Here is a 230,686-nt window from a genome sequence, read left to right on the forward strand (position 1 = left end):
GAACAGCGAAGTGGAAATCAATTCGCCCTGTGCCAGGATAATCTTTTCCTCGATGGGTGTAAACAGCTGATTGGAAAACGACGCAATCAGGTCGAAATGATAGTTGATCAGCTCGTTCCCGTTATATCGTCCTTCTTCCGTACTGAAAAGCTCGCCGATGAGGGTGTTGTAATGCGCGCGGAGTGCTTCAATATCCTGTTCAGCTTTGGCCTTGTCGCCATTGGTGTAAGCAGCTGCGATTTCAACCAGGGCATTCGTTGTACCGGCCACGGCAGAAAGCACGACAATCTGGCGTGCATTTGGATCGATAATGTCTAACAGGCCTTTTATCCGGGCTGCACTCCCCACGGAAGTCCCCCCAAACTTGATAACTTTCATTTCACTATAATTTGCAGCATCCAGCTACAAACGGGTAGTCTGATGACTGCCCGTTTGCGCTGAAAAAGAAGTATTTATTTCGTTAACTGTGCGATGATCAGGTTGGCCAGCTCTTCACCGATACGCTCCTGAGCCTCTCCCGTAGCTGCACCGATATGCGGTGTGAGCGACACTTTGGGGTGGGTAAGCAGTTCCTTCCGTGGAGTAGGTTCGTTATCAAATACGTCCAGTCCCGCAAAAGCGACTTTACCGGCATTCAATGCTGCAATCAGCGCTTCTTCGTCAATTACACCCCCACGGGCAGCATTAACCAATCCGACACCTGGCTTCAGCAATTCGAACTCGGCCGCACCGATCACCGGTTTGTCCGTAAACGGTACGTGCAGCGAGATAAAATCGGAATTCCGTAACAGTTCTTCCAGCGGTACTTGCTTAATGGGTACATCCACGGTAATGCCACCTGATAAGGTTACCGGCAGGCTGGCAGGCGCTTCAGAAAGATCACTGACAATAACATCCATACCCAATCCCAGGCCCACTTTTGCCGTTTCCCGTCCGATGCGGCCGATACCGACGATTCCCAGTGTCTTGCCGCGCAGTTCCACACCTTTGGCGTAGGCTTTTTTCAGGCCACCGAAATTGGTGTCGCCTTCAACCGGCATTTTCCTTTGGGAGTCGTATAAAAACCGTACGCCGCTAAGCAAGTGTGCAAATACCAGTTCGGCAACGGAAAGTGAGGAAGCGGCCGGCGTATTTACTACGGCGATTCCCTTGGAACGGGCATAAGCCACGTCAATGTTATCCATTCCTACCCCACCCCGGCCGATCAATTTCAGGTCCGGGCAGCCATCAATCAGTTCTTTTCTTACTTTGGTGGCACTACGGACTGTAATGGCATCGTAGGCCGGCAGCTTTTCGGCTAATTGATCCTGTGGAATATGTTCGGTGTCCACCGTGAATCCGGCTTTTTCCAATAATGATTTACCCAATGGATCAATCCCGTCGTTTGCTAATATTTTCATGTTGAATGTACGATTTTACGGGCAATACCTACGGCATGCCACGGTGAGCTAATGCATTAATAAGGCAACGGAAACGCTGTTACTTGTGCTGTTCTTCAAATTCCTGCATGGCATCTACCAGCGCGTTTACCCCGGTAATGCTCAATGCGTTATAGATGGATGCACGGAAACCTCCGACACTGCGGTGCCCCTTCAGTCCAATCAGTCCGCGGGCATTGGCTAATTCCAGAAAAGCAGCTTCGTGTGCTTTATCCTCCGTTACGAAGGTCACGTTCATCCGCGACCGGTCTTCGGCAACTGCTGTTCCTTTAAACAACGGATTGCGTTCGATCTCATCATACAACGTCCGTGCTTTGATGATGTTCTCCTGCTCAATGACATCCAGTCCGCCTTTTTTCTTCAACCAGCGAAGGTTAAGCATCGAAACATAGATCGAGTAGACAGGAGGTGTATTATACAGGGATTTCGCTGCAATATGGGGTTGGTAGTCAAATATGGTAGGCAGCGTGCGGCCGGTTTTGCCCAATAACTCCTCTTTTACAATTGCCAATGTTACACCGGCAGGTCCCATATTCTTTTGCGCGCCGGCATAGATCAGTCCGAAATCCGCCACATTGATGTTACGGCTCAGGATGTCGGATGACATGTCGGCAACTATCGGAACACCTGTTTTGGGTGTTTCAAAGATCTCCGTCCCATAAATGGTGTTGTTGGAAGTGTAATGGAAATATGCCGCATCCGACGGTACAGAATACGCTTTCGGGATGTAATTGTAATTGGCGTCTGAAGATGATGCAACAACGGCTACCTCCCCTATTTTTTTCGCTTCTTTAATGGCTTTGCTTGCCCAGGTACCGGTATCCAGGTAAGCTGCCTTGCCTCCTTCCGGTAACAGGTTCATCGGCACCATGGCAAACTGGGTGCTGGCGCCGCCCTGCAAGAACAGTATGGCATGCCCCTGGGGCACCGAGAGCAGTTCACGGATAAGCTGCTCCGTTTCCACAATTACCGCATCGAATTCCTTGCTCCGGTGCGAGATTTCCAAAATAGATAATCCGGTACCATTAAAATCCAGTACCGCCTGTGAAGCTTCCTGAAAAACTTCCTGGGGTAAAATACAGGGTCCTGCTCCAAAATTATGTTTCATTGATCGCTATGGTATTTATTGTTTGAAATGTCTTATGTGGGCCGGCCTGAATCATTGTCGGATTGGTATGATCTTCCGCCCTTGCTATTAGGCAGCAAAATTAGCAATTATATTATTAATCATTTAATGATATTAATAATATGTTGTAAAATATTCAACAATAGTAGAATATCGATGAAAACATTATAGGCATCTTACCGATAATACCGGAACGTACTACTCGATGCCGTATTTTTCCATCTTATTATACAATGTTTTACGGTCGATATTCAGCATTTGGGCCGCTTTGCTTTTGTTGTATTTGGCTTTTTGCAGTACATCCATAATCAGCTTGCGCTCATGTATCTCGCTGTGCAGCCGCAGGTCAGGGTTGTCGGCTGTTGCAAGCGGCTGCGTATCGGCGGGTTGGTTTCGGATGGCAAATACCATTTCTTCGGGCAATGCCGCCAGTTCCGCGGTTGTGGATGGTGATAGCAGCACCATCCGTTTGATGATGTTCTTGAGCTCCCTGAGGTTGCCGGGCCAGTCGTAAGTGTCAAAAATCTCCTGTACCTCCGGTGATAATTCGGTAACCGAGCGGCCGAGTTCTTCGTTGGCTTTGTTAACAAAGAAATCCACGAACTGCCGGAAATCCCCGCGGCGGTCACGGAGTGCGGGAACGATAATTTCAAACTCATTGATCCGGTGATACAGGTCTTCCCTGAATTTGCCGCTTCCCAACAGATCTTCATTTGTAGCGGCAATCACCCGCACATCGACGCTGATGGTCTTGTTGGCGCCCACCGGCTGAATCACTTTTTCCTGCAATGCCCGTAATAGTTTAACCTGAACCTCATAAGACAGGTTACCGATTTCATCCAAAAAGAGCGTGCCGCCGGATGCTTCGACAAACTGGCCTATTTTATCATTTAATGCGCCGGTGAAGGACCCCTTAATGTGCCCGAACAGCTCGCTTGAAGCCAATTCCTTGGACAGTGTCCCACAGTCGATCGATACAAAGGGCTGATCTGCACGTTTACTCATGCGGTGGATTGACCGGGCCACATACTCTTTGCCCGTTCCACTCTCGCCGCGGATCAGCACAGACATGTCCGTCGGCGCTACCAGGGCGATGTATTCATGCAGCTTTTTGGCGGCCGACGTGGTGCCTTCCACAAAGTCGGTTCCTGCCGGGACTTCCGTTTCCTTATCCAGCCGCGCGGCTGCATGCCTATTTTCCGTCGTTTTCTCCGCCAGCGCTTCATTGACTACCATAAGCAGCTCATCGGGATTAACCGGTTTGGTGATGTAGTCAAAGACCCCCTGCCGGATGGCCCGCACGGCCGTGCGGACATCATTGAAGCTGGTCATGATAATGGATGGAATAAACTGGTCGCGGTCCCGCAGGGCGTCCAGCACGTCGAGCCCTACCCCGTCACCCAGACGGTAATCCAGTAATATCAAATGAAACGTACCGTGTTTAAGTGCTTCAATACCGCCCTTCACACTGTACTTGACCGTCACCCCAAACCCTTTCTTTTTGAGAAAGTTTTCAAGTATCGCAGCAAACGTGGTGTCGTCTTCCACCAGCAGAATTTCGGCCATGGGATTTAATGATTATCGTGTTACGTATCTGTTTTAGTATATCGAACGGCCAAAGCCGGTTTTTATTTTATGGACCGGATCAAATCAATGCGTTCATGTGACGAATAATCTCATCCCCGAATGCACTGGTCTTCAATAACTTTCCGCCATCCATCTGGTTGAAAAAATCGACTGTCACGGTTTTTTGGAGAATCGCCTCCTGCAACCCGTTAACAATGAGGGTGGCTGCCTCGGCCCATCCCATATATTCCAGCATCATAACGCCGCTGAGAATAACCGAGGAGGGGTTCATGCTGTCTGTGTCTGCAAACCGCGGTGCGGTGCCGTGCGTAGCTTCAAATACGGCATGGCCTGTTTTGTAATTGATATTGGCTCCCGGTGCAATGCCGATACCGCCAACAATCGCTGCCAGTGCATCAGAGATGTAGTCGCCATTCAGATTCAAGGTGGCAATAACGGAATAATCCCTCGGATTCAGCAATATTTGCTGTAAAAAATTGTCGGCAATGACATCTTTGATAATCACTTTACCCGATGCAACGGCCTTTTCCTGTTCTGCATTTGCGCTGGCCTCTCCTGATGCCGCTTTCGTCCGCTCCCATTGTGCCCAGGTGTAGGTTTGATCGGCAAATTCCGTTTCGGCCACCTCATATCCCCAGTTTTTAAATGCGCCTTCGGTAAATTTCATGATATTTCCCTTGTGTACCAGCGCAACCGACGGACGGTGTTGCCGGATCGCATGTTCAATAGCCGCACGTACCAACCGTTTGGAGCCTTCTTCTGAAACGGTTTTAATGCCAATTGCCGTGGTAGCCGTAAAAGCGTAATCCACCTCCATTTCATCCTGTAAAAAGCGGCCGACTTTCCTGGCCTCCGCCGAACCGGCTGCAAATTCAATACCGGTATAGATATCTTCCGTATTTTCCCTGAAGATGACCATATCCACGTACTCCGGATGCTTTACGGGTGAGGGTACGCCTGGAAACCACCGCGTCGGGCGCTCGCATACATAAAGGTCAAGTGCTGCGCGGATGGCCACATTTAATGACCGGATCCCGCCGCCAATGGGGGTAGTAAGCGGACCTTTGATGGCTACCAGGTGCTTCGATATGGTATCGAGTGTTGCCTGCGGAAGCCACTCCCCGGTTTCCCGATATGCCTTTTCACCGGCCAGCACCTCTTTCCAGGCAATCCGGCGTGCCTGGCCATATGCCAATTCCACGGCGGCATCAAATACACGTACCGAGGCCCGCCAGATATCCGGACCGATTCCGTCGCCGATAATAAAGGGAATGATCACATGCGCGGGGACCTGGAGGGCGCCGTGTTCAGTTTTGGTTATGCTCGCTGCTTCCATATGTTGTATGTGTGTCTTATTTTTCTTTCGTGAAGATATTGCCTATGCCCCGTCCGATACGCTGTAAAATAGGTGCGGTGGAAACATCTTCGTATTCGTCCAATGAATATCCGGCCCTGCGGCTCGGGAAAATCAGAATACGGTTGTACGGCGCATATACCTTGCCCAGTTTTTTGGCGATCCCATCGAAAGAATGCCGATAGGATACCTCGCCCTGACGCGCCGAAACAAATATAATCAGGTCGTTATCTTTGACAAACTGCCGTAATCCGCTTAAATCGTCCCAACCGTCGTAATTCTCGTACAGGATACGCGTGCTGGTTTTGTGGACTTCCATATATTCCGAAACTGCCCTTTGGGTGCGTGCATCGGCAACGCAAAGGACGGGGATTGTTAATTCCTGTGAAAGCCGCAGGATTTTTTCCATGCAAAAGGAAAAGCCAAGCTCCGATTCGAACAGTGGCGGACAGAACAGAGTGATTCGTTTCTGTCCGATCAGCGGCTTATCTACCTGGCACATAAAAAGGTTTGCGTCGGTCTGGTTCAGGATACTTTCCGTCTTCTCTCCCACCATTTTTTCAATAATGCCGGGCTTGCTGGGCCACCCAAGCAGAATTCCATCGGCAGCCACTTCCCGGGCAGCCCTGCTGATTCCGCTGGCTACGTTATGGTCAATGGTAGCCATCATACTGACCTCGGTTTCACTGCCTGACGCGTATTTCGCCGTGGAGTCCAGGTTTTTCCGTGCCCGTTTCAGGTTCTGTTCGGCCAGCTCATTGTTGGGCACCACGGTTAGCAGGGTTACCGGGTGGGGTGAACGCTTGCTTTTAATCAATATGGAGAAATCAAGGAGCGATTCCATGTTATTCAGGTTGGCTATCGGCAGCATCAGCTGTTCTTCCCGTGCCACATTCCGTTCACTCGTCACTGTATCCTGGTCGCCCGCCAGCACCACTTTCTTCGACGCTGCCTCCGTAACCAACGAGGCCACAATACAGGTGACCAGGATCAGTACAATCGTTCCATTCAATACATTTTCGTCAATGACTTCATAACGGTATCCTACCATAATCACTGCCAGGGTTGCTGCGGCATGGGCGCTGCTTAACCCAAAAATTACCTGCCGCTGGGCGCCCGAATAATTAAACACCAGCTGCGTGAACCAGGCCGCAATCCACTTGCTGCATATCGCAACCACCGTCAGCGTGGCGGCAATAATCAGTGCAGCAGGACCCTGAAGCAGTACGCTGGTATCCACGATCATCCCTACACTGATCAGAAAAAACGGAATGAAAATGGCATTACCGATAAATTCTATACGATTCATCAGCGCGGAGGAATGCGGGATCAGTTTGTTCAATGCCAATCCGGCAACGAAGGCGCCGATAATATGTTCCAGACCGGCCAGCTCTGCCAGGAATGCAGCGAAAAAGACCACCGAAAGCACGAAGATATAATGCGCCGTTTTTTCCCCTTCTACTTTCTGGAAAAACCATTTGGCTATCCGCGGGATTACACCGAACATAATCAGCAGGAAAATTGCGAAGGAAACCCCGATGTTTATCCAGAACTGCTGGCTCAGTGCACCCTGGGAGGCACCGACTACGACTGCCAGAATAATCAATACGGCCGTATCCGTAAGGATGGTACCGCCGATGGTAATGGCTACCGCTTCATTTTTTGATATACCATAGCTGTTCACTACGGGGTAAGCGACCAAGGTGTGGGTGGCAAACATGCTGGATATCATGGTGCTGGCCAGCATGTCATATCCAAGTATGTAATAGCATACGGGGTAGCCGATTAAGATGGGTATGGCAAAGGTGAAGAACCCGAATAACACACTCTTATGCCTGGTTTTCCGGAACTCATTCATATCAAGCTCCAGGCCGGCAATAAACATGATGTAAAGTAACCCGATAGTGGAAAAAAGGTCAACCGCCGAATTCCGTTCGAGTACATTGAGTCCGTGCGGGCCAATAACGACACCCGATAGAATAAGTCCGATAATCCCCGGGATTTTAATGCGGCGCAAAAGTATCGGAGACAGTAGGATAATCAGCAGGATCAGGGAAAAAATAAGCACCGGGTTGCTTAGGGGCGTTTCAAACGCATGGCTTAAATGGTCGAAAATGGTATTGGCCATAGATTATTGCATTCTATTCAAAAAAACCGCACGCGCGGCCAAGCTTGTTTCAAAGATAGTAAAATAAGCCGTTTCCGGTGCCTGTTTTTGCTAAATTCCGGTCGTATTAGCGGAATTGGATGGCCTTGATCGGACTGATTCTGCTAATGAGATACGAGGGGATCAGGAGTACAAGTAATGCGATGGCCGCAATGCCCAGGTTCAATGCCACCACTTCAAACGCATCAATATCCACGGGTACATAGGATACGTAATACGATGCTTCGTCCAATTTAAAATAATGTGTATAATCCTGGAAAAAATAGAGGCCGAGGCCCAGTATGTTGCCCAGTAACAGGCCAATACCTATGAGATAGGCGGCATTATACAGAAATATCCGTCGGATTCCACCGTTGGTATAACCCAGCGCTTTGAATATGCCGATCATCGCAGTGCGTTCCAAAATAATAATCAGCAGCGCAGATATCATATTGACCACGGCGACGACCATCATTAAGATCAGAATAACGACTGTATTTACATCAAGCAAATCCAGCCATTGGAAAATCTGTGGGAGCTGTTCCCGCACACTGACGGCCTGGACGTCAATGGGCAGGCGGTCCTGTACTACGGCCGTAAGCTGCTGAAGCCTGTCAAAGTTGGCGATGGATAATTCATACCCGCCCACGTCATCCGCATTCCAGTTGTTCAGCCGACGAATTAACGGCAGCGAACCGATAATGTATACCTGGTCAAGTTCCTCCACCCCGGTATTGTATATTCCGGCAATCACAAATTTGCGCCGCCGGATCGGTTCCTGTACAAAATACATAATAAAGTCGTCGCCCACCTGCAGCTGCAGACGGTCCGCGATGAATTTTGAAATCAAGACCTGGTTGGCGGCGCGGGTGCTGTCCGAAAAGTCAATCGGCTTGCCGGATACAAGCATCCGGGCGATATACCGCTGGTCATATGTTGTGTCAATTCCTTTGAGCAATACGCCCTCTACTTCTTCGTTGACGTTGATGATGCCAGCTTTAGTCGCATAATAATGAATGGAAGATATGCCTGAAATATCCGTTAATTCCGTTGCCAGATCTGCGCGCAGGTGAAAGGGAGAAGATTCGTAGGATGCATTCAGGTCGTATTTACTGAGCGTAATGTCTCCAAAAAAACCGCGCTGCTTAGCTGTAACCTCCCCTTTGAAGCCCTTAAGTACGGCAATTGACAGCAGCATGGCTGCCACACCGAGCGCAATCGCACCGATAGCTACCTGTACGATAAGTTTGGAAAATGTCCGCTTACCGGTAACTGTAATTCTTTTCGCTACAAAATAGGGGAAATTCAAGCCTAATCAATATAATTTGTACCTTCGCAAAGGTAAGGAATAAGTTGAGTATGCAAACAAGCGAAGTAATCCCTCCCCTGCGGATTGTATTTATGGGTACCCCGGATTTTGCCGTAGCATCGCTCGCTGCGTTGCTGGATACCACCCATCAGGTGGTGGCGGTTGTTACCGCCCCGGACAAACCGGCCGGACGCGGGCAGCTGCTGCAGCAGTCGGCGGTCAAAAAATATGCATTGGAAAGGCAGCTTCCGGTATTGCAGCCTGAAAAATTACGTGATCCGGATTTCCTTAATACGCTGAAATCTTTTGGGGCCGACCTGCAGGTTGTTGTTGCTTTCCGCATGTTACCCGAGGCCGTATGGAATATGCCGCCAGAAGGTACGGTCAACCTCCACGCCTCGCTCCTGCCCCAGTATCGAGGGGCAGCACCAATCAACCATGCCGTCATCCAGGGGGAAACGGAGAGCGGCGTAACCACATTTCTGCTGCAGCATGAAATTGATACCGGAAACATCCTGTTTGCGGAAAAAGTATCGATCGGAGCGGATGACACGGCAGGCATATTACATGATAAGCTGATGGCGGTCGGTGCGAGGCTATTGGTTGACACCGTCAATGCCATTGCCTCCGGCAGGGCAAAACCGATCCCCCAGGAAAGTCTGCGTGATCAGCCGCTGAAACATGCGCCGAAAATATTCAAGGATGACTGCCGCATCAACTGGCAGAGACCGGTAGCCGAGGTGTATAACCTGATCAGGGGCCTCAGCCCCTACCCTGCGGCATTCACCACCCTCACCGGAAAAACATTGAAACTTTTTAAAACCCGTAAAATGGAAACAACACCCTCATGTGCGCCGGGCCTATTCGAAACCGATGGGAAGTCATTTCTTAAGTTTGCGTGTACAGATGGATACATTGATGTGCTTGAACTGCAGATCGAAGGGAAAAAACGCATGTCTGTTGTCGAATTTTTACGTGGATTCCGTATTGATTAAGCAAGGAATCATCACCGGAAACCAACCATATGTCAGTTAACTGTCAATCCTATTTTATTTATTGATTTTGGAACGTTTTTTGAGGAGTTAAAAATAGCAAACGCACACGATAATTTCCTCTAAATCAGGCAACTTTTTCCTAAAAAAACAGTTATATATGGTATAAAAGTCGTAGTTTTGCAAACTTTTTATAGAGAAAGGTATTTAATAGTTTAGATGAGACAGCTCAAAATTACACAATCCATTACCAACAGGGAGTCGCAGTCGTTGGACAAGTACCTGCACGAGATTGGTAAAGTAGATTTAATCACGGCCGAAGAAGAGGTGATCCTGGCCCAAAAAATCAGGGAGGGCGATCAGGCAGCACTGGAACGATTGACAAAGACCAATTTACGCTTTGTGGTATCCGTAGCCAAGCAATATCAAAATCAGGGACTTACGCTTGGCGACCTGATTAATGAGGGAAACCTGGGTCTTATTAAAGCTGCTAAGCGCTTTGATGAAACGAAGGGGTTTAAATTCATTTCCTATGCAGTCTGGTGGATCCGCCAGTCGATCCTGCAGGCTATAGCTGAGCAATCCCGTATTGTCCGGCTGCCGCTGAATCAGGTTGGATCACTCAGCAAGATCAGTAAGGCGTTTTCCAAGCTGGAACAGGAATACGAGCGTGAACCCTCTCCGGAGGAACTGGCAGATATCCTGGAAACCACGGTTGACAAAGTGTCAGATACGTTAAGCAATTCGGGGCGTCATGTATCCATGGATGCTCCTTTTGTTCAGGGTGAGGAAAATACGCTGCTGGATGTACTGGAAAACACCGATCCAGACACCGACAGTACCTTAATTGATGAGTCGCTCTCTGAGGAGATCAAGCGTTCGCTGGCCACATTGACCGAAAGAGAGCGGGAAATTATTGTCCTGTTTTTCGGTCTGGGATCCAATCACCAGCTATCACTCGAGGAGATCGGGGAAAAATTCAATCTCACACGTGAGCGTGTACGTCAGATCAAGGACAAAGCACTGCAGCGGTTACGCCATACTTCGCGCAGCCGCATCCTGAAATCTTACCTGGGATAACCAGCGCCAGGCAGGCAAACAACAGCAACGATATGGAACGCCGGTGATAACCCACCGGCGTTTTTTATTGGAACTGACCGATCATGCCAATGCCATCCTTAATACAACGGAATCAACTGTCGAATGACAACGTATAAATCCCTGTTTCTCGGCAAAACGGATTGCCCGCAGGTTTACCGGCGATGTATAACAGATCATGGATCTTGCCCCGTATCCGGCACAGGCAAAAGCAGCCACTAATGAAAAGGCATCCCCCATCACCTGCTGGCCCTGGTATTCGGGTAACAACGAACCCCCAAAAGCAAATTCACGTGCCGATGCGTTCCAGTCGTGCAACGCACAGTCGCCGATGATGGTTTCCGGCTGCTGAGCCAAGCGGATGGTCCAGATCATCTCACATTTGGCTGCAATCCGCTGTGCAAATTGTCCTGCGTCCTCGTGCTGCCCGACAGCATCTTGCCGGGCATATCGGTAAAGCGCGTAGAACTGTCCTGCATCACCCTGCGTCAGCACCTTCAGGATTAACCGATGGTCCGAAAGCGTATGCGTCTCATAGAGGTCCGCAAACCGGTCGATGCCACCGTATGGATCCGGGCTACCCCCGGATCTCGCGTTTTTTTTACCTAATGTGAATAACAGCTCCATCATCCGGTTATTGAGTCGTTTTATCAGTCATACAAACATAAGGCACAATCCGCTGGTGCTGAATGGGTGAATAAGACATTTTTGAGGGGTAAATACGACAAAGCAAAAAAAACGAGCCTGCCGGATTCCCGGCAGGCTCGCTAACATATTAAATCAAATCACCAAAATCCTAAACGGGTTCCTCATCGTATTCTTTCACCTCTTTATGTACATATTCTTCCACCATCAATTCTTCGATGGGACGGCCTTTTTTGTCAAGTCCCAAACGATGCAGGATATTATCTGTAATCTGATAGATTACGGGCACTACAATCAGCGTTAGGAAGAGTGAGCTCAGCAGGCCACCGATGATGACCCAGGCCAGGCCGTTCTTCCACTCGGCACTCGGACCGGTAGCGATGGCAATGGGGAACATCCCGAACACCATGGCGATGGTGGTCATCAGGATGGGCCGTAGCCGGGCCTGGTTGGCCAGGATCAGTGCTTCCCGGGTAGTTTTGCCTTCCGCCTTCAGGTGGTTGGTAAAATCCACCAGGATAATCGCGTTTTTCGCAACCAGACCGATTAGCATGATCAAACCGAGTATGGTAAATATATTCAGGGTATTATTGGTCAGCGCCAGTGCTAATAATGCACCGATAATGGATAACGGAATGGAGAACATCACAACAAACGGATAAACAAAGCTGTCGTAGAGTGCTACCATGATGAAGTATACCAGTAATATCGAAGCCAGCAGCGCGATTCCCAGCGTACCAAACCCTTCGGACTGCTGTTCCATGTCACCGCTCCATACATAGCTGACCCCACCCGGTGTCGGGATATCAGAAAGCTGGCTTTCCAGGTCGGCTGCTATCGCACTCACCGGACGGCCCACCACCTGGGACTGTACTTTTACAGACGTGCTTTTATCGCGGCGTTCCAATTGACTGGGACCTGATCCCTCGCGTATGGAAGCAAATTGTGACAATCGGATCAGCTGCCCTGCGGTGTTGGTAAACGGAAGGTTTCTCACGTCCTCCACGTTCTTACGATCGTAGTCGTCAAAACGGATATTGATGTCGTATTCATATTCACCCGACCGGAATTTACCATCTGTATTTCCGTTAAATGCCGTTTGCATGGTACCACCGACAGTTTGCAGGTTCAATCCGAGCGCAGCCATTTTGTCGCGGTCTACTTCCACCGTGATTTCCGGGGTACCACCTTCAACTGAAAGTTTGGCTTCGGAAGTGCCCGGGATTTTCCTTACCCGGTCCAGTACGGCTTCTGCGTAGGTCAATACGCTATCCAGGTCAGAACCGATGACCACCATTTCCAATGGTGCCTGTTCAGCGAAACCGACGATACTGATGGGAACGGTTTTAATCTTGGCCCCTACCAATACCTTTTCCAGTTCGCGCTTCAATTTTGCAGCGTAGATATTACTGGGATCTTCCCGGTCTTCCCGCCCCACCAATTTAACGGTAATTTCCGATTTATAGGCCGTTGCCTGAGTGCCTACAAAACCGTCGTTGGATTGACCTACGGTGGTGATCAGCGAAAGAACCTCCGGTTTGGAACCGATAAACTTCTCGGCCCTGCGCGTCATCTGGTTGGTCTGTTCAATGGATGCATCTTTGGGCATCTCAATCTGAACCAGGAATTCACCCCGGTCGCCCTGTGCAAAGAACTCACCGCCGATAAAGCCACCAGCTACCAGTCCAAACGACGCAAACAGCAGAACCGATACCAACGACAGCGTAATGAATTTATGATTAAGCGCCCATTTCAATACGCCGGTAACCCAGTGGGTAAACCGGTGCAGCTGGTTTTCAAACCAGAGAATGAAACGCCCGAAAATATTTTTGTCGGAAACGCGCTCCAGTTTGCCATAACGGGAGGTTAACAACGGCACGATGGTAAACGAAGCCACCAAGCTGAGCAATGTGGCAATCACGACCACTACGCAGAATTCCCGGAGGATATCGGATACCATACCGGTACTGATCGCGATTGGAAGGAAAACCACCACGATAACCATTGTAATGGAGATAACGGTAAAACCAATTTCCTTGGCTGCGTCAAAGGAAGCCCTGACCTTGTTTTTGCCCATCTCCATGTGGCGGTAAATATTTTCAATCACCACAATCGCGTCGTCGACCAGGATCCCCACAACCAGTGACAGGCCGAGGAGCGACATCAGGTTCAGTGTATACCCGAATAGGTTAATGCCTATAAATGTAGCAATCAACGATGCCGGAATGGCCACCATAACAATTACCGCATTCCGAAGACTGTGCAGGAAAAAAAGCATAACGACAGCCACCAACAGGACAGCCAGGAACAGGTCAAATATAACCGCATTGGCCGATTCCAGGGTATATGTCGAACTGTCATTGGCGATTTCGATGTTCAACCCTTCTTTTTCGTAGGTTGTCATCAGTTGTGCGATGGTTTCCTGTGTACCGCGGCTTACTTCCACTGCATTGGCATCGGATTGCTTCAGTATCTGAATAAGCAACGCACTTCGTTGATCCACGCGCGCAATTTTTTCAACATCCTTCTGGGTATCCTGTACGTCGGCGACATCGCGGATACGTACCTGTGCACCCGTCGGCGTTGTGGCAATCACCAGGTTGCGCAACTCCTCAACGGACTTGTATTTGCCCGCAAGACGGACCAGGATATCCTGGTTCTGGGTTTTTACGCTACCCGTAGGGAAGTCCAGGTTGGATGTCAGAACCGCCTGCTGTACCTGCATAATAGACAGCCCGTATCCTTCCAGCTTGGACGCATCAATACTAACCTGGATTTCGCGTTCCTGGCCGCCGATGAGATTTACCTGGGCAACGCCCGGCACCCGTGACAATACAGGTTGGATGCGCTTGTCAACCAAATCGTAAAATGCGGCACCATCGAGGTTTCCCGTGGCCGCCAGCGACACGATGGGCAGGTCGTCCATCGAAAACTTGGCCAAAGAAGGTGCTTCGGCATCGTCCGGCAGCTCGGATAAAATTGCATTTACCTTGCGCTGTGCATCATTGAGCGAGTAGTCAACATCCGTACCGCTATTCAGCTCAATAATCACCAGCGAGAGACTTTCAAACGAAGTCGCGTCCAGTTTTTTGATGTTTTCCAGCGAAGCTACCGCATCTTCGATTTTCTTGGTTACGGTGTTTTCCACCTCACTGGGCGAAGCCCCCGGATAAACCGTCGTGATGGACACCACGCTGGGTGAGAATTTAGGGAGCAACTCGTAGTTCAACGAGAAATAGCTCATGATTCCAAGCAACGTCAGCACGGTAAATACCACGATGACAATGGATGGACGTTTTATCGATATTTCTGCTATCTTCATGATTTAAGATATAAGGAGATTAGAAACCTGATCTCGTTATTCATTATTGGCCAGTGGCTGTTGAATCTAACTGAGCCTGTACTTTCGCACCATCTACCAGGTTGATCTGTCCGCTGGTGATGACCGTTTCTCCTTCTTCCAGACCCCGCAGTATTTCCACCTCTTCACCGAAAATCCGGCCGGCCACAACCTGGCGCACACTTGCTGTGGTATCGGCACTCAGCATATATACTTGGTTGCTGTTTACACCGCCCACAAATGCGCCGCGGGGAATCAGGATTGCTGGATCCTGTTGCGGGAATTTAAAGTGCGCTGTAGCGTACATGCCTGCTTTTAACTCAGCGGCCGCGCTGTTGTCCACGGTAATCTCGACCGGGTAGTTCAGTGTATTGTCTGCCTTGGCCGCAATAAAACTGATTGTGCCGGAGAATTCCCTGTCCGGAAACACCGAACTGACGATGGCTACTTTGTCGCCTACCTTCAGGTTGACTACCTGGGTTTCGTTAGCCGTTACTTCCAGCTTCAATTGCGAAAGATCCACAATTTCGAAAAGTTCGGTTCCGGCCGACAGGTATGCACCCACTTCAATATCCCGGCGATTGATGACACCGTTAATGGGTGACTTGATGCTGGCATCCTGCACGCGGCGGTTGGCCTGTTGCAGCCGGATCTCGGCATTGCGCAGTTGCAGCTCGATGTCGTCAAGCTGTGCACGGGTTACGCCACCGGTTTCAAAGGAACTTTTATACCGCGCATGATCTGTTTTCAGCTTTTGGAGTGCTTCTTCCGCAGCTTGCTTGTCGAGGCTGATGATTTCAGGGTCAATCAACGCCAATACCTGGCCCCTGCTTACCCGTGATCCTTCTTTTACCAAAATGCGGGTAACCCGTCCACTGATCTCCGATTTGAGAAGCAGATCCTGATTGGCTGCGAAATTGCCATTGGCTGAAAAATCAAGCACGAGGGGTTGCCGGCTTACCTTGGCTGCCTTAACCACGATTGCACCGCCAGACTCGGCCACCACAGCGGTTTTTGCATCATTCTCGGCCTTATTTTTACTTAACACCCATCCGATGAGGGCCAGTAGCCCAATGACTACGATGATGGTACTAATTATCCGTTTCATATAATTTATAGGTGATGATGATTTATTCGTTTATTAATGATTTAATATTTCCGTTCGCCTTTTTGAGCTGAATTTCAGCTATCCGGTAATTTAACAGCGCCTGCGTATAGCTGTTTTGGGCCTCTGTCAATGCATTTTCGGTATCCAGCAGGTCGGTTAAGGGGGCTAGCCCATTGTTGTAATTGTTCTGTGTGCTCACGTAGACTTCCTGGGCCAGTTGTACGTTTTCACGCTGCGACTGGATCGTATTCAACGCATTTTTCAGCTGGATTTTGGCATTTTCATGCGCAAGGTTAAGCGATTGCCGGGTATTGCGCAGGTCCTGCTCGGCCTTCAGGTAATCGACCTTGGCCTTACCCATCCGAGCCCGGGTAGCGAATCCGTTAAAAATTGGAACCCGCAGGTTAAGTCCGATTAACATAGAACCGAACCGGGCGGCCATGGGATCTTCTGAACTTTTGTATAGGTAATTGAACCGATCAGACATGGCCGTATAACTGTAATTACTCACCAGGGCCAGTGTGGGAAAGTACTCCGCTTTGTAGGCCTTGTGCTGCAAGTCCAGCAGTTCCAGCTGTTTATTCATCACCTGCATTTCCAACAGGCTGTTTACGCGGCCGGGGTTATCCGGAAAATCCAATGCATTCGGTATTTCCTTCAATTCCGTTTCGGGCAGGGTAATGGCCGTCTCAATGGGCATTCCCATGGAATATTTTAGCTGATTCTCCAGCATAACAATAGCATTGACCAATTCCTGCCGCTGGTTTTCAAGATTCGTGATGTTTACCTTGATGCGGTCCACATCTATTTTCTTGGCGAGGCCATTGGCATACTGGGTAGATACAATTTCGTTAATCACCCGGATATTTTTCAGGTTGGTGTCAATGACGCTCAGTTGCTCGCGAGTAACCAGTACCTGGTAATAATTGGTGGCAACGAGTTCAATTACCTGTTCTTCCGTAAGGGCAGCGCTCAACGCATAAAAGTCGGCGGTGGTTTTTGCGGCCCTCAGCCCGGTAAATACCTGCTGGTTGAATACCTGCTGGCTTAACTGGGCGCCGACACGCGAATCCCAGGGTTGGCCGATGGTCACCGATTGTCCGGCGAAGACCAGCTTGCCGATTACCGGGTTGTAATTTAATGCCGCAGTACCTTCGATCTGGGGAAGTGCCGATGCACGGACCTCCGCTACCTGATGACGGCCGCCCTCTACATCCAGCTGTGCTTTTTTGATCGACTCGCTATGCGTCAATGCATAATTTAACGCCTCTTTCAGGGTAATCGGTTGCTGGGCCAATAACGGGGTGGCAAATAAAAAACCCGCCAGCCATAGAATTAAACCTATTCTTATTTTCATATATACTTACTTATGCTGATTTACGTTTAATGCCATTGATCATGATTTCGGCAACCTGTCTTTGCCGGTTGATGACGGACACGATCTCCTCCTTTTCCATCACCGGATTGGGCAGCATGTTGCTACAGAACATCGCCAGTCCACGGTTCATCGAAACATACAGTTCAGACGTAACCTGAGCGTCCAATGTTACAAGTTCGCCGTTTTCCATGCCTTTTTTCAGGATTTTTGAAATCGTCCCCACTTCGCGGTTAAACATCCGCTTTGCCAGTGAGGCCATCCGTTCATCGTTGATGTTAACCTCGTGCAGATCCAGAATAAGCATATGATATTTTAGCAGGTACGCCTTCTTGATATCCAGCATGTGGTACAATAGATTTAATGTGCCTTCGATATCATGAAGTGCCTCATCCACCGCCTGCTGGCTCTCATCCATAATCATATCACCAATTGCCTCGATCAATGAAAATTTATCGGGGAAATAATAATATAAATTCGCCTTTGACAGCTTTAAATCTTCTGCGATCTCACTCATTGAGGTTTTGGTGATGCCGAAGTGCGAAAAGCGTTTCAGCGCTGCACCAATTATCTGCTTCTTCTTGTCGTCCACGATTATATTCTTACCATTTTACCATTTGACTATTTTTTAAAACGGGTCAAAAGTAAAATTAAAAATCCAACAAACCAAGCAAATAGCAGACATGGCCGAATCACTATGGTCTTATGACAATTCCATTACAAAATAATAATATGTACTGTCAACCCTATGGCAGCCTTATAAAAAGAAAGGAAAAATAGTTACAGAAACGGATTTGGATCACCCGTTCGTTTCCCGTGAAAAGGTCATTTCATTCTGGAAAACCCGGGCATATTTCCGCTTATCGAGTCGATACAGGCGAGCGGCTCGGTAAGAAACCCCGCGCTGGAATTCAGGAAGCTCTTTCAGGATGTTATAATTAAGCATCTTTTTGCGGAAATTCCGTTTATCCAGCTTTCTCCCCCAGATCGCTTCATACAGCTGCTGCAATTGGGTCAGCGTAAACTTCTCCGGCAGGAGTTCAAACGCGATCGGACTATAACTGATTTTCCGGCGCACCTTCGCCATGCTTTTGTCAATGATATGCCGGTGGTCAAAGGCAAGTTCGGGTAAATCGTTAAGCGGGTGCCAGACCGCCTGCCGGGCAAAATCGGTAATGGGTACCGGCCGGCTTTTTAAATCGTCGAGGCGGAGCAGCGCATAATACGCAACGGTTATGATCCTCCCCTGCGGATGGCGTTTCAAGCCGCCAAAAGTATAGAGCTGTTCCATGTATATTCCGGTCAGGCCGGTATGTTCATAGAGGATCCGCTTTACGGCGTCGTCTATTGTTTCATTATGATCCACGAAAAAGCCGGGAAGCGCCCACCATCCCTTAAAGGGGTATTCATTCCGCTCAATGAGTAATACCTTTAATTCACCTTCGTGAAACCCAAAGATCACACAGTCTGTGGTAAACGTCGATTGTAAATGGGGTAAATTTGATTGCAAAGCTTTGACTATTTGTTTATTAATTGGCCAAAATTCGTTAAATTTGCTTGCCAAACCACACAAAACGCGAAAAATAATTTCGCAAAGATGACCATAGTGTAATAAATACACACTATATTCGTACTGCTAAATTACATAAGATAAATCAGAAAAGTGCAAGGCATTAACAAAGTAGGCATATTTACTTCAGGGGGCGATGCACCAGGCATGAATGCCTGCATCCGTTCGGCCGTCCGTACTGCATTGCACGATGGTTTATCGGTCATGGGCATTTACCATGGTTACCAGGGTATGATCGATCGTAATTTCGTGGAAATGAACAGCCGGTCGGTCAGCAACATCATCCAGTTGGGCGGTACCATCCTGAAAACTGCGAGATGTCAGGATTTCCAGTCGCCCGAAGGCCGGAAACAGGCCTATGAAAATATCCGGGCAGCCGGTATCGATGCGTTGATTGCAATCGGCGGGGATGGCACATTTACCGGTGCGGAAGTTTTCTCACGGGAGCACGGTATCCCGGTGGTATGCGTACCGGGCACCATCGATAATGATTTATATGGTACCGATTTTACCCTTGGCTATGATACGGCAACGAACACGGTGATTGAAGCCATTGACAAAATACGGGACACAGCTGCTTCGCATGACCGGCTGTTTTTCGTCGAGGTGATGGGACGTGATTCCGGCTGCATTGCATTGAATGCAGGTATTGCCGGCGGAGCGGAAGCCATTTTGCTGCCTGAAAAGGAAACGGCTATTGAAGCACTTTGCGACCAGCTTTCACTTGCTGCAAACAGTAATAAATCATCGACAATTGTCATTGTGGCGGAAGGTGAAAAGAATGGTGGTGCGTACCATGTCGCCCGGGAAGTGAAGGCCCGATTTGATTTTTACGATACCAAAGTCACGATCCTCGGGCACCTCCAGCGGGGCGGCTCACCGAGCAGTTTTGACCGCGTGCTGGCCAGCCGGCTCGGTTTCGCTGCAGTACGGCAGCTGCAGGCAGGGGAAACACGGATCATGGTTGGTATCCAGGGAAACAAAATTACGTCGACACCGCTTACGGAAGCGTTAAGTAATAAGACAGTAAAACTGGAGAAAGATATGCTCGAAATGGTAAAAGTGTTGGCGATTTAGATAAAGTATGATAGCAGTTGTATTCAGCGGTTCAAGATTTGCAGACTGGCGATTAGCCGAGAAAGGGAAAATTATAACCGGGTTCCGGACCATGGGCATTAACCCATACCTGCACGATGAACGGTTTATCCTGCAGCTGCTAAACAAGAACAACAGCTTAATAAACTATGCCGAACGGATCCGCCGGATTTATTTTTTCGGTGCAGGCTCGTCATCACGCGACAGGAAAGAAAAGATTGCTGTGGTGTTAGGCCGGTTTTTCAGGAACGCTAAAGTACAGGTGGACTCGGACGCCAAAGCCTCGGCGATTTCTACGTTCGGTGATGGAAAAGGCCTGATTGGCATACTGGGTAGCGGGGCGAATGCGGCCTACTTTACCGGGAGAAGGACGTTGGATAATGCGTACGGACTGGGGTATATCCTGGCCGATGAAGGATCGGCCAATTGGATCGGGCGCATCCTGCTCAAAAGCTTCCTGAATGAAACGATTCCTGCCGACCTGCGCGAAAAATTTGTGGCCCGTTATCCGCTTGACCGGAAAATAATTCTCGACAAGGTTTACCATCAAGCGAACCCCGCGTTGTTTCTTACGTCATTTGCTGATTTTGTACTTGAAAACCGCCGGCACCGGTTTATCAAGAAGACCATATATCGCGGGTTTAAGCTGTATTTTGAAACATACCTGGTGCCGCTGAAAAAACAATACCCCAGCGCGACGGTTAATTTTACCGGAAGTGTCGCCGCGGGTTATGAAGAATGGCTGCGCGAAGTGGCTGACCGATACGATATTCAGATCGGAACGGTCATTAAAGAACCCATACACAATTTATTGAAATACTATTTAAATAAAAACTGAGATAAAATGAAAATTGGAATCAACGGATTCGGCCGGATAGGCCGTTTAGCATTCAGAGCCGCAGTTAACCGCCCTGATGTCGAAATTGTTGGCATCAACGATCTGGTGGAACCGGATTATATGGCATACATGTTAGCGTATGACTCTACCCATGGACGGTTTGACGGGACAGTGGAGGCAAAAGACGGCAACCTGATTGTTAATGGAAAAACCATTCGTGTAACTGCCGAAAAAGATCCGGCAAACCTAAAATGGAACGAAGTGGGTGCAGAGGTGATCATCGAGTCAACCGGATTATTCCTGACGAAAGAAACGGCACAAAAACACATTGATGCCGGTGCCAAAAAGGTAGTTATGTCGGCTCCTGCAAAAGACGATACACCGACATTCGTTATGGGCGTGAATCACAAAGCGCTCCGGGCTGACCAGACCATCGTATCCAATGCATCCTGCACCACCAACTGTCTTGCCCCGCTAGCCAAGGTGCTGCATGATAATTTTGGCATTCTTGAAGGTTTGATGAGTACTATCCATGCGGTTACGGCTACGCAAAAGACGGTAGACGGCCCATCGGTGAAGGACTGGCGTGGTGGCCGTGGTGCATACCAGAATATCATTCCGTCTTCAACAGGTGCTGCCAAGGCAGTGGGCCTTGTACTGCCGGAATTGAAGGGTAAGCTGACCGGTATGTCCTTCCGTGTACCGGTTCCCGACGTATCGGTGGTCGATCTTACGGTCCGACTGGCCAAACCCACAACTTACGAAGAAATCAAAAAAGTATTCAAGGAGGCATCTGAAGGTGAATTAAAAGGCATTTTGGGTTATACTGAAGACGATGTGGTTTCGGAGGATTTCAAAGGCGATCCGCGTACTTCTATCTTTGACGCGAAAGCAGGTATTGCGCTGAGCGACCAATTTGTTAAAGTGGTGTCATGGTACGACAACGAATGGGGTTATTCCAACAAACTGGTTGACCTTGTTGAACTGGCGGGTAAGCTTAAATAGCTAACCACTGTTTAACTAACGAAACGGGCGCCGGTTAATAGCCGGCGCCCGTTTTATTACAACTCATTTTATTATCATATGATGTTATAGTCGGTTCGGTGGTACGGCGGATTACATCAAAAAGCCGCCGCCAAGCAGGTCGTCTCCCTCGTAAAACACGGCAGATTGGCCTGGAGCAATGCCCTTGACCGCATGGTGGAAATCCACCCGCATTTTTCCGTCTTCCTGTACAATGGTGCTGTTCATGCCCGCATCTTTGTAGCGGATTTTAGTGACCGCCTCAAGCGGCTGTTCAATTGCTGCATATTTCACCAGATTTACATGCTTCACATACGCTTCCTGCCGTTGCAGGTCGTGCTCCTCTCCCAAAACAACGGTATTGCTTTCAGGTAGAATCCGGATCACGAAGACAGGCCGGCCCAAGGCAATGCCCAATCCTTTACGCTGACCTACGGTATAATATGGATACCCTTGATGTTTGCCTACTACCGTGCCATCAATCAACACAAAGTTCCCCGCCCCTATCCTTTCGTCAATATCTTCCACCCGGTGGCGCAGGAATGATCGGTAATCATTATCCGGCACAAAACAGATCTCATAACTTTCTGATTTATTGGCTAGCTCCAATTGACCCATTTCAGCAGCCATTTGCCTTATTTCGGCTTTGGTGAAGCTGCCCAGGGGAAATTGGGTGCGCGCCAGGTTTTCCTGTGACACTCCCCAAAGCACATAAGATTGGTCTTTGTGGACATCCTTTCCCTTGGAAATTACGTGGCGGCCGGTTTCCGTCAGCTGGCGGATATTGGCATAATGGCCCGTCGCGATGAACTCGCAATCGAGTTTGTCGGCACGCTTCAACAGCGCTTCCCATTTGATATGGGTATTGCACAACACACAGGGATTGGGTGTGCGGCCAGCCAGGTATTCTTCCACAAAGTTATCGATAACGAAATCGCCAAACTCACTGCGGATATCCAGGATGTAATGTGGAAACCCATAAGATACGGCTAACGCCCGCGCATCGTTAATGCTGTCGAGGCTGCAGCAACCGGTTTCTTTGGATGAGCCGCCCGAGGACGCATAATCCCAGGTCTTCATTGTTAAACCAATCACTTCATACCCTTGTTCGTGCAGCATTACCGCCGCCACGGAACTGTCCACACCGCCGCTCATGGCCACCAATACTCTTCCTCGTTTACTCATTTTGGAAATTTGGAAACAAAGATACAGGTATTTTTTTTACGGTATGTTTTTGCCGGGTCATTTTATCCCCAACGCATTCAGCCTATTGGCTGGCAACCCTGAACAATTTTCAAAAAAAGTTTTCTTAAATGAAAAAAGAAGCTACATTTGCAGTCCCAAAACAACGGTAACACCGTTTACCGCTTAGGGGTACCATAGCTCAGTTGGTAGAGCAAAGGACTGAAAATCCTTGTGTCGCTGGTTCGATTCCAGCTGGTACCACAGAGAGCCTCACAGTAATGTGGGGCTTTTTTATTGGTGTTTTTCGGTATGCCGTATAAACCAAAACTCAACAAAACTTACCTTAACCCCGTCCGCCCGTATAAGATTGTTTTTTATATTTGTGTATGGAACCGTTTATATTGCATTCTATGTACGGCGATATTGGTGTATATCCGACATCGGAAAGAAATGTTTTCCACCTGACCTGTATGATTGACGGACTATCCTCAATCGCAACTAAAGATAGGGCCGGCGTGTGGATTATCGCAAACGGTCAAGGTATTTCAACACTTAAAATGATTGAGGGTGCCGCTCATATAGGCGAATTGATTGATCAATATCTCCTTGAAAATGACATTTAACAGGATAATATGGAATTGACAGTTCCTGAATATTCTGTTTTCGGTACATTAATGGCCTTCCTTTTATTTTTATTGTAGTGTCAGGCCATCGGCAAACTTATCCGGATGACAGAAGCCGTAACGGATAATTGTTTGCCATGGCACGGTTCCCCCCTTAATTTGACCTATTTGCACCGTGATTTATTAACTGTGAGTCAGTAAGTTTGTGTTGTATCAGGTGAATTATTTTTGACCGGTATCAGGAATATTTTATACTTTTATTATTGGAATCAACACCTATAATTATGAAAATCATTAAAGGAATTCTATTGGGCATCCTGGGTTTGGTTGTCCTTGTACTGGTGCTTGCCCTATTTGCACCCAAACAATTTGATGCCGAAGGCGACACCGTCATCAATAGACCTGCACAAGAAGTGTTTGATTACATCAAATACTTAAAAAACCAGGAAAATTATGCAGTTTGGTATAAGATGGACCCCGGGTCGACAAGAACTTATTCGGGTACGGACGGTTCGGTGGGCGCTACTGTGGAATGGGACGGCGAGAAAACCGGCCAGGGCCGACAGGTAATCACCAATATCGTGAACGGGCAACGGATTGAATCGGATTTGTTTTTTATGGGGTCTGACGATCCTGCTAAAGCACTGTTAACCGTTGAAGAAGATGGCCCCGGCGCCACTGAAGTGGACTGGAGCATTGTCGGCAAAACTCCCTACCCATTCAACATCATGAATTGGTTTATGGATATGGATAAGGATTTCGAAGCCGGGCTTCAGAATTTGAAAGTGATCCTGGAATCCCGTCCCGAAGCCGGAAGCAAGGCCTATCTTATTGACTATTTTAACCAGACTACGGAAAAACTTAAAAACAGCGTAGCGGGCTTAAGTACGGCCCAACTTCAATTCAAACCGTCGGAAGATCGTTGGTCGATCAGCCAATGCCTGGAGCATATCGCAACCTCCGAGAAGCTGTTGTTCGAAATGGCCAAAGCTGCGCTTGAAAAACCGGCACAGTCCGAAGGCAAACCTGCGGTAACCAGTACGGATGCCCAGCTTATAGCCGGAATGACGGACCGCAGCCAAAAATTCAAGACAGACCAGGAGCCAACAGGCGCGTACACCAATGCCGAGGCCGCACTGAACGATCTGGAAACCGCACGTGCCGCCGTATTGAGCTTTATCCAGCAGGCCGATGTTGAAAACCTCCGGAATCACGTTACTGAATCGCCGGCAGGCACTTCAGATGGTTATCAGAACCTGCTGTTTATTGCAGCACACTGCGCCCGGCATACACTCCAGATTGAGGAAGTGAAGGCCGATCCGGGTTTTCCGAAAAGCTAAGTTTTCATCCATTCATGACCAGGGGTTAATATACAGGTAACATGAACATGTTAGCTTTCCGACTAAATAGGGGTACGTTCATCCGTATAAGTTGATAGTACTGCCCGATCATCTGCAATTTTAGTATGGAAACCCTTATGAAAGCCATGGTATACAGCCGGTATGGTCCTCCCGAGGTAGTGCAACTCCGGAAGGTGCCTAAACAGGTACCCCGCGCCAATGAAGTATTGATTAAGATTCATGCTACTACGGTAAACCGGACGGATTGCGGATTCCGTAGTGCTAACTATTTTGTGACCCGGTTTTTTAGCGGACTGTTTAATCCTAAAGTCAATATTCTGGGATGCGAATTTGCCGGTGAGGTGGAAGCGGTTGGCAGTGAGGTTCTGGCATTTAAGCCGGGCGACCGGGTATTCGGATACGATGACTCGGCCTTTGGCGGGCATGCCGAATATAAGGTAATGGCCGCATCGGGCGCACTGGCTGTTATTCCTGACGGGATGGATTATATACATGCGGCACCACTGACAGAAGGTAGTCATTATGCGCTAGGCAATATCAGGGCAGCAAAGGTAAAAGCCGGTGATACAGTGATGGTCTATGGGGCTACGGGAGCTATAGGTTCTGCAGCAGTACAATTGCTGAAGTATTTTGGAGCATATGTAGTTGCCGTTTCCAACACAAAAAATGTAGACCTTGTAAAATCCCTGGGTGCTGATGATGTAATTGACTATCAGGCCAGGGATTTTACGCAAACATCCCGGCGTTTCGACTTTATTTTCGACGCTGTGGGCAAAAGCGCTTTCGGGCAATGCAGACCGCTATTGAAACCAAAGGGCGTGTATATTTCCACTGAGTTGGGGAAAAATTCCGAAAACATTTTCCTGGCGCTGGTTACACCCCTGCGGGGCAATAGAAAAGTGCTTTTTCCGCTTCCGGCAATTAACAAAGCGGACGTACTTTTACTGAAATCACTTGCCGAACAAGGCTTGTTTACACCGGTGATCGACCGCCAGTTCCGGCTCGAAGAGCTGGTTGAAGCTTATCATTACGTTGAAACAGGTCAAAAGACGGGTAATGTTGTTGTCGGGGTGCACCGCTCCTGATTTCGCAATACGGGATGGCCGTTTCCTTAAAAAAACATAACTTTGTCTACCCGGATATCACGGATGACTGGTCGGGCCGGTCGCCTGCTGTACCGGTTAAGTATGGTTTACCTAAGATGAAATTCCTGTTCCTTCTCATTGTATTGCTGTTTGTATCTGGTTATATCTGTACGTACGTACTGAACAGCAATAATCGCCGGTCTTTTCTTTCCACCGCGGCAAGTGCCAGTGTCAAACGCTTTGGAATGACCTGTTTTTTTCTGGCTGTACTGCTTTGCTTCGTGATATTATACATCCGGATACGATATTAATAGCAGGTATCGAATTATATCAGAAAAAAGTATATTTTTGCAGCAACATTACCGGGAAATTAGCTCAGCTGGTTTAGAGCACTACCTCGACAAGGTAGGGGTCACTGGTTCGAACCCAGTATTTCCCACAAAAGCCTGTCTTATCTAATATAAGGCAGGCTTTTTTTATTTAAAGACTTGCAGCCCAGCGGAAATAGGCCATTGAACACTTATCGTACATGAAAACACCCATGCACGTCTATGCTGCTTTCCGGGATACAGTATCCGGTGGTATTTCGGGCAGTGTCTACTGCGGGGTGGTTTAACCTTAACCTCAAACTTCTTTGTTTTTCTTAGCCCGTTTGCGATGGGCCAGTGCCTGAGCCAATAGGAATTCAATCTGACCGTTGGTGCTTCTGAACTCCTCCGCTGCCCATTCTTCCAACGCTTTCAGCATATCCGCATGAATGCGTAATGCAAACGCCTTTTTATCCGCCTTGTCCGCCATTAAGCATTACTTGTTTTTGAGGAAATGCAAAGATATCAATTTTAGTGGTATAGGGTACCCGCATTGACCACAGGCGAAACATTACGTTCGCCACAAAGCACAACCAGCAGGTTACTTACCATTGCGGCTTTCCGCTCCTCATCCAGCTGCACAATATCCTTTTCAGAAAGTTTCTCGAGTGCCATTTCCACCATACCTACCGCCCCGTCCACGATTTGCCGACGGGCAGCCACCACCGCGGTTGCCTGTTGCCGTTGTAGCATTGCACTGGCAATTTCCGGTGCATAAGCCAAATGGGTAATCCGGGCTTCGACAACATCAATCCCAGCCATGGACAGCCGCTCATTTAATTCGGTTTCGAGAATACCGCTTACCTGCCGCGCTCCGTCCTTAAGTGTAATTACCGCATCTTCGTCTTCGAAATTATCATAGGCAAACTGGTTTGCCAGGTGACGGACGGCCGCTTCGCTTTGGATCTGTACATACTTAGAGTAATCATCCACTGCAAATAGTGCTTTTGCGGTATCACTTACCTTCCAGACCACCACCGCGGCAATTTCAATTGGGTTGCCGAGCTTATCGTTTACTTTGATTTTCTGTCCATCCAGGTTGCGTGCTTTCAGGGAAACCGTCCGTTTCACCACAAAAGGATTAACCCAGAAAAAACCATCTTTTCTTACGGTTCCCTGGTAATTGCCAAATAAAATCAAAGCGGCAGCTTCATTCGGATTGATAACAAGCAAGCCCTTCAGCATAATAAGCGCAAGCAAAATGCCTATGACAATAAGGCTCGCTGACTGACTGTAAATGCCATATCCGGCGATGCCCAATCCGGCTAACAGGATAACAAAGCCAAGGTATCCTGAAATGGCTGTTGTATTTTTTTCGTTTATCATTGGTTATAGATATGATGTTATTTTGATATCACAATAATATTAAAAGTATCTGAAATAAAAAAGCGAGTGAAATTATTTTTCCGCCAGTTGACAACTTTTTTGCATAATCGTTTTAGCTTTCTTGGCTATATAGTTGGGCATATTGCCGGGAAAATTTATATTTGACAATCGGTATTCCTATTCCTTTCGGGAACAGGCGTCGGTGCAACTAAACGTTAACAACTTATATACAGATCATAATAGTATGATTTCCTATCAGATTAAAGAGGATCCGACCGTTTACGATGCGATTGTAGTGGGATCAGGTGCCGGAGGCGGAATGGCCGGATATGTATTGGCAAATGCCGGACTCAAAGTGCTGATGCTGGAGGCGGGACCTTTTTTCGACCCTGCCAAAGATGCACTGCAGCTACGGTGGCCATGGGAATCGCCGCGGCGGGGTGCCAGCACCGTGCGTCCCTTCGGTGATTTTGACGCGGCTTATGGTGGCTGGGAACTGGATGGCGAACCTTATACCCGGGCTGCCGGCACGGAATTCGAATGGTTCAGGGCCCGGATGCTGGGTGGGCGCACCAACCACTGGGGGCGTATCTCGCTCCGCATGGGGCCGGATGATTTTAAGCCCAAGGACGGAGTAACCGAAAGCTGGCCGATCACTTATGAAGAGGTGAAGCCATTTTACGATCGGATCGACCGAATGATCGGGATCTACGGCACGGTCGAAGGGATCCATAACGAGCCGGACGGCATCTTTCTGAAACCGCCCAAGCCGCGGCTGAATGAACTATATATCAAGCGCGGGGCGCAGAAAGCGGGGGTGCCTGTCATTGCCGGCCGGGGTTCAGTGCTTACCGAGGCACTTCCGGGCGCCGAAGGCCGGGGTACCTGTTTCTTCTGTGGCCAATGTGGCCGCTCCTGTCGGGTGTATGGCGATTTTTCTTCGTCATCGTGTTTAGTGATGCCCGCAATGAAAACGGGAAACCTAACGGTCATTGACAATGCGATGGTACGTGAGGTACTGACCAATGATGAAGGGCTTGCTACCGGCGTTTCATACGTAAATACACAGGACCTACAGGAGTACGCGGTGAAAGGTAAACTGGTCATATTGGGAGCAAGTGCCTGTGAGAGTGCGCGGCTGCTCTTAAACTCCAGATCGGCTGCACACCCCGGGGGACTGGGCAACAGCAGTGGCCTGGTGGGTCGCTACCTGCACGACTCTACAGGCGCCAGCGCCGGAGGATTCCTTCCCCAACTGCTCGACCGGAAGCGCTACAATGAAGACGGTGTGGGTAGCGTCCATATTTATTCACCGTGGTGGGGCGATAACCAAAAACTCAGCTTCCCCAGGGGATACCATATCGAATATGGCGGTGGCCTGCATATGCCCTCGTTCGGGTACCTGAACTGGGTGCCGGACGTGAATCATCTTGTGCCGGCGGCTGACGGGCAGCAGCACGAACGGGGTGGATACGGTGCATCGCTTAAAGCCGATTACCGCCGCTTCTACGGTGCAAACGTAGGCATGGCTGGCCGTGGAACGGCACTCGCCCGCTACGATAATTACTGTGAGATTGATCCGGCACGTGTCGACAAATACGGCATTCCCGTATTGCGCTTCCACTATAAGTGGGCAAACGAGGAAGTGGAACAGGCCAAACATATGCAGGAGACATTCAAGGAAGTCCTTCATGAGATGGGCGCCATCGTGTCCTCCCCTCCTCCCGGCCCGGAAACGCTATATGGACTGGAGGCCCCGGGCAAGATCATCCACGAGGGAGGTACCGTGCGGATGGGCGACGACCCGAAAAAATCCGTACTGAACCGCTGGAGCCAGTCGCACGACTGCCGTAACCTATTTGTGGTGGATGCAGGCCCATTTGTCCAGCAGGGCGACAAGAACCTGACGTGGACCATCCTTGCATTGTCCATGCGTACGGCGGAATACATCCTAAAAGAACGGAGTAAACTGAACATCTGATAAGCATAACAATATGAACAGAAGAGATTCGATCAAGGCCCTTGGACTTGCCGCAGCGGGCGGCGCTTTGCTGCTGGACGGGTGCGGACCGGAAACCAAAACGAAGCAGGATGCTGTTGTGGGTGGTGAAAAACTTGCCGGCGTGACGGACGCTGAACACCGCCATAATCAACAGTTGCTGGCCGAACAGTTCTTTACGGATCACGAGCTCGCTACCATTGGTGTATTGGCGGACATTATCATCCCGGCCGATGGAGTTTCGGGCAGTGCCACTGATGCCGGTGTGCCTGATTTCATCGAGTTTATGGTTAAGGATATTCCCTCATACAAAACACCGATGCGCGGTGGACTGAAGTGGCTGGATGTACAGAGCCAGCGCCGGTATGGAAAAGTCTTTGCAGAATGCGCAGGGAAACAGCAGCTGGAACTGGTGGATGATATTGCCTATCCCGCCAAGGCTGCACCGGGAATGGAACAGGGGGTGGCATTCTTCGGCCTGATGCGCAACCTGACCGCGTCCGGGTTTTTTACGAGCGAGATGGGTGTCAAGGACATCGGTTATGTCGGCAACCGCCCGGGTGTATGGGATGGCGTCCCAGAGGATTTACTGAAAGCGCATGGATTTGCTGATGGCTGGGGATAGTTTCGGGAATAGGATTTTACTCCGTATGGCTTAACGGATCGGTTGCGGCCGGTTCACCGTGTGCCACTCTTTCCCTTGTCAACACCTTCCGAACGATAACCAAGCCTCCGAGCATACATACAGCACCGATGAGGAAGTGGATACCGGGCAGATGAAATGGTGCCCTGTCTGTCGTGAAATACGAAAATGTGCCATTCATAATGAGCGGTCCAATAATTGTTGTGAGGCTCATCAGGCTGGTCAGTGCCCCCTGTAATTCGCCCTGCTGATTTTTTACCACATGCCCCGCAATGACAGATTGCAGCGAGGGGCCACAGATTCCACCAAGACAATAAGGTACCAAAAAGGCAAACATCATCCACCCCTCGGTAGCGAAAGCAAAGAGCACGAGTCCCAAAGCATACAGCGAAAGTCCGAGATAGATGCTCTTCTCATTGCCGATTTTGGGTGTAATCACACGGGTGAGCACGCCCTGCACCAATCCGGTCAGCACCCCTACTACTGTAAGCGAAATACCGATCATGCCCTCACTCCAGTCAAATTGGTATATAGTAAAAAAATTCCAACTACCCTGAACGGCCTGTGCGCCCAAATAAATCAGAAAGAAACTCAGTGCCAGGCCTCCGATTTCGGAATGCCGGGTCAGAAAACGTAATGACCCCATGGGATTGGCGCGTTTCCAGTCGAAATCCCGTCGATTATCCTTGGAAAGCGACTCTGGCAGCATAAAATACCCGAATAAACAGTTAATCAGGCAAAGTGCAGCGGCGGCATAGAATGGCGCCCGAAGCCCCCAGGTTGCCAGCAATCCACCCAGCGCAGGCCCCAAAACAAAGCCCAGACCAAAGGCAGCACCAATCAATCCGAAATTTTTTGCCCGGGTGGTTTCATCAGTACTGATATCAGCGATGTAGGAAGAGGCCGTAGTAAAGCTGGCCCCTGTGATGCCGGCGATGATCCGACCTAGAAAGAGCCATCCGTAAGTAGGTGCCCATGCGAGTACCAGGTAATCGATCCCGAAGCCCAGTAATGAAAATAGCAGGATCGGCCGTCGGCCGAATTTGTCACTCAGGTTCCCGACAACCGGTGAAAACAAAAACTGTGTAATAGCGAATACCGAGAGCAGGAAAGCACCATAGGTACTGGCGATATTAACCGGAATTCCCTTTAGTTCTGCGATCAGATCCGCCATTACCGGAATGATCAGTCCCCATCCCATCACATCAATTAATAAAGTAATGAAGATAAAGCCTATGGCAGCTTGCTTGGAAGTACGCATGTGATGCAGATAAAAAAACCAGGCAATAATAAGGATAATTTCCAATGTTTGATGCAGCCATCCATTTTCTCACGAAATGATCACTCCCCATTAATATAACACTGCAATCCCCGATGCTTTGTCTGGGCTCGCTATACCACGTTTTGGGGACCCCGTGTTTTTCAGTACCTTTAACCTGAATTTAAAAGACTTATGGCACAATTGGATCCCAACCAGATACACATAGCGGAAAGCCACAGCTGCTGTTGTGCAACGGATGATCATCATACAGGAGATGGTACGGCCCAGCAGCCGGATAATCAAGGAGGCGGTCCATCTGCCGTTGGCGCTGGACAGTCGAAATTGCAGCTTTTTATGCCGGCAATTTTCAGTTTTGTACTGCTTATTGTCGGACTTGCGCTGGATAATAACTGGTTAAGTAAACCTGCTTTTTTTTCGGGATGGGTACGGCTATTGTGGTATGTGATTGCCTACGCGCCGGTAGCACTTCCGGTTATACGTGATATGTTCCGGGCGATTTCAAAAAATGATTTTTTTTCCGAATTTACATTAATGACGATTGCGACGGTAGGCGCGTTTATTATTGGCGTGTACCCCGAGGGTGTTGCCGTGATGCTATTCTATACCGTGGGAGAGAATATCCAGTCATTAGCCGTTCGAAAAGCCAGGGGAAATATCCGCGCGTTGCTGGATCAGCGACCTGATGAAGTAACCGTGATACAGGGGGAACACTCCCACACCATAAAGGCGCACGCTGCTGCTGTTGGGATGATTATACAGCTTAAACCCGGAGAGAAACTGGCACTCGATGGTGAGTTGCTCTCCGATCGGGCGGCTTTTGATACCGCTGCGCTGACCGGGGAAAGCAAACCCGGCACGAAGACCCAGGGTGACACTGTTCTGGCTGGTATGGTCAACTTGAACCGTGTGGCGCGTGTGCGGGTAACTGCCGCGTATACCGACAGCAAGCTTAGCAGGATATTGACATTGGTTCAGCATGCCACAGCACAAAAGGCGCCAACAGAACTGTTTATCCGAAAATTCGCCAGGTGGTATACCCCAGCAGTTGCCGGATTTGCGGTTTTGATTACTGCTGTTCCTTATTTTTTTGTGGCCGACTATGTATTCAGCGAATGGCTGTATCGTGCACTGGTGTTCTTGGTCATCTCCTGCCCGTGTGCACTGGTCATTTCCATTCCGCTCGGATACTTCGGGGGCATCGGCGCCGCAAGCCGCCATGGGCTGTTAGTAAAAGGGAGTAATTTTCTGGATGCCCTGGCGCACGCCAGGCAGGTTGTAATGGACAAAACAGGCACGCTGACCAAAGGTGTTTTTGAAGTCAAGGAAATGGTGATAGACAGCGAGTTCGATAAAACGGAGATCCTTAAGCTGGTCAATACCCTTGAACACCACAGCACGCATCCCGTGGCAACCGCCATCCAGCGTTATCTTGGCGATGTTGAACGCGTCTCCGGTCTGGAGAAAATCGAAGAAGAGGCGGGGATGGGATTAATGGCAACGGTAGATGGCCAACAGCTTCTTGCCGGCAATTTCAGACTGCTTGATAAATACGGGATATCCTATCCCACGGCCGTGGCTGCAATCAGTGACACCGTAATCGCCATAGCTTATGACGGTAAGTTAGTAGGATACTTCACTATTGCCGATGAAATCAAACCCGATGCGCAGGCTGCGGTACGTGAACTGAAGACTATGGGAATTACCCCTACCCTTTTGAGTGGTGATAAATCAGCTGTGGTGCAGGACGTAGCCCGGAAACTGGGTATATCGAAGGCGTATGGTGACCTGTTACCGGAAGATAAGGTAAACATGGTTAAGGCAATCCGTGACGCTGGTGATCGCGTGATTTTTGTAGGTGATGGACTCAATGATGCACCGGTACTGGCACTGAGCGATGTGGGTATCGCCATGGGCGGACTGGGAAGTGATGCAGCTATTGAAACTGCCGACATCGTAATTCAGGATGATGCACCCGGCAAAATCCCGATGGGCATCCGAATCGGAAAAGCTACCCGTCGGATCGTCTGGCAGAACATTACACTGGCTTTCTCGGTGAAAATTGCAGTACTGTTGCTCGGTGCCGGTGGCATGGCCTCGATGTGGGAGGCTGTATTTGCTGATGTAGGGGTTGCGTTACTGGCGATCCTGAATGCCATCCGGATCCAGCGCATGTCATTCGGCACCTTGGATGAGAAAGAATAGGGAACAGCACCCTACAAATGATAGTGGGCGGTATCAAATAAAAAAGTGTCTCTGTAATAAACAGAGACACTTTTCTGATGTGCCCGGAGAGAGACTCGAACTCTCAAGGGACTGCTCCCAACGGCTTCTGAGACCGCAACGTTTACCAATTTCGCCATCCGGGCGGGCATTCCCAAACCATGTTTGATTTGGGAATGCAAATATATACTATTAATGGAGAATTGAAATAGAAAATTTAAAAACTATTCAATTTATTATTCCTCCTCGTCATCCGTATGTAGCATGTCCATGTGCTCCTCCGGTTTATATTTTGCCTGAAGTGCCGCAAGCTTCTTTTTGCCATAAGCCAGTTTAGTAATCAGTACAAATAATATAGGTACGATAAAAATGGCAAAGAATGTGGCAATAAGCATCCCTCCGAACACCGTCCAGCCGATCGTCTGCCGTGAAATAGCCCCTGCTCCCGTTGAGTACATGAGCGGTACAATGCCGAGGATAAAGGCAAAAGAGGTCATAATGATTGGACGTAACCGTAATTTAACCGCCTCCAGCGTCGCCTTGAGCAATCCCATTCCGATATCCACACGTTCCTTTGCAAATTCCACAATCAGGATGGCGTTCTTAGCCGCAAGGCCGATAATGGCTACCAGGCCGATTTGTGCATAGATATTATTATCCAGGTGCGGAAGAAAAGTCAATGCCAAAATGGCTCCGAATATACCTAATGGAACCGATAATAAAATGGAGAATGGCACCGACCAGCTTTCATATAGCGCAGCAAGCAGCAGGAACACGAAGACAATACACAACGCAAATATCATAGTCGTCATGTTGCCGGCTTCTTTTTCCTGTAAACTTAATCCTGAGAACTCATAGGTAAAACCGGCACCAAGTGTCTGCGCTGCTGTTTCTTCCAGTGCCCTTAGTGCATCGCCACTGCTGTAGCCCGGAGCGGCACTTCCATTGACATCAATAGCCCGGAAAATATTAAAGTGGTTAATGATGGACGGACTCTCTATGATTTCATAGGAAACAAGTGTACTGAGTGGTACGACGCCCCCCTGCTGATTTTTTACATATAATTTACCAATATCAGCGATGTCCATACGAAAGGCTGTATCCGCCTGGGTTACTACCCGGAAGCTGCGCCCGTAGCGGGTGAAATCATTCACATAGCTACTGCCCATGAAAGCGGATATGGTACTGTAAACATTGGATACCGGCACACCCATCCGTTTTGCTTGCTCGCGGTCGACTTTTACCAGGTAATTGGGGGTGCGAGAATTAAATAGCGTATAAGCCAGTCCGATTTCAGGGCGCTGGTTGACAGCTGCAAGAAACTTACCGACAGTTGCTTCAAAATCCTTGATATCCCCGCTACGCTGGTCAAGAATCTGCATGCTGAATCCGCCGCTCGTACCGAGACCCGGAATCGCAGGCGGCGATACAGGCAGTAGGGATGCCCGTTGGAACCCGTTATATTTACCCTGTATACCGGCAATGATGTCAGGTGCAGAGCGATGACGCTGATCCCAGGGTTTGAGCTGGACAAAGAATGTACCCCCGTTGGGTTTGAAGGAACGGTTTAACAGGTTGATTCCTGCAATACGCATGATGTTTTCAATTTCCGGATTGTCCTTGCGGAGGGAATCCGTCAGTTCATCGAGCAGGTTTGCTGTACGTTCGGATGATGCACCTTCAGGCAAGGTAACCCCCATCATAAAGACGCCCCCATCTTCAGTTGGGATAAAGCCTGTGGGTTTGGACACAAAAAGGCCATAAGTACCCACATAAATACAGATGAGGAGTATAACAAACAATGGTGCCCGCTTAATGGATTTTCGGACGCCGTTGGAATACCGTTTGGTAACCCGCTCAAACCAGTTGTTGAATTTGTAAAACAGCCGGTTTATACCGGTTGATTTTTCATTGAACTGCATGGGTTTAAGCAGTAAAGAACACAAAGCCGGTGTAAGACTGAGTGCAATGAATGCAGACAGCAATACCGAAACAGCAATGGTAATGGCGAATTGCTGATAAAGCTGCCCTACCATTCCGGGGATAAATCCGACAGGTACGAACACAGCGGCCAATATAAGTGCGATGGCAATAACCGGTGCGGTAATCTCTTTCATAGCCCGGCGCGTAGCCTCGGGCGCCGATAGCTTGTCGTGGTCGATATAATGTTGCACCGCCTCTACCACCACAATCGCATCATCCACGACAATCCCAATAGCCAGAACGAAAGCCAACATCGTCAGGTTATTGATGGAGAAACCAAAAAGGTTGAAGAAGATAAATGTGCCGATAATGGATACCGGTATGGCGAGCACGGGAATAAGCGTGGCACGCCAGCTTTGAAGAAAAATGAATACGACAAGGGTCACCAAAATCAGTGCTTCGATCAGTGTATGCAACACGTTCTCGATAGATGCCTCAATGACCGATACGGTCTCGTAGTTGACCACATAGTCCATATCCGTGGGGAAATTGGCTTTTAATTCTTCGAGCGCTGCATAGATTCCCTTGGCTGTTTCCACGGCATTGCCCCCGGGCATCTGATTGATCATCATACCCGATGAAATAAGCCCGTTTACCTTATTGGTAATGGAATAGGCAAATTCGCCCAATTCAACACGGGCCACATCTTTTAAATACACCAGTGAACCATCCGCATTGGTTTTCACAATGATCTGTTCAAACTGTTCTTCCTGGTTCAGGTCGCCGTCCAGGATCACCGGGTATTCGAATACCTGGGTGTTGAACTGTGGCCGGGCACCTACACTACCCCCCGGGATCCGGATATTCTGTTCCTGTATTGCCGTGTTCACATCCGCCGGTGTGAGTCCGAGGTTTGAAAGCTTGGTCGCATCCAGCCACACCCGCATACTGAACGGCTGGCCAAAGGCCATTACATCGCCCACACCGCTTACCCGCATCAATGCATCACGGACATAAAGGTTGGCGTAATTGGCCAGAAACTTTTGGTCGCGTGTGCCATTTGGCGAGATGAGTGATACCAGCATCAATACGTCGGTGTTCGCTTTCCGTGTGGTTACCCCCAAACGGCGAACGGCTTCCGGCAATGCAGGCTCGGCGATGCCCACCCGGTTTTGTACGTCCAACGTGGCAATATCAATATCGGTACCTACGTCAAAAGTGACTGTGATGGATGCCCGCCCATCGGATGTACTGTTGGAGGTCATGTACGTCATGCCGGGCGTACCGTTGATCTGGCTTTCGATCAACGTGGTTACCGTTTGCTCGACGGTCTGCGCGTCGGCTCCGGTATATGTTGCCTGCACCGTTACCGTCGGAGGTGCAATATTCGGGTACTGGCTGATGGGTAGCGTAGTAATCGAAATTATCCCAATGATGGTGATCAGAATGGAGATAACGATGGAGGTAACGGGTCTTCTTATGAATACTTCTGAAATCATGTGATGCTGTCCTAAATCCTTGATAGTCGTTATTCGGTCCTATTTTGTATGTGAGGGCGCATTGGCCTCCACTTTTACACCCGGTCGCAGGTTGATGATGCCGTCGGTCACCACCGTTTCCCCTTTTACGAGTCCGTTGGTAATGACTACGCGGTCGGCTACCTTTAGCCCGAGACGCACTCCCCGCTGTTCGGCGGTGCTACTGTCGGTAAGTACGTACACCGATGTCTGTCCCAGCTGTTCGGTAACCGCACGGTACGGAATGACCAACTGCGGCTCTTCCGAAGTGGTTCGGATATTTACAGTGGTATTCATGCCGGGTAGCAGGATGTTATCAGCATTGGAAAAACTTGCGCGTACTGTTATGGTACCCGTAGTGCGGTCGACCGCCCGGTCGATGGCACTTATGTGTCCTGGATGCGGAAAAGGCCGGCTGCCCGGTAGGCTGAGCATAATCATGGAATCACGTACCACCTCGTCAGCGCGGCGGAGCGCGTTGAAATATGCAACCTCACTTTCGCTTACCGGAAAATCAACGGCAATCGGGTCGGTGGAAGAAATGGTGTTCAATAAGGTTGATCCGGCACTTACCAGCGCGCCGGTGCGTACTTGTGAAATCCCGATCGTGCCACCAAAAGGGGCCACGATTGTCGACCGGTTGAGATTGGTCTGTGCGGTAGTCAGCGCCGCGCGGGCAGCGGCCACCTGGGCCTCGGCGTTATTGAAGTCAGTTTCGGCGTAGTCCAATGTTTGCCGGGCAATGGCATCCTGTTCCGCCAGTTTACGATAACGTTCCACATCGCGTTTCACCCTCGAAAGATTGGCTTCCGCAATAGCGAGGCTCGACTTAGCCTGTTCCGTTTCAGCTGCGTAGCGGGTACGGTCTATTTCGTAAAGCTTTTGACCTTTGGATACCGAGGCCCCGTCGGCTACGAAGATTCCGGTAATGTATCCACTCACCTCGGCGCGGAGTTCCGTCTCATTCAGTGCTACCACATTGCCAGGGTAGGTTTTCATGCCGGTTACCAACTCCTCGCTAACTACCGCTGTCGAAACAGGGATTGCTTGTGTCCCCCTAGCCTGCTGTTGTTGCTTGTTGCCACAAGCCAGAACAAGGCTTGAACCGATCATTAAGATTGCTGCGATTTTAGGATTATTCATCTTGTTTATAATATGCTGTGATTCTGCTTTTTTCATAGGGTTAGTTATTCGTATCAATGGTGCCAAGCGCCTGTTGTACATCCAGTTTTCCAGATAATACCGCATACATGGCATTCAGGTAATTGATCTGTGAGGTACGGAGGTCCGTTTCGGCCGTCATGAGATCAAGATAAGTCTTGATGCCTTCGTCATACTGTAGTTTGATGGTATTGTACACTTCCTCGGAAAGCTCCACATTGCGCTTCGCCGTGCGCCAGTCATTCAGATTCGCCTGGTAAGTTGCCATTGCCAATTCATACTGCGTATTGAGCTGATTCCGGAGATTGACGATATCCCAATCCAGTCGATCTTCCATTAAGCGGGATTTGCGGATTTCCTGAATACGCTTGCCTCCCTGGAAAATCGGCAAATTGAGACTTAACCCGAGGACCGAACGGGGGAAACTCCGGCTAAACAGATCAGAGAACTGGTTGTCCCGGTAATCCCAGGCGTAGTTATAAAATGCAGACAACCTGGGAAGAAACGTCCATTTATTATATTGCGTATTTAGTTGCTGCAACTGCCGTTGAGTCTGAAGTTGCTGGTATTCCACACGCCGCTGATAATCCAGGGCCAGGGTAGTATCCAATAGCATTTCACTCTCCATAGAAGCATAATCAAAAGATAATGATAGGGATTGCTCAGGAGTCAAGCCGATCAACTCTTTCAAATAAGCATACTTATAACCCAGTAACTGGACAACCCGTTTTTGTTCAGCTAAGGTGTTACTGAGGGATATTTCGGCACGTTTATAATCCGTGCGGTCTACAATACCCGTTTCATAACGGGCTCTGGCATCGTTCAGCTGCTTCTGGATACGCTGGATGTTTTCCTGGACAATCTGCAGCTGCTCTTCACTGGTGAGTATATCGTAATAGCCCTTGCTTACTTCTACGATGGTATTTATCTTGCTATCCTCCGTGTTGAGTGCGTTTTGCTGACGGATATATTTTGCCGCTTTGGATGCCTGCAGCAGGCCGGGGTTTAACAATTGCTGGTCGGCCTGTAATACCAGCGCACCCACATTTTTTTGTCCCATACTAATGACCTGATCACCGATCACCGCAGTAGGGATTTTAATATTCCGGTTATAAGAAGCATCGGCATTGATCTGGGGGAACCATCCGGATAATGCTGAAGCAATTTCACGCTCACCAATTTCTTCGTCTAACTCGGCTTGGTGTATCACCGCCCGGTTTTCAAGTGCAAAATCAATGAGATCCGGCAGGGTTGCCTTTTCGGGAAGCGACGTGCCATCCTGTGCATGTACGCTTACGGAAAAACAGCCTACAGCTGCCATTATGAGAAAGATAACCTGCTTGCTACTATTCATGTTTTATTGATAGATATATACTTAAGTTAATTGTACTAGTAAATTTTAATGCCGTCCCAGATAATCGCAACTGTCTTTTTCATGTCCTCTTCCTTGAAAGTAAAATGACCGTTGATATGTTTTTTAGCCGTAGCGGCTACCGTACCCAGAAATACCGCACTGATAATATTGATATCCAATGACTTAATATGGCCTGAAGTTACGCCTTTAGATAAGAAGTTGGACACCTCGTCCTGAAAAAAAATGCGGTTCTCGCAAAAGACAGCCTTAACGTATGGCGAAGAAGAAAACTGTTCCATAAAGCTCAGCATCTCGGGGTGTCTGATATAGTACGTCACAAAGTTAATCCAAATGGAAACGAATCGCTCTGCATAGGGTAATGACAATTCTTCCGATTTAAAAATGGCTTGTGTGATCTGTGTTCTGCAATAACCGAAGAGCTCAATTATCAGTTCCTCCTTCGAAGTAAAATAATGATAAATGGTTCCCGTAGCTACTCCCGCTTCCTGCGCAATCTGGCTGATGGGAGTACCGTGGAAGCCATACTCCTTGATCAGCTGTAGCGTGCTCTCGAAAATGGCCGCTTTTTTCTCTGCTAATGAATTTAATCGAACGTTCATTCGGTCGCAAAGAAACAAAAAAACCAATGACATTTTTGGGATTTATAAGAAGATAACGAAAGTTTGACAAAAGTTATATGTACTTTTGTACATTCATTAAACATCATAAATTCGATACGTTGACATTTAGCGATTTTAATTTTGACGCCAATCTTTTTGAGGGCCTCAATAGCATGGGCTTCAAAACACCGACGCCGATACAAGCTGAAACCATTCCCATTATTAAAGACCGACACGATCTGATTGCCTGCGCACAGACAGGTACAGGTAAAACGGCTGCATACCTTTTACCGGTCATGGATGCCATTTGCCGGACACCAGACCGCCCGCCCATCAGCGCATTGATTTTAGCCCCTACACGCGAGCTTGCGATGCAGATAGACCAGCAGGTAGAAGGTCTTGCCTATTTCACCGGCATTACGTCCATAGCAATCTACGGTGGTGGCGATGGAATTGGCTATGAGCAGCAGCGCCGGGCACTCCGCGATGGAGTGGATATTGTTATTGCTACTCCGGGACGGTTAATTGCCCACATGAGCTCGGGCACTGTCCGCCTGGGTGAAATCCAATTTCTGGTACTCGATGAGGCAGACCGTATGCTGGATATGGGGTTCAAAGACGATATTAACCGGATTGTACGTGAGGTAGCCACGGAACGGCAGACGCTGTTATTTTCTGCCACCATGCCTCCGAAAATCCGTTCGTTCGCGCGCGGGCTCCTTAAACATCCCCAACAGGTCAATATTGCGATATCGCAACCCGCGGAACGGATTTTACAACAGCAGTACCGCGTGACGGATGAACAGAAAACGCCTTTATTGAAACAGATACTGCTGAGCGGTCAATATAAAAGCGTTATTGTATTTTCGTCGACCAAGGAAAAAGTGAAAGCACTGGGCCGTGAGCTTAAAAAACTGGAGCTGGCGGTGCAACCCTTCCACTCGGATCTGAGCCAGGAAGAGCGTGAAAAAATTCTGCTCCGCTTCAAAAACAAACAGCTGCCTATCTTAATCGGTACCGACGTGTTATCCCGGGGTATTGATGTGGATGGTATCGACCTGGTTGTGAATTATGATGTGCCACCCGATCCGGAAGATTATATCCACCGGATAGGCCGGACCGCCCGTGCGGAACGAACGGGCACAGCTGTCACTTTTGTGAATCACCGTGATCTCCGCCGGTTTGCAGCTATTGAGAAATTAATGGAACGGAAAGTAGCTGAAACTCCGTTGCCGGAGGTAATTGGAAAATCGCCGGAATTGACCGCTGAGCAGCAAACGCCAAAAAAACGAAATAAAAAACGCCGTTTCGGTCCACGGAAAAAACGCGAGGGGGCAGCGTAATTAGCCTCCACAATGCGTCAGACAATCCGCTCTTTTGCAATGTACAGCCACCGAACCTCCGGTATATGGCTTCGATTATTCCGAAACAAAAAGGAATATTTTCGTATTTATTATTTAGTTGGTAAATAACTAATTTCTGTATTAATTTTGCCGCACTCAGAACAGCTAATGACAAAAAAAAATAAGAATAAAAAAAATAATGTGAAGGAAGTCGATGTCGTGCTTATCGGGGCTGGCATCATGAGTGCCACACTGGGCACATTAATTAATGAACTTCACCCCAGCGCCAGTATTGAAATTTTTGAACGGCTAGACGAAGTAGCAGCTGAAAGTTCAGATGCCTGGAATAATGCTGGAACAGGACATTCCGCGCTATGCGAACTGAATTATACGCCGCAGCGGCCCGATGGCACGATCGATATCAATAAAGCCATCAAGATTGCCGAGGCATTTGAGGTGTCCAAGGAATTCTGGTCGTATCTGGTTGCTCAACGCTTAATCGACAGTCCCGATCGTTTCATTCGTAGCATTCCACACATGAGTTTTGTATTCGGTCGGGAAAACGTGGATTTTTTGCGCAAACGGCACGAAACCATGAGCAAGCACCATCTTTTCCACGGGATGGAGTATACGGAAGACCATGAGTTGCTCAGGCAATGGATTCCCCTGATTATGGAGGGTAGAGATTCGGAGGAAAAACTGGCCGCTACCAAAATTGATATTGGCACCGACGTGGATTTTGGTGAGTTAACCCGGGCACTATTCTTTCACCTGGTACAGAAAAAAGGAATCAAGCTCCGTTTGGCAAATGAAGTGCGCGACATCGAGCGGGCAAATGACGGTCGGTGGGATATCACGGTAAAGAACCTTACTACCGACAAAAAAAGGAAATTCCGCGCAAAATTTGTCTTCATTGGAGCCGGTGGAGGCTCACTCCTGCTGCTGGAAAAATCGGAAATTCCCGAAGCAAAAGGGTTCGGAGGTTTTCCCGTAAGCGGTCAGTGGTTACGCTGTACCAATCCGGATGTTATTGCAGCACATCATGCGAAGGTCTATGGTAAGGCTGCAGTAGGCTCCCCTCCTATGTCAGTTCCACACCTGGATACGCGTGTGATCGATGGAAAGACAGCCTTGCTGTTTGGACCATATGCTGGTTTTTCAACAAAATTCCTTAAAAACGGTTCCTGGCTCGATCTGGCGTCATCCATTAAATTGGGCAATATCCGGCCAATGCTTGCAGCAGGTATGGACAACCTCCCACTTACCAAATATTTGATCGACCAGGTACGGCAAAGCCCGGAAGACCGGCTAAACGCATTACGTGCTTATGTTCCCACGGCGAAAAAGGAAGATTGGGAACTGGAAATCGCAGGCCAACGGGTACAGGTAATCAAAAAAGATGAAAAACATGGCGGCGTACTGGAATTCGGTACAGAAGTAGTGAGCAGCGCCGACGGCTCTATTGCTGCCCTACTGGGCGCATCGCCTGGCGCATCAACCTCCGTATCGATTATGATCGAGTTGCTGGCGCGGTGTTTCCCCGAACGGGCAAAGACGGCCCAATACCTTGATAAGCTGCATGAGATGATCCCGTCTTATGGGCTTTCCATCGCCGCAGATGAACGGCTTTGCAAAGAAACACGGGCGCGATCGGCCGCTATTCTGCAACTGGACAGAACCGGAGAAATGGTCTGGCCATAACCAGAAACAACAAGCATATTGAAAAGCCGTGCCGATACCGTACGGCTTTTTTGTTTTGCGGAAATTAACCTGTATATTCGCAGCACTTATGGGGTGCTTCATAGCAAGCTGAGATTATACCCAATGGAAAGCAGGTATCGTTCCCAATACACTGCTACCCATACACCTGATCCGGATAATGCCGGCGTAGGGATTTATATTTGCCGCTTCGTTCTGAATGTGAATACTTCCATAAGTATGTAATGGCTGCATAACATACCATGATGAAATTAAACGAATGGATTCACCAGTTAGGTACCGAATTAACGGCTACCCCATTGTTGCATTGGATTGGGGTAGGCTGTGGAATTGTCCAGGTACTGCTGGCTAAGGCGAACAACATTTTACTATATCCTTTTGGCATCGCCAGCATATTGATCACAGTATATGTACTGTACGATGCCGGACTTTATGCTGAATTGCTTTTGAACATGTATTACCTGGTCATGAGTATTTATGGCTGGCTGTACTGGATCAAGCGGCGCGGCGAAGAACCCGTACCGGCAACTTATTCAAGCAGGAAGGAATGGCTGATTACCTTATTGATCACGGGACTGGGTTTCCCTGCATTGTACTACGCCCTTGCGTATTTTACCGACTCAACCGTCCCTGTATGGGATGCTTGGGTAAGTGCAACGGCTTGGGCAGGAATGTGGCTGCTTGCCAAGCGCAAAATTGAGAACTGGATATTGCTGAATATCAGCAATGCATTTGCCATTCCGTTGCTGGCCTACAAAGGGCTCCACCTTTTTGCACTGCTCACGCTCTTTTTATTCATTGTAGCGATATTCGGTTATTTTGAATGGCGTCGGATTATCGGTACGCGGACCAAAACACTAAAAGATTCCATTTGATGAACACAGCACATCCTAATTTGTCATTTATGCCCACCGAATCGGTTATAAAAACCCTACGTGGTTACACTGCCCACGCAGAAAAAGACGGCCAGCTTACGGCGGACCAACTGGATATCATCTATGAAAACAGGTGGTTTAAATTATTTGTCCCCCGCGAATTTGACGGTTTGGACCTGGGCGTACCTGAAGGAGTCCGGCTCGAAGAGGAATTGGCATACATCGACGGTAGTCTGGGCTGGACAGTCACACTCTGTGCCGGAGCTAATCTCTTTTCGGGTTATATTGATCCTATTCTCGCACGCGAAGTTTTTACAGACCCACAGGTGTGCTTGGGTGGTAGCGGCCGACCTTCGGGTACCGCAACAGTAAAAGACGGAGGCTACGAAGTGAATGGCATGTGGCGTTACGCGACAGGGGCGCCGCATAACACACAGTTTACAGCTAATTGCATTATTGAGCAAGATGGCGAGCCGGTGCTTGACAGCGAAGGCAACCCATTGATAAAATCATTCTTTTTTGACCAAAAAGATGTTCGCATCGTGTCCGACTGGAATACTTTTGGACTGAAAGCCACCGCCAGCCATTCATTCGAGGTAAAGAATGTTTGGGTAGACCAGCGGCACTCTTTCTTGATTTTACCCGAACACGCTCGTCAGGACAGCCCAATTTACCGGTATCCGTTTATCCCATTTGCACAAACAACATTAGCCGTGAATACATTGGGGATGGCCAGGCACTTCATAGCGTGTTGTGAGGACTTTGCGATGAGATACAATCAGATTGGAAAAACAAACAAAATGCTGGAAGGATTGCTTCAACAGGGTGTTGAACGGGTTACAACAGCAAAGCATTCTTTCTATGAGGTATTAGATTCCTCCTGGGAGGTGTTTCTGCAGAATGGTCAGCTTACGGAAATCATGCTGCAGCGTATTGCGGAAACAAGCCGTGCATTAGTCAGTGTTTCTCAGGACGCCGTGGTTTCATTATACCCCCACTGTGGCATTATCGCCGCGGACGAATCGTCGGCTATTAACCGAATATGGCGGGATATCTTCACGGCGAGCCAGCATAGTCTATTGCGGTGATACGGCTAAGGCTTAATCAACCGGGCAATGAACAAGGTGTCTGCTTGCTGGTGATAGCCGGTCAATAGCGTCTGTTCTTCCAGTTTAAGTCCGAATTCTTCCATTAAGTGAGTTACGTTCTGTTCGTTTTCCGCAGCAAACACGGAACAGGTAATGTAAATGAGCGGCTTGCCATGCTTAAGATAAGGTATGGCGTTTCCGGTAATTTGGCGTTGTAATGCCGCGAATGTATCGATACGGGCTTTGTCGAAAAACGAAATCATTTCAGGCGTACGTGCCCATGTTCCAGACCCGCTACAGGGCACATCCAGTATAACTCCATCGAACTGGCTGTCTCCAAGTACCTTATGGGTATCCTGAGTCAGATCAACGATTTTCTTTCGGTAAGGTGAATGTATGCCCGCAGTATCGAAGCGTTCGTCCAGGTTACGTAGAATACTGCCCCGCACGTCGGAAACCAACAGCTCGACTCCAGGAGTAGTATCCATGAGCAGAAGAGACTTCCCTCCTGCCCCTGCGCAGGCATCCCACCAGCGCTCTCCGGAGGCTGCTCGGAAATACCGGCCAGTCCGCTGTGATGAGAAATCCTGTACCTCATACTTTCCGGCAATGCCAGGTACACGATCCAGTGCCGAACCATTGGGTAAAGCCAGGATATGCTCATCGATAACATTATACATCATACCGGCGCGGTTCAATGCCGTCAATACATCCGGTGCGTACGGGGCACGCAGACGGATAAACAGATCAGGCTGGGTAAATAGGCTATCAATAAATGCTTCCTGATCAATATCCGCAGACAGCCGGGGAGTAAAGGGAAATACATCTACCTGCTGAAACGCTGTATGCGTTTCTAAAAAAAGCCTTTTCTGGGGCAACGTTGCGTTAAGATAGGGTATCCAGTCCGGCTTCAGCAGTTCGATAACTGCACTTTCATGGCTGCAGAGCAATTCAGCTATGGCAAGTCGTTCAATTGACGATAGACTACGCGCTGCGTGGCCAATCCGGAAATAATGATACATGAGGCGGGTAGCCATCCGCCGGTCGGCAGATCCCATCTGCTTATTTCGCTTGTAATAGGCAGTTAAGAAACGGGCTAACGGCTCCGTGCCGCTATATTCCTGTAATAGGCGTTCAAATGTCCGGAGGTGTTGTGATAGCCTTTTTTCGGATAACATCACTTCTGAGGCTATTAATTAACGGGACGAAAATCGCCATCACGGAACTGCAATATCCAGATGTGGTGATTTACATAGCCCCAGGCCGGGTTGTATTTAAATGTAAAGGTATTATGTAGTCCGTTATATGTTTCATCTTGTATATGAGACTTATATTCAGCTCCGTACTTAGCCAGCAAGCTTCCGAAATAATAAGCGGCATCGTACCCCTTGTAGGCAAATTCCGTGGGTGTGATACCGAATTCGGAACGATAGCGTGAATCGAATTCCTGGGTACGTTTGTCGCCTTTATTCACATAAAACGATGACGTTACACTGGCGCGGAATCCAGCAAGACCATCAATTTCGTCGAAATCGAGTTTGGTCCAGTTGGGATGACCGAACAAGCGGATATCATACGAAAGCTCATCACGCAACGTCCGCAGATTGGCCAGGATGGGTGAAATCAGGTATTTGTTGGTTGTGCCCATCACCAATAGATTTTTCCCTGACAGGTGTATGCTGCTTTCCAGACTGGCCTGGTCATTCACATTTGCGATGTCGATACGGCTATTGAGTTGCCGGACCCGGGCTTTCAGCGGATCCAGAAACTGGCGGCTTGCTGCATCTTCTGTTTGATAAAATAACACCACATCGCCAGTTTGATATTCGTTTACAATATGTGTAGCCAGCGCCTCTACGTGCGCCATAAGGGGGGCAGTAAGTGTCACCAGGTTAGGCAAGTCAAATTCCGAAGGCATACTGGCTGCTAATGGCGAAATCTGCAATACACTACTGTCGAGTGATGCGTTATAGCCAAATACCTGAATTTCTTTAGGATAAACCGGTCCAACTACCAACGTAGCCTGCTGTACCTGATCCGTTTTCGCAATCCGGGCATTTTCTGCGACATCATCCCGCGTGTCCAGCACATCCACTTTAAAATTAACTCCCTGTGCCGACAAAGCGTCGAGCCCCAGCTTGAACCCCTGGTAAAAATCCAGGGCCAGTGCTGATCTGCGAATATCAACAGTGCTGGGCGCATGCTGATTTGCTTTGTCCAGCTGAAAAGGCAGTAAGAGTGCAATTTGATTAGCGTCTATTTCAGCGGTTTCCTTTATGGCATCTTTTTCGCGTTCCTCCGCTGTGGTTGTTTCGCGTTTTGGTTCAGTTTGACTTCCCGCAGGGCGAAGCACCCGGATTCGGGGTGTACAGCCAACAGCCAGCAGCAGCAAGATGACGATAAGAAAGCTACTCCCATTCAATGGTAGCCGGTGGTTTCGAACTGATATCATAGACAACCCTATTTATCCCTTTTACGTGATTAATGATTTCGTTGGATATTTTCGCTAATAACGCATAAGGCAGGTGAACCCAGTCTGCTGTCATTCCGTCCAGTGATCCTACGGCACGCAGGGCTACTACATGCTCATAGGTTCGCTCATCACCCATTACACCAACCGACTGCACGGGAAGGAAAATCGTCCCGGCCTGCCACACTTGATCATACCAACCTGATTCGCGCAGGTTACGGATATAAATCTCATCAGCCTCCTGCAAAATCCGTACCTTTTCTGCTGTAATCTCTCCCAGAATCCGGATAGCCAGGCCCGGCCCGGGAAAAGGATGCCTGCCAAGAATATTCGGTGCAATGCCGAGTGATTTTCCAACGCGGCGTACTTCATCTTTAAAAAGTGTATTCAACGGCTCCACCACTTTCAGTTTCATGAAGTCCGGGAGCCCTCCCACGTTGTGGTGTGATTTGATCGTTGCCGAAGGGCCCTTTACCGATATAGACTCGATAACATCGGGGTAAATGGTACCCTGTCCGAGCCACTTTACTTCAATACCCTGCGGGAGTTCCGCCTGGATGGCTTGTGCTGCTGCATCAAATTCATCTATGAAGGCAGCACCGATAATCTTTCGCTTCCGTTCAGGTTCGCTGGCACCTGCCAGTTTTTCGTAAAACCGGTCCTTGGCATTTACGCCTTTGATATTAAGCCCCATATGCTGGTAGGATTCCAGCACTTGTTCATACTCGTCTTTCCGTAATAATCCATGGTCCACAAAAACGCAATGCAGGTTTTTGCCGATTGCCTGATGAAGCAGTACTGCAGCAACGGTAGAATCGACCCCCCCTGATAATGCCATAATTACATGGTCATTACCTAGTTTTTCCTTCAGCGATGACACAGTTGTTTCCACAAATGCATCAGCTGTCCAGTCCGGTGTACAGCCACAGATATCGATGACAAAATTTTTCAGCAACGTGGTACCATCCGTACTATGGGTAACTTCCGGGTGAAACTGAATCCCATATGTACGGGTACCCTTAACGTGGTAAGCTGCTACTCGAACCTTATTTGTGCTTGCGATGATTTCAAAATGATCTGGAATCACCGATATTGTATCACCATGGGACATCCATACCTGGGAATCCACCGGAATATCCGTTAATAAGGGGTGGGTATGATCTACATGCTGCAGATGTGCTCGGCCATACTCACGTATCGTGGAGGCCACTACATTTCCTCCTGAATGCTGCGCCATATACTGTGCTCCATAACAGACACCCAAAACGGGAAACTGATTCTGTAACGTGCGGAAATCGATCTGCGGTGCATCTTCCTGACGTACCGAGTACGGACTTCCTGAGAGAATAATCCCCCGTACTTCTTCCGTATTCCACTCGGGTAGGTGGTTATACGGATGGATTTCACAATATACATTCAACTCCCTTACCCGTCTAGCGATCAGCTGGGTATACTGGGAGCCGAAATCAATGATAATGATTTTTTCTGGCATGGGCCAAAGGTACGTATTAGGCGGGAAATTTATGGCGCCTGTCTTTCTTTATTTTCCTTCCAATGGTTGGCATTTTTGATATTGTCCGCAACAAAAACGGGGTCCTTACCCTGCTTTTTCTGTTCGTGATAATCCTTAAGTATACGCAACGCCGGTTTGCGGAGCAGTAGGATCGCAATGAGATTGAGCCAGGCCATTAAGCCCACGCCGATGTCACCTAAAGTCCAGGCAGTCTCTGCGGTTTTTACACAACCGTAATAGGTAGCACCAAGGATCAACACCCGAAGCACCCAAACAGCCCATTTATGACGCCCCTGCCTGTCAAGGTAGCTTAGGTTGGTCTCCGCCATGTAGTAATATGCCATGATTGTGGTAAAGACAAAAAAGAACAACGCAAGCGCGACAAATCCAGCACCAAGTGCGGGAAAATGGTGCGCAACCGCCAGTTGTGTATATTCAGCTCCTATCCCGGCTCCGGGTATGTTTTCAACCAGATAGCCCCCTGACGGGTTTTGGACATTGTACTTACCGGTAAAGAGAATCATAAAGGCCGTGGCAGTGCAAACGAAAAGTGTATCTACATACACCGAAAATGCCTGTACCAGCCCTTGCTTGGCGGGATGGGTTACCTCAGCCGCAGCCGCTGCATGGGGCGCGGTGCCCTGGCCCGCCTCATTGGAATAAATGCCGCGTTTTACACCCCATGAAACAGCCATTCCCATAATCCCACCAAAGGCAGGTTCCAGATCAAAGGCCGATCGGAAAATCAGTCCGATAACAGCGGGTATCTGCGTAAAGTTAAAGGCGATAATTACAAGCGCCATTAGAATATACCCCCCTGCCATAAATGGAACTACAATTTCGGCAACCTTACCGATGCGCTTTACCCCGCCGACAATGATCAGTCCGAGCAGCACTACAAGTGCCAAGCCGGTATATGACACGGGGATATTAAACGCATTATGGACACCAAGCGCAATACTGTTACTCTGTACACCGGGCAAAAAAATAGCTGTACTCAATATTGTTGCAAATGCAAATAGCACAGCATACCATCGCATGCCCAGCCCCTTTTCGATATAAAACGCCGGACCGCCACGATACTGGCCATCTTTTACTTCTTTGTAAAGCTGGCCTAAGGCGGCCTCAACATAGGCGGATGCAGCACCGAGGAATGCAATGAGCCACATCCAAAATACAGCGCCCGGTCCGCCGAAAGCGATGGCGGTGGCAACACCGGCGATATTTCCAGTGCCAATGCGGCCGGAAAGCGCCATCGCAAAGGCCTGAAAGGAGGAAACTCCTTTCGCCGATGCGCCCCCTCCGAATAATAATCTGACCATGTCTTTCAGGTATCTCACCTGTAAAAATCGGGTAGCGACGGAAAAATAAATCCCCACACCTAGGCATAATGCTACAAGGGCATCGCTCCAGACTACGTTGTAAATTGTTTTGATTACTTCATCCATAGGTTGGTTATTGGTTAGTATGCTTGACTAGTGTTAAAATAAAAAACCCGCCGATACCTTAGCCGGGGTATGGCGGGCTATAATACGAGGAGTACTCAACTACAGTTTATTGTTGACGTTTACCGCATTCAGTTCTTCAAATGCCTGTGTGAGTCGTTTTACAAAATTTTCTTCCCCCTTACGTAACCAGACACGTGGATCGTAATATTTTTTATTCGGCGAATCGGGGCCATCGGGATTTCCGATCTGGCTTTGCAGGTAGCCTTCGTTTTTCTGGTAATAGTTCCGCACACCATCCCAGAAGGCCCACTGCATATCGGTATCGATATTCATTTTAATTGCACCATAGGAAATGGCTTCCTCGATCTCGGCAGGTGACGAACCTGACCCGCCATGAAACACGAAGTTAATCGGCTTTTCGGCTTTCAATCCGTATTTCTCGCGGACATATTGCTGGGAGTTATGCAGAATGATCGGCTGCAATTTTACATTTCCTGGTTTGTAAACGCCATGGACATTACCAAAAGCAGCCGCTATTGTAAACTTATCGCTTACCTGACTGAGTGCTTCGTAAGCATAAGCTACCTCTTCTGGCTGGGTATAGAGCCGGGCGCTGTCTACGTCAGTATTATCCACGCCGTCTTCTTCCCCCCCAGTAACACCCAGTTCAATTTCGATGGTCATACCAAGCGGTTTCATCCGCTCCAGGTATTGCTGGGATATAGCTATATTTTCCTCGATAGGTTCCTCGGAGAGGTCGAGCATATGTGATGAAAACAAGGGTTTTCTATGTTGTGCAAAAAAACGCTCACCATGTTCCAGCAATCCATCAACCCACGGCAGCAACTTTTTTGCCGCATGATCGGTGTGCAGGATCACCGCTACACCATAATGTTCAGCAAGGAGATGTACGTGCTGCGCGGCGGAAACACCACCAAGGACACAGGCTTGCAACTGGTCATTGTTCATGGATTTTCCTGCATAGAACTGTGCACCTCCATTCGAGAGCTGAATCATCACGGGTGAATTGACTGCCTTGGCAGTTTCCATAACGGCATTGATGGAATCGGTGCCGATAACATTGACCGCTGGCAAAGCAAAACGATGGGTTTTGGCTGCTTCAAATAATTCCTGAACAGCATCGCCGGTGACTACCCCTTTAAAATTTTTCAAACTCATAATACGCTATCTTGGTATAGCGTCAAAATTAGTATTATTTTTCAAATCCGCCAATCCGGTCCGGTGAATTAAATGCATGAAAAAGCCCGGTCGTTAAATAAGACCGGGCAATTCCATGTGTGTGTTATCGGCAAAGCATACCAACGCCTAACATGGCGGGACGCTAAACCGTATACACATTAGTATGCGATTGACACCCCACCATAGAAATTACGTCCGGCAGCGGTATTGAAAAACCGTCCGCCAAACGCGTTGATATCATTACCCAGGCTATAACGCTGATTGAGTAAATTATCGGCACCGACAAAAAACTGCAGATTGAGACGGTTACCCATGGGTTTCGTCCAGCTCACTTTAGCCTGTAACAGATGATAAGCATCGGCAAAAAAACTGTTCGCATCGTCCAGCGGAATAGCCGATGTATAGTTGTGCATGACATATGCACGTAGATCAAATGGAAATAAAAACAGCACGTTACTTACTACCGACTCTGCCGGCACACCGGTTAATTTATTGCCACTGAAGTCATTGTCGGCCACTTGGTAATCACCAAATCGGAAGTGACTTAATGTAAGATTGGTTCCTATCTGCAGACCACGTAACCAGCTGGACTGACGTGGCTCAACTGCCCATACCGATACCGACAGTTCAGTACCCAATTGCTTCACTCCTCCGGCATTACTGAAAAATTCCGCTCCGCCCTCATCAAGCTGACGGATAATTGCGTCTTCCATACGGTAATAGAATACCGAACCGTCAAGGAACACGCGTCTGTTACGGTTCTGCCACCGGAACCCGGTTTCATAATTCCAGCCTGTCTCGGCTTCCAGTGCCGTGTTTACCACTTGATCCGAAGAGCGTACTTCTGCTGTGGTTGGTGGCGAATACCCGCGGGAAACAGACGCTCTCCAGGCAAATTGAGGTGTAATCAGGTAGGACAAGGCAGCTCTTGGCATCCATTCGGCATCAAAATTCCGATCGGTATAATTCGGATCCCCTCCCCCTGGAAAAATAGCGCGGAAGGCATAACGGTAATAATTCAGACTCAATGAGGTCTCCAATGACAGCTTGTCATATAAATCTGCGCTAAACCGGGCAAAATAAAAATGCTGAGCATTTTTCAGTGCATCTGCAGCCTGCTCATCACCCCGTTCCCCACCGTTGTTGTCGTAATTGTAGATATCGGCCCGTCCGCGCTGCCACTCTACTCCAGCATTGGCGCGCCAGGTAAATACACCGGATTTTCCATCAGCATAATCCAGGTAAGTCCGGAAACCAAAGTTATATTCGTCTCGAACTTCGTAATTAGTAATAAAAGGGTTGCTGAAATCGGTGCGCAATCCAAATACACTGGCTACATGACGGAGTTTGGGAGTCAGCTGTGCATTGTGTACAAGTCCGCCAATTAATGTCTTATTGATAATGCCTGCTTGTTGTTCGAGGGCACCTGGATTAGGCCCGCCAGGCGGGCGGGCCAAACGGGGGTCCTCCTGAAACTGTGCCAGGTTTAATCCGCCTGGGGTACGGTACTGCAAGTCCGAATACAGGGCTAACAAACGGAGTTCATTGCCCGGGCGGTATTTCCATCGCTGAACAGTCTGAAAAGAGGCTCTTTTCATCGCGGAGTTCTGACGATAACCATCCGAGCGCTGGTATGCCTGATTGAAACTGAACTGGTACTTCGATGATGGCTGCATATCTGCATTCAGTTGCTGATGGAACAATCCGTAAGAACCGCCATTGACACGCAGCGATGCCTCGTTGCTCTGCTCGGTCATTCCGTCAGGGCGAATCAATACTACACCTCCCGAGTTTGCGCCGAACAAGCTGCCATCTGGACCTTTTAATATTTCGATCTTATCCATGCTGCCTACATCCAGCAGATTGAGATAGGTATTTCCCCCTGCGTCCGTTAGGGGAATCTCATCCAGGTAGACCTTTACATTGCGCACGCCAAAAGGTGACCGAAGTAAACTTCCGCGGATTGATAACCGATAGCTACCAGGGGAACGTTCTTCCATGCGCACGCCCGGTACCGTGTTTAGAGCCGGAATAAGTGTGACACCACTTTGGTTTTCCAGCGTGCTGTTTGCTACAACTCCGGCAGATGTCGTAAGACGTAGTAACGGTTGCTCCACGAAATAAGCCTTAACCATTACTTCATTAAGCAGTGTGGTGTCCTGTTCCTGCGAAAAAGCGGGAACGGCCAGTAGGCCTCCCATAAAAAATAATAATGCCCCGGCCGGACCGGCGACAGAAAATCGGTTTACGATAGACATAAATATTGATTGGATTGCGGCAGTGACAACTGAAATTCGACTGATGTCATTCCATTAATAAATGATATAGTAATCTTATTGTTTAAATGTGCAATAATACACAACTGTATCCATTAATCAGAATTTGTAACGAAAATTAAACTATTCATCCGGAATGCGGTCTAATTGGCAGATTTATTAAAGAATTGAGTCATGAAAATCAACTATTCAATACTGCTCGCGTTTTGTATAATCAACTTCATGGCGACCGCCCAGGATAGCATTCGTCATATTTCAAAACTGGAAATCGGCAAGAAGAAAAAGGAGGTTTTTTCCGGAAGGGACTCTACAATAACCCTCCATATTGACACCCTGATCATGCATGACCGTGCACAGCTTGTGTTCCTCGGAAAAAAACAGGTTACATTGACGGCTGATCACGTTGTAATGGATAAGCGTGCTTACATTTTTGGAACCGACGGTAAAAACAACGGAACGGATTTCGAGATCGATATGCGCTTTAGTGAATTAGGCGCACTCTATGTGCTTGCAGGTGGACAGGACGCTGCAAACAACGGGTCGCGCACCTATCCCAACGGGGATGGTGGGACGGTGAATATGACTTATCGCAAAACGGGTATCATGCCCCAGACCGAAGATCGGAAGGCGCCGCATTACCTACGGATTGATACCCGGGCAGGCGGATATCGCGGAACCCCTCAAAATGAACTGCGTAACATTTACGGTCTGATTAACAGTGGTCCGGCAGGACGTCCATTGGGTCGCTTGTCACAAGGAACGGTGTACTCCGGTTCAGCCGGCACTGATGGCAAAAGTCACATAACCGCCAAGTAATCCAAAATAACACCCTCTTAAAGCGAGGCGATAGCTTGGTTAATCTCCGGATAGGTAAAGCGGAAACCAGTATTCTGTATTTTATCGGCCGATACACGGGTGCTGCTCAGCAATAATTCGCTCATTTGTCCCAAGACAGCTTTCAGTATAAACGTGGGGATACGGGGCAACCATATACGTTTATCAAGATGGTTTCCGATGGCATGCAAGAGCGTCGTCAGTTGAATCTGCTGGGGAGCTACCATATTGTAGACGCCATGTATGCCGTTGTGTTCCATTGCAAATAAATATAAGGCAACAGCATCGTCTATGTGAACCCACGGCATCCATTGCCTGCCTGTACCCGGTACGGCACCCAAACCTGTTTTTATAAACTTTACAAGTTTGGGGTACATGCCGCCAGCCGTTGCAAGTACTGCGCCGCTTCGGAGCGAGACTGTGCGTAATCCCAATCTTCTGCCTTCGGCTACCGCCTGTTCCCAAGCCAGGCAAAGCCGCCCAAGGAAATCATTGGCGGGCAACTTATCTTCCGTCATCAATTCATCGCCCCGATGGCTATAATATCCGGTGGCAGCGGCTGACACTACGGTATTGACAGTATGCTCCCGATTCTCAAGCAACCGGTAAAGTAATCCGATGGATTGGACATGGCTATCGTAAATTGCTTGTTTCCGGTGTTTACTCCACGGCTGGGCACCAATGTTTTCACCGGCAAGGTGGATAATTGCCTGCACTCCGCTTAAACAACGTTCATCAACCTGTCCACTGTCAGTATCCCATTGAAAAAAACGGACAGCCGACGAGCGATGTTGCTGTTCACCCCTGCTCAGCCCATGAACGGTATAACCCCGGTTGATCAGCGCATCAATCAATGCGGTACCGATCAGCCCGGTGGCCCCGGTTACTAGCACGCTTTTTCGTATCATCAGCTCTTATTTGGTCCGATTTCAACCAATCCAAGGGCCACTGGGATGGCCTCACGGAAAGGCGTTAACTTCAGTGGGTATAATTCCCGAAGTCCGTTTTTTTTGCAAATCAGATTCCGACGTACATTCAGGTTAAGTGCAGCTGATATATCCTGTTCAAACCGATATACATACCTTGTCATTACATTTGATACTAATGTGCCCAGTGCAGGTAGGGTCATCACTTTTCTGCGCAGTTTCAATACATCCAGGTAATGTTCAAAGATTTCTTTATAGGTCATGACCTCAGGTCCCCCGATATCATAGGTCTCTCCATATGTCCTCGGGTCTAGCAGCATATAATTGAAATAGGTACAAATATCAGCCAGGTATACGGGCTGGCAACGGCTTTTTGCAAATTCCCGTGACACCAAAACCAGCCGCTGCATTGACATTTTTGCCAGAATGGTCATCAGTACTGACCCTTTGCCAATAATATTACTTGCACGCACGATAGTATAATTCAACCCTGTCTCGCGGATATAGGAGTTGATTTTGTCGACATTTCCATCTACCAATTTGGTCACATAAATCAAATGCTGACAGGCCGTTCGTTTCAAGGTATCAATGTATTTTTGCAGGGCCAGTAATTCCATCTCAATCCGCATATCCAGTGCATTGACCGGCGTTTGATTAAAGTAAAATGCAACTGCGGTGTCCGCGTCAATGCCAGCTAAATTCTCTCCCCGGAATAAATCGCCTTCCATCATATTGACACGGTGTTTTTCGGAAATATGCTCACGGAACAGTTTGCGATTGCGTATCAGGCAAGTGACTTCGTAATCCGCTTCGGCGAGGCATGCGGCAACTTTCCTGGCTAAATAATTATTGAGACCTGTAATGAGAACTTTCATATACGTTACAATTGGGTGGCTCTTAGTGCAACTATCGGCCCGGTATCATTAGTACAAACGAAAATAAAATATGTTTCTACCAAATGTATTTTTGGCAAAAGTAGGATTTCCGGGTCGTTTGTACAACCTGGGGGTGGCAATTGGGCCAGTAACACCGGATGACCGTTTGTGATTTAATTGTAAATAATTTGTGTTTCGACACCTAAAAAGGCAGTTTCAAAACAATAACTCCTATATTTGTCAAATTTAATCCATTATTACTTCAGGCATGGATAAGAGGACAATCCTGGTTTGGTTCAGAAACGATTTGCGTATCCACGATAACGAGATATTGCTGCGTGCTATTGAACGCGGCCAGCAAATTGTTCCGGTTTACTGCTTTGATCCAAGGCATTTCGAGCTGACGGAGTACGGGACCCGGAAGATGGGTGTCCTGCGGGCAGCCTTTCTGCGGGAGAATGTACTGGCATTGCAGGGTGCGCTCCGCAATCTAGGAGGTGATTTAATTTCCGTTGTCGGTTATCCTGAAGAAATGCTGCCCCATATTGCGGAGGAATACCAGGTGGATGAGGTATACCATCACCGGGAAGTTGCATTTGAAGAAACTCAGGTCTCTGCATTGGTGGAAGCTGCACTATGGAAGAAAACACAGATCAACCTGCGTCATTTTATTGGCCACACTTTATATCATAAAGAAGACCTTCCTTTTCCCATCCGGGATATACCCAATGCATTTTCCCTGTTCAAGAAAAAAACGGAACGTGAAAGTACAATCCGGCCGCAGCTGGGCCTTCCGGAGCGGGTATCTACTCCTGAAAATATGGAGACGAGCGATGTACCATCACTGCAGCAGCTTGGATTTAGTCCCGGCGAAATCAGACAGGCGTCAAACCTGGCGCTTACAGGTGGCGAGCAGGAAGCGCTGGACCGGATGGACAGTTTCCTGAATGGTTACACTCCGCAGGCAACGGACTCCGGCCTGTCACCTTATATTGCCATTGGCGCGCTGTCTCCCAATACCCTGTATCATGCAGTGAAAGACAGCAGGTATATCGGAACGGACAAAAAGTACCTGGAACAGTTTATCCTGAAACTGCTCTGGCGTGATTATTTTCGCTTCATGTTTAAAAAACATGGCAACCGTTTTTTCCAAACCGGCGGCATAACAGGCCTCGCACCGGAAACCGCAGGACAAGAAGAAATCCTGAATTTTGATAAATGGAAAGCAGGAAACACAGGTCAACCCGTTATCGACCGGGGCATCCGGCAATTGAATGAAACCGGGCATATCCCCCATCAGATGAGGGTGCTGCTGGCCACGTACCTCATTCACGAACTTGGTGTCAGCTGGCTAAAAGGTGCTGCTTGGTTTGAAGAAAAATTAATTGATTACAACCCCGCTAATAATTATGGAAACTGGGCGCACCTTGCCGGTGTTGGTAGCAGTGTAAAAGATAACAAACGTATTGATCTCGATAAATTGATCACCCAGCTGTCGCCCGCTGAAACATTGGCGATATAATCCACGAACCAGTCTACCCCTCTCAAGTACACAAAAAAACCATTATGACTGAAATTTGGCCATAAAATTGTAAGATATTACTTTAGGAAACCATATAATAATTCATAACTTTGACGCATTCATTGTATAAACAAATAAATGGACAAACTTTCTTATCTAAGTAACGCAGATTCGGCCTATATAGATTCGCTTTATGAAGCATACAAAGCGGATCCCGACTCGATTGATTTTGGTTGGAAGAAATTTTTTGAAGGGTTTGATTTCGGCCAAAATGGAACGGCTGGCGATACTGCCGTGGCTACTCCCGATCATGTACTCAAGGAAATCAATGTACTGAACATGATTAATGGTTACCGCGACCGCGGTCACCTGTTCACAGAGACCAATCCGGTTCGTCAACGCCGGAAATATTATCCGGGAAAAGAACTGGAAACATTCGGTTTATCGGAAGCCGATATGGACACGGTTTTCAATGCCGGTGTCGAGGTGGGATTAGGTCCTGCCAAACTGCGGGACATCCGCCAGCTCATTGAAGACACCTATTGCCGATCCATTGGTGCGGAGTTTAAATACATCCGTCACCCGGACAAACTGAAGTGGCTTCAGGAGCGTATGGAAAGCGAGCGCAATACGCCTAACTTCCCAATAGAAAAGAAGAAGCGGATTTTGCAGAAACTCAACGAGGCCGTCGTATTTGAAAGCTTCCTGGGCACGAAATTTCTAGGACAAAAGCGTTTCTCGCTGGAAGGGGCGGAAAGTTTGATTCCGGCACTGGATTCCGTGATTGAAAAGGGGGCGGAAATTGGTATCCAGGAATTTGTGCTCGGCATGGCACACCGGGGCCGACTCAATGTGCTGACCAATATTCTCGGAAAATCATATGAGAGCGTTTTTTCTGAATTTGAAGGAAAGACCTATGTAGAAGATGCTGAGCAGGATTTTGGAGGCGACGTAAAGTACCACTTGGGATACTCTACAGACATCACTACGGAGAATGGTTCGAACGTGCACCTTAGCCTGGTACCCAACCCCTCCCATCTGGAAACGGTAGATCCGGTAGTGGAGGGTATTGTACGGTCTAAAATTGACATGAAATATGAGGGCGATGTTACCAAGATAGCTCCAATCCTCATTCACGGGGACGCTGCCGTCGCTGGTCAGGGTATTGTGTACGAAGTCATCCAGATGTCGAAGTTGGAAGGTTTCCGGACCGGAGGTACGATTCATATCATCGTAAACAACCAGGTTGGATTTACTACCAATTTTATGGATGCACGGTCATCCACTTATTGCACCGATATTGCTAAAGTAACGCTTTCTCCCGTGTTCCACGTCAATGGGGACGATGTGGAAGCATTGATATATGCCATCAACCTGGCTGTGGAATACCGGCAAAAATACCACACCGACGTATTCATCGACCTACTTTGCTACCGCAGGTATGGTCATAATGAGGCGGATGAACCCAAATTTACCCAGCCGCTGCTCTATAAAGCGATTGAGAAACACCCGAATCCACGGGAAATCTATAACAACAAATTAATGGAACAGGGCAGTGTGGACGCTAACCTGGCCAAAGAAATGGAAAAAGATTTCCGCAAAAAATTGCAGGAACGACTGGATGAATCCAAGGAAGAAGAAAACCTGACGCAGGATAATCCGATGTATTCGGGCGCCTGGAAGGGACTTCGCAAAGCGAAATACGAAGACATCTTTGTGCCGGTTAAAACAGGCGTAGCAGAAAAGACATTTTTATCGCTTGCCCGGGAGATCAGCACACTGCCCAGCGAAAAGAAATTCTTCAGAAAGATTTCCAGGCTATTTGAGGAACGCCTTAAAATGGTAGAATCCAAAAAGTTTGACTGGGCTATGGGCGAATTAATGGCTTATGCGACCTTATTAAATGAGGACCTGCGGGTGCGGGTGAGCGGACAGGACGTGGAGCGCGGAACCTTCTCGCACCGTCATGCCGTATTAACCCTGGAAGACTCAGGTGAAGAATACATCCCATTGCAACGGATAGCCGGAGGCGAGCGATTCAATATTTATAATTCACACTTATCGGAATATGGAGTGCTTGGATTTGAATATGGTTATGCTTTGGCTAATCCGCAATCGTTGACGATATGGGAAGCACAGTTCGGCGACTTTTATAACGGCGCTCAAATTATTGTAGACCAGTATATCTCCAGTGCGGAGACTAAATGGCGCCGGTCCAACGCCCTGGTTATGTTACTCCCACATGGCCTTGAAGGTCAGGGACCTGAACACTCTTCGGCACGGATCGAACGTTTTCTGGAGCTTTGCGCTGAAAATAACATGCAGATCGTAAACTGTACGACACCTGCTAACTTTTTCCATGTATTGCGCCGGCAGTTGAAGCGTGACTACCGCAAGCCCTTGGTTGTATTCACTCCCAAAAGTCTATTGCGTCATCCCAAAGTAGTCAGTGATATTACTGAATTCACAACAAAAACCCAATTCCAGGAGGTAATCGACGATAGCTACGTAAAATCGGCGGATGTACGGCGTGTATTGTTCTGTTCCGGCAAAATATACTATGACCTGCTGGAAAAACAACAGGCAGATGAACGTAAGGACGTGGCCGTGGTACGGGTAGAACAGCTCTACCCCACCCCAATGGACAAGCTCCGGTCGATACGCAATAAATACAAAAATGCAACGGAATTCCTCTGGGTACAGGAAGAGCCGGAAAACATGGGTGCCTGGCCCTATATCTGCCGGAAATTCCGGAATCGGAACATTAACCTTGATGTCGTGTCGCGTAAAGAAAGCAGCAGTACAGCAACCGGCTATGCTAAACAGCATATTTCACAGCAACTCGCTGTTGTAAGCCGCGCGTTTGAAACAAAAGCCGGTACCGAGGTAAAGGAAAATGTTAAAGCCAATGTAAAGGAAGCGGCAAAAGTAGATTAATGCTAACTCGACTAATCAGTATTTAAATATATGAGCGTAGAAATAAAAGTACCCACGGTAGGCGAATCCATTACAGAAGTCACCCTTTCGCAATGGCTGAAACAGGATGGTGATTACGTGGAAATGGATGAAAATATCGCCGAACTCGAATCGGATAAAGCAACTTTTGAATTACCCGCCGAAAGAGCAGGTATTCTCCGTATTGTCGCACAGGAAGGTGATACACTTGAAATCGGAGCACTTGTTGCCCGGATTGAAGAAGGCGGAGCCCCTGCCGCTGACAAAACGGACAGTGATGGCGCAACGGCTAAAACGGAAAGCAAACAGGAAACTGCACCGCAACCGGCAAGTCAGCCTGCAGCACAAGCTCCGGTAGCAGCAAATTATGCCACTGGTACCGCTTCTCCCGCGGCAGCCAAGATCTTACGTGAAAAAGGGATAGAAGCAGACGCACTTGCAGGTACAGGAAAAGACGGCCGAGTTACGAAAGCAGACGCGGAAAAAGCATCGGCTGGCGCTCCGAAAGCGCAAGAGTCTGGCAAATCGGCTGTTACGGAGGCACCGAAACCGGTGACCGGCGCCCGCAACGAACGCCGCGAGAAACTTTCCGCTTTGCGAAAGACCATTGCAAAACGATTGGTTTCTGTTAAAAATGAGACGGCCATGCTGACCACATTTAATGAGGTTAACATGCAGCCGATCATGGACCTGCGTGCCAAATACAAAGATGCATTCAAGGAAAAGTACGGCGTAGGTCTTGGTTTTATGTCTTTTTTCACCAAAGCAGTATGTACAGCACTCAAGGAATGGCCTGCTGTGAACGCACGGATTGAGGAAACCGAAATCGTGTACCACGATTTTGCGGACATTTCGATTGCGGTATCTGCACCCAAGGGACTGGTCGTGCCGGTTATCCGCAATGCCGAATCCTTATCGCTTTATGAAATTGAAAAAGAAGTAATTAACCTGGCAACCAAAGCGCGGGATAACAAATTAACCATTGACGAGATGACCGGCGGCACCTTTACTATTACCAATGGCGGCGTTTTTGGATCCATGATGTCCACCCCGATTATCAATGCACCACAGTCCGCCATATTGGGTATGCACAATATTATTCAGCGGCCAGTGGCTGAAAATGGTCAGGTTGTTATCAGGCCAATGATGTACGTTGCCCTTTCCTACGATCATCGCATCATCGACGGCAGGGAATCGGTCAGCTTCCTGGTACGTGTAAAGCAACTGTTGGAAGATCCAGCAAGGTTGCTGCTGGAAGTATAAACCAGAACATAAGTATGCCAAAGCGTCCAATTGCTATGCCGGTTTTCTGATAATTGGCATAGCAATTTATTTATCGCGCTATATCATCCACGATACACTATGGAGTTAAGCAGTGATTTGATCAATAAGTTCCTCAAATTTGGTCTTGTGGGCTTATCGGGTGTGGTAGTGGATTTCGGGGTAACATGGGGATGCAAAGAAAAGCTACACCTGCACAAGTACGTGGCCAACTCACTTGGGTTCATGGTTGCCACGGTTAGCAACTACCTTCTAAATAAATTCTGGACATTTCATGCCGTCGGGCGGGACGCCATGTTTATTGAGTTTTCAAAATTCTTCGGCATTGCATTGGTGGGGTTGTTGATCAATAACCTCATCCTTTATGTGGTTCACGAAAAACTGGGATTAAATTTTTACCTTGCCAAGGTATTCGCAATCGGCATGGTTGCGATATGGAATTTTATGGGCAACTATATATATACCTTTTCCAGCTAACCAACTACCATGTCGTCGTTAACAAAGAATAATTACCTGATCTTTTATTTCCTGTTGATCTGGATGGGCGCCAACCTATTCCAGGCCGCATTTATGGAATTGCATGTTGACGAAACGTATTACTGGGTATACAGTCAGTTTCTGGATTGGGGCTACTACGATCATCCGCCGATGGTAGCTCTTTTTATGAAGGCCGGAGATACTATTTTTCATTCGGCACTGATGGTAAGGCTCCTCAGTGTGTTGACAAACGTTGCTGCAATCGCCATCCTATGGCAATTGGTCAAGTCCTATGTACAGGATGCCAGCCTGTTTGTCATTTTGTATAGCAGTATGCTTATCCTTCATGTGTATAGTTTTATTACCACACCGGATACGCCGCTCTTTTTCTTCACAATCGTTTATTTTTATCTCCTCAAAAGGTATATCAAAACAGACAGGCTAACTAATGCGCTGTTGTTGGCGGTAGTGATCGCCGGCATGCTTTATAGTAAATACCATGCTGTATTGGTGTTGCTGTTTACTATTGTTGCCGATTTAAAACTACTGAAACGTCCCTCGTTTTGGCTTATCGTCGCGATTTCAGGCGTACTGTTCGTACCACATATCCTATGGCAAATTAACCACGACCTCCCCTCCGTGCAGTACCATTTGTTTGAACGCAGTGCCCGGGCTTACCGATTTTCATTCACAACTGACTTTATATTGAGTCAATTGCTGATTGTCGGCCCTTTTGCCGCGTTGGCATTATATTATTATGTATTCAGGCAACGGGCGACAGATATTTTCCTCCGTATCATGAAATTCAATTGTTATGGATTTCTGCTCTTTTTCCTGATCAGTACATTCAAGGGTCGTGTTGAAGCCCACTGGACTTTGCTGGCGTTTGTTCCGTTCTTTATCCTCGCTTACATCCATCTCGGCCGCATGGAACACATTCCCCGTTGGGTGATGCGTTTGCTCTATGCCAATATCGCACTCATCATTGTAATCCGGATTGTCCTGATATTCCCCATTCCCGCACTTACAAAGATCCGGGGACTCCAGCAATTCTGGGGAAAAAACGATATGGCTAAGCGCATCCACGCAAAGGCCGGAGAAAATTATGTGATTATGGACAATGGATTTCAGGACATCTCCAATTATAATTTCGTAAACAACACCACTAAAGGATTTTCCTATAACACCCGAAACTACCGGAAAACACAATATGATTTTTGGCCTATTGAAGATAGTTTACGGAATCATAAAGCATATTATGCCACATTCAGAAGCCACGGAACACCATTGCAGGACACTATTCAGACAATAAAGGGCCCTTTGTACGGCCGATTCCTGGATGCGGTCAGGACATATCAGAAAGTCAACATTAAAGTAGAAGGACTTCGTAAAGAGGCTGAAGCCGGATCAAAGCAGTACGTGACACTGACGATAAACAATCCGTATCAGGATACCATCTCTTTTTCCAACGCCGACGAACAGTGGCCGGTATTCCTGGAATATGGCTATACCCAGCCTGTTTTCCAAGAAGAAAATTTTGTGGAAATGCACGGCGACTACCGCAATATCATTATCCCCCCGGGAGAAACAGCTACATTTCCTGCAAAGATCAACATGCCACCATCACCAGGAAAATACATGCTACTGTTTTCCATCCGGACCGACCCTTTTACCGGTGCGCGTAATAGTGACAAATTTCCAATTCGAGTAAATTAAACGGTTAGCCATGCGACGATATTCGCTTATTGTGTTGTTTATAGTATTATGCATGACCACCCATGCACAACAGTTTGAATGGAATGTCAATTTCCATGGTTTCGCCGATAACAGAGAATACGCTAAGTCCGGCCGTTACCCACAAACCATATTCGGAGCACGGATCGCACCTGAAATCGGTATCGCTGTAGACAGTATACATCGCCTTCGGGCCGGAATAAACTACCTTCATGAATTCGGGTCCAGCCCCTCCGGTAAGGTCAATCCTACCCTATATTATAATTACCAGCAACGCGGCTTTAATTTTTACATTGGAATGTTTCCCCGTTATGGACTATTGAGTGACTATCCCAGAGCCATACTCAACGATACGCTGCTATATTATCGTCCTAATGTGGAAGGCATGCTCTTACGGTACGAAAACGCTACATTCTTTCAACAAATCTGGATCGACTGGACAAGCCGCCAAACGGATATGGACCGGGAACAGTTTATGGTGGGACTATCCGGTAAAGTTTCGGCCAACCTGTTGTATTTTTCGCACCATGCCATGCTCTGGCACAATGCGGGCCCGATGATTAAGATTCCCAACGATCAGGTGCGCGACAACGGCGCTGCGATGGTAAGGGTTGGCCTCGATTTATCTAAACGTACTTTTCTGGATTCACTGGATATCCATGTCGGCGGTGTGGTGGGGTACGATCGACTTAGGGGTATTTACGAATGGCGTACCGCGGCGGGATTTATCACCGGATTACACGCTGCATATCGCAATTTCTTCCTCGAAAACACATTCTTTACCGGCGAACCGCTTGATGTTCCTTATGGTGACCAATTTTACACAGCCCGTAGGTATGACCGGCTTGAAATCGGGTGGACACCAATACGCTATAAAGGCCTGGAAGGGAAATTTATTGCCAGTTTCCACTTTACGCCCGGGGCAGTAGACAACCAGCAGCAGTTTTTACTTCGTTATCATATTGGCGGAAGCTATCCGAAATAGACGCCTTACTGCACTATGGTTACCTTTACTCCTGCCCTTTCCAATTCCTTTACGGTATGAGGGGATATACCTTTATCGGTAATAATCCGGTCTATTTCCTCAATCCCGCAAATGCGCCCAAAACCCCGTTTTCCAAATTTAGTAGAATCAGCCAGTACGATCACTTTTTGTGATACTTCCATCATTTTTCTATTTAGGTGCGCCTCCTGGGCATTGGTCGTTGTCAATCCAAAATCCAGGTCGATTCCATCGACCCCGAGAAATAGCTTACTGCAAAAAAAATCGGCGAGAATTCGTTCAGCATACATACCGGCAACGGATGTTGAGCTTTTACGCAGGATGCCACCCAACTGCAGAATTTCTACATGGGGATGTTTGACCAATTGAACGGCGACATTCAATGCGGACGTAACAACGGTAAGATTCAGGCTTGGTTGAATTTCTTTGGCCATGGCCTGCACTGTTGTGCCCGATGCGATAATTACCGAATCATTATCGATAATCAGGGAAGCCGCTTCCCGGGCGATGGCCAGTTTCTCTTCCGTCTGAATTTTCTCTTTCTCAAATACGGTCCGGTCGGTTGTATATGGATTCACCTGGGTAGCACCGCCGTGTGTCCGGAAAAGTAATTGCCGATCCTCCAGCAATTTCAGGTCTTTGCGGATGGTTACAGACGATACGTCCAGTTGTTTGCATAACTCCAGCACATTAACGACGCCCTTTTGCTGTAACTGACGCATGATATACTGGTGCCGTTCTATGTTATTCATAACAGATCGGTAATGGATGTGGACCAAAATACAGCTTTTATCGATAAAATTAAAATGTTATATTATTTCAATTATTTTCGTTTTATAATTTTATATTTCATTTTGTTATTTATCTAATTTCAATTACTTTTGAAAAAATCAATATTTAATTTCACATTATTACCATTTTGCCTGCAGGAATCGCATTGATTAAATGGAAAAACCACTATTAGATCGAAATATGACACTCCGGCAGGTTGCCGGAACGCCACAATGGGACCTGGCAGTCATCGGAGGCGGAGCTACGGGATTGGGTATTGCGGTAGACGCCGCTTCCCGGGGATATCGGACCGTTTTACTGGAACAATATGATTTTGCCAAAGGGACGTCTAGCAGGAGCACCAAGCTGGTACACGGTGGTGTGCGTTACCTTGCCATGGGAGATATCCGTTTAGTATACGATGCATTGCACGAACGTGGTATCCTATTCCGTAATGCGCCGCATCTCGCGCATGCGCAGTCTTTTATTATTCCCTGTTATTCTTTTTTCAGTAAATGTAAGTACCTGATCGGGTTAAAAATATATGATTGGCTTGCCGGTAAATACCGTATTGGAAAGTCCAGCGCACTTTCCCGGGAGGAAACGCTGCGTAATTTACCGGGCGTGAAGTCTGCGCAGCTACAGGGTGGCGTACGGTATTTTGACGGCCAATTCGACGACGCACGGATGGCCGTTAACCTGGCGCAGACCGCAGCAGTCCATGGTGCCGCGGTACTTAATTACTGCCAGGTTACTGAATTAAGCAAGGACGAAGCCGGAAAGGTAACTGGACTGACGTTTGTCGACCGTGAAACGGAAACGGCATATCCGATCACCGCAAAGGCTGTTATTAATGCAACCGGGGTTTTCGTGGATGATATTTTGACTATGGACACCCCTAACCATAAAGTGATGGTCAGGCCAAGTCAGGGTACCCACGTTGTGGTAGATCGGACTTTTCTCGGTGAACATGATGCGTTAATGATCCCCAAAACCAGCGATGGAAGGGTATTATTCGGTGTTCCCTGGCACAATTACCTATTGCTGGGCACCACGGACACCCCCATTAAAGACACCCATATTGAACCGGTTCCGCTGGATGATGAGATTGCGTTTATTCTGAAAACAGCCGCCGATTACCTGAGCCCTGCACCGCGCAAATCGGATATCCGTAGCATGTTTGCCGGATTGCGCCCACTTGCGGCTCCTGATGACGGCGAAGAGGCAACCAAGGAGATTTCACGTGACCATAAGCTTATCGTGAATCCGTCGGGTCTCATTACAATTACTGGAGGTAAATGGACGACATACCGAAAAATGGCAGAGGAGACCATTGACAGGGCCATCGAAACCGGCGCACTTGAAAACCGGACATGCCTGACCAAGACCCTGAAAATTCAGGGGCATTGTACCAAACAACAGGAAGGACACTGGGCGAGCTATGGAAGTGATGCCGACCATGTGCGTGCACTTACGATAAGCCAGCCAGCCCTCGCGGAGCGGCTGCACCCCGACTTCGATCATATCGGGGCGGAGGTGGTTTGGGCGGTAGTAAATGAAATGGCCCGGACGCTCGAAGATGTACTCGCCAGGCGTCTACGGATATTGTTTCTGGATGCCACCAAATCCATGGAGATGGCCCCCAAAGTGGTGGCATTGATGGCGCAGCAATTGAATAAAAGCCGCGAATGGGAAAATGAGCAGCTCCGGGCCTACCGGCTGGTCGCGCAGCAGTATCTACCCGAAGGACACTTAGACACACCAATTAATCAGTAAAACGAATCCTGCGATGACAAATCAATACCTTTTAGCATTAGATCAGGGAACTACCAGCTCCCGTGCCATTATCTTCAATCCGGAAGGCCAGATGGTAGCCGTCGCTCAAAAAGAATTCAAGCAGCATTACCCGCAGTCCGGCTGGGTAGAGCATGACGCACAGGAAATTTGGTCAAGCCAACTGTCCGTGGCAACGGAAGCGATAGCCAAGGCCGGACTAAAAGCCGCTGCGATAGCGACAATCGGCATTACCAACCAGCGCGAAACAACCGTGGTATGGGATAGAAAGACCGGCCATCCGGTTTACCCGGCCATTGTTTGGCAGGACAGGCGTACCGCTGAATACTGCGATGAACTGCGGGATAAGGGATATGGCGACCTCATCCGGAAAAAGACAGGCTTGATTATCGACGCCTATTTTTCTGCGAGTAAGATCAATTGGATTCTCCGCCATGTTCCCGGCGCACGCAAAAAGGCCGAGAATGGTGAGCTCGCTTTTGGTACCATCGATTCCTGGCTGGTGTGGAACCTTACCGGAGGCAGAGAACACGTGACTGACGTAACCAATGCATCGCGCACCATGCTATATAACATCAATACGCTGCGCTGGGATGATGAGTTGCTGGAGCTGATGGATATCCCCCGGACAATGCTCCCCGAAGTTAAAAGTTCATCTGAAATAGTCGGTGAAACCGCTGCCAATATCCTGGCAGCAAAAATACCGATTGCCGGCATTGCCGGCGATCAGCATGCCGCACTCTTTGGGCAGCTATGCACGCGGCCCGGCATGGTTAAAAACACTTACGGTACGGGCTGTTTCATGTTGATGCATATCGGTGACAAACCCGTATTATCCAAAAACAACCTGGTAACAACCATCGCATGGCAAATTGGCGATGTGGTAAATTACGCGTTTGAAGGGAGTGTCTTCATCGGTGGGGCCATTGTTCAATGGCTCCGCGACGGGCTGGGCATTATACGTTCATCGGATGAGGTTGAAGCGCTCGCTGCCCGGGTCCCGGACACCGCCGGTGTATTCCTCGTCCCTGCCTTTTCGGGCTTGGGAGCGCCTCATTGGGATCCTTATGCGAGGGGTACGCTGGTCGGACTTACACGCGGTAGCAACGCATCGCATATTGCACGCGCAGCATTGGAGAGTATTGCTTTTCAAACAGTCGATATTCTCCGGGCAATGGAGGCCGATGCTGCCACAACCATCCGGGAATTGCGGGTAGATGGCGGCGCGACAGTAAATAACCTGCTGCTTCAATTCCAGGCGGATATCCTGGGAGCCCGTGTAGTCAGGCCGGAAATTACAGAAACGACCGCACTTGGCGCCGCCTATCTTGCCGGATTAGCAGTAGGGATCTGGAAAAATATAGATGCGATCCAGAACCAATGGCAAATAAACCGCGCATTTGAGCCAAATCCACAATATGATGCGGATGGCTCAATTCGTCGCTGGCGGCACGCGGTGGAAACCACTAAAAGCTACAAGCCCTAAAAACGCCGGGCAATAAGCGTCAGGTGGCTGGCCCTTGGGCTAAGATGACCACGTAACCAATTAAAACTAACTAATATGACACCTTTTATTGCAGAAATGCTGGGTACCGGCTTTCTTATTCTATTGGGTGGAGGGGTGGTGGCTAATGTCGTTCTCAATGGCACTAAAGGTCACAATAGCGGCTGGATGGTAATTACGACTGCCTGGGCACTTGGTGTTTTCACAGGTGTCATTATTGCCGGTCCCTACAGCGGTGCACACCTGAATCCAGCCGTTACATTAGCCATGTGGATCGCTGGAAATGTAGCCACTGAAGCAGTGCCATCTTACATTGCCGGGCAATTTACTGGAGCCATGGCCGGTGCATTTGTTGTCTGGCTGGTTTATCAGGATCACTTCAGACTTACGGAGGATGCCGGAACCAAACAAGCCGTATTCTGTACGGCCCCCGCTGTCCGCAACCTACCGGTAAACCTGATCAGTGAGATAGTAGGCACATTTGTATTGCTGTTTGCCGTCTTTTACTTTACCGATGCTACGCTGGATGACGGCGACACCGTACCTATTGGCCTGGGGTCGCTTGGTGCTATACCTGTCGCATTTATCGTATGGGTCATCGGTCTCTCATTAGGTGGTACAACCGGATACGCCATTAATCCGGCCCGGGACCTTGGGCCACGTATCGTACATGCCTTATTGCCGATAAAAAACAAAGCAGGTTTCGACTTAAAGTATGCATGGGTACCAGTAATTGGTCCGCTGATCGGTGCTGCACTCGCTGCTTTTCTATTCCACTGGATCAGCTCCGTATAACGGAAAGCTAGTTTATTTACCCTATTGTAATGCGGGGTTAATAATTAGTAAATATAGGAATTAGATACTTGCAACCAATTAAAGCAATAAACCTCGAATGAAATGAAAAATCGACATGATTTTCCGCACGGCGCTTATCCGTGTGTTTCCGGCAAGGAAAAATCCACGCTTAGTACGGGCGTGTATCCCTTACGAAACGCCTGGATAGTGGTGTCTTTATTTTGCCTCGTTATGCTGTCGAGCCAGCAAGCCCAGGCGTTAACCCGGACTGCCGGGGCAGCGGCCTATCAGGAACAGGTAACCCTGGAGGGCATTGTACAGAACGAAACCGACGGTGAGCCGCTCAGTGGTGTCACGGTCATCGTCAACGGGCAAGCCATTACCACCACGGATGACAGTGGCAGGTTCCACGTAACGGTAACAAAAGGTACCGATCTGACTTTTGCCTTGATAGGCCGGGTATCGCGACACGTTACGGCGGACAATTCACAAAATAACCTAGTGATCTCCCTAGCCGAATCCTCCACGGAAATTGACGAAGTGGTGGTTACCGCCCTGGGGATCGAACGGGAGGCGAAAGGATTGGGTTATGGTGTGAGTACAGTAAAAGGAGAAGCGATCACCAAGGCGATGCCGAACACCTGGACCGATGCATTAAAAGGTAAGGTAGCCGGCCTTAACCTGACACAGACAGGATCAGGCCCGATAAACTCCACACGGATAAACCTCCGTGGCGACCGTTCACTTGACCCCAACCGGAATGAGGCACTCATTGTCATTGACGGCATCCCGATGATTAACGGCAGGGTGAGCTCAGGCGTTGACCAGGCATATGGAGCCGGATCAAGTGGCGTAGATAAAGATATTCCGATTGATTTCGGCAACGGCCTGTCTGACATTAATCCCGACGACATCGAATCGGTAACCGTGCTGAAAGGCGCTGCAGCTACCGCGTTATACGGAAGCCGCGCAGGGAATGGCGCACTGATCATCACGACTAAGAAAGGACAAAGCCGCGACGGGATCGGGATATCCATCAATTCCAATACCAGTATAAATGATGTGTTGCGCTGGCCCGAATACCAATACGAATACGGTCAGGGTAACAATAACCGGAATGCCGATGGGGAATTGTATTACTCCTATCAATTGTCGGAAGACGGACCAAATACCGGATCGACGTCCAGTGCCTTCGGCCCGAAATTTGACGGACAGCGGTACTTCCAGTATGATCCTTCGATCGAGGGGCAGTCGACCGAGCGATTACCGTGGGTGCCATATAAAGATAACATCAAAGGTTTCTGGCGGACCGGTTTTACCACTACAAATAACCTGGCGCTTGACGGTGCTACCGACCGCTTCTCAGCGCGTGCATCCTTCACACATACCAAGAATGAATGGATTATGCCCAACACCGGCTTTGAGCGCTTCGTAGGCACACTCAATGCCGGAGCACAGCTGTCGGAGAAACTGACCATAAACGCCAAGATGGGATTCACCAATAAAACCAGTGATAACCTGCCGGGCACGGGCTACAATAACCAGTCGATCGCTTATTTCATGATTTTCCAAAATCCAAACATCGACCTGGCCGTGTACGAACCCCGTTGGAAACAGGGGCAGGATCAGATCAGCCAGATCCATCCGTTCAGCTCTTACATTGAAAATCCCTTTGTCATCGCTCACGAAATGACAAACAGCCTAAAAAACATCAATATTGATGGAAACCTGCAAGCAGTCTACGCGTTTAACGACCGGTTTAATTTAATGGTGCGTTCCGGGCTAAACCTGCGCCAGGATCAGCGTGAACAACGGCGCCCGTGGGATACCGCCAATTTCCCACAGGGTTACTACAAACAGCAGGATGTATTTTTTTATGAATCGAATACGGATGCATTACTGACTTATAGTGACAAACTGAGCCAGACCGTGGCCATGACGGCGTCAGTGGGTGGCAACCTCATGCACGGACAGAGCAAGGAAAACAACGCCATGGCACGGGGACTGATGCTTCCCGGGATTTACAAGCTATCCAATGCGCTGGAACAGGGCGTGGTGGACAACACCATTGCTGAACGGCGTACACACAGCCTTTATGGGTTGGTCAATTTTTCGTGGAAAGAACTGATATTTCTTGATGTTACAGGCCGGAACGACTGGTCCTCTACCCTGCCTGACCAAAACCGGTCCTATTTTTATCCATCGGTGAGCACCAGTTATATTCTATCTGATATATTCAGATTACCCACAGCCATCTCTTTTGCCAAAGCCCGGCTTTCCTGGGCGCAGGTGGGCACCGACACAGACCCTTACCGGATTGCCAAGTATTACAACCAATCCGATTTCCCGGGTTCGGCAAACGCGCCCTCGGTATTACATAATGCAAACTTAAAGCCCGAAATCTCCACGTCGTGGGAAGGCGGGATCAACTTCTCCCTTTTCCGGAACCGCATAACCGGCGATGTAAATCTATATCATAACAATACGGTCAACCAGGTGTTGAGCGTGCCACTTGACATCACTACCGGCTACAGTAGCGCATTTATCAACGCCGGTACCATTCGTAACCGTGGTATTGAGGTGATGTTAAGCGGAAGCCCGGTATCCAATCAGAATTTCACTTGGACATCAACCATTACCTGGGCAAAAAATGAAAACAAAATCCTGGAACTCAGTGACGAAATCGATGCTGACCAGCAGATCATCGCAACCAGCGGCACCGCATCCATCATTGCCACAGAGGGTGGTACAACGGGTGATATCTGGGGGTACGGGCTGGTCCGGAACGAGCAAGGCCAGGTCGTCTTCGACGCAGAAACTGGTCTGGCCCTCCGGCCCGCGGATATTACCAAAATCGGCAATGCCTATCCTTTATGGCGTGGCGGCTTCCTGAACGAATTCAGCTATAAGAACTGGCGGTTCAGTTTGCTTTTTGATGGACAGTATGGTGGTATGATTTATTCGCAGACACATCATAAAATGACAGAGCAGGGTAAATTGAAGCATACACTGCTCGGGCGGGAGGAAGGTCTGGTCGTTGGGGATGGTGTTGTATTAAATGACGACGGATCCTATTCACCCAACACCACGCCGGTGGCAATCAACACCTGGTACGGTGATTTTTACCGTCGGGCCAACATTGAAACTAACAGTTTTGACGCCTCTTATATCAAACTCCGTGAAGCGCGTATTGAATTCAATCTGCCGCAGACCTGGACCGCAAAGCTCAAACTGTCAGGTGCCAGTATCGCCCTGTACGGCCGGGATCTCCTGCTGATTTCGAACTTCCCGATATTTGATCCGGAAACCGCATCGCTCAACGGGGCAACCGTAGTGCCGGGTGTCGAAATGGGCCAGTTGCCCACACCACGCACCTGGGGCGCAAATTTAAGCTTGAAGTTTTAAACAAACCGGGTGTCATGAACTCCTTTATGCGATTGTACACTTACACCCTCAATTCATCATTCTAATGAAAAAGATAGCAGCAGTAATATTGGCAAGCACCATCGGCGCGATGAGCTTTTCTTCGTGTACGAAAAATTTTACTGATTTAAATATAGATCCTAACCGGATAGACCGGGTAACACCCGGCAGCTTGGTAACTCCTACCATTTATGGTATGAGCACCTACTTTACCGAACGCAGTCGCGACTTTACCTGGCAGATCATGCAGGTTGGCCTTCCCAACCCCAGTCCTGCCAATGGCATACATCGCTATGAACTGAATGAAAATGCAGGTAACGGTACTTGGAATACCTGTTATCAGTGGATGCGTAACCTTCGCGAAATGCGGGAATCTGCCGAATTCTACGATCAGCCGGTATACCGGGCCGTTGCCGCCACTTTACAGGCCTATATTGTGGGCATCCTGACGGATAGTTTTGGCGACGTTCCTTTTTCAGAAGCACTCATGGCCGAAGAGGGAATTTCCCAGCCGCGGTTTGATACCCAGGAGGAAATTTACAACAAACTGATTTCCGATCTGGAGGAAGCGAATACGATTTATGCCGCTGAAGGGGAAATGGCCGGAAACGACGTCTTATACGGCAACAATAAGGAAAGCTGGCGGCGGTTTAACAATTCCCTGCTGATGCGACTCACCCTTAGACTCTCCAAGCGAGCCGAATTCAACAGTTACGATAAGTTGCAGGCGATAATTAATGATCCTGAACAATATCCGGTATTCCGCAATAATGACGAGGCGGCACTTTTAACGGTAACCGGACTCCCACCATACGATTATGCCTGGGGAAGAAGGCAGGATTACGTCAATTTCCAGGCGATGGGCCAGTTCTTTGTCGATATGCTTAATGAACTGGAAGATCCGCGGCGAGGCCTCTTTATGACCCAGGCTTCGCGACTGGTGGACGGTGCTATCCAACCCATTGGCTATAAAGGTATCCCCAGCGCCCACTCCGGAGATGAGTCCCAATTTGATTTTTCACCAAGTACGCCAAATGGCGACCTGATGGTGTACACGGCATTAGGCACGGAAATTATTGAGGTAATCATGGGCTATGCCGAGGTCGAATTCATCAAGGCTGAAGTAGCACTTCATTTCGGCGATATGGAAACCGCGGAAGAAGCATATGAAGCTGCAGTTACCGCCGGAATCACTCAATGGAAAAACAGTGAAATGCCAGTCGGATATTTTGAAAATGAACAGGCTGCGTTTAACGGTACGATGGAGCAGCTGATGAATCAAAAGTATCTCGCATTATTTTTCAATGACTACCAGCAGTGGTTTGAATACCGGCGTACCGGCTACCCCGTACTTCCGACAACAGCATACATGCTGCACGATGGGGTAATGCCTACCCGGTTTATGTATCACAATAATGTAAGACGGTTCAATCCCCAAAATTACCAGGAAGCGGCAGACCGTATCGGCGGAGATGATGTTATGACCAAGGTGTGGTGGGAAAAATAGGTCAACTGTATAACTGTAATGAAGAAGTTTCCTCAGGGCATCAACTGCAATGGCCTGACGGGAATGACACCTGAAAAATGGGCGGCCAATGGCTGCCCATCACCGTGAATGGTCCAGATCTCCCTTGGCTTCATTATAGCAATATAAGCCAGGATATCCTGCCAATCCACATGGTCTGAAATATACAATTCCAGGTGGTTGTGCTGCTGGAGCCGCTTCCATCCCGAAGCAAATACCCGCAGCACGTTGGTAGCCCTGAAATAGCTATTGAAGGTGAAAGGCGGCACTATATAGATTTTATTGGCAGGCAGCACCTTCATCTCTTTACGGTTATAAGGTTCGTAGCGGCCTATCCCAATGCCGAAAGACTCATATATCCGGTGAAAAGGTAAAATGCTGTGATGAATAAGTATCCGCCGGTCCGGACAGTACTGATCAATCAGGCTGGTAAGCCGCTGTGCCTTGCCCAATGCATAAGCGCCCAGCAGCAGGTTAGCCGATGTTCCAGCCAGCTTGGCAATTTCCGAAACCGGATCGGGATGAATAATCTCCGGATTGGCAAAAGTGCTTTCGGTAATCAGTACATCAGCAGCAATGGTTTCCAGCGGCTCACATGTATGATCAGGCTGCACTTTGTAATCGCCCGTATACACATACCGTACCCCACGGTATTCCATCACAATCTGTGCTGATCCGAGCATGTGTCCTGCAGGTATAAAATAAAGCTTCACTTCCTGCAGGCTAAATAACTGATGATAAGGTTGGTCAAAAAAACTTTGCAGCGGTTGCTGGCGATAACGGTGCTGCATGAATACAGTCGTCGGCGGCGTGCAGAAAATCCGCCGGTGCCCCGGCGTGGCATGGTCAGCATGTGCATGGGATATCAGGGCATTATCCACAGGCAGCAGCGGATCGATAAAGAAATCGCCATACCGACAGTAGTACCCTTCAGGCCGCTGAACCAGAAAATCCGCCAGAACATCCGCCATTATCGTAACTGAAGAAAAAAATCGTGTAACTTTCGCACCTGCGGAATAAGTGCTTGAATACCGTCGTTTGTAATTATAAAATCAGCGAATGCCGCTTTTTTCTCTTCCGGCCACTGGCTGGCCATGCGAGCCCTCACCTGGCGCTCCGTCGTTCCGTCACGCTCCATCACCCGCTGTATGCGCAGGTCCTCGGGGGCTGTCACCAGTATATTATAATTGTTTTTTTTATATGAACCGCTTTCAAACAGCAGGGCAGCCTCTTTGATGGTATAAGGGGCATGCTGTGCAGCTGCCCACTCCTCTCCTGCCCGGATAACCACGGGATGCACCAATTCATTCAGTCTTTTCCGTGCAGCTTCATTATTAAAAACCGTTTCGGCCAGGTATGCCCGGTTAAGTGAGCCATTTGCAGAATAAGCTTCGTCGCCAAATGCATCGGTTATGGCAGCTACAAGCCCGAGGTCCCCGGTCATCAGTCGCTTTGCCTCCCTGTCCGCGTCAAAAACTGGGATTCCCAAAACGCCGAAGATACGGCAAATCAATGTTTTGCCGCTGCCAATTCCACCTGTTACGCCTACCTTTTGCATACTCTGCACTATTTCCTGACGAAGAATTCAACGTTTTGGGGTTCCACTTTAACAAGCGTGCAGAATTCCGGGATCTGGGTAATGATCACCGGCAAGCTGCTGATCTGGTCATCAACCCAATGTTCCATGTTCACAACCGCTTCGAATGAATTGCCGGTTATCTTCGCATAATCACGCAGTGACACCATAACAGTAAGTTTCACCTTGCCTGGCAGCAGTTTTACTGAGCTGAACTGCCTGCCATTTTCCACTTTCAGCGGCACTTCAAGAATTTTTTCGGTTACCTCGCCAACAGGAATATTTACTTCAACTGTTGTCGGATAGATGTTAATATTAGCGCGCTGGTTTTTCTGTAACGGTACATTCATGCGGACAGCAGATTGCACCTGGGTGCCGCGTATCGTATCCGTTTCCCAGGATTCAATTTCCACCACATCTTCAAGCGGACCGGTAATTGTCACGTATTCCGGTGATACTGTTAGCTGGTCAATGATATTATACTGTTTTGCAAATTGGATGTGATATACCGGCTTAACGGGGATCTTCCGTTCGGTTTGTTTGGAGAAGTCAAAATACAGCGTATCGGGTGAAACGGACACCACCTGCTGGTTAGCCGCAAACTGCCGGTTTACAAACCCAAGCTGGTTGGTAAAGACAATCCAGTTTCTGTTCTGAAGCCCACTGAGATCCACCTGAATGGTATGTGCAGTGGAACGCAGGGTTGAGAATAACAATTGCCAGCCTGTCGTTTCCAGTCGTACATTCACTGTGTCCGATTGCAGCGGGTGGAACGCCTTATTTGCCGGCGCGTTAACATATTCCACGCCGGCTTTAACGGTATAAACGTAATTGTTGGAAACCGCAAAGATAGTCCATGCCAGGAATGAAAAAAAAATGCATTTCGCAAAAATGCTAAGCTTGCGTCGTTGCGTTTTGTTTAATTTCATTCCCGGCATCACGAACAAACTTAGCGAAAGTTGAGCGGATATGCAATTGGGACACGGTCACTGAAATGACCTGTCCCGCACGGCTGTTATGCCTTAGGCGCCGCAGCAGCATTCTGTGCCTTGGAAGCATCCAGGGCAATAGCAGATTTATCGAAACGGATCTTGATTCCTGATCCAACATCTACCAGAAACGTGGTTTCGGAAATTTCCACAATGCGGCCATGTATGCCAGCAGTGGTCACCACTTTATCGTTTACCTTAAGTTCCTCGATATATTTTTTATGGTCTTTCGCCTTTTTCATTTGTGGCCTGATCATGAAGAAATAAAATACTACGATGATCAAAACCATGGGTAAAAAACCCATAATGCCTGCCGATCCTCCTGCCTGTAATAAAATTGTCGCTGTTGTCATTGTTTAAAAATTATTGTGTTTATGCTGTCTGGTTATTTTGACACCTCTCCACGGAGGTGAAGTAATGTGTTTGTACTCAATGCATTGGAAGTTACCGTAACGATCTTATGCTGCTTCCCCAACTGTCCTGCACTGTTGAACACCACTTTAACAAGTCCCTCTTCGCCTGGAGCAATCGGATTTTTTGAATATTCGGGTGTGGTACAGCCACAGGATGCCTGTACATTCGAGATAATCAATGGTGACCCGCCTGTATTCTTGAAAAGAAACTCATGTTCAACCCGCGTTCCTTCATCCACCTTTCCAAAATCATAGGTATCGGAAACCAGTTCCAATACAGGTGCCTCGGCATTATCCCCTGGGATTACGTGCTGGGTAACAGGCTGTTCGCCAGCATGCTCCGATGGAACTTCTGCTGCTTGCTGCTGACTATTTCCGGAATTACACGATAGGGTAAGCGCCAGACCGGCACAGAACAATGGGATTATTTTCATGGTATTCATCATCCTTGGTATTAAGTTTAATTTTTCTTGCGGGTTAATTGTTTGGTAAATGTGCCTGTTTATTGTATCAATCCACGGCCATGTTTCCGTATCCGGCCCGACGTCTGCAATTCGCCGAGTATTTTATCCAATACACCATTGATAAATGTATTGCTTTTCGCCGTACTGTATACCTTCGAAAGTTCGATATATTCATTGATCGTAACTTTCACCGGAATCGTTGGGAAATTAAGCAATTCACAGATGGCCATGCGCATAAGCAACGTATCAAGCAGTGCTATACGGTCGGCTTCCCAATTTTTGGTCTTCGCGCCGATCAGCTGCTGGTATTCATCAGCATAGCGAATGGTCTGCGTGAACAGTTCCGTGATAAACGGCCGGTCTTCATCCCAGTTTGGCGTCAATTCCGCCAGCTTATTCTGCGTCGGGTTTTCACTCGCGAAATTCTTGAATGTTTTGGCTATCATGGCCTGCAGCACCTCTTTATCCACCGGCCAGTTGATAAACCGTTCTTCAAAAACCTGCTCAATGGCAGGGGACGTTAAAATAATCTTCTTGAAGATAAACTTGATAATGTCCTTTTCGGCTGCGATAGAGCGATCCTCCTGGTTCAAATAGGTTTCATAGGCCTCTGAACCCTTCAGCTGTTGGAAAACCTTGCGGACAATTTCCGGATCAAAGCTCCAGGAAACCTTGTACCGCTTCACATCGGCCCGATATTTCTCGTTATTCCGAAGCGATACGATAAACGTATTATCGTGTAGGCGCGTATCCAGCGAAAGGTCCTTTTCCGTCGGCAGAAACTTGTTCGCGCGTTCCTCCGCATCAACCAGGACATAATCGGCCACTTCATCCATTAAATTCAGCGCCCAGATATACATTTCGTATACCTGATCAACACTTTGCAGCAGTGCCTTTTCAAATTTGGTGACCTGTTTATCTTCCGATAACTGGTACGCGTAAAGCGTTTGTAGTACTTTGACCCGGAGGTGCCTTCTGTTTAGCATGTTACAAAGAACGAAATGGCGTTACCGCCTATACTTATTTGATTACTTCTTAATTTTACCCATGGCCGCTATCCGTGATTCGGCAATGCGGTTAGCTGCCTGGTACGGAGCAATACGCTCATCAATTGCCTTGCGTAATACCGACCGGGTGACGTCGTAAATATTCTCCGTCAGTTCCGCGGTACGGGATATGCCATACCCTGCAATTTCAGAGTAACAGCTGATTAATCCGCCGGCATTGATCAAATAATCGGGCGCATACAGAATCCCCTTTTCCATCAGCATATGGCCGTCTTCTTCCTCATTACGCAGTTGGTTATTCGCCGATCCCGCGATAATCCGGCAGCGCATTTTTGAAATGGTGTCCTTATTTACAGTACCTCCCAAAGCACATGGCGCATATACATCTACATCAAGTGTATACATGTCGTTGTTTGATACGGCAACCGCCTTATATTTATTGGCCACTTCGATCATCCGGTCTTCCACAATATCGCTCACATATACTTTCGCATTTTCCTCCCGGAGCATCGCAATTAAATGTTCACCAACATTTCCAGCTCCCTGTACCGAAATAGTCCGCCCGGCGAGGCTGTCATTACCGTACAGTTCCTTCAATGCGGCCTTAATGCCATAATATACGCCTTTTGCTGTAAATGGAGAGGAATCACCGCTGCCGCCAAGGGATTTGGGCAACCCTGCCACATGACTGGTTTCCATGTGGATATACTCCATATCGCGGGGTGAGGTTCCAATGTCCAGCGAGGCAATGAAAGTGCCGTTCAGCCGATCTACAAACTGCCCGAACCGCCGCAGTAATACTTCGCTTTTCTGTGTACGGTGATCGCCGATGATGGCTGCATTACCGCCACCCAGGTTGATTCCGGTTACAGCGGTTTTGTATGTCATGCCCCTCGATAAGCGAAGCACATCATCAATAGCTTCATCCACATTCGTATATGGAAGCATCCGTACACCGCCAATGGCAGGTCCCAAGGTCGTGTCGTGTACGGCAATTATAGCCTGTAACCCCGTCGCGCTGTCGTTGCAGAAAACAAGTTGCTGATGCCCGAATTGCCCCATCAACTTAAACGACGAATGATCATTAGCGGAAACTGCCATACATGCTATCGGTTTGTGCATTGAAAATGTTGCGCAAAACTACTCAAATTACAATGATAATACAATTTTATCATCGCATTTTTCGATTCCGCCATTACCCGGAAAACACGTGTATTGCTAATATTAAGTAAATTTACAGCCGTTGTTGGCGGCACCCTGCTATTTTGAATAAAACATGTGTATTTTTGCCTACCAAGATGAAACATCTCGCACACCTTAATAAATATTTCTACAAGTATCGCTGGCGCATGATTCCCGGCGTCCTTTTCGTCATTGCCTCCAATTATTTCGGCGTGTTGCCGGCCCAGGTAATCCGAATTGCGTTCGACCTGGTAAAAGAAAATATCAGCATGTACCGGCTTTTTGACGGCTTTGAACGGCAGCAACTGATTTACCAAGTGTTCGGCTCCAGTTTACTCCTGTTTGGTGCTTTGGTACTGATACTTTCACTCATACGTGGTATTTTCCTTTTCCTGATGCGTCAGACAATTATCCTAACGTCAAGGCATATCGAGTACGACCTGAAGAACGAAATCTATGGGCATTACCAGCAGCTGGACATGGCGTTTTTCAGACGCAACAATACGGGTGACCTGATGAATCGCGTAACGGAAGACGTAAACCATGTACGCTCTTACCTTGGGCCGGCCATCATGTATTCGATTAACACCATTGTACTGTCCATCATGGTGATCGCAGCTATGATCCAGGTGAATGCCACGCTGGCCTTCTATGCATTGCTTCCCATCCCGATCCTCTGTATCATCCTGCTGTATGTAAACAAAATTATCAACCGACGCAGCGAAGCGATCCAGCGACAATTGTCCTCCCTGTCGTCGTTTGTACAGGAAACGTTTTCCGGAATCCGCGTGGTTAAGGCGTATAATCGCGAGGCGGATAAAATGGGCGTGTTTTCGAATGAAAGCGATCATTATCGGGATGCCTCGTTGGCACTCGTTAAAACGCAGGCGATTTTCTTTCCGTTAATTTTACTCTTGATCGGACTAAGCACCATTATTACAGTTTATGTAGGTGGACTGGAAGTAGCGAAAGGTACCATCACTTCGGGAAATATTGCCGAATTTATCGTGTATGTCAACCAGCTCACATTTCCGGCAATGGCCCTGGCCTGGGTGACCTCACTCATTCAACGGGCTGCCGCGTCACAGAAGCGCATCAATGAGTTCCTGCAGACCGAACCCTCCATCCGGCCAAGGGCCGGGCATGTGGCTGCCGATTTAGCTGTTCAGGGCCACATCCAGGTCAGCAATGTCAGCTTTACCTATCCCGAAACAGGTATCCGGGCCCTCCGCCAGGTATCTTTTGAGGTACGGCCTGGACAGGTACTGGCCATTGTAGGTAAGACGGGCTCGGGCAAATCCACCCTGGCCAACCTGCTGATGCGGATGTATGATGTGCAGGCCGGTGATATCCGCGTAGACGGCACAGACATCAGGAAGCTTCCGCTTCAGGCCTATCGCCAGCAGATCGGCTTCGTTCCACAGAACGTGTTTCTTTTTTCCGATACCATTGCCAACAACATTGCGTTCGGCCTCGATAGCACCTATCCAGACCAAGTTGAGGAAGCAGCACGGAATGCGGCCGTTTATGAAAATATCATGGCGTTTGAAGAAGGATTCGAAACATCCATCGGCGAACGGGGTATTACCCTGTCGGGCGGACAGAAACAGCGGGTGTCTATTGCGCGCGCGCTGATCAAGAACCCGCAGATTCTCATTTTTGACGATTGCCTGTCGGCAGTGGATACCCGGACTGAAGAAGAGATCCTCCGTAACCTGAGCCGGGAAATGCAGGATAAGACCACGATTTTCATTGCACACCGCATATCAACCATTAAAAATGCCGACCACATTATTGTACTTGATGAAGGAACGGTCATTGAACAGGGCACACATGAACAATTGCTTGCGCTCCGGGGAAGTTATTTCGAGCTGCACGAAAAGCAACTGCTCGAAGAGGTGGTCTAAGCAGCAATAAAAACATACAGACCTATAGGCACAAAAAAACCACTCAGCTGAAAAGTGAGTGGTTTCTCGTTTATGGTTAACGGCTTGCGCGATTAATCTTCTTTACCGCCATCAAGCGCTTCCTGCCATTTCTTAAGCTCGTCGAATTTACCTTCCGCAGCGAGTTTAGCCTGTTCAGGCCAGGTATCCGTTACCGCAGTATTAAACTGGTCACCCGCTTCGGTTAACAGTGCTTTCAATTCTACAGCAGACTTAGCAGCCACTGCTGCATAATCAGAAATACCGGCATTTACGAATACTTCTGCGATTTTCGGGCCGATACCCTCAATAATCGTCAGGTCATCGCCTTTAGCTTTTTTTGCTTTCGGGGCAGCTTTTGTCTTTTTTTCAGCTGCAGGAGCTTCTTCTGCAGCTGCTTTCGGAGCAGCCTTGGCTTTTGCTTTGGGCTGTTCGGCTACCGCTGTTTCTGCTACGGGGATAACCGATACAAAAGACTTATTATTTGCTTTCTTGCGGAATACAACCTTGCCATCAATCAGTGCAAACAGCGTATGGTCTTTACCGATACCCACGTTCACATCCGGATGATGCTTGGTTCCACGCTGCCGTACAATCACATTACCGGCAACGGCAAGCTGACCACCAAATATCTTTACTCCCAAGCGTTTACTGTGTGACTCACGGCCGTTCTTTGAACTACCCGCACCTTTTTTATGCGCCATGTTTTACTTTATCTTATGATGGGCACGAAGCCCGATTAACAATCAGTTCGTATTATAATGTGATTCCGGTGATTTCAATTTTGGTAAATTGCTGGCGATGGCCATTCTTTTTCCGGTAGCCTTTACGGCGTTTTTTCTTGAAAACGATCACCTTGTCCCCTTTTAAATGTGACAAGATCTTAGCTGAAACCTTGGCGCCTTCCAGGATAGGTGCACCTACCGTGAATTTACCACCGTCTTCCGCTAACAATACGTTGTCAAATTCAATACTAGCGCCTTCATCTCCCTGTAAACGGTGTACAAAGAGCTGCTGGTCTTTTGCAACCTTAAATTGCTGTCCGGCTATATTTACTATTGCGTACATTGTTAATGAATTAATAATTACTATTTTTTATAAATCGAAGCGCAAAGGTAAGGCTTTATTTTAATAATACAAACCAAGCACTGCAAAAATTAGTAAGATACCCTTTTGATATCAAAAACTTTATGCATAAATTTGCAGCCCGTTTTAACATATAAAACGCGATTAAATTAATTTATTTACAAAAAGTATGCAACAGTACGAAACCGTTATCATTCTTACCCCGTTGCTTTCTGAGGAGATTTCGAAAGAGGTGATTGCCAAATTCAAAAACATCCTGACCGAAGGCGGAGCCGAAATTATCCACGAGGATAATTGGGGTTTGAAAAAATTAGCGTATCCGATTGAGAAGAAAACAACCGGATTCTATCACCTAACAGAATTCAAGGCTCCAGGTGAATTAATCAGTAAACTGGAAGTCGAATACAAGCGTGATGAGCGGGTAATGCGTTTCCTCACAATCCGATTAGACAAACATGCCATTGCCTACAACGAGAAAAAGCGCAGTGGAGCGTTCAACAAAAAGGCCGAAGCGCCTAAAGCAGAGGAGGTAGCAGAATAATGGCAAACGAACAAATCCAGTACGTAACCGCTCCCAAGGTGGAGGACAACCGTAAAAAATACTGCCGCTTCAAGAAAAATGGCATCCGGTACATCGATTATAAAGACGCTAACTTCCTGTTGAAGTTCGTCAACGACCAAGGCAAGGTATTACCTCGCCGGCTGACTGGCACTTCCCTGAAATTCCAGCGGAAAGTGGCTCAGGCGGTGAAACGTGCCCGCCATATCGGTTTATTGCCTTATGTTACGGATTCATTAAAATAAGGAGGGAAACGACATGGAAGTAATTTTAAAACAGGACATCAAAAAACTGGGCGAAAAAGACGACATCGTATCGGTAAAACCCGGTTACGGCCGCAATTACCTGATCCCTCAGGGATTTGCCATACTGGCAACAGAATCGTCCAAAAAGGTGCTGGCTGAAAACATCCGTCAGGCGCAGTTCAAACAAGATAAGATTAAGAAGGACGCTACGGAGCTGGCTGCCAAACTGGAAAGCGTAAAGCTGACCATCGGTGCAAAGGCCGGTGAGACCGGAAAGATCTTCGGTTCTGTGAATAGCATTCAGGTGGCAGAAGCGTTAAAGCAGCAAGGCTTTGATGTAGATCGCCGTCGCATCACGTTTGAAGAAGACCCCAAGGTATTAGGTGAATACGTAGCTAACCTCAACCTGCATAAAGAAGTAAAAGTGCAGGTACCTTTCGAGGTGGTTGCGGAGTAATCCAGATTCCACAGACATTAACTAAGGGGATACCGAATCGGTATCCCCTTTTTTGTATCTATAATCTTATAAATAAGATTCACCGCGTAATTAAATAAATCAGCATAGTCATTTTTCAAATGAGGAGCTAAATAATTAACTAAAAGAGGTGTTAACCACATTCCTGCGTATGCGTAAGTTTTGATATCAATTGTATCTTTTTCAGTTAAAATTGTAGGATTATAAGCCCCAGTCAGCAATAATGATAATAATAGTATATTCAAAACACAAGGGGCGATCTCAACCGAATTGAGATCGCCCCTTGTGTTTAATATACTGAATTAATTAATTTCTGACGGCCGTCTCATCAAACGTATAGCCACCGCCAAGAATGGTAAACTTCACGTGGAAGCCGTTGTCATCGTAGCTGCTTTCTACAACCGTCGCACCATATGAGGAACCTTTGGTTGCATCCGCGTATGCTCCAACAGTTATGGTACCATCTTCGTTGAAGGTATATTCGGTATAACCCGAAAAATAACCACCGATGCCATCTTTGCTCACCGTTGTCGCGTCAATCGTTGGCATATAAACATCTTCAGTAGTTGTTGTATTTGCTCCGCCGGTAATCACAGAAGTAAAGGAGTAATCAGCCTCAAATGCACTTTGTGCAACAAACTGGATTAACATATCTTTAAAATTACCACTGATCAAATACCCAGTCTGATCTACGCTGGCGATCTGAAACCCAAGTGCATATTGAGCTTCCAGTAACGCACTTGGGTTAAAAGCAATTTTAACCGGTGTAGTCACCGAACGGCTACCCCTCGGAATGGTAACGGATAAGCCTCCTTCAATTGAAAATTGATCCGAAGGAAAGCCAACAAGCTCACCGCCATTGGCTTCATTCCAGTTATCGATGATCGCTGCACTGTTATCCAAGGTAAGGTTTACGGTGATGTCTTCACTTGCAGGTTCCTTCGAAGCCAAACCTACCGTCAGGGTACTAAAAACGGTATCCTTATCTTCCGGAACAAACGAAGCAGCAATGACATGTGTACCGCTTGCGGACGGAAGCTCGATAATTCGGTTACTTTCAATGGCATCTTCATTAATACCATACTCGAGGTTCTCGATATTCTCATCTTTCAAACACGATGAGAGACCCAAGGCCATGATAGCCATAGGGAGTATTTTATATCCTATTTTCATATTCATAATTTTAATGGGTTGTCACTATTTGTCCCAGAAAACAGCGGATGTCTGCGCATCAATGGTTCCCTGAGCCGCTACATTTTCCGCGTTATAACTATACTCATTCTGAGGATAGAGCAACCGCAATGGAATATGCCGCCCGTTCCGGCTCGGTGAAAGTGACAATGGTACGTTAGGAATGCCTAACCGCCGATAGTCAACCCAGGCCTCAAAATTATTAATACCGGGTAACGCCAGGTATTTCTGGGTGATGATGAGGTTGATCTTATCACCCGCATTATCCCAGCTTACAATGTTATCTGATTGTGCGAGGTAACCGGCAGCTTCGTCTTCCGCATTTTCTACGCCCAGCCAAATGAAGGATTCGGTCACCGCATCATTATAAGCCTGGTGCGCATCACCACTGATCCACCCGCGTTGAGTAGCTTCGGCCTGGAGAAAGAGACTTTCAACAGAAGTAAACAGCCATTGGGGTTGTGTAGGACTTTTAGCCAGTCCGGGACCAGCCACCTCGGATGAGTTAACGCCCTTAGGGTTATCCGGATTGGGGTCAACAAAACCAAAGTCATAACCAAAATAATCGTTACCATCCAGGGGTTCGCGGGCTGCATTGAATACATACTGATACCGGATATCGTCGTTATCCATATACAGATCAAGCAGGTAATTGTTAGCCCGGTTAAAGTTATCGATAAGTGTTCCGGTATGATCCCGCAGATAGGTATTATAAAATGGATTTTGCTTGTATTCGTCTTCAGCATAACCCGGGTTTACTTCGGCGGTCTCGCCACTCATCAGGAAACCGCTTCCATCGGCCTGAATGGCATTTAGTTGGTCGGCGGGCGGCGTAGTTCCAAATACCTCAGACTGGCGGATCAACAATTTTAAGCGTTGGGTGTTCACCAATTTGCGCCACATCTGTGCGTCACCATGAAACATAATATCAGCCGTTTCAATACCCGGATTGGCCAAAGGATCCATAGACGCAAACAGGGAAGCCGCCTCGTCAAGCTGAAGGAGCAGGTCATTATAAATATCCTGCCCGCTATCGTATGCCGGCGAGATATATTCTTCCATGTTAAGGGCCTGTGTATAGGGCACATTATTGTACTGGTCAACTAAATACATAAAACCGATCGAGCGGATAACTTTCGCGACGGCTACGTAAAAAGTCTGCCCCTCTTCAGTAGCCTTCCGTTCCATGACCTTCGCATCCATCAGGATGTCATACCAGGAAACTGTAGGATAGGTGACCGTGGTATTGCCATTTACCCATTCGTCCTGCTCGTACGTAGTCGTAAGATCATAATTCTCCAAGGGATTGCTCGGTCCATAGGACCCGGATCTTGCCCAATAACCCATCCAATGTGCGGCATAATCATATGACGTTGCCATTTTGGAAGCCGTTGCGTTCAACACCGATGGTAACAACAGATTAGGCTGCATCGACTCATCCGTAGGGTTGTTCGGGTTATCGTTAATATCAAAGAAGCTATCCTTACATCCTGCCGCTAGAAAAACCAGCAGAATCAAAAAGCTATATTTTAAATTTTTCATCGTTTTATTTTTAAAGTCTTAGAATCTAACGTTTACATTAAACCCAAAGTTCCTGACCGGCGGATTAGACCGTGAATCGACAATACCAAAGATATTATCGTAATCTGCATCCACGCTATTGAAGTCAGGATCGTTGAACTTGTTTTCTTTGGGCACCCATATAAACAGGTTCCTGCCCGTTACAGCAACAGACAAGCCCTTTACGACGCCAAGTTTAGCAAGAATATGCTCTGGGAAGCTATAAGATAACGACAATTCCCGCATACGCCAAGCCGCTGCACTTACAATAAAGTTAGATGCCGCATCACGGTATACACCAGTGAAGAAGTCGTTTACGTTTGCTACGGTAATATCCGTGTTTGGCAGGTAAGTGCCGGGATTTGCCGGATCCTCATACGAAGAATTCGGAAGCACGAAACGCTCCCTGTTGTTTACGGCCGTTGCCTCGCCTACACCAGTCCATGCCATGTCAGTGCCCTGACCAAAAAAGGATGCGTTATGGCCGCCCTTGTATTCAAGCAGCGCGGATAAACTGAAGCCTTTCCAATTGACGGAAGGATTTAAGCCGATAATCCACAGGGGCATGGTGCGGCCAAATATTTTATTATTCGGGTCCACAGAGGGATAACCGGAAATGCGATCAACAATGATACGTCCCTGATCATCTCTCAAATAATCCGTCGCTTTGTGAACGAAAGCGGGAAGGCCCACAATTGCAGAGTTTCCGGATGCAATGTACCCGCCGATATTCACTTCGCCTCCCAACGCAGGGTGAACACTGGTCACCTTGCTATCATTGTACAACGCGTTGGCCCGGAAATTGACGCTACCGTCCGTAAATTTAACCAGCGGTGTAAAACCAAGGTCCAACTCTATACCTTTATTGACAAACGAGGCCGCATTCAAATTGGCAAAGTTATAACCGGTGGCATCCGATGTCCTAACACTAATAATCTGATCCGTGTTCTTCTGATAAAAATAGGTTGCCTCCAATGTAATCCGGCCATTCAGGAATGCGGATTCAATACCGGCTTCTGTGCTATTAATAAACTCCGGATTGAGGTTCGCATCATATGTCGTATTTCCGGCTGAAAATCCAGGCAGTGATCCGAAGGGGAATCCCGTATAAGGGGGCTGCCTATAAATAGCTGCCAATGAATACGGGGCAATATCGGCATTACCCGTTTTGTTCCACGCACCTCTCAGCTTTAAATAAGTCAACCCATTACCCTTCAGTGCGGGAACCGCATCTGTCAGGAGGATGGATCCACTGACACCTGGGTAAAAATAAGAGTTATTCGCTAATGAGAGTAGTGAGGTTTGGTCATTCCGTCCGGTGACCTCAATGTTCGCCCAGCCTCTAAAACTTAATCCTGCGCTACCGTAAACGGAAAATAATCTGGACCGACTAAAGGTTGACTGTCCTGAAAGGCTTCCGGTACGGTTACCGATATTATACAGTTCGGGGACAACCAAGTTACCTGCACCTACCTCGGTATCGCGGTATTCCGTCTGCCGCAGGTAGGTTCCTAAAATAGCCGTAATTCTAAAATCATCATTCAGCTCTTTGTCAAGGGAACCGAACAGTTCTGACGACAGCCGCGTATAAGAATACGGCTGTTCCTCTACCGTGCCGGGGATTAACGTAAAGGACCTGCTAAGGCCATATTCATTAGGTACTTCCCCTTTAGAGTAGTTTCTGTCGATCCTGGTTTGGCTGGTTATACCGGCACGGTAGGTAAAATTAAGCCATTCCGTTGCCTGGAATCCAAGTTTCAGGTTGGCCAACACATCCTGCCGTTTCCCCTCACGCCGCCAGTTATCAATTGCAAAGTATGGATTTAATCCATAGTCATTAAAATAGCCATTATAATCGGAAAATGGGTCTGTATCAAAATTCTTATACCTGGACAACGGAATATGGGCCGGCGTATTAAATATCTGCGCCATCAGACCATCATTACCGCCAACATTCTGTGCCGTAAAATAATCACCCATACCTTCGTCATGGAACAGCTTATAGTTCATCTGGCTATAGTTGATATTCAGTCCGGCATCAAATTTTCCGTACTCACGGCTTGCATTCAGGCGAACGCTTGTCCGGCGATTTTTATCACCCGGAACGATACCCTTTACGTTGGCATCCTGCAGGGATAAGAAAAAGTCGCTTGTAGACAACGAAACACCATTTTGTATCGTAACGCCGGTATCGAAGAAATCCTGTCGCTCATCAGTTGCACTGTAGGGTACCGTTTGCACGCTTCCGTCAGGCAATGTATGTCCGATTTCTTTGGTGGAACCGTCATAAGCAGGTCCCCACGACCAGTTTTCATACGGGATGTAGGATCCATATCCACCTGAACCAAATTTTTTCTGGAGTTTAGGAAAAAAGGAAATCTGTTGGAACTGGGTTGCGTGGCTGACGTTGATTACCGGTGCGTCTGATCCATGCTTTGTGGTCACCACAATCACCCCGTTACGGGCATCCGGGCCATAGATGGCTGCTGAAGAGGAACCTTTAAGCACCGAGATATTCTCGATATCATTCGGATTAATCGAAGCAAAGTAACTGATCGGGGTCGGAACACCGTCCAATACCAATAACGGATCGTTATTCCCCGTCAGTGAGCGGATCCCGCGCAGGTTGATGTTCACATCCTCAAACACGCCACTGCTGATGGTCGTCACGTTTAATCCGGATACTTTACCCTGCAATCCATTGACGGCATTGACGGCATTGACCTGGGTCAGTTCTTCGTTGCCTACGGACGTAGCGGCATAGCTCAATTCATTCTTGGGCCGAGCAATACCGAGTGCAGTAATCACCACTTCGGATAACTCCGCTGATTCCAGCGCTAAGCCCACGTCAATGGAGTTGGCCGAACCCACGGATATGGTTTGCGATGCGTATCCCAGGATACTGAATGTCAAGGATTGGCTTCCAGAAGGAACCACAATGGAATAAACACCACTGCCGTCTGTTGCTGTACCGGAAGTAGTCCCTGTGACAACAACAGACACACCTGATAGGGGTTCACCATCTACTTCGGCCGTCACCCTACCACTGATCCTTCTGTCTTGGGCATATGCCGAACCAATCAGCAATACACCCAACATTAGGAAACATAGTAATTTTTGTTTCATGCGTTTGTGAATTTGGTTAAAAATATAGTTGAATAATAAAGCGTTGATGTTGTATTTGGACAATCCCTTACGGGATCAGGTAGCTTGCTATCCCTGGTATTGGTTAAACATAGCAAAACGTATCCACGACCGGATACTATTCGCCTGGTTTAATGACAAGGCAATACGTTCCAAGTTGGAAAAACGGCGCCATGGCCGCTTTCATGAATTTGCTTTCTGATGTGGTCAACTGGGACATTGCCTTTCTTCAAATTGCAATGCAACTGTTTAGCTCTTGGATGCTATTATAGGCACAATATCGATTTAGCATGACCTCATACCAACGATTTGAGTACAATACCCCTTCCGTGTGCGTAAACTGTGCTTGGTTTTTTGTGTGTTCTTATTTGTTCGCCAAAAATACGACATGGCGCCGTATAAGCAAAATTTTATGAAAAAAAAGTTAAAAATAGTTAAAATTTAATGCAAGCCCCCCCTACATATTGACTATAAGCGGTTTAAAGTCACATTTGCATGCTGCGGAATTTTAACCTAATTTTAGTCCCAAATCATAACGTTATGCGTGCAAAGACCCTTTTTGTGATCATTGTAACTGTTTTGGTGACGATTATCCTCATGAAAAACATGGATGAGGTCAATTTTTGGATATTTGGCGTGCGGACGGTCCCGAAGCTGGCTGTATTAGGCACCATGTTTTTTATCGGAGCCGTTGTAGGCTTTCTGATCGGGCGACCAAAAAGACGCCCACCCCTACCGGAACGCCTGGAGGATCCGGTTACCGGTGGATCACCCCAACCATTGGATGATCCCGACCGCGACTACATCAGTTAACGGCAGCGGGCCGGGGCTCCCGATGAAACGTAAAACCATGCAACCCGTTTTCGTAATGGTACGTTACCTGAATATGATAGAACTGAACAATGGACCGTACAATGGCTAAACCAAGGCCAGTGGATGCCGGATTATCCGGTGTACGGTGAAAACGCATGAAAATCTCGGTGGTTTCCAACGACTTTGCTTGTCCGGTATTCGTAATGCTGAATCCGTTTTCTTCTATACGGATCTGAATATGACCGCCGGGATGGTTATGTATGATGGCATTTTTCACCACGTTTGTAATTAAAATATCAGCCAGGTCTGCATTGAAAGACCACACCAGAGAAGCCTGCTCCGTAATGTCCACCCGGATATCTTTGTACTCCAGAAGCTCTCCGAAATCATCGGTCTGCTGGCGCAGCAACGCATTGAAATCGATAGCCTCTTCACGGGCAAATTGCCTGTTTTCTATTTTGGAAAGCAACAGCAATGCCTTATTCAGCCGGGTAAGCCGCTCGAGGTACTGGATGGCATTTGCCAGCAGCTGAGTCTGTTCTTCGGTGCCGTAATGCTGCTCCAGCAATAATTCCAGTTTATTCATTGCAATGGCCAGGGGCGTCTGCAATTCATGTGACGCGTTTTCAATAAACTGTTTCTGTTGCTGAAATGCGGCAATATTGGCTTTAAGTAATTCGGCGACGGTTTCATTCATGTCCCTGAATTCGGATACCCGCGTTTGCGGTGGATTGAATGACTTGTCCTCGCCCAGCTTAAAATGGCGGAGTTCGTCCTGTAATTCGTAAAAAGGACGCCAGATTTTACGCAGCACCCAGTTATTGATGATGAACGCACTGGCAATCACGGCCACATAGAGCCACAGCAGCGCATGCATCAAATCGGCAACGAGGTCATCCTCCTCTACCATGGAAGCAATGATTTTCAGCTGGTAGTACCGGTCATCCGGTGTCGAAAAATAGGTGGTCAGCATACGGACGGTTTCCAGGCTTTCCTCATACTCCATATACATGGCTGTATCCTTGAATGCTTCCGTGGCCATTATGGCCTTTTCCTTTGCAATCGGCCGGATGGCGTAGTTACTCTCTCCAAAATAATTTTTCCCGAGCAATGTCGTGTCCGTGCCTGCCTTCTGGATGATCAGGATCTTGTAGTTTTCCAATCCGTCCTCAATGCTGTCATACACTTCGTCCATCATGCCGATATAAAAGACAACCGCCCAGATGCTGAGAATAAAAATCAGGGAAGCGGATAAATACAGCAATGTATGATTGAGCAGTTTCATCCAGCGGGATTATACGGTCAGCTTATATCCTACGCCATATATGGCCTGTATCTCCAGGTCGGCGCCGCAGTCTTTCAGCTTCTTGCGAAGGTTTTTAATCTGGGAGTAAATAAAATCAAAGTTATCGGCATTATCAATATGGTCGCCCCACACATGTTCGGCTAACGCCGACTTATGGATCAGGCGGTTTTTATTAACCACAAAAAAAGCCATGATATCAAATTCCTTTCGGTTGAGCCGGATGTCGTTGCCATTAATCTGCAGCGTGCGGTCATCGAAATTAAGCTCCATGTTGTTTATCCGCACCATATTGCGGCCATCCAGTGCTTTTCTTCTGAGCACCGCCTTGATCCGGGCATTGAGCTCGGCCAGGTGGAACGGCTTGGTCAGGTAATCGTCGGCGCCCAGGTCCAGGCCCTCCAGTTTATCATCCAGCGAGTCCTTGGCAGAAATGACGATCACGTTTTCCTGCTTTTCCAGCAATTTCAACATCCGGAGTATGTCCAGTCCATTGCCGTCCGGGAGGCCCACATCCAGCAGAATACAGTCGTAGTCATACAGGGAGATCTTTTCCTTTGCTGAATGGAAATCCGAGGCGGATTCGACCAGGTACTGCTCCTTGCGGAGAAACTGGATGATATTTTCCCGCAGGTCCGCTTCATCTTCGATAATCAGTATCTTCATTTCAATTGCTCATGAAATGGTAAAGATAAAGCCAAATTCGGTAAAAAGACTGGAAAATATCAGCGTGGGTAAATGGTCCCTTTGGCCGCCTCCAGGGTGTTCTTTAACAGCCCGATAATGGTCATCAGGCCGACCCCGCCCGGTACCGGCGTAATCCAGGAGGCCTTTGGTGCCACCCCGTCGAAATCTACGTCACCGTAAAGCTTATATCCCGATTTGGTCTGTGTGCTGGTTTCGCGATTGATGCCGACATCGATCACAATGGCGCCGGGTTTTACCATGTCGGGGGTGATAAAATGTTTCTTGCCGATCGCGGCCACCACAATGTCCGCACGGCGGACTTCCTCCGTGATGTTTTTGGTACGGCTATGGGTCAGCGTTACCGTGCAGTTGCCCGGGACGCTGTTACGGGCGAGCAGGATACTCATGGGGCTGCCCACGATATTGCTTCGTCCCACGACGACGGCATGCAGTCCGGCGGTATCAATCCGGTAATGGTCCAGCATCAGCATCACACCATAGGGCGTGGCCGGAATAAAGCACGGCAGGTTACGCTGCATACGGCCAAGGTTTACCGGATGGAATCCATCCACATCTTTCCGGTAGTCGATGGCTTCGGTAATCCGTTCGGGATTGATGTGCGCCGGCAGCGGGAGCTGCACAATAAGGCCGTCTACCCGATCGTCGGCATTGAGCGATTCGATTTTGGCAATCAGCTCAGCTTCCGTCACATCCGCTTCATAATGGATGTTCGTGGATTCAAAGCCCACCAACTCGCAATTGCGCATTTTACTGGCTACGTACGTTTCGCTCGCACCGTCATGCCCCACTAATATAGCCACCAGGTGCGGTTTCCTTCCTGTGGATGCCATAAAAGCCGCAGCTTCCTGCTTAATATCTTCCTTGATCTTTGCCGATACGAGTTTGCCGTCGAGTAGTTCCATATGCTATGCTTGCTTTTGGCCTTCGGTTTTACACTTCAAGCCATCTTTATTATTAATTTAATTACAACTCCCTAATTGCCTGTTTATATCTTTATTATCACCTATTTATCAGTCGACAGTTACTTACCGGAAACTAAAATTAATCCAGCTTCAGGACCGCCATAAATGCCGACTGCGGGATCTCCACGTTACCCACCTGGCGCATGCGTTTCTTTCCTTTTTTCTGCTTTTCCAGTAATTTACGTTTCCGCGAGATGTCCCCGCCGTAACATTTCGCCGTCACGTCCTTACGCAGTGCCCGGATGTTTTCCCGTGAAATAATTTTGGCACCGATGGACGCCTGGATGGCAATCTCAAATTGCTGCCGTGGCAGCAGTTCCTTCAGTTTTTCACAGATCTTTTTGCCGAAATCGTAAGCATTGCTGCGGTGGATCAACGAAGAAAGCGCGTCGACAGGTTCGCCATTCAGCCGGATATCCAGTTTTACCAGGTCGGATTGCCGGTAACCGATCTGATGGTAATCAAATGAGGCATAGCCTTTGGATATGGTTTTCAGCTTATCGTAAAAATCAAACACGATTTCGCCCATTGGCATCTCAAACACCATCTCCACCCGGTCGGCTGTCAGGTAAGACTGGTTGATAATGACACCCCGTTTCTGGATACACAGCGACATTACTGAACCCACAAATTCCGCCTTTGTAATGATATTTGCTTTAATGTAAGGTTCTTCCACGTAATCCAGCTTACTCGGATCCGGAAGGTCAGACGGATTATGCACAATGATTTCTTCCTGATCTTTCGTCAGGTAGGCTTTGTACGATACGTTCGGGACGGTCGTGATCACCGTCATATCAAATTCGCGTTCGAGGCGCTCCTGGATGATTTCCATATGCAGCATACCCAAAAAGCCGCATCGGAAACCGAACCCCAGCGCTGCGGATGATTCCGGTTCAAAAACAAGCGACGCGTCGTTCAGCTGCAGGCGGTGCATGCTTTCGCGCAGCTCCTCGAAATCCTCCGTATCTACCGGATAGATACCGGCAAATACCATGGGCTTTACTTCTTCAAATCCTTTGATGGCAACTTGGCTCGGCCGGGCCACGTGGGTAATGGTATCCCCCACTTTCACCTCCCGGGCTTCCTTAATGCCGGAAATGATATACCCCACGTCCCCTGTCTGGATCAGCTCTTTGGGAACCTGGTTGAGCTTTAGCGTACCAATTTCATCCGCTACATATTCCTTGCCTGTGGCAATGAATTTCACTTTATCGCCCTTCCGTATTACACCATTTTCAACCTTAAAATAGGCCATGATGCCCCGGAACGAATTAAAAACGGAATCAAAGATCAACGCCTGCAACGGTGCCTCCGGATCACCAACCGGTGGCGGGACGCGCTCCACGATGGCATTCAGGATATCCTGCACACCCAGGCCGGTCTTGCCGGAAGCGGGGATAATATCTTCTCTTTTGCCACCGATCAGTTCTATGATCTGGTCCTTCACCTCTTCGGGCATCGCCCCCGGAAGGTCCATTTTATTGAGTATCGGTATAATTTCCAGGTCGTGTTCCAATGCCAGGTACAGGTTGGAAATAGTCTGTGCCTGTATCCCCTGGGAGGCGTCCACAATGAGTAATGCACCTTCACAGGCAGCAATTGAACGGGATACTTCGTAGGAAAAATCCACGTGACCGGGTGTATCGATCAGGTTCAGGGTATAGGGCTGCCCGTCTTTAATATAATTCATCTGGATGGCGTGGCTCTTGATCGTAATGCCACGCTCCCGTTCCAGGTCCATGTTGTCCAAAAGTTGTGCCTGCGCCTCCCGCTGGCTGATGGTCGCTGTCACCTCCAGCAACCGATCAGCGAGTGTGCTTTTACCGTGGTCAATATGTGCGATAATGCAAAAGTTGCGGATGTGCTTCATATAAATCGACTTCAAACGGCAAAGATATGGTTTTGACGTAATATTTCCATCCGATTATAGCATAACAAAATGATCAATTGCTTTCGCAAAACCCACGGAACCGCGGATTGTCTTTCGTGCACCCCCGCACCTCTGCTGAAACACCGTTTAGCCGGCGGCGCTTACCGGATTGCTTCCCTTATACGCAGCAATTTCTCCAGCAGGCCCTCCAGCAGATCCAGGTGCAGCATGTTGGCCCCGTCGGATTTGGCGTTTGCCGGGTCCGGATGGGTTTCAATAAAAAGTCCGTCGGCACCAACGGCAATGGCGGCCTTGGAAATGGTCTCGATCAGGGCAGGTTTACCGCCGGTAACGCCCGAAGATTGGTTGGGCTGCTGCAGGGAATGCGTACAGTCCATCACAACCGGCACACCGAAACCCCGCATCTCCGGGATACCCCGGAAATCCACCACCAGATCCTGGTAACCGAACGTATTTCCCCGATCGGTCAGCAGTACCTTGCTGTTGCCGGAATCGATTACCTTGTCGACCGCGAACCGCATGGCATCCGCGGAAAGGAATTGCCCTTTTTTTATGTTGACGGTCTTCCCTGTTTTTGCCGCCGCACTGAGCAATTCGGTTTGCCGGCAGAGGAATGCCGGAATCTGAAGCACATCCACATACTCGGCAGCCATGGCCGCCTCGTGGCTTTCATGGATATCCGTTACCGTGGGCACCCCGAATTCCCGGCCCACACGGGCCAGTATACGAAGCGCTTTTTCATCCCCGATGCCGGTAAACGAATCCACACGGGAGCGATTGGCCTTTCGATAGGACCCCTTGAAAATGTAGGGAATGGCGAACCGGTCCGTAATGGCTACAATGCGTTCCGCAATGCGCAGTGCAATTTCTTCGCCTTCAATTGCGCATGGACCGGCCATAAGGAAAAAATTCGGGGAATCGGCATGGTTGATGCCGGGAATATGCTGCTGAATCATCTTTTATTCGCTTAGTATTAACCATATAATCAGCCGGTCGGGGTTAATTGACCCGGACAGCTAAAAGCCTGCGGCTAATGGTTTAATTACCCAATTCTGACATAAACTTAATCCGCATGAGCTGGATTTCCTCATACGTATAATCATCGGTGCCCAACTCGCGCAGGGCCTCTTCAACGGAGTCCACTTCGGCACTTCGGAAATAGTCAAATACTTCGTCCTGCCGGTCCTCGTCGATAAGCTCGTCGACAAAATAAGCCAGGTTAAGTTTTGTGCCGGAGTTGACAATCGACTCCACCTCGCGGAGCAGGTCTTCATAGCTGATGCCTTTTGCCGAAGCGATGTCCTCCAAACCGATTTTACGGTCAATATTCTGGATAATGGAAACTTTTAACGCCGATTTATTGGCCGTTCCCTTAATCACCAGATCCTGGGGCCGGTCAATTTCATTTTCCGTCACATACGTCTTGATCAGCTCAACAAACTGCCCGCCGAATTTCATTGCTTTACCTGCACCCACGCCGTGGATCTGCTTCAGCTCGTCCAGCGTAACGGGGTAGTGTGTACACATCTCGTCCAGCGACGGGTCCTGGAAAATGACAAATGGCGGCAGCCCTTTTTGCTTGGCTATTTTCTTTCTGAGGTCCCTTAACAACTGCAACAGCTGGGTATCCACGGCACTGCTTCCCTGTTGCAGCACTTCCTCTGCCCCATCCTCTGATGCGGTCTCCATTGGCTTGTTCAGGATGAATTTGATGTGATACGGATTTTCGATGAACCGCTTACCTGTTTCGGTCAGTACAAGCAGTCCGTAGTTATCGATATCTTTCGCCAGAAAATTATTCAGCACGGCCTGCCTCACCAATGACTTCCAGTAAAAAGAACCATGCTCCTTTCCGCTCCCGAATGAGGGGTGCACATCGTGCTTATACGAGGATATGGGTTGGTTATTCTGTCCCATAAACACGTTGATAATGTGATGATCATCAAATTTATCACCCTGCTGCTGTATAAACTTCAGCATATCCAGCAGTGATTCATCCGCATCAAAATATACCCGTTCCGAACTGCAGTTATCACACATGCTGTTGCAGCCGGTTTCATCAAAGTTCTCTCCGAAGTAATGCAGGATCTGCTTGCGGCGGCACACGGAGGACTCGGAATAGTCAATCACCTCCTTCAGGATCTGCGTACCGATTTCGCGCTCCGATACCGGCTTATCTTTCATGAATTTGGTCAGTTTCTCAATATCCTTCTCCGAATAAAAAGCCAGGCAGTGACCCTCGCCCCCATCGCGTCCCGCACGACCGGTTTCCTGATAATAACCCTCCATGCTTTTCGGAATATCATGGTGGATCACATAACGCACATCGGGTTTATCGATGCCCATTCCAAAGGCAATGGTGGCTACGATAACATCTACGTCTTCCATCAGGAATTTATCCTGTGTATCGGCCCGGGTTTTTGCATCCAGGCCCGCATGGTACGGCAACGCGCGGATGCCGTTGATGTTTAGGACCTCTGCAATCTCCTCTACCTTTTTCCGGCTCAGGCAATAAATGATGCCCGATTTGCCGGTATTATTCTTGATGAACCGGACGATCTCCTTGACCACATTCCGCTTCGGGCGGACTTCATAATAGAGGTTCGGCCGGTTAAAGGACGATTTAAATAAAGTGGCGTCGTTCATCTGCAGGTTCTTGCGGATGTCCGATTGCACCTTGGGTGTCGCTGTGGCGGTAAGGGCAATAACCGGAATGTTTTCGTCAATGGAGTTGATCACCTGCCTGATCTTACGGTATTCCGGCCGGAAATCATGCCCCCATTCCGAAATACAATGGGCTTCATCCACCGCAACAAACGAAACGGTAATCAGCTTCAGGAATCCGATGTTTTCAGCTTTTGCCAACGATTCCGGGGCCACATAAAGCAATTTGGTTTTGCCCGATACCACATCCTGCCGTACACGGGTTACTTCACTCTTGTTCAGCGACGAGTTGAGGAAATGCGCAATGCTATCATCCCCGCCAAACGACCGCAGCTGGTCAACCTGGTTTTTCATTAATGCGATAAGCGGCGAAATCACAATGGCAGTGCCCTCACTCATCAATGCCGGTAATTGGTAGCAAATGGATTTCCCCCCGCCGGTAGGCATGATCACAAAGGTGTCCTTCTTCTGTAAAATGTTGGTGATTATGGCCTCTTGGTCGCCCTTGAATGTGTCAAAACCAAAAAATTCCTGTAAATTATCAAAAAGTATTTTCTCGATTTCCATTTCGCCCTTCGCAAAATAAGCCAGACTGATAACTAAATAATGCCCAAAATAACATATTTTTGCGCATATCAGTATCTAAAATTATAAAATATATTTGTGAAAAGCAATTCCGAAATCAAAAATATTGCAACCGCTGTGCTGACCGAAGAAGCCGCCGCATTGAGCCAATTGACGGCCCGGATTGACGACGGTTTCGCAGCCGTGGTTCAGGCTATAATCGGCCTTAAAGGCCGGGTAGTGCTCACGGGGATCGGGAAAAGCGCCATTATCGCCCAGAAAATCGTGGCCACATTGAATTCTACCGGTACGCCGGCTATTTTTATGCATGCGGCCGACGCCATACACGGTGACCTCGGCATGATCCAGGCGGATGACCTCGTGATGGCCATCTCGAAAAGCGGCAATACCCCCGAAATCAAGGTATTGGTTCCCCTGTTGAAACAGACTGGCAATCAGTTGGTGGCCATGGTAGGCAACACCGACTCTTACCTGGCGCAACAGGCAGCATTCATATTGGATACGACCGTAGAGAAAGAAGCCTGCCCGCATAACCTTGCCCCCACCACCAGCACCACGGCCCAGCTGGCCATGGGTGATGCGCTGGCCATTGCATTGCTGGAATGCCGGTCGTTCAGCGACCGCGATTTTGCCCGTTTCCATCCGGGCGGCGTACTGGGCAAACGGTTATACCTTAAGGTGGCCGATCTGGCGGAACAGAACAGCAAGCCCAGTGTAGGACCGGATACACCCGTGAAGGAAGTGATCGTTGCAATTACCCAGCATCGGCTGGGCGCGGTTGCCGTTGTGGCAGACAACCGCTTGGCCGGCATCGTTACGGATGGGGACATCCGCCGCATGCTCGAAAAGCACAGTCATATTGATCAGCTGACAGCCGGACAGATCATGAGCCAGTCGCCCAAAACCGTCCGCCGCGACGAACTGGCGGTCAACGCGTTTGAGTTGATGCGCCGGCACAACATCACGCAACTGCTGGTGGTAAATGACGATCAGGTTTACGACGGGATCGTACACCTGCACGACCTGCTGCGGGAAGGGATCATTTAAACGATAATAGGTAGCAACCGGCCAACACCGATTGCTGAAAACAGAGCGTATATCAATAACTAATTTATTCCCATGAAAAACCACTATGCTGTGATCATGGCGGGAGGGGTCGGAAGCCGGTTCTGGCCGATAAGCCGTACCAACCTGCCAAAGCAGTTTATCGATATGATGGGCACCGGGAAAACGCTGGTGCAGGCCACTTACGACCGTTTCCGCAAGATTGTTCCCGAACGCAACATCTTCATCGCCACGAATGAGTCATATGCCGACCTGGTGCTTCAGCAACTTCCGAAACTGACACCCAACCAGCTGATATTGGAGCCCATTATGCGCAATACCGCGCCTTCCATTGCCTATGCCAGCCACAAGATCCAGCAGCTGAACCCCGACGCCACCATCGTGGTGGCTCCCGCCGACCACCTGATTCTGGAAACCGACGAATTTGTGCGCAACATCGTGAAGGGATTGAATTGCGCGGCCAGCAACGACTGGCTGATCACCCTGGGTATCAAGCCTTCCAGGCCCGACACCGGATATGGTTATATCCAGTATGGCAAAAGCGCATCCGTGCCGGGTTTCAAAAAAGTAAAAACCTTTACCGAAAAGCCCAACCTGGAACTGGCTAAAACATTTCTCCAAAGCGGTGATTTCCTCTGGAATGCCGGTATTTTTATCTGGTCGGCTAAATCCATCATCGCCGCCTTTGACAAATACCAGACGGAAATGAATGACGTATTTAAGGAGGGTGATGACGTATATAACACGGATCGGGAAGCCAAGTTCATATCGGGTGCTTTTGTACGCTGTGTCAATATTTCCATTGATTTTGCCGTAATGGAAAAAGCCGACAACGTTTATGTGCTCCCGGCGGACTTCGGCTGGTCGGACCTGGGTACCTGGACTTCGGTATATGAGCTGGCGGAAAAGGACTACCTCGGTAATGTTGCGTCCTCGTCCGAAAATGTCATCGTATACGATACCTCCAATTGCATGATTCACACCCCAAAAGACAAACTGGTTATTATCAAGGGGCTGCATAATTTCATTGTCGTTCAGTCGGACGACACATTAATGATCTGCCCGCAGGACCAGGAACAGGGGGTCAAACAGGTTGTCGCGGATGTAAAAGATAAATTCGGGAATAAATACATTTAATCATACTGCATCCAAAAACACAGTCCTTTATGGAACCGGGGTTTGTCAAAACGGAAATTAATGCAAGCGGCCTGGCGGTGATCACCTTCAGCCACCCCGCACACAATGCATTGCCCTCCGCCCTGCTCAGCGGCCTGGCTGACCAGATCAATGACGCCGGCACCCGGAAACAGACCCGGCTTATCCTATTGCAGAGCGCCGGTGAAAAGACGTTCTGTGCCGGGGCGAGTTTTGACGAATTACAGGCCATCCCTGATGAGACGGCGGGGAAGGTTTTTTTTTCCGGGTTCGGCCGGGTCATCAATGCCATACGCAGCTCGCCAAAGCTCGTTATTGGCCGGGTGCAGGGCAAGGCTGTCGGCGGCGGCGTGGGACTTATCGCGGCGTGTGATTACTGCCTCGCAACGGAAAATGCCGCCATCAGACTCAGCGAGATTGATCTCGGCATTGGCCCGTTTGTCATCGCCCCCGCCATTGAACGGAAAGCCGGCATTTCAGCGCTGACCGTGCTATCGCTTAATCCCACCCGGTTCTTCGACGCCCACTGGGCAGCACAACATGGACTGCTGCATGGCATACAGCCTGATATTACGGCACTGGATGCTGCCATAGGGGAATTAGCTACTCAGCTGATGGACAAAAGCCAGTCGGCACTTACCGCGCTTAAACGGACCCTGTGGCGCGGTACCGACGACTGGGACGAGCTGCTTGACAGACAGGCGGCCATCAGCGGACGTTTAATCGTTGGCCCGGAGGCCCGGAGCCGGTTGACTAATACCTGATATGATGTTTCCGCTAAGATCCAGCTGCTTACTGATCATGTTCCTGTGGTTATGCGGAATGCTGGCATCCATGCCGGGATATGCACAGCTGCATTCGGATAACAGGCAGGCACAGCGGGCATTTGAAAAAGCGGCTGCCCAGCTCCGGAACGGCCAGTATGATGAGGCGGCCGCCTCGCTCCGGTCGGCGGTGGACGCTGACACTGGTTTTGCCGCAGCACACCAGCAGCTTGGCGATCTCTACAGGCGGCAAAAGGCCTACGAACAGGCGATACCGCATTACGAAAAAGTGACGCAACTGGCACCTGAGTTAACTCCGTTAACCTGGTTCGGCCTTGGCGAAAGCCTCCTGCTCACCGGCCAGTATGCCGAAGCGCGCACGGCACTGCAACGGTATGCTGCAACACCGGGCGCAGCGACTGAAACGGTGCAGGCTGCCCGGAAATATATCGCCGACTGCACGTTCAGCCTGCAGGCCCTCGGACAACCGCTGCCGGTCCGGCTACAAAACCCTGGAGCGGCCATCAACAGTGAATATGATGAGTATTTTCCGAGGCTTACGGCCGACCTGCAAACGATCATTTTTACCCGAAAGACAGCAAACAGGGAGAATTTCTACGAAAGCATACGCGACAGCAGCGGCAACTGGCAGCCGGCGGCCCTGCTGACGGGCGCGATCAATTCGACTTCCTACAATGAGGGTGCACACTGCATCTCGCCGGACGGCAAGTACTTGTTTTTTACGGGATGTAACCGTCCCGGAGGACTGGGCAGCTGTGACATCTACGTATCCCGGCGTGAGGGCAGTGGGTGGGGCACTCCGCATAACCTCGGAGCGCCGGTCAACACACGGGGGTGGGAAGCGCAGCCGACACTCAGTGCCGATGGCCGTACGCTGTATTTCGTCAGCAACCGCGCCGGCGGGCAGGGTGGCTACGACATCTGGCGGACTTCCCTTCAGGAAAACGGGCAATGGGGCGCGCCCCTGAACCTGGGACCGGAGGTAAACACGCCCGGTAACGAGAGCTCGCCTTATATCCATGCCGACAACCGGACGCTTTATTTCGCGTCGGACGGCTGGCCGGGGTTCGGTGAAAAGGACATCTTTAAAACCGTACTGGACACTTTCGGAAACTGGGGACCTCCCGTCAATCTTGGCTCCCCAATCAATGACCATCGGGAGCAAAGCGCATTTTCCGTCAGCATGAATGGCAGGCAGGCCGCTTTTGCCTCCCGCAGACCGGATGCCCTCGGCGGACTGGACATCTATTTTGTTTCGCTTCCGGAAATCCTGCGACCACACCCGGTAGCCTATCTGAAGGGAACGGTAGTGGATACGGAGACGGATACCCCCTTGCAGGCATTGGTAACGATAACCGATATCCAGACAAACCAGGTGCTGTATCGGGAGCAGGCGGATTACGAAGACGGCACTTTCCTGGCGCCCCTCCCCTTCGGAGAAACATACGCACTTCATGTCAGGCAGCCGGGATACCTCTTTTTTTCCGAACATTACCCACTCAACGACACGGCGAAACTGAACGATGCGTATGAAGTCCACATCGCGCTGTCGCGGATCAAAACGGGTAAAACGGAAACATTGAATAACATCTTTTTCGATTACGACGACTATCGCCTGCTGCCCCAATCGGAAAGTGACCTCAAAAACCTGGTCGACTTCCTGGTACTGAACCCGTCCGTCCGGATCGAGATCGGCGGGCATACAGACAATACGGGTGACGCAGCTTACAACCAGCGGCTGTCTGAAAACCGGGCTAAAGCGGTACATCATTACCTGATTAATGCGGGTATTGCACCGGCAAGGTTAAGTTACAGGGGTTACGGTCTCTCACAGCCCGTGGCCACCAATGAAACGGCCGAGGGCCGGCAGCTCAACCGGAGGACCGCGTTCAAGATCGTCGAATAGGTATTTGGCAGGAGCCGGATAATTTTTTAGCTTTGGATGAATAGACAAACCGGAATTATGGCACTACGACATTACTTTTTGCTGCTTGCGGCACTGGCCGTTACCCAATCGGGCCTAGCCCAGGTTACCTCCGATACACTTCGGCTGGTTGGCGACCAGTTCAGCTTTACTGAAGGCCCGGCAGCAGACAGGGCCGGCAACGTGTTTTTTACCGACCAGCCGAATAACCGTATCTGGAAATACGGGATTGATGGCAGCCTTTCGGTATTTATGGAAAACGCAGGGCGTTCCAATGGGTTGTATGTCGACCGGGAAGGTTTTCTGATTGCCTGTGCCGATGAGCACAACGAGCTGTGGCGCATCGGTATGGACGGGAGCCTGGAGAAATTGGTTACGGGGTACCGTGATTCGGTATTCAACGGTCCCAACGATGTATGGGTCTCCCCTGCCGGACTGATTTATTTCACCGACCCTTATTATCAGCGCGACTACTGGGAACGCACCGCGCCCGATATGCAGGCGCAGGCATTGTATGTTTACCACGAAGGACAGGTGAAACGTCTCGACGACGCATTTAAGCAGCCGAATGGCATAATCGGGACACCCGATGGCAAATTCCTGTATGTCGCCGATATCGGTGACAGTAAAATTTACCGCTACCGCATCCGCCGCGACGGCTCCCTTTCCGACAAACGGCTTTTTGCACCCCAGGGCTCCGACGGAATGACCATTGATGAACAGGGAAACATCTACCTGACCGGAAAAGGCGTAACCGTGTACGACTCCGATGGCAACCAAATTGACCACATCCCGGTACCGTCGGGCTGGACCGCCAACGTGTGTTTCGGCGGCCCGGAACGTGATTTTCTCTTTATTACGGCACGCGACAAAGTATTTACACTCAAAATGAACGTAAAGGGGGTTAAATAGCCGGCGCGCATGATACGCTCCCGCGAACGCTTGCTCTTTACGATTGTATTAGCTCCCGTCGGTCACTTGCGGTATCCGGTTTTCTTCTTAAGTTTGGGTTATGGATCATATCTTTTACGAAGGACAGGTAATCTGGGCACAGATTGATGCGAACAGGCATTTACGGCATTCCGCTTATGCCGACCTGTGTGCACAGGCCCGGAGCAACATGCTCCAGCTGCTCGGAATACCACTTGACAAAATTGCCGAGGCCGGGATCGGTCCCGTTTTATTCCGGGAGGAACTGGTTTACCTGAAGGAAATCAAACTGAATGAATACGTTAAGGTTGTGGTACTGCTGGTTAAATACAATCCTGCCAATTCCAGGTTCACGTTCCGGCACGAAGTTTACCGCGCCGATGGGGTCAAAAGTGCGGTGGTCACCGTTGACGGGGCATGGATGGACATTGTCCGGCGCAAACTCACCCCGCTGCCGGATGCGTGGCGGGACCTGGCCAACCGGCTGCCAAAAAGCGAAGATTACGAAGAAGCATAAACGGTACAATGAAAAATCCCGCTGGATTGTTTTTCCAGCGGGACTTGCCAACGAACAAGGTTATTCCCTTATTTTACGTCAATCAGTCGCGAAGCCACCTTTGCTTCTTCCCGTTTCCCGACCAGTACTTTCAATACACCGTCCTGGTAGACGGCATCGATCTTACTGTGGTCAATGCTGTCGGGCAGCGTAAAAGACCGGGTAAAGGAACTGTAGCTATACTCCCGTTTACTGTACTTCCGGTCGTCAGCCGCTTGCTCACTCTTCTTTTCCGCCGAAATAGTCAGCACATCCTTATCCACATTGATCTTAAAGTCGCCCTTCTCCAGACCCGGCGCAGCCAGCTCGATTGCATAGGCGTCGGCCGTTTCGGCAATGTTCACTGCCGGTACGCGGGAAATAAGCCGGTCTGAAATAAAGGAATCGTTAAATAACGAATCAAAAAGATTGTTTGTCCAGGAATCTACTGCCCTGTTTGAATTACCGTTTGAAAATTTTACTAATGCCATTTTTATATCTCCTTTTAAATAAATAACGCTAACATCCCGTCTTCAAATGGTATTCCACTCGATAATAATGCGGAAAACAAAGACATTCTGTCATTATTATGGATTTAAAAGTGACATAAAGTCATTTATTGGTATATTTTTCCCGGATTCATGATGCCGTGAGGATCAAAGACCTGTTTGATACCACGCATCAGCGACAACTGGAGTTCGTTGTATTTAATGAGCATATATTCGCGCTGCACCCAGCCGATGCCGTGCTCGCCGGAGAGGGTGCCGCCCAGCGAAACAGCCAATGTGAAAATTTCCCGGATACCGTCCTTCAGCCGATGGTGCCAGTCGTGATCATTCATTGCACCTTTAATGATATTCACATGCAGATTGCCGTCGCCGGCATGGCCATAGCAGACCGACTCAAATCCATAAGTCGCACCAATGGCCTTGATTCCGGCAATCAGTTCGGGAAGCCTGGCACGGGGCACCACGGTATCCTCTTCTTTATATACGCTGTTTGATTTAACCGACGGTCCGATACGGCGCCGCATATTCCAGAGTGTTTCCTGGTGTGATGCTGTATCAGCCAGCAGCGTATCCAGGCATCCGTGCGCATCCAGCACCGCATTGATCTGCTCGCACTGCAAAAACAGTTCATCCGTCCGGTCCCCGTCCACTTCAATCAACAGTATTGCCTGCGCATCGGGCGGCATGTCTACAGTTATCCCTTCGTATTGGCTGACCCACTCCACTGCCCGGCGTTCCATGAATTCGAGTGCCGAAGGCGTCTGGCCAGCCTGGAAAATCGCCGATACCGTCCTGCACGCAGCTTCATTGGTCGGAAACGATGCCAGCATCAGCATCGTTTGCTTTGGCCGGGGCACTAATTTCAGTACCGCTCCGGTAACAATGCCCAGGGTACCCTCCGAACCGATAAACAATTGGGTAAGATTATAACCGGAAGCATATTTGATCGTATTGGCCCCTGTCCATATCACGTCGCCGGATGGCAGCACCACCTGGAGGTTGAGCACATATTCGCGGATGGTCCCGTATTTTACCACCCGAGGCCCCCCGCTGCCATGCGCAATGTTTCCGCCGATCTGGCACGAGCCTTTGCTGGCGGGATCGATCGGATATAACAATCCTTTTTCGGCAACCGCCTGCTGCAGCACTCCGGTAATCACCCCCGGCTCTACATAGGCCTGCAGGTTATCCGTGTCGATTGAGATAATCCGGTTCATCCTTTCCATGGAAATCATCAGGCCTCCATGAACAGCCAGGCTTCCCCCGCTCAGGCCTGTACCCGCGCCCCGTGGCGTAACGGGAATGCACTGGGCATGGCATAGCTTCAGCAGGGCAGCCACCTGCTCAACCGTTTCGGGAAGCACCACCAGTTCCGGCGCAAACCGCAGGTCTTCGGTCTGATCGTGGCAATACGGTTCGAGGTCGGCGGAAGGCGTAACGATAAGCCGTTCGGGCAGGATCGCGCGGATTTCGTTTAAGACGGTCGCTGAAATTTCCTGGTATGCCATCGGAATACCTGTGTTTAACGTTTCCAGATCAGTTCCACTGCGGCCCCGGCCCGGTCGCCGCCAAAAGGCGGATGGTTTTTAATGAGCTTTACCCGCACCTCGTGAACAAAGGCATAATGTGCCCGGACCCGGTCCAGGATCGCCTCGGCCACGGTTTCGAGCAACTTCCGGGAAAGGGCCATTTCTTCCTGCACCATACGGTATACCACTTCGTAATCCACCGTGGCGTCCAGTGTTTCCGCGGTACCGGCGGAACGGTCAAACACCGCTTCCACCTCGACGATAAATTCATTACCCAGCACCTGTTCCTCGGGATAGTAACCATGAAAAGCATAAAACCGCAAATCGCGGAGTGTCACTCGTTGCTGAAGCTGTTCCATACAGCAAACCTACTGATTTTTTACACCATGTTAAATGCCTGCGCAAATTTGATGATGTCATAATGCGTCTTGGCGCCGATTTTACGCTTGATATTCCGCCGGTGCGTGTGCATGGTTTTTTCTGAAATGTGGATGCGGCCGCTGATCTCGGCTGTCTTCTGTCCCAGGGCAATGTATTGCAGCAGCTCTTTCTCGCGTTTGGTTAATGAAGCAAACCGCTGATAGTTGTTTTTAAGCAGCAGGTTTTCCTCCATCAGGCGTTCCGCCTTCTCGGCGAGATGGTGATTCGGGTCAAGCTGCAACGCAAAAGTGAGTGAAAGAATCGGTTTCCCTTCTTCATCGAACACAAATGGCCTGGAAGCACTCAAATACCATTCAAACCCGTTTCCTTTTCCCGTGGTAACCTGCTGAAAAAAAGAAAACCACTTTGGCGGGTCGGGATTCTGCAGCAGTTCCATGAACTTGGGCAGGTAAAAGGCCACATCATCGGGATTGAAGAACCGGGTATAATACTCCGATCCCAGCCGCCGGACATCCTCCAGGGAAACCCCCAGCAGCTGCAAACCACGTGGACACATATACATCACCGAGAAATGGCGCACATCGTGAATGATATAGACCGGCAGCTCGTCGGCCACCGCTTCAAGCGCCTTAAGTTTACGTATGATTTCCTGCCGCACCGCCATGCTGCAATCGAAATCAGCTGGTAAAAATTCGTCCATGATCAGTAGATTTAGTTGATATTAGGTATTCTCGAGGCAAGATAATGAAAAATACCCAAAAGTGGGTATTCCCAGCTTTACATCATCCGGAGTTTGCCCGTTACTGGTTTGCACCTGCTTCGAAATGAGTGCACCATCTGTCCACGGTGAGTGCACGGTGAGTCCACGTCTTTATCGACAAAACGTGCTTTCGTCCTGCAGGTACCGCGGCCGGATTCCGGACGGGCAACGAAGCAGGCCCGGTGCAATAATAAACCAGTGCCGAACCTGATACGGAAAATTATCTGTATACTTGTCAGACAGATGGTAAACCTGATGAATCATGAGCCAATACCAACCACCTGATTATTATCTGCTGGACGAACTCATTGGCGAGGAATACCGGCTTATCCGCGACAGCGTAAGGCAGTGGGTAAACAGGGCACTCCTACCTATCATCGAAGATTACGCCCAGCGTGCCGAATTTCCCCGCCAGTTGCTTCCCGGGATGGCGGAACTCGGGCTGTTCGGCCCGACCATTCCGCAGGAACACGGCGGCGGGGGGCTTGATTACCTTGCCTATGGTCTGATGATGCAGGAACTCGAACGTGGCGATTCCGGCATTCGTTCCACCGCTTCCGTACAGGGGTCGTTGGTGATGTATCCCATTTACACCTACGGCAGCGAGGAGCAGAAGGCCATCTACCTGCCCAGACTGGCGAGCGGCGCGCTTATGGGCTGCTTCGGACTTACCGAGCCCAATCACGGATCCGATCCGGCCGGGATGCTGACTCATTTTGATGACGCAGGCGACCACGTGATCCTAAACGGATCCAAAATGTGGATATCGAATGCACCATTTGCCGATATTGCCATCGTATGGGCTAAAAACCCGGATGGTCAGGTTCAGGGGCTCATCGTTGAACGCGGTATGGAAGGATTCAGCACACCCGAAACACATAACAAATGGAGCCTCCGGGCATCAGCTACCGGCGAACTCGTGTTCGACCAGGTACGCGTCCCAAAGACCAACATCTTACCGGGTATTACCGGGATGCGCGGCCCGCTAAGCTGCCTGAACCAGGCACGGTATGGCATCGCCTGGGGTGCCCTCGGCGCAGCGATGGACTGTTATGACACGGCTGTCCGTTATGCCAAAGAACGGCAGCAATTCGGCAGGCCCATCGGAAGCTTCCAGCTGCAGCAGAAGAAATTAGCGGAGATGCTGACCGAGATCACGAAGGGCCAACTGCTCGTATGGCGGCTGGCCTTACTCAAAAACGAAGACCGGGCCACACCGGCACAGATTTCGATGGCCAAACGCAATAGTGTGGCGACCGCACTTCAGGTGGCACGGGAAGCGCGCCAGGTACTCGGCGCAATGGGTATCACGGGTGATTATCCGATCATGCGGCACATGATGAACCTGGAATCGGTCGTCACATACGAGGGTACGCACGACATCCATTTATTAATCACCGGCATGGATATTACCGGATTTAATGCTTTCGGGTAACGGAAAGGACAGGAAGGCATCAGCCGGCCGAAACCACAGAAAAGACAACAAATTACACATTATACTATGCATATCAAATCAGTCATAACAACCGGGATTGCAGCTTCGCTGACACTTTCCGCTTTTGCGCAGCAAACGAAAATGAAACCTGAAGAAACGGAGATCTGGGACCCTGAACCACGCATGGTGACCACATATGCCGACCGGGCACCATCGGACGCCATAGTCCTGTTCGACGGCACCTCATTAGACCAGTGGGTCAGCAGCAATGACGGTTCGTCGCCGGCCGGATGGACGGTGTCAGCCGGCGCATTTACGGTAGTAAAAGGCAAAGGCGGCATCCAGACCAAGCAGGAATTTACCGACTATCAGCTGCATCTGGAATGGAAGTCGCCTACGGAAATTGTCGGGGAAAGCCAGGGGCGCGGCAACAGCGGCGTATTTATGCAGGGGCGGTATGAGGTACAGGTGCTCGACAGTTACGATAACCGCACCTACTCCAACGGACAGGCGGCCAGCATCTATAAACAGCGGATTCCGCTGGTAAACGCAACAAAGGCACCGGGCGAGTGGCAGACGTATGACATTATCTGGACAGCGCCGCGATTCAATGCCGACGGTATTTTAGTGAGCAAAGCCCGGGTTACCGTGATCCATAATGGGGTTTTGGTGCAAAATAACGTGGAACTCGATGGCACAACGGAATATATCGGGATACCCAAATACAAAGCGCATGGCCCGGGCCCAATCGCCCTGCAGGACCATGGCAACCCCGTCAGCTTCCGGAACATCTGGATCAGGCCGCTTTAGCGGCGGCGATCCGTCCGTTGGCTGGCGACGGATAACGGACAGCCGGTTAGTCACCGCCAAAAGACATTTCACAAAAAAGGCCGGGTGTATGATGCACCCGGCCTTTTCTATGTTTCTGATTCGTCAGTAAACGGCTTACAGCGCTACTGCTTTGGATTTCTCGTAACTTTCGTTATGCACCGCAGCTACGGCCCGTCCGGACGGATCGTTTAGGTTCTGGAATGAAGCATCCCAGGCCAGCGCCTCGGGGGTGCTGCATGCGACCGATTTAACGGAAGGTACCGTCAGTGCCGCTGCATCCGAGGGAAAGTGCTCCGCAAAAATCGAGCGGTACAGGTATTCCTCCTTGTTCTGTGGTGGGTTGATCGGGAAACGCTCGGCGGCTTTGGCCAGCTCTCCGTCACTTACCTTCTGCGCTGCCTGTTCCTTGAGTGTATCAATCCAGTTGTAACCTACACCGTCTGAAAACTGTTCTTTCTGCCTCCAGGCAATACTTTCGGGAAGATAGTTCTCAAAGGCCTTCCGTACAATCCATTTTTCCATCCTGCCGTCCCTGATCATTTTATCTTCAGGGTTCAGCCGCATGGCAATATCGATAAATTCCTTATCCAGGAACGGGACACGTCCTTCCACACCCCAGGCGGCCAATGATTTATTGGCGCGGAGGCAGTCGTACAAGTACAGTTTACCCAGTTTGCGTACGGTTTCTTCGTGGAATTCCTTCGCATTGGGTGCCTTATGAAAATACAGGTACCCGCCAAACAGCTCATCCGAGCCTTCTCCCGAAAGCACCATTTTAATTCCCATGGATTTAATTACACGCGCAAGCAGGTACATCGGAGTTGAAGCGCGGATCGTAGTTACGTCATAGGTTTCCAAATGGTAAATTACGTCCCGCACTGCATCCAGTCCTTCCTGGATGGTGAAATTGATTTCGTGGTGTATGGTACCGATATGATCGGCAGCGCGCTTGGCGGCGATCAAATCCGGTGAACCTTTCAATCCCACGGCAAATGAATGCAGTTGCGGATACCAGGCGGTTTCCTGGTCGTCAGATTCAATCCGTTTGGCTGCAAATTTCTTCGTGACCGCCGCAATGACCGACGAGTCCAGTCCGCCGGAAAGCAGTACGCCATAAGGTACGTCAGACATCATCTGCCGGTGTACCGCGTCTTCCAGTCCTTTGCGAAGTACGTCAATGTCCGAAACGTTGTTTTCGACATTCGCATAGCTTTCCCAGTCGCGGCTGTACCACCGTTGCGGTGTCAGTCCTTCTTTACTGTAAATATAATGTCCCGGAGGAAACGTTTCAATGCGTTTGCAATAGCCTTCGAGTGACTTAAGTTCAGACGCAACGTAAAACGTGCCGGCATCGTCCCATCCCATATACAGCGGAATAATGCCAATATGGTCGCGTGCTATTAAAAACGTATCCTGTTCAATATCGTAGAGGGCAAACCCAAATATGCCGTTAAGCTCTTCAATAAATTGGGGGCCTTTCTTTTCGTACAGTGCCAATATTACTTCGCTGTCACACTGTGTGGAAAATGCATAGTCTGTCAGCTGATTCCGCAACTGTTGGTGATTATATATTTCCCCATTGACCGCCAATACCGTATTACCGTTGGCACTAAACAACGGCTGACGGCCGGATTTTGGATCAACAATCGCTAAACGTTCATGCGCTAAAATAGCTTTTTCCGAGCTATATATCCCCGACCAATCCGGCCCGCGATGACGAATCTTTTTCGACATCTTGAGCACTTGGGGGCGCAATTCTTCTGACTTACCTTTCAGGTCAAAAGCACCAATAATTCCACACATAGATAAAAACGTTAAATGTTAATATAGCTATAATGATGCAAAAGTAACAAATAAAATATTGACATTTGCAACAAAATATTATTTTTTTAACGATTTTTTCAAAAAAATAGGAGATATAAAGAAATAATATCAACAAAACACGCCATGTAATGTCATGATTTTAATACAAAAACACACAGGCAATAGTCGGGAATTATCGTTATATTACAGCAGGTTCAGGCGTTAATCGGTGCTAAGATAATGATATTGCCTGCAAATATGCTATTTTTGCCCAGCATTTAATGCATCAAAAAAAATAATGTAAATTTGGGTGGCAACCCCGTACCAACTACTAATTTATATCACGTGAAGAAACGAATCGCTATTTTTGCTTCCGGCTCCGGATCGAACGCCCAAAAACTGATGGAATATTTCAGGTATCACGACCAGGCCGAAATAGCCCTGGTTCTGAGCAACAACCCGGAAGCGTATGTGTTGCAACGGGCTGATAATTTTGAAGTACCTACCCACATTTTTGATCGGCATGAGTTCTTCCACACAGATGAAATTGTCCAGTTGCTGGGTAAGCTGAATATCGATCTCATCGTGTTAGCAGGCTTTCTGTGGCTTGTGCCCCAGAACCTCCTGCAAAAATACCCGAATAAAATCATCAACATCCACCCTGCCCTGCTTCCGGCCTACGGAGGAAAGGGAATGTACGGCGACCGCGTGCACCAGGCGGTGCTGGATGCCGGCGAAGCGGAATCGGGCATCAGCATCCATTTTGTCAACGAAAACTTCGATGAAGGCGAAGTGATTTACCAGGCCCGGTTCAGGATCGAACCGGAGGACAGCCTAGAGGTCATCAAATTTAAAGGGCAGCAGCTGGAACACCAGCATTATCCCAAAGTTGTGGAAAACCTGCTGAAGAAAATGTAAGCGACGGACGGGTGCTGTCTCCCAAGACATGTTATTTGCCCGGGTAATTATGGATTGTAATTCCCCTGTTTTTTCATTTTGTCCCTTTTTTACAAATGTAAGTGAGCGCGGTACGGCCAACGTGGTCTCTTCCAGTTGGATTGACTACGAAATAAATTCAACAGCCTTATTCCTATTCCAATGTCGAGTACACCTGGTCGGGCGGCTCTTTTGCGGTTTCCACCCTCAATGCCATCAATATCCGGATAAGGAGCACCGATGGTTCGGCACTCACCGAGTATGATTATTCAGGTGTCCGGGGGAATGAGTTCCGCTATGTACTGATACCTGCGGGCGTTACGCTAACCGGCATGCGCCCGGCTTCGGATATCGACTGGAACCGGGTGAGTTACGCCGAAGCAAAGCAACTGCTCGGCTTAAGCGATTGATTAACGGCCGGGAGCATTGATTTGTCATCAGATCCCCGTGCCGGGAGAATGCACGGGGATTTTTCTTATCTTTGCTGCTCATAAACAAAAGCGCTAAATAGCAAATGAGCCACCCCGTAAAAATCAAAAACGCATTGATATCCGTTTACTATAAAGACGGACTCGCCCCATTAATCGAACTGTTAAATAAACAAGGTGTTACGTTCTATTCCACCGGAGGCACGGAAACCTTCATCCGCGAACTCGGCCATGAGGTTGTCCCGGTGGAAGATCTCACGGGTTACCCGTCCATATTGGGCGGCCGGGTAAAAACCCTGCACCCCAAGGTCTTTGGCGGGATCCTGTCGCGCCGGCCCCTGGAAGCCGACGGACGGCAGCTGCAGGAATACGAAATCCCAGAAATCGACCTGGTGATCGTCGACCTCTACCCTTTCGAAGAAACTGTGGCTTCTGGAGCAGGTGAACAGGAAATCATCGAAAAAATAGACATCGGCGGCATCTCGCTTATCCGCGCAGCGGCCAAGAATTACAACGATGTGGTGATCGTTTCATCGCGGAATGATTATCAGCTGCTTCAGGATATTTTAACGGAAAACGGAGGGCATACACTGCTGGAGCATCGGAAAACCTTTGCTAAACGGGCGTTCAACGTGTCGTCGCATTACGATACGGCCATTTTCAATTACTTCAACGCGACGGAGCCACTGCCGGTATTCAAGCAAAGCGAACAGCAGGCGCAGGTACTCCGATACGGTGAAAACCCGCATCAGCGGGGTGTTTTTTATGGTGCACTGGACACTATGTTTGAGAAGCTGAACGGAAAAGAGTTATCCTATAATAACCTGGTTGATATTGATGCGGCGGTGGCACTGATCGACGAGTTTGACGAACCCACAGTTGCCGTACTGAAACATACGAACGCATGCGGGGTGGCCTCGCGCGGGGATCTGCTTACGGCGTGGAACGACGCGCTGGCCTGTGACCCGGTATCGGCTTTCGGCGGGGTAATCATCTGTAATCGGCAGGTGGACGATGCTACCGCGGAAGAAATCAACAAGCTATTTTTTGAAGTACTTATTGCGCCGGACTACAGCGCCGGGGCGCTTAATACGCTTACCAGCAAGAAAAATAGGATCCTGCTAAAACGGAAAGCGGTAACACTGCCAACCAAGTTGTTTAAGACGCTGCTGAATGGCGTCATTGAGCAGGATAAAGATCTGGTGATCGAGGGGCCTGCCCAGATGAACTCCGTAACGGATAAGCAACCAACGGATCACGAACTCAGCGACCTCTATTTTGCCAATAAAATCGTAAAACATACCAAGTCTAATACCATCGTACTGGCTAAAGACGGGCAGCTTTCGGCAAGCGGTGTCGGCCAGACTTCACGTGTGGACGCCCTGCGGCAGGCTATCCTGAAGGCCCAGTCGTTTGGTTTTGACCTGAACGGCGCCGTGATGGCCTCCGATGCGTTCTTTCCGTTTTCCGACTGTGTGGAAATTGCGGCCGAGGCGGGCATTACGGCAGTCCTGCAACCAGGCGGGTCCATCCGCGACAAGGAGTCCGTGGACATGGCCAACCGTAAAGGAGTAGCCATGGTTGTTACAGGTGTACGGCATTTTAAGCACTAAGTCTTAACGGTTAACTGTTAGCAATCAGGCAACTGACGCGTGTTGCTAACAGTTAATCGCTTTTGTAATAAAACAGCGTTATGAAATTTGGAAGCGTAGCTGACCCCGAAGCGGTTGATTTCTCCCTGCCCCCGACTCACCCCGATAGTTGGAAAGTCCTCAAAAAAGAGGGGACCGATTTCGAAGTGTACGTCGGCTGTGCCAAGTGGAATAAACAGGATCTCAAAGGCTTTTATCCACGGGGAACGAAAGACGAACTGGTTTATTATGCCACCCAGTTCAACTGCATCGAGTTAAACGCTACGTTTTATAATTCGCCCGACAAACACCAGGTGGAAGTGTGGAAAAACAAGACGCCCGGGGATTTTAAGTTTTTTCCAAAAATACCGCAATCCATCAGCCATTATAGCCGTCTCCTCAATGTAGGGGAAAAAGTAACGGCTTTCTGTGATGCCATCAGTCTATTTGAAGAGAAACTGGGCATGAGTTTTCTTCAGCTGCATGATAATTACAAACCCAAGGACTTTGACCGCTTGGCAACGTTTATAAAACAATACCCGAAGGCCATTCCACTGGCTGTGGAGGTACGGAATGCGGAGTGGTTTAACGATGCCGGGGTAAGCCAGGCACTATATGACCTGCTTCGTGAAGAGCACCGTACGGCCGTTATCGTAGATACCGCCGGGCGGCGCGATATGCTGCACATGCAGCTCACCGCCCCCGCCGCTTTTGTCCGGTATGTCGGCGCCAATCACTCCAGCGATTACCGACGACTGGATGACTGGCTTGCCCGCATCAAGGAGTGGCATGACGGGGGGCTGAAATCCCTTTATTTCTTTGTTCACCAAAACCTGGAGGTGGAGTCTCCCCTGCTGGCCCGCTATTTTATTGATAAACTGAATCAGTTGCTCGGACTTCAGGTACGCGGTCCGCACGGCAAGCTTTTCTAAAAAGCGGTGCACCGGCTGGTTCGGCGCACCGACAGTTAATCGTCGTATTTTTCGAGCTGCTTGAGCAGGGCAGCAAAATCTTTCGGGTACGGCGCTTCAAAGTGATACTGCTTTTCCCCAAGTGCAAACCGTAGCTCGCGTGCATGAAGCGCAAATCGCTTCATAATCGGTTCTTCTTCACGTCCCTTACCCATGGTAAATCCCCGCTTTTTAATCTGCGAAAGAAAGACAGGCTTGCCCTTGTACAGCTCATCGCCGGCAATGGAGGCCCGCTGGGTAGCCAGGTGGATCCGTATCTGGTGCATGCGGCCGGTAATGGGACGGCACTCTACCAATGTATAATGCTTAAAGTAGCGAAGCGATTTAAAATAAGTTTCTGCCCGTTTACCGTTTGCACGGTCGATCGTCACGTTTTTATTTCCCATATTCAGGATGGGCAGGTCGACCAGCAGGTCTTCAAATATATGCGTGCCCTCGATGACGGCATGATAGGTCTTGGCGACCCGCCGACGCTCAAATTCGATGGATACCGCACGGTAGGTTTCCGGATTTTTTGCAATAAGCAGCAAACCTGACGTTTCCTTATCGAGCCGGTGACAAACCTGGGCTTCAGCGTAGTACTGCTTAGCCTGGCGATGTACACTCAGTCCCTCCCCCTCACGTTCATCCAGTGAGGCCAGGAATGGCGGTTTATTGATCACAATCAGATTGTCATCTTCATGAAGAATTAATTCTTCGAATTTATTGTATTTACTTTTTCCCATTTGTATTTCTGCTTATGGCCTGGCTCGTTCATATTGTACCGGCCACGGTATATTGGCTCCCAGTTGTTTTGCGGCGTGCAGCGGAAAATATGGATCCCGCAGCAACTGACGTCCCATGAAAACCAGGTCTGCCTGCTCCCCACGGAGGATATCCTCTGCTTCGTCCGCGCGTGTGATCAATCCCACAGCCCCGGTTAAGATACCGGCGGCCTGCCTGATACTGGTGGCATACGGCACTTGGTACAGCGGGGCCGTTACAATCTGCTGATGGGGCGAATTCCCACCCGAGGAGCAATCGATCAGGTCAACGCCCTGTTCTTTTAGCCGGACGGCAAGCTTTATGGAGTCCGATTCATCCCACCCACCTGCTGTCCATTCTGTTGTGGATATCCGCACAAAAAGGGGTAATAGCTCCGGGATAACCCGCCGGACCTCCCCCACCGTCTGCAGCAGCAGGCGGATGCGGTTTTCAAAAGAACCCCCATATTCATCGTCGCGGAAATTGCTCAGCGGCGAAAGAAATTCATTCAATAAATAACCATGTGCGGCATGGATTTCGAACACCTGGAAACCGGCTTCCACGGCCCGCCGGGCGGCATTTCCGAAATCGGCAATCAACTGCCGGATCTGGGAGACATCCATCGCCGCGGGCAACGGCATCCCCTCCCGGTAAGCGACTGCGCTTGGCGCCAGTGTCTGCCATCCGGCTTCGGCACTGGTCAGGAGCCGGTTACCGTTCCACGGACTGCTATGGCTTGCTTTGCGGCCAGCATGGGCCAGCTGTATCCCCGCCACAGCGCCATTGCTTTTGATAGCTTCGGCCACCTGCGCCAGCCCGGCAATATGCGCGTCTTTCCATATCCCCAGGTCATCGGGTGAAATCCGTCCTTCGGGCGAAACGGCCGTGGCCTCGGTGAAGACAATTCCCGCGCCACCCACCGCCCGGCTACCCAGATGGATCAGGTGCCAGTGATTGGCAAAACCGTCGACACTGGAATACTGGCACATTGGCGAAACGGCCAGCCGGTTTCTGGCGGTAATCGACCGGATCGTTATCGGTTGAAAAAGTAAAGACATCGTAGCTGATTAAATGGTATTCAACAAATGAATCAATAGCTCAATAATTATAAAACCCACTACCTGTTTTTTTTCCCAGTTTCCCCGCAGCAACCAGATCAACCAACAGTGGGCAGGGTGCATATTTCGGCGTACCAAGCCCCTCATGCAGCACATTCAGAATGGACAGGCATACATCCAGTCCGATAAAATCGGCCAGCTGCAGCGGCCCCATGGGATGGGCCATACCCAGTTTCATCACGGTATCAATCGACTCCGCTGTTGCAACACCTTCGTGTAACGCAAAGATTGCCTCATTAATCATGGGCATCAGCACGCGGTTGGCCACAAAACCGGGCGTATCATTTACTTCTACCGGAACTTTTTCCAGCTGCCTGGCCAGCGCCACTACTGTTTGCATGGTAGATCCGGCTGTGGCTTTTCCGCGGATCACTTCAACCAGCTTCATTACAGGCACGGGGTTCATAAAATGCATGCCCACTACTTTATCCGGCCGTTGCGTGGCGGCCGCGATATGGGTGATGGAAATGGATGACGTATTGGTGGCCAGAATGGCGTGTTGCGGGGCCAGCTGATCAAGCTGCCGGAATGCCCGGAGTTTAACTGCCTCGTTTTCCGTGATGGCCTCCACAACCAGATCGGCTTCCCGTACACCCGGCCCCAAGCTGGCATGGGGTGAGATACGATCGAGGATAGCCTGCTTAGCTGCTCCGGTAATGACTCCAGCGCCGGATTGCCTATCCAGGTTGCCGGCAATGGTGACTAACGCCCGCTCCAACGCACCTGCATCCGTATCGACCAGGGAAACCTGGAATCCATACTGTGCGAAGACGTGGGCAATACCGTTACCCATGGTCCCCGAGCCGATAACGCTGATCTGTTGCATGGCGTCGAGTTTGATGCACCGCAAACATAACTAAAAACGCCCGGCCGCCAAAGGCAGACCGGACGTTCATCATCAAACTTAAACCAAAAACTATAAACAATTAAACAATTTGTCTTTCCGGCCGGGATATTTCTGCCGTTATGGCATTTCCCGGGATGCATGTAAACGGACAGTGCCTGTTTGGCCATTCGTTATATTCGCTTACCTGTAAGAGCTTGTTTATCCGGAAAAGTTTAACCGCGCGGCTGTTAAAAAATGTTAAAGAATTAAAGGCTTATTCGTAACAAAAACGACATCTTTGTATCCAATGACAGGTAAGCCCACGGAACACACATGCTGGAAATCAGAAACATCGTAAAACAATATGCCAATCACCTGGCGCTGGATAATATCTCCACACATATCGCGAAAGGCAGTATTTTCGGGCTGCTGGGTCCGAACGGTGCGGGTAAGACCTCGTTGATCCGTATTATTAACCAGATTACCGCTCCCGATAGCGGCGAAGTTTACATGGATGGCGAACGGCTGGGACCCAAACACATCGGCCGGATTGGCTACCTGCCCGAGGAACGCGGACTGTATAAGAAAATGGAAATCGGCGAACAGATGTGTTATCTTGCCCAACTAAAAGGCCTCCGGCGGCAGGAAGCCGTCGAGCGGATCAAGCATTGGTTTGAGAAGATGGAGATGCAAAGCTGGTGGAATAAAAAGATAGAAGATCTCAGCAAGGGGATGCAGCAAAAAGTGCAGTTTGTTGCTACCGTGGTACACCAGCCGGACTTAATTATTCTTGACGAGCCGTTTTCCGGATTCGACCCCGTCAATGCAAACATCATTAAGGAGGAAATCCTCGCATTGAACCGTAATGGAGCAACCATTATCTTTTCCACTCACCGGATGGAATCCGTTGAAGAGCTATGCGACAGCATCATCCTGATCAACAAATCAAAGAAAATACTGGACGGAAAGGTAAAGGCCATTAAAGATACCTATCGGACGAATACTTACCGCGTGGAATACTTTTCCCGCGACAAACCGGTTACGGGAGTGGACGACCTGTTTTCCGTCAGCAGCCGGGAAACGGTGGAGGACCGCACGGTGCTGACCATTAATATCGCCGGTGGACGGACTATTAACGATGTGCTCACTTACCTTATCCCACTGGTACAACTTCACGAACTGAAGGAAATTGTACCGAGTATACATGACATTTTTGTTGACAAGGTAACCCAAAAGAAGCCGTCCACTGCAATTGAAACCAACCAATGAACAAGATACTACTCATCATCCGGCGTGAATACCTGAGTCGCGTAAAAAAGAAATCATTTCTGCTGATCACCTTCCTGGTTCCGATTTTTCTGATTGCGGTTTATGCAATTGCGATTTTGCTTGCGGTTAAGAGCTTCGAAAGCAACCAAGCTACAGTACAGGTTATCGATCAAAGCGGCCTGTTTGAGGGGAAGCTGCATGATACGGAAACCATTACGTTTGTGGAAACATCCGGCAATGTTTCCGATGCCAGGGCCGGTATTCGGGGCGCCGAAAAGAAACTACTGCTGATTATCCCCGAAAACATAACCGAAACATCGCGGGTAGAATTACTATCGTCGGAAATGGCCAATGTCGGGACCCAGAAAACCATCAGCGGCCAGCTGGAGGGGGTCCTCCGCGATATCGCTTTTGAAAAAGCGGGAATTGACCGCCGGACCGTAGAGGCCATCCGACCGTCCGTTACGATTGAAGCACGGGAATTAACCCCTGAAGGTGAAAAGCAAAGCAGCGCGGAAGCCACCGTCGGCATCGCCATGACGCTGTCCATTGTGGTATATATCTGCCTGTTTTTATATGGCACGCAGGTGATGCGGGGTGTCATCGAGGAAAAAAACAACCGGATCATTGAAGTGATTATCTCATCGGTAAAGCCTTTTCAGCTGATGATGGGCAAAATTATCGGTATCGGCCTTGTCGGGCTTACCCAGTTTATCCTTTGGATCATTCTGTCGGCTACGCTGATGGGCGGTGCCCGTATGGCCATCATGGACGACATGACGATTGAACAGGTAGCCGCCACACAGGAGCAGATGCCTTCCGGTGGTAAACCGGCTGCCTACGGCGACGTGATGCAGGCGCTGAATACCGTGAATTTCCAGGAAATTATCATCGGGTTCCTCCTGTACTTTTTTGGCGGATACCTACTGTACAGTGCATTGTTTGCGGCGGTGGGCTCGGCGGTGGACAGTGAAACCGAAACCCAGCAGTTTACTTTTCCGATCACGTTGCCGCTGCTGTTTGCCTATATTCTCTCGTTCGGCGTATTGGTAAATGATCCCAACGGACCGCTGTCGTTCTGGCTCAGCATGATTCCGCTGACATCACCCATTGCGATGCTGGTACGTATTCCCTTCGGTGTCCCCACCTGGCAGCTCGTCCTGTCGTTCGCGCTGCTTGCCGGCGGATTTGTACTGACCACCTGGATTGCCGCCCGTATTTACCGTATCGGCATCTTGATGTACGGCAAAAAGGCAAGCTACAAAGAGTTGATTAAATGGTTCAGATATAAAGGATAAACGATTATCTATTAGTCAATAATCCCGTGCAGCGGTCCACCCTTAACCGCAAGGGCATCCACCCGTTTTTCGATTTCCGGTACTTTTATCAGCTCCGGTGCATGGTGCGGTTTCTTCCGTGCGTCAATGATCAGCGGGCCGCTGCATCCCCAGTGTTTGTGTCTGGTAAAGCTGTTGACACCGTAAATATCGTGTGAAGGATTGCTCCTTGTAAATGTAATCCACACAAAATTATCCATGTTCGCCGCAGTAAAACCGGCGTCGTCACAAAGTACCAGCAGCTGTATGCCGGAGAAATCCAGGTCGGCCATGGCACGGCACCAGGCCTCCACACGATCAGCTTCCGTCTGCCCGTCGGTAAATGCTGGTGCTTCCACGGCAATAATGCCCGGCATCACCGGCTTATATGCGCTGAATGGCCTGGGGAGCATAACGCCCGGAGGAAGTGCCGGTGACAGCGCTCGTTTTTTAGGGCCCACGGCGGCAAATACCACTTTGGAACCGGCGTTAAGGTCGCTACCCGAATAATCAAGCGTATCGATGGTGGTCTGTGTATGAAAATGCAGGTCGCGTTCCAAATCAATACGTTCCAGCATATGCGTAAAAAACGCGGGGACATCATGGATGTCCAACCGGGGATCGTCCTGATGGGCAGCAATAAACAAGTACTTCGCGAGGCTCAGCTGATTCTTCCCCAGCACCTGGTTGGCAATGGTCAGTACTTCCTGTGGACGTTCCGTCCGCAAATATGGTGTATACCGCTCGCTTCCAATGGCAAACAGCAGCGGGTGTACCCCTGCCGCATCCACCGCATGGACGGCATGCAATCCGTTGATCTCTTTGGGAATGGCGGACCCTGTTATTTCATGGATCAATGCACCGAAGCTGGTATCTTCCTGCGGCGGCCGACCCACTACCGTAAACGACCAGATGGGGTTTTTGCGGTGGTAAACCCGGTGTACGTGCATTACTGGGAACGGGTGTACCAGGCTGTAGTATCCCAGGTGATCGCCAAAGGGTCCCTCCGGCTTATTATCTTCCGGATATACCGTGCCGGTAATCACAAAATCAGCGTCGGCGGAAATACAGAAGCCGGCATCGTCATAAAAGTAACGGAACCGCCTGTTACCCAATGCGCCGGCAAAGGTTAATTCGGACAATCCCTCGGGCAACGGCATCACCGCGGAAAGTGCATGGGCCGGTGGACCGCCCACAAAGACGCTTACTTTTAAGGGCCGCCCCAGTTCATTGGCTTTGCTCTGATGGACACCGATACCGCGGTGCAATTGGTAGTGAAGGCCCACTTCCTTGTCGGGTATGTAAGCGTTGCCGGCCAGTTGGATGCGGTACATTCCCAGGTTGGCGCCCATCACACCCGGATGGTCAATGTCTTCGGAGTAAACCTGGGGCATGGTAATAAACGGCCCACCGTCCATCGGCCAGTTGACCACCTGCGGCAACTGGCTGATGCGGGTAGTGCCGTATCGGATGGGTGCCCCGCTCCCCTTCTTCCAGGGAAGGGCTGCCAGCGCCGTGGCCGCCACATGGGTATATCGGAACGGATTGCGCAGGGCCTGCATGGGATCCGACTTGACGTCGACCAGCACCTTAATCTTTTCCAGTGTATCCCGGAACATAAATCGGGAGCGGTCGAGGGTGCCAAACAGGTTGGATACCGCAGGAAACGGGCTACCCTTGACGTTTTCAAATAACAGTGCCGGCCCCTTGGCATCATAGACACGCATATGTATAGCTGCCATCTCCAAATAAGGGTCTACTTCTTCTTTAATACGGACGAGGTGCCCGTGATGTGCTAAATCATCAACACATTCCCGGAGGCTGCGGTATCCCATATACGTTACATTTTACCTACAACTATTTTCGTAAGGCGGTCATAATCCAGGTAGCTATTGGCTAATCTGCACACCTCTTCGGCATCAATCCGGCGGATAACGTCGTCGTAATAACTGTAGTATCCCAGACCTAAACCGGAAAAATACGCATTTTTGAACTTATCGGCATGGGAAAATACATTCTCCAGGCTTCCAAGCATGGAACCCATCAAATAATTTTTCACCAGCGACAATTCCTCCTCGCTTACCAACTCCGTTTTCAGTCGCAGGATTTCCTTTTCAATCTCACTAAGCGTTGCGGCCGTGACCGCTGTTCCGACCTCCGTTGCAATGGTAAAAAAAGCACCATATTTTAACGAAACAAGTCCTGATCCGATACTGTAGGTGTATCCTTTGTCTTCGCGGATGTTAGTCATCAGCCTGGAGCCGAAATACCCGCCCAGCAGTGTGTTGACTACCTGTAATCCCGGGAACTCGGGGTGGCTGCGGGAGATGGACCGGTACCCCAGACGGAGGGCGGACTGCAGCGCGTCCTGTCGTTCTTCCAACAGCAGTGCGCCTGCACTCTCCGACGGGAAAACCAGACCCGGTTGCGGTTCCAGCTGCGGTGCGGACGGCACCCATTCATCACCGAACAATTGCTCTACCTGCGTGATAAGCGCGTCAGTAACCCTGCCCGACAGCAGCAAAGTGCAATTATACGGCTGGTATTGTTCCTTAAACAAAGAGCGAAGGTCATTACTATTAATATGGTCGTAATCACTTATTTCAGCAGAAATTCCATATCGGTTTTCACCAAATACAGCGGCATGGAATAAGCGACGGGCAACAACACTGTTTTTCTGGAGTGAAACCTGCAGCTTCTGTTTATTATTGCGGATATAAGTTGTTAACTCCTGATCCGGAAAAACAGCTCCGGTAAGAACCTCCCGGACGAGCGGCAGCAACTGGCTTAAATGCTTGTTCAATGAAAACAGACTCAGTGTCGACCGGTCGGCCTCTACCTGCGGAACGAGAAACGCCCCATAAAAGTCAACAGTCTCCGCAATCTGCTTACTGGTGTGCGTTGCAGTGCCTTCCAATAACATCTCGCAGGCACAGGTATGCAGCAGCGTGTTTTCCGTTTGCGTAAACACATGGTCAAATATCCATTCCATGCGTACGACGTCCTGTTCACCCGCGTCAAAAATGAATACCTTCAGTCCATTCTTAAAAGTCAGCTCACGCGGGGCAATTAAGTCAAATCCGGCAATCGGATGGGAAACAGGGGGGTGATTTCTATCCAGCATTTTTTGTAGCAATGTATACTAAGGTTGACGAATTTTCTCTTCTAAACAGCTGCTTGGCCTGCTGCTGGATCGCTTCGGCTGTTACCCCGAGGTATTGCGCCGTTTCCCGGTTAAACGCAGCGGCATCGCCCAGCAGCTCGAAATAAGCCAGGTTCATGGCCTTGTCCAAAATAGCCATTTCTGAAAACACCATCGTGGATTCCACTTTATTTTTCACTTTATCCAGCTCATAATTACCAACGGGCTCCTGCTTGAGTGCTTCCAGTTCCGTCCAGATCGCAACTTCCGCTGCCTCCATGTCAATATGAGGCAACGGTTTCCCTTCCACTACAAATAAATTAGGCCCAATGCTACCCGTCTGATAAGCATTTAGCTCGCTGAAAAGTTCCTGTTCTTTGACCAGACGCCGGTAGAGTCTGGACGAGGGTCCCTGGGAAAGCAAGTCGGAGATCAGGTCCATGGCATGATAGCCCGCTTCCTGTCTGCCCGGACCATGGAAAGCGATGTAAAGGCTGTTGAGTGGCACATCAGCCGCTACAATTTCCCTGCGTGACTCCAGCTGTTCGGGTTCCTGCGGAAGCTGCCTTGTGTATTTTGGCTTTGCGGGAATGGGTGCAAACCACTTCTCGGCGAGCGCTTTTACCGTTGCTGTCTTCACGTGACCGGCGACGACCATGATCGCGTTATTGGGCGTATAGTGTTTTTCAAAGAATGCCCGGACATCGTCCATGCTGGCCTCTTCGATGTGGGCGAGTTCTTTGCCGATCGTTGCCCAGCTATAGGGGTATGTGGTATAGGCCAGCGGCCGCAGGCGCAGCCAGACATCACCATAAGGCTGGTTGAGATACCGCTGTTTAAATTCCTCGCATACCACCTGTCGCTGTACCTCCAGGCTCTTTTCGCTGAAAGCCAGGCTAAGCATCCGATCGCTTTCCAGCCAGAAGGCCGTTTCCAGGTTGGCAGCCGGTAGCGTGACGTAATAATTGGTGATGTCGTTGCTGGTAAACGCATTATTCTCGCCACCGACGCGTTGCAGCGGACCGTCAAAATGCGGGATGTTTACGGACCCGCCGAACATCAGGTGTTCAAACAGGTGGGCAAAGCCGGTTTTATCCGGATTTTCATCGCGTGCGCCCACATCGTACAATATATTGACCGCGGCCATCGGAGTAGCCGGATCTTCGTGTACCAGCACCCGTAGCCCGTTAGCCAGTGTAAAACGGTCGAATGTAACCATTGTTTTTTCTTAAGTTATCTGGATGATATTATTCCGCCAGCCAGTCAATTCCCGGTTTAAGCAATGCCAGTGTATCGGCTTCGGGACTTCCTTTCGGCGCTTCAAAATTATAAGCCCACTGTGCGAGCGGGGGCAGACTCATTAAAATGGATTCAATACGGCCGTTCGTTTCGAGGCCGAACTTGGTACCCGCATCATATACCAGGTTAAATTCTACATAGCGGCCGCGCCGGAGCTGTTGCCAGCGTTCATTTTCCGGGGTGAATACCCGATTCCTGTTCCGATTGGCCAATTCCGAATAAATGGGTACAAACGCTTCTCCGACGTGACGCGAGAAGTCGAAAATACGATCCCAGGACTCCCCGGTCTTCTCCGGGGTAAGCCGATCGTAAAAGATCCCGCCGACACCACGTGTCTCCTGGCGGTGCGGAATGAAGAAATACCGGTCTGCATGCGCTTTAAACTCGGGGTAAAACGCGGCATTGGAGCGGTCGCACACGTCTTTCAGCGACTGGTGGAAGAAGCGGGCATCCGCCTGTTCGATATAATGCGGGGTAAGGTCTATCCCGCCACCAAACCACCGCATGGTGTCATTCAGCTCAAAGTACCGGATGTTCATGTGAATAATGGGCACGAACGGGTTCCGGGGGTGAAGAACGATCGATACGCCGGTGGCAAAAAAGTTTTCCTCATCCACACCGAAAGCCTTTTTTACCGGTTCTGGTAAACGGCCATGCACCGCCGAGAAGTTGACGCCCCCGCGTTCAATGAGGTCCCCCTGCTGGATGATGCGCGTGCGTCCGCCACCACCGCCATCGCGCTGCCAGACCTCCTCTTCAAAGACCGAAACGCCATCCAGCGCTTCCAGGCCCTGGCATATCCCATCCTGTATACTGCCGTAGTCCGCCGCTATCGTTTCCTTCGTTGTCGTCATATCTTTTGTAAAATCAATAAATTCAATATCCCATGGCCACATCATCGCCCCGCGGATCGGCGCCTCCCTGTAAACCACCGTCGGGTTGCACTAAAATTGCGTCGACACGACCGATACTGTTGCGGTCCACCAGTTTATATCCCGTTGTGGTGAGCATATGGCGGACCTTCTTGCTGACAGCATCGCGTTCAGCCATCACTTCATCCGGGAGCCATTGGTGATGGAACCGGGGGGCAGTTACGGCCTCCTGTACATTCATATTAAAATCGATGACATTGAGCACGGTCTGGAATACAGATGTCATGATCGTGGAGCCACCCGGGGTGCCAACCACCATGAACAGGCTGCCGTTTTTTTCGATAATGGTTGGAGTCATGGAACTAAGCATCCGTTTTCCCGGTTCGATGGCGTTGGCTGCACCACCCGTCAACCCGAACATATTGGGTACTCCCGGTTTCACCGAAAAATCATCCATCTCGTTATTTAGTAAAAAACCGGCGCCGTCCACCACCACGAACGAGCCGTACGAGCCGTTAATGGTTGTGGTAATGGATACCGCATTGCCAGTATGGTCCACAACGGAAAAATGAGTGGTTTCCTCGTGTTCGCCGGGGGGCAAAGGTCCGGCATAAATCGCGCTGCTGAACGATGCGTGTTCAAAATTCATGTTGCGCATCCGATTGGCGTTATAAGTAGAATCAATAAGCATAGCCTGCGGTACGCGATAAAAATCAGGGTCTCCGAGGTGCGTTGCCCGGTCGGCATATACCCGGCGCTCCGCCTCAATCATCACCCGCATGGTAGAATCCTGTTGAAATCCCCATTCCGATAAAGGAAAAGCCTCTACGGATTTCAGCATTGCAATCAGTGCAATGCCTCCGCTTGACGGCGGTGGCATGGATATGACACGGTGGCCACGATAGGTGGACACTACCGGGTCACGCCATTTGGCCTGATAATTTGCTAAATCGGCATGGGAAATAATGCCGTTGCCGCGCGCCATTTCCGCCACGATCCGGTCTGCCGTCTCCCCTTCGTAAAATCCCGCCCGGCCCCGCTGGCTGATCAATGTCAGCGTATGGGCCAGTTCCCGCTGAACGAGTGTATCTCCAGGCTGCCACTCTCCTGTCCGGACAAGTGCGGTACCGGCAGCGTTGTATTGCATCAATGCGGCTTTTCGGTGATTGAGTTCCGCTGCCTGGCGGGCCGTAACCGGAAACCCTTGCTCAGCCAACCGGACAGCCGGCTCTACGAGTAATTTCCAGTCCAGTTTCCCGTACTTTTCATGTGCTTTGACCATGCCATCGACCGAACCAGGGATACCTGATGCCAATTGCCCGCGAAGGCTCAGGTCGGTAATGGGGTTACCCTGTGTATCCAAGTACATATCCCTGCTGGCTGCTGCAGGGGCTGCTTCACGAAAATCAAGTGCAGCAACAGACCCATCGGCGCCCCTGTACACCATGAAACCACCACCGCCGATATTACCGGCATTGGGGTATACTACCGCGAGGGCAAATTGCACTGCTACCGCTGCATCCACGGCATTACCACCATTTTTCAGTATCTCCAGGCCAACGGCCGATGCTTCCGGGTGTGCCGTGACCACCATACCATTGTGGTACGCCGGCAACTGCCCTCCCCGGTGAAATAACTGGCACGAAACCATGGAAAACACCAGCAAAACACTAAAAAAGCGAACAAGCGGGAAGTTTTTCATTTGATTTATATAGCTAAGTCAATTTTTCGGCCAGCCGGCTGATCGCCTCTGCTGGCGAATGATTCTCATATAAAATCTGATATACGGCATTGCAAATAGGCAATTCAATGCGATGGACATCGCAAATTTCCTGAATGCAGTATGCAGCGTAATATCCTTCGGCCACCATGTTCATTTCCAGCTGCGCCGATTTCACGTGATAACCCTTACCGACCATATTTCCGAATGTACGGTTCCGGCTAAACTGCGAATAAGCAGTAACTAGTAAATCGCCCAGGTAGGCCGATTCCTTGATATCCCGATGGATCGGTTTTACGGTATTGACAAATTCCGCCATCTCCCGTATCGCGTTGGATATCAGCACTGCCTGGAAATTATCACCAAAACCAAGGCCATGGCATATTCCGCCGGCCACCGCATAGATGTTTTTCAGGATGGCTGCGTATTCGGTGCCGTAGATATCATCGGATACATTGGTCTTGATATAACGCGTTTCAATAAGTGAAGCCACCAATGCCGCAACGTGGGTATCACGGGAAGCAATGGTGAGGTATGATAATTTCTCGAGCGAAACCTCCTCCGCATGGCAGGGCCCTCCAACGACGGCTATTTTATCAATAGGAATGGCATATTGCTGCTGGAGGAAATCGCCGACGATCTGATTTTCATCGGGCACAATGCCCTTAATCGCCGATACGATTACTTTGCCCGTCAGCATATCGGGCGTGATTCCCTTTAATGCGTCTTTGAGAAAAGCCGCCGGTGTATTCAAAATAACGATGTCGGAGTGGGCTATCACCGTGCGGATATCCGTATGAATATTCCGTTTCGGAATTTTAACCGATACGGCACTTAGGTAATTCGGATTGTGTTTGTAATTTTTGATGTAGTCGGCTGTCTGTTTGTTCCGTACCCACCAAAATATGGATTTTTCGACACGGTTATCGCTCAGCATCTTAATCATAGCTGTTGCCCAGCTACCGCTTCCCACTACCCCTATAGTCTGTTTCGTAAAATTCATAAATGCGTTTATCGTCGTATCTGCGGAATGTTACAAGTTAATGTTTCCATACGAAAGAAGCAAACGGACTGTTCCGGTATGTTTGCGTGTTAATAAAAAAGCCCCTCAATTCAACATCAAGAGGCCTTCTGTACGCCAATCAGGATTCGAACCTGAGACCGACGGTTTAGAAAACCGTTGCTCTATCCAGCTGAGCTATTGGCGCCCGCATTGGCGACAAAAATACAACTTAATCCGGTATCAATGCAATATCGGGTAAAATAATCATGATTTTACGGGTGTTATCGGTGTCTAAAAAATCGTTTTTTCCTCTAACTGCGGCGGTTACCAAAAAAAAGCATATCGGAATTTGCAAAATATAAGAGAGTTTGTACTTTTGCGGCGGAGAGTTGGCAGAGCGGTCGAATGCGGCGGTCTTGAAAACCGTTGTCTGTAACAGGACCGGGGGTTCGAATCCCTCACTCTCCGCAAAAGCAAATGAATACCCCGACAAGTCGGGGTATTTTTGTTTGCAGCGTTGCCAAACTTGTTTGAGCAGCAGCGACGAGCAAAAAGATAAGCAAGCAAAACGAGTAGCATTCATTTGCTTTGAAGCCTCCCACGCGGGATGACCTCGGCCTTTAGCGCGGGCCAGTGGGCCACAGCCAACCCCTCTCTCCGCCTTACAAAGTAAGCCTGATGATAACCCGGCTTCATTGTTTAACACATCGCTTAACCTTCAAACTTTTTCATTTTATGTTTTACTAATAAAATTAGTTTTTTATCTTTGAGTCAGAGTAACTATTACGGATAATGACTCGAAACCAATCTATTATAGCAGATATAAAAGCCATCATTGCCCAATCAAGGCACAATGCTATTCGTGCGGTAGACCATCAGCGAACGTTGATGTATTGGCATATCGGTAAACGTATCTTTGAAGAAGAACAAGAGGGAAAAGACCGTGCGGATTATGGGACTTTCCTTATCAAATACCTTTCAGAACAACTGCAACCTGAATTTGGAAGCGGCTTTTCTGTAAGGCAAATCAACCTGTATCGTCAATTTTACAGGACATTTCCAATTGTGCACGCACTGCATGCACAATTGAGCTGGACACAGTATAAGTTGTTATTGAGTGTTGACAGTCAGAATAAAAGAGAATTCTATATCGCCGAAACCATTAAAAACAATTGGACTTCACGGCAGCTGGAAAGACAGGTGTACAGCAACTTGTATGAGCGGCTTTTGCTGAGCAACGACAAGGAAAGTGTATTGGCAGTTGCGAAAAAAGAGAAGCAACCATTCGATGCCAAAGAAATCATCAAAGACCCCATGTTCTTGGAGTTTTTGGAGTTGAAACGGGAAGCATCTTATTATGAAAGAGATTTAGAAAATGCCATTATAACACATTTGCAGGATTTTTTGTTAGAGTTGGGCAATGGTTTTTCGTTTGTAGCAAGGCAAAAAAGAATACATATTGAGGGCGATGAGTTTTTTTCGGATTTGGTGTTTTACAACCGGTTGTTGCAATGCTTTGTGATTATAGAAATCAAAACAACCAAGCTGACACACCAGGACATCGGGCAACTCCAAATGTATGTGAACTACTACGACCGCATTGAAAAGCTGCCACACGAAAACCCTACAATCGGGATTTTACTTTGTGCCAATAAAAATGATGCTGTTGTACGCTTCACATTACCCGAAAGCCAAAAACAAATCATTGCAAGTCAGTACCAACTTTATTTGCCAACTGAACAACAATTATTGGAAGAAATGAGCAAGGAGTTAGAAAGTTTTATAGATAGAGAAAACGGAAGTTTATAGGGGTTTTTTCATTCACAAATTCTTCTAAAATACGGCTATGGTTAATCCAACAGCATTAGGGGCGTATTGGATGTAATATATCAATTATTTGTCGGCTTCACCTTTAAGCGGGCGAAGTAACCCACGATTCCTTGCTGATCTGATACACAAAATTCGTTTGTGGCACTCCCGTAGCAGAAATCAGTTCCAACTCTCCGATCTTTTCTGCTCCAATGCGACTGACGGCTATCTGGGAACGGATATTAGCTGCCCCGACATGAAAATACACCTTGGATACAAATTGGAAAATGTAGTCCAGCATCGTGCCTTTTACCAAGCGGTTGATACCTTTACCCCAATATGATGTAGCATAAAATGTATACCCTATTAAAATACTGTTTTCCTGTGGATTATAATTATAAAAACGAGTGCTTCCAATGACTTTTCCTGTGACTTTATCCACCAGTTTGAATGCACCATTGCTTTGCATTGCGCCGACAAAGAACAACCTGAATACTTTCTGTTTCCAGCGGTCGTTATTGGGATGCTGTTCCCATATCTCAGGGTCTGCCGCTACAGCATAAAGCGATTCAAAATCCGCTTCTTGCAATGGATAAAGAATTATCCTTTCATTTTCCAGTAGGGGTTGAATGTCGAAGTTCATGTACAAAAATCAATTAAGCCGGTTTCTTTCTATATCAAAGTTACTTTAATTCAACGGATGTCGGTAATCCGGGACAATCTAAATCTATCAACTAATTACTCCCCTATCCGAACATTTTGCCCATTGCATTGTTTCTTTTAATAAAGGATAAAACCATGGATAAATTGAAAAAATTTGAGTTGATGGAAAAAATTGTCCGCGAATTGGAGGATTTGAAACGCAGTCAACAGGCATTGTTAGAAAAGATAGGAAAAATTGAAGTGGATAACATCGAATTGAGTGATAACCGGCTTGAAAAGGTATTACCTGATATTTATCAGCGCACAGCTGATAACCTGGACGCTGTTAATGAAATACTGGAATCGTTTGCGCAGCAAACAGACAACTTCGCAGACAAAAATAATGTGGAGCAGCTAAAGCAGCAACAGGAGCTTAATAAGTCCCGGAATGATTGATCGTCCAAGCGCGATTACTGCAACGGCTGACCGCGGAAATGCGACTTATAAAAAAGGTCCGAGCCAGCGGTGGTTCGGACCTTTTTAAGTTTATAATTAGTTGGTTTGCGCCATAAATGTATGGATAATAACATGACATTGTCAAATAATTTATTCAAAAAAGTCATTATTTTTTACCAAATAACCATAAACACCTATAAATCAACACCAACAAGTCCGACTGCAGTAGACCTTCTTCAAAACTGATCCGCTTATAGAAATGCGAAACAGCATCCGGATCCGTTATTCTTTCCCTGATGTTCCTATGGTTCGCGGATAAAAGTACAACACGGCATCCATGCCAAGCGCTTTTTCGCTGAGGGTAAAATACCCGTTGCGCTGACGATCAAAGGTAATTGCTTCGCCCTGGGGTTCGGGATCGTAAGGCAACCGTATTGCGGGTCGGCTCAGCATGGCGCATACTGACTCCCCCGCGTTCCGCCGCCAGTAAAATACGTTAAGCAGATTTTTGGCAATGAATTCACTTCCATCCCGTTGGATATCGGCCCCGGTAAAAAAAGTATACGGCAGTGTATGTACTCTGGTCAGCGTCAGGGTATCCTGGGACATGTCTGGCAGTAAGGTTCGATATACCCCAATTGCTAATTCGCGTTTACTGATCAAGTATAACGCCTCATCCACCGGATCGTAAAACAGCGACTCTGCATCGCGCGGACCGTCTTCGTAGGTTAACACAAACGATCGGATTGCGGTTCTGGCAATCGTATCCACCCTCGATTTGTCAACCGCCATAGGTTCTTCCAATAGGTGAACCTTTACATGGTCCCGGCGGCCATGGTTATCGCCGATATCCCCTATCAGCAGATAAGAACGGCCATCACGATTCATCCATGCGATGTCTTCCCAGTCATATGCCTGTATCCCTTGAAGATAAAACGTAGACTTATGTACCCCTACGCTGTCGATAAGAAAAATTCTTGCGCTATCGCCACTGTCATTGTGCACCCAGAAATGGCCGGGAAATGCCGTTGACTCCACAATGCCTGAAACTTCATGCATTTCGGGGTGGGTGATTTTTCCACGGCTCACGCGGCCGGAAAACACATCGGCCCCGGTCTGGCCAATCGCCAGATCGGTGATCATGCAGCAGATCAAAATACCTATGAGTTGCTTCGTAAATACCATATGGCGTTAAAATACAAATTTTACATGGATGCCTTCCGATGCCCGTCTGATTTTCGCACAAAACATTTTTTCTATCTTTGTTGCAGAAGCCGAAGGTATGCAGATACACCAATTTTACGATGAAGGATTAGCCCATGCGTCTTATGCGATCATAAGTAAACAGCAGGTCGTGCTGATTGATCCTGCACGCAACCCGCAACCCTATCTGGATTTTGCCAGGGAATATGATGCGCAGATCATCGCGATCATAGAAACACATCCACATGCTGATTTCGTAAGTTCCCATCTGGAATTGCATCAAGTAACCGGGGCACCTATTTATATCAGTCGCCTGTTACGTGCTGCCTACCCAAACCGATCATTTGATACAGACGTTCTCATCCAATGCGGTTCGGTATCGTTCCGTGCAATTGATACACCCGGACATTCACCCGACAGTCTGTGTGTTTTATTACTGGATGAATCCGGTAAGCCGAATGCGGTATTTACCGGCGACACGCTATTTGTGGGTGACGTGGGACGGCCGGACCTTCGTGAAGACGCCGGCAAAAACCCCGAAAAGGCCATAGAATTCGCTAAGGCCCTGTATCATTCCCTCCATCAGCAGCTCGCTAAATTGCCCTCCGGTGTCATCGTATACCCGGCCCATGGACCGGGGTCGCTCTGCGGGAAAAATATGGGAAGCGAACTGCAAAGTACCATCGGCCGGGAATTCCGCGAAAATTATGCGCTACAGCCGATGACGGCAGCTGAATTTGTTGCCCTGACCCTGAAGGAACAGCCTTTCGTACCCCGGTATTTTGCATATGATGTAGCATTGAATGAAAAGGGAGCCCCGCCATTTCAGGCAAGTATTGACGCCGTGCGCATTGTTGATGATGTACCACTCGCCGTAAAAGATATCGTGATCGATGGTAGGCCACAGGCACAGTTTAAAGCCGGACACTATCCCGGGGCTATTAATATTCCGGACGGCACCAAGTTTGAAACCTGGCTTGGCTCGGTCGTAGCACCGGAAGAATCATTCTACCTATGTGCAGGCGACCCGGAAGCCCTGGCAATACTATTGGAGAAGTCGGCAAAAATAGGTTATGAAAGCAAAATCTGCAGTGCCGTAATTACCTGTGGTGGTCCGGTTGTATCGGCAGGTTTCGACCCAGATACATTTAAACATGCCTCCGGGGATTACACGATCGTAGATATCCGGAATCCCGGGGAAAAGACCGGCCACGGAGGGGGTGGTTTTTCAGGCTCTATCCCGATCCCACTGTACGAACTGCGGGAACGTGTTGGGGAAATTCCAACCGATAAACCGATCGTGGTACATTGCGCCGGAGGTTATCGTTCAGCCATTGGCGCTAGCATCGTGGCAGGTATCGTGAAAAGTGTTCCTGTTTTCGATATGGGAACACATATCCAACACCTTTCAACGATAAGTTAATGCTGGGAATTATAAGTATCTTCTGGTTGGTGTTGGCGGGTTTGCAGGAACAAGGGCCCACGCGTAATCCCGAATATGCGGCTCGGCTGAACAGCATCTATCGGCACAGCGTACCCACTATCACCGTGAATGAACTCAAAGAAGCAATGAAGGACGGTGCAGTGGTGCTGGATGCCCGGGAAGCGGATGAGTTTGAAGTAAGCCATATCCGGCATTCCAGGCATGTGGGATACATCTGGTTCGATATGCGGAACGTATACGATATTCCGAAAACAGATACGATTGTCGTTTATTGCGCAATAGGGAACCGGAGCGAACGCATTGGTGAAAAGCTAAAAAAAGCGGGATACCAGCACGTGTTCAATCTCTTCGGCGGATTGTATGAGTGGGTAAACAGGCGAAATCCGGTATACAATAACGAAGATATACAGACCACTGAAATCCATGGCTACGACAAAAACTGGGCCCGATGGCTTGAAAACGGATCGGCAGTATACTAAAAAGCTACACGACTAAATCATCACATGCGCCTTGGCGGCAAGGTACCGTTCTGCTTCCAGGGCAGCCATGCATCCCGTACCTGCTGCCGTTACGGCTTGCCTGTAAACATGGTCCTGTACGTCTCCACATGCAAATACACCGGCAATGTTTGTCTGCGTACTGTCTGGTTTAGTAATAAGATAACCATTTGCATCCATATCCAGGATCCCCTCAAATAGTTCCGTATTGGGTTTATGGCCAATTGCCACAAAAAAGCCGGTTATCGGGAGTTGCTTTTCTTCACCTGTTTGATTGTTTGACACCGCCACCGCAGTCACGTTCTGCCCATCGCCCAGAATTTCCCGGGCCTCTGTGTTATAGTGAATTTCAATGTTGGGCGTACTGAGCACGCGGTGCTGCATTGCTTTTGATGCCCGGAATTCATCGCGGCGCACGAGCATATGCACTTTATTGGCCAGTTTAGCCAGGTAAGAAGCTTCTTCGGCTGCAGTATCACCTGCCCCAACGATAGCGACATCCTGTCCACGGAAGAAAAAACCATCACACACTGCGCAGGCCGAAACGCCAAATCCATTATATTTCTGTTCGCTATCCAATCCCAGCCATTTTGCCGTTGCACCGGTGGCAATAACCACCGTTTCAGCCGTTATCGTCTTTTCACCGTCTACAACAATCCGGTGTACATCACCTGAAAAATCAACCGATGTGATGTAGCCGAAGCGTACCTGTGTACCGAAACGTTCGGCCTGCTTCTTGAAATCTTCCATCATCTGCGGACCTAGTATGCCATCGGGATAACCGGGAAAGTTTTCTACATCAGTCGTCTGTGTCAGCTGTCCGCCGGGTACGATACCTGTATACATCACGGGCTTAAGATCAGCCCGCGCAGCATAAATGGCGGCTGTATAACCAGCCGGTCCGGAACCGATAATCAGACATTTTACGTGTTCAATTTCTTGCGACATTTGATTTTTTTTAATGCAAAAATACGGTGTTAATGCATGCCATTCAATAACCTTTTGTCAGGCTGCCGTAAGTATTGGAGTCCACCCCACCACTTGCAACACCCGACCGGTTTTATTTTTTGAATTTTTCCTGAAGATTTTTAAGCATATCTTCCGTAATTGGTCCGGATTTCCGCTTAGGCTGGGGCGTACGGTTACCTTCAGGCCGGTTCGTACCAGTAGTGGAAGCCTGCTGGGGCTTGGCAGCAGACGCTGCTTTGGGCGCTGCGGCACGCTGCTCCTTCTGCTTTGCCCTGAACCGCGCCCACACCCGATCCAGGCATTTTTTGGTATATAGTGGAAAATCACCTTGTTTCATCCACGAATAATAACTGGGTTCAATTGCAAAAACCTCTTCTACCAAACGTCCCTTGTGTTTGCCAAAACTAAAGATCTCCTCCCCGTTCTCATTGAACACCATCCGTCCGGCAAAATCCACTGGCCGGTTCAGGTTAGTGAACTGATGCAAGGCTTGTACGTCATTGACCACCGGTACTGATTTTTTACCGGACTTATCTTCCCATTCAACATTCTGATATCTGTCCAACTGCGATTTAAGCACCTCATACGTTGCCCTTACATCAGCTTCGGCGCTGTGTGCATTATCCAGGCTGTTATCGCAATAAAACCGGTAAGCTGCTTTAAGTGTACGCTGCTCCATCTGATGAAAGATATTCTGCACGTCGACAAAATGGCGGCCATCCAACGTAAAATCCACATCGGCCCGTATAAATTCCTCCATCAGCATCGGGATATCAAATTTGTTTGAATTATATCCTGCCAAATCGGCGTCACCGATAAATTCAGCAATTTCAACAGCCACATCTTTAAACACGGGAGCGTCCACTACATCGTTATCGTAAATACCATGGAAGAGTGAGGATTCCACCGGAATTGGCATTTGTGGGTTAAGTTTAAGTGTTTTTATTTCCTCACTGCCGTCCGGAAGTACCTTCAATATAGAAATTTCCACAATCCGGTCGGCGGATACATTCACACCCGTTGTTTCCAGGTCAAAAAAAGCCAGGGGGCGTTTCAAATTCAGATTCATGCTATTAATTTTTCGCGGGATGCGTTTAGGGATGGCCTATTTAATAATTCGTAATATTTGTGGTTAGCTAAAGATGATGATACCTAATAAAATCCCCACAATCATAATGATATACAGCAACAACTCATTTTTGGCAAAGTGCTTATACTTCGTCCAGAAACTGTAATCTTCTTTCTCATCATGATTAAATTCCATTGGCACAAAGGTAAGGATTATTTCCCGGTTTGCTATCTTCGCAACAGTTAAAACGGCCCGTTTTGTTTAAGATTGCATACCATCCCAGTTACACACACCCTCTACCCAAAGGGCATCGGTTCCCGATGGTCAAATATGAACTCATCGCTGCTCAGTTGCGTTATGAGGGTATTGTGCCTGATACCGCTTTTTTTACTCCTGAACTGGCTGGCCTGGAAACCATTAACCTTGCACATGCACGTGAATACTGCAATCAGCTGCTCAGTCTAACCCTCCCGTCAGCGATGGTCAGGCGGATCGGCTTCCCATTATCCGAGCAGTTGATAGCACGAGAACTGCGCATCGTCCAGGGAACAATATCAGGTTGCCGGTTCGCCATGAAGGATGGTGTTGCCTTTAATATAGCGGGTGGTACGCACCATGCCGGTTCCGATTGGGGTGAAGGATTTTGCTTATTAAATGACCAGGCAATTGCTGCATGTGACCTGCTCCGCCGGGGAGTCAGCAAACAAGTACTTATCATTGATCTGGATGTCCATCAAGGTAACGGTACAGCGGAAATTTTCAATGGGGAACCACGCGTATTTACCTTCTCCGTGCACGGCCAGAACAACTTCCCTTTTCATAAAGAGCGCTCGGATCTGGATATCAGTCTGGCTGATGGAACAAGCGACAAAAAGTATCTCGAGACGCTCGAACAGCACTTGGACGTGATTTTCGAAAAAGTAAAACCAGATTTTGTGTTTTATCAGTCGGGAGTAGATGTACTCTCAACGGATAAACTTGGAAGGCTAAACTTAAGCCGTGCGGGGTGTCGTCTTCGTGATGAACTCGTTTTCTGCAAGTGCCTGCGGGCGAAAGTTCCGTTACAGGTAAGCATGGGAGGAGGCTATTCGCCTCAGGTTCGTGATATTGTTGATGCTCATTGTAATACGTTTAAGGCGGCTGTTCACTTTTTTGATTAACCGTATTCCCATTTTTTTTCAGATTTCACCACTACTATCGCACCATTCAATTCAGCTATTCGACCTGCGTGATGGGAAAATCGAAAGACAACGTTTTTCAAAAGGTGATCAAGAAGCCTTCTGATTTTAAATTCGGCCCGGTAGTAGCCAGCGCTTTTGATGATATGGTAGAACGTTCAGTACCGTTCTACGCAGAGATTCAGCGCATGATTATCGAGCAGGCCAGTGAGTTTGCTGTTCCCGACACCAATATTTACGACCTAGGCTGCTCGACGGGCACTACGTTACTGAACCTCGATCCATTGGTGGATCAACGGGTAAAGTTCATCGGCATTGATGATTCAAAGGATATGTTGACGAAATGTTTGGAGAAGCTTCAGGAGGCGAAACTTTCCAGGCCCTATGAATTAAAGAATGCTGATTTACATCAGGATTTTGAAATTGAGCAGGCATCGGCAGTTATCCTATGCCTCACTATGCAGTTCGTACGACCGATATACCGCGAAAAACTGCTCCAGAAAATTTACGAAGGTCTTATTCCCGGCGGTGTGCTCATTATGTCTGAAAAAATCCTGGCAGAGGACAGTCTTTTCAACCGCAATTTCATCAAATACTACTACGATTACAAACGCAGGAATCAATACAGCGAACTTGAAATTTCCCAAAAGCGGGAGGCACTGGAAAATGTTCTCATCCCCTATAAACTCAGCGAAAACATTAAAATGCTACGGGAGGCGGGCTTCTCTCATACCGAGGTCTTTTTTAAATGGTATAATTTTTCCGGATTCATTGCCATAAAGAGCTAAATCTATGATACCTATTGGCAATTTCTTCTTTAAATACCGGAATTTTCTGTTTATTTTTCTTTACCTGTCGCTTTTTATCCCGTCGCCACCGGTATTTACCGCGGCAGTCTGGGGTTCCGGTTTTTACTGGTACCCACTGGTAGGCGGTCTTATTATAACTGTCACAGGGCAGCTCATCCGCGGGCTTACCATATCGCTTGCCTATATTGTACGGGGCGGAAAAGATAAAAAAGTGTATGCAGAGGGCCTGGTAACCAACGGAATTTTTGCCCATTGCCGCAATCCCCTGTATGTGGGCAACGTGCTCATGTTACTCGGTGTCGGAATCCTGATAAATTCCCTCCTATACCTGATTGTTTTTATTCCATTATTCCTTTTTATCTATCAGGCTATCGTATTAGCCGAAGAAAACTACCTCAGACAGAAATTCGGAGACCAGTTCGAGGCATATACAGCCAAAGTGAATCGCTGGCTGATTAATCCGGCTGGCCTCTCACGGACGATTACCGGTATGCATTTCAGCTGGAAAAGATGGCTCGTCAAAGAATACAATACGCAGGTAATCTGGTTAGCTGGCATCGTATTGATTCTGTTTTTTTATTATACCCCCTACTGGGGCTGGGAGCCTGAACAACGGAATATTTCGCTGGGTATTATGCTGCTCCTGCTGGCCATTTATTATATAACTATCCGCTACCTGAAGAAGTCCGGACGCTGGAACGTAGCATAACACCGGTCACAGGCTGAGTTCCTGCCGCTGTCCCGTAGCACAGGCTGCATAAATGGCATCAATAATTTTTAGGTCCTTCAACCCTTCCAAGCCGTCGACAGGCACAACGGGCTGGCTACCATCGAGGATAATCCCCGCCATGCCGTCCATTTGCAAAGTTTGATGCATCACATGTGGTTGTGCGAGCACACCCTGATGGGTACGTCCTTTTATAGGCCCGTATCCGGTGGAAGGCTGCATTTCAACAAAACCTTTTTCGCCGGTCATGAAAAACCGGTCCAGGTAATTCATATTATACGTGGAAAGGCAGGAGGCTACTGCACCACCGGGGAATCCCAACTGAAACTGGATTGTTTCATCAACGCCTGCTTTGAATTTTACCTCGTCAGTCTTCGTTTCCTGGGCGGTCACCCAGATTGGATCTTCACCAACCATATAACGGGAGCCATTGATCGAATAGATACCAATATCCATCATAGCACCTCCCCCGGCTAACGTTTTATCCAATCGCCATTGGGTAGGATCCCCAATTTTAAATCCGCTCAGGCCTTGGAAAAACATGATTTTCCCGAATTCACCGGCATTACGCATACGGATGACTTCAAGCGTATTGGGTTCAAAATGCATCCGGTAACCCACCAGTAATTTCACACCCGCGTCACGACAGGCATCCACCATCTCTTGGCCTTCCCTCGCATTAATTGCCATCGGTTTTTCACAGATCACATGTTTCCCTGCTCGGGCTACCCGGATCACCTGATCGTGATGAAGACCATTTGGTGTAATTACATAAACCGCATCAATATCCGGATTATCTTTTACCTGATCGAACGTCTCATAATTGTAACAGTTCTTTTCCGGAATGCGATATTTAGCCCGCCATTCCTTAATTTTCGCTGGTGTGCCGCTGATCAACCCGGTTATCTTCGCCCGCTTGCAAGATTGCATGGCTTCGGCTACCCGGGTTGCATAACCGCCGAGCCCCATAAGCGCCACGCGAAGCACACGATCCTGCCTGTTCTGTGGAACCAGGGCCAGAGCCTGCTGTTCAAACGTTAAAAATGGCATCGCGGCAGCTGAAACGGCTAATTGCTGCAGAAAGTTGCGTCGTGAATTTCTCATAATGAAAAGTTATTGGTTAATTATAATGCTACAACAAAATGACGGCCAGATAGTTTGACCCGACAACAAATATGTCCTACGGTAATCCTGTTATCAACTCATTATATAATAAATAGTTACCGGCAAACACAATGTGCTGAAATGGTATTTTTATTAAAATATTCAATTTTCCATAAAAATTTAGGTCAACAGATACTATCATTTTTTTATATTTGCAACCTACATTGTTGACTCCGTAGCTCAGCTGGTAGAGCAACTGACTCTTAATCAGTGGGTCGACAGTTCGAACCTGTCCGGGGTCACCAGCAAATGAAAGCTCTTTTTTCAAAAAAGGGCTTTTTTTATGCATAAACGTATAATCTGAATCCATCTACCAATCGATAACCGATATGATATTGCCAAATTATATGGAAAATCCTGCCTAATTGGCGCGCTCCCAAGAGACCCGAAGACTGGTCCACACATCTCGCCAAAGTAAGGACATTTGAACAAAACACACAAGACTGGTCAGCAGATGAATCAGTCATATTAAGGCTCCTGCCTTGATTATAGCCTGCGATGCGGACATCATTCAACCGAGCACGCCATAAAACTGGACAGGTTATTTGGTGGCAGAAGCTTAGGTGAATTGTTGATGCCCAGCTCACAACTCGCTATTTTGCCTGGAACAATGCATACGGCATTAACACAAAAAACAGATTTATTAATGACCATGATTCCCGATTTTCTTGATCCTGATGACGAGGCATTTCTCGAGTGAAACCAACTGAGGGGATTTTTCTTTGCGCCCCACATGCGACAAGTCTAAAAATAACAATAAAAAAGGAGATAGTATCTATGACACCTTATTTATTGGTTCTGGAGATAGCTCGATTAATCCATCATGCCTACTGTAAGGACAGGTTACCGTTCCACCGCATTTTAATCGTTTCAAACAGCTTCCAAATAGGAGTTCGGAGTTCGCGTTAACTGAGATGTTTATCAAGGAAGGTGGATAAACGGGATGAAAAGTAACAATTTGTTAATTGTTATATTTGGATATGAAAGCAAAGGCGACACCAGACCTCTATTTCTTTGTATTTATAGCGCTTTCATTCCTTTTTCACTACTTATGCCCCGTATTAACAGTAATCTCCTTCTCTTGGGTTGGAATTGCTTTTATCATTATCGGAGCTGTCATCGTTGCTTTAACAAATTCCATTTTGCTGAAGAAAAGAACCTCGGTTAACCCTTTCGACAGTCCATCCAGTCTAATCACCTCAGGACCATTTCGATGGAGTAGAAATCCCATTTACTTAGGAATGACCCTTGCACTTTTAGGTATAGCAATCCTTCTAGGTTCGTTATCTCCCTTTATTTTTCCGCTGGTGTTCACAATTATTATTGACAGGTCATTTATTCAGAATGAAGAAAGTAAGTTGGAAAAATTATTTGGAAAAGAATACCTTGCTTATAAAAAAAGGGTTAACCGTTGGTATGGTCGTCGAAAAATCACAGGAATATGAAGCTATCTAGGTTGGTTAACCTACACTGCTTCTGAATCCTGTTGATACAAGTCTATTTTCAATTGATATGGTCTCACCTTTGATTTTTCAATAACAGGCCCGGAGTTTGTATCTCGTTGAACGAAGATGATGGCACAATCAAAACGAGGAAAGTCGCGTGGCAACAACCGGATAGAGCAACAATAATAAAATACCAATCAATAATGAAAAGACAATATAATTGATTGATAATCCCCTTACATCGTAAATATTCACCGTGCTGATGAGGCCGTAACTCGCAAATGAAGTAACGATATAACTACCTCCACTGGTAACACCACCTGATAAGCCCGCCATTGCCGGAAACCGTGTTAGGCAATAGGTAAAATAGCTATTATACATATACCCCATCAGAAAATGCAGTAATGCCACAAACACCATCATGGAAATGAGGTCTTGAAAATACGGGGCTGTTACATACATAATAACGGCAACCCCCAGCTGCAACAGCAATCCATCCCGTAGCTTCCGGAGCAACGGCTTCCCGATCAGCCATTTACTGAATAAACCACCCGCAAGCAGAGCCAAACCGGACACCAATGCACTGTTTCCGGTTTGTAGAGCGGTGTAATGAAAGTGATTTTCAATAATAAATGGGGCTGACATGTTAAATACAATGATCATTGAATAACTCAGTCCCAATACCAGGATACCATAACTAAAATCCCGGGCAGTCAGCAATTGCCGGTAACTATTTAGGATTGCCGATAAATGGAATGGCCGCGGTTCCCGTAATGTTTCACCGCTGAAAATACCCTCCAATACCAACAGAACAAGTGCATAGCAGCCCAGGAAATAAAAGTTGGACCGCCATCCGAAAAAGTGTTCCAGGTAGCCCCCTAAAAAAGGGGCCAGTATAGGCGCTGCCGACCAAACAATGGAGAGTAGGCTCGTGTAATGTCGCTGCCTTTCCCCTTCATACACGTCAATAAAATAGGAACGCTTGGCCACCATGATTATGGATATCAGGAAGCCCTGAATGACTCGTAGCGTCAGCAGCCATTCAATGCTAGTGAGTTGCGTAATCGACAGATTGGTCAATGCAAAAAGCGCTAGTGCACCCATTCCCAGCCGGTATCTTCCAAAACTGTCTACAAGACTCCCAACAAAAAGCTGGGAAATTCCATAGCTGACCAGGAATACAGTCATGGTTAAACGTACATTCGCAGCAGTAGTATGCAATCCCTCCACCATCTGAGGAAATGAAGGAATGTAAATGTCAATAGCAAGCCCTGATATCGGGATCAATAAAAACGCCAGCACAGTGGATACACCGGATTGTCCTTTGATTTTTTGCATAACTGAATACCTGAACAAGCAGCAAAATTAACGGACAAACAGTTTTACACGGGTACCCGATTCAAATTATTTTATACAAAAATCAAATATTAACATAATACATCTTCCGGTACTGGCCCGGGCGCTCGCCCGTGTGTTTCCGGAAGAATTGTGAAAAATGCTGAACATACTCAAAGCCCAGGCTGTTGCCAATCTCTGAAATATTCCAGTCCGAATTTTTCAACAGATCCATCGCCTCTTCCAGCACACGTTCGCGGATGATACTGCTGGTAGATTTACCTGTCAGCTTCCGGACCGTATGATTCAAATGGTTCACATGCACGTGTAATAATAAAGCAAAATCACCCGGATTTTTAAATCGGAGCACGCTATCTGGTGCATCGATAGGAAACTGTCCGTTGAGCAGCTGCAAAAAACGGGACACAAGCCGATCTGGCCGTTCCGACCTTTCATCGCCCTGGGTTCGGGCTTTTGCAAAACGGATCACGGTATTGAAAATCAATTTTAGAAAACTCAGCATCAGCTCCTTCTTATACGGTAATGAGCTGCAGTACTCTTTCTCCATTAGCTGAAAGTAACCGTAAAGTGAATGATACTCCTCACTGGATAACAATAAAAACGGAAACAGTCGGTCGCCAAGCACCCGTTGTACTTTTTTAAATTCGCGCTTTAAGTCCGGGGTAAGATATTGTTCATTAAAAACACTTAGATATCCATCCTGGGCCTCACGATAAAACTTAAAACCCATCTTAGTGTCCGGATCAGTAAAACAAACCACCGGTTGATCAACGGTCACCTCCCCCTCGTCGGTACGGAACACAGCACCTCCGGTAGAAAGACAGACTTTATAGTAATCCCTGCGATGGAATGGTAAAGACCGTAAACTGTTCTGCCGTTTCAACACATTAAAATGCTGCGACTTTCCACCAGATCTTATCAGGTCGTCGGGCACAATCCGTCCGGTGGATTTGTAATACTGGATAATGGTTTCAAAGAGCTCCATATCACGAATATACAAAATTCAAACATCAGTAAGGGCGAACTCAATCCGGATATTGCCTTTATTGGCTATTAACTTTATTTGATGAGCCTAGGAAGCCAAGTCGTTTGATTCGCGCCAAAAAGGAGTGTTGAAAAATAATCCCGAATTCACAATTAATAATCCCGAATACACAATAAGTATTTAATTGAAAATTGATAGACATGGCATATCACGATCCCGAAATAAAGATTAAATATTTTGCTTACGCCATTGAAGAGGGAAAAAAGGTATATTCGAAGGCATAGACCAATGACGCAGGTTTTGAGATATCCATATTAAGGCATTATTGATTGATTGTCCAATCGATACGGAAAGCTAAAAAGAACATGTACGCTGAAATCGTTAAAAATATAGCCATTATCAACGGACGCATACAGGCGGCCTGCAAAAACTGTGGCAGGGACCCCAGGGAAGTAAAATTGCTTCTGGCAACCAAAACAGTTCCGGCCGAACGCATTAAAGTAGCATTGGAGGCGGGGTATACACTAGTAGCGGAAAATAAGATACAGGAAATTAAGGAAAAATATGAGGCATTAAAGGAAATCCCGCATACCAGCCATTTTATCGGACACTTACAAACCAATAAAATCAAGAACCTGCTAGCATATGATGTTACCTGTCTGCAATCGCTCGACCGTTTTGAGCTGGCCGCAAAGCTGAACCAGCGGCTGCAGGCTAAAAATAAAACAATGGAAGTCCTCCTCCAGGTAAACACCTCCTTTGAAGAAAGTAAATTTGGTGCAGCACCCGACGACACCATTGGATTGGTGAAACAGGTAGCCCAATTGGAAGCATTGAAAATAAAAGGGTTAATGACTATTGGCCTGTTTAGTGCAGAGACCGAAAGCGTACGCAAGTGTTTCCGCTTACTCAAAAGCATCCAGCAGCAAATTATCGCATTGAATATACCTAACGTCGAAATGAAAGAGTTATCAATGGGCATGAGCAGCGATTTGGAGACAGCAATTGAAGAGGGAGCCACTATCATCCGGGTCGGCACAGCCATCTTTGGAAAACGGTCAACAACGGATCGTTATTACTGGAATGAAACCACCAAAATTTAAAACGGATAAAACGATGCATGTCCATTTTGTGCAGCATGAATTTTTTGAAGCGCCAGGAGCTTACCTGACATGGGCAAGGGAACGAAACCACAAGGTCACCTTTTCAAGGGTATACGAGTATGATCCCCTGCCCCAGACCGCAGAAAATCTGGATTTGCTTATCGTGCTCGGCGGCCCGCAAAGTCCTGCCACTACGCTGGTAGCATGCGCGCATTTCGATGCAAAGGCCGAAATCAGACTAATACAACAATGTATTCAGGCGGGAAAAGCGGTAATAGGCGTCTGCCTGGGGTGCCAGCTTATCGGCAATGCGCTTGGAGCAGAATTTGAGCACAGTCCTGAAAGAGAAATCGGGGTTTTCCCCATTCAGCTTACAGCGAATGGATTAGCTGATAAAAAGATCGCCCATTTTGATTCTCCGCTTCTTGTAGGGCATTGGCATAACGATATGCCCGGATTAACCGCGGAGAGTAAGGTATTAGCCAAAAGCACAGGCTGTCCAAGGCAAATAGTGGCTTATACTAATTTGACATATGGTTTTCAGTGCCACATGGAATTCACTCCGGACACCGTGGAGTTGCTGATCGCTGAGGAAGTCGATTTCCTGACGAAGAATACAACGCACCCGTTTGTCCAAAAACCAGATCAGATCCGTCATCATGATTACCGCAAAATGAATAGCCAATTATTTCTGTTTTTAGATAAACTGGCCGAGGAGTACAAGGTGATGACCAGGTAAATTTCCTGATGTAAGGAAGCTGTGCGGAAGTATGGGGAAATTTTCATTTAAAAACTTTGAAATACAAAGTACTTTTATTTACTTCGCATAGCAGTTAATAGATAAGAAAACTAAATCCGATAACTATGAAAAATATAGCGATCCGGTTTGAACAACTGTATAACCAAGCAAAAGGAAATAAATGGTTTTACTATTTTGCCATTTTCTGCCGTATAACGCTGGCACTTGGGTTTATTCCCTCAAGTATCGTGAAAATCATGGGAGAACGATTCACGGGACTGCCTGCTAATAACCCGTTAGGTCATTACTTTGATGCCCTGCACCTTACCGGCTACTACTACACGTTCATCGGAATTACGCAGCTGACGGCCGCACTTTTGTTGCTTATTCCCAGAACGGCGCTCCTCGGAGCGCTCATGTATTTTCCAATCATACTGAATATCGGCATCCTTGCCTATGCCTTACGGTTTGAAGGCACCCGTATCATCACCATGATGCTACTGGCTAACTTATATTTGCTTTACTGGGATTACGACCGCTTAAAATACTGCCTGTCGGCCATCCTGTCGTACGCCTACCCGAATAAGGTGAAGCGGAAACCGCGGGGCGGCAGCTTTCCCCTCTTGTTTTTTGGGTGTGTCCTGACTACTGTTGCTGCCGTTATTGTGGTAAACCGATTTTTATACGAAGTACGACCCGGCAATTCACAGCTTGAATGCACTAACGCCTGCGCCGGAAGCAATGACCCCGAGGCGTATGCTGTTTTCTGTAATTGCATTTATAAACAGGGGAAACCGCTGGACGCATGCCTGGAACGGTATGAATCAGCCAAAAAAAGCACACGATAATGACTTCTCCCTGGGTAAATCGGGAGGCAATCGTTATTTTTGGGCGCAACGGCGGGCGTTTGCCCCCGTTTTATTATCATTGATACCGGTAAACCTTATGGAAACACCTCTTACATTGCCGCAGTTATCCGCGGAAGAGCAACGGGTATTGGGTGCCTTGATGGAAAAGGCTAGCACTACTCCGGAATATTATCCGTTGACATTGAACAGTCTGGTCACGGCCTGTAATCAAAAGACATCACGTAATCCGGTGGTTAATTACGATGATGACACCGTAATATCCACCCTGGATTCGTTAAAGAAAAAGGGACTCGTTGCAACGGTGACCGGCGGCTCCAGCCGGACAGTAAAATACAGACATAATTTTGCCGTAGTGTATCCCGTGCTTCCCGCTGAAGTGGCGATCATCTGTCTGCTGCTGCTGCGCGGCCCGCAAACATCGGGTGAGCTCAATGCACATATCGGAAGAATGCACGAGTTTGAAACATTGGACGAGCTGCAGTCATTATTGCAGCAAATGGCCAGCGCATCGCCGCCCTATATCAAGCAGTTAACCAAACGGCCGGGCCAGAAAGAAGGACGGTATACCCATCTGTTGGGCGACACGGAAATTCCGGAAATTGATACGGAGCCAGGTGCGGTACCGAACAACATGGAAATGCGGCTGGCTGCGGTAGAAGCTGAATTAGCCGCATTGCGTGAAGAGTTTGATCAGTTGATGCGGCAGTTATCCTGAATATTTATCCATTTGGGGATCTCCTAATCTTTTGGATTTCAGCCAAAAACTTCCGGAAAAAAAACCAAACTCCGTTCGTGTTTGTTATATTTACATAGAAAATTAACAAATCAACCCTTCTGTTATGGACACGACACCAGCAAAATACGAACGCATACTGATTGCGACCGATGACAGCGACTGTTCGAAAAAAGCATTGCAGCACGGATATAACCTCGCAAAGGCCATGGGCGCGGCTGTTGCGTTGGTACATGTCATTGAGCCGGCAGCACCGACCAATTATGGCGCTGATCCGCTAATGGGCCAGCAACCGATCATTATTCCGGAAACGACGGAAATACAAGAGGAGAATTCCAGATCGATGCTGGACGAGATCAGTAAAAAATTCACAGGCATTACGGACATCGTTACATTCAGCCGGATTGGCACGCCAAAACAGGAAATTCTTGATCTGGCAGGAGAATGGGCTGCCGATCTCATCATCATGGGCACGCATGGGCGGACCGGATTTGATCATTTTATATCAGGAAGTGTATCGGAAAGCGTAATCCGGAAAGCCAATTGCCCCGTCTTGGTCGTCCCAGGCAAATGCTAAGCTTATTTTTATCTCCAAATAACAAATAAGAAGCGGCGGCCNTTTATATCAGGAAGTGTATCGGAAAGCGTAATCCGGAAAGCCAATTGCCCCGTCTTGGTCGTCCCAGGCAAATGCTAAGCTTATTTTTATCTCCAAATAACAAATAAGAAGCGCCGTCCGGATACATGTCCGGACGGCGCTTCCTGTTGATCCAGCTGGGGGCGGTTATTCGTTATGTAACCACGCCTTCTTGGCCAATAATTCCTCTTCCGTTTCCCGCACGTCTTCATCGTCTACGCAGCAGTCAACGGGACATACTGCGGCACATTGCGGTTCATCGTGGAAACCCACGCACTCCGTACATTTATCTGAAACGATGTAATAAATCTCATCGGATATTGCCGCCTGTTCCTCCTCTGCATCCAGGGTTGTGCCATCGCCAAAATCAATAACACCGCTTAATCCGGTTCCCTCTGAGAATCGCCAGCTTACACCGGCATCATAGATTGCGTTGTTTGGGCATTCCGGTTCGCACGCGCCGCAGTTGATGCATTCATCTGTTATCTTAATTGCCATTTATTTCCTTTCAATAGATGATAAAAAACAAAAAACTTATTTTTGTGCCTGATCGAGTAAAAGATATTTGACTATGGGATTAGTCGTCTTTTTCGAACAGCCCTATTTATAGGATGCAAATATACAACAATTATTACGTAATTCCGGTCCAAAAAAATTAGATTTTGACAAAGAAACAACGAATCGAAGCCTTTACCCATTTAGGGACATACCTCCTATCGGCTGATCCACATTTACAGGAGGTGCTGGAAACCGCGGCTTCCCGCAATCCCTGGTTTACCTTGCCCAATGTGCAGCATGCCGTGGGGGCAATTGCTGCAAACCTGTCCGAAGCGCAACTGGGCGACTGGCTAGCCCCTTACCCATTCGATGGCGACACCGACCAGACAGTCGGCCTGATACTGGCGGGCAATATCCCTTTAGTTGGGTTTCATGATATCCTAAGCGCACTCTGCGCCGGCTATCGGATACAGGTCAAACTGGCAGCTGCCGATCAGCAGCTCACCACACACCTGCTTGAACAATTACAGGCCATTGAACCGCGTTTCCGCAGCAGGATACAGCTAACGGAGCGTCTTAGGGACTTTGATGCCGTAATTGCAACCGGCAGCGATAACAGTGCGCGGTATTTTGAATATTATTTCGGCAAGGTTCCCCACATTATCCGAAAAAACCGCAACAGCGCCGCGGTGTTGTCGGGAAATGAAACCACCGATGAACTACAACAGCTGGGGCATGACATTTTCGATTTCTTTGGATTGGGTTGCCGGAATGTATCCAAGCTCTTTTTACCCAAGGGGTATGACATTTCACTTTTCTTCGAAGGCATCGCTGCATTCTCCGGGATTATTGACCATCATAAATACCGGAATAACTACGATTACAACAAATCCATATACCTGATCAATGGCGATCCGCATTATGACAATGGTTTCCTTTTGGTGAAACGCGATGTGCGTACCGCTTCTCCCCTTGCCGTATTGTATGAGGAAGAATATGAAACGACCACTGAACTGCACGCACGGCTATCGGCCCTGGCACCGCAGCTACAATGCATCGTGGCCGGCGGAACACTCCCGGTGCCAACACCCGTGTTTGATTTCGGCCGTAGCCAGCAACCGGAATTGAACGATTATGCCGACGGCGTGAATACACTTGATTTTCTGGCTACCCACCGGGACTCCCCCAGCGGACAGCCCTCGGCAAAACGTTGATTATCCGGCCAAATTATACTAACTTTGCGGTCACATGTATGTCATTAAAGTTAAAGGGGTGGCAAAAATACCGGACTACGTTCAGCTCCGGGATGATGCCTTTACATTACTCGCCTACTTCAGGGTTGACCGGCCAGACAAATCGCTGGAAAAGCTGGGACTGGGCGACAAGATAACCCAGATTATGGAAATTGTAACCGCATTACCCTTTGGACAGATTAAGAAATTAGATTTATAACATATGATTGGCGAGACGGTAATCACACTCAAAAACGTAGACATCTACCAGCCCAAGCACCTCGTGCTCTCAAATGTCAACCTCAAGATCGATAAAGGTGAATTCGTATTCCTTATCGGACAAACCGGCAGCGGCAAAAGCAGTCTCCTGAAAATCATTTACGGCGATCTGCATATCGCCAGTGGCGAGGGAATGGTGGCCGGGTTCGACCTGAAGAAGCTCAGTGAACGTGACGTACCCTACCTGCGCAGGAAACTGGGCATCGTATTCCAGGATTTTCACCTGCTCACCGATCGTACCGTGGAAAAAAACCTCGAATTTGCCCTAAGGGCTACGGGATGGAAAGATAAAGCATTAATCAAAAACCGGATGCTTGACGTACTTGAAAAGGTCGGGCTCCGTTCCAAGCTAAAGAAAATGCCGCACGAACTATCGGGCGGCGAACAGCAGCGCGTGGTCATTGCCCGTGCCCTGTTGAACAACCCCGAAATCATCCTAGCCGACGAACCAACTGGAAATCTCGACCCGGAAACCTCCGAAGAAATTGTGTTATTGCTGAAAGAAATCAGCCGGGGTGGCACAGCCATCCTCATGGCAACACACGATTACCAGATTATCCGTAATATGCCATCGCGTATTGTAAAAACGGCCGACGGTGCACTGCATGACAATGTCACCATCACCGCTTCATGAAAACGCTGACAAATCCTGAAACACATACGTCAATTTGTAAGCTTAATAAACCAGAAAACTGACAGGCTGGCGGTATTTTCCCATTGGCAATGAAATTGAGGCAGGGGCACAAGAATTGATTAGTGAATTGATATGGCACAAAAGAAAAACAGAAACGACGAAAACGACCATAGGAACGAAAATGAGTTCATTGCCCAGGATGAACCCCTGGCTACTGAGCCATCATCGGACACAGCTGAAACAGCAACAGCCGAAGAACAGTTAGCTGCCGAATTAAAAGAGGCAAACGATAAGTACATTCGGCTATATGCCGAATTTGATAATTACAAGCGTCGCGTTGCCAAGGAACGCCTCGAACTGATGCAGACGGCAGGCAAGGACATCATGGCCAGTTTACTGCCATTGATCGACGACTTTGACCGGGCACTGAAAGCAATGGAAACGGCTACTGAAGTGGATACCGTCAAAGAAGGGATCGGCCTGGTGAGCCACAAACTGAAGAACACGCTGGCACAGAAAGGACTGAAAGCGATGGAATCCATCGGAAAACCCTTTGATGCGGAACTGCAGGAAGCCATTACGAGCGTTCCGGTGCCGGACGAGGACCAGAAAGGCAAAGTAATTGATGAAATTGAAAAAGGGTATTACCTGCATGATAAAGTGTTGCGTCATGCCAAAGTGGTGGTAGGAAACTAATAAACAAGCAAGCATGGCAAAACGAGACTATTACGATGTATTGGGTGTTTCGCGCAACGCTGACCAGGCCGAAATAAAGTCGGCTTACCGGAAACTGGCCATCAAGTACCATCCGGATAAAAACCCCAACAACCACGAAGCCGAGGATAAGTTTAAAGAGGCCGCCGAGGCCTACGAAGTACTCAGCAATCCTGAAAAAAGGCAGCGCTACAATCAATTCGGGCATGCCGGTGCTTCCGGTGGCTACGGGGGCGGCAGCATGAACATGGAAGATATTTTCAGTCAATTTGGCGATATCTTCGGTGGTGGTGGCAGTCCGTTTGAAAGTTTCTTCGGCGGCGGGGGCAGTTCGCGGGGCGGGCGCCGTATCGTTAAGGGGTCAAACCTGCGCATCAAAGTAAAACTTACCCTGCAGGAAATAGCCAATGGGGCCGAAAAGAAAATCAAAGTCAATAAACAGGTGGTCTGTACTACCTGCGATGGCAGTGGTGCCAAGGACAAATCGTCATTCCATACCTGCCGTACGTGCGGAGGCACGGGGGCGGTAAGACGGGTAACCAGCACGATCCTGGGACAGATGCAAACCACCAGCACCTGCCCGACCTGTAACGGTGAAGGGGTTGAAATCACAGCCAAATGTACAACCTGTCATGGAGATGGCTTGGTCAGGGGTGAAGAAACCATTACCATCAATATTCCTGCCGGGGTTAGCGAGGGCATGCAATTATCTATGGGTGGCAAGGGAAATGCAGCCCCACGTGGAGGTGTTCCGGGTGACCTGATCATCCTGATAGAGGAAATCCCCCACGAAACATTAAAACGGGATGGCATTAATGTGATTTATGACCTGTATGTCAATTTTGTGGATGCTACACTGGGAACCAGCGTGGAAGTTCCCACGATCGACGGTAAAGCCAAGATCAAGATTGATCCCGGTACGCAGGGAGGCAAAATCCTACGCCTGAAAGGCAAGGGTGTGCCTGAAGTAAATTCCTATCATAAAGGTGATCAGCTGGTCTATGTTAACGTATGGACACCTAAAACCGTCTCTTCAGACGAGAAGCAATTGCTTGAAAACCTCCGGAATTCACCCAACTTTAAGCCCCAGCCCGGTAAAAGCGAAAAAACCTTCTTCGAACGGATAAAAGAATACTTCGAATAATTAATGGGTGTACCATCCGGTATCCACATACAGAAAGCCAGGCCTTTACGCCTGGCTTTTTTTGTTGTCATGACATTTTTGACATTAATTGTCAAAAAGTCAATACCTATTAATCCAGCAATTACACAATTTGTCAGGTTTATTGTCTTTATGCCAAATTAAATCAGTAAAGGCTAATTTATTTGAAATCAGCGTATTTTGACAGGCATTAAGCGACAAATCCATAAAGCGACAAACCCATGACAAACTAAATGGCATCACGTACGGGTTTGGCATTTGTATTGTTCAGCTGATATCAACAGTCAAAAAGTAAAAATAAAAATGACTGGATGTTTTAACTAAATTTAATACACACATGAAAAAACTATTTTTAACCTTTTCAGCAGCTATCGTTGTAGCTTTTGCAGCACAGGCACAAACCGAAAAAGGAAAAGTGATCCTGGGCGGAAGTGTTTCTTATGACTACTCTAAAGTAAAAGACGTAGACACGGAATCACAAGCATTCGGTATCCAGCCTACTGTTGGATTCTTCGTAAGTGATAACTTCGCAATCGGTACCGGAATCGGATACGGATACGAAGAAAATACCGCTGCCGCTGGCGCGACCTTTGAGGCCAACAAATTAAGCACGTTCAATGTAGCTCCCTTTGCACGTTTGTACAAAGGTGACGGTGATTTCAAGTTCTTTGGACAGCTTTCTGTACCGATGGCTTGGGGAACTGCTAAAGCAGAGGATACCGACCTGGGCACCACAGCACGTTATGGTGTTGAATTGGCTCCTGGTTTCGCTTATTTCCCAACCAGCAAAATCGGCATCGAACTGTCTGTAAGAGGCCTTTACTACCAGAACTCCTCAATTAAACCAGAAGGATCTGACGACAAGGTTTCCAGCAACTCTTTCGGTCTTAACGCCAACTCATTGGCTCCAAGACTCGGTGTACAATTTTACTTTTAATCATAGCCATTAGGCTGCACACACCAAGCGGGTGCCCCGGATATTCCAGGGCACCCGTCTTTTTTTATCTTATATCCCCCGTCGATAAGGCAACACCCTTGTACACCGGCCGCGGGATCGGCGTCCAGCGGACTCCGCAAATCCCGGAGTCAACCCTACAGCAATCACTCCATTCCCCAAACCAACGCACTCCCTATCTGCATCTGCAGGTATGCCAATCCCGCTCCTTCTGCGCACTGGGTATCACACGGATTTTAAGCCTGATTACAGCAACAATATCCAGGTAAACGAAGGGATGCCGCTTCGAATTTACATCGGCGTACTGTCCGAAATGTGCTTATACAGCAACGTCAGATATGGAGCAAGGTCTCCTCATCACCTAAAAACAAAATCGACAGAAATCAGGAATATGGATAAAAAGAAAGGTTTCCAAACGGGGAGAATGGAAACCTTTACTAACCAATTATAAACCTAAATTATGATACCGCAAAGGTAGGGTTTATTTTCAGTTTATCAAATATTTTTTCATTATTTTTAACACAAATATAATAAACATAAAATCAGTTATTTACAAACGAAAACAACCTAAAGACTCAAGCAGTTACCGGTCTACCTCGCCCAGCACGATGTCAATTGAACCCAGTATCGCGATCAAATCCGCAATCAGTACACCCTTCGCCAGCTCGGGCAGCACCGATAGGTTATTGAAACTCGGTCCACGGGCTTTTACCCGTTTGGGAATATCTGTTTTTTCCTGCGTAACGAAATAAAAACCAAGTTCCCCTTTCGGGTTTTCGGCACGCACATAATAGTCCTGCGGTTTCAGGTTAACTTTCTTGGGCACTAATGCCCGGGGGTCAAACTCCGGGGTCCGCTTCAGCGGACCCGAAAGCCGCTCCAGGCATTGTTCAATGATCTTCACAGACTCCCTGATTTCGTCCACGCGTACCTTGTAACGATCCCAGCAATCCCCGGTAGTCCCCGCCTCCCCTTTCCCGACGGGTATTTCAAATTCAATTTCGGGGTATACCGAATAACCATCGACCCGCCGCAGATCCCATTTGATCCCTGAAGCGCGCAGCATCGGACCGGAACAGCCGTAGTTAATAGCTACGTCGGATGGCAATATGCCGATATTGGCTGTCCGTGAAATAAAGATCTGGTTTGTCGTTAGCAACTCGTCCAGTTCAATAAGCTTAGGTTTAAAATAGGTGATAAATTCGGCACATCGCTCTTCAAATCCGACAGGCAGGTCATAAAATAAGCCACCCACCCAGATGTAGTTGTAAAGCATCCGTGATCCGGATGCCCATTCCAGCATATTCATGATATGCTCACGGTCCCGGAAACACCACATAAACGGCGTGAATGCGCCGATGTCAATTCCATACGTTCCGATAGCAATCAGGTGGGAAGCAATCCGGTTAAGCTCGCAGACCAGCACACGTATATACTCAATCCGTTTTGGAATCTGCCCATCAATCCCCAGCATCCGCTCCACCCCCATTACAAACGCATGGCTGTTGTTCATGGAGGCCAGGTAGTCCATGCGATCGGTAAAGGGAATCGTTTTGCCGTAATTCATCGATTCGGCATGCTTTTCAAAGCAACGGTGCAGGTACCCCAGGTGCGGGATTACTTCTTTCACGATCTCACCGTCGGTAATCAGCTGCAGGCGCAGGACCCCGTGTGTCGAAGGATGCTGGGGCCCCATGTTAATCACCATCTCCTCACTGCCAATAGCGGCAAGACGTGCTTCATAAGCCCGCAGTGCCTCCTGATAGGGCTTTTCTGCACTGGTTTCAATTGTATTTTCTGCCATTGCTGTGTTTATTTAATGGCAATGCCATGATAGGTTTCGGCTTCTTGGTAATCTTTCCGCAAGGGGTAACCTTCCCAATCGTCGGGCAGCAAGATGCGTCGCAGATCGGGGTGGTTTTCAAAGAAAATGCCCATCAGGTCAAACGCCTCCCGCTCATGCCAATCGGCGGTCCGCCACACCGAACTGACGCTCGGTAGTGCTGGCAGGTGATCCGGATGCCGGTCGTTGGCGATGCGTACCTTAAGGGTAAGCTGTTGCTTGTATGGAATCGAAGCCAGGTGATACACCACTGTAAATGTACCGGCTACTATCCCATCGTCCACGGCGCTGATACACGAAAGGAAGTCGAAATACGTCGCTTCATGATCGCGTAAAAACCGGCAGACTTCCGTTAACTGCTCCGGCGTGATAAAAAGTGCCGGTTGCAGACCATCCTGCGCTTCCGCCACAATAACAGATTCACCGAACCGGTTGATCAGCAATGTACGTATCTTTCCGAAAGACTCCATGTTGCTCAGGGAGCCAGCCTCGCTATTCTCCATACCTCATTTTCTTTTTTATAAACCAACCGGTCGTGCAGCCGGTTATTCCGGCCCTGCCAGAATTCAATTTGTTCCGGAAGCAGCAGATAACCTCCCCAATGTTCAGGACGCGGTATGTCGTCCGTATCCCGGTAATTTTCCTCCAGTACATGCAATTGACCATCCAGTTCCTCCCGGTTTGCAATCTCCCGGCTCTGCGGCGATACCAGGGCACCCAGCCGGCTGCCTTTGGGCCTCGACCGGAAATAGGCATCGGCAGCCTCAGCAGGCAATTTTTCCACTTTTCCTTCTACCCGCACCTGCCGTTGCAATTCGGGCCAGAAAAACAGCAGGGCCGCATGGGGAGTTGCAGCCAGTTCCGTACCTTTTCGACTTGTATAATTCGTGTAAAAACCGAGCCCGAGCCGGTCGACCTGCTTCAGCAGCACAATCCGTGAAGAAGGCTTTCCGGAAGCCGAAACAGTGGATAATGTCATGGCATTGGGTTCCATAACCCCTTTGTCAACGGCTTCGTTAAACCACTGCTGGAACTGGACCAGGGGGTCTTCGGCAAGGTCACCTTCGTTTAGCTGCCCCATTTCGTACGCCATCCGCATCCCTGCGATATCTTTTTGTTCCAAGTTCATCGCCCATCTGATTAGGACACAAACATACAAAAAAGTAGCCGCAATCGTCGTGTTTCCGGGGCGGAAGACACGGACGTTACCGGGAATTTATATCGGATCTCCTGGAATTATTTCTTATAATATTTCATTGCCTCGGGAATCAGCTTCTGGATATCGTTGATCCGCCGCGCATCGCTGGGGTGGGTACTGAGAAACTCGGGAGGTGCTCCCCCGCCCTGCGACTGCTTGGCCTGTGCCATCCGTTCCCAAAACCCGACTGCCTCATTCGGATCATATCCTGCAATGGCCATGAACACCAGGCCCAGCCGATCGGCTTCGCTTTCCTGATTGCGCGAATAACTCAGCAGGGCAAGCTGTCCACCCAGTCCATAAGCGGTATTGATAATGGCACGGGTAGCGTTCGACTTTTCCGATGTGGCAATCCCTACTGCCGCTCCCCCAGCCTGTGCCACGATGGATTGCGACATCCGTTCCGCCGAATGCTTGGCAATGGCGTGTGCAATCTCATGCCCCATTACCGTAGCCAGTCCGGCATCGTTCTTCGTTACGGGTAAAATACCGGAATAAACGGCCACTTTGCCTCCCGGCATGCACCAGGCATTGATCTGGTCTTCCTGAACCAGCGTAAATTCCCAATTGAAATCATATTGGTCGGCATAACCGCTTTCGGTCAGGAATTTATTCACTGCCGCAGAAATATTCTTGCCTACGCGCTGAACGGATTGCGCAGCGCTGCTGCTTTTAACTACTTTGGTGGATGGATCCGCCAAAAATTCTTTGTACACCAATGCCGCTTGCTGCTGGATCTCGCCATCGTCGACCAAGCTCAGCTGACGCCTTCCCGTAAGCGGAACCGTAGCACAGCCGATCGCCAGGGCGATAATCAACAAAACGGCTGTTGTTTTAGTAAATAACTTCATGGTATTCAATTTATTACTTGCTTAAGTATAATCAACAAATCAGGTGATGGTTTTGTTCTGTTAACCAAAGCAATTTATATGCCGGTTTCATCCGGATAGCTTCGCTTTTTTCGGAATACGACCTTCGACTCTTTCCCCTTGAGCAGCCGCTCGATATTTTTCTGGTGTGTGATTAAAATGAGGGCACAGATACAGATACCATAAAGCAGCACAGACTTAACCGAAGTATGGAACAGAAACACGATGCTGAATGGAAATGCAAAACCGGCACAAATAGAACTCAGGGACACATACCGGGTCAGCAGCAACACGACTAAAAAGACCGACACACAAACAAGTGCCGCCTCAAAATGCACAGCCAGCACCATACCGAACAGTGTGGCAACTCCCTTACCGCCACGAAAACCGGCGAACACCGGAAACAAGTGTCCAACGACGGCGATGACACCCAGGGCCAGCTGGTAATTCACAAATTGGGCGGCGGTAAGCGGACCGGTAACCGATGGTCCGATGAAATAAGCAAGGTTGGTGGCCGTCCACCCTTTCAGGATATCGATAATCATGACCGCAACCCCTGCCCGGGTGCCCAGTACCCGAAAGGTATTGGTTGCGCCGGCATTACCGCTTCCATATTCGCGGACATCCACCTTATAAAAAGCCTGCCCCAGCCAAACCGCCGTCGGAATGGATCCAAATAAATAAGCCAATATGACTGCGCCGATTAAATAAATCGATATCATGAATTGCAAATTAATCAAAAAGAAGCAAAAAACAAGGTCTTGGTCTATCCGTCAATAATTTTTGCCTTTAAGCTCATATCCAGGCTTTTCACCGAGTGCGTAAGGGCACCGATGGACAGGTAATCCACGCCTGCCTCCGCGTATTGGCGGACCTGCGCTGCGGTAATCCCTCCCGAAGCCTCCGTAATGTACCGGCCGTTGACCCGGGCTACCGCTTCCCTGACCAGCTCGGGTGTAAAATTGTCGAACATAATCCGTTCCACGCGACCGGTATCCAGCACTTCCTGTAGTTCATTCAGGTTGCGGACCTCAATTTCAATCGCGATATTCCGTCCCTGGGTTTCACGGTAATGGTTTGCCTTTTCAATGGCCTGCCGGATACCACCGGCATAATCAACATGGTTATCCTTTATCAGGATCATGTCATAAAGACCGAACCGGTGGTTCGTTCCGCCACCGAGCAAAACGGCCTTTTTCTCCAGAAAACGAAGTAAGGGTGTTGTTTTTCGGGTATCCAGCACTTTCGTACGGGTACCAGACAGGATTTCCATGATCCGATGGGTTGCGGTGGCAATTCCGCTCATCCGCTGCATAATATTGAGCAGTAAACGCTCCGCCAGCAGCAGGCTATGGATCCGGCCGTGCGCCAGCAGTACAATATCACCGGTCTTTACGGGGTCACCATCCGCTTTCAGCAGCCGGACCGCTACGTCGCGATCAACCACTTCAAATACGGTCTGTGCTTCCTCCAGGCCGGCCAGTATACCCGTCTCTTTGATTATCAGCTGTGCTTCTCCCTGCTTTTCGGGCGGTATGGTAGCAAGCGATGTGTGATCACCGTCTCCCATATCTTCCCGCAGTGCCTCGGCAATAAAATTGATTAATCTAATTTTTTCTTCCTGAATCATTCGTCAATTGATAAAAAAGCAATGCCATCCCAAATCTGTGGCAAAGCAGCAAGGGTTGGCCGAGCGGACAATCCTGCAAATCACCGCTAAGATGGATATTTAAAATAAAATAAGAAAAAAAAATAAAATTTGGATTCGGGGTCAGTAAATCGATTCGACGCGGAATTCGGTAATCCTGAAGCTGTTATCGCTATTGGTTAGTTTATAGGACACCCGGAACGTATCGGAGGCAGTTTCCAGGTTCAGGACTACATAGCGGAAATTGGGATTTGAATCCAGCCGATGGGCAATGGATACACCCGTGGGCAAATTTCTGTTGAAGAACTCGCGCAGGATGATTTCTGCCTGTACGCGGGAATAAACCCCGTCGTCATTGAGCAATGTCATGCTCACGGTCGACGAAAAAAACTTGGAAAGTTCCTTGGTGTCGGCTTCCTTGATGCAGGATGTAATGTCATCGATTACGTCAATAGCCGCAAAGCTGGTAATCATCATCAAACACATCATACCCGCAATGCCCAACCGTCTAATCAGTCTAAAACCTTTCTCTTTCACAGTCGTTGTAATTGTTTATTCAAATGTAGTTGCACTTAATGAAACCATGATCGGTCGCACCGATGTAGCCTATTTCGTACGGAGCAGCGCGGCAATCGCCGGTCTACCCGCTTTAATTTGGGTATAGCTAAAAACATGCCATATTTACCGGCATTCGGCCCGCAAAATCCCCGGTCATCCAGACACACCGCCGGATCGGGCATTAATCCATGAAATAGCCCATTAAACCCACCGAAAAAGCGTATATTTGTACCACGGAACGACAAAATTGTTACACGTACGCTTCATTGACACCAATGAACGTGAACAGTTAATCAATAATTATTTGAATGAAAAAAGTAGCACTCATAATCCTGGATGGTTTAGGTTACGGCAAACATGACCGGTCAAATGCCGTGCTGGCGGCAAACACACCTTACCTGGACAAACTGCTGGCGAATTCTCCCAACAGCCGCCTGGCCGCTTCAGGTGAAGCCGTAGGCCTTCCGGAAGGCCAAATGGGAAATTCAGAGGTTGGTCATATGAACCTCGGGGCAGGGCGCGTCGTCTATCAGGAACTGGGCCGTATCCATAAGGCGGTGAATGACGGTGAGTTTCAAAAAAATGAAACGCTGCAACGGGCGTTCGAATATGCGAAGTCCAATCATGCCCGGGTCCATTTCATCGGCCTGTTATCGGACGGTGGCGTACATGCGCACACCAAGCACCTGCGCGGACTATGCGACGCAGCAAAACAGGCGGGATTAACTGCTGACCGTGTTTTTGTGCACGCATTCCTGGACGGGCGGGATACCGATCCCAATTCCGGTATCGAATACGTACGTGCACTGGAACAGTACCTGCCCTCCAGCACCGGACAACTCGCTTCGGCCATCGGAAGGTATTACGCCATGGATCGGGATAACCGGTGGGAACGGGTAAAGCAGGCCTATGATCTATTGGTTCACGGAACCGGCACCCCTACCCAGGACATCGGCGCCGCCATCCAGCAGTCATACGATGCGGGTGTAACCGACGAGTTTGTTAAACCCATTGTCAAAACCGACGCACAGGGAGCGCCACTGGCCACTATTCGGGAAGGGGACGTCGTCATCTGCTTTAACTTCCGGACGGATCGCGGACGGGAAATCACGATCGCACTTACGCAAAAGGCATTTCCCGAATACCAGATGGAGCCGCTGAAACTGCATTACGTTACCCTGACCGCGTATGACGATACGTTTAAACACGTGGATGTGGTATTCCACAAAGATAACCTCGCCAATACCCTGGGCGAAGTACTCGAAACCCATGGCAAAACACAGACCCGTATTGCGGAAACGGAAAAATACCCTCACGTGACTTTCTTTTTTTCCGGAGGCCGGGAAAAGGAATTTAACGGGGAATCCCGCCTCCTCATCCCGTCGCCGAAAGTGGCTACGTACGACCTGCAACCGGAAATGAGCGCACAGGGCGTAGCCGATGCAATTTGCAACGAGATAAACACACGGGAACCTGATTTCATCTGCCTGAACTTTGCCAATCCGGACATGGTAGGCCATACAGGCGTATTCGAAGCCGTGGTCAAGGCGGTGGAAACAGTCGACCGCTGTACGCAGCAGGTGGTTGAGTGCGGGCTCCATGCCGGATATACGTTTATTATTATTGCCGATCACGGCAATGCGGAATTCATGGTCAATGATGATGGTTCGGTCAACACCGCACACACCACCAACCTGGTTCCGTGTATTCTGGTGAACAGTGATTTTAAAACGATTGCCGACGGCAAATTAGGTGACATTGCTCCCACGATCTTAACGATCATGGGCGTTCCTATTCCCGCGGAAATGACAGGAAATAGTTTGGTTTAATGGACCGGAGGAAAAAAATAGCAGCCATACCCGCATATGGCATGGGAATATTGCTGTTTGCGGTAACGGCGTGCTCCTCACCTGACGGCCAACCGGCAGCCACTGCATCGGCAACTGCTTATTTTAGCCTGGAGCATTACTTCAAAGCGGAGGCTGAGCGCCTGCAGCAGGCTTCGCCTGAAATCACCAAAACGGTGGTGAAAAGCGGAATGGAAGAGACACGCAACGTGTGGATCGATGGGTGGGAAAATGAATTACGTCTGTTTTCCGAATCAGACATCAACAAACCCGCATGGCAGCAAAGCTACCGGGTCGACAGCGCGGGAAGCACCGTCACTTACCACAGCCTTGATCCCGGACTGCGCACGCAGGAGATCACCGTGGAGAAACAACCGGACGGACAGATCAGGCACATCCGGATCCGGAACCATGTGGAGAACATGCTATACCGGTCGGAAGAGCAACTGGATTATTATCCCGATTCGCTTTACCGGATCAACAAAAATCAGCACGTAGCCGTAATCGGCGACAACACTTACCGCATTACCGGTGTATTTCCAGCGCGTCAATAAAAAAAAGGTTGCCGATAAGCCGGGGTCTTACCCCTGTGTGCCGTTAAAACGCCACACCGCTTAGCGGCAACCTCTGCCAGCAATAAAATCAGCGCTGGACCCGGCCCTTATTTCAGGTTATCCCGGTATACTTTCGCTTTCTTTATTTCTGTCTGAATATCTTTCTTACCGGGCGTCAGCGCCAGTACCTGTTCAAAATCCACGATCGATTTATCATATGCGTCAACGGCCACGGCCTTGTCGTAATTTGCCGTTCCCGTAGTGCCGCGCAATATCCCCAGATCGCGGTAGGCAATCGCGCGGTTCTGATACAGTTTTACATCCTCCGCATTCAACTCAATCGCCTTGGTATAATCGGCTATTGCCGCATTCAGCATTTTTTCCCGGTTACTGCTGCTTACCCGTGTTTCCGTCTGAACGGCCAAAATATTATTTGCCTTTCCGCGGTAATAGTAAGCCGCTACGTTATCGGGGGTTAATTCAATGACTTTGCTGAATGAGTCCTTCGCCTTATTGTAATCGCCGCTGTGATATTGCGAATAGCCCAGCATGTACCATACGTTTTCATCGTCCCCTTCCTGTGGCAGTGCTTTTTGCAGGTAGCCAGCAGCCGATTTAAAATCACCATCCAGCAACGCTTTCTGCCCTAACCGGACATTGGGATTGCTCGGTGCGGTTTCCGTAGTCTGCCCATGCGCCATCACAACACCCAGGCATAACAGTCCGGCTATCAGGCCACGGTTCATTTTTTTACACGTTGATTTCAATTTGTCTCGTTTCATATTTTTCAATTACAATAAAACTCATGCGCTGCTGCACTGACACAGCAACTGTCGGTATTCGTAGCAATATCCATGCTACAAAATCCAGCAGTGTTACAAACATACTTAAAATCATAATCACAAACAATGCCGGCATTCATTGAAAATAATTTGGCATACACCGATAACCGGCCACCTGTCCTGTTGAACTGACTTTTTTTCAGCTTTTCAATACGCTAACGGTAAAATGAATGGCGGAATTGTTAAAATATAGAAAAAAACACGGGTTGGCATAAGGCTTGCAGACAGATCAATTAACATTAGTCAGGCAACTAAGACAAACAGTGGCTGCCAATATGGCGCCGTTACAAGCTAAAGAACAACATAGATGAGTAATAAATACGATTCATTCTTTGACCAAGGAATCCCCATCATAAACGAAGACACCGAATTTTTCCCATTGCTGAGCCAGCAGGATGAAGACGAGATGACCAATGCCGAATTGCCGGAAACGCTTGCGATTCTTCCGCTGCGCAATACCGTGTTGTTCCCTGGCGTGGTTATTCCGATTACCGTGGGCCGCGACAAATCCATTAAACTGGTTAAAGACGCATATAAGGGCGACCGGATTATCGGTGTGGTGTCCCAGCAGGACATGTCTATTGAAGACCCCACATTTGAGCAGCTTAACAAGGTAGGTACGGTGGCGATGATCATTAAGATTCTGCAAATGCCCGATGGCAACACCACGGTTATTATACAGGGCAAGCAGCGCTTCCAGCTTAACGAACTCGTCCAGAGCGAGCCTTATTTCAAAGCATCCATTGAACGGTTCCAGGAGAAAAAACACAAAACCAACCGCGAATTCAATGCGCTGATTTCCTCTATTAAGGAAATGGCACTGCAGATTATACAACTATCACCGCATATACCGAGCGAGGCGGGCATTGCCATCAAAAACATTGAGAGTCCCGGGTTCTTAATCAACTTCATCTCGTCGAACCTCAATGCCGATCTGCCGTTCAAACAGCAGTTGCTCGAAATCGCCAACCTGGAAAAACGTGCATCCCGTGTATTGGAACAGCTTAATCTTGAGCTTCAGATGCTGGAGCTTAAAACACAGATACAAAATAAAGTAAAAGGTGATCTTGATAAGCAGCAACGGGATTATTTCCTTAACCAGCAGCTTAAAACCATTCAGGAAGAGCTGGGCGGGATAACGCCGGATCTTGAGATCGAGGACCTTCGGAAACAGGCAAAGGATAAAAAATGGTCCAAGGAAGTGGACCAGCATTTCCACAAAGAACTCGACAAGCTGGCCCGCATCAATCCGGCCGCCGCGGATTATTCTGTACAGTTAAACTACCTGGAATTGCTGCTTGAGTTGCCGTGGAATCATTTTACCAAGGACAATTTCGATCTCCAGCGGGCAAAGAAAATACTGGACAGGGATCATTACGGACTTGATAAAGTAAAGAGCCGGATCATTGAATACCTCGCCGTACTCAAGCTCAGAAACAACATGAAGGCACCTATACTGTGCCTGGTGGGCCCTCCGGGTGTAGGTAAAACGTCGTTGGGCAAATCGATAGCCAAGGCACTGGGGCGTAAATACACCCGGATGGCCCTTGGCGGCATCCGCGACGAAGCCGAAATCAGGGGACACCGGAAAACCTATATCGGCGCCATGCCGGGCCGCATTATCCAATCGCTGAAAAAGGCCGGAGCAGCCAACCCGGTATTTGTGCTTGATGAAATCGACAAGGTAGGCAGCGACTTCCGGGGGGACCCCTCTTCGGCCCTGCTGGAGGTGCTCGATCCGGAACAGAATAATGCCTTTTACGACCATTACGTGGAACTGGATTACGACCTGTCCAACGTGATGTTCATCGCAACAGCTAACTCGCTGAGCAGCATACAACCGGCCCTGCTCGACCGTATGGAAATCATCGAAGTAAACGGGTATACCATCGAAGAAAAAATAGAAATTGCCAAGCGGCACCTCATTCCCAAGCAGCGCGAGCTGCATGGCATCGGGGCCAAGGACCTCGCCATGCGGGGCAAGGTGATCGAAAAAATCATCGACGAATATACCCGTGAGTCGGGGGTACGTGGATTGGAGAAAAAAATCGGGTCGATTGTGCGGGGTGTGGCAACCGGCATCGTCATGGAGCAGCCCGTTAAATCGCCTATTACCGAAAAAGAGGTCGAAGATATCCTGGGTGCACCGATTTTTGACAAGGAGTTCTATGAGCACAGTGAAACGGCCGGCGTAGTCACCGGACTGGCCTGGACACAGGTGGGAGGCGACATTCTTTATATTGAATCGAGCCTAAGCCGCGGTAAAGGTAAACTGACGTTAACCGGTAATCTCGGCGATGTGATGAAGGAATCGGCCAATATTGCGCTGGCTTACTTAAAGTCGCACGCCGATGAGTTCGGGATCGACTACAAAGTATTCGACCACTGGGATATACACATCCATGTGCCTGCCGGTGCCACGCCGAAGGACGGGCCATCAGCCGGAATTACGATGCTTACCGCATTAGCTTCCAGTTTTACCCAGCGTAAAGTGAAGGACAAACTGGCCATGACCGGGGAAATTACCCTGCGCGGCAAGGTGCTTCCTGTCGGCGGAATAAAGGAAAAGATACTGGCTGCCAAGCGGGCAAATATCCGGGAAATTATCCTATCCAAAGCGAACCGGAAAGACATCCTGCAAATCAAGGAACATTACCTGAAGGACCTGACGTTCCATTACGTCAGCGAAATGCGGGAGGTCATTGACCTGGCACTCCTGAATACGCGGGTAAAAAATGCGAAGAGCCTGGATGTCACCGTTTAACTATTAAGCAAAGAACAGGCACTGCAAGCAGCACCGGCAACATGCCGGTGCTATTTTGTTTATCCGATTAATTTTCTATTTTAGCTACATGCTTACAGAATCGCTGATTATTTTAGCGCTGATATTACTAAACGGGGTTTTTTCTGCTTCTGAAATTGCCATTATATCAAGCCGGAAAGCCCGTTTACAAACCCTATCCGACCGCAAGAATGCCGCTGCCAAGCAGGTATTAAAATTAAAGGAATCGCCCAATCAGTTTCTCTCCACCGTTCAGATCGGCATCACGCTGATCGGTATACTCACCGGTATTTTCGGAGGAAGTACCATTGCGCAACGCATTGATGTCTACCTCAGTGACGTCCGTTGGCTCGATGGTTACAGTAGTCAGCTTTCCGTATTTATTGTCGTGCTCATCATTACTTTCCTTACCCTGGTACTCGGTGAACTCGTACCGAAACGCATCGGACTGGCCATGCCTGAAAAATACGCCATGCTGGTCGCCATCCCCATGAACCTGCTGAGTCGGGTCGTCGCGCCGTTCGTATGGCTGCTCAGCGCCACCACGGAGGCCATTGTACGGCTGCTGAACGTCAAAACATCTAAAAATGCCGTAACCGAAGAGGAGATTAAAGCGTTGGTTGATGAAGGTGCCGACAGCGGGGCGATTGAGCATATCGAACACGAGATTGTAGACCGGGTGTTTAGTCTGGGCGACAAAAAGGCGGTCAACTTAATGACGCACCGCAGCAATATTGTGTGGCTCGACGTGAACGACGATTATGAAACCCATAAAGAAACCATACTGGAAAGCGGACATTCGGTATACCCGGTGTGTGAAAACGGACTTGACAATATTATCGGCATCGTACACATTAAGTCGCTGCTGAACAAATACCTCATTGCGGCACCCATCCAGTTGAAGGAACTTACACAGCCGCTGAACTATGTGCATGAAAATAGTTCTGCATACAGTATCCTCAATAAATTCCGGGCATCCAAGATCCATCAGGCGGTCGTACTGGATGAATACGGATCCTTGCAGGGCATCGTCACGCTCAACGATATTTTGAGCAGTCTGGTGGGTAATATTTCAGAAAGCGAAAGCGTGGAAAGGCCGGACATCGTAACCCGCGAAGACGGCAGTTTCCTGATCGACGGCCAGTATCAGCTCAATGAGTTGTTTGAAACATTGGATATTACGGTGTCAGACGATGAAGAAGACGAAGGCCTCGGCAGTATTAACACCATTGCCGGACTGATCCTCCTCAAACTCGGGCACGTACCCAGTGCCGGGGAAAAATTCCAATGGAAAGACCATGAGTTTGAAGTGGTTGACATGGATGGTAACCGGATCGATAAGGTCCTGGTTACGTTTCTGAGACTTAATCAATAAGGCCGGCGGCCAGCAGCTCCTGTTCCATTTCCCGCTGTAACGCCTGGGCCTCCAGCCGGGCTTTATCGGCGAAGTCGCGCCCGTTCGACGCGTAAATGATGGAGCGTGTCGCATTAACCAGCAACCCACAGTCCTTATTCATACCGTAAGCACATACGTCGCGCAGGCTCCCCCCCTGTGCACCAACACCGGGTACTAACAGAAAATGATCGGGCGCGTATTTCCGTACCGCCGAGAATGCTTCGCCGCGAGTGGCGCCTACTACATACATGATATCTTCCGGACTGCCCCAGGTATTCACGCGCTCAATAACCTGCTCAAAAAGCGCCTTCCCCGTTGCATCGGTTATCGTCTGAAAATCGAGTCCGCCTGCATTGGAAGTGAGTGCCAGCACAATCGCCCATTTTCCGTCGAAACCCAGGAAGGGCTGCACCGAATCACTTCCCATATACGGGGAAACAGTCAACGCGTCAAAACCCAGTCCCGACACCTGCTCGTCGAAAAAAGCCGCAGCATACATCCGGGCCGTATTACCGATATCGCCGCGCTTGGCATCCGCGATGCGCAGGCATTCCGCGGGAAGTGCCGCCCAGGTCCGCTGTAGACTTGCCCAGCCGGCTACTCCCCTGCACTCATAAAATGCGATATTGGGCTTATAGGCCACGCAAAGATCAGCCGTAGCCTCAATGATCTGCCGGTTAAATTCAAAAACCGGATCTTCATAGGATAACAGGTGTTCAGGGATTTTCGTGATGTCGGTGTCAAGTCCGACACAAAGAAAAGAACGCTTGCTTTTTATCTGGCGGATCAGCTCGGATCGGGTCATCTGCTTGGAATATAATAAATGATGATGCGGTGTTATTGCAGCTGCAAACCTAAGACAAAAATCGCTGTTAAAAAATAAAAAGTACTATCTTTACCCCTAACCATGAAAGTTTTCATCACACGCCAGGTTCCTCCCGTCATCAAGCAAGCATTCACCGATCAGGGATTCCAGACAGCCGAATGGACAGAAAGACGCAACCTGACGCCCGAAGAATTGATCCGTTACGCCAAAGAAAGCGACGGCCTGTTCAGTGTGGGAAGCAACCGCATCGATCGCAGCTTCCTGCAGGAATGCCGCCACCTGAAAGTCATCGCGTTGTGCAGTGTCGGCTATGACCGGGTAGATGTACCCGCGGCCACAGAGCTGGGGATTCCCATTGGCAATACACCGGGTGTGCTCAGCAAAACCACGGCGGATACCGCTTTCCTGCTCATGCAGAATGTGGCCCGGAAGGCGTTGCACATGCACAAGGAAATCCTTCGTGGCAACTGGGATTTTTTCGACCCCATGGCTAATCTTGGCGTGGAGCTTACGGGTAAAACCCTGGGGATTTATGGCTTGGGCCGGATCGGTTTTGAGCTGGCCAAAAGTTGTCGGCTGGCCTTTGACATGCCGGTTATTTACCATAACCGCGGCCGGAATGAGCAGGCCGAAAAGGAACTGGGTGCCCGTCGGGTGTCATTTGACGAGCTGCTCCGGCAAAGTGATATACTGAGTGTGCATGCCAACCTGAGCGATGAAACGCGGGAAGTTTTTAACCGGGATACGTTTTCAAAAATGAAAAGTTCGGCCATTTTCATTAATACTGCCCGTGGACAGCTCCACCGGGAAGACGACCTACGACAGGCCATTGAGACAGGAACGATCTGGGGAGCAGGGCTCGATGTCACCAATCCCGAACCCTCCGCCAGTGACAACCCGTTGCTTGATATGCCCACCGTGGCTGTGCTGCCCCATATCGGCTCGGCCACTGTGGAAACACGGATGAAAATGATGCAGCTCACGGTAGCCAATATCATTGCCGGGCTCCGGGACGAAAAACTGCCGCATTGCGTAAACCCCGAAGTTTACCTCCGTTAAGTGCAAACCCGGCACCTTCCGGTGCGTCCGACGGCTACAGTTCACCTTCGATGCCGAGACCAAATAATGCAAAATCGTACTTCACCGGGTCAGCGGCATCCAGCAACCGAAGGTTACCCGTCAGTTCCAATGCCATTTTCCAGTCTGCCTGTTTGCGGGTGATTAAACCCAGTTTGCGGGCCACGCGCTCAACATGCACGTCACATGGACAGATCAGCTGTGCTGGCGACAGCCGTTTCCACAGGCCAAAGTCCACTCCCCTATTATCCGCCCGCACCATCCACCGCAAAAACATGTTAAGCCGTTTGCATGCCGAGTTCCGGCGGGGCGAGCTGATGTGTTTCCTTGTCCGTTCGGGATAGTCGTCGAGACTAAAAAAATAAGTTTGGAAATGGTTTAGTGCCGTTTCCACATCGAAACCAGGCCGAAGTTCGTGCAGGTAGCACGCCGCCGATGCCAACTCGATGTCTGCTGGGGGTACCGGGTTTTCTTCCATGTATTCTGTCCGGAATTCCCCATGCGCAGCCGGCGGAATAAATGCGTTTTCCAGCGACTGGTAATGGGAATAGTGGTGATGGAAAAACCGGATAAAATAGAGCAGGTCAGTATCATTGAACGTCCGGTGCCGGAATCCAAGCAGCTGCTTCAGGTCGCCATCCGAGTGGTTGCGAACAAACGCATAAGGTGCTCCGTCCATGCGCTGGATCAGCTCCGTGCACTTGTTTATAATGGTTTTTCGCTGACCCCAGGCAAGTACTGCAGCAAAAAAACCCATAATTTCAATATCCTGTTTTACTGTAAACCGATGGGGAATACAGATCGGGTCATTGGCAATGAAATCCGGGGAGTTGTATACGTGAACCCGGCTGTCGAGAAATTCCTTTAACTGCAACGGTAGCCCTCCCCGTTAATTACGCCAGCGCCTGCTCCAGGTCGGCCAGTAAATCGGTAATATCTTCCACACCCACACTGATCCGGATCAGGCTATCAACTACGCCTACGCGCTCCCGTGCTTCTTTTGGAATGGAGCCATGCGTCATGGTGGCCGGATGGTTGATCAGCGACTCCACCCCGCCCAATGATTCGGCCAGTGTAAACACCTTGAACGAACCGGCGATCCGGAAGGTTTCCGCCAAAGAGGCATCCTTCAGCACCACAGACACCATACCCCCGAAATCACGCATTTGCTTCTTCGCCACGGCATGGCCGGGGTGATCTTCAAAACCGGGCCAGTAAACCTGTTCAATCCGGGGATGTTTCCGGAGAAATTCAGCAACCTGCCGACCATTTTCGCAATGTGCCTTCATCCGTAGGTGCAGGGTCTTGATTCCCCGTAATACCAGAAATGCATCCTGGGGACCAGGTGTACCTCCGCAGGCATTGTAATAAAAGAACAGGTCGTCATACAGTGCTTTGTCATTCATGACCAGCGCGCCCATTACCACATCGGAGTGGCCGCCAATGTATTTCGTTACCGAATGCATGACGATATCCGCCCCCAGGTCCAGCGGATTCTGGAGGTAGGGCGATGCAAAAGTGTTGTCTACCGCGAAAAGTACACCTGCAGTTTTGGCGATCCGGCCGATGGCTTCGATATCGGCCAGTTTCAGGGTTGGATTAGTGGGTGTTTCAACCCAGATGAGCCGGGTATTGGCGTTTATTTTTTCCTGTACCGCTGCCGGTTCCGAAGTATTGACGAAATGGAATTTAATGCCGTAATGTGCGAATACCTTCGTGAATATCCGGTATGACCCGCCATAAAGGTCGTCGCCGGTGATGACCTCATCACCCGGGCGCAACAGCTTCAGCACCGTCTCCGTAGCGGCCATACCACTGGCGAACGCCAGCGCATGTTTCCCGTTTTCCAGTGCCGCAAGGCAGTCCTCCAGTGCCTTCCGTGTGGGGTTGGTCCCCCGTGAATATTCGTAGCCCTTATGATCGCCGGGTGCCGCCTGCTGGTAAGTGGATGTCTGGTAAATCGGCGTCATGACCGCGCCTGTAGTAGGGTCTGATTTTTGACCGGCATGGATGGCTTTTGTTGCAAATTTATATTCCATAGTGCAATTGGATATCTTTATGTCAGCATGTTTTGGTAAAGGTATCAAACTTTTATTGAACTTGTAGTAGCACTCAACGGGATTCATCCACCATCCGAGCACCCTCCGTGGACAGTAAGTTCAGGGTATACGTGGAAAAAGGTGGACTCAACGTGGACTCAGGGTGGAGTCACCGTGGAATCACTGCGGACGAATATCGCACATGCATCGCATCAGGGGCGAAGCAGGAACACGCAATACCGGCCCGGAAAATTAAAAATACAACGGAGAAGGATAAACAAACTGATAGCCCAGGTCATGGATCAGCCGCTCGGGAGACACCACTTTTGCGGTTTGGTCGGTATCGGTATATCCGGCAGGCAGGCCGTAACCGTATTTCTCAGCCGATACCGCGATCACATCTTTCTTCAATGGGTGTTCAGGACTGACGACATTATACGTCTTTCCCTGGGTTTCCTGCGCTATCATGGCCCTGATGACACGGTAAATATCCTCCACATGGACGAAATTGGCTGTCTGGTAGCCGATTTCGCAGATTTTGCCGACAAAATGCTTGGCCATCACGCGTTCGAGGCCAAACAATCCGCCCAGCCGGAGCAGGTTAACCTGTTTATGCTGCGCGCGCAGCATGGATTCTCCCAATAACAACTTCGGCTCAAGATCGGATTCCGGAAGCGAATCTTCCGTAATGGTCGCGCTTACCTTGGGATAAATACCCACGGAACCGAAGAAAAACAATTGCCTGAACTGCAAGGAGGTTAAAAACCCAAGCAGGCTGGTGAACCGCGACCGGACACCCTCCAGCGAATCTTTGTATGTGATGGGCACGCTGATAATCACTACGTCAAAAGGAGTATCGCGCAGTTCAGCAGTGGGAACAGCCGGCACGGCGTCATCAAAATTCACCATTACGGGCGTAACGCCCATTTCGGTCAATTTCACAAACTTTTCCGTGGAAGTGGTCGTCCCCCATACCCGGTGTCCTTCACCAAGCATTTCACCCGCGGCATAGGTACCCACCCATCCACAGCCGATAATCAATACGTTCATAATTACTAAGCTAAGAAAACTGCAGCGGACACCATTGCGTGAACCTCTCAATAAGCCCTGGCAAACAGCACCCGCTGGGTTGATGGCTTTCCAGTAACCATACAGAAGCCGTCTTCCGGCTGGCCGGCCAGCGGAATGCAGCGGATGGTCGCCTTGGTTTCTTCTTTGATCCGTTTTTCGGTTTCAACGGTACCATCCCAGTGCGCGGATATGAATCCGCCCTTTTCTTCAAGTACCTGTTTAAATTCGTCGTATGTATTTACTTCAACCGTATTGGCATTACGGAACGTAAGGGCCTTAGTAAATATATGCTGCTGGATGTCTTCCAGCAGGCCGGCTACACGTGCTGCCAGTCCTTCCTGCGCTACGGTTTCCTTGGTCTGGGTATCCCTTCGGGCAATTTCCACGGTACCGTTTTGCATGTCGCGTGCGCCGACAGCGATACGCACCGGCACGCCTTTCAGCTCCCATTCCGCAAACTTGAAGCCCGGCCGCTGGGTGTCACGGTCGTCGAACCTGACCGAAATTCCCTGCGCCTTCAATTCCGCGATAAGGGTATCCGCGAAACCGGTAATTCCGGCCTTTTCCTCGTCCGTCTTGTAAATCGGCACAATAACTACCTGAATCGGCGCCAGTTTGGGAGGCAGCACCAGTCCCGCATCATCGGAATGGGCCATAATCAATGCACCCATCAATCGGGTGGATACCCCCCAGGAGGTAGCCCAGACATAATCGAGCTTACCGTCCTTTGCCGTAAATTTAACGTCGAACGCCTTGGCAAAATTCTGGCCAAGGAAATGCGAAGTACCCGCCTGCAGCGCTTTTCCGTCCTGCATCAGCGCTTCGATACACAGGGTGTCGAGTGCACCGGCAAAACGTTCGTTTTCCGTTTTCCGGCCCTTCACTACCGGAAGTGCCATCCAGTTCTCCGCAAAATCGGCATATACCCCCAGCATCCGGTTCGTTTCCTCGACAGCCTCTTCCCGCGTGGCATGGGCCGTGTGCCCTTCCTGCCACAGAAATTCCGCCGTGCGCAGGAACAGCCGCGTGCGCATCTCCCAACGGACCACGTTGGCCCATTGATTGACCAGGATGGGTAAGTCACGGTAGGATTCTATCCAGCCGCGGTAGGTATTCCAGATAATGGTTTCGGAAGTGGGCCGTACAATCAGTTCCTCTTCCAGCTTGGCTTCTTCATCGACAACGATCTGTCCTGTTCCGTCATTTTTCAGCCGGTAGTGCGTAACCACGGCACATTCCGTTGCAAAACCCTCCACGTGGGAAGCTTCTTTGGAGAAGAATGACTTCGGGATAAATAAAGGAAAATAGGCATTGCTATGACCGGTATCCTTAAACATCTGATCCAGTGCAGCCTGCATTTTCTCCCATATGGCATAGCCATAAGGCTTGATCACCATGCATCCCCTTACCGCAGAATGTTCTGCGAGATCGGCCTTAACCACAAGCTCATTGTACCACTGGGAATAATCGGTATCGCGACTGGTAATTCCTTTACTCATAGCTGATTTTCAATAATTTTGTTGTAACATTGCGCCTTTAATTACGGGGCGTGCACGACCGTTATATGTAGCAAAAACAGGGTTAGGCTACCTGTTTTTTAAACCGTTGCAAAGGTAGGCGGTTTTGGCAAATAACAGCAATAAAAAAAATATTTACCCGTTTAAACCAACGCCGCTGAATTTTGTCTATACTACCAAGAGCCCTGGCTTTTATAACTAACGAAAGGATAACAAGGAAATGGAAACCAACAGATTAATAGTCGGCACCACTGCCTTAGCAAGCATACTGTTTTTGGCTTCTTGTGGCGCACAGCGCCAGACAGCTTTCCGCGACGATGTATACAACAACAATGCGCGGGCGGTCGAGCGGGATTACCAAAGTCCTGATTATTATTACGATGAAGCACCGGAAGAGGAAACCTATGCTGACGATGGGTATTATGCGGATGAATATTCGGATGGTACCTATTCAAACGAATATTACAACGACGAATACAGTGACAGCGAATACGCCAACCGGATAAACCGTTTTCACTATTACTCCCCGGGCATGTCCTATTACGACCCGTGGTTTGATCCCTGGTACGGGTTCAACTCCTGGTATTCTCCTGGCTTTTCACTTGGCTTCGGCTGGGGTTGGGGCGGCTGGGGTCTTGGCTGGGGCAGCAGCTGGTACAACCCATATTACGGAGGCTACTGGGGTTGGGGGTCACCTTATTACGGCCGGGGCTATTGGGGTCCGTACTCCTATAGCCGATGGGGCTGGGGTGGTTACGGATACGGCTGGGGAGGCGGCTATGGTTATCCCGGTTACGCGATTATCGACAACCGGACACGCGCTCCCCGTTCAGCTTCACGCGACCGCATCAATACCCGCACAGCCCGTTCCACCATGCGCAACTCCGATGGAACTATTGCACGTGGTGCAAATGGACGGATCATGACACGGGGTTCGGCTTCCGGACGCCGGCCATCGGCCGGTCAGGTAAGCAGGGGCACCCGGACACGCGAATCCGTACGGCCTACCGGCACCCGGAATGTACGGGATCGGGAAGGAATCCGGACCGGTGCTCCACGGACACCGACACCGGGAGTCCGGCCATCGGGCACGCGTCGGCCTGCCGGCCAGGATGTCCGGCCATCAGGCACACGCCGGCCCGCAGGTCAGGGTGTACGGCCATCATCCACCAGGCGTCCGTCAAGTTCAGCACGTCCGGAGCGTCCGGCTTCACGGCCTAGCAGTGTACGCCCAAGTTCCGGCGGTAGATCCGGCGGCAGCTCGGTATCCCCTCCCTCCCGTTCATCTGGCAACATGGGCGGCGGTGGCGGCGGCCGCAGCAGCAGCGGAGGTGGAAGCAGTCGCGGTGGTGGCAGAGGAAGATAAAATTAGTTTTACAGAACCAACTGATTCGCGGCGGCGATTTGCCAAGCATGTAATTTAGTTGGTTTTTTTATAATCATTGATTTCCATTTATTTATGAATATCAGCAAAAGCATCGCTTTTTTGTCACTCTTATTAGCCGGTACCGCTACCGGTGTGCGGGCACAGTATATCGATGACATACGCCGTTACGCACAGCCCGAGCAGGGGGCCACGGCACGCTTTAAAGGACTCGGCAATGCACAGACTGCGCTGGGAGGCGACCTGAGCTCGGTTTCGGGGAACCCGGCCGGATTGGGTTTCTTCGGGCAATCGGACCTCAGCATCACCCTGGACTATGCCAATGACGTTAACAAAGCCAATTATTTCGGCACCAACAGTCAGAATAGCATCGGCCGCGTCGGCATCAGTCAGTTTGCGGCGGTATTTAACCTGCCCACGCGTCGTGCAATCGGCAGCAACCTGACATCAGGATGGGTCAATTTCAACATTGGCGTGGGTTATCACAAAACCAATAACTTCAACACAACACTGGGCTATACGGGCATCAACAGCGAAAGCAGTATCGCGGATTTCATGACTTATGAAAGCGGCAATGTGTTCGGCGATTTTGGATGGGAAGCCGGGATGATTGATGAGGATGCCGATGAGTATCTGATCCCAATGACAACATTGGACAACCGGCAGACAGCATTTAACCGGGAGGAAGGATTCCAGTCGGAAACCAACGTATCCTTCGGGGCCAATTACAGCAACCGGTTCTATATCGGCGGCAGCCTGGGCTTTGCCCGTGTAAACCACCGGGTAAACTCCCTGTTCATGGAAGATGGCAGCATCGAAAATGCAGGGTATATTTATCCGCAGAACCCATCTTCGCGGTTTGTGAATACCGGACATGCGGATTACGATATTTATAACCCGCTGCTCGAATCGGACTACGCCTATGATAATGAATATTGGTCGGACACCCGCGGTAATGGGTTCAATGCCAAGCTGGGCATTATCTACAAGCCCGTCAACCAGCTCCAGATCGGCATCACGGCCACCACGCCTACCTGGTACACCCTCACGAATGAATATACCGATTATTTCGGTATTACCAATTACCTGTCAGATGGCACGGAGGACGGACTGGAATATCCGGAGGAAACAACGTATTTTGATTACAACCTGCGTACCCCCTACCGGTTGAATGGCGGTATCGCGGTGCTGTTCGGAACGGGATTGATCAGTGCCGATGTGGAGTATGTGGATTACGCCAGCATGCGGTTCACCTCGTCAGACACCGGAACGGACAACGACATGAACAACGACATCCAAAACACCTATAAAAGCGCGGTTAATTTCCGGGTTGGCGGCGAATACATGATTGCCCCTGATCTCATGATCCGTGCAGGTTACGGGTATGCCGGTGGGCCTTTCAAAGACTTCGACTCCAATACACAGACTGTTTCCGCCGGCCTCGGCTATCGGATAAACAACCTGTACTTTGACCTGGCATACCAGAATATGTCACAGAAATACAGCTTGAATCCCTATGTGCTGGACGACGCCAACGGACATTACAGTCCGGTTGTCGATGTGGATAACTTCCGCAACAGCGTATTCCTGACAGCAGGCTTCAAATTCTGACAGCAACAGGAGCTTAAAAATTTATCAAAAAAGGGACAGTCCATTCGGACTGTCCCTTTTGCTTTGAATCCAATTGGATGTACGCGATTATGAACGGTTGACAAATGCGCGCAGCATCCAGTTCTGTTTTTCGTTGAACTGCATAAAAGCATTCACCATGTCGTTCGTTCCTTCGTCTTCCGCAGCGGAAGTAATTTCGAGGAGGTCGCGCTGCATGGCAATAAGTGTTTCAAGGTCGTCAATAATGGCTTTAACCATATCCACGTCTTTCATGCCGATGGTATCGATCTCTTTGATATCCGATTGGCTAGTGTAATCCTTAAACGTACTGAGTGGCGGTTTACCGAGGGTCAGGATACGTTCAGCAAGTTCGTCTATGGTGGTCAGGGCATTGGTATACAATTCCTCAAACTTGGCATGCAGGGTAAAAAAGTGATTGCCACGCACATTCCAATGGCAGCCCCGAAGCTTTTGGTAATGGATGTGATAGTTGGCCAGCAAATCATTCAAATGGTCTACTACGGGCTTTAATTTCTTTTCTTCTAAACTGATTACTTTCGGGTTCATGATCTTTGGATTTAATGTTTACAGATTAAACAGCTAAAAATACCAAAAGTTTGGCTTAGCATCAGCTTTCACGTCTTTTTCTGACAAATAGATTATAGTTTGCCTGACGCTCCACATAAATTTCTTCGCCGATATCGATGAACCCGTCCAGTGCCACAGCATCGTACCATTTACCTTCAATTTCGACTTTTCCCGAAGGCCGCAGCACCGTTTTGGCAATACCGGTTTTGTTGACCAGTTCAAGATCCATTTTTGACGAAGTGTACCCTTCCGTGGCCCGCTGTTCATCCTGCAGGACCAGGCGCTTGAATGCCCGGGTATTCAGCATGCTCTTACCGAACACCACGAGGAGTACGATGGCCATGACCATGGAAACAATAACAAGCAGAAATGCATTGAACAGCATGCCGGGTGCCACAACCGTGAAATTGAAATAGTCGTTAAATACCAGGCTGAACGCAAGGCCGCAGACCAGAAAGACAATGCCCAGTATACCGGCCACACCAAAACCGGGAATCACGAACACCTCCAGCAGGATGAGAACGATGCCGGCTATAAACAAAGCGATCTCCCAGTTGTCCGCGAGCCCCTGGATGTAAAGGGGTGCAAAAAACAACACTGCGGCTATCAAGGCGATCACCAGCGCAAAGCCGATACCCGGCGTCTGCATTTCAAAATAAATCCCTCCGATGATCAGGAGAATCAGTATACCACTTACGGCCGGGTTGATCAGGAAGCCGATCAGCTGATCAATTACCGTTATCCGGTGGACGGTTACCTGCGACAGATCCACGCCTTCGGCAGCGAGTACGTCAGCAACTGAACTGACTTCGGCTTCGATTAATCCGATTTTCAATGCCTCGGCGGATGTAAGTGTCAGGATTTTACCTGCCGGCTTGATGCCGGGCAGATCCACTTCGCCATCCACGAATGCCTCGGCTATTTTCGGATCGCGGCCCCTCGCTTCAGCAGTCGCGCGCATGAGTCCACGCATATACGACTGGTATTTCTCCGGCATGATTTCGCCCGACTGGTTTACCACACTCGCCGCACCGATGCTGGACCCGTTACTCATGTAAATCCGGTGAGCCGCCAGCGAAATAAGCGCCCCTGCCGACGCGGCGTTGTGGTTTATAAACACGACCGTTTCCAACGGGGAATCCAGTATGCGGCTCCGGATCGAATCCGCGAAATTCACCATACCGCCATAGGTATTCAGCTCAATTAAAATCAGTCCTGCCCCCGACCCTTCGGCCGCTGAATAGGCGTTTTTCACCGTCCGCCAGGCATTAGGGCCGATATCATCCTTTAAATCAAACCGATAGGCCCGCTGTGCGTGCACAGATACGGCCAGTATCAGCAGTACCCAGCTTAATAATGCTATTTTTTTGTACATTTTACGCAGATCGTTATATTTTTGAGGCGGATACGGCACCGCTGAAAATAGCAGCGCCATCGCATTCATGGATAAATATAAGTTAAAAACCGCGTTCCAGAAAAGTTTTTTGGGACTCATATGGCGCATTGAGGTTGATACCCGCTCCGGATTGATGGCCGTGGAAACGCGCGACGTTGCTTCGGGCGGGCCCCGTTTTTCGGTATTTCAGTATGCTTCGGGGAATGCCTGGCTGGAGGAATTTCCGTATGGCGACCGGAACTGGACACTGGCGGGGATCGTAAACGGCCTACTTTTGCTAAGGGCTTACGGAGCACAAAGCCCGGACAGTGCGGGCATTGCCTGTATCAACGCAGCTGACGGGGAAATCCTGTGGGAGCAGTTCAACTATACGCTGCTCGCGGTACAAGGTGACACGTTGCTTGTCCGCCACCGCAATTTCTCCGCCGGATATGAAGAACACCTTCAGGTAACGGATGGAACACCCTTACGGCAGCGGCCGGTGCAATTACAGGACATGCCTTCCGGCGAAGCCCTGCGCATTCCACAACCCTATACGGGTGAATATCCGGGGTTTTTGGCCCATTTTGCCATCCATGGCGACCTCCATTATTGCAATACCGGATCTTACCAGGTATGGGCATTCCATGAAACGGCAGGACCGGGTTACCGGATCAGGCTGGCAGTGTCCGATATTTCCGGACTTATCGATGAACGCATTGTCATTACGGGGTTAACGAAAATGATCCCGGAACTATTCTTTATGATCGGCAGTCAAATATTCCTGATTGGTGATAATAAACAGGAAATTGTTTCGTATTTACTATAATTGTACAGCATTTACCATGAACAGCATATATAGCAGCAACCTTCGTCCTTTTTATCTTCTGATGTTTTTTGTCTTTGGCTGTTGCCTCTTTTCGGCAAACGCCGCACCAACTGATTCCATCGGTGTGGAGTTCGTGGATGGCCAGAAAGTCATTATCCATAAACTGACACCGAAGGAAACGTATTACGGCCTGGGCAGGCGCTACCAGGTTCCGGTGAAACAGATTATCACAGCGAACAACAACAAAGCATTGAAAGTCGGCGACACACTGCGCATCCCCATGGGAGATACGCCACCGGCGGTAGCATCAGGCAATCGCGTGCAGCGCGATACCACAACCGGCGGCCAGCCTGCCGTCCCCAACCTTGCACCGCAGGATTACACCACCTACAAAGTGAGTCGGGGAGAAACACTGGCCATTATTTCCAAGCGGTTCATGATCTCCGTGGGAACCATCAAAAGGGCCAATGGGCTTACGGACGAAACGGAACTACTGGAAGAAGGCACCCTCATTAAAGTGCCAAACAAAGAGCTGCCAGCAGTGGAGCCATCAACGGCGCTATCCGATATCATCAGTGATGATTCATCCAGCGTGGCATCCGCTCCTGAGCTCCCTGCAAACCGCTACGGCATCCGCGAAATGACCGAGAAAGGGATCGGCGTGTGGATCGACGACCTGAACCAGGTAGGTGGCAATATGCTGGCATTACATAAAACGGCCCCTGTGGGCACGGTAGTCAAAATTACCAACCCAATGACCAACCGGACTACCTTTGCCAAAGTTGTCGGCAAATTCAACGACAGTGCGGAAACAAAAGACGCAATCATTGTGATATCAAAATCGGCCGCTAACCTCATTGGCGTATTGGACCGCCGGTTCCAGGTGGAAATCGCATACGGCACACCAAACGTTTCCGAAGATTAACGGGCGCATTTAATCGGTTTCCGCATGAGTAAGCCTCCCTATGTAATCGGTATTGCAGGAAGCAGCGGATCGGGGAAGACTTTTTTCCTGAATTGTTTTCTCAACCACTTTGCCCCACATGAGGTTACCCTGATCTCACAGGACGATTACTATATTCCGGCTAACACCAAAACACAGGAAGAGAACAAACTGTATAATTTTGATCTGCCCACAGCCATCGACCGGAACGCCTTTCATCACGATATCCGTTCGCTTTTTGAAGGCCAGGTAGTGTATAAGGAAGCCTACACATTTAACAACCCGGCAATCAAACCCAGCATGCTTGAGATCAGGCCGGCTCCGATCCTGATCGTCGAGGGTCTGTTTATCTTTTATTATGAAGAAATCAACAGGCTGCTTGATCACCGCATATTTCTGCATGCCGAAGATGAGATTGCGCTCCAGCGCCGGCTAAAGCGGGATCTGGTGGAACGGGGATATTCAGCGGAAGATGTCCGTTATAAATGGATTAACCATGTGCTGCCCGCCTACAGGCAATACCTATTGCCTTTCCGCGATCAATGCGACCGGATTATCATCAACAACACCGACGACCCCGCCCCCATTGTGGCCATCACCAATGAAATATCGGCTGAACTAAGGGAAAAGGTACTTTCCGGCCAAAAGTAAGCACCTGCGGTTTCCTATAAAACCATCTCCGGCTCATCGCCGGCGGCGATGAATTTCCCCGCAGTTGCGTTGCGGATTTCCTCCACGCTTACACCGGGTGCCCGTTCCAGCAGCCGGAACCCCCCGGCTTCGGTATCCACTTCGAATACCGCCATTTCGGTCACGATCCGGTTAATACAGCGCACGCCAGTCAGCGGAAGACTGCACTCGGGCAGCAGCTTACTCTCCCCTGCCTTATTAACCTGCTGCATGGCTACGATGATCCGCTTAGCCGACGCCACCAAGTCCATGGCCCCTCCCATGCCTTTCACCATTTTGCCGGGAATCTTCCAGTTGGCGATGTCCCCGTATTCGGAGACCTCCATGGCGCCAAGAATGGTCAGGTCTACTTTCTGCGAACGGATCATCCCGAAGCTCATCGCCGAATCGAATACGGCCGCTCCGGGTTGCATGGTAATGGTTTGTTTCCCGGCATTGATCAGATCGGGATCCTCCTCGCCTTCGATGGGAAACGCGCCCATGCCCAACAGCCCGTTTTCCGACTGGAGTACCACGTGAATATCATTGGGTATATAGTTCGCCACCAGGGTGGGGATACCAATGCCCAGGTTGACATAATAGCCATCGCTGATTTCGCGGGCAATGCGTTTCGCTATTCCATTTTTGTCGAGCATCATCAGGCCTTTTGGCGGACTGTCCGTTGTTCAATCCGCTTTTCATAATCAACGCCCTGGAAAATCCGGTGAACGTAAATACCGGGCGTATGGATCTGGTCGGGATCCAGTGTTCCTGCTTCCACCAGTTCCTCCACCTCGGCTACGGTAATTTTACCGGCCATGGCCATTACCGGATTGAAATTGCGGGCCGTCATCCGGTAGATAAGGTTACCGGCTGTATCGCCTTTCCAGGCCTTAACCAATGCAAAATCGGCATCAAAGGCCATTTCCATCAGGTAATCCCGGCCATGGAACCGGCGGACCTCCTTTCCTTCGGCAACTTCGGTACCTACACCCGCAGGGGTAAAAACGGCCGGCATCCCGTACCCCGCCGCCAGGCAACGGGTGGCTAACGTACCCTGGGGCACCAGCTCCACTTCCAGCTCCCCGCTCAGGAGCTGCCGCTCAAATTCGGCATTCTCACCAACGTAAGAAGCGATCATTTTAGCTACCTGTCGATTTCGTAATAACATTCCGATGCCAAAATCATCCACCCCGGCATTGTTTGAAATGCAGGTGAGGTTGGTTACACCCTTCCTGACCAGCTCCCGGATGCAGTTTTCGGGGATTCCGCACAAACCGAACCCGCCCAGCAGTAAGGTCATGCCGTCTGTAATATCGTGGAGGGCATCTGCCGCGTGATGTACCGTTTTATTGATCATCCGACGTAAATTGGTATGGTGTTACACAAGTTAGGAAAAAAACCGGCATTATGCAAGTTAGCCGGCGCAGCACCCACCTGGAAATGTGGCACATATAGTAATATGGAATTTTTCTAAATAAATCCGTTTTACTATCTTTGCACACCATGAATGGAGTGTGTGATTTTGAATTTACGGACCGGCAGGCAGTTTCGGCTCCCCTCACCGACCCGGCGGGTCATAAAGGATTGAACCCCTGCCATCCTTTCTGCGGCTGCGATTTCAAGAAATGCTGTAAGAAGTATAAAAAGGGAAATCGCTGCAAAAAGTGTCCGAAGCGCTGACAGCGGGCAGCCTGCTGGATTATTGAAAGAGCAGGCAAACGCGACGGGCTAATTCGTCCATTGGCCATGTTTTGGGTATGTGCAGGTCTACAGCGAGCGGGTATTCCGGTGATCCACTGAAAAACCGGGTACCGTATACCGCTATCTTTGGTTTAGGAAATCTACATTCCAGTGCCCGCAGGATCTCCATTCGATCGTCACCGCACAGCAACATCTCGTCTAACACCACCAGCTCGTAAATGTTCGTCCGGTGTAGGGCTTCCCGTAAGTCCGATCCGGCTGCACGGGCGGTTTTCGAATCGGGGAAATAAAGCGCAATCGTATTTGCGATCAGCCGGTCCTCCCATCGGTAATTCCCGGAAATCAGTACCGTTAACCCTGTGGGAAACTGTAATTCGCCGGTGTCCGGTGTCCATTCGCTATCCTCGATTACGTTGGTTAACTGCTGTTGCATGATGGTTCGATTTGGTCGATGTACAAACCAACCCTAAAAAACAAGTCATGTATTACATATAACATGTTAGGGATTACATAAGCTAAGGTGCATAATACTTCGGGGTCTTCCCGTAAAACTTCTTGAATGCCCGCGAAAAGTTGGCAGGGTCCTGATACCCCAGGTTATAGGCGACTGATTTTACGGACTGCCCCCGCCGCAGCAGGCTGAGCGCGAACGCCATTTGCTTCCGTCTGAAATATTCAAACGGCGTTTCCTGTAACATCGCCTGGAATTTTTCAAGAAACGAGGTAACCGACATGCCGCTTATGAAAGCCAGTTCGTGAACACCCGGAAATTTCTGTCGGAGCGATTGATCCATTACGGCAAGTGCCTTGCGGATCTTCCGCTCCCCGCTGGGGAAGTCCAGGTCGCTGCGTGGAAAATGCGACTTATCCAAAAGCATACGGCCGATGCACCGCACAATGACATTATAAAAATAATACTTGAGCAAAAAATATTTGATACGCGTCTCCCCGTCCCGCAACTGGTCTACCAGATCGATGATATCCGCATAAGAAACAGCCGCCTGCTGATCGACATGGGTCAGCGGAATCCCCGAGAGCACCCGGTCAAATAAACTTCCCTCCGGCACTTCATTTTTAACGACCTGCCTGGACAGCCAGTTCAGCTGCATATCGATACCGATAAATGTGCTGTCCGGCTGCTCACCGGGTCCGCCATCATAACAAAACACCAGCATGCTGGCACTTCCCCGCTGAAGGTTGACCAACAGGCCACTATCCAGTCCGCCTGCGAGGTGTCCTTCCTGCAGGATAATAATGCGGCACGAAAATGCCGTTTGCCCCTGCAGCTGCACGTCCGCCGAAAGCTGATCAATATGCAGCAGGCAGCCATGCTCAATCTCGAAACCGGAGACGGCATTCGCGCTGCCTTCCGGCGACTGTTGCTGCCTGCGCTGTTTGGAGACGCCCCCTGCCCCGTTCTCTACCATACATTCTTAACAAGTTGAATAAATACCATTTGGTATCAATCCTTGATAACCTCAAGCAATGATTTTGGGTAGATGTGGATGTAATGGTGACGGAATAGGTACCGTATGGTATGCGGTATCGTCCCTCAAACAAACCAAATAATTATCATTATCAAGCCGTGTAACAGCAGGCTAATTGCATGCTTTTAACTGAAAGAGCGATTAAATCCAGTTTTGGGAAATGACCACCACATCGTGTCATTTAGCTAAGATTAGGTACGGATTCATCCAAAAAAAATGAATAATCGCTAAGAAAGCAAAATACGCCTGTCAGTTATTACAAAACGCTTGTCATTTACACAAGAAGAACATCCGGTAAGGATGTGTTAGTCAGAAGTTCTTTATTATTTATTTTTCAATATAATTTAAATCCTTATTAAAGCTTTCCTTCAGCTGACTTAAGGCAAAAATAGCCACCCCGGTCAGCAGAAAAATCATGACATAGGCGGCCACGATAATGCCCATGTGGTTAGCAAAAAATTCAAACAATATGGTGGACGGAATCAGTGCACCGCGTACAAAATTCGGTGCGGTCGTAGCTACGGTGGCCCGTAAGTTGGTACCAAACTGTTCGGAAGCGATGGTGACAAACGTAGCCCAATAGCCGATGGCAATACCCATGAAAAAGGAAATCCAGTGGAAACGCTGCGGTGTCAGCCCCTCGCTGCTCAGGTACCAGACGGTTGATGCAATAATCAGTACTTGAAAGAGAAAAACGGCCAGTTTACGCGACTTGGTGAGCTGTGCGAGCAGCCCGGCGATGACATCGCCAATGGAAATTCCCAAATAAGAAAACAGGATGCCTTTGCCTGCGCTCAGTGTAACGGGCGCGCCCAGTGCCTTACCGAATTCCGGTGCCTGGGTGACCAGGATACCGACAACAAACCAGATGGGCAATCCAATAAGCAAACAATAAATGTAACGTTTAAACCGGTCGCCATCCGTAAAGAGCATACTCAGTTTCCCTTTGGCAACCTGCTGCGCATGCTCGACTCCCTTAAACAGGCCCGATTCAAATGTGCCCACTCGCAATACAAGCAACAGCAGTCCCATTCCCCCACCCACCAGGTACGCATTGCGCCAATCAAACACTTCCGACACATAATAGGCTACCGCTGCCCCCAGCACGCCAACCGCCGCAATAATCATTGTTCCATAACCGCGTTTGTCCTTACTCATGCTTTCGCTCACCAGTGTGATGCCTGCACCAAGCTCACCTGCCAAGCCGACCCCGGCAACAAAGCGGATCACGGCATATGTATGTATGTCATTCACAAATCCATTGGCAATATTGGCCAGTGAATACATCAAAATAGAGCCGAAGAGCACTTTCACACGTCCAAACTTGTCGCCCAGCACACCCCATAAAATCCCGCCCAGCAACAATCCCCCCATCTGCATATTGAGCACATATTCGCCATCCATACGCATATCCGACTCCGGAATCCCGATATCGCGGAAACTCTGTACGCGCACGATGGAAAAAATCACCAGGTCATAGATATCGACAAAATAGCCAAGGGCAGCCACCAATACCAGTAGCAGGGTATTTTTTGTATGCGCACGCGCTTTCAGGTTTTCGTTGGTCATTTCAATAATACATAAACACCGCTAAAATAAAATTTTACATGAAAAATAGCAGCATCGGCCAAAACTTACTCCTAAAAAACTGACCGGTACGCCAATGGACAGGCGCGGTGTTAAAACGTTTCCCCTTTTCAGATTTTCTAGCTAATTTAGGCGGTAGTCAATTAAACTGCATCATAATCGCAGGGAATAAAATGATGGCCAGTTATAAAACAGACCACGGCACGTGACGATAAAAACATTAATACTGCAAGGTGAGGGCGAACGGCTTGATTTTAAAAACAAAATCAGCAGTTGTGAAAAAATTGCCAAGACACTGGCCGCTTTTGCCAATAACAAGGGAGGCAAACTACTGGTTGGCGTTGCCGATGACGGTACGGTCAAGGGGGTGAAAAATGAAGAGGAAGAAAAATACATGCTCCAGCGGGCCGGAAATCTATATTGCCGGCCGGCTATTGAACCGGGTTTTGAAGAGGTGTACGTCGACGATAAACTCGTACTCGTGGTGAATATCGCGGAGAGTGACACCAAACCCCACTATGCACTTGACGAAAATAAAAACTGGTGGGTGTATATCCGGGTAGATGACAAAAGCCTGCTGGCGGGCAAAGTAACCGTTGATGTGCTGCACCGGAAAAACGGCACGAAAGGCACATTAATCCGGTATACGGATAAGGAAAAAAAATTATTGGCTTACCTGCAGGCGCACCCGAAGTCGCCACTCCCGGAGCTGTCAGCCAGTCTACGGCTTTCCAAACGGGAAATCAGGCAAATGCTCGTTAACCTGATTTTGGCCGACGTAATTGCGGTCCACCACGATGACCATCAGGAATATTACGCGGAAAAATCGATATAAATGCACCTATTTTGCCTATATTTGAAGCGTAAACAAGATTAACGCTCATGAAAAAAATTCCCACCGCCGGCTTTGCGTTCTTACTCCTTGCCGCATGTAATGGCGGAAACAACGACGATGCCGAAATTAAGCAATTACGCGACCAGGCGATTGCGGTACATGACGAGATTATGCCCCAGATCAGCACGTTCGACCGTAATACGGTCAGGATCGATTCCCTGCTGGATCATTTACCCCAGCTGAAGCAAACGCAAGCGAACCTGGATACCGCGCAGGCCCGTACCGAGTTAACGGCACTGAAAGGCAAATTGGAAAATGCCACCGATTCCATGATGGAGTGGATGACGGAGTTTGATACCGATCCACAGAATAAGACCGCTACGGAAATCAAAACCTATTATGAACAGGAGATTGACAAAGTCACCCAATTGAAGCAGGTTTTCGACGAAGTAGCCAAGGAAAGTGCGGATCAATTGGCACCTTTCCAATAAGTGGACTGTTTTTTTTAACATAACATGCAAAAAATTCATTTTATTGCGGGGATATGCGGTCTTTTGATGGCCTTTATCTCGGGATGTGGCGGCTCCGGCACGGAAAAGCTACCCATATTAGGTTCCCGGGAACCGGTGGAAAAAGAAGTGGACGGAAAAATTGTGACGGACACCGTATACCATCAGATTCCCGATTTTCAGCTGCTGAACCAGGACAGTGTACGCATCAGCAGCCAGCTGTTTGACAACAGCGTGTACATCGCCGATTTTTTCTTTACAAGCTGTCCGAGCATCTGCCCCATCATGCAGCGCAACCTGCTGGAAGTTTACAACGAGTATAAGGGAGACCCACGGGTGAAGTTCCTTTCACACAGCCTCGACTTCAAGCACGATTCGCCGGCCGTATTGAGGGCTTATGCCCAGAAACTGGGGGTAACCAACGATCAATGGCAATTTGTTACGGGTACAAAGGCGGAGATCTACGGCCTGGCCGACAGCTATATGGTATACGCCAAAGAAGACAGCAATGCACCGGGAGGGTTTGATCATTCGGGATATTTCCTGTTGGTAGACAAGGATAAACACATCCGGGGTGCCTATGACGGCACGGATAAAGCCCAGGTGGAGTTGTTGCGGGGCGACCTGGAAACCTTGCTGAAAGCAAACGAATAATGCGAAGAAACGGCTACGTATACCTGGCTTTTGCCGCTTTATCCCTATACCTGCTACTGCAGTCGTGCCAGGGTGAAGAAGCGATACGGAAAGCACAGTACACGGCGAATGGCCAGAAATTATATACCTCCCATTGTCAAAATTGCCACGGCGCTAAAGGCGAGGGACTCGGTGCCCTGTATCCGCCGCTTACCGACAGCAGTTACCTGCATGAACACCGTGACCAGCTGGCGTGCTTCATCAAGCACGGACTTTCGGGTCCCATCGAGGTTGGCGGAAAAGCGTTTGACGGGGAAATGCCGGCGATGCCGCAGCTCACCCCCATCGAAATTGCCTATATTCTTACCTATATCGGCAATACCTTTGGCAATACCGAAGGCTTTTATTCGCAGGAGGAAGTTCAGCAGGCACTGAAAATGTGTGAAAACACCGCACGTTAAGAACAGAAACATTTTGTTAAGTTTGCAGCCAACCTTAATGTAGAAAATAATGATGAAGTTACTCGAAGGAAAAACCGCATTGGTTACCGGCGCCTCCAAGGGAATTGGCCGTACAATCGCCCAAAAATTTGCCGAACAGGGTGCCAACGTGGCATTTACCTACCTGTCATCTGTGGAAAAGGGGCAGGCACTTGAGCAGGAGTTGCAGGCTTACGGCACCAAAATAAAAGGCTTCCGTTCAGATGCGTCCAAATTTGATGAAGCGGAGAAATTAATCGATTCCATCGTTTCCGAATTCGGCACGCTGGACATCGTGGTAAACAACGCAGGCATCACAAAAGACGGGCTCCTGCTCCGCATGACGGAAGCCCAATGGGACGATGTGATTAATATTAACCTGAAGTCGGTATTTAATGTAACCAAAGCTGCTTCCAGGGTGATGATGAAAAACCGCAGCGGTGTATTCATCAATATGAGTTCGGTTGTAGGCGTGCAGGGCAATGCCGGACAGGCCAATTACGCGGCATCAAAAGCCGGAATTATCGGCTTTTCCAAATCCACGGCAAAAGAGCTCGGTTCACGGAATATCCGTACCAATGTAATCGCACCCGGCTTCATCCGCACAGAGATGACAGACGTCCTTGACCCCAAGGTGGTCGAAGGTTGGGAACAGGGCATACCGCTGAAGCGGGCCGGCGAAACGGAAGACGTGGCAAATGCATGTCTGTTCCTCGCATCCGATCTTGCTTCCTACATCAACGGGCAGGTGCTTTCGGTATGCGGCGGAATGTTGTAACCCATCCGTTCAGCTGGCTATGGATTTAGCAGATCGTATTTTCGCCATTAAATCCATTTCCGATTTCAACCGGGCTTGCCTGGAAGTATTTGCACTCCAGGCAAGCCGGTGTGCTGTTTACGCCGACTATCTTTCACTGCTGGGTGTGGCACCGGCAGCCGTTCAATCCATTACAGCTATTCCTTTTCTGCCCATCGAATTCTTTAAAAATCATCGCGTGTACTCAGCCGGCCCTGACGCGGAGGTTATATTCAGTAGCTCGGGCACGACGGGAAGCGTGCAAAGCAAACATTATGTGGCGGATGCCGCAATTTACCGGCAGAGTTTCCGTACGGCGTTTGAACAATTTTACGGGCAGCCGCGCGACCGTGCTGTACTGGCATTGCTTCCTTCCTATTCCGAAAGGGAAGGATCGTCGCTGATCTACATGGTCGACGACCTAATCCGACAAAGCCGTCACCCGCAAAGCGGCTATTTTCTGTATGATCATCGGGCGCTGCGTGATGTCCTGCTGGAACTGAAAGCCAAGGATACTCCAACCCTGCTGATTGGCGTTACTTATGCGCTGCTCGATTTTGTCGAAGCCTATGGAGTCGATTTTCCCGGACTTACCGTCATGGAAACCGGTGGAATGAAAGGCCGGCGGCGGGAAATGATCCGCGAAGAGGTGCACCAACGATTATGTAAAGGGTTTAATGTGGCACAAATCCATTCGGAGTACGGAATGACCGAATTGCTGTCGCAGGCCTATGCAGCCCGGGACGGCCGCTTTCATTGCCCGCCCTGGATGAAAATCTTTATTCGGGACACCAACGACCCGTTCAGCGGATTAGGCACCGGTAAAACCGGTGCGGTTAATGTGATTGATTTAGCCAATATACATTCCTGTGCATTCATCGCCACCCAGGATCTGGGAAAAACGCATGACGACGGAAGCTTTGAAGTGCTGGGACGTTTCGACCAAAGTGATATCCGGGGGTGCAACCTTTTGATCCAGTAGCCTCTATTGCAGGCTGGGATCGCTGAAAGTATCGCCCTGGTTAACGTCGCCGGTATCATACCCCTTCTTAAACCAGTAAGCGCGTTGCTCGGAAGTACCGTGGGTAAATGCCTCGGGAACCACTCGCCCCTGTGCCTGCATCTGCAGGCGATCGTCGCCCACGGCGGCAGCGGCGTCCATACCGTCGCGGATATCGTCATATTCCAGGTGGACTTCCGACTGCTTATTGGCATGATGGGCCCAGACACCCGCATAAAAATCGGCCTGAAGTTCCAGCATGACCTGAACCCGGTTATATTCCGTTTCGCTGAGTTGTTGCCTGGCGGCCTGCACACGGTCCATCGCACCGGTCAGCTTTTGGATATGGTGACCAACCTCATGTGCCAGCACGTAGGCCATGGCAAACTCGCCGGTTGCACCAAACCGATCCCGTAGCTCGTCGTTAAAATCCAGATCAATATATACCTTCTCATCCGCCGGACAATAAAAAGGGCCGTAGGCTGATGCACCCATGCCACACCCGCCGGTTTGTGTACCATCCCGATAGAGCACCAGCGTAGCGGGCCGGAAATCTTCCCCGGCTGATGCGTAGATCGTGCCCCATACGTCTTCGGTACTGGCCAGTATCACCCGTACAAATTCGGTCAGCTCAGTCTCCTCCGCACTGATTTCAACCGGGCCGCTCGTTTGCGTGCCCATTGGCTGTAGCTGTTGAAGTAATTGCTGGGGATCACCGCCCAGGAAAAGGCCGATGAGCAGGACCACGATTCCGCCGACACCCCCAAGGGCCAGCTTTCCGCCGGACGACATTCCCCGGCGGTCTTCAAAATTGGTGCTTTGTCTACTGCCTTTCCAACGCATAATCAATTGGTTTTATACAAAAAAAGCCTCACAGCATTGCAAGGCTCCCCGTTAGTCTATTATTTCCGGTTAAAAAGAAAATTCATCTTTTGAATCCCCGTCTTCTTCTGCAGTCAATGCGCCGTTATCATAACCCGGCTCGTAGCGTTTCTCTACGACCTCCTGATTGGCTTTAATATATTCTACCACATCATTCAGCCCTTCCGCAAATTTTTCAAAATCCTCTTTATATAAGAATATTTTGTGCTTAATGAATACGCCGTCTTCAAACCTTTTCTTGCTTTCTGTGATGGTAACATAGTAGTCATTAGACCGGGTTGCCTTCACATCAAAAAAATAAGTCCGCTTTCCTGCCCTTACTTTTTTTGAAAAAACCTCTTCACGCTCTTTGTTGTCAAAATCTCCCATTGTTAAGCTTATTTAATTGTTTTGTTCTCAGAATCGGGATAAATATAAAGGAAATCCTTTGATTAATACAACTATTTGCAAAAAATAAAAATATTTTTAGACACGGATAAACGCATGCTTTTAGGGCATGAAAGCGTACTCGCGACATACCGTTAACCGAGAAAAAGAGCCGTTTCACCGGACTTCGGCAATGGGTCGCCTAATAATCGTTGTACATCGGAATAAATTGGATTACCTTTGAAATATATGCCCCTGAAGGCGAATAATTAAACAAACGAATGAACAAACAACAGCATCCCAGGCACAGCGGCACGAGCTCCGGCAGAGTGTGGGCGGGAATCATTATTGTAGCCATCGGTGCCGTACTCCTCGCGGGCAAGCTTGACATGGACTGGCTTGTACCTGATTGGTTGATCAGCTGGCCCATGGTGCTTGTCGTCATCGGCCTGGTTATCGGTGGAAAATCGAATTTTAAAAACCCTGCGGGGTTTATAATGCTCGGAATCGGTGTTTTCTTTCTCATCCAACGAATCACCCATTTTAATATGGGGCCGTTTCTCTGGCCATTAGTCATTATCGGCATTGGTCTCTGGCTGCTGCTGGATAGGCGCCGGGGGCATCATCCATTCCGCGACCGACCGGGCCGCGGTCGCAGACGGCCGGATGATTACGGATGGGATAAGCGTGTATCCGACGATGCCGACGGTAACCAGCCCCCCCCCGAAAATGAAGGTACCACCGGTGCTTTCGCCGGCCGGGAGGAGGCCGAGGCTGCCTTTGACCCGCCGGAAGACAGAAAAAATGAAACCAATTTTACCACCGATGATTACGTGAAATCCACCGCCGTATTCAGCGAGGTAAAAAAAATTGTGATATCCAAAAACTTCACCGGCGGTGAGGTGGTCAACATTTTCGGCGGCACGGACATCAACCTGATACAGGCAGATATGCAGTCGCCGGTGGTTATTGATATCTTCCAGCTGTTTGCCGGCACCAAGATCATCGTGCCGGCACATTGGAAGATCCAATCTGAAGTCGTGTCCGTCTTCGGCGAGGTAGATGACCGACGGTTTATCCAGGGCATTCCCCAGGACGAGCAGCGGACGGTTTACATCAGGGGCACATCCATATTCGGAGGCGTTACCATCAAAAGCATATAATCGCATCCATGAACCGGAACGAACGTAGTCAGTGAACACCACGCCATACACTTCTTCCAAACAACGATTGGTCAACATCAGCTGTTTTATCATCTGGGTTGCCTATGCGTTAATCCAGACCGGTTTACTATGGTGGTTCGACACCGATTTTGAGTTTGCGCTGCACGACAGCCTGATCAGCGCCACCTGGATCACGCTGTGCTGCTATATTATTGCCAACGCCCTTAATTATTACCTCCCAAGGAAAGAAAAATTCGGGTATATTGTTGTTTGGGGTCTGGTACTGGCTGCCATCAGCATTTCGGCCACCCGATGGACGTTATTGTACATCGTTCCGGACCAGGCTTATCTCGAAAGGCTGGACACGTCCCTCCCACTGCGGTTCTTCATCAATTCGCTGCTGATCGCCTGGATGGCCATGATCAATATCCTGTGGAACATTCAGCAGGAGTACAAGGAAAATGAACAGCGTAAAGCCGATGCTGAACGGCTTGCCCGCGAAGCCGAACTTTACAATCTGCGGCAACAGCTGCAACCGCACTTTCTCTTCAACAGTCTTAATTCCATTATCGCACTCATTGGGCGAAAACCGGAAGAAGCCCGGAATATGACATTTCAGCTTTCCGACTTCCTTCGGGGTACCCTGCGTAAAGACGATCAGCAATTTATTCCTTTTAAGGACGAACTGGACCACCTGCAACTATACCTTGAGATTGAAAAGGTGCGGTTTGGCCATCGATTGACGACACAGCTGACCTATTCCGAAGAATGCCACGCGATGAAACTGCCGGCGATGATTATACAGCCGCTGGTAGAGAATGCCATCAAATTCGGGCTGTATGACACCACGGGGAACGTCATGATCAGTATTGACGGGGCGTGCGAGGAACAGTTATTGGTTATCCGGGTAAAAAATCCTTACGACAGCAAGAACAACAATCCGCGGAAAGGAACCGGTTTCGGGCTGCGGGGTGTCCAACGGCGCTTATTTTTATTATTTGGGCGTACAGACCTGTTGGAAACCAATGCCACAAAACATATCTTTACCAGCATCATACGTATACCCCAGAAATACCCACATGATCAAGGCGATACTGGTAGATGATGAGCCGCTGGCGCGCAGCATACTGAGTGAATACCTGGAAGGTTATCCGCAAGTGGAAATCGTGGCCGAGTGCAACGATGGATTTGAGGGCGCCAAGGCGATTATGCAGCATCAGCCCGATGTTGTTTTCCTGGATATCCAGATGCCGAAAATCAATGGCTTCGAGCTGTTGGAGATTATTGACGTAAAGCCATTCATCATCTTTACAACGGCATTTGATGAATACGCCATCCGGGCTTTTGAACAGCATGCGGTTGACTATCTGCTTAAGCCGATCACAAAAAAAAGATTCGATGAAGCGATGGCCAAGCTGCTAGACCGTAAGCCAATGCCGGGTGCAGGTGACGCTACCCAGCAGCTACTGGACGATGTATGGCATTCACCGGGCCTGGAGCGAGTGATTGTGAAGACCAGTCATGCCATCAAAATCATTCCCGTGGAAAGCATCATTTACCTGGAAGCGGACGATGATTATGTACGGATACATACCAATGACGGCACGTACCTGAAGAATAAAACAATGGCCTCCTTTGAGAGGCAGTTAAACCCGATGCAGTTTGTCCGCGTACACCGCTCGTTCCTGATCCGGGTCGCGCACATTACCCGCCTCGAATCATACGAAAAGGAAGGATACCTTGCCATACTTGACACGGGCCAGAAAGTCAATGTCAGCAAAACCGGCTATGCGCGCCTCAAACAATTATTAGGAATGTAATCCGGATTCCTGTAATTTTGCTGTATGTTTAAAACCGTAAATCGTATTTGCTGCTTCCTGTTGCTGCTCTTACCCATTGCCACCATCACCCTTGCACAAGAGGAGGAAGCTAAACAACAAATCAACCAGGCTGTATTCAATAAGGTGGAGTATCATTTCAACCTACAGGAAACCGACTCCATTTATGCATTGGCCAGTGCCAAATTCAAGCAATCATTGTCGGCCGAAGCCTTCCGGACGGTGATGGAACAACAGCTTTACCCGCTGGGCCGGATACAATCGGCCGAGCTGATCGGTTATGAGAAAAACGCAGGCACTTATAAGCTGAACTTTATTAGTGCCCCCCAACAACTGGTGCTGGGATTGGACAGCGCAAATAACATCGAGACATTTTTGTTCCAACCCTATAAACAGTCGCTTCCGGCACAGACAGACCCGGCCGTTCCGGCCAATACCGCAGCTTCCGGCCTCGACCGCTTTGTTGACTCTGTTGCCCTTGGTTATTCCCGGAAAGGAAATACCCACGCATTGGCCATCGGCATTATCAGTAACGGGAAAACCCACAGTTATTTTTATGGAGAGACCGAAGAGGAAAACAAACAACTGCCTGATGAAAACACGCTGTTTGAAATCGGCTCTATTACAAAGACGTTTACCGCTACATTACTGGCCTATTTTGCACAGCAGGAGCTCCTTAATTTAGATGACCCCATTACCAAGTACCTGCCCGATTCGCTGGCGGGTAATCCCAGCCTCCAGCAAATCACGCTGAAGCAGCTGGCCAATCATACATCGGGCCTGCCGCGGCTGCCCGCCAATCTGGAACGCATGGCAGCGACACACCCCGGCAACCCCTATGAGGGCTATACACGCGCGCATTTATATGCTTTCCTGAAAACCTATGAAGCTGATATGGCTCCCGATTCCATATACGCATACAGCAACCTCGGATACGGCATACTTGGTGATATCCTGTCAACAGTAAGCGGAAAACCGTATGCAGAACTTGTCCGGGAAATAATTGGCACACCGCTGGAGCTGAAAAACACAACCGCACAACCCGATACCACCCAGCAGTACCTCGCAAAAGGCTATAACGAAAAAGGAACTGAAACGCCGCATTGGACATTCGATGAACCCATGACCGCAGTAGGTTCCCTGAAGTCCACCGTTTCCGACCTATTGCGTTACACCAGGGCTCATTTCAAGTTACCCGAAACGCCCTTGGAAAACGCGTTGGCCTTAACGCGTGAATTTACTTTTTTTACGCCACCGGACACCGATATTGGCCTGGCCTGGCAGATGAACCTTATCGGCGGAAGCCTGACGTACCGCCACTCAGGTGAAACAGGTGGAAGCAGTAGTTTTGTCGCCTTCTCTCCTGACCGGAGAGTGGCCATTGTGGTGCTGTCCAACACAGCGGAACCGGTAAGCCCTACTGCGGCAGCCATCCTAGACTATATCCTGAATATGCCTTAACGCAGAAAGCCGTTTAATTCAATGGCGGGCGTTTAAAATGCTTATTGTGGTTAGCTGTCCCGGCGGAGGATTTCCAACGGCGGCCGGTTAATCACACCCCGGCTATTCAGCAGCCCAATTATGACAGTCGATGCCGTGACACTCACTAACAGGAGTGCCATTGTCACGATATCGGGTGCAAAGGGTACCTCAAAGCTGAAAACGGCTAACGCCCAGCTGCCAATCAGCGCCAGAAAAACACCAACAAACGATGCAATCAAGCCCAGGAAAAGATACTCCAGCGCGGTAATGGCCAGCAGTTGCCGTCGCGAGGCCCCCATCGTACGCAGCAGCACGTTTTCCCGCATCCGTTGATACTTACTGATCATGACCGAAGCAATCAGTACGACGAAACCGGTCAGGATACTGAATCCACCCATAAAGCGGATGACGAAACCGATTTTCTCCAGAATTTCATCCAGTATGGACAGAATAAGTCCCAGGTCGATAATGGATACGTTGGGAAACTGCTGCACCACAGCCTGCTGTATCCTTGCGGAGGTTGCTTCGTCGGGTACACGGGTCATCAACACATGGAACTGCGGGGCATGATCGATAACACCAACGGGGAAAATCAGTCTGAAATTGGTCTGAACCCGGTTCCAGTCGACTTCCCGGAAGCTGCCTACTACAGCCGGAACACGCACTCCCTGTACATTAAACAGCAGACTGTCCCCTATTTTCACGCGAATACGTTCCGCATAATCCGTTTCCAGCGATACGATGGCAGGACTTCCTTCGTTCACGCGGCCTACCCATTTACCCGCGGTAATCTTTTCTGAATCACTTAATTGCTCGCGGTAAGTCACCCGAAGCTCACCACCCAACGCCCTCCGGGATACCTCCAGGGTGCTGTCCCGTCGCGCGTCGTCCGCAGTAATTCCGTTGATAGCTTCAAGCTGTACCGTGATAATGGGCACCTCGTCCAATACCGGCAGTTGCTGATCCCGTACCAACCGGGCAACGTCGGCGCGCTGCGCCGACTGGATATCAAACAACACCATGTTCGGCTGGTTTTCACTTGACGACAAGGTAACCCGGGCAATCAGCATGTGCTGCACCAAAAACAGCAGGGCAATAAAAGCCGTGCCCAGCCCAATAGCTACCACGAGAATCGCGGTCTGGTTGTTCGGACGGAAGAGATTCGAGAGCCCCTGGCGCCACAGGTAGCTCCATGAGGCCGGGAAAAACCGCCTCACCAGTGAAATCAGTAGATTCGCTGCAGCATAGAGGAGCAGGAATGCGGCGACTACACCCGCTGTAAAGGTGAGGGTTTCCACCAGGCCGTCCAATTGCAGAAAGGCATAACCAAATATAAAGAGTATAATCAGGCCGTAAACCATCCAGCTCCATTTGTCCCTGGTGATATGGGGTATATCGAGTGACACACGAAGCGTATTCAGCGGCGTAAAGTTCCGGATGCGGATTAATGGCAATAACGCAAACAGGACCGATATCCAGATACCCAGGCCAACGCCCTGGGCGATGGACCACCAGGAGATCTCGCTGCTTATCGATACCGGTAAAAAATCGCGGAATACAATAGGCAGTAGCTGTTGGATGAGCGTCCCCAACAGTGCGCCGATCAGGGACCCCAGAAAGCCGATCCCGAGTACCTGGATCAGGTAAATCAAAAAAGCCTGCAGGGCTGTTGCCCCCAGACACCGCAGTATGGCAATACTATGGAGCTTCTCCTTAATATAGATATGAATGGCACTGGATACGCCAATGCAGCCCAGCAACAATGCAACAAAACCCACCAGCGACAGAAAATTGTTCATATCGGCAAATGACCGGCCGGTTTCTCGCTTCTGGGAGGCAATGGTTTCGGAATCTATGCGCTGAATCTCCAGTATGGAGTCCAGCTCACTGACGAGCGCATCGGCATCCACGCGGCCGTCAAACTGAAAATAATAGTCGTAATTGATCCGGCTTCCTTTTTGGTTCAGTCCTGTTGCCGGCAGGTCAGCCAGCGGAATAAAGACCGCCGGGGCCACTGAAGTGGAAATGCCATTTTGGCCCGGGGCACGTTGCAGTATCCCGGCAATCGCAAAGGACACACTGCCCACCTTTATGGAGTCGCCCACCTGCGCATCAAACTGCAGCATCAGTGTTTTGTCTACCAGTGCCTGTTGGCCCTGACGAAACGCCGTTCCAGCTGCCTGCGGTATGGTTTCCAGCTCACCATAATAGGGGAAATCACCTCCCAGTGCACGTACCTGTACGAGTCTTGTTCCCCCGTTCCGCTGAAACATCACCATCGAAGCAAACTGCTGTTCTTCGGAAACCGACTGGCTCAGCTGCCGGATTGAATCGACAATTGCCTCCCCTTCGTCTGTCAGGATGCGATTGGTATGCAGCACCAGGTCGGCACCAATCAGGGTGGCCGCCTGGTTATCGATATCTTTTTCCAGGTTATCGCCAAATGAATAAATGGCTACCAGGGCTGCAATGCCAATGATAATCGAGGATACAAATAAAAAAAGACGGGACCGGTTTCTACGGCTGTCACGCCAGGCCATCTTAACCAGCCACGCTAAACCTGTATGATATGGACTTGGCTGCATGTTACGAATTACCGGTTTGTGTCGGTGTGTCAGAAAGGATAGCACCGCCCTTCATGCGGATAACCCGCTGGGTCCGGGCGGCCAGCTCGGGGTCGTGGGTTACCAATACCAATGTGGTACCCGTATCTTCATTGAGCGCAAACAACAGGCGTTCGATGTGTTCACTGGTATCCGCATCCAGATTGCCTGTCGGTTCATCGGCAAAAAGGATCTTTGGCGAATTGGAGAACGCTCTTGCAATGGAAATCCGTTGCTGTTCGCCCCCGGATAATTGCAGGGGATAATGATGTCCGCGGTCAGCCAGTCCCACTTTATCAAGTAATGAAAGGGCCTTCGCCTTACCATTCCGCTCGCCACGCAGTTCGAGCGGGACCATGATATTTTCAAGCGCGGTCAGCGTTGGCAGCAGTTGAAAATTCTGGAACACAAACCCTACGTGGCGGTTACGTACGCCGGCCCGTTCGTCCTCCGTCAATTTATCCAGCACAATACCGTTCAAGACAATACTTCCGGTCGTCACCCGGTCGAGCCCCGCACACAATCCCAGCAGGGTGGTTTTACCACTGCCGGAAGGTCCGATAATAGCAGCGGTGGACGCTTCCTCGATTTCAAAATTAATATCATGTAAAACCGTTAACGATTGTCCGCCGCTACGGTATGCCTTGCTAACCTGGTTAACACTTAAACTGATTGCCACCTGTTTGTTTTTAAATCCAACATTGCGTAAAAATACACGATTTGATAATAGGTGACGAAAACCCAGCTAAAATAATACAATTCCAGGACGGTTGAACGTGGGAATTCAATACGCTCCGGTCGACAAAGCCGGAATCATTATTCTTACATTTAATTCATTCACCCGCCAAAAACAGTTATTCACCACGTAAAACCATTAAAAAATCAGCAAAAACATTAAATGACCAGCCAATAATTATAAATATTTATGTTTTCATTAAATAATTTGATGAAATATGAATTTTTTTTTCGATAATTGATCGAAATTTTAAAAATATCAGTAAAACAATAAAAAAATAAAAATAAAACAATGTCAGGACTAAGATTTAAAGCAGTAGAAGCTGCTATTTCCCGCTTAGACAGCATCAAAACAAGAGAAAAAATCAAACCTTCACAGGATTTCGGAAGAAATGTATTCACTACATCCAAGATGAAGGATTACCTTCCGAAAAATGCTTATGAAGAATTGATCGAGACGGTTGATGCGGGCCGTTCCATCAGCCATGACCTGGCAGAGCATATTTCCCAGGCAATGAAAAGCTGGGCGATCGGTCACGGTGCAACACACTACACGCATTGGTTTCAACCGCTGACCGGGGCAACAGCAGAAAAGCATGACGCATTTTTTGAACCGTTACCCGATGGATCAGCCATTGAGAAATTCACGGCCAGCGCACTGGTCCAGCAGGAGCCCGATGCATCCAGTTTCCCAAGCGGCGGAATCCGCAATACCTTTGAAGCACGCGGCTATACCGGATGGGACCCCTCCTCTCCTGCGTTTATTTTTGAGACCGGTGGTAGCAAAACACTTTGCATCCCGACCATTTTTGTATCATACACCGGTGAAGCGCTGGATTATAAAGCTCCCCTCCTGAAAACGATGAACGCCCTGGATAAAGCAGCCGTGGACGTAGCCGGCTTCTTCGACAAATCAGTAACCAGGGTGTTTGCATCCCTGGGCATCGAACAGGAATATTTTCTGGTTGACCTTTCCCTCTTTAACGCACGACCCGACCTGCAATTTACCGGACGCACCTTGTTCGGGCACATGTCGGCGAAAGGTCAGCAGCTGGAAGACCACTATTTCGGCGCGATACCGGAGCGCGTGCTGGCATTTATGGTTGACCTGGAACAGGAAGCACTTAAACTAGGTATTCCATTAAAAACACGCCATAATGAGGTGGCACCCTCGCAGTTCGAATGTGCGCCGATGTTCGAGGAAATTAACCTGGCCATCGACCACAACCAGCTCCTGCTTAACCTCATGGACCAAGTGGCCCTCCGCCATAAATTCAAAGTATTAATCCACGAGAAGCCATATGCAGACATTAATGGTTCGGGCAAGCATAATAACTGGTCGCTGATTACCAACACCGGGATCAACCTGCTGTCCCCTGGCAAGACTCCGAAGAACAACCTGATGTTCCTGACGTTTTTTGTTAATGTCATCAAAGCCGTACACGAGTACGCCGATTTGTTACGGGCATCCATCGCCAGCGCAAGCAACGACCATCGCCTCGGCGCAAATGAGGCTCCGCCGGCAATCATTTCCATTTTCCTGGGCAGCCAGCTTAATGCCGTACTGGACGAAGTGGAAACCGCACGGGTAGCCAAAAAAGTCAAGTCAGAAAACATGCTTTGGCATGGCATTCCGAAAATTCCGGAACTGCAGCTGGACAATACCGACCGCAACCGTACTTCGCCGTTTGCGTTTACGGGCAACAAATTCGAATTTCGCGCCGTAGGATCGTCCGCCAACAGCGCCGAGCCAATGACCGTACTGAATGCCATTGTCGCCAATCAGCTGATCGAATTCAAATCAGAGGTTGACAAGCAGATCAAAAAGGGCACCAAGAAGGATCTTGCGCTGCTGAACGTTGTACGTAAATACATCAAGGAATCCAAGGCCATTCGCTTTGAGGGCAACGGATACAGCCAGGCGTGGGAAGATGAAGCGCAAAAACGTGGACTCTCTAACATTAAGACGACACCGAAAGCACTGGATGTATATGTCAGTGAAAAAACAGAAAAATTATTCGAAAAGCTGAACATCTTCAACAAACGCGAGGGTGAAGCACGGCACGAGATCTTACTGGAAAATTACTTCAAAAAAATCCAGATCGAGGCCCGTGTTATCGGCGAAATCGTAAACAGCCTGATTGCGCCGGCGGCATTCGATTACCAGAACGACTTAATCGTAAATGTTAAGGGATTGAAGGAACTTGGCTTTAAAGATGGCGCATATAGTTCCCAGTTAAACCTTATCGAACGCATCTCCAGCCACATCAACACCATTCTCGTAGATGCGGAAGCGATGCGCCAGGAGCGTAAAAAAGCCAACGTGCTGGAGGATATGCGCGACAGGGCCATTGCCTATGACGAAAAGGTAAAGCCTTATTTTGACAAAGTCCGTTATCACCTGAACAAGCTTGAGCAGATTGTAGACGACCGCAAATGGCCGCTACCCAAGCTGCGCGAACTATTGTTCGTAAGGTAATTGGTAATTAGCTATTGTAACTAACCATCCGATAAACTTAAACTAGTAAACCGCCTCCTAAGGGAGGCGGTTTTTTTTATACACGTCTACAGGTCGGAGCTATGCTGTTTCATTTTAAAACCAAAACAGTGAAATCACTAATCATCCTCTTCCATGTCGCTCAATTCCAGCTCAAGCGCCTTGTTGCTCAACTGGATTTCAACCAGGGAGATCATCAATGAAATAGTAAAAAACAGGAGGCTCAGCGCAAAGGTAAGTTCCGAGAGGTAATCCAGTTCCCTGTAAATGCAATACATACATACGATGCAGGACACAAAACTAAGCACACCCATGGCCTGCATATTTTTGATCAGTTTCAGCCGGTATCGGAGATTCTTGATCTGTCCGTGCAATACACCGCTTTTATGATGGTCAAGGTACTTAGCATGCAAGCTCCGCACCAGCGCCGCCAATGCCAGAAACCGGTTTGTATAAGCCAGCATGATCAGGCTGATCGCTGGAAAGAGCAATGCGGCGGTATTAAATGAAATCTCCATAGATGGTCATGTTAGCGATAATGACAACTTAGTTGCCACAAAAAAATCAAAAAAACCTTGCACAACCAAATCGGGCGGCTTATCTTTGTTCCATTGTGTGGTTACACACAAAAATCAATTCCTTTTCCGGGATCTTGATTTATAAAGAAGTGGCGAGAGACTGGCTCCGTGACCCACTGGCAACCATTCACATCGCTGAAAAAGGTGCCAATTCCTGTCCCGATCAATATCGCTTGGGAGCATATAAATTAACAGACAATGAATATCCGCTTAATTAACAGTAAATCAGCCACTCAAAAACTGGCGTATCAAGCAAACACACCGGTCTGCGTCATCATCCCGAACCGGCGAATGTGCGGCGGTACAGCGCACATTGGCTGTCCGTGCTGTTAATCCAAACAATACATGCAACCAATATACCGGCCTATCCCCCCTTGGGTGATATGCGCTATACTTTTTATATTATATTTATCTACTTTTAAATAAACAATAAAAACATAAAACATGGCAAACGAAAATTTAAAATTTGAAACATTACAGGTACATGCCGGACAGGAAGCAGATCCCACCACAGGCTCCAGGGCCGTACCGATTTACCAGACGACTTCATTCGTATTCAATAATGCCGAACATGGGGCCAATCTATTTGCACTTAAGGAATTTGGCAATATCTACACACGGATCATGAACCCGACGACCGACGTGTTCGAAAAACGCGTCGCGGCATTGGAAGGCGGAGTAGCAGGGCTGGCGGTCGCTTCCGGTCAATCGGCACAGTTTATTGCACTGACCAATATTCTGGAAAGCGGTGAAAACTTCGTCACCACATCCAGTTTATACGGAGGTACTTATAACCAGTTCAAAGTATCATTCAAACGACTGGGCATTGAAGCTAGGTTTGCGAAGGATGACAGTCCGGAAAACATCGAGGCAGCCATTGACGACAAAACCAAAGCCATTTACGCAGAAACCATCGGCAACCCCAGCTACAGCATTCCAGATTTTGAGCGTATTGCGGCCATTGCGAAAAAATACGATTTACCGTTGATCGTCGACAATACATTCGGTGCTGCAGGTTATCTTTTCAAACCACTGGAGCACGGTGCCCACGTGGTGGTCCAAGCAGCCACAAAGTGGATCGGCGGTCATGGAACCAGCATTGGCGGTATCATTGTGGATGGTGGAAACTATAATTGGGGGAACGGCAAATACAAGCAGTTCAGCGAACCTTCCGAAGGTTACCATGGATTGGTATTCAGCGATGTATTCGGTGTGGACAGTCCGCTCGGGAACATTCAGTTCATCATTCGCGCGCGTGTAGAAGGACTTCGTGATTTCGGTCCGGCACTATCCCCATTCAATGCTTTTCTGTTGTTACAGGGGCTTGAAACACTGTCATTACGTGTACAGCGCCACGTAGACAACACCCTGGAAATTGCCACCTGGCTGGACAGTCACCCGGATGTTGAAAAAGTAAATTATCCCGGTCTGAAAAACAACCCGCACCATGCCAATGCACAGAAATACCTGAAAAATGGTTTCGGCAGCGTGCTCTCTTTCGCCATCAGGGGCGGGGCAGACAAAGCCAATGCACTGATAGACAACCTGAAACTAATCAGCCACCTGGCCAACGTAGGCGACACCAAGACGCTTATTATCCACCCCGCTGCCACTACACACCAGCAGCTTAGCGCCCAGGAACAGCAGGAAGCGGGTGTTTATCCGGGTGAATTGCGGCTGGCCGTTGGCATTGAGCATGTCGATGACATCAAGGCAGATTTGCAGCAGGCATTTGACAAAATTAAATAAGGGGCACGTAGTGCCCCCTTTACCATGCAATGAGTATAATAAACACGTTCAGGTATCCTAACGCATTCAGGCTGGAGAGTGGAAAACACCTCCAGAACCTGGAGATCGCTTACCACACTTACGGACAGTTAAATGCCGCAAAAGACAATGTGGTGTGGGTCTGTCATGCGTTAACGGGTAACTCCGACGTGTTCGATTGGTGGCCCGGCCTATTCGGTACCCAGGACCTGTTCAATCCGCGTGAGTATTTCATCATTTGCGCCAATGTCATCGGATCACCATACGGCACCACCAATCCGCTCAGCACCAATCCGGTCACGGGTCAGCCTTTTTATTTGTCTTTTCCGCAATTTACGGTCCGCGACCTGGCCACCGCACACCAGCTGCTGGCCGATCACCTGGGCATCGAAAAGATCGCGCTGGCTATCGGTGGGTCCCTGGGCGGCCAGCAGGCGCTGGAGTGGGCAATTAACGATCCGGAGCGGATTGACAGACTGGTGCTGATGGCAACGAATGCGGTGCATTCGCCGTGGGGTATTGCGTTCAATGAAAGTCAGCGGATGGCCATTAGCACAGACCGCACATTTTATGCGAACAGACCAGATGGCGGTGCCAGCGGACTGAAAACAGCAAGGAGTATTGCCCTGCTATCATACAGGGGATACGAAACCTATGCAGCCACTCAATCGGAGACTACACAGGAGAAACAGGATGATTTCAGAGCCTCTTCCTATCAGCGTTACCAGGGTGAAAAACTGGTCAAACGGTTTAATGCATACAGCTACTGGTACCTCAGCAAAGCCATGGACGGCCATCATGTGGGACGGGGGCGACAAGGCGGTACTCCGGCAGCACTGCACAGGGTAAGAGCAAGCACACTGGTAATCGGCATCAGCACGGACCTGCTGTTTCCGGTTCAGGAACAAAAGTTAATTGCCAGTCACATTCCCGGCGCGGTGTATACTGAAATCAGTTCCATCTACGGACATGACGGCTTTTTGGTTGAAACAGGACGCATTACCGAGGAGATTTCCGCCTTCCTAAGGCATACCACCGGGGAACGGCAACCGGTCCGAATTCCTTCCCACCAGTTTGTATAATTAAGATCAATAAATACCGATAACCGCACACGACAACTATGAGTAAACAATTAACCCTTGGCTTCTTTGGTTTTGGGGTCGTTGGACAGGGACTATACGACATTATCAAAACAAAGCATCTCAACCTGACCGTTAAACGGTTCGTCATTAAACATCCCGATAAAAAACGAACGCTTCCCGCCGAATTATTTACAACCGATCCGGATGCCGTGCTCCAAGACCCGGAAATTAACACGGTTGTTGAGTTAATCGACGATGCCGACGCCGCTTTTGATATCGTATCGCGTGCACTGCGGTCCGGAAAAAACGCCGTATCGGCCAATAAGAAAATGATTGCCACGCACCTGACCGAACTGATTGCCATTCAGCAGCAATACGGCACCAGCCTACTCTATGAGGGAGCGGTGTGTGGGAGCATCCCCATCATCCGGAACCTGGAAGAATATTATGACAATGAGCTGCTTCATTCCGTAAGCGGCATTTTCAATGGTTCGTCTAATTATATTCTTTCCAAGATCTTCAATGAAGACCTGGAATACGGCACTGCACTGAAACAGGCGCAGGATCTCGGCTTTGCGGAAACTGACCCAACGCTTGATGTCGGTGGTTTTGACCCCAAGTTCAAGCTGGCCATTATCGCATCCCATGCTTATGGCTTATACCTTGACCCCGATACAATCCTGAACATCGGCATCGACAAACTGGCTCCTTCCGATATCCGATTCGCACGGGAAAAGAATTTCAAGATCAAATTGATACCAACAGCCCGCGAAATTGATGACCGCGCCGTCATCCTGTATGTATTGCCCAAACTCGTGACACCGGCCAATATCCTGTACAATGTCGAAAATGAATACAACGGGGTATTAGTTAAGGCTGCCTTTGCCGATGAACAGTTTTTTTACGGAAAAGGTGCCGGCGGGCACCCTACCGGCTCAGCGGTCATGTCAGACATCACAGCGCTGCGGTACGATTACAAGTACGAATATAAAAAACACCTCGGAGCCGGCAGCTTACGGTACAGCACGGACTGGGAGATCCAGGTATACCTGCGTTACGAAGATGATGAACTGATCAATAAACTGGAATTCTCGTCCATTACCGAACGCTATTATGCCCAGGATTTCAAATACATTATTGGCCGGGTAAATCTCGGCAACATATTGAAAAATAAGGAGTCCATAAACAGCAACGGGGTCTTTATTGCGGAGATTGCCTAACACGGAGTATACCTACATATCGACAGGTAAGGCCGCTCGGAAAAATTAAAATAAAAAAAACATAACGGATATTTGTGTATTAATATTTTGTATATTGTACAAAAACACAGATAAACGTTATGCACTATATATTCGCTCTTTTTTTAGCGGTTTCGAGCCATCTTGCATGGGCACAGGACACGAGCAACAGTGTAACAAACGACGGAGAAGCGGGGCCTTCTTACGGTTATATTGTACTTGGGGCCATTGTCATTGCCGTAGTTATTTTTATGCTTATCCGCAAGCAGCATAGAAAATTCAACGAGTAGTTAAATCCATTGATAGCTACGCCTCTCGCTTAAGGCCAAATTTCTCGATTTTACTATACAGGTGGCTGCGCTGGATGTCTATTTCATCGGCCGTTTTGGATACGTTCCAGGCATTCTTTTCAAGTTTGTATTTAATGTATTCTTTTTCCACATGGTCCTTGAAATCCTGGAAGGAACCGAAGTCATCGTAATCGGCAACGCTTCCGTTGGACGACGCTGTGACCGGCACATCGGACACACTGGTTGCTTCTGCTGTTTCCATCCTGGCAACCGTCCCAAACGCACCGGGATTGGCGAAGGCATGCACATCTTTATCCGTAATGGCTTTATCGCTTAAGATGATCAAGCGTTCCACCATATTCCGAAGCTCCCGGATATTACCTGTCCAGGGTAGATCCTGCAGTACTTTAATGGCTTCCGCCGTAATTTTCTTTTGGGGTATATTGTATTCTCCGCATATCTCTTCACAGAAATGCGCAGTCAGCACCGGAATATCCGCCTTCCGTTCGGTCAATGGTGGTACATGAATCAGAATAACACTGAGGCGGTGGTACAGGTCCATACGGAAATTGCCCGCATCGATCTCTTTCAGCAGGTCTTTGTTCGTTGCTGCAATAACGCGTACATTAACGGATATTTCCTTTTCGCCGCCAACACGGGTAATCTTATTTTCCTGAAGCGCACGAAGTACTTTGGCCTGAGCGGAAAGGCTCATATCTCCGATTTCATCCAGAAAGAGCGTTCCGTTATGCGCCTGTTCAAATTTACCGATACGCTGCTTTACAGCGGAAGTGAATGAGCCTTTTTCGTGACCGAATAACTCGCTTTCAATCAACTCGGAAGGAATGGCCGCGCAGTTCACTTCGATGAGCGGTGCTCCTGCCCTGCCCGACTTTTCATGCAGCCACCGGGCAACCAGTTCTTTACCGCTGCCGTTAGCTCCGGTAACCAATACCCGGGCGTCCGTAGGCGCTACCCGTTCAATCGTATCCTTAATCCGCATCACGGCTTCAGAGTCACCCAGTATATCACGGGTCTTGCTCACTTTCCGCTTCAGTACCTTGGTTTCAGTTACCAGCGTACCCCGTTCCAGGGCATTCCGAACCGTAATGAGCAACCGGTTCAGGTCGGGTGGCTTGGATATAAAATCGTATGCACCCTTTTTACTTGCCTCAACGGCCGTTTCAACCGTGCCATGCCCTGATATCATGATAAATGGCAGATCGGGTTTTATGGCAAGTGCTTCAGTCAGCACTTCCATACCATCCATCTTACTCATTTTGATATCACAGAGCACCAGGTCGATATCATCTTTCTTAATAATGGCCAATCCATCGATACCATTGTCCGTATCAGTTACCTTATAATCCTCGTATTCCAGGATCTCACGCAATGTACTCCGAATGGCCCGCTCATCGTCTATAATCAGTATTTTGGTCATTTTCCGTTGTTTTCCTAAATAAAAGCAAACCCTATAAGCCGGATTCTGTCTCCCGGTAAACCGGGACTTCTATCATTTATCTTGGCTTACCATCACTGGTAAGCTCCAGCGGCTTACCCGTTGCGGTTCCCACCGGAGGTGGAATGGAGCGAGCAACTCCCGGACCGCAACCTATTTAGCCTTTCAACCCCCGGGGTTTACCGCGATGCGTGTCACCACGCAAAGCCGTGGGCTCTTACCCCGCGTTTTCACCCTTGCCCCAGCGTGTGCCGGGGCGGTCTGTTTTCTGTGGCACTTTCCGTACCCCGACCGATGTCGGAATCCTTCCCGTTAGGAAGCGGGGTGCTCTGTGTTGTCCGGACTTTCCTCCCCGGCTTTTATACCGGAGCGATAGAACAGGTCTGCTTTGCTACAAAGATACAATTTTTGTCTGTTATTGTTTGTTTCCGCGATCACGGCATTTTGCGATAGCATGGGATGGTAGTTGCATGGTTATCGATTTGTTTTGTAGAATTTCGCACCGAAAAGGAAGATTACCAAATAGCAGATAATAGGCAGGTAATAGGCTGTGGCCACGTCCTGATCCGCTATCTTACCCATTAGAAATGGAAATATCGCTGCTCCGACAACCCCCATCACGATAAAGGATGATGCCTGTTGGGTATGTGGACCAAGGTCTTTAAGTCCCAGACTGAATATCGTTGGGAACATGATACTGAAAAAGAAGTTAAGCATCAATAGGGCGGCAAAAGAGGGCCATCCCAGGCTCTGTCCGATAATGATACACATGAACACATTACATGCCGCGAAGGTGGCCAGCAGCCTGTTTGGAGCGATGTACCGCATCAGGAAAGTACCCACAAACCGGCCCACGGTCATCATCACCATGCTAAGTGCAAAATAATAACCGGCCAGTTCATCGGTAAATCCCATTTTTTCATGGCCATAGTTGATAAAAAACGCCCAGGTACCGCCCTGTGCTGCCGCGTTGAAAAACTGCGCAACAATAGCCCATATAAAATGTCGATGCTGAAACAGCCGTTTCGGGGCAGACAGTACGGCGGATTGTTCATCCCCTTCCACCTCATGGCCAAGCGTTGGTACCCGTAAAAAGCTGAACATAACCGCAACCAGGGATATGGCAACGCCGATGCCGATGTACAGCATTTCAATGGAAGTTAAGCTGCCAGGCGCCCCAATATTTCCGCTCAGGATAAAGTAACTGCCCAGCAGCGGCCCGATAATGGTGCCCAGGCCATTGAATGACTGAGCAAAATTGATGCGCCGGTCACTGGATTCCTGTTTACCCAACGCGGCCACAAATGGATGGGCTACGGTTTCCAGCGTTGCCAGGCCGCAGGCCAATATAAACAGGGCTATCCGGAAGAAACCGAACGATTCGGCACCTGCCGCAGGGACAAAGAGAAAGGCCCCTATTGCATAGAGTGATAATCCCAGCAGCACTCCGTTTTTATAGCCGAAGCGTTTCATGAACATCCCTGCGGGAATCCCCATAACCGCGTATGCTCCAAAGATGGAGAACTGGACGAGCCCCGACTCGGCTTTGGATACGCCCAGCACGTTCTGAAAATGTTTATTCAACACATCACCCATCGTGATGGCGATCCCCCAGAGCATGAAAAGCAGGGTAACAAATCCAAATACTACCCAGTACCTGCGTTCCGTTAATTTGGCTGTACCCGCCTGAGGCTTGTCTGCGGCGGAAGGGATTCCTGCTGATGTGGTGTTGTGATCCATTACTTCAGATTTATTGGCTATTGCGATTGGCCAAATATAATAAACCGTTTTAGCAATCCAACAATTTTTCGTTATCCAGCACAATGGTCCGTTTCTCCCGCCAGCTTTGCTCCGCCAGTTCAATTATCCGGATGACATTGCGTGCGGCGGTTGCAGTCACCGCCAGTGCGGCGCGGCCACGTACGGCATCACACACATTACGGTAGAATGCCGGATAATCGCCACGTTCGCTTTCCACATAGGCAATGTGGTCGGCACCGTCTTCCAGCACATTCAGTTTTCCCCATATTGCTTCCGGTTCTTTTCCCCATTCAGGGTCTCCCAGCGGGGACGCACCTGCTTTCAACGCGGCTTCCTGGGGGTCGATACCATATTTCACAAATGCACCCTGCAATCCGTACAGGGCGTAACGCGGCGATGGTTCTTTGACCAGCATGGAGCTTTTCAGGGTAACCTTAAGTTGGGGATAGTGCAGAATCAGTTCAAAATCATCCACGGCCTGTGCACCTGGTCGTTGCATGCGCAGGTCGGCATTAATGGCTTCCGGTATGCCGAATAACTGTAACGATTGGTCGATCAGGTGGGCGCCCAGATCATATAGGATACCTGACCCGGGCAGGTTCATTTCACGCCACGCGTTTTCCTTCAGCGTATTACGGAAACGGTCGTACCTGGCTTCGAAAGAGACCAGCTCCCCCAGCCTACCGCCCGCTATTATTTTTTTGATGGTCAGGTAATCGCTGTTCCAGCGGGCATTGTGATACACGCTGAGTAAACGGTTATGCCTTCGGGCCAATGCAATAAGCTCGTCCGCCTCGGCCGAGGTATTGGTAAATGGTTTTTCCACCACAACATGTTTACCGGCCGATAATGCTGCTTTGGCTAACGCGTAGTGAACATCATTTGAAGTCGCGATCACAATTAGATCGATATCATCGGCATGGATAATCTCCTCCGCAGCCGTTACGCCGGTCGCATCCGGATATCGCGTTGCCAATAGCTCCTGCTGGTCGGGTCTTCTGGCTGTTACCTTAAGCAACCGCAGTCCGTCAACCGCACTGATTGTCGGCGCATGGAAAACCTGGCCGGCCATGCCGAAGCCGATGAGGCCTACGTTTATTTTTCTTGCTGGCTGCATCACATCCGTTCTGGTACTTCAATACCCAGTAATTTCATCCCGTCGGCAATGACACGGGCTGTGGCTGCCGAAAGGTTCATTCTAAAATCACGGACATTCCCATCCTCCGCCTTCAGTATGGATTCCTCGTGGTAGAATTTATTATATTGTTTCGCCACGTCGTAAATGTAATTGGCCAGCTGGGCCGGACTGAATTCCCTTGCAGCCGATTCAATTACGGCAGGATAATTACCCAGCAACTGAATCAGGTCCCGTTCAGCCGGCGCAAGTACCGTGAGGAGTTCAATAATTGACTGCGAACCATAGTCCCCTTTCGTCAATACCGATTTAATGCGTGCATGGGTGTATTGAATAAACGGGCCGGTGTGCCCCTGAAAATCAATGGATTCATTCGGATCAAAAAGCAGGCGCTTCTTCGGTTCAACCTTCAGCAGAAAATACTTAAGTGCTCCCATGCCAATGATGTGGTACAGGTGGGCCTTTTCCGTTGCTGCAAGCCCCTCTGTCTTTCCGAGTTCTTCCGTACGTTTGCGGGCAGTATCCTCCATTTCATCCATCAGGTCATCCGCATCGACCACGGTACCTTCCCGTGATTTCATCTTTCCTGAAGGGAGGTCGACCATCCCATAGGACAGGTGGAACAGGCCGTCTGCCCATGATTTGCCCAGCTTTTTCAGTATCAGAAACAACACCTTGAAGTGGTAATCCTGTTCGTTGCCCACCACATAAATGGATTCATCTACACCAAAATCATCATACTTCAGCTGTGCCGTCCCCAAATCCTGTGTGATATATACCGACGTTCCGTCGCCCCGGAGTACCAGCTTTTCATCCAGTCCATCGGCCGTCAGATCGATCCAGACCGATTGGTCTTCTTTTCTGTAAAACACGCCTTTATCAAGCCCTTCCTTAATCAGATCTTTACCTAACAGGTAGGTGTCGGATTCGTAATAATATTGATCAAAGTCGACGCCCAGACGCTGATAAGTTTCCTCAAACCCCTGATATACCCATCCATTCATGGTTTTCCAGAGTGTAATCACTTCCGGGTCCCCAGCCTCCCAACGCCGAAGCAGCTCCTGCGCGTCCCGGATTAAGGGAGCATTCTTCTTAGCCTCCTCCTCACTTTGGCCCGCTGCTTTCAGTGCATCAATCTCCTTTTTGTACGCCTGGTCAAAAAGCACATAGTACTTACCCACCAGGTGGTCGCCCTTCATACCGCTGCCTTCGGGCGTCTCCCCATTGCCCCAGCGCTGCCAGGCAAGCATAGATTTGCAAATGTGTATTCCGCGGTCATTGACCAGATTGGCTTTAGTTACTTCGTAACCAGATGCTTTCAGGATTTCCGCAACCGAATAGCCCAATAAGTTATTCCGGATGTGGCCCAAATGCAAGGGCTTGTTCGTGTTGGGTGAAGAATATTCCACCAGCAATTTCCGGCCATTGGAGGGGAGTCTTCCAAAACCTTCTGCCGAGATATGCGTTGTGAATAACGTAGCCCAATAGGTGTCAGACAGGCTGATATTGAGAAAGCCCTTAATGGTATTAAATGAAGTGATTTCGGGGAGGTGCTGCATCAGGTATTGACCAATCGCTTCGCCTGTTGCTTCCGGCGATTTCCGGGAAAAGCGGGTGATCGGGAAAATAACGGCGGTCAGCTGGCCCTCAAATTCTTTTCTCGTTTCCTGCAGGGTAATCTGGCCTTCGGGCAAATCACCGTCAAATAACGTTTTTACAGCCTGCTTAATATGGTGTATGAGTTGTTGTTGTATCGTTTGGGTCATGTAAACAGTAAAGCATTAATTTATTTCTATTGCAGGTATATTGCGTTTCATATCGAAAGCATATCTTTGCCAAAAATATAAAAAAATGCAGAGCTATCAGGAATTTCTTGACCTAAGCGTGGGCTTCCCGCAGGATGGATTCGAAATTATAGATGATGAATTATATTTTCATGACCTGAATCTCATGGAGATGATCGAAACCTATGGGACACCCTTGCGGTTTACCTATCTGCCGATCATCAGCAAGAAGATCCAGCAGGCCAAAATTCTGTTTCAGACCGCAATCCTCAAACATAATTATAGGGGTTCCTATAAATATTGCTACTGCACGAAAAGTTCGCATTTCCGGCACGTGGTGGAAGAAGCGCTTAAAAACGACATCCACCTGGAAACGTCTTCCGCTTTTGATATGCCGATGATTGAAGCGATGGAGAAGAAGGGTACCGTTACCAAGGATATTACGGTGATCTGCAATGGGTTTAAGACCTACCAGTATAAGCAGTACATTATCGATATGCTGCACGACGGCTATAGAAATATCATTCCGGTACTCGACAATAAAGAGGAATTCAATCTTTATGACGATGAAGTGGAACTTGATGAACCCTGCAACCTGGGTATCCGCATTGCGGCAGAAGAACAACCCGACTCGCCTTTTTATACCTCGCGCCTGGGCATCCGACTGGAAGATATACTCGATTTTTATAACAGCAAGATAATCTCCAACCCGAACTTCAAGGTTAAGCTGCTGCACTTTTTTATTAATTCCGGCATTTCGGACACGCCCTATTACTGGACTGAACTGGAAAAATATGTAACGCTGTACTGCAAGTTCAAAAAGATCAATCCCGACCTGGATACCCTGGACATTGGCGGCGGCATGCCATTCAAGGACTCGCTGGTACACGACTTCGACTACGAATACATGGTAAACGAAATCGTGAACCGCATCAAGCAGATCTGTGCCGTCCATGAAGTAATGGAACCCGATATCATTACCGAATTCGGCAAATATACCGTTGCCGAGGCATCGGGTATCCTGTATAAGGTGATTGGCCGGAAACAGCAGAATGACCGCGAAAAATGGCTGATGCTGGACGGATCGTTTATTACCAACCTGCCTGATGTGTGGGCGCTCAATCAGAAGTACATCCTCCTTCCGGTAAATAACTGGGACTCGGAATACGAACGCGTTAACCTTGGCGGAATTACCTGTGACGGACAGGATTACTACAGTCAGGAAGCTCACATCAATAGCGTATTCATGCCTAAAACACGAAAACTTCAGTATCTCGGTTTTTTCCATACGGGCGCGTACCAGGAAGTATTGAGTGGATACGGCGGCATACACCATTGCCTGTTACCGTCGCCAAAGCATGTGCTGGTACGCCGGAATCGCGATGAAACTTTTAATTTCGAAGTGTTTGGTGAGGAACAGAACAGCAAACAGGTACTCCGGCTGCTGGGATACCAATAAGCTGTAAATACGCCTTTCCTTAATTCCCGACCCGGAGTTGCTCGTAAAGGAGACCGAAATTCCCTTCGCCGTCCATCCCCTCCATCCGGATCGAATAGCTTCCCGGACGGTCAGCTGTGTAAAATGAAACGGTCGCTTTCCCGTTTTCGTCCGTGAACAGCTAAATCCTATTGCAGCATCCCGGGAAGTCTAGCTAATATACATAAAATCCCAGTTTCCCAGTTTATTTGAGCTACCACCATCAGGAAAATCGGAGCCCGGTCCCTGCTACCGCCCGGGCTATGTTTCTGAAATAGCGAGGGATCGGCTAGGGGTTGGCTTCGGACCTTGGTCGGAGCTTGACCGTACCTCAGTCGCACTTTGGTCGTACCTTGGTCGAGAAAATCCCGAAGCCGACTCGAAGAAGGACCGACCAAAGTGCGACTGAGGTCCGAAGCCAACCCCTAGCCGGTCCGAAGCCATTCCGAAGACAGGAAACAATAAGTAAACCAAAATACAGTTTAGTAAATAACTAATTATTTTAGTACTTTTACAGCATAAAATGAGCAGCACCGCCATCAATACACTGGAATATGCCATCGTGGATATCGAAACCACTGGCGGGTATGCAGCGGGAAGCGGAATCACCGAGGTTGCCATCCTCATTCACGATGGGCAAAACGTAGTGGAACGCTTTGAAACGCTGATTAATCCCCAATGTGCCATCCCATTATCCATCCAGGCACTTACGGGCATAAATAATGAGCTGGTAGCCAACGCACCGGCATTCAGCGACGTAGCCCGGCGGATCTTCGACCTGCTGAGTGGCCGGGTATTTGTTGCTCATCACGTTAATTTTGACTATTCGTTTATCAAGCACCACCTCCAGACAGCCGGCTACACTTATGTAGCCCCCAAACTCTGTACCGTGCGGATGAGTCGAAAAATACGGCCAGGCCTAGCCTCTTACAGCCTTGGCCGGTTATGTGATGTGCTGGAGATACCGATCACCCACCGGCACCGTGCAGGCGGGGACGCAGAGGCCACCGCAATACTATTCACCAAGCTACTGGAATGGGATACCGGGGGTGCCATTCGGGAAATGCTCAAAAAAACGTCAGGACATCAGCAGCTTCCCCCCAACCTGCCAAAGGAACAGGTAGACCAGCTACCCCACAGTACAGGCGTCTATTATTTCAGGGATAAAACCGGGAAGGTCATTTACGTTGGCAAAGCACTGGATATCCATAGCCGCGTAACCTCCCACTTTACCGGACATAACCCCAACCCACAACGGCAGCAATTCCTGCGACACATCCATTCCGTCACCCATGAACCCTGCGGCACCGAGTTGATAGCGCTTTTGCTGGAAGCAACCGAAATTAAGCGACTTTGGCCAGCATACAACCGGGCGCTGAAGCGTTTTGAACCCAAATTTGCCATATACGTGTATGAAGACCAGCAGGGCTACCTGCGGATTGCCGTAGGAAAATACGGCAAAGGTCACCCCCCTGTCCAGGTGTTTTATCGCCAGATGGACGCTGTTAATTCGCTGCATGCGTTGATTAACGAGTTTGAACTCGACCGGCAATACTGTTCTTTCGGAGGTACAGCGAACCATCATGCTGTCAGGCCACACGTGGTGCCCCCCGAACAGCATAACGAGCGGCTCCGGTCGGCACTCCACGGGCTGCAACGTACCAATGCAAATTTCGCAGTGATTGACCAGGGACGAAACAGTAATGAAAAAAGCTGTATATGGGTTGAAAACGGCAATTTATATGGCATGGGATATTTTCCCGTTGGTCCGGACTCATTTCTCGACACCGAAACCGTCAAGGCTTCACTGACCCGTTATACCGGCACCCATTACATGATGCAGCTGATTAATTCCTACGCAGAAAAGCACCCCTTAAAAATCTGGAAAACAGATCATTTAACAGCATTTTCTTTTTTGTAAACCGACACTGCCATAGGGTTGTCAGCGATACAGTGTTTCTTTGTTCTGTTCACCAAAAAATAACAAAAATGACAGCACAGCACATCACAGCAGACACGGTTTTTACTCCCGCACAGGCATTGGACCATTGGCAGGGACACCGCAGCCTCACCCGTCGGGTCATTGAGGCATTTCCTGAAGACAAACTATTCTCCCATTCGATCGGCGGAATGCGCACGTTTGCCGAACTGGCTATGGAGCTGAACCGGATGGCGGCAACCGGTGCACACGGCATTGCTACTACCGAATGGAAGGAATTACCGGCGCTGGTAGGTACAGACGGACCGGATACTGCGCCAATCACAAAACAGGGGATTCTGGAGTTATGGGATTGGAGTACCGCGTACATCAACACCGTTTGGACACGGCTGAGGCCCGGGCGCTTTCAGGAAACCGACATCGCCTTCGGCCAATGGGAGGGGCAGCTTTGGTGGCACTTGTGTTATTTTATCGATAACGAGGTCCATCACCGCGGTCAGGGATATGTTTACCTACGTGATTTGGGTATTGAGCCGCCACCATTTTGGGACCGTTAATGACGTGTGCTTACCATGCAGGTTGTGAGGTTTTCTCACGACGACAGCGGAACGATCCGGAATGCTGAAGCCGCTTGGATATGCATGTGATCGCAAACTTGCATATCCAAGCGAGTTTATGTAAATTTGTACATTAAACTTTCGGATGATGACTCAAACGGAAAACTACCAGACGGTAAAGAAAATTTTCGAGGCGTACCTGGAAAATAAAGGCCTCCGGAAAACACCGGAACGCTACGCTATTCTCGAAGAAATTTATTCGCGTAATGACCATTTTGATGTGGAATCGTTATACATCCACATGAAAAACAAAAAATACAGGGTGAGCCGCGCTACGGTATACAATACCCTGGAATTGCTCGTTTCGTGTGATTTGGTTACCAAACACCAGTTTGGCAAAAACATGGCCCAATTTGAAAAATCATATGGATACAAGCAGCACGACCACATCATCTGCATCGAATGCGGAAAAGTTGTCGAATTCTGCGATCCCCGGATCCACCAGATTCAAAGCATGATGGGCGACCTCCTGAAATTCGACATTAAACACCATTCCCTAAATCTGTATGGCGTTTGCAGCGATTGCTCTGCAAAGAAAAACGCGGTTCCGGCGGCAGCGGATGACGTGCTGGCAACGGCGCACTGAACTGCCCTGGCAGACCACCTCCCGGTATACACAGGCACCAAGGATTGACAAATGACAGACAGGACACGCTTTTCGATTTAAACCTCGGAGAATATTAAAATTATGTTAGCTTTGCTCCGGGTTTGTACGGGTGCGGATTAGAATAGGATTTCAATCTTCAATACAAAAAAAATATGCAAGTTGATGTGCTTTTGGGCCTGCAATGGGGCGATGAAGGTAAAGGAAAAATCGTTGATGTACTTTGTCCGAAATACGATTTAATCGCTCGGTTCCAGGGCGGTCCAAATGCGGGACACACACTCGAATTTGATGGCCAGAAATATGTATTGAACACCATTCCATCCGGAATATTCAATCCGGAAACGCTTAATCTCATTGGCAATGGCGTGGTTATCGACCCCATTATTCTTAAGCGGGAGCTGGACGCCCTTAAACAAAATGGTTTCGATCCCGTAGCTGCGGGGAAACTGGTCATTGCAAGAAAAGCACATCTGATTCTGCCCACGCATCAGCTGCTGGATGCTGCCTCGGAAAGCAAAATGGGGGCTGGTAAGATTGGATCGACCCTGAAAGGGATTGGGCCGACCTACATGGATAAAACCGGCCGGAATGGCCTTCGTGTGGGTGATACTACCCTGCCTGACTTCATGGACAGGTACCGGAAGCTGGTGGATAAACATAAATCAATCCTGGCACATTACGGTGAGATTCCCGATTTTACGGACCGGGAGACCGCATTTTTTGAAGCCGTGGAATTCCTTAAGTCCATTCCGCACGTAGACAGCGAGCACCTCGTTAACCAATACCTCCGCGAAGGAAAACGGGTACTGGCTGAAGGGGCACAAGGCACGTTGCTCGACATTGATTTCGGATCTTATCCTTTTGTTACCTCATCGAATACCACGACTGCAGGAGCCTGTACCGGGCTGGGTATTGCCCCCGCCAAGATCGGACAGGTAATCGGCATTTTCAAGGCCTACTGCACCCGTGTGGGCGGCGGTCCCTTCCCTACTGAACTGGAAAATGAAACCGGTGAAAAACTCCGTCAGCTAGGCCACGAATTCGGTGCTACAACCGGGCGTGCTCGGCGTACCGGCTGGATCGACCTGCCGGCACTGAAATATGCCATCATGCTCAATGGAGTCACCGAGCTGGTGATGACCAAGGCCGATGTATTGAGTGGTTTTGAGCAGATCTATGTCTGCACACATTATATCCAGAATGGCGAGAAAATCGACTACATGCCTTACGATATCATCAGTCTGAAGCCGGAACCGGTATATGAACAGTTGACCGGGTGGAACGAAGACATATGCGGAATTACTGACGAGAAACAGATTCCATCGACATTGCAGGCATACATCCGTTACCTTGAAGAGCACCTCGGCGTACCCATTAAATATCTTTCCGTAGGTCCCGACCGCAAGCAAACGCTTTTATTGAGTTAATTGAACAATGGTATCATCGGCATACCACCTGGACGACAGCGACACATTCATTCAAAAGGCGTTGCAATGGGCTTCCGGGTTCGATTGTGCCTGTTATCTGGATTCCAATAATTACCGGGATCAGTACGGCAACCTTCACGTATTCCTCGCCGTAGGTGAGTCTGCGTCCTTTGTTTCTGACGGAGACAATACCTTTGAAAAACTGCAGGAGTTCATTGACGCCCATCCACAAACCTGGATACCGGGATTCCTGGGGTACGATTTAAAGAATGAGATCGAAGGGCTGGAATCCCGGCACCCCAACCATACGGGATTTCCGGACGCTTATTTTTTTGTTCCAGCCACGGTATTGCTCATCGGGCGGTATAACGTGGAAATCAAGGGCAACGACCCACAGAACATCTATCAGGAAATTGTCCGGACCGAGGTAACCAATGCACCGGTGGAATTCCATGGGCATTTGCACTACCGCATGAACCGACAGGCGTATTTTGAGGCCTTTTCCCATATGCAGCGCCACATCCAGCAGGGCGATATTTACGAAGTGAACCTCTGTCAGGAATTTTATTCGGAACACACCGCCCTGCAGCCCCTGGAGGCGTACCGCAAGCTGAACGAATTATCACCGACACCGTTTTCCTGCTTTTTCAAATACGGTCAAAAATACATCCTGTCAGCATCACCGGAACGATTTCTTTCCAAAAATGGTCGCACGCTACTATCACAGCCCATTAAAGGCACGGCTCCGCGCGGAAAAAATGCAGAAGAAGACCAGCAATTAAAGGCCGACCTGCTGGCGAACCCCAAGGAAATCAGTGAAAATATCATGATTGTTGACCTGGTACGCAACGACCTTACCCGGAGTGCACAGCCCGGCACCGTAAAGGCATCGGAATTGCTGCAGGTTCATAGTTTTAAACAAGTACACCAACTCGTATCAACGGTCACCTGTCAGTTGCGCGACGGATTATCACCAACGACCGCTATCCGGGACACATTTCCACCGGGATCAATGACCGGTGCTCCGAAAATCAGTGCCATGAAACTGATAGACCGTTACGAGCATAGCAGACGCGGCATCTATTCAGGCGCGATCGGCTACTTCAGTCCGATGGGTAATTTTGATTTCAGTGTGGTCATCCGTACCATGCTATATAATGCGGAAAATGGATACCTATCATTCCATACCGGCGGAGCCATCACCGGGAATGCAGACCCGCACAGGGAATACAACGAATGTCTGCTGAAGGGAAAGGCGCTATTTGAAGTGCTTAAAAGTCATTAACCAGTTCCTTGCTGTGGGCGGTTGATAAACGATCGTGCGCGTATTCCCGCTAAACCGGAGAAACCACTTACAAGACCAATAATCAGTACCGCCAGGAAGGTCAATGGAATTATACCGGGTATTCCATCCGCTCCCAGTCCGGCCAGGAAGATTCCCGCCACGCGATTGCTCAGGTCGACTTCCGCAACTGCGTGCAAATACAGTGCATATACCAGCCAGATACTGACACCGCCGGTTGCAGAAATCCAGTATGCGGCCACCGCGGTTTTCCCTTTCCACCAGCACAGGATAAAGCAGACCGGTGCAATAGCCCACCATGGGCCGATATAAGATGCTACCGCACCAATAACCAGTATCAACAGATATAATCCGATCATCGTGGGTTGGGTTTCAGTGAAATTTGATACATCATTCGTCCAGGTATCGATTGTAAATCTTTTATAAATAGCAGTGTATCCAGTTTTCCGCTTGCCCATCGATCAATCATATTATCGTAAAAAGGGCTCCCGGGATTGCCTGATTGGCCGCCCGGATATAATCCATATGCCGTGGGCCAATCACGATCCAGCTGGACCACCATCCGCCACGATGGACCGTGTGTAGCCGTTGTTGCATTGATTACTTCCCCGCCACCGCCGGTTTGGATACCGGTACGCCCAAATGACGTAAACGCGGGCACCAAATGCATAATCCTCGTATGTTTTACGTTTGCCCAAGCCCAGTCATTCGATGACAACGGGCCAAACTGTTCACGCAGCTTACAGAGTGCAGCCATAAAGCTTTGCGCAGCAATATCAGTCATGGATTCAATACTCGAGGTGGTGTGGCTATTATCAAACCAACTGGCTGTCGGGTCATTTTCAATCAGCGAAAATGTACGATCAAGGCTGGGATATAGCATCCGCCCATCCATTGGAAATTCGTCATCCCACATGGCCCGTCGTAATTCGGGAATCCAGTATTCAAAAATGGAAGCACCTATTTCCTTTGCATCGTTACGGTAGTTCCACTTGCTTAACACGGTAAATTCGGAGAGTTCACGTATACTGTCAATTGATGCTAAAACCGGGATCAACTTAGGTAAGATCCGCCGCGCATCCACATTAAAATTATCGTTCTGCAACCGGCGTAGGCTATCTGCATTGGCTCCGTTCATGGCAGCCAGCCGTTCGTTAATACGGAGTGCGCGGCTGGAGTGGGCAAATTTCCAGTCGAGGTAATACGGGTAAGTTGTATCCGTGGGGAACTGGTTGGCCGAGCTCAGAAAGCCAGCGGATGGGTTTTTTACCGTCGGGTTCTGGCTGGCGGGGATCCATCCCTGCCAATCGTGACTGGCGAGTGTGCCGTCTAGCAAGTATTTCCCCTGCCCTTTCCATTTCAGTGGCAATCTGCCATTGGATGTGATGGCGATATCGTTCCCGTTGCTCGAAAAGATAAAGTGCTGCGCCGGTGCCACAAAATAAGTCAGCGCCTGACGGTAGTCGTCATAGTCCTTTGCCCGGTTCAGGTAATGGAACGTCAACATGTCCGAACCATCGGTTTCATTTGTTATCCAGCGCATAGCATAACCTGCAGGGATATTACCTATTGACGCTTCGCTACCCTGGTTCACTACCGGCCCATGATGGGTATACAGTACAGTATCCCGCACCATGGCACCGCCCTTTATGATGAACGTTTCCGTGTGGAAGACAACCGGCTTCCAAGAATCATCATGCCAGTATTCCCGACGCGTGCTATCGCGGAACCGTATGCGGTAAAAATCCATCACATCCGACCCTACGTTAGTAACCCCCCATGCAATGTCTTTCGTGAACCCGATAATGATGGCCGGTGTACCGGGCAATGCTACCCCATATACATTCACCCCCGGAGCCGACAGCTGCATCTGGTACCAGATAGACGGCAGTGTCAGCTGCAGGTGCGGATCATTGGCCAGCAGCGGAAGGCCCGTGGCAGTCCGGCTGCCATGTACAGCCCAATTGTTGCTGCCAACCTCCGGCCGGGGAGTGGCTATTTCCATAGCCATGCGCTGGTCTCCGCCGGGGACTGTCCAGGTCGTGTCCGGTACCGAAGGAGTGGTCAGGGGAGTAAATGCCCAGGGTGTGCCTACTGGAATAACAGGCGATTCTACCCCCGGATAATCCGGAAACAGGTCGGCAATTACATTTGGGCCATACGTGGCAAGCACATTCGTCAACCGGTCATCGTTACTGCCCCCGTTCAACGTATTCCGCATGTTCATCAGCATTAAGATTGTCTTTTCGGGCGACCAGTGTTCCGGGGCATAGTTTAACAGTTTGTATTCAATCGGTAACGACCGATAGCGTAACTGGTCGATGTAAGCATTGACCCCTGCTGCATAAGCTGTGGCTATTTTGCTGGACAAGGTGTCGGTTTTCAGTTTTTCGGCTATGGTTGCTGCAGATCGGGCCATTCCCATCCGCCTATTGTTGCGGTCAAACGCCAACGCGGCGTCGCCCACAATCTCCGTCAGGCGGCCAGCCGCTACCAGCGTATAGAATTCCATCTGCCATAGGCGGTCCCGCGCAACAACATACCCTTGGGCAAAATACAGGTCTTCGTCGTTCTGTGCAAAAACGTGGGGTACGGCATTATCGTCGTACCAAATTGTCACAGCTTCCTTCAGTCCACCTACCGCCAGTTCCATTTTCCCCGACGGCACTGCTGTCTCCGCATTTTGCAGGTAGCCCTGAAACGGACTCAGCAACTTACCCATCGGTGGAATCGTACCCCAGGCGTTGCCGAACAGGTAAATCAGTCCTACCGCAACAAACAGAGGCCAGAAACAGCGGATAACTTTCATCATTTAGGTAATCGGGCACATGCCGTTTGATCCAAATTTAAACAAATGCGACAGATTAAGCAAATTGAACCTATCCGACTCCTGATGTGCCTATCTCGGTGATGACCATATCTGCTAAGTTATTCAGTTTACCCAGGACAGCCGCCGTCTGTGCCCTGGGGATTTCCAGCGTTACAGTACAACGATTGTCGAAATCCTGTTCAATAAGTTCCAGTCCGCCTTCTTTTACAATACGCATGACCTGGTTAAGCTGCAGGTAATCAAATGCCAATACAAAGCGGTCGTTGACGGTAAGTTCAGTGATGTTGGCTGCGGCCAGGGCTTCCTGTGCAGCCGTTTTATAGGCATTGATAAGGCCGGGTACACCGAGGAGCGTGCCGCCAAAATAGCGGACCACAACCAACATGATATTGGTTACGTCATGGGAAAGCAGGGTATTGAGTATGGGTCTTCCGGCTGTCCCCGTGGGTTCGCCATCGTCGTTCAGCCGGAATACCGAACGATCCGGAGTGAGCCGGTATGCCCAGCAGTGATGGCGGGCCTTGGGGTGGTTCAGTTTTAATGCCGAGAGCCTGTCTTTCGCCTCCTGGTCACTGCGAACGGGATAGGCATAAGCGATAAACTTACTTCCCTTATCCCTGAATTGTCCTTCCGTGGGCGCGTCGATTGTCCGGTAAGTTGTTGCACTCATAGATATGCGATGACAAGCACGGCTACGATCGCCAAAGCCATTCCAATTTTATTTAATAATGATAATTTTTCGTTGAAAACAAAGACACCCACCAACGCGCCCAGGGCGATCACACCGATATTCATTGCAGAAAACACAATGGAAGGATTTTCCGGCAGTGCCCTGTGGGCCCGCATGTATAGCAGGATATTGCCGAAATTGAATATGCCCAGCAGCAGGCCCCAGAAAATAGCAGCAACGGAAAACCGACGCTTCCCCGCCGTGGTGTGGTAAACCAGGTAGCCCAGCGAAACCAGGGTAGCCAGTGCAAATACCAACAGCATGGATGTCGTGTAGGGAATTTCACGATGCTGGGCTACCTGTTTAAAAAAAACATCAATGATCCCCATACCGAAAAAGACCACCAATGGGTACACCCAGGTCTTAACGGTATCCCCCCTTGGCCCGCCCCTGCGGCTTCCCTTGTGCCAGCCAATGCAGCAGGCGATGGCAACGAATCCAAGTCCGATGCCTGCCAGCTTCCCCCTGTCGACGGTTTCCCCAAACAGCCAAAACGCCGCCAATAATGCAATGGACAACGACAGTCGTTGCGCAATTTCCGTACGCACAATCCCTGTATAATGAATAGATACCGCGATGGCCAGAAAAATTCCAGGCAACAGCAACGCCAGTGCCAGGTACAGGGACCACGGCAGTGCATCCGGCCGAAGATTGGTAAAGACCGGATCAAGTAAGAGCCAGGTAAGGCCAGTGGCTACCGGATAATTCCACACAATAAGCTGTCGCGAATCCACCGAATAGCGGCGGGCCAGCTTAAGGATAACCGAAACGGCGACACTGCACAGTGCGCTGAAAAGCACATACACCATAGGCATTGGATAAGCGTGTCGACAAAAGTACGTAATATACAGATGAAGCCGTTAATCTCCGCTAAATTCGCTAATTTTGCGTCCAAAATCGCGAATACATGAGCATAGCAAAAACATATAATCCCAAAGAAGCCGAAGACAAATGGTATAGCTATTGGATGGGTAATGGTTTTTTCCGATCGGTCCCCGACGAACGCGAACCATACACCATTGTTATGCCTCCACCCAATGTCACCGGTGTGCTGCACATGGGACATATGCTCAACAATACGATTCAGGATGTTCTGATCCGCCGTGCGCGCATGCAGGGCAAGAATGCCTGCTGGGTGCCGGGTACGGATCACGCATCCATCGCCACGGAAGCCAAGGTTGTGGCAATGCTCCGCGAACGGGGCATCAACAAGAAGGACCTGACCCGTGAAGCGTTCCTGGAATATGCATGGGAATGGAAGGAAAAATATGGCGGTATCATCCTGAAGCAGCTGGAAAAACTGGGAGCCTCATGCGACTGGGACCGAACGAAATTTACGATGGATCCTGCACTTAGCGATGCCGTTATCGATACCTTTATCCGCTTGTACCGTGCAGGCTACATTTACCGCGGGGTGCGCATGGTTAACTGGGATCCCCAGGGCCGGACCGCACTGTCGGACGAAGAGGTTATCCGTCGGGAAGTTAATCAGCAGCTCTATTATATCCGCTATACAGTTCAGGACGCAGCCGGTGGACCGGCTTCATTGACCATCGCAACGACACGTCCCGAAACGATTATGGCCGATACTGCTGTATGTATTAACCCTGATGATGCGCGTTACCGTCATTTAAAAGGAAAGAAAGTCTTCGTACCACTGATTAACCGCGAAATTCCGGTAATCGAAGACACTTACGTGGATACCACTTTCGGAACCGGCTGCCTTAAAGTGACACCGGCGCACGACCTGAACGATTACGAACTCGGGCAGCGCCACAACCTAGAGGTTATTGACATCCTGAATGACGACGGCACACTGAACGAGCGCGCAGAAATCTTAATTGGTCTCGATCGTTTTGCTGCACGCCGGGAAATCGTAAAGCTCCTCGATGAAGCCGGTCACCTGGAAAAAACAGAGCCCTACACTTCGCAGGTCGGGTTTTCGGAACGCACAGATGCTGCTATTGAACCACGGCTATCCATGCAATGGTTCTGCCGGATGCAGGAGCTGGCCAAACCGGCGCTGGACTACGTCATTAAGGGTGACGTCAAGCTTATACCGGATAAATTCATTAATACCTACCGCCATTGGATGGAGAACATCAAAGACTGGACCATCAGCCGGCAGTTGTGGTGGGGACAGCGTATCCCCGCCTGGTATAATGACCAGAATCAATGGGTAGTAGCCAGAACGGAAGAAGAAGCCAGGGCCTTGTTTATTGCGGAAGGAAAATCAACGGACAGCATCCGACAGGAAGATGATGTATTGGACACCTGGTTTTCCTCCGGTTTATGGCCGATGTCGGTATTTGACGGGATCGCCCATCCGGATAATGCCGATATCCGTTACTACTACCCAACCAACGACCTGGTAACCGCCCCCGAAATTCTCTTTTTCTGGGTTGCCCGTATGATCATCTTCGGACATGAATATACCGGCAAGCCCCCGTTCCGCAACGTATACCTCACCGGCATTGTCCGCGACAAACTGGGCCGAAAAATGTCCAAGTCGCTGGGAAATTCACCGGATCCGATCCAACTGATGGAACAATACGGCACCGACGGTGTACGGGTGGGCATGCTGCTGTCCTCTCCTGCAGGCAACGACCTGATGTTTGACGAATCTTATTGTGAGCAGGGGCGTAATTTTGCCAACAAAATCTGGAATGCATTCCGTTTAGTAAAGGGCTGGGAAGTTGCGGATATCCCCGAGACTGCGGCTCAGCAGGAGGCCGGTCGCTGGTTTGCCAACCGATTTAATCAGGCATTAGCGGAGATTGAGGATCACTTTTCCAACTACCGGATATCGGACGCGCTGATGACTTCCTATAAACTCATTTGGGACGACTTCTGTTCGTGGTACCTTGAATTAGTAAAACCAGCATATCAACAACCTATCGCCAAAGATACATATGAGACTACCAAGAATCATTTTGAACAGCTATTAAAGCTTATTCATCCGTTTATGCCATTTATCAGCGAAGAGCTTTGGCACGATGAACTGTTTGGAAAACGCGACAAACTCGACTGCTGTATTGTGGCCACATATCCACTGGGGGGGCTATTTGACGAAAACAACCTCAGTGAGTTTAATTTAGTACAACAGACTATATCCGAAATAAGAAACCTTCGGAATACTAAGCAAATATCGCCAAAAACGGCGTTGCCCCTGGTCATCCACACACACTCCGGAATGGATTACGGTCGCTACGCTGCTTGCATCGAAAAGCTGGCCAACACAGCGACCATTACCTTTTCTGACGGGAAAGCCACCGGAGCCACCAGTTTTCTGATCGGTCAGGATGAGTTTTATGTAGACATTGCCCAAAATATTGATACTGAAGCCGAAAAACAACGACTCATCAAAGAAATTGAATACCTCAATGGCTTCCTGAAATCCGTAAATGCCAAGCTGTCTAATGAGCGTTTTGTGCAAAATGCCAAAGCGGAAATTGTGGCAAATGAACAGCAAAAGAGAGTCGACGCGGAAGCCAAGATTGGGTTATTGCAGGACAGCCTCAACAGGCTGTTGGCAGTGGATTAAAAAAATATCATTTTTATCACAACTCT

The 230,686-nt window shown here is 49.0% G+C and carries 198 protein-coding genes, 6 tRNA genes, 1 other RNA gene, 1 pseudogene and 1 riboswitch (1 of these 207 running past the window's edge); of the genes and pseudogenes, 100 read left to right on the forward strand and 106 right to left on the reverse strand.

Features of this window, described 5'->3' with window-relative positions; all coding sequences use genetic code 11:
• The 7 genes from NEV57_RS01870 to NEV57_RS01900 form a co-directional block, all read right to left on the reverse strand.
• Positions 1 to 378, reverse strand: partial view of an aspartate kinase gene (locus tag NEV57_RS01870; protein ID WP_257656584.1) — the 5' portion only. It extends 936 nt beyond the left edge of the window; the window shows 378 of its 1,314 coding nt (coding positions 1-378); it begins with the start codon at positions 376 to 378; the stop codon falls past the left edge of the window.
• A 74-nt stretch (positions 379 to 452) separates the two neighbouring features.
• Positions 453 to 1,400 (reverse strand): D-2-hydroxyacid dehydrogenase, encoded by a 948-nt coding sequence (locus NEV57_RS01875; RefSeq protein ID WP_257656585.1) that lies wholly within the window; start codon positions 1,398 to 1,400, stop codon positions 453 to 455.
• A gap of 79 nt (positions 1,401 to 1,479) precedes the next feature.
• Entirely contained in the window at positions 1,480 to 2,547 is a 1,068-nt protein-coding gene (serC, locus tag NEV57_RS01880; protein WP_257656586.1) for a 3-phosphoserine/phosphohydroxythreonine transaminase, read from the reverse strand.
• A 216-nt stretch (positions 2,548 to 2,763) separates the two neighbouring features.
• Entirely contained in the window at positions 2,764 to 4,131 is a 1,368-nt protein-coding gene (locus NEV57_RS01885; RefSeq protein ID WP_257656587.1) for a sigma-54-dependent transcriptional regulator, read from the reverse strand.
• Positions 4,132 to 4,210: 79 nt separating this feature from the next.
• Positions 4,211 to 5,488, reverse strand: a complete 1,278-nt coding sequence (gene icd, locus NEV57_RS01890; protein ID WP_257656588.1) for an NADP-dependent isocitrate dehydrogenase — start codon at positions 5,486 to 5,488, stop codon at positions 4,211 to 4,213.
• 16 nt (positions 5,489 to 5,504) lie between these two features.
• A complete protein-coding gene (locus NEV57_RS01895; RefSeq protein WP_257656589.1) occupies positions 5,505 to 7,634 on the reverse strand; it encodes a cation:proton antiporter in 2,130 nt (709 codons plus the stop codon).
• Between the two features lie 106 nt (positions 7,635 to 7,740).
• Entirely contained in the window at positions 7,741 to 8,961 is a 1,221-nt protein-coding gene (locus NEV57_RS01900) for an ABC transporter permease (RefSeq protein ID WP_257656590.1), read from the reverse strand.
• A gap of 50 nt (positions 8,962 to 9,011) precedes the next feature.
• Between NEV57_RS01900 and fmt the strand changes: the two genes are divergently transcribed.
• Complete coding sequence (gene fmt, locus NEV57_RS01905) at positions 9,012 to 9,956, forward strand: methionyl-tRNA formyltransferase (RefSeq protein ID WP_257656591.1); 945 nt, start codon at positions 9,012 to 9,014, stop codon at positions 9,954 to 9,956.
• A gap of 216 nt (positions 9,957 to 10,172) precedes the next feature.
• A complete protein-coding gene (locus NEV57_RS01910; protein ID WP_079715896.1) occupies positions 10,173 to 11,033 on the forward strand; it encodes a sigma-70 family RNA polymerase sigma factor in 861 nt (286 codons plus the stop codon).
• An 81-nt stretch (positions 11,034 to 11,114) separates the two neighbouring features.
• Here the strand turns inward: NEV57_RS01910 and NEV57_RS01915 are convergent, their stop codons facing one another.
• From NEV57_RS01915 to NEV57_RS01940, 6 genes are all read right to left on the reverse strand, one after another.
• A complete protein-coding gene (locus NEV57_RS01915; protein ID WP_257656592.1) occupies positions 11,115 to 11,681 on the reverse strand; it encodes a GNAT family N-acetyltransferase in 567 nt (188 codons plus the stop codon).
• Positions 11,682 to 11,847: 166 nt separating this feature from the next.
• Positions 11,848 to 15,018 (reverse strand): efflux RND transporter permease subunit, encoded by a 3,171-nt coding sequence (locus NEV57_RS01920; protein WP_257656593.1) that lies wholly within the window; start codon positions 15,016 to 15,018, stop codon positions 11,848 to 11,850.
• Positions 15,019 to 15,061: 43 nt separating this feature from the next.
• A complete protein-coding gene (locus tag NEV57_RS01925; protein ID WP_257656594.1) occupies positions 15,062 to 16,144 on the reverse strand; it encodes an efflux RND transporter periplasmic adaptor subunit in 1,083 nt (360 codons plus the stop codon).
• A gap of 22 nt (positions 16,145 to 16,166) precedes the next feature.
• A complete protein-coding gene (locus NEV57_RS01930) occupies positions 16,167 to 17,501 on the reverse strand; it encodes a TolC family protein (protein WP_257656595.1) in 1,335 nt (444 codons plus the stop codon).
• Between the two features lie 10 nt (positions 17,502 to 17,511).
• Complete coding sequence (locus tag NEV57_RS01935; RefSeq protein WP_257656596.1) at positions 17,512 to 18,111, reverse strand: TetR/AcrR family transcriptional regulator; 600 nt, start codon at positions 18,109 to 18,111, stop codon at positions 17,512 to 17,514.
• 207 nt (positions 18,112 to 18,318) lie between these two features.
• Positions 18,319 to 19,029 carry an NUDIX hydrolase gene (locus tag NEV57_RS01940; protein ID WP_307876371.1) on the reverse strand — a complete coding sequence of 237 codons (711 nt, stop codon included), beginning with the start codon at positions 19,027 to 19,029 and terminating at the stop codon, positions 18,319 to 18,321.
• A gap of 153 nt (positions 19,030 to 19,182) precedes the next feature.
• Here NEV57_RS01940 and pfkA point away from each other — a divergent pair, with 153 nt between their 5' ends.
• Genes pfkA through gap form a run of 3 tightly spaced genes read left to right on the forward strand, consistent with a single transcriptional unit; the run spans position 19,183 to position 22,027 of the window.
• Complete coding sequence (gene pfkA / locus NEV57_RS01945; RefSeq protein ID WP_257656598.1) at positions 19,183 to 20,166, forward strand: 6-phosphofructokinase; 984 nt, start codon at positions 19,183 to 19,185, stop codon at positions 20,164 to 20,166.
• 7 nt (positions 20,167 to 20,173) lie between these two features.
• Entirely contained in the window at positions 20,174 to 21,022 is an 849-nt protein-coding gene (locus tag NEV57_RS01950; protein ID WP_257656599.1) for a hypothetical protein, read from the forward strand.
• 6 nt (positions 21,023 to 21,028) lie between these two features.
• On the forward strand, positions 21,029 to 22,027 hold the full coding sequence (gap, locus tag NEV57_RS01955) for a type I glyceraldehyde-3-phosphate dehydrogenase (RefSeq protein WP_257656600.1): 999 nt from the start codon (positions 21,029 to 21,031) through the stop codon (positions 22,025 to 22,027).
• Positions 22,028 to 22,138: 111 nt separating this feature from the next.
• Here gap and mnmA read toward each other — a convergent pair whose 3' ends face one another.
• Positions 22,139 to 23,230 (reverse strand): tRNA 2-thiouridine(34) synthase MnmA, encoded by a 1,092-nt coding sequence (gene mnmA / locus NEV57_RS01960; RefSeq protein ID WP_257656601.1) that lies wholly within the window; start codon positions 23,228 to 23,230, stop codon positions 22,139 to 22,141.
• Between the two features lie 188 nt (positions 23,231 to 23,418).
• Between mnmA and NEV57_RS01965 the strand changes: the two genes are divergently transcribed.
• The 5 genes from NEV57_RS01965 (at position 23,419) to NEV57_RS01985 (ending at position 26,738) form a co-directional block, all read left to right on the forward strand.
• Positions 23,419 to 23,491 (forward strand) — tRNA-Phe (locus NEV57_RS01965).
• A 125-nt stretch (positions 23,492 to 23,616) separates the two neighbouring features.
• Complete coding sequence (locus NEV57_RS01970; protein ID WP_257656602.1) at positions 23,617 to 23,853, forward strand: hypothetical protein; 237 nt, start codon at positions 23,617 to 23,619, stop codon at positions 23,851 to 23,853.
• Between the two features lie 284 nt (positions 23,854 to 24,137).
• On the forward strand, positions 24,138 to 25,193 hold the full coding sequence (locus NEV57_RS01975) for a DinB family protein (protein WP_257656603.1): 1,056 nt from the start codon (positions 24,138 to 24,140) through the stop codon (positions 25,191 to 25,193).
• A 137-nt stretch (positions 25,194 to 25,330) separates the two neighbouring features.
• Positions 25,331 to 26,299, forward strand: coding sequence for an NAD(P)-dependent alcohol dehydrogenase (locus tag NEV57_RS01980; RefSeq protein WP_257656604.1), 969 nt, complete (start codon positions 25,331 to 25,333; stop codon positions 26,297 to 26,299).
• A 364-nt stretch (positions 26,300 to 26,663) separates the two neighbouring features.
• Positions 26,664 to 26,738: transfer RNA gene (locus tag NEV57_RS01985), tRNA-Val, on the forward strand.
• A gap of 185 nt (positions 26,739 to 26,923) precedes the next feature.
• Here the strand turns inward: NEV57_RS01985 and NEV57_RS01990 are convergent.
• On the reverse strand, positions 26,924 to 27,097 hold the full coding sequence (locus NEV57_RS01990; RefSeq protein ID WP_257656605.1) for a type II toxin-antitoxin system antitoxin: 174 nt from the start codon (positions 27,095 to 27,097) through the stop codon (positions 26,924 to 26,926).
• Positions 27,098 to 27,138: 41 nt separating this feature from the next.
• Positions 27,139 to 27,993: an SPFH domain-containing protein gene (locus NEV57_RS01995; protein ID WP_257656606.1), complete on the reverse strand. Its 855-nt coding sequence runs from the start codon at positions 27,991 to 27,993 to the stop codon at positions 27,139 to 27,141.
• Between the two features lie 244 nt (positions 27,994 to 28,237).
• Between NEV57_RS01995 and NEV57_RS02000 the strand changes: the two genes are divergently transcribed.
• Complete coding sequence (locus NEV57_RS02000; RefSeq protein ID WP_257656607.1) at positions 28,238 to 29,974, forward strand: GMC oxidoreductase; 1,737 nt, start codon at positions 28,238 to 28,240, stop codon at positions 29,972 to 29,974.
• A 13-nt stretch (positions 29,975 to 29,987) separates the two neighbouring features.
• Positions 29,988 to 30,617 carry a gluconate 2-dehydrogenase subunit 3 family protein gene (locus tag NEV57_RS02005; RefSeq protein ID WP_257656608.1) on the forward strand — a complete coding sequence of 210 codons (630 nt, stop codon included), beginning with the start codon at positions 29,988 to 29,990 and terminating at the stop codon, positions 30,615 to 30,617.
• Between the two features lie 16 nt (positions 30,618 to 30,633).
• Here NEV57_RS02005 and NEV57_RS02010 read toward each other — a convergent pair whose 3' ends face one another.
• Complete coding sequence (locus NEV57_RS02010) at positions 30,634 to 31,896, reverse strand: TCR/Tet family MFS transporter (protein ID WP_257656609.1); 1,263 nt, start codon at positions 31,894 to 31,896, stop codon at positions 30,634 to 30,636.
• Positions 31,897 to 32,088: 192 nt separating this feature from the next.
• Here NEV57_RS02010 and NEV57_RS02015 point away from each other — a divergent pair, with 192 nt between their 5' ends.
• Positions 32,089 to 34,119: a heavy metal translocating P-type ATPase gene (locus NEV57_RS02015; protein ID WP_257656610.1), complete on the forward strand. Its 2,031-nt coding sequence runs from the start codon at positions 32,089 to 32,091 to the stop codon at positions 34,117 to 34,119.
• Positions 34,120 to 34,199: 80 nt separating this feature from the next.
• Here the strand turns inward: NEV57_RS02015 and NEV57_RS02020 are convergent.
• From NEV57_RS02020 to NEV57_RS02040, 5 genes are all read right to left on the reverse strand, one after another.
• Positions 34,200 to 34,283: transfer RNA gene (locus NEV57_RS02020), tRNA-Leu, on the reverse strand.
• 90 nt (positions 34,284 to 34,373) lie between these two features.
• Positions 34,374 to 37,559, reverse strand: coding sequence for an efflux RND transporter permease subunit (locus NEV57_RS02025; protein ID WP_257656611.1), 3,186 nt, complete (start codon positions 37,557 to 37,559; stop codon positions 34,374 to 34,376).
• 39 nt (positions 37,560 to 37,598) lie between these two features.
• Positions 37,599 to 38,720, reverse strand: coding sequence for an efflux RND transporter periplasmic adaptor subunit (locus tag NEV57_RS02030; RefSeq protein WP_257656612.1), 1,122 nt, complete (start codon positions 38,718 to 38,720; stop codon positions 37,599 to 37,601).
• Positions 38,721 to 38,760: 40 nt separating this feature from the next.
• Positions 38,761 to 40,092, reverse strand: a complete 1,332-nt coding sequence (locus tag NEV57_RS02035) for a TolC family protein (protein WP_257656613.1) — start codon at positions 40,090 to 40,092, stop codon at positions 38,761 to 38,763.
• 35 nt (positions 40,093 to 40,127) lie between these two features.
• Entirely contained in the window at positions 40,128 to 40,712 is a 585-nt protein-coding gene (locus NEV57_RS02040; RefSeq protein WP_257656614.1) for a TetR/AcrR family transcriptional regulator, read from the reverse strand.
• A gap of 119 nt (positions 40,713 to 40,831) precedes the next feature.
• Here NEV57_RS02040 and NEV57_RS02045 point away from each other — a divergent pair, with 119 nt between their 5' ends.
• The 4 genes from NEV57_RS02045 (at position 40,832) to NEV57_RS02060 (ending at position 45,737) form a co-directional block, all read left to right on the forward strand.
• Entirely contained in the window at positions 40,832 to 42,055 is a 1,224-nt protein-coding gene (locus NEV57_RS02045; protein ID WP_257656615.1) for a DEAD/DEAH box helicase, read from the forward strand.
• Between the two features lie 168 nt (positions 42,056 to 42,223).
• Positions 42,224 to 43,756, forward strand: a complete 1,533-nt coding sequence (locus tag NEV57_RS02050; protein WP_257656616.1) for a malate:quinone oxidoreductase — start codon at positions 42,224 to 42,226, stop codon at positions 43,754 to 43,756.
• Between the two features lie 260 nt (positions 43,757 to 44,016).
• On the forward strand, positions 44,017 to 44,649 hold the full coding sequence (gene pnuC, locus NEV57_RS02055) for a nicotinamide riboside transporter PnuC (protein ID WP_307876372.1): 633 nt from the start codon (positions 44,017 to 44,019) through the stop codon (positions 44,647 to 44,649).
• Positions 44,649 to 45,737, forward strand: a complete 1,089-nt coding sequence (locus NEV57_RS02060) for an acyl-CoA dehydrogenase family protein (RefSeq protein ID WP_257656617.1) — start codon at positions 44,649 to 44,651, stop codon at positions 45,735 to 45,737. The genes pnuC and NEV57_RS02060 overlap by 1 nt, the downstream gene beginning before the upstream one ends.
• Before the next feature lie 5 nt (positions 45,738 to 45,742).
• On the opposite strand, the gene NEV57_RS02065 is transcribed toward NEV57_RS02060, so the two are convergent.
• The 6 genes from NEV57_RS02065 to NEV57_RS02090 all read right to left on the reverse strand — a co-directional run bounded on the left by NEV57_RS02065 (position 45,743) and on the right by NEV57_RS02090 (position 54,626).
• Positions 45,743 to 46,915 (reverse strand): RsmB/NOP family class I SAM-dependent RNA methyltransferase, encoded by a 1,173-nt coding sequence (locus NEV57_RS02065; protein ID WP_257656618.1) that lies wholly within the window; start codon positions 46,913 to 46,915, stop codon positions 45,743 to 45,745.
• Positions 46,916 to 46,929: 14 nt separating this feature from the next.
• Positions 46,930 to 48,189 (reverse strand): type 1 periplasmic-binding domain-containing protein, encoded by a 1,260-nt coding sequence (locus NEV57_RS02070; protein ID WP_257656619.1) that lies wholly within the window; start codon positions 48,187 to 48,189, stop codon positions 46,930 to 46,932.
• On the reverse strand, positions 48,146 to 49,699 hold the full coding sequence (gene guaA / locus NEV57_RS02075; RefSeq protein WP_257656620.1) for a glutamine-hydrolyzing GMP synthase: 1,554 nt from the start codon (positions 49,697 to 49,699) through the stop codon (positions 48,146 to 48,148). The genes NEV57_RS02070 and guaA overlap by 44 nt, the downstream gene beginning before the upstream one ends.
• Before the next feature lie 29 nt (positions 49,700 to 49,728).
• Positions 49,729 to 51,168 carry an alanine/glycine:cation symporter family protein gene (locus NEV57_RS02080; protein WP_257656621.1) on the reverse strand — a complete coding sequence of 480 codons (1,440 nt, stop codon included), beginning with the start codon at positions 51,166 to 51,168 and terminating at the stop codon, positions 49,729 to 49,731.
• Between the two features lie 99 nt (positions 51,169 to 51,267).
• Positions 51,268 to 52,347 (reverse strand): class II fructose-bisphosphate aldolase, encoded by a 1,080-nt coding sequence (gene fbaA, locus NEV57_RS02085; protein ID WP_257656622.1) that lies wholly within the window; start codon positions 52,345 to 52,347, stop codon positions 51,268 to 51,270.
• Positions 52,348 to 52,526: 179 nt separating this feature from the next.
• On the reverse strand, positions 52,527 to 54,626 hold the full coding sequence (locus NEV57_RS02090; RefSeq protein WP_257656623.1) for a TonB-dependent receptor: 2,100 nt from the start codon (positions 54,624 to 54,626) through the stop codon (positions 52,527 to 52,529).
• 192 nt (positions 54,627 to 54,818) lie between these two features.
• Between NEV57_RS02090 and NEV57_RS02095 the strand changes: the two genes are divergently transcribed.
• Positions 54,819 to 55,460 (forward strand): hypothetical protein, encoded by a 642-nt coding sequence (locus NEV57_RS02095; RefSeq protein WP_257656624.1) that lies wholly within the window; start codon positions 54,819 to 54,821, stop codon positions 55,458 to 55,460.
• Positions 55,461 to 55,477: 17 nt separating this feature from the next.
• On the opposite strand, the gene NEV57_RS02100 is transcribed toward NEV57_RS02095, so the two are convergent.
• Both NEV57_RS02100 and NEV57_RS02105 read right to left on the reverse strand, forming a co-directional pair.
• Positions 55,478 to 56,386, reverse strand: a complete 909-nt coding sequence (locus tag NEV57_RS02100) for a TIGR01777 family oxidoreductase (protein WP_257656625.1) — start codon at positions 56,384 to 56,386, stop codon at positions 55,478 to 55,480.
• A complete protein-coding gene (locus NEV57_RS02105) occupies positions 56,386 to 57,279 on the reverse strand; it encodes a Rossmann-fold NAD(P)-binding domain-containing protein (RefSeq protein WP_257656626.1) in 894 nt (297 codons plus the stop codon). The genes NEV57_RS02100 and NEV57_RS02105 overlap by 1 nt, the downstream gene beginning before the upstream one ends.
• A gap of 268 nt (positions 57,280 to 57,547) precedes the next feature.
• On the opposite strand from NEV57_RS02105, the gene NEV57_RS02110 reads away from it, so the two are divergent.
• From NEV57_RS02110 to NEV57_RS02135, 6 genes are all read left to right on the forward strand, one after another.
• The gene (locus NEV57_RS02110) at positions 57,548 to 58,801 is read left to right on the forward strand and encodes a DASH family cryptochrome (protein WP_257656627.1); all 1,254 of its coding nucleotides are present in this window, start codon (positions 57,548 to 57,550) and stop codon (positions 58,799 to 58,801) included.
• A 138-nt stretch (positions 58,802 to 58,939) separates the two neighbouring features.
• On the forward strand, positions 58,940 to 61,738 hold the full coding sequence (locus NEV57_RS02115) for a 2-oxoglutarate dehydrogenase E1 component (RefSeq protein WP_257656628.1): 2,799 nt from the start codon (positions 58,940 to 58,942) through the stop codon (positions 61,736 to 61,738).
• 30 nt (positions 61,739 to 61,768) lie between these two features.
• Positions 61,769 to 63,019, forward strand: a complete 1,251-nt coding sequence (gene odhB, locus NEV57_RS02120; protein WP_257656629.1) for a 2-oxoglutarate dehydrogenase complex dihydrolipoyllysine-residue succinyltransferase — start codon at positions 61,769 to 61,771, stop codon at positions 63,017 to 63,019.
• A gap of 99 nt (positions 63,020 to 63,118) precedes the next feature.
• Positions 63,119 to 63,514: a GtrA family protein gene (locus tag NEV57_RS02125; protein ID WP_257656630.1), complete on the forward strand. Its 396-nt coding sequence runs from the start codon at positions 63,119 to 63,121 to the stop codon at positions 63,512 to 63,514.
• 9 nt (positions 63,515 to 63,523) lie between these two features.
• Positions 63,524 to 65,230 carry a glycosyltransferase family 39 protein gene (locus NEV57_RS02130; protein WP_257656631.1) on the forward strand — a complete coding sequence of 569 codons (1,707 nt, stop codon included), beginning with the start codon at positions 63,524 to 63,526 and terminating at the stop codon, positions 65,228 to 65,230.
• Positions 65,231 to 65,240: 10 nt separating this feature from the next.
• The gene (locus NEV57_RS02135) at positions 65,241 to 66,233 is read left to right on the forward strand and encodes a lipid A deacylase (RefSeq protein WP_257656632.1); all 993 of its coding nucleotides are present in this window, start codon (positions 65,241 to 65,243) and stop codon (positions 66,231 to 66,233) included.
• A gap of 5 nt (positions 66,234 to 66,238) precedes the next feature.
• On the opposite strand, the gene NEV57_RS02140 is transcribed toward NEV57_RS02135, so the two are convergent.
• On the reverse strand, positions 66,239 to 67,003 hold the full coding sequence (locus NEV57_RS02140) for a DeoR/GlpR family DNA-binding transcription regulator (protein ID WP_257656633.1): 765 nt from the start codon (positions 67,001 to 67,003) through the stop codon (positions 66,239 to 66,241).
• A gap of 193 nt (positions 67,004 to 67,196) precedes the next feature.
• Between NEV57_RS02140 and NEV57_RS02145 the strand changes: the two genes are divergently transcribed.
• The 5 genes from NEV57_RS02145 to NEV57_RS02165 all read left to right on the forward strand — a co-directional run bounded on the left by NEV57_RS02145 (position 67,197) and on the right by NEV57_RS02165 (position 76,045).
• Complete coding sequence (locus tag NEV57_RS02145) at positions 67,197 to 68,798, forward strand: glycerol-3-phosphate dehydrogenase/oxidase (RefSeq protein WP_257656634.1); 1,602 nt, start codon at positions 67,197 to 67,199, stop codon at positions 68,796 to 68,798.
• A gap of 13 nt (positions 68,799 to 68,811) precedes the next feature.
• Positions 68,812 to 70,302 (forward strand): glycerol kinase GlpK, encoded by a 1,491-nt coding sequence (gene glpK / locus NEV57_RS02150; protein ID WP_257656635.1) that lies wholly within the window; start codon positions 68,812 to 68,814, stop codon positions 70,300 to 70,302.
• A gap of 75 nt (positions 70,303 to 70,377) precedes the next feature.
• The gene (locus tag NEV57_RS02155; protein WP_257656636.1) at positions 70,378 to 71,115 is read left to right on the forward strand and encodes an MIP/aquaporin family protein; all 738 of its coding nucleotides are present in this window, start codon (positions 70,378 to 70,380) and stop codon (positions 71,113 to 71,115) included.
• A gap of 102 nt (positions 71,116 to 71,217) precedes the next feature.
• Complete coding sequence (locus NEV57_RS02160) at positions 71,218 to 74,520, forward strand: SusC/RagA family TonB-linked outer membrane protein (RefSeq protein ID WP_257656637.1); 3,303 nt, start codon at positions 71,218 to 71,220, stop codon at positions 74,518 to 74,520.
• A 64-nt stretch (positions 74,521 to 74,584) separates the two neighbouring features.
• Complete coding sequence (locus NEV57_RS02165) at positions 74,585 to 76,045, forward strand: SusD/RagB family nutrient-binding outer membrane lipoprotein (RefSeq protein ID WP_257656638.1); 1,461 nt, start codon at positions 74,585 to 74,587, stop codon at positions 76,043 to 76,045.
• 32 nt (positions 76,046 to 76,077) lie between these two features.
• Here NEV57_RS02165 and NEV57_RS02170 read toward each other — a convergent pair whose 3' ends face one another.
• The 7 genes from NEV57_RS02170 to NEV57_RS02200 form a co-directional block, all read right to left on the reverse strand.
• A complete protein-coding gene (locus NEV57_RS02170) occupies positions 76,078 to 77,034 on the reverse strand; it encodes an MBL fold metallo-hydrolase (RefSeq protein ID WP_257656639.1) in 957 nt (318 codons plus the stop codon).
• Positions 77,034 to 77,621 (reverse strand): dephospho-CoA kinase, encoded by a 588-nt coding sequence (gene coaE, locus NEV57_RS02175; RefSeq protein WP_257656640.1) that lies wholly within the window; start codon positions 77,619 to 77,621, stop codon positions 77,034 to 77,036. The genes NEV57_RS02170 and coaE overlap by 1 nt, the downstream gene beginning before the upstream one ends.
• Before the next feature lie 8 nt (positions 77,622 to 77,629).
• Positions 77,630 to 78,445, reverse strand: coding sequence for a YbbR-like domain-containing protein (locus NEV57_RS02180; RefSeq protein WP_257656641.1), 816 nt, complete (start codon positions 78,443 to 78,445; stop codon positions 77,630 to 77,632).
• Between the two features lie 209 nt (positions 78,446 to 78,654).
• On the reverse strand, positions 78,655 to 78,981 hold the full coding sequence (yajC, locus tag NEV57_RS02185) for a preprotein translocase subunit YajC (protein ID WP_257656642.1): 327 nt from the start codon (positions 78,979 to 78,981) through the stop codon (positions 78,655 to 78,657).
• 32 nt (positions 78,982 to 79,013) lie between these two features.
• The gene (locus NEV57_RS02190; protein ID WP_257656643.1) at positions 79,014 to 79,475 is read right to left on the reverse strand and encodes a DUF1573 domain-containing protein; all 462 of its coding nucleotides are present in this window, start codon (positions 79,473 to 79,475) and stop codon (positions 79,014 to 79,016) included.
• Positions 79,476 to 79,543: 68 nt separating this feature from the next.
• The gene (nusB, locus tag NEV57_RS02195) at positions 79,544 to 80,491 is read right to left on the reverse strand and encodes a transcription antitermination factor NusB (protein WP_257656644.1); all 948 of its coding nucleotides are present in this window, start codon (positions 80,489 to 80,491) and stop codon (positions 79,544 to 79,546) included.
• Between the two features lie 42 nt (positions 80,492 to 80,533).
• Positions 80,534 to 81,613 (reverse strand): Glu/Leu/Phe/Val family dehydrogenase, encoded by a 1,080-nt coding sequence (locus NEV57_RS02200; protein WP_257656645.1) that lies wholly within the window; start codon positions 81,611 to 81,613, stop codon positions 80,534 to 80,536.
• 197 nt (positions 81,614 to 81,810) lie between these two features.
• On the opposite strand from NEV57_RS02200, the gene NEV57_RS02205 reads away from it, so the two are divergent.
• Positions 81,811 to 83,601 (forward strand): ABC transporter ATP-binding protein, encoded by a 1,791-nt coding sequence (locus NEV57_RS02205; RefSeq protein ID WP_257656646.1) that lies wholly within the window; start codon positions 81,811 to 81,813, stop codon positions 83,599 to 83,601.
• Positions 83,602 to 83,693: 92 nt separating this feature from the next.
• Here NEV57_RS02205 and rpmA read toward each other — a convergent pair whose 3' ends face one another.
• Both rpmA and rplU read right to left on the reverse strand, forming a co-directional pair.
• Positions 83,694 to 84,323 (reverse strand): 50S ribosomal protein L27, encoded by a 630-nt coding sequence (gene rpmA, locus NEV57_RS02210; RefSeq protein WP_257656647.1) that lies wholly within the window; start codon positions 84,321 to 84,323, stop codon positions 83,694 to 83,696.
• Positions 84,324 to 84,375: 52 nt separating this feature from the next.
• The gene (gene rplU, locus NEV57_RS02215; protein WP_257656648.1) at positions 84,376 to 84,687 is read right to left on the reverse strand and encodes a 50S ribosomal protein L21; all 312 of its coding nucleotides are present in this window, start codon (positions 84,685 to 84,687) and stop codon (positions 84,376 to 84,378) included.
• Between the two features lie 187 nt (positions 84,688 to 84,874).
• Between rplU and rpsF the strand changes: the two genes are divergently transcribed.
• Genes rpsF through rplI form a run of 3 tightly spaced genes read left to right on the forward strand, consistent with a single transcriptional unit; the run spans position 84,875 to position 85,966 of the window.
• A complete protein-coding gene (gene rpsF, locus NEV57_RS02220; RefSeq protein ID WP_257656649.1) occupies positions 84,875 to 85,246 on the forward strand; it encodes a 30S ribosomal protein S6 in 372 nt (123 codons plus the stop codon).
• Positions 85,246 to 85,509, forward strand: coding sequence for a 30S ribosomal protein S18 (rpsR, locus tag NEV57_RS02225; protein ID WP_257656650.1), 264 nt, complete (start codon positions 85,246 to 85,248; stop codon positions 85,507 to 85,509). The genes rpsF and rpsR overlap by 1 nt, the downstream gene beginning before the upstream one ends.
• Before the next feature lie 13 nt (positions 85,510 to 85,522).
• A complete protein-coding gene (rplI, locus tag NEV57_RS02230; protein ID WP_257656651.1) occupies positions 85,523 to 85,966 on the forward strand; it encodes a 50S ribosomal protein L9 in 444 nt (147 codons plus the stop codon).
• Positions 85,967 to 86,290: 324 nt separating this feature from the next.
• Here rplI and NEV57_RS02235 read toward each other — a convergent pair whose 3' ends face one another.
• From NEV57_RS02235 to NEV57_RS02245, 3 genes are read right to left on the reverse strand one after another with little or no spacing between them, the layout of a single operon-like run.
• Complete coding sequence (locus NEV57_RS02235; RefSeq protein WP_257656652.1) at positions 86,291 to 87,130, reverse strand: DUF1735 domain-containing protein; 840 nt, start codon at positions 87,128 to 87,130, stop codon at positions 86,291 to 86,293.
• Between the two features lie 51 nt (positions 87,131 to 87,181).
• Positions 87,182 to 88,717: a SusD/RagB family nutrient-binding outer membrane lipoprotein gene (locus tag NEV57_RS02240; RefSeq protein WP_257656653.1), complete on the reverse strand. Its 1,536-nt coding sequence runs from the start codon at positions 88,715 to 88,717 to the stop codon at positions 87,182 to 87,184.
• Positions 88,718 to 88,735: 18 nt separating this feature from the next.
• Positions 88,736 to 91,861, reverse strand: coding sequence for a SusC/RagA family TonB-linked outer membrane protein (locus tag NEV57_RS02245; protein ID WP_257656654.1), 3,126 nt, complete (start codon positions 91,859 to 91,861; stop codon positions 88,736 to 88,738).
• 558 nt (positions 91,862 to 92,419) lie between these two features.
• On the opposite strand from NEV57_RS02245, the gene NEV57_RS02250 reads away from it, so the two are divergent.
• Complete coding sequence (locus NEV57_RS02250; protein ID WP_257656655.1) at positions 92,420 to 92,692, forward strand: hypothetical protein; 273 nt, start codon at positions 92,420 to 92,422, stop codon at positions 92,690 to 92,692.
• Here NEV57_RS02250 and NEV57_RS02255 read toward each other — a convergent pair.
• The 6 genes from NEV57_RS02255 to recQ form a co-directional block, all read right to left on the reverse strand.
• Positions 92,685 to 93,977 (reverse strand): sensor histidine kinase, encoded by a 1,293-nt coding sequence (locus tag NEV57_RS02255; protein ID WP_257656656.1) that lies wholly within the window; start codon positions 93,975 to 93,977, stop codon positions 92,685 to 92,687. The two genes, NEV57_RS02250 and NEV57_RS02255, sit on opposite strands and share 8 nt — an antisense overlap.
• 9 nt (positions 93,978 to 93,986) lie before the next feature.
• Positions 93,987 to 94,661, reverse strand: a complete 675-nt coding sequence (locus NEV57_RS02260; protein WP_257656657.1) for a response regulator transcription factor — start codon at positions 94,659 to 94,661, stop codon at positions 93,987 to 93,989.
• 59 nt (positions 94,662 to 94,720) lie between these two features.
• Positions 94,721 to 95,605, reverse strand: coding sequence for a bifunctional 5,10-methylenetetrahydrofolate dehydrogenase/5,10-methenyltetrahydrofolate cyclohydrolase (locus NEV57_RS02265; RefSeq protein ID WP_257656658.1), 885 nt, complete (start codon positions 95,603 to 95,605; stop codon positions 94,721 to 94,723).
• 139 nt (positions 95,606 to 95,744) lie between these two features.
• Entirely contained in the window at positions 95,745 to 97,535 is a 1,791-nt protein-coding gene (gene lepA / locus NEV57_RS02270; protein WP_257657027.1) for a translation elongation factor 4, read from the reverse strand.
• Positions 97,536 to 97,696: 161 nt separating this feature from the next.
• Positions 97,697 to 98,512, reverse strand: coding sequence for a 3-deoxy-8-phosphooctulonate synthase (gene kdsA / locus NEV57_RS02275; protein WP_257656659.1), 816 nt, complete (start codon positions 98,510 to 98,512; stop codon positions 97,697 to 97,699).
• Positions 98,513 to 98,594: 82 nt separating this feature from the next.
• A complete protein-coding gene (gene recQ, locus NEV57_RS02280) occupies positions 98,595 to 100,787 on the reverse strand; it encodes a DNA helicase RecQ (RefSeq protein WP_257656660.1) in 2,193 nt (730 codons plus the stop codon).
• 96 nt (positions 100,788 to 100,883) lie between these two features.
• Here recQ and NEV57_RS02285 point away from each other — a divergent pair, with 96 nt between their 5' ends.
• The 6 genes from NEV57_RS02285 (at position 100,884) to NEV57_RS02310 (ending at position 107,181) form a co-directional block, all read left to right on the forward strand.
• Positions 100,884 to 101,852 carry a KpsF/GutQ family sugar-phosphate isomerase gene (locus tag NEV57_RS02285; RefSeq protein ID WP_257656661.1) on the forward strand — a complete coding sequence of 323 codons (969 nt, stop codon included), beginning with the start codon at positions 100,884 to 100,886 and terminating at the stop codon, positions 101,850 to 101,852.
• Between the two features lie 72 nt (positions 101,853 to 101,924).
• On the forward strand, positions 101,925 to 103,007 hold the full coding sequence (locus tag NEV57_RS02290) for a mannose-1-phosphate guanylyltransferase (RefSeq protein WP_257656662.1): 1,083 nt from the start codon (positions 101,925 to 101,927) through the stop codon (positions 103,005 to 103,007).
• 29 nt (positions 103,008 to 103,036) lie between these two features.
• A complete protein-coding gene (locus NEV57_RS02295) occupies positions 103,037 to 103,789 on the forward strand; it encodes an enoyl-CoA hydratase/isomerase family protein (protein ID WP_257656663.1) in 753 nt (250 codons plus the stop codon).
• Position 103,790: 1 nt separating this feature from the next.
• A complete protein-coding gene (locus NEV57_RS02300; protein ID WP_257656664.1) occupies positions 103,791 to 105,716 on the forward strand; it encodes an OmpA family protein in 1,926 nt (641 codons plus the stop codon).
• A 57-nt stretch (positions 105,717 to 105,773) separates the two neighbouring features.
• Complete coding sequence (locus tag NEV57_RS02305; RefSeq protein ID WP_257656665.1) at positions 105,774 to 106,646, forward strand: SMP-30/gluconolactonase/LRE family protein; 873 nt, start codon at positions 105,774 to 105,776, stop codon at positions 106,644 to 106,646.
• Between the two features lie 100 nt (positions 106,647 to 106,746).
• Positions 106,747 to 107,181, forward strand: a complete 435-nt coding sequence (locus NEV57_RS02310; RefSeq protein WP_257656666.1) for an acyl-CoA thioesterase — start codon at positions 106,747 to 106,749, stop codon at positions 107,179 to 107,181.
• A gap of 68 nt (positions 107,182 to 107,249) precedes the next feature.
• Here NEV57_RS02310 and NEV57_RS02315 read toward each other — a convergent pair whose 3' ends face one another.
• The 4 genes from NEV57_RS02315 to NEV57_RS02330 all read right to left on the reverse strand — a co-directional run bounded on the left by NEV57_RS02315 (position 107,250) and on the right by NEV57_RS02330 (position 110,318).
• Positions 107,250 to 107,690 carry an Hsp20/alpha crystallin family protein gene (locus NEV57_RS02315; RefSeq protein ID WP_257656667.1) on the reverse strand — a complete coding sequence of 147 codons (441 nt, stop codon included), beginning with the start codon at positions 107,688 to 107,690 and terminating at the stop codon, positions 107,250 to 107,252.
• 125 nt (positions 107,691 to 107,815) lie between these two features.
• Positions 107,816 to 109,216 carry an FAD-binding oxidoreductase gene (locus NEV57_RS02320; RefSeq protein ID WP_257656668.1) on the reverse strand — a complete coding sequence of 467 codons (1,401 nt, stop codon included), beginning with the start codon at positions 109,214 to 109,216 and terminating at the stop codon, positions 107,816 to 107,818.
• A gap of 14 nt (positions 109,217 to 109,230) precedes the next feature.
• A complete protein-coding gene (gene folB / locus NEV57_RS02325) occupies positions 109,231 to 109,596 on the reverse strand; it encodes a dihydroneopterin aldolase (RefSeq protein WP_257656669.1) in 366 nt (121 codons plus the stop codon).
• Positions 109,597 to 109,616: 20 nt separating this feature from the next.
• On the reverse strand, positions 109,617 to 110,318 hold the full coding sequence (locus NEV57_RS02330) for a helix-turn-helix transcriptional regulator (RefSeq protein WP_257656670.1): 702 nt from the start codon (positions 110,316 to 110,318) through the stop codon (positions 109,617 to 109,619).
• 322 nt (positions 110,319 to 110,640) lie between these two features.
• On the opposite strand from NEV57_RS02330, the gene NEV57_RS02335 reads away from it, so the two are divergent.
• Together NEV57_RS02335 and NEV57_RS02340 are read left to right on the forward strand one after the other, a co-directional pair.
• Positions 110,641 to 111,813 carry an acyl-CoA dehydrogenase family protein gene (locus NEV57_RS02335; protein WP_257656671.1) on the forward strand — a complete coding sequence of 391 codons (1,173 nt, stop codon included), beginning with the start codon at positions 110,641 to 110,643 and terminating at the stop codon, positions 111,811 to 111,813.
• Between the two features lie 66 nt (positions 111,814 to 111,879).
• Positions 111,880 to 112,623, forward strand: a complete 744-nt coding sequence (locus tag NEV57_RS02340; protein WP_257656672.1) for a 3-keto-disaccharide hydrolase — start codon at positions 111,880 to 111,882, stop codon at positions 112,621 to 112,623.
• 135 nt (positions 112,624 to 112,758) lie between these two features.
• On the opposite strand, the gene asnB is transcribed toward NEV57_RS02340, so the two are convergent.
• Positions 112,759 to 114,447, reverse strand: a complete 1,689-nt coding sequence (asnB, locus tag NEV57_RS02345; RefSeq protein ID WP_257656673.1) for an asparagine synthase B — start codon at positions 114,445 to 114,447, stop codon at positions 112,759 to 112,761.
• A 345-nt stretch (positions 114,448 to 114,792) separates the two neighbouring features.
• Between asnB and purN the strand changes: the two genes are divergently transcribed.
• From purN to NEV57_RS02360, 3 genes are all read left to right on the forward strand, one after another.
• A complete protein-coding gene (gene purN / locus NEV57_RS02350) occupies positions 114,793 to 115,365 on the forward strand; it encodes a phosphoribosylglycinamide formyltransferase (RefSeq protein WP_257656674.1) in 573 nt (190 codons plus the stop codon).
• Between the two features lie 532 nt (positions 115,366 to 115,897).
• Complete coding sequence (gene purH, locus NEV57_RS02355) at positions 115,898 to 117,424, forward strand: bifunctional phosphoribosylaminoimidazolecarboxamide formyltransferase/IMP cyclohydrolase (protein WP_257656675.1); 1,527 nt, start codon at positions 115,898 to 115,900, stop codon at positions 117,422 to 117,424.
• Between the two features lie 80 nt (positions 117,425 to 117,504).
• Positions 117,505 to 118,374, forward strand: coding sequence for a DUF72 domain-containing protein (locus NEV57_RS02360; protein WP_257656676.1), 870 nt, complete (start codon positions 117,505 to 117,507; stop codon positions 118,372 to 118,374).
• 35 nt (positions 118,375 to 118,409) lie between these two features.
• Here NEV57_RS02360 and NEV57_RS02365 read toward each other — a convergent pair whose 3' ends face one another.
• The 3 genes from NEV57_RS02365 to NEV57_RS02375 are packed head-to-tail and all read right to left on the reverse strand — an operon-like array spanning position 118,410 to position 121,101.
• A complete protein-coding gene (locus NEV57_RS02365) occupies positions 118,410 to 119,138 on the reverse strand; it encodes an RluA family pseudouridine synthase (RefSeq protein WP_257656677.1) in 729 nt (242 codons plus the stop codon).
• Between the two features lie 12 nt (positions 119,139 to 119,150).
• On the reverse strand, positions 119,151 to 120,215 hold the full coding sequence (locus NEV57_RS02370; protein ID WP_257656678.1) for an NADH:flavin oxidoreductase/NADH oxidase: 1,065 nt from the start codon (positions 120,213 to 120,215) through the stop codon (positions 119,151 to 119,153).
• Positions 120,216 to 120,255: 40 nt separating this feature from the next.
• Entirely contained in the window at positions 120,256 to 121,101 is an 846-nt protein-coding gene (locus tag NEV57_RS02375) for a 3-hydroxyacyl-CoA dehydrogenase NAD-binding domain-containing protein (RefSeq protein WP_257656679.1), read from the reverse strand.
• 333 nt (positions 121,102 to 121,434) lie between these two features.
• Between NEV57_RS02375 and NEV57_RS02380 the strand changes: the two genes are divergently transcribed.
• Complete coding sequence (locus NEV57_RS02380) at positions 121,435 to 122,370, forward strand: ABC transporter ATP-binding protein (protein ID WP_257656680.1); 936 nt, start codon at positions 121,435 to 121,437, stop codon at positions 122,368 to 122,370.
• Positions 122,367 to 123,668 carry an ABC transporter permease gene (locus NEV57_RS02385; protein WP_257656681.1) on the forward strand — a complete coding sequence of 434 codons (1,302 nt, stop codon included), beginning with the start codon at positions 122,367 to 122,369 and terminating at the stop codon, positions 123,666 to 123,668. The genes NEV57_RS02380 and NEV57_RS02385 overlap by 4 nt, the downstream gene beginning before the upstream one ends.
• A gap of 11 nt (positions 123,669 to 123,679) precedes the next feature.
• Here NEV57_RS02385 and NEV57_RS02390 read toward each other — a convergent pair whose 3' ends face one another.
• The 7 genes from NEV57_RS02390 to NEV57_RS02420 form a co-directional block, all read right to left on the reverse strand.
• The gene (locus NEV57_RS02390) at positions 123,680 to 125,521 is read right to left on the reverse strand and encodes a UbiD family decarboxylase (RefSeq protein ID WP_257656682.1); all 1,842 of its coding nucleotides are present in this window, start codon (positions 125,519 to 125,521) and stop codon (positions 123,680 to 123,682) included.
• 5 nt (positions 125,522 to 125,526) lie between these two features.
• On the reverse strand, positions 125,527 to 126,810 hold the full coding sequence (locus NEV57_RS02395; RefSeq protein ID WP_257656683.1) for a M16 family metallopeptidase: 1,284 nt from the start codon (positions 126,808 to 126,810) through the stop codon (positions 125,527 to 125,529).
• Positions 126,800 to 128,047, reverse strand: a complete 1,248-nt coding sequence (locus NEV57_RS02400; RefSeq protein ID WP_257656684.1) for a M16 family metallopeptidase — start codon at positions 128,045 to 128,047, stop codon at positions 126,800 to 126,802. Before NEV57_RS02400 ends, NEV57_RS02395 begins: the two co-directional genes overlap by 11 nt.
• 28 nt (positions 128,048 to 128,075) lie before the next feature.
• Complete coding sequence (hemF, locus tag NEV57_RS02405) at positions 128,076 to 128,981, reverse strand: oxygen-dependent coproporphyrinogen oxidase (RefSeq protein WP_257656685.1); 906 nt, start codon at positions 128,979 to 128,981, stop codon at positions 128,076 to 128,078.
• 22 nt (positions 128,982 to 129,003) lie between these two features.
• A complete protein-coding gene (ggt, locus tag NEV57_RS02410; RefSeq protein WP_257656686.1) occupies positions 129,004 to 130,701 on the reverse strand; it encodes a gamma-glutamyltransferase in 1,698 nt (565 codons plus the stop codon).
• Between the two features lie 13 nt (positions 130,702 to 130,714).
• Positions 130,715 to 131,722 (reverse strand): NAD(P)H-dependent glycerol-3-phosphate dehydrogenase, encoded by a 1,008-nt coding sequence (locus NEV57_RS02415; protein WP_257656687.1) that lies wholly within the window; start codon positions 131,720 to 131,722, stop codon positions 130,715 to 130,717.
• A 131-nt stretch (positions 131,723 to 131,853) separates the two neighbouring features.
• Positions 131,854 to 131,927 (reverse strand) — tRNA-Arg (locus NEV57_RS02420).
• A gap of 178 nt (positions 131,928 to 132,105) precedes the next feature.
• Here NEV57_RS02420 and NEV57_RS02425 point away from each other — a divergent pair.
• Positions 132,106 to 132,190: transfer RNA gene (locus tag NEV57_RS02425), tRNA-Ser, on the forward strand.
• Positions 132,191 to 132,514: 324 nt separating this feature from the next.
• On the forward strand, positions 132,515 to 133,531 hold the full coding sequence (locus NEV57_RS02430) for a PDDEXK nuclease domain-containing protein (protein ID WP_257656688.1): 1,017 nt from the start codon (positions 132,515 to 132,517) through the stop codon (positions 133,529 to 133,531).
• 103 nt (positions 133,532 to 133,634) lie between these two features.
• Here NEV57_RS02430 and NEV57_RS02435 read toward each other — a convergent pair whose 3' ends face one another.
• On the reverse strand, positions 133,635 to 134,174 hold the full coding sequence (locus NEV57_RS02435; RefSeq protein ID WP_257656689.1) for a GNAT family N-acetyltransferase: 540 nt from the start codon (positions 134,172 to 134,174) through the stop codon (positions 133,635 to 133,637).
• A gap of 155 nt (positions 134,175 to 134,329) precedes the next feature.
• Here NEV57_RS02435 and NEV57_RS02440 point away from each other — a divergent pair, with 155 nt between their 5' ends.
• Positions 134,330 to 134,629: a hypothetical protein gene (locus tag NEV57_RS02440; RefSeq protein WP_257656690.1), complete on the forward strand. Its 300-nt coding sequence runs from the start codon at positions 134,330 to 134,332 to the stop codon at positions 134,627 to 134,629.
• A gap of 282 nt (positions 134,630 to 134,911) precedes the next feature.
• Here NEV57_RS02440 and NEV57_RS02445 read toward each other — a convergent pair whose 3' ends face one another.
• On the reverse strand, positions 134,912 to 135,814 hold the full coding sequence (locus tag NEV57_RS02445) for a hypothetical protein (protein ID WP_257656691.1): 903 nt from the start codon (positions 135,812 to 135,814) through the stop codon (positions 134,912 to 134,914).
• Between the two features lie 97 nt (positions 135,815 to 135,911).
• Here NEV57_RS02445 and NEV57_RS02450 point away from each other — a divergent pair, with 97 nt between their 5' ends.
• On the forward strand, positions 135,912 to 137,255 hold the full coding sequence (locus NEV57_RS02450; RefSeq protein WP_257656692.1) for an MBL fold metallo-hydrolase: 1,344 nt from the start codon (positions 135,912 to 135,914) through the stop codon (positions 137,253 to 137,255).
• Positions 137,255 to 137,755, forward strand: a complete 501-nt coding sequence (locus NEV57_RS02455) for a rhodanese-like domain-containing protein (RefSeq protein ID WP_257656693.1) — start codon at positions 137,255 to 137,257, stop codon at positions 137,753 to 137,755. Before NEV57_RS02450 ends, NEV57_RS02455 begins: the two co-directional genes overlap by 1 nt.
• Positions 137,756 to 137,767: 12 nt before the next feature.
• Here NEV57_RS02455 and trxB read toward each other — a convergent pair whose 3' ends face one another.
• On the reverse strand, positions 137,768 to 138,721 hold the full coding sequence (gene trxB, locus NEV57_RS02460; protein WP_257656694.1) for a thioredoxin-disulfide reductase: 954 nt from the start codon (positions 138,719 to 138,721) through the stop codon (positions 137,768 to 137,770).
• 112 nt (positions 138,722 to 138,833) lie between these two features.
• On the reverse strand, positions 138,834 to 139,811 hold the full coding sequence (locus NEV57_RS02465; protein WP_257656695.1) for an exonuclease domain-containing protein: 978 nt from the start codon (positions 139,809 to 139,811) through the stop codon (positions 138,834 to 138,836).
• A 257-nt stretch (positions 139,812 to 140,068) separates the two neighbouring features.
• On the opposite strand from NEV57_RS02465, the gene NEV57_RS02470 reads away from it, so the two are divergent.
• The 3 genes from NEV57_RS02470 to NEV57_RS02480 all read left to right on the forward strand — a co-directional run bounded on the left by NEV57_RS02470 (position 140,069) and on the right by NEV57_RS02480 (position 142,507).
• Positions 140,069 to 140,971 (forward strand): histone deacetylase family protein, encoded by a 903-nt coding sequence (locus NEV57_RS02470; protein ID WP_257656696.1) that lies wholly within the window; start codon positions 140,069 to 140,071, stop codon positions 140,969 to 140,971.
• A gap of 71 nt (positions 140,972 to 141,042) precedes the next feature.
• Positions 141,043 to 141,777, forward strand: coding sequence for a carboxy-S-adenosyl-L-methionine synthase CmoA (gene cmoA, locus NEV57_RS02475; protein WP_257656697.1), 735 nt, complete (start codon positions 141,043 to 141,045; stop codon positions 141,775 to 141,777).
• 4 nt (positions 141,778 to 141,781) lie between these two features.
• The gene (locus NEV57_RS02480; protein WP_257656698.1) at positions 141,782 to 142,507 is read left to right on the forward strand and encodes a methyltransferase family protein; all 726 of its coding nucleotides are present in this window, start codon (positions 141,782 to 141,784) and stop codon (positions 142,505 to 142,507) included.
• Positions 142,508 to 142,513: 6 nt separating this feature from the next.
• On the opposite strand, the gene NEV57_RS02485 is transcribed toward NEV57_RS02480, so the two are convergent.
• The gene (locus NEV57_RS02485) at positions 142,514 to 143,629 is read right to left on the reverse strand and encodes a Gfo/Idh/MocA family protein (protein WP_257656699.1); all 1,116 of its coding nucleotides are present in this window, start codon (positions 143,627 to 143,629) and stop codon (positions 142,514 to 142,516) included.
• Positions 143,630 to 143,858: 229 nt separating this feature from the next.
• Between NEV57_RS02485 and NEV57_RS02490 the strand changes: the two genes are divergently transcribed.
• Positions 143,859 to 143,934 (forward strand) — tRNA-Lys (locus NEV57_RS02490).
• A 735-nt stretch (positions 143,935 to 144,669) separates the two neighbouring features.
• Positions 144,670 to 145,134 (forward strand): methyltransferase family protein, encoded by a 465-nt coding sequence (locus NEV57_RS02495; protein ID WP_257656700.1) that lies wholly within the window; start codon positions 144,670 to 144,672, stop codon positions 145,132 to 145,134.
• 138 nt (positions 145,135 to 145,272) lie between these two features.
• On the opposite strand, the gene NEV57_RS02500 is transcribed toward NEV57_RS02495, so the two are convergent.
• Both NEV57_RS02500 and NEV57_RS02505 read right to left on the reverse strand, forming a co-directional pair.
• On the reverse strand, positions 145,273 to 146,472 hold the full coding sequence (locus tag NEV57_RS02500) for an MFS transporter (protein ID WP_257656701.1): 1,200 nt from the start codon (positions 146,470 to 146,472) through the stop codon (positions 145,273 to 145,275).
• Positions 146,473 to 146,554: 82 nt separating this feature from the next.
• Entirely contained in the window at positions 146,555 to 147,475 is a 921-nt protein-coding gene (locus NEV57_RS02505) for a helix-turn-helix domain-containing protein (protein ID WP_257656702.1), read from the reverse strand.
• A 365-nt stretch (positions 147,476 to 147,840) separates the two neighbouring features.
• Here NEV57_RS02505 and NEV57_RS02510 point away from each other — a divergent pair, with 365 nt between their 5' ends.
• From NEV57_RS02510 to NEV57_RS02530, 5 genes and pseudogenes are all read left to right on the forward strand, one after another.
• Positions 147,841 to 148,578 (forward strand): YggS family pyridoxal phosphate-dependent enzyme, encoded by a 738-nt coding sequence (locus NEV57_RS02510; RefSeq protein WP_257656703.1) that lies wholly within the window; start codon positions 147,841 to 147,843, stop codon positions 148,576 to 148,578.
• Positions 148,559 to 149,317, forward strand: a complete 759-nt coding sequence (locus tag NEV57_RS02515; protein ID WP_257656704.1) for a type 1 glutamine amidotransferase — start codon at positions 148,559 to 148,561, stop codon at positions 149,315 to 149,317. Before NEV57_RS02510 ends, NEV57_RS02515 begins: the two co-directional genes overlap by 20 nt.
• A 125-nt stretch (positions 149,318 to 149,442) precedes the next feature.
• The gene (locus tag NEV57_RS02520; protein ID WP_257656705.1) at positions 149,443 to 150,165 is read left to right on the forward strand and encodes a hypothetical protein; all 723 of its coding nucleotides are present in this window, start codon (positions 149,443 to 149,445) and stop codon (positions 150,163 to 150,165) included.
• Entirely contained in the window at positions 150,137 to 150,901 is a 765-nt protein-coding gene (locus NEV57_RS02525; RefSeq protein WP_307876375.1) for a YceH family protein, read from the forward strand. Before NEV57_RS02520 ends, NEV57_RS02525 begins: the two co-directional genes overlap by 29 nt.
• Positions 150,902 to 151,025: 124 nt before the next feature.
• Positions 151,026 to 151,616 (forward strand): annotated as a pseudogene (locus tag NEV57_RS02530) (universal stress protein).
• A gap of 87 nt (positions 151,617 to 151,703) precedes the next feature.
• On the opposite strand, the gene NEV57_RS02535 reads toward NEV57_RS02530, so the two are convergent.
• Positions 151,704 to 152,054, reverse strand: a complete 351-nt coding sequence (locus tag NEV57_RS02535) for a 4Fe-4S dicluster domain-containing protein (RefSeq protein ID WP_257656706.1) — start codon at positions 152,052 to 152,054, stop codon at positions 151,704 to 151,706.
• 164 nt (positions 152,055 to 152,218) lie between these two features.
• On the opposite strand from NEV57_RS02535, the gene NEV57_RS02540 reads away from it, so the two are divergent.
• The 6 genes from NEV57_RS02540 to NEV57_RS02565 all read left to right on the forward strand — a co-directional run bounded on the left by NEV57_RS02540 (position 152,219) and on the right by NEV57_RS02565 (position 157,012).
• Complete coding sequence (locus NEV57_RS02540; RefSeq protein WP_257656707.1) at positions 152,219 to 153,268, forward strand: acyl-CoA reductase; 1,050 nt, start codon at positions 152,219 to 152,221, stop codon at positions 153,266 to 153,268.
• Between the two features lie 34 nt (positions 153,269 to 153,302).
• A complete protein-coding gene (locus NEV57_RS02545) occupies positions 153,303 to 153,506 on the forward strand; it encodes a fructose-6-phosphate aldolase (protein WP_257656708.1) in 204 nt (67 codons plus the stop codon).
• A 3-nt stretch (positions 153,507 to 153,509) separates the two neighbouring features.
• Positions 153,510 to 154,199, forward strand: a complete 690-nt coding sequence (locus NEV57_RS02550) for a cell division ATP-binding protein FtsE (RefSeq protein WP_257656709.1) — start codon at positions 153,510 to 153,512, stop codon at positions 154,197 to 154,199.
• 132 nt (positions 154,200 to 154,331) lie between these two features.
• The gene (locus tag NEV57_RS02555) at positions 154,332 to 154,895 is read left to right on the forward strand and encodes a nucleotide exchange factor GrpE (protein ID WP_257656710.1); all 564 of its coding nucleotides are present in this window, start codon (positions 154,332 to 154,334) and stop codon (positions 154,893 to 154,895) included.
• A 13-nt stretch (positions 154,896 to 154,908) separates the two neighbouring features.
• A complete protein-coding gene (dnaJ, locus tag NEV57_RS02560; RefSeq protein ID WP_257656711.1) occupies positions 154,909 to 156,057 on the forward strand; it encodes a molecular chaperone DnaJ in 1,149 nt (382 codons plus the stop codon).
• A gap of 355 nt (positions 156,058 to 156,412) precedes the next feature.
• Entirely contained in the window at positions 156,413 to 157,012 is a 600-nt protein-coding gene (locus NEV57_RS02565; RefSeq protein WP_257656712.1) for an outer membrane beta-barrel protein, read from the forward strand.
• Positions 157,013 to 157,613: 601 nt separating this feature from the next.
• Here NEV57_RS02565 and NEV57_RS02570 read toward each other — a convergent pair.
• From NEV57_RS02570 to NEV57_RS02600, 7 genes are all read right to left on the reverse strand, one after another.
• Positions 157,614 to 158,738: an NADH-quinone oxidoreductase subunit D gene (locus NEV57_RS02570; RefSeq protein WP_257657029.1), complete on the reverse strand. Its 1,125-nt coding sequence runs from the start codon at positions 158,736 to 158,738 to the stop codon at positions 157,614 to 157,616.
• 104 nt (positions 158,739 to 158,842) lie between these two features.
• Positions 158,843 to 159,376 carry an NADH-quinone oxidoreductase subunit C gene (locus NEV57_RS02575; protein WP_257656713.1) on the reverse strand — a complete coding sequence of 178 codons (534 nt, stop codon included), beginning with the start codon at positions 159,374 to 159,376 and terminating at the stop codon, positions 158,843 to 158,845.
• On the reverse strand, positions 159,349 to 160,002 hold the full coding sequence (pdxH, locus tag NEV57_RS02580) for a pyridoxamine 5'-phosphate oxidase (protein WP_257656714.1): 654 nt from the start codon (positions 160,000 to 160,002) through the stop codon (positions 159,349 to 159,351). Before pdxH ends, NEV57_RS02575 begins: the two co-directional genes overlap by 28 nt.
• 107 nt (positions 160,003 to 160,109) lie before the next feature.
• The gene (locus NEV57_RS02585) at positions 160,110 to 160,922 is read right to left on the reverse strand and encodes a M48 family metallopeptidase (protein WP_257656715.1); all 813 of its coding nucleotides are present in this window, start codon (positions 160,920 to 160,922) and stop codon (positions 160,110 to 160,112) included.
• Positions 160,923 to 160,996: 74 nt separating this feature from the next.
• Positions 160,997 to 161,662, reverse strand: coding sequence for a glycerol-3-phosphate 1-O-acyltransferase PlsY (gene plsY / locus NEV57_RS02590; RefSeq protein WP_257656716.1), 666 nt, complete (start codon positions 161,660 to 161,662; stop codon positions 160,997 to 160,999).
• A 44-nt stretch (positions 161,663 to 161,706) separates the two neighbouring features.
• Positions 161,707 to 162,570, reverse strand: a complete 864-nt coding sequence (nadC, locus tag NEV57_RS02595) for a carboxylating nicotinate-nucleotide diphosphorylase (protein WP_257656717.1) — start codon at positions 162,568 to 162,570, stop codon at positions 161,707 to 161,709.
• A gap of 141 nt (positions 162,571 to 162,711) precedes the next feature.
• Entirely contained in the window at positions 162,712 to 163,065 is a 354-nt protein-coding gene (locus tag NEV57_RS02600) for a DUF4783 domain-containing protein (RefSeq protein ID WP_257656718.1), read from the reverse strand.
• A gap of 389 nt (positions 163,066 to 163,454) precedes the next feature.
• Between NEV57_RS02600 and gpmI the strand changes: the two genes are divergently transcribed.
• Both gpmI and NEV57_RS02610 read left to right on the forward strand, forming a co-directional pair.
• Positions 163,455 to 164,975 carry a 2,3-bisphosphoglycerate-independent phosphoglycerate mutase gene (gpmI, locus tag NEV57_RS02605; RefSeq protein WP_257656719.1) on the forward strand — a complete coding sequence of 507 codons (1,521 nt, stop codon included), beginning with the start codon at positions 163,455 to 163,457 and terminating at the stop codon, positions 164,973 to 164,975.
• Positions 164,975 to 165,547 (forward strand): hypothetical protein, encoded by a 573-nt coding sequence (locus NEV57_RS02610; protein WP_257656720.1) that lies wholly within the window; start codon positions 164,975 to 164,977, stop codon positions 165,545 to 165,547. The genes gpmI and NEV57_RS02610 overlap by 1 nt, the downstream gene beginning before the upstream one ends.
• 107 nt (positions 165,548 to 165,654) lie before the next feature.
• Here the strand turns inward: NEV57_RS02610 and NEV57_RS02615 are convergent, their stop codons facing one another.
• Positions 165,655 to 166,293: a tetratricopeptide repeat protein gene (locus NEV57_RS02615; RefSeq protein WP_257656721.1), complete on the reverse strand. Its 639-nt coding sequence runs from the start codon at positions 166,291 to 166,293 to the stop codon at positions 165,655 to 165,657.
• A 403-nt stretch (positions 166,294 to 166,696) separates the two neighbouring features.
• On the opposite strand from NEV57_RS02615, the gene lon reads away from it, so the two are divergent.
• Complete coding sequence (gene lon, locus NEV57_RS02620) at positions 166,697 to 169,153, forward strand: endopeptidase La (protein WP_257656722.1); 2,457 nt, start codon at positions 166,697 to 166,699, stop codon at positions 169,151 to 169,153.
• 88 nt (positions 169,154 to 169,241) lie between these two features.
• Positions 169,242 to 170,546, forward strand: coding sequence for a hemolysin family protein (locus NEV57_RS02625; protein WP_257656723.1), 1,305 nt, complete (start codon positions 169,242 to 169,244; stop codon positions 170,544 to 170,546).
• On the opposite strand, the gene pyrF is transcribed toward NEV57_RS02625, so the two are convergent.
• Positions 170,536 to 171,372 (reverse strand): orotidine-5'-phosphate decarboxylase, encoded by an 837-nt coding sequence (gene pyrF / locus NEV57_RS02630; protein ID WP_257656724.1) that lies wholly within the window; start codon positions 171,370 to 171,372, stop codon positions 170,536 to 170,538. The two genes, NEV57_RS02625 and pyrF, sit on opposite strands and share 11 nt — an antisense overlap.
• A 102-nt stretch (positions 171,373 to 171,474) precedes the next feature.
• Here pyrF and NEV57_RS02635 point away from each other — a divergent pair, with 102 nt between their 5' ends.
• Positions 171,475 to 172,452, forward strand: a complete 978-nt coding sequence (locus NEV57_RS02635) for a 2-hydroxyacid dehydrogenase (protein ID WP_257656725.1) — start codon at positions 171,475 to 171,477, stop codon at positions 172,450 to 172,452.
• 34 nt (positions 172,453 to 172,486) lie between these two features.
• On the opposite strand, the gene NEV57_RS02640 is transcribed toward NEV57_RS02635, so the two are convergent.
• The 4 genes from NEV57_RS02640 to proS all read right to left on the reverse strand — a co-directional run bounded on the left by NEV57_RS02640 (position 172,487) and on the right by proS (position 177,079).
• On the reverse strand, positions 172,487 to 173,344 hold the full coding sequence (locus NEV57_RS02640) for a TIGR02757 family protein (RefSeq protein WP_257656726.1): 858 nt from the start codon (positions 173,342 to 173,344) through the stop codon (positions 172,487 to 172,489).
• Positions 173,345 to 173,363: 19 nt separating this feature from the next.
• On the reverse strand, positions 173,364 to 174,509 hold the full coding sequence (locus NEV57_RS02645; protein ID WP_257656727.1) for a cystathionine gamma-synthase: 1,146 nt from the start codon (positions 174,507 to 174,509) through the stop codon (positions 173,364 to 173,366).
• 252 nt (positions 174,510 to 174,761) lie between these two features.
• Positions 174,762 to 175,559, reverse strand: coding sequence for an NAD-dependent epimerase/dehydratase family protein (locus NEV57_RS02650; RefSeq protein ID WP_257656728.1), 798 nt, complete (start codon positions 175,557 to 175,559; stop codon positions 174,762 to 174,764).
• Positions 175,560 to 175,606: 47 nt separating this feature from the next.
• The gene (gene proS / locus NEV57_RS02655) at positions 175,607 to 177,079 is read right to left on the reverse strand and encodes a proline--tRNA ligase (protein ID WP_257656729.1); all 1,473 of its coding nucleotides are present in this window, start codon (positions 177,077 to 177,079) and stop codon (positions 175,607 to 175,609) included.
• A 238-nt stretch (positions 177,080 to 177,317) separates the two neighbouring features.
• On the opposite strand from proS, the gene NEV57_RS15710 reads away from it, so the two are divergent.
• Both NEV57_RS15710 and NEV57_RS02665 read left to right on the forward strand, forming a co-directional pair.
• On the forward strand, positions 177,318 to 178,463 hold the full coding sequence (locus tag NEV57_RS15710) for a hypothetical protein (protein WP_307876376.1): 1,146 nt from the start codon (positions 177,318 to 177,320) through the stop codon (positions 178,461 to 178,463).
• A 93-nt stretch (positions 178,464 to 178,556) separates the two neighbouring features.
• Complete coding sequence (locus NEV57_RS02665) at positions 178,557 to 180,092, forward strand: OmpP1/FadL family transporter (protein ID WP_257656730.1); 1,536 nt, start codon at positions 178,557 to 178,559, stop codon at positions 180,090 to 180,092.
• A gap of 87 nt (positions 180,093 to 180,179) precedes the next feature.
• Here NEV57_RS02665 and NEV57_RS02670 read toward each other — a convergent pair whose 3' ends face one another.
• Together NEV57_RS02670 and NEV57_RS02675 are read right to left on the reverse strand one after the other, a co-directional pair.
• Positions 180,180 to 180,659, reverse strand: a complete 480-nt coding sequence (locus tag NEV57_RS02670; protein WP_257656731.1) for a Dps family protein — start codon at positions 180,657 to 180,659, stop codon at positions 180,180 to 180,182.
• Between the two features lie 61 nt (positions 180,660 to 180,720).
• Positions 180,721 to 182,055: an NfeD family protein gene (locus NEV57_RS02675; protein ID WP_257656732.1), complete on the reverse strand. Its 1,335-nt coding sequence runs from the start codon at positions 182,053 to 182,055 to the stop codon at positions 180,721 to 180,723.
• A 67-nt stretch (positions 182,056 to 182,122) separates the two neighbouring features.
• On the opposite strand from NEV57_RS02675, the gene NEV57_RS02680 reads away from it, so the two are divergent.
• The 3 genes from NEV57_RS02680 to NEV57_RS02690 are packed head-to-tail and all read left to right on the forward strand — an operon-like array spanning position 182,123 to position 184,478.
• A complete protein-coding gene (locus NEV57_RS02680) occupies positions 182,123 to 182,884 on the forward strand; it encodes a DUF4905 domain-containing protein (protein WP_257656733.1) in 762 nt (253 codons plus the stop codon).
• 16 nt (positions 182,885 to 182,900) lie between these two features.
• Complete coding sequence (locus NEV57_RS02685; RefSeq protein WP_257656734.1) at positions 182,901 to 183,809, forward strand: DPBB and LysM peptidoglycan-binding domain-containing protein; 909 nt, start codon at positions 182,901 to 182,903, stop codon at positions 183,807 to 183,809.
• 24 nt (positions 183,810 to 183,833) lie between these two features.
• Positions 183,834 to 184,478: a uridine kinase family protein gene (locus NEV57_RS02690; RefSeq protein ID WP_257656735.1), complete on the forward strand. Its 645-nt coding sequence runs from the start codon at positions 183,834 to 183,836 to the stop codon at positions 184,476 to 184,478.
• Between the two features lie 14 nt (positions 184,479 to 184,492).
• Here the strand turns inward: NEV57_RS02690 and NEV57_RS02695 are convergent, their stop codons facing one another.
• The 5 genes from NEV57_RS02695 to NEV57_RS02715 all read right to left on the reverse strand — a co-directional run bounded on the left by NEV57_RS02695 (position 184,493) and on the right by NEV57_RS02715 (position 189,256).
• Positions 184,493 to 185,152, reverse strand: coding sequence for a 3-oxoacid CoA-transferase subunit B (locus NEV57_RS02695; RefSeq protein WP_307876388.1), 660 nt, complete (start codon positions 185,150 to 185,152; stop codon positions 184,493 to 184,495).
• Positions 185,153 to 185,154: 2 nt separating this feature from the next.
• Positions 185,155 to 185,856, reverse strand: a complete 702-nt coding sequence (locus NEV57_RS02700; protein ID WP_257656737.1) for a CoA transferase subunit A — start codon at positions 185,854 to 185,856, stop codon at positions 185,155 to 185,157.
• Positions 185,857 to 186,198: 342 nt separating this feature from the next.
• Positions 186,199 to 186,633, reverse strand: coding sequence for a hypothetical protein (locus NEV57_RS02705; protein WP_257656738.1), 435 nt, complete (start codon positions 186,631 to 186,633; stop codon positions 186,199 to 186,201).
• Positions 186,634 to 186,715: 82 nt separating this feature from the next.
• Positions 186,716 to 187,627 (reverse strand): helix-turn-helix domain-containing protein, encoded by a 912-nt coding sequence (locus tag NEV57_RS02710; protein ID WP_257656739.1) that lies wholly within the window; start codon positions 187,625 to 187,627, stop codon positions 186,716 to 186,718.
• Between the two features lie 387 nt (positions 187,628 to 188,014).
• Positions 188,015 to 189,256, reverse strand: coding sequence for an MFS transporter (locus NEV57_RS02715; RefSeq protein WP_257656740.1), 1,242 nt, complete (start codon positions 189,254 to 189,256; stop codon positions 188,015 to 188,017).
• A 223-nt stretch (positions 189,257 to 189,479) separates the two neighbouring features.
• On the opposite strand from NEV57_RS02715, the gene NEV57_RS02720 reads away from it, so the two are divergent.
• Genes NEV57_RS02720 through NEV57_RS02745 form a run of 6 tightly spaced genes read left to right on the forward strand, consistent with a single transcriptional unit; the run spans position 189,480 to position 193,508 of the window.
• The gene (locus NEV57_RS02720; protein ID WP_257656741.1) at positions 189,480 to 190,109 is read left to right on the forward strand and encodes an AlbA family DNA-binding domain-containing protein; all 630 of its coding nucleotides are present in this window, start codon (positions 189,480 to 189,482) and stop codon (positions 190,107 to 190,109) included.
• 47 nt (positions 190,110 to 190,156) lie between these two features.
• The gene (locus NEV57_RS02725; protein ID WP_257656742.1) at positions 190,157 to 190,600 is read left to right on the forward strand and encodes a transposase; all 444 of its coding nucleotides are present in this window, start codon (positions 190,157 to 190,159) and stop codon (positions 190,598 to 190,600) included.
• A 24-nt stretch (positions 190,601 to 190,624) separates the two neighbouring features.
• Positions 190,625 to 191,272 (forward strand): SCO family protein, encoded by a 648-nt coding sequence (locus tag NEV57_RS02730; RefSeq protein WP_257656743.1) that lies wholly within the window; start codon positions 190,625 to 190,627, stop codon positions 191,270 to 191,272.
• Positions 191,272 to 191,712, forward strand: coding sequence for a c-type cytochrome (locus NEV57_RS02735; protein ID WP_257656744.1), 441 nt, complete (start codon positions 191,272 to 191,274; stop codon positions 191,710 to 191,712). Before NEV57_RS02730 ends, NEV57_RS02735 begins: the two co-directional genes overlap by 1 nt.
• A 52-nt stretch (positions 191,713 to 191,764) precedes the next feature.
• Entirely contained in the window at positions 191,765 to 192,508 is a 744-nt protein-coding gene (gene fabG / locus NEV57_RS02740) for a 3-oxoacyl-[acyl-carrier-protein] reductase (protein ID WP_257657030.1), read from the forward strand.
• A 19-nt stretch (positions 192,509 to 192,527) separates the two neighbouring features.
• The gene (locus NEV57_RS02745) at positions 192,528 to 193,508 is read left to right on the forward strand and encodes a LuxE/PaaK family acyltransferase (protein WP_257656745.1); all 981 of its coding nucleotides are present in this window, start codon (positions 192,528 to 192,530) and stop codon (positions 193,506 to 193,508) included.
• A 3-nt stretch (positions 193,509 to 193,511) separates the two neighbouring features.
• On the opposite strand, the gene ypfJ is transcribed toward NEV57_RS02745, so the two are convergent.
• The gene (gene ypfJ, locus NEV57_RS02750) at positions 193,512 to 194,369 is read right to left on the reverse strand and encodes a KPN_02809 family neutral zinc metallopeptidase (RefSeq protein ID WP_257656746.1); all 858 of its coding nucleotides are present in this window, start codon (positions 194,367 to 194,369) and stop codon (positions 193,512 to 193,514) included.
• Positions 194,370 to 194,438: 69 nt separating this feature from the next.
• Complete coding sequence (locus NEV57_RS02755) at positions 194,439 to 194,777, reverse strand: DUF3276 family protein (protein ID WP_257656747.1); 339 nt, start codon at positions 194,775 to 194,777, stop codon at positions 194,439 to 194,441.
• Positions 194,778 to 195,055: 278 nt separating this feature from the next.
• Between NEV57_RS02755 and NEV57_RS02760 the strand changes: the two genes are divergently transcribed.
• The 4 genes from NEV57_RS02760 to NEV57_RS02775 are packed head-to-tail and all read left to right on the forward strand — an operon-like array spanning position 195,056 to position 199,236.
• Positions 195,056 to 195,937: a LiaF transmembrane domain-containing protein gene (locus tag NEV57_RS02760; protein ID WP_257656748.1), complete on the forward strand. Its 882-nt coding sequence runs from the start codon at positions 195,056 to 195,058 to the stop codon at positions 195,935 to 195,937.
• A 31-nt stretch (positions 195,938 to 195,968) separates the two neighbouring features.
• Positions 195,969 to 197,042 carry a sensor histidine kinase gene (locus NEV57_RS02765; RefSeq protein WP_257656749.1) on the forward strand — a complete coding sequence of 358 codons (1,074 nt, stop codon included), beginning with the start codon at positions 195,969 to 195,971 and terminating at the stop codon, positions 197,040 to 197,042.
• Positions 197,017 to 197,757 carry a LytR/AlgR family response regulator transcription factor gene (locus NEV57_RS02770; RefSeq protein ID WP_257656750.1) on the forward strand — a complete coding sequence of 247 codons (741 nt, stop codon included), beginning with the start codon at positions 197,017 to 197,019 and terminating at the stop codon, positions 197,755 to 197,757. Before NEV57_RS02765 ends, NEV57_RS02770 begins: the two co-directional genes overlap by 26 nt.
• 24 nt (positions 197,758 to 197,781) lie before the next feature.
• A complete protein-coding gene (locus NEV57_RS02775; RefSeq protein WP_257656751.1) occupies positions 197,782 to 199,236 on the forward strand; it encodes a serine hydrolase domain-containing protein in 1,455 nt (484 codons plus the stop codon).
• 50 nt (positions 199,237 to 199,286) lie between these two features.
• Here NEV57_RS02775 and NEV57_RS02780 read toward each other — a convergent pair whose 3' ends face one another.
• Positions 199,287 to 201,842: an ABC transporter permease gene (locus NEV57_RS02780; RefSeq protein ID WP_257656752.1), complete on the reverse strand. Its 2,556-nt coding sequence runs from the start codon at positions 201,840 to 201,842 to the stop codon at positions 199,287 to 199,289.
• Between the two features lies 1 nt (position 201,843).
• Positions 201,844 to 202,539 carry an ABC transporter ATP-binding protein gene (locus NEV57_RS02785; protein ID WP_257656753.1) on the reverse strand — a complete coding sequence of 232 codons (696 nt, stop codon included), beginning with the start codon at positions 202,537 to 202,539 and terminating at the stop codon, positions 201,844 to 201,846.
• A 348-nt stretch (positions 202,540 to 202,887) separates the two neighbouring features.
• Here NEV57_RS02785 and NEV57_RS02790 point away from each other — a divergent pair, with 348 nt between their 5' ends.
• Positions 202,888 to 205,074, forward strand: a complete 2,187-nt coding sequence (locus NEV57_RS02790) for a glutamine synthetase III family protein (protein ID WP_257656754.1) — start codon at positions 202,888 to 202,890, stop codon at positions 205,072 to 205,074.
• A gap of 137 nt (positions 205,075 to 205,211) precedes the next feature.
• Here the strand turns inward: NEV57_RS02790 and NEV57_RS02795 are convergent, their stop codons facing one another.
• Positions 205,212 to 205,610 carry a DUF2721 domain-containing protein gene (locus NEV57_RS02795; protein ID WP_257656755.1) on the reverse strand — a complete coding sequence of 133 codons (399 nt, stop codon included), beginning with the start codon at positions 205,608 to 205,610 and terminating at the stop codon, positions 205,212 to 205,214.
• A gap of 136 nt (positions 205,611 to 205,746) precedes the next feature.
• A riboswitch (SAM riboswitch) is annotated at positions 205,747 to 205,860 on the forward strand.
• 254 nt (positions 205,861 to 206,114) lie between these two features.
• On the opposite strand from NEV57_RS02795, the gene NEV57_RS02800 reads away from it, so the two are divergent.
• The 4 genes from NEV57_RS02800 (at position 206,115) to NEV57_RS02815 (ending at position 210,047) form a co-directional block, all read left to right on the forward strand.
• Entirely contained in the window at positions 206,115 to 207,419 is a 1,305-nt protein-coding gene (locus NEV57_RS02800) for an O-acetylhomoserine aminocarboxypropyltransferase/cysteine synthase family protein (protein ID WP_257656756.1), read from the forward strand.
• A 29-nt stretch (positions 207,420 to 207,448) separates the two neighbouring features.
• On the forward strand, positions 207,449 to 208,519 hold the full coding sequence (locus NEV57_RS02805) for a homoserine O-acetyltransferase family protein (protein ID WP_257656757.1): 1,071 nt from the start codon (positions 207,449 to 207,451) through the stop codon (positions 208,517 to 208,519).
• Between the two features lie 38 nt (positions 208,520 to 208,557).
• A complete protein-coding gene (locus NEV57_RS02810) occupies positions 208,558 to 209,739 on the forward strand; it encodes a homoserine dehydrogenase (RefSeq protein ID WP_257656758.1) in 1,182 nt (393 codons plus the stop codon).
• 119 nt (positions 209,740 to 209,858) lie between these two features.
• Positions 209,859 to 210,047: a hypothetical protein gene (locus NEV57_RS02815; protein WP_257656759.1), complete on the forward strand. Its 189-nt coding sequence runs from the start codon at positions 209,859 to 209,861 to the stop codon at positions 210,045 to 210,047.
• A 16-nt stretch (positions 210,048 to 210,063) separates the two neighbouring features.
• On the opposite strand, the gene NEV57_RS02820 is transcribed toward NEV57_RS02815, so the two are convergent.
• The 5 genes from NEV57_RS02820 to argS all read right to left on the reverse strand — a co-directional run bounded on the left by NEV57_RS02820 (position 210,064) and on the right by argS (position 216,168).
• A complete protein-coding gene (locus tag NEV57_RS02820) occupies positions 210,064 to 211,488 on the reverse strand; it encodes a sigma-54-dependent transcriptional regulator (protein WP_257656760.1) in 1,425 nt (474 codons plus the stop codon).
• Positions 211,489 to 211,506: 18 nt separating this feature from the next.
• Positions 211,507 to 211,895, reverse strand: an RNA gene (rnpB, locus tag NEV57_RS02825) — RNase P RNA component class A.
• A gap of 85 nt (positions 211,896 to 211,980) precedes the next feature.
• Complete coding sequence (locus NEV57_RS02830) at positions 211,981 to 213,246, reverse strand: sugar MFS transporter (RefSeq protein WP_307876377.1); 1,266 nt, start codon at positions 213,244 to 213,246, stop codon at positions 211,981 to 211,983.
• Between the two features lie 49 nt (positions 213,247 to 213,295).
• Complete coding sequence (locus tag NEV57_RS02835; RefSeq protein ID WP_257656761.1) at positions 213,296 to 214,384, reverse strand: oxidoreductase; 1,089 nt, start codon at positions 214,382 to 214,384, stop codon at positions 213,296 to 213,298.
• Positions 214,384 to 216,168: an arginine--tRNA ligase gene (gene argS / locus NEV57_RS02840; protein WP_257656762.1), complete on the reverse strand. Its 1,785-nt coding sequence runs from the start codon at positions 216,166 to 216,168 to the stop codon at positions 214,384 to 214,386. Before argS ends, NEV57_RS02835 begins: the two co-directional genes overlap by 1 nt.
• A gap of 85 nt (positions 216,169 to 216,253) precedes the next feature.
• Between argS and NEV57_RS02845 the strand changes: the two genes are divergently transcribed.
• The 6 genes from NEV57_RS02845 to NEV57_RS02870 all read left to right on the forward strand — a co-directional run bounded on the left by NEV57_RS02845 (position 216,254) and on the right by NEV57_RS02870 (position 223,538).
• Positions 216,254 to 217,645 (forward strand): arginine decarboxylase, encoded by a 1,392-nt coding sequence (locus NEV57_RS02845; protein WP_257656763.1) that lies wholly within the window; start codon positions 216,254 to 216,256, stop codon positions 217,643 to 217,645.
• A 541-nt stretch (positions 217,646 to 218,186) separates the two neighbouring features.
• Positions 218,187 to 219,584: an exonuclease domain-containing protein gene (locus NEV57_RS02850; protein ID WP_257656764.1), complete on the forward strand. Its 1,398-nt coding sequence runs from the start codon at positions 218,187 to 218,189 to the stop codon at positions 219,582 to 219,584.
• Positions 219,585 to 219,652: 68 nt separating this feature from the next.
• A complete protein-coding gene (locus tag NEV57_RS02855) occupies positions 219,653 to 220,159 on the forward strand; it encodes a DinB family protein (RefSeq protein ID WP_257656765.1) in 507 nt (168 codons plus the stop codon).
• Positions 220,160 to 220,307: 148 nt separating this feature from the next.
• Positions 220,308 to 220,805 (forward strand): Fur family transcriptional regulator, encoded by a 498-nt coding sequence (locus NEV57_RS02860; RefSeq protein ID WP_257657032.1) that lies wholly within the window; start codon positions 220,308 to 220,310, stop codon positions 220,803 to 220,805.
• Positions 220,806 to 220,978: 173 nt separating this feature from the next.
• Complete coding sequence (locus tag NEV57_RS02865) at positions 220,979 to 222,253, forward strand: adenylosuccinate synthase (RefSeq protein WP_257656766.1); 1,275 nt, start codon at positions 220,979 to 220,981, stop codon at positions 222,251 to 222,253.
• Positions 222,254 to 222,260: 7 nt separating this feature from the next.
• The gene (locus NEV57_RS02870; protein WP_257656767.1) at positions 222,261 to 223,538 is read left to right on the forward strand and encodes an anthranilate synthase component I family protein; all 1,278 of its coding nucleotides are present in this window, start codon (positions 222,261 to 222,263) and stop codon (positions 223,536 to 223,538) included.
• Here the strand turns inward: NEV57_RS02870 and NEV57_RS02875 are convergent.
• The 4 genes from NEV57_RS02875 to NEV57_RS02890 all read right to left on the reverse strand — a co-directional run bounded on the left by NEV57_RS02875 (position 223,535) and on the right by NEV57_RS02890 (position 227,931).
• Positions 223,535 to 223,915: a hypothetical protein gene (locus NEV57_RS02875; protein WP_257656768.1), complete on the reverse strand. Its 381-nt coding sequence runs from the start codon at positions 223,913 to 223,915 to the stop codon at positions 223,535 to 223,537. The genes NEV57_RS02870 and NEV57_RS02875 overlap by 4 nt on opposite strands.
• On the reverse strand, positions 223,912 to 226,368 hold the full coding sequence (locus NEV57_RS02880; RefSeq protein WP_257656769.1) for a penicillin acylase family protein: 2,457 nt from the start codon (positions 226,366 to 226,368) through the stop codon (positions 223,912 to 223,914). Before NEV57_RS02880 ends, NEV57_RS02875 begins: the two co-directional genes overlap by 4 nt.
• Positions 226,369 to 226,435: 67 nt before the next feature.
• Positions 226,436 to 227,056 (reverse strand): IMPACT family protein, encoded by a 621-nt coding sequence (locus tag NEV57_RS02885; protein ID WP_257656770.1) that lies wholly within the window; start codon positions 227,054 to 227,056, stop codon positions 226,436 to 226,438.
• Positions 227,053 to 227,931: an EamA family transporter gene (locus NEV57_RS02890; RefSeq protein ID WP_257656771.1), complete on the reverse strand. Its 879-nt coding sequence runs from the start codon at positions 227,929 to 227,931 to the stop codon at positions 227,053 to 227,055. The genes NEV57_RS02885 and NEV57_RS02890 overlap by 4 nt, the downstream gene beginning before the upstream one ends.
• 92 nt (positions 227,932 to 228,023) lie before the next feature.
• On the opposite strand from NEV57_RS02890, the gene NEV57_RS02895 reads away from it, so the two are divergent.
• Positions 228,024 to 230,660 carry a valine--tRNA ligase gene (locus NEV57_RS02895; RefSeq protein WP_257656772.1) on the forward strand — a complete coding sequence of 879 codons (2,637 nt, stop codon included), beginning with the start codon at positions 228,024 to 228,026 and terminating at the stop codon, positions 230,658 to 230,660.
• The last annotated feature ends 26 nt before the right edge of the window (positions 230,661 to 230,686 follow it).

Source organism: Parapedobacter lycopersici, assembly GCF_024643285.1.
GTDB classification, from domain to species: Bacteria; Bacteroidota; Bacteroidia; order Sphingobacteriales; family Sphingobacteriaceae; genus Parapedobacter; species Parapedobacter lycopersici.

Coding starts and splice junctions, on each gene's coding strand:
- NEV57_RS02810 (WP_257656758.1), top strand. CDS start 208,558: ATGAGTAAACAATTAACCCTTGGCTTCTTTGGTTTTGGGGTCGTTGGA.
- NEV57_RS02310 (WP_257656666.1), top strand. CDS start 106,747: ATGGATCATATCTTTTACGAAGGACAGGTAATCTGGGCACAGATTGAT.
- NEV57_RS02695 (WP_307876388.1), bottom strand. CDS start 185,152: ATGCTCGACAAAAATGGAATAGCGAAACGCATTGCCCGCGAAATCAGC.
- NEV57_RS02550 (WP_257656709.1), top strand. CDS start 153,510: ATGATTGGCGAGACGGTAATCACACTCAAAAACGTAGACATCTACCAG.
- NEV57_RS02645 (WP_257656727.1), bottom strand. CDS start 174,509: ATGGAATATAAATTTGCAACAAAAGCCATCCATGCCGGTCAAAAATCA.
- NEV57_RS02855 (WP_257656765.1), top strand. CDS start 219,653: ATGACAGCACAGCACATCACAGCAGACACGGTTTTTACTCCCGCACAG.
- ggt (WP_257656686.1), bottom strand. CDS start 130,701: ATGAAAAACTTCCCGCTTGTTCGCTTTTTTAGTGTTTTGCTGGTGTTT.
- NEV57_RS01920 (WP_257656593.1), bottom strand. CDS start 15,018: ATGAAGATAGCAGAAATATCGATAAAACGTCCATCCATTGTCATCGTG.
- NEV57_RS02895 (WP_257656772.1), top strand. CDS start 228,024: ATGAGCATAGCAAAAACATATAATCCCAAAGAAGCCGAAGACAAATGG.
- NEV57_RS02510 (WP_257656703.1), top strand. CDS start 147,841: ATGTACGCTGAAATCGTTAAAAATATAGCCATTATCAACGGACGCATA.
- NEV57_RS02685 (WP_257656734.1), top strand. CDS start 182,901: ATGAACAGCATATATAGCAGCAACCTTCGTCCTTTTTATCTTCTGATG.
- NEV57_RS02815 (WP_257656759.1), top strand. CDS start 209,859: ATGCACTATATATTCGCTCTTTTTTTAGCGGTTTCGAGCCATCTTGCA.
- NEV57_RS02665 (WP_257656730.1), top strand. CDS start 178,557: ATGAATATCAGCAAAAGCATCGCTTTTTTGTCACTCTTATTAGCCGGT.
- NEV57_RS02235 (WP_257656652.1), bottom strand. CDS start 87,130: ATGGCTATCATGGCCTTGGGTCTCTCATCGTGTTTGAAAGATGAGAAT.
- NEV57_RS02130 (WP_257656631.1), top strand. CDS start 63,524: ATGTCGTCGTTAACAAAGAATAATTACCTGATCTTTTATTTCCTGTTG.
- NEV57_RS02000 (WP_257656607.1), top strand. CDS start 28,238: ATGATTTCCTATCAGATTAAAGAGGATCCGACCGTTTACGATGCGATT.
- NEV57_RS02610 (WP_257656720.1), top strand. CDS start 164,975: ATGGACCGGAGGAAAAAAATAGCAGCCATACCCGCATATGGCATGGGA.
- NEV57_RS02570 (WP_257657029.1), bottom strand. CDS start 158,738: ATGGTGATTAACATGGGGCCCCAGCATCCTTCGACACACGGGGTCCTG.
- NEV57_RS02435 (WP_257656689.1), bottom strand. CDS start 134,174: ATGAACTTCGACATTCAACCCCTACTGGAAAATGAAAGGATAATTCTT.
- NEV57_RS02495 (WP_257656700.1), top strand. CDS start 144,670: ATGAAAGCAAAGGCGACACCAGACCTCTATTTCTTTGTATTTATAGCG.
- NEV57_RS02820 (WP_257656760.1), bottom strand. CDS start 211,488: ATGACCAAAATACTGATTATAGACGATGAGCGGGCCATTCGGAGTACA.
- NEV57_RS02675 (WP_257656732.1), bottom strand. CDS start 182,055: ATGTACAAAAAAATAGCATTATTAAGCTGGGTACTGCTGATACTGGCC.
- NEV57_RS02880 (WP_257656769.1), bottom strand. CDS start 226,368: ATGATGAAAGTTATCCGCTGTTTCTGGCCTCTGTTTGTTGCGGTAGGA.
- NEV57_RS02865 (WP_257656766.1), top strand. CDS start 220,979: ATGCAAGTTGATGTGCTTTTGGGCCTGCAATGGGGCGATGAAGGTAAA.
- NEV57_RS01990 (WP_257656605.1), bottom strand. CDS start 27,097: ATGGCGGACAAGGCGGATAAAAAGGCGTTTGCATTACGCATTCATGCG.
- NEV57_RS02565 (WP_257656712.1), top strand. CDS start 156,413: ATGAAAAAACTATTTTTAACCTTTTCAGCAGCTATCGTTGTAGCTTTT.
- NEV57_RS01885 (WP_257656587.1), bottom strand. CDS start 4,131: ATGGCCGAAATTCTGCTGGTGGAAGACGACACCACGTTTGCTGCGATA.
- NEV57_RS02885 (WP_257656770.1), bottom strand. CDS start 227,056: ATGAGTGCAACAACTTACCGGACAATCGACGCGCCCACGGAAGGACAA.
- NEV57_RS02200 (WP_257656645.1), bottom strand. CDS start 81,613: ATGGCAGTTTCCGCTAATGATCATTCGTCGTTTAAGTTGATGGGGCAA.
- NEV57_RS02805 (WP_257656757.1), top strand. CDS start 207,449: ATGAGTATAATAAACACGTTCAGGTATCCTAACGCATTCAGGCTGGAG.
- nadC (WP_257656717.1), bottom strand. CDS start 162,570: ATGATTCAGGAAGAAAAAATTAGATTAATCAATTTTATTGCCGAGGCA.
- NEV57_RS02385 (WP_257656681.1), top strand. CDS start 122,367: ATGAACAAGATACTACTCATCATCCGGCGTGAATACCTGAGTCGCGTA.
- NEV57_RS02760 (WP_257656748.1), top strand. CDS start 195,056: ATGAACAAACAACAGCATCCCAGGCACAGCGGCACGAGCTCCGGCAGA.
- NEV57_RS02260 (WP_257656657.1), bottom strand. CDS start 94,661: ATGAAGATACTGATTATCGAAGATGAAGCGGACCTGCGGGAAAATATC.
- NEV57_RS01910 (WP_079715896.1), top strand. CDS start 10,173: ATGAGACAGCTCAAAATTACACAATCCATTACCAACAGGGAGTCGCAG.
- NEV57_RS02315 (WP_257656667.1), bottom strand. CDS start 107,690: ATGGCATTAGTAAAATTTTCAAACGGTAATTCAAACAGGGCAGTAGAT.
- NEV57_RS02375 (WP_257656679.1), bottom strand. CDS start 121,101: ATGCAACAGATCAGCGTTATCGGCTCGGGGACCATGGGTAACGGTATT.
- NEV57_RS02775 (WP_257656751.1), top strand. CDS start 197,782: ATGTTTAAAACCGTAAATCGTATTTGCTGCTTCCTGTTGCTGCTCTTA.
- NEV57_RS02300 (WP_257656664.1), top strand. CDS start 103,791: ATGATGTTTCCGCTAAGATCCAGCTGCTTACTGATCATGTTCCTGTGG.
- nusB (WP_257656644.1), bottom strand. CDS start 80,491: ATGCTAAACAGAAGGCACCTCCGGGTCAAAGTACTACAAACGCTTTAC.
- NEV57_RS01895 (WP_257656589.1), bottom strand. CDS start 7,634: ATGGCCAATACCATTTTCGACCATTTAAGCCATGCGTTTGAAACGCCC.
- proS (WP_257656729.1), bottom strand. CDS start 177,079: ATGAGTAAAGGAATTACCAGTCGCGATACCGATTATTCCCAGTGGTAC.
- kdsA (WP_257656659.1), bottom strand. CDS start 98,512: ATGATTCAGCAGCATATTCCCGGCATCAACCATGCCGATTCCCCGAAT.
- NEV57_RS02040 (WP_257656614.1), bottom strand. CDS start 40,712: ATGAACGTTCGATTAAATTCATTAGCAGAGAAAAAAGCGGCCATTTTC.
- pnuC (WP_307876372.1), top strand. CDS start 44,017: ATGATGAAATTAAACGAATGGATTCACCAGTTAGGTACCGAATTAACG.
- NEV57_RS02165 (WP_257656638.1), top strand. CDS start 74,585: ATGAAAAAGATAGCAGCAGTAATATTGGCAAGCACCATCGGCGCGATG.
- rplI (WP_257656651.1), top strand. CDS start 85,523: ATGGAAGTAATTTTAAAACAGGACATCAAAAAACTGGGCGAAAAAGAC.
- NEV57_RS02615 (WP_257656721.1), bottom strand. CDS start 166,293: ATGAACCGTGGCCTGATAGCCGGACTGTTATGCCTGGGTGTTGTGATG.
- NEV57_RS02400 (WP_257656684.1), bottom strand. CDS start 128,047: ATGGTTACATTCGACCGTTTTACACTGGCTAACGGGCTACGGGTGCTG.
- NEV57_RS02485 (WP_257656699.1), bottom strand. CDS start 143,629: ATGAGAAATTCACGACGCAACTTTCTGCAGCAATTAGCCGTTTCAGCT.
- argS (WP_257656762.1), bottom strand. CDS start 216,168: ATGACCCAAACGATACAACAACAACTCATACACCATATTAAGCAGGCT.
- NEV57_RS15710 (WP_307876376.1), top strand. CDS start 177,318: ATGGAAACCAACAGATTAATAGTCGGCACCACTGCCTTAGCAAGCATA.
- yajC (WP_257656642.1), bottom strand. CDS start 78,981: ATGACAACAGCGACAATTTTATTACAGGCAGGAGGATCGGCAGGCATT.
- rpmA (WP_257656647.1), bottom strand. CDS start 84,323: ATGGCGCATAAAAAAGGTGCGGGTAGTTCAAAGAACGGCCGTGAGTCA.
- NEV57_RS02335 (WP_257656671.1), top strand. CDS start 110,641: ATGAGCCAATACCAACCACCTGATTATTATCTGCTGGACGAACTCATT.
- NEV57_RS02390 (WP_257656682.1), bottom strand. CDS start 125,521: ATGGGATACCGCAGCCTCCGGGAATGTGTTGATGATTTAGCACATCAC.
- NEV57_RS02170 (WP_257656639.1), bottom strand. CDS start 77,034: ATGGCGGATGTTCTGGCGGATTTTCTGGTTCAGCGGCCTGAAGGGTAC.
- NEV57_RS02500 (WP_257656701.1), bottom strand. CDS start 146,472: ATGCAAAAAATCAAAGGACAATCCGGTGTATCCACTGTGCTGGCGTTT.
- NEV57_RS02515 (WP_257656704.1), top strand. CDS start 148,559: ATGAAACCACCAAAATTTAAAACGGATAAAACGATGCATGTCCATTTT.
- NEV57_RS02480 (WP_257656698.1), top strand. CDS start 141,782: ATGATACCTATTGGCAATTTCTTCTTTAAATACCGGAATTTTCTGTTT.
- NEV57_RS02440 (WP_257656690.1), top strand. CDS start 134,330: ATGGATAAATTGAAAAAATTTGAGTTGATGGAAAAAATTGTCCGCGAA.
- NEV57_RS01875 (WP_257656585.1), bottom strand. CDS start 1,400: ATGAAAATATTAGCAAACGACGGGATTGATCCATTGGGTAAATCATTA.
- NEV57_RS02005 (WP_257656608.1), top strand. CDS start 29,988: ATGAACAGAAGAGATTCGATCAAGGCCCTTGGACTTGCCGCAGCGGGC.
- NEV57_RS02240 (WP_257656653.1), bottom strand. CDS start 88,717: ATGAAAAATTTAAAATATAGCTTTTTGATTCTGCTGGTTTTTCTAGCG.
- NEV57_RS02520 (WP_257656705.1), top strand. CDS start 149,443: ATGAAAAATATAGCGATCCGGTTTGAACAACTGTATAACCAAGCAAAA.
- NEV57_RS02365 (WP_257656677.1), bottom strand. CDS start 119,138: ATGGGAAAAAGTAAATACAATAAATTCGAAGAATTAATTCTTCATGAA.
- NEV57_RS02145 (WP_257656634.1), top strand. CDS start 67,197: ATGGAAAAACCACTATTAGATCGAAATATGACACTCCGGCAGGTTGCC.
- cmoA (WP_257656697.1), top strand. CDS start 141,043: ATGGGAAAATCGAAAGACAACGTTTTTCAAAAGGTGATCAAGAAGCCT.
- NEV57_RS02415 (WP_257656687.1), bottom strand. CDS start 131,722: ATGAATTTTACGAAACAGACTATAGGGGTAGTGGGAAGCGGTAGCTGG.
- NEV57_RS02545 (WP_257656708.1), top strand. CDS start 153,303: ATGTATGTCATTAAAGTTAAAGGGGTGGCAAAAATACCGGACTACGTT.
- NEV57_RS02890 (WP_257656771.1), bottom strand. CDS start 227,931: ATGCCTATGGTGTATGTGCTTTTCAGCGCACTGTGCAGTGTCGCCGTT.
- NEV57_RS02780 (WP_257656752.1), bottom strand. CDS start 201,842: ATGCAGCCAAGTCCATATCATACAGGTTTAGCGTGGCTGGTTAAGATG.
- NEV57_RS02340 (WP_257656672.1), top strand. CDS start 111,880: ATGCATATCAAATCAGTCATAACAACCGGGATTGCAGCTTCGCTGACA.
- NEV57_RS02585 (WP_257656715.1), bottom strand. CDS start 160,922: ATGAAGTTATTTACTAAAACAACAGCCGTTTTGTTGATTATCGCCCTG.
- NEV57_RS02625 (WP_257656723.1), top strand. CDS start 169,242: ATGCTTACAGAATCGCTGATTATTTTAGCGCTGATATTACTAAACGGG.
- NEV57_RS02670 (WP_257656731.1), bottom strand. CDS start 180,659: ATGAACCCGAAAGTAATCAGTTTAGAAGAAAAGAAATTAAAGCCCGTA.
- NEV57_RS02835 (WP_257656761.1), bottom strand. CDS start 214,384: ATGCAGCCAGCAAGAAAAATAAACGTAGGCCTCATCGGCTTCGGCATG.
- NEV57_RS02535 (WP_257656706.1), bottom strand. CDS start 152,054: ATGGCAATTAAGATAACAGATGAATGCATCAACTGCGGCGCGTGCGAA.
- NEV57_RS02125 (WP_257656630.1), top strand. CDS start 63,119: ATGGAGTTAAGCAGTGATTTGATCAATAAGTTCCTCAAATTTGGTCTT.
- glpK (WP_257656635.1), top strand. CDS start 68,812: ATGACAAATCAATACCTTTTAGCATTAGATCAGGGAACTACCAGCTCC.
- NEV57_RS02710 (WP_257656739.1), bottom strand. CDS start 187,627: ATGGTAGAGAACGGGGCAGGGGGCGTCTCCAAACAGCGCAGGCAGCAA.
- NEV57_RS02795 (WP_257656755.1), bottom strand. CDS start 205,610: ATGGAGATTTCATTTAATACCGCCGCATTGCTCTTTCCAGCGATCAGC.
- NEV57_RS02700 (WP_257656737.1), bottom strand. CDS start 185,856: ATGATCAATAAAACGGTACATCACGCGGCAGATGCCCTCCACGATATT.
- NEV57_RS02830 (WP_307876377.1), bottom strand. CDS start 213,246: ATGGATCACAACACCACATCAGCAGGAATCCCTTCCGCCGCAGACAAG.
- NEV57_RS02725 (WP_257656742.1), top strand. CDS start 190,157: ATGAAAAAAATTCCCACCGCCGGCTTTGCGTTCTTACTCCTTGCCGCA.
- NEV57_RS02295 (WP_257656663.1), top strand. CDS start 103,037: ATGGAACCGGGGTTTGTCAAAACGGAAATTAATGCAAGCGGCCTGGCG.
- rplU (WP_257656648.1), bottom strand. CDS start 84,687: ATGTACGCAATAGTAAATATAGCCGGACAGCAATTTAAGGTTGCAAAA.
- NEV57_RS02100 (WP_257656625.1), bottom strand. CDS start 56,386: ATGATACGAAAAAGCGTGCTAGTAACCGGGGCCACCGGGCTGATCGGT.
- NEV57_RS02065 (WP_257656618.1), bottom strand. CDS start 46,915: ATGTTATCCGAAAAAAGGCTATCACAACACCTCCGGACATTTGAACGC.
- NEV57_RS02735 (WP_257656744.1), top strand. CDS start 191,272: ATGCGAAGAAACGGCTACGTATACCTGGCTTTTGCCGCTTTATCCCTA.
- NEV57_RS02265 (WP_257656658.1), bottom strand. CDS start 95,605: ATGGAACTACTCGACGGCAAACTCGTATCGGCAAAGATCAAGGAAGAT.
- NEV57_RS02070 (WP_257656619.1), bottom strand. CDS start 48,189: ATGATATCAGTTCGAAACCACCGGCTACCATTGAATGGGAGTAGCTTT.
- NEV57_RS02745 (WP_257656745.1), top strand. CDS start 192,528: ATGGATTTAGCAGATCGTATTTTCGCCATTAAATCCATTTCCGATTTC.
- NEV57_RS01980 (WP_257656604.1), top strand. CDS start 25,331: ATGAAAGCCATGGTATACAGCCGGTATGGTCCTCCCGAGGTAGTGCAA.
- NEV57_RS02800 (WP_257656756.1), top strand. CDS start 206,115: ATGGCAAACGAAAATTTAAAATTTGAAACATTACAGGTACATGCCGGA.
- NEV57_RS02330 (WP_257656670.1), bottom strand. CDS start 110,318: ATGGACGAATTTTTACCAGCTGATTTCGATTGCAGCATGGCGGTGCGG.
- NEV57_RS02680 (WP_257656733.1), top strand. CDS start 182,123: ATGGATAAATATAAGTTAAAAACCGCGTTCCAGAAAAGTTTTTTGGGA.
- NEV57_RS02770 (WP_257656750.1), top strand. CDS start 197,017: ATGATCAAGGCGATACTGGTAGATGATGAGCCGCTGGCGCGCAGCATA.
- NEV57_RS02555 (WP_257656710.1), top strand. CDS start 154,332: ATGGCACAAAAGAAAAACAGAAACGACGAAAACGACCATAGGAACGAA.
- NEV57_RS02730 (WP_257656743.1), top strand. CDS start 190,625: ATGCAAAAAATTCATTTTATTGCGGGGATATGCGGTCTTTTGATGGCC.
- NEV57_RS02090 (WP_257656623.1), bottom strand. CDS start 54,626: ATGTCTATCGTAAACCGATTTTCTGTCGCCGGTCCGGCCGGGGCATTA.
- gpmI (WP_257656719.1), top strand. CDS start 163,455: ATGAAAAAAGTAGCACTCATAATCCTGGATGGTTTAGGTTACGGCAAA.
- recQ (WP_257656660.1), bottom strand. CDS start 100,787: ATGGAAATCGAGAAAATACTTTTTGATAATTTACAGGAATTTTTTGGT.
- NEV57_RS02870 (WP_257656767.1), top strand. CDS start 222,261: ATGGTATCATCGGCATACCACCTGGACGACAGCGACACATTCATTCAA.
- ypfJ (WP_257656746.1), bottom strand. CDS start 194,369: ATGCGTTGGAAAGGCAGTAGACAAAGCACCAATTTTGAAGACCGCCGG.
- NEV57_RS02115 (WP_257656628.1), top strand. CDS start 58,940: ATGGACAAACTTTCTTATCTAAGTAACGCAGATTCGGCCTATATAGAT.
- hemF (WP_257656685.1), bottom strand. CDS start 128,981: ATGACGACAACGAAGGAAACGATAGCGGCGGACTACGGCAGTATACAG.
- NEV57_RS02705 (WP_257656738.1), bottom strand. CDS start 186,633: ATGCAACAGCAGTTAACCAACGTAATCGAGGATAGCGAATGGACACCG.
- NEV57_RS02575 (WP_257656713.1), bottom strand. CDS start 159,376: ATGGAGAATAGCGAGGCTGGCTCCCTGAGCAACATGGAGTCTTTCGGA.
- NEV57_RS02875 (WP_257656768.1), bottom strand. CDS start 223,915: ATGATCGGATTATATCTGTTGATACTGGTTATTGGTGCGGTAGCATCT.
- fmt (WP_257656591.1), top strand. CDS start 9,012: ATGCAAACAAGCGAAGTAATCCCTCCCCTGCGGATTGTATTTATGGGT.
- gap (WP_257656600.1), top strand. CDS start 21,029: ATGAAAATTGGAATCAACGGATTCGGCCGGATAGGCCGTTTAGCATTC.
- NEV57_RS02105 (WP_257656626.1), bottom strand. CDS start 57,279: ATGAAAGTTCTCATTACAGGTCTCAATAATTATTTAGCCAGGAAAGTT.
- NEV57_RS02370 (WP_257656678.1), bottom strand. CDS start 120,215: ATGTCTTTACTTTTTCAACCGATAACGATCCGGTCGATTACCGCCAGA.
- NEV57_RS02650 (WP_257656728.1), bottom strand. CDS start 175,559: ATGAACGTATTGATTATCGGCTGTGGATGGGTGGGTACCTATGCCGCG.
- icd (WP_257656588.1), bottom strand. CDS start 5,488: ATGGAAGCAGCGAGCATAACCAAAACTGAACACGGCGCCCTCCAGGTC.
- NEV57_RS02305 (WP_257656665.1), top strand. CDS start 105,774: ATGGCACTACGACATTACTTTTTGCTGCTTGCGGCACTGGCCGTTACC.
- NEV57_RS02245 (WP_257656654.1), bottom strand. CDS start 91,861: ATGAAACAAAAATTACTATGTTTCCTAATGTTGGGTGTATTGCTGATT.
- mnmA (WP_257656601.1), bottom strand. CDS start 23,230: ATGAGTAAACGAGGAAGAGTATTGGTGGCCATGAGCGGCGGTGTGGAC.
- NEV57_RS02190 (WP_257656643.1), bottom strand. CDS start 79,475: ATGAAAATAATCCCATTGTTCTGTGCCGGTCTGGCGCTTACCCTATCG.
- pdxH (WP_257656714.1), bottom strand. CDS start 160,002: ATGAACTTGGAACAAAAAGATATCGCAGGGATGCGGATGGCGTACGAA.
- NEV57_RS02025 (WP_257656611.1), bottom strand. CDS start 37,559: ATGATTTCAGAAGTATTCATAAGAAGACCCGTTACCTCCATCGTTATC.
- rpsR (WP_257656650.1), top strand. CDS start 85,246: ATGGCAAACGAACAAATCCAGTACGTAACCGCTCCCAAGGTGGAGGAC.
- NEV57_RS02525 (WP_307876375.1), top strand. CDS start 150,137: ATGAATCAGCCAAAAAAAGCACACGATAATGACTTCTCCCTGGGTAAA.
- NEV57_RS02160 (WP_257656637.1), top strand. CDS start 71,218: ATGAAAAATCGACATGATTTTCCGCACGGCGCTTATCCGTGTGTTTCC.
- NEV57_RS02050 (WP_257656616.1), top strand. CDS start 42,224: ATGACAAAAAAAAATAAGAATAAAAAAAATAATGTGAAGGAAGTCGAT.
- NEV57_RS02860 (WP_257657032.1), top strand. CDS start 220,308: ATGACTCAAACGGAAAACTACCAGACGGTAAAGAAAATTTTCGAGGCG.
- NEV57_RS02110 (WP_257656627.1), top strand. CDS start 57,548: ATGGATAAGAGGACAATCCTGGTTTGGTTCAGAAACGATTTGCGTATC.
- NEV57_RS02015 (WP_257656610.1), top strand. CDS start 32,089: ATGGCACAATTGGATCCCAACCAGATACACATAGCGGAAAGCCACAGC.
- rpsF (WP_257656649.1), top strand. CDS start 84,875: ATGCAACAGTACGAAACCGTTATCATTCTTACCCCGTTGCTTTCTGAG.
- odhB (WP_257656629.1), top strand. CDS start 61,769: ATGAGCGTAGAAATAAAAGTACCCACGGTAGGCGAATCCATTACAGAA.
- NEV57_RS02600 (WP_257656718.1), bottom strand. CDS start 163,065: ATGATGATTACCAGCTTTGCGGCTATTGACGTAATCGATGACATTACA.
- NEV57_RS01930 (WP_257656595.1), bottom strand. CDS start 17,501: ATGAAAATAAGAATAGGTTTAATTCTATGGCTGGCGGGTTTTTTATTT.
- NEV57_RS02850 (WP_257656764.1), top strand. CDS start 218,187: ATGAGCAGCACCGCCATCAATACACTGGAATATGCCATCGTGGATATC.
- NEV57_RS02755 (WP_257656747.1), bottom strand. CDS start 194,777: ATGGGAGATTTTGACAACAAAGAGCGTGAAGAGGTTTTTTCAAAAAAA.
- NEV57_RS02095 (WP_257656624.1), top strand. CDS start 54,819: ATGAAAATCAACTATTCAATACTGCTCGCGTTTTGTATAATCAACTTC.
- folB (WP_257656669.1), bottom strand. CDS start 109,596: ATGGAACAGCTTCAGCAACGAGTGACACTCCGCGATTTGCGGTTTTAT.
- serC (WP_257656586.1), bottom strand. CDS start 2,547: ATGAAACATAATTTTGGAGCAGGACCCTGTATTTTACCCCAGGAAGTT.
- NEV57_RS01975 (WP_257656603.1), top strand. CDS start 24,138: ATGAAAATCATTAAAGGAATTCTATTGGGCATCCTGGGTTTGGTTGTC.
- NEV57_RS02360 (WP_257656676.1), top strand. CDS start 117,505: ATGAAATTTGGAAGCGTAGCTGACCCCGAAGCGGTTGATTTCTCCCTG.
- coaE (WP_257656640.1), bottom strand. CDS start 77,621: ATGCAAAAGGTAGGCGTAACAGGTGGAATTGGCAGCGGCAAAACATTG.
- NEV57_RS02140 (WP_257656633.1), bottom strand. CDS start 67,003: ATGAATAACATAGAACGGCACCAGTATATCATGCGTCAGTTACAGCAA.
- NEV57_RS02030 (WP_257656612.1), bottom strand. CDS start 38,720: ATGAATAATCCTAAAATCGCAGCAATCTTAATGATCGGTTCAAGCCTT.
- NEV57_RS02380 (WP_257656680.1), top strand. CDS start 121,435: ATGCTGGAAATCAGAAACATCGTAAAACAATATGCCAATCACCTGGCG.
- NEV57_RS02290 (WP_257656662.1), top strand. CDS start 101,925: ATGAAAAACCACTATGCTGTGATCATGGCGGGAGGGGTCGGAAGCCGG.
- NEV57_RS02250 (WP_257656655.1), top strand. CDS start 92,420: ATGCGTGCAAAGACCCTTTTTGTGATCATTGTAACTGTTTTGGTGACG.
- NEV57_RS02395 (WP_257656683.1), bottom strand. CDS start 126,810: ATGCTGGATAGAAATCACCCCCCTGTTTCCCATCCGATTGCCGGATTT.
- NEV57_RS02465 (WP_257656695.1), bottom strand. CDS start 139,811: ATGAATCTGAATTTGAAACGCCCCCTGGCTTTTTTTGACCTGGAAACA.
- NEV57_RS02155 (WP_257656636.1), top strand. CDS start 70,378: ATGACACCTTTTATTGCAGAAATGCTGGGTACCGGCTTTCTTATTCTA.
- pyrF (WP_257656724.1), bottom strand. CDS start 171,372: ATGACCCGATCCGAGCTGATCCGCCAGATAAAAAGCAAGCGTTCTTTT.
- NEV57_RS02035 (WP_257656613.1), bottom strand. CDS start 40,092: ATGAATAGTAGCAAGCAGGTTATCTTTCTCATAATGGCAGCTGTAGGC.
- NEV57_RS02455 (WP_257656693.1), top strand. CDS start 137,255: ATGCTGGGAATTATAAGTATCTTCTGGTTGGTGTTGGCGGGTTTGCAG.
- NEV57_RS01915 (WP_257656592.1), bottom strand. CDS start 11,681: ATGATGGAGCTGTTATTCACATTAGGTAAAAAAAACGCGAGATCCGGG.
- NEV57_RS02505 (WP_257656702.1), bottom strand. CDS start 147,475: ATGGAGCTCTTTGAAACCATTATCCAGTATTACAAATCCACCGGACGG.
- asnB (WP_257656673.1), bottom strand. CDS start 114,447: ATGTGTGGAATTATTGGTGCTTTTGACCTGAAAGGTAAGTCAGAAGAA.
- NEV57_RS02080 (WP_257656621.1), bottom strand. CDS start 51,168: ATGGATGAAGTAATCAAAACAATTTACAACGTAGTCTGGAGCGATGCC.
- NEV57_RS02135 (WP_257656632.1), top strand. CDS start 65,241: ATGCGACGATATTCGCTTATTGTGTTGTTTATAGTATTATGCATGACC.
- NEV57_RS01925 (WP_257656594.1), bottom strand. CDS start 16,144: ATGAAACGGATAATTAGTACCATCATCGTAGTCATTGGGCTACTGGCC.
- NEV57_RS02445 (WP_257656691.1), bottom strand. CDS start 135,814: ATGGTATTTACGAAGCAACTCATAGGTATTTTGATCTGCTGCATGATC.
- NEV57_RS02690 (WP_257656735.1), top strand. CDS start 183,834: ATGAGTAAGCCTCCCTATGTAATCGGTATTGCAGGAAGCAGCGGATCG.
- trxB (WP_257656694.1), bottom strand. CDS start 138,721: ATGTCGCAAGAAATTGAACACGTAAAATGTCTGATTATCGGTTCCGGA.
- lon (WP_257656722.1), top strand. CDS start 166,697: ATGAGTAATAAATACGATTCATTCTTTGACCAAGGAATCCCCATCATA.
- NEV57_RS02635 (WP_257656725.1), top strand. CDS start 171,475: ATGAAAGTTTTCATCACACGCCAGGTTCCTCCCGTCATCAAGCAAGCA.
- fabG (WP_257657030.1), top strand. CDS start 191,765: ATGAAGTTACTCGAAGGAAAAACCGCATTGGTTACCGGCGCCTCCAAG.
- NEV57_RS02255 (WP_257656656.1), bottom strand. CDS start 93,977: ATGAAACTGCTCAATCATACATTGCTGTATTTATCCGCTTCCCTGATT.
- plsY (WP_257656716.1), bottom strand. CDS start 161,662: ATGATATCGATTTATTTAATCGGCGCAGTCATATTGGCTTATTTATTT.
- NEV57_RS02790 (WP_257656754.1), top strand. CDS start 202,888: ATGTCAGGACTAAGATTTAAAGCAGTAGAAGCTGCTATTTCCCGCTTA.
- fbaA (WP_257656622.1), bottom strand. CDS start 52,347: ATGAGTTTGAAAAATTTTAAAGGGGTAGTCACCGGCGATGCTGTTCAG.
- purH (WP_257656675.1), top strand. CDS start 115,898: ATGAGCCACCCCGTAAAAATCAAAAACGCATTGATATCCGTTTACTAT.
- NEV57_RS01995 (WP_257656606.1), bottom strand. CDS start 27,993: ATGATAAACGAAAAAAATACAACAGCCATTTCAGGATACCTTGGCTTT.
- NEV57_RS02430 (WP_257656688.1), top strand. CDS start 132,515: ATGACTCGAAACCAATCTATTATAGCAGATATAAAAGCCATCATTGCC.
- NEV57_RS02205 (WP_257656646.1), top strand. CDS start 81,811: ATGAAACATCTCGCACACCTTAATAAATATTTCTACAAGTATCGCTGG.
- NEV57_RS02320 (WP_257656668.1), bottom strand. CDS start 109,216: ATGGCATACCAGGAAATTTCAGCGACCGTCTTAAACGAAATCCGCGCG.
- dnaJ (WP_257656711.1), top strand. CDS start 154,909: ATGGCAAAACGAGACTATTACGATGTATTGGGTGTTTCGCGCAACGCT.
- lepA (WP_257657027.1), bottom strand. CDS start 97,535: ATGAAGCACATCCGCAACTTTTGCATTATCGCACATATTGACCACGGT.
- guaA (WP_257656620.1), bottom strand. CDS start 49,699: ATGCCAGAAAAAATCATTATCATTGATTTCGGCTCCCAGTATACCCAG.
- NEV57_RS02060 (WP_257656617.1), top strand. CDS start 44,649: ATGAACACAGCACATCCTAATTTGTCATTTATGCCCACCGAATCGGTT.
- NEV57_RS02715 (WP_257656740.1), bottom strand. CDS start 189,256: ATGACCAACGAAAACCTGAAAGCGCGTGCGCATACAAAAAATACCCTG.
- NEV57_RS01950 (WP_257656599.1), top strand. CDS start 20,174: ATGATAGCAGTTGTATTCAGCGGTTCAAGATTTGCAGACTGGCGATTA.
- NEV57_RS02010 (WP_257656609.1), bottom strand. CDS start 31,896: ATGCGTACTTCCAAGCAAGCTGCCATAGGCTTTATCTTCATTACTTTA.
- NEV57_RS01970 (WP_257656602.1), top strand. CDS start 23,617: ATGGAACCGTTTATATTGCATTCTATGTACGGCGATATTGGTGTATAT.
- NEV57_RS02450 (WP_257656692.1), top strand. CDS start 135,912: ATGCAGATACACCAATTTTACGATGAAGGATTAGCCCATGCGTCTTAT.
- NEV57_RS02845 (WP_257656763.1), top strand. CDS start 216,254: ATGCAGAGCTATCAGGAATTTCTTGACCTAAGCGTGGGCTTCCCGCAG.